Genomic DNA, 223624 nt, shown 5'->3' with positions numbered 1-223624 from the left:
GCACGCCCGCCCCGCCGCCCGCGCCGGCCGCACCGGCGGTCGTGACCACGCCGGCCCCCGTGCCGGCCCCTGCCCCGACGCCGAGCGCCACGCCCGCCCTGCCTCCACCACCACCACCGGCGCCGGTCGCCGAGCCGTGCGAGGCGCCGGGCAACAGCGAGCGCGCCCGCGGCAACGGCTCCCCGCACTGCCCCTGAGCGCAGCGCTGCAGCGAGCCGGTGTCCCGGCCGTCCGCGGCGCTCGCCGGCTGGGCCGTGCCAGGGTGGGCGGGTGCCGAGGCGGAGCGCGGGGGTCCTGCTGTACCGGCGCGCGCCGGGCGGGGGAGTGGACGTGCTGCTCGGGCACATGGGCGGCCCGTTCTGGGCGCGCCGCGACGAGGGCGCCTGGTCGATCCCCAAGGGCGAGTACGGCGAGGGCGAGGACCCGCTCGCGGTGGCGCACCGGGAGTTCGAGGAGGAGCTCGGCAGCCCCGTCCCCGCGGCGGAACTCGTCCCGCTCGGCGAGCTGCGCGCCGGCGGGAAGGTGCTCACCGTGTGGGCCGCCGAGGGCGACCTGGACGCCACCGCGGTCCGCAGCAACACCTTCGCGCTGGAGTGGCCGCCGCGGTCGGGCCGGGTGCAGGAGTTCCCGGAGGTCGACCGCGCCGCCTGGTTCGGCGTGGACGAGGCCCGCGCCAAGCTGGTCGGGGGCCAGGTGCCCTACCTGCAGCGCCTGCTCGACCTGCTCGGCGACTGACGCGCGTCGTCCGGGGGAACGGCGTGGACCGATCGCGTGACATCTCGGGCCGGGTGCGCGCCGGGGCTGCCCGAGGGCGCCGCGGGCTGCCACCCTGGGGCGCTCCCGAGCCCCCGGAGGTCTCCATGAGCGCCGACCCGACCCCGACGTCCGCCCTCCCCGGTCGCCCGGTGGTGACCGCCGTCGTGCGGGTCCGCCCGCGCTGGGCACCGCCCGCGGCCGCCGTCCGCGCGCGGGAGGAGGCCGTCCAGGTGACGGATCGCTGACGAGTCGTCCCACGCGTCACACGACGGGTGACCGCGCCGGCCGCGGGTGGCAGGTTCTCGCTCCCGGGTCCTGACCGACCCCCGAGCGAGGAGACCCCGTGCCCTGTGCCACCTGCGCTGCCGAGACCCACCCGGGCCCGGTCTGCTCCCGCTGCGCCGCGCTGGCCCAGCTGACCCAGCCGGTGCTGCGGCTGGAGACCCGCCGGCGGCCGGCCGTGCCGAAGCCGGCACCGCGGCCGTAGGGGGACCGGTCGCGCCGGGAGCCCGGCGTGACCGACCTCACCGCTAGCAATGCGCTTGCAGGAGTTAGCGGCGGCGATCGGCGGGGCAGGAAGAGAGCGTCAGGTCATCCCCGATCGTTGGAGTCCTCCCCGTCATGACCGACACCACCCACGCCAAGATCGTCAACCAGCTCCGCGCGCTCGTCCTGCTCAGCCAGACCGAGGAGCAGATCGCCCGCACGCGCGTCTCCCAGGCCCGGACCGACGCCGTCCGCCGCGAGCTGACCAAGAACGCCGACAACGCCGCCGAGCGCACCCGCCTGGTCACCGCCGAGCTCCGCGAGCTCGGGGGCGTCCCGGACGTCGTCACCCCCGCCGTCGGCCGGCTCTCGGCCGTCCTCAAGGCCACCTTCGAGCAGGCCGAGCCGATCGAGGAGGCCCTCCTGCAGGACCTCACGCTCGAGCACCAGCTGCTCGACCGCGCCACCTACGTGAAGGTGCTCGCCCAGCAGGCGCAGCTGCCGAAGGTGGAGCGCCTCGCCGAGGGCCTCGTCACCGCCCACAAGGCCACCGTCGAGTGGCTGACCGTGGTCCTGGCCGAGGAGGCCCTGGGTGGCCCCGCCGCCCTGCAGCCGACGCCGTTCCAGACCGTCGCCGGTGTCGCCGCCCGCGCGGCCAACGCCCCCTACCGCTTCGTCGCCAACCGCGTGAACGAGGTGCTCGACACCGCCGCGCAGCGTCGCCAGCGCGTCGAGGACGGGGTCGGCGAGGCCGCCAACAAGGCCAGCGCCCTCACCGACGCCGTCCGCGAGACCCTGACCGTCGGCCGCAGCGCCGCGCTGCGCCGGGCCGAGCGGATCGCCCGCCGCGAGGGCAACCGCCAGGCCGCCGACGCCGCCAAGGCCGCCCGCGAGGAGCTCGGCGACGTCTCCGCCGACGAGCTGCCCATCAAGGGCTTCGACTCGCTGTCGACCTCCGACGCCGCCAAGGCCGTCAAGGAGCTGCGCAAGCCGCACGACATCCGCGTGATCATCCGCTACGAGGAGACCCACAAGAACCGGTCGAGCGTGGTCAGCGCCGCCCAGGTCGCCCTCGCCGCGATCGCCAAGGAGGCCGTCGGCGTCGAGAGCTGACGCCCGGACCCTCTGGAGGGCCCGCACCCCACCCGGGTGCGGGCCCTCCGTGCGTCCGGGAGATCCCCGTCGCAGTCGTTGGACCCCTGCGGCGGGGTCGGGGAAGGTGGAGGACATGGAGATCACGCCGAAGGCCCTCGAGCAGGAGTTCAGCCTGCAGACGGCCGCCACCCGCCTGGACTTCCTCAGCCGGCGGGACTCCGGGTCCACGAGCCTGAACACGGCCCGCGACCGCGCCGACGACGACTGGAGCAGCCTGCTCGCCGACGACACCTCCCTCGACGTGCCCGAGTCGCTGGAGCTGCTCGCGCTCGGCGAGGTCATCGCCCGCAAGGCCCACGACAGCCAGCTGACCGGCTTCCGCGCCGCGCTGCGGGGCGGGGCGGGCTGGGAGCAGATCGCCGCCGCCCTCGACGTCACGCCCGCCCAGGCCTGGACCCGCTTCCAGGAGGCCGTCGAGCAGCAGGAGCGCAGCGCGGCCCTCACGCCCGGCGAGGCCGCCTCCGCCCGCGAGCTCGCCGGCGCCCGCCCGGCCGGCTGAGCGCCGCGGCCCTCGCCGCGGGACCTCGCTAGCTCACCTGGACGCCCCGCCAGAAGGCGACGCGGCCGGTGATCTCCTTCGCCGCGTCCCTGGGCTGCGGGTAGTACCAGGCCGCGTCCGGGTTGGTCTCCCCGTCGACCTCGAGCGTGAAGTAGGACGCCTCGCCCTTCCAGGGGCAGGTGGTGTGGGTCGACGACGGGCGCAGCACGTCCTCGCGCACCGACTCGCGCGGGAAGTAGGCGTTGCCCTCCACGGTCACGATGTCGTCGGACTCGGCGACGACGGTCCCGTTCCAGGTGGCTGTGGTCATGACCGGATCGTCCTCCGAGCCCCGGTCCCGTGGCACCCCGCGGACGCGTGAGACCCGGCCGGCTGGGCATGGGAGCGGGGGAGAGCGGCCACCGGCCCGTCGCGCCGGCACGTCGGCGCCGGGCTGCGGCCGCCCGAGCCACCGCCGACGACGAGGAGACGCCATGTCCGCACCCGGTCCCACGCCCGACCCCGACGACCAGCGCCACGGCACGACGCCGAAGCCCGGGCGCGGGCGGGCGCTGCTCCTCGGCACCTTCTTCGGCGTGATCGTGTTCGTCTTCCTGTTCATCACGCTGGTCAGCCAGTGCGGCACGGGCGAGGACGACGCGGCCCGGGGCGCGACCTCCGTGGTCGAGGACCAGGTGCCCTCACCCATCGGGGTCTGACCAGCGACGACTCCCGGCCGACCTCCCCGGGACCGCCCCTGGCCCGTGTCATGCTCCCCGCCGTTGACCGGCACCGAACACGGCGTCGGCCGGAGACCAGGAGCTCGACATGACCCACCCCGGACAGCCCGGCACCCCGCCGCAGCCGACGGGAGGCCCGCAGCCCGGGCCGCAGACGCCGGGGCAGCCCGCCCCCTGGGGCCCGCCGGCCCCGCAGGGCCAGCCGTTCGGCGCCCCGCAGGGCCAGCCGTTCGGTGGCGCCCCCGGCCCGGCCTTCGGCGCCCCCGGCCCGGGCTCCGACGCCCCCGGCCCGTTCGGCCCCGGCCGGCCCGGTCCGGCCCCGAGGGGTGCCGGCAAGGGCCGCAGGATCGGCGGGATCGTGGCCGCGGTTGCGGTCGCGGGCGGCATCGCCGCGTTCCGCCTGGTCGACTTCGGCGCCCCCGAGGTCGGCGACTGCATCCAGCAGCAGGGCACGGACTCGGTGGAGACGGTCGACTGCGACAGCTCCGAGGCGCAGTTCCGCGTCGTCGGCACCGAGGCCGACGAGGTGACCGAGGACGAGTTCTACGACACGTCCTACACCCCCTGCACGGAGTTCGAGACCGCCGTCCAGGCGCTGTGGCGCGGCGGGGAGTCCGGCGACGGCACCGTCTACTGCGTCGAGCTGGTCTGACCCACCCCGTCCGCGAGCGCCCCGCCGGTCCTCCCGGCGGGGCGCTCGGGCGTCCGGGGCCGGGTCAGCGCTCGAGCAGCGCGAAGGTGGCGACGGCGTGCGCGACGGCCTTCCCGTCCTGCTCGACGTCGGCCTCGCAGATGGTGAGGTGCTCGCCGCGGGTGCGCACCCGGCCCCGCACGTCCAGCCGCCCCGGCCGGCCCGGGCGCAGGTAGGTCACGGTCAGCTGGCTGGTCGCCGGCACCTCGCCGTCGCCGGTGGTGGTGCGCACCGCCTGGCCCATCACGGTGTCCACGAGCGTCGCGAGCACCCCGCCGTGCAGCGTGCCCGCCGGGTTGAGGTGCTCGTCGCCGGCGTCGAAGGCGAGCGTCGCCGCGCCGTCGCCGGCCTCCTGCAGGGCCGCTCCGAGCCGTCCCGCGAACCCGCCGACCGCCGCGTCGTCTGCCATGCCCGGCCGGTACCCGGTGCCGTGCGCGGGACACCCCACGGGCCGGCGGTGCACGGCTAGGGTCCGCCGCCGTGGCGGTGCGGCGGCGGACGTGGATCGTGCTGGCGGCGGTGGCAGTGGCCCTGCTGGCGGCCGTCACGCTGGTCTGGTTCCAGCCGCAGAAGCTGTTCTACGACCAGCGGGTCGACGAGGCGCTGCCCTCGGCCGGAGCTCCGCCGACCGTGCGCGCCGGGGAGCCGGCCCCCGCGGCGCCGCCCGGCCCGGTCGACCTCGCCACCGGCGCGTTCGTCTCCCGCGAGCACGAGACGGCCGGCACCGCGCGGGTGGTCGCCCTGCCCGACGGTCAGGTGGTGGTCCGCCTCGAGGGCTTCACCACCTCCAACGGCCCGGCGCTCTACGTCTACCTCTCGCAGAACCCCGCGCAGGGCGAGGAGGCGGCGTTCGACGACGACTTCGTCGACCTCGGCCCCCTCAAGGGCAACGTCGGAGACCAGAACTACGCCGTGCCCGCCGGCGTCGACGCCACCGGCTTCAGCAGCGTGGTCGTCTGGTGCGACCGGTTCGACGCGGCCTTCGGTGCCGCCGACCTGAGCCCCTCGACGGCGGCCTGACCGCCGTTCAGGCCGGCTCGCGGCGCATGGGGACGTGCGGGATGCCGTCCTCCACGTAGCCGGGCCCGCTGCGCCGGAAGCCGAACCGCTCGTACCACTGCTCCAGGTGCGCCTGCGCGCCCAGCGTGACCGGCGCGCCCGCGCACACTGCCACCCCGGCCTCGACCAGCCGCGCGGCCAGGCCCCGGCCGCGGGCGGTCGCGGCGGTGGCCACCCGGCCGATCGCCCGCGCGTCGCCGTCGTCGAGGACCCGCAGCGTGGCCAGCACCTGACCGTCCTCCTCGAACCACAGGTGCACCGTGGCCGGCTCGCAGTCGCGGCCGTCGAGCTCCGGGTAGGGGCACTGCTGCTCGACGACGAAGACGTCCACCCGCAGCCGGCACAGGGCGTAGAGCTCGTACGGCGTCAGCTCGGCGAAGCGTGCGCTGCGCAGCGCGGGAGCGGTCACCCCCCGTTTGTAGCGGAGCGGGCTGTCCGGGCGGCGACGTCGTCTGTTTAGGTGTGCCTACCCTGGGCTGCCACACAGCACAGCCGCCGACGTCTGCTGGAGGACCCCCCGTGACCAGGCCCGCGCGGGCGACCGCCGTCGCTCTCACCGCCCTCGCCCTCGCCGGGGGTCTCACCGCGTGCGGCGACACCGCCGGTGCCTCGGACGCCGAGACGCTCACCGTCTACAGCGCCCAGCACGAGAGCCTGGTGCGCACGATGGTCGAGGGCTTCACCGAGGAGACCGGCATCGAGCTGGAGTTCCGCGACGGCAACGACGCGGAGCTGGCCAACCAGATCGTGCAGGAGGGCGAGGCCAGCCCGGCCGACGTCTTCCTCACCGAGAACAGCCCCTCGATCGACGTCCTCGACCGGGGGGGCCTGCTCGCGCCGCTGGACCAGGCGACCCTCGACCAGGTCGGCGAGCAGTTCCGGCCCTCCTCGGGCACCTGGACCGGTTTCGCCGCGCGCTCGACCGTGCTGGTGCACAACCCCGCGGAGCTGCCCGAGAGCGAGCTGCCGGCCTCCCTGCTCGACCTCGCCGACCCCGCCTGGGAGGGCCGGGTCGGCATCGCGGCCGGCGGCGCGGACTTCCAGGCGATCGTCGCCGGCGTCCTGTCGCTGGAGGGCGAGGAGGCCACCCGCGCCTGGCTCGAGGGCCTGGAGCGCAACGCGAACGTCTACCAGAGCAACACCGCGGTGATGGTCGCCGCCGACGAGGGCGAGATCGACGCCGGCGTCATGTACCACTACTACTGGTACCGCGACCAGGCCGAGCAGGGCCTCAAGGGCGACGACGCGCGGCTGCACTACTTCGGCAACGGCGACCCGGGCGCCTTCCTCAGCGTCTCCGGCGCCGGGGTGCTCGCCTCCTCCGACCAGCAGGACGACGCCCAGCGGCTGGTCGCCTGGCTGACCGCCCGGGACGCGCAGCAGCGGCTGGCCGAGAGCACCGCGCTGGAGTACGCCGTCGGCACCGGGGTGCCCTCCGCCGAGGCGCTGCCGCCGCTGGACACCCTCGGCGCGCCCGCCGTGGACCCCGGCTCGCTCGACCAGGACCGGGTCACCGAGCTCATGCAGGAGGTGGGTCTGCTCTGAGCGCCGCACCCGTCCTCCCGGGCCCCGGGACGCCGACCGTCCCGGCGTCCCGGGGCCGGCGCGCGCCCGGGACCCTGCGCCGCTCGCCGGGAACCGTGCTGCTGGCCGCCGCGGTCGCGGCGCTGGCGCTGGTGCCGCTGGGCCACATCGTGGTGGCGGCCGCCGGCGTCGGCTGGAGCGGCATCGCCGACCTGGTCCTCCGCCCGCGGGTGGCCGAGCTGCTGGTCAACACCGTCCGGCTGGTCGGCGGCGCGGTCGTCGTCTGCGTCGTCCTCGGGGTGGGCGCGGCGTGGCTGGTCGAGCGCTCGGCGGTCCCCGGCCGCCGGGTGTGGCACGTGCTGCTGGTGGCGCCGCTGGCGGTGCCGGCCTTCGTCACCAGTTACGCCTGGATCTCGCTGCTGCCCGGCTTCGACACCTACGGCGGGGCGCTGCTGGTCGTGTCGCTGTCGTACGCGCCGTTCGTCTACCTGCCCGCGGTCGCCGCCTTCCGCGGGCTGGACCCGGCGCTGGAGGACACCGCCCGCGGCCTGGGGCTGTCGACGTGGGGGGTGTTCCGGCGGGTGCAGCTGCCCCAGCTGCGGGTCGCCGTGCTCGGCGGCGCCCTGCTCGTGGCGCTGCACGTGCTGGCCGAGTTCGGCGCGCTGGCGATGCTGCGCTACCCGACCTTCACCACGGCCGTCTACGACCAGTACCGCGCCACCTTCAACGGGCCCGGCGCGACGATGCTCGCCGGCGTCCTCGTGCTGCTGTGCCTGGTGCTGCTGCTCGCCGAGATCCGGCTGCGCGGCGCCCGCGGCTACGCGCGCACCGGTGCCGGCGCGGCCCGCACGGTGCGCCCGGTGCGGCTCGGCGCCCTGACCGCGCCCGCGCTGCTCGCGCTGGCCGCCGTCGTCGTCCTGTCGGTCGCGGTGCCGCTGGTCAGCCTGGTGCGCTGGATGGCCACCGGGACCTCCGCCGGCCTCGACGTCGCCACGCTGGCCACCACCACGGGGACGACCCTGGCACTGGCCGCCGCGGCCGCCGTCGCCACCACCGTGTTCGCGCTGCCCACCGGCTGGCTGGCCGTCCGCCGGCGCGGGCCGGTGGCCACCCTGATCGAGCGCAGCACCTACCTCGGCAGCGCGGTGCCGGCCATCGTCATCGCGCTGGCCCTGGTGACGGTGTCGATCCGCCTGGTGCCCGGCCTCTACCAGACCGTGCCGGTGCTGCTGGCCGCCTACGCGATCCTGTTCCTGCCGCGGGCGATCGTCACCGTGCGTGCGGCCGTGGAGCAGTCGCCGCCGCTGCACGACGACGTCGCCGCCTCGCTGGGCGCCTCGGCCCCCGCCCGGCTGTGGCGGGTCACCCTGCCGCTGCTGGCGCCGGGGATCGGCGCCGGCGCGGCGCTGGTCTTCCTCGCGGTGGTCACCGAGCTGACCGCCACGCTGCTGCTCGCCCCCACCGGCACCACGACGCTGGCGACGGCGTTCTGGTCGGCCAGCAGCGCCCTGGAGTACGGCGCCGCGGCGCCCTACGCCGTCGTCATGGTCCTGCTCTCGGCACCGGCCACGGTGCTGCTCTCCCGCGACGTCCTCCCCGCTGCCCGACGAGGTCCGACCCCATGAGCGCGCTGTCCGTCACCGGCGTGACGAAGTCCTACGGCCGCACCCCGGTGCTCGCCGGCGTCGACCTGCACGTGCCGACCGGCACGACCACCGCGCTGCTCGGACCCTCCGGCTGCGGGAAGACCACGCTGCTGCGGATCGTCGCCGGGTTCGACGACCCCGACGCCGGCACCGTCGAGCTCGGCGGCCGGGTGGTCGCCGGCGCCGGCCGCCCGGTGCCCGCCCGCCGGCGCGGCATCGGCTTCGTGCCGCAGGAGGGCGGGCTGTTCCCGCACCTGACGGTGGCCGGCAACGTCGCCTTCGGCCTGCCCCGCCGGCTGCGCCGCGACCGCGGGCGGGTGGCGTCGCTGCTCGAGCTGGTGGGGCTGGACGCCGCGCTGGCCGAACGCTCGCCGCACCAGCTCTCCGGCGGCCAGCAGCAGCGGGTGGCGCTGGCCCGCGCACTGGCGCCCGAGCCCTCGCTGGTGCTGCTCGACGAGCCGTTCTCCTCGCTGGACGCGTCGCTGCGGGAGGACACCCGGCGGGCCGTGGTCGCCGCACTCCGGGCCACCGGTGCCACCGCCGTGCTGGTCACCCACGACCAGGCCGAGGCGCTGTCGACCGCCGACCAGGTGGCGGTGCTGCGCGGCGGCGTGCTGGCGCAGCTGGCCGACCCGCGCACGCTCTACCGCGACCCGCGCGACCTCGACGTCGCCGCGTTCGTGGGGGAGGCGGTGGTCCTCGACGGGGACGCCGTCGGTGGGCGGGTCGCCTCGGAGCTCGGGGAGCTCGTGCTCGGCCGGGAGTGCCCCGACGGGCCGGTGCGGGTGCTGCTGCGCCCCGAGCAGCTGCGCCTGTCGGCGGGCCCCGGGCCGCGGGCGCGGGTGTGCGCGGTCGACTTCTACGGCCACGACGCCCGGGTGGAGCTCGAGCTGCCCTCGGGCCGCCGGGTCAGCGCCCGCACCGAGGGCGGGGACCTGCCGCCGGCCGGCGCGGAGGTCGCGGTCGCCGTCAGCGGCACGGCGGTGCCCTTCCCGACCGGCGCCCCGACTCCGGCGCCGGCACCCGCCACCGCCTGAGGCCCGCAGCCTCCGGACCGGGCACGGGGACCCCAGCGGCCGGCCGGTACCTGGATGCGGGCTCGGACTTAGGTGTGCCTAAGCTCACCGCCGTGGACCTGCTCCTCTTCACCGTGGACCCCGGCTTCGGCCGGGACGTCGTCGCCGCCGGTGCGGCCGGGATCGTCGTCGACTGGGAGCGCCGCGGGAAGGCCCGCCGCCAGGCCGGCGAGGGCACCCAGATCAACGGCGACACCGCCGACGACCTCGCCCGCATGCGCGCGGCCACCGACGGCCGGCTGCTCTGCCGCGTCAACGGCTACGGCCCCTGGACGGCGGGCGAGGTGGACGACGCGGTCGCCCGCGGGGCCGACGAGCTGCTGCTGCCCATGGTGCGCACGCCCGAGGAGGTCGACCGCACCCTCGACCTGGTCGCCGGCCGCTGCGGATTGGGCATCCTCGTGGAGACCCAGGACGCCGTCGACCGCGTGCCCGAGCTGGCCCGCCGGCCGCTGTCGCGCCTCTACGTCGGCCTCAACGACCTGCGCATCGACCGCCGGTCCCGGGAGCTGTTCCGCCCGCTGGTCGACGGCACGGTCGACGCCGTCCGCGCGCACGTGCGGCAGCCCTTCGGCGTCGGCGGCCTGACGCTGCCCGGCCGCGGGTTCCCCGTGCCCGGTGACCTGCTCGCCGCCGAGCTGGTGCGGCTGGGCACCGACTTCACCTTCCTCCGCCGCTCCTTCACCGCCGACCTGGCCGGCCGCGACCCCTACCGCGAGGTGCCGCTGCTGCTGGCCTCGCTGGCCGACCTCGCCCTCGCCGGCCCGCTCACGGTGGCCGAGCGGCGCGCGGCCTTCGTCGCCGCGGTCGAGGGCGCCGGCGCCCCGGTCCCGGTGGCCCTGCCCGCGTGAGCGGCCGGGCGCTGGTCACCGGCGGCGGCGGGTTCGTCGGCCGGCACCTGGCCGACCGGCTCCGTGCCGACGGCTGGTCGGTGACCGGGCTGACCCGCGCCGACGTCGACCTGGCCGACCCGGTGGCCGCGGCCGCCGCCGTGCGCGCCGCCGACCCCGACGTCGTCTTCTCCCTCGCCGCCGGCCGCGCCAAGGCGACGCCGGGGGAGCGGGCCGCGACCGTGGCGGTCAACACCAGCCCGTGGCTGGTCGACGCCCTGCCCGACCGCTGCCGCGCGGTGGTCCGGCTGGGCTCCTCGACCGAGTACGCCGCGGGGCCCGCGCCGCTGGCCGAGGATGCGCCGCTGCGCCCCCGCGGCTTCTTCGGTGCCACCAAGGCCGCCGGGTCGCTGCTGCTGCAGGCGGCCGCCGCCGAGCGCGGCGTGCGGGCCGTGGTGCTGCGCGCCTTCCAGGTCTACGGGCCCGGCGACCACCCCACCCGGCTGGTGCCGGTCGTGCTGGACGCCGCCCGCACCGGCGGCACCGTGCCGCTGCCGGGCGCGGTGAGCCGCCGCGACTGGGTGTGGGTGGGCGACGTCGTCGACGCCTGCGTGCGGGCCGCGCTCGCCGACGACCTGCCGCCGGGCGCGGTGCTCAACATCGGCACCGGCGTGCAGACCGGCGTCGCCGACCTGGTCGCCACCGCCGAGCGGGTCACCGGCCGGCCGATCGCCACGGCGGCGGGTGCCCACCCGGGCCGGGTGTGGGACACCACCGACTGGGTGTGCGACCCGCGGGCGGCGCGCGCCGCGCTCGGCTGGGTGCCCGCGGTCGGGCTGGAGGAGGGGCTGGCGCGCACATGGGCGGCGGGCTGAGCGGGCCGCGGGTCGCCGTCGTCGTCCCGGTGTACGGCAACGCGGCCACGCTGCGCCCGCTGGCCGACCGGCTGGCCGCCGCGCTGGCGGGCCGGGACTGGCGGCTGCGGCTGGTGGTCGACGCCTCGCCCGACGACAGCCTGCAGGTGGCCTCGGAGCTGGCCGCCGACGCGCGCATCGGCGTCACCGGGCTGACGGCCAACGTCGGCCAGCACCGGGCACTGGCCACCGGGCTGCTGGCCGAGGACGCCGACGTCTGGGTGTGCCTGGACGCCGACCTGCAGGACCCGCCCGAGGCGGTGCCGCGGCTGCTCGACCGGCTCGCCCGCGGTGACGTCGGCGCGGTGTTCGCCGGGCGGCGCGGCCGCTACGAGTCGCCGGTGCGGCGGCTCACCGGGACGCTGCACCGCCGGCTCGCCGCCCGCCTCACCGGCCTGCCGCCCGACGCGGGCGCCTTCCTCGCGCTGGGCCCGGCCGTCCGCTCGGCCGTCGTCGACCTGGTGCTGGGCGGCGACGCGCCGAGCGTGGTGCTCGCCGCGGGCCGCGCCGGGCTGCCGCTGGCCAGCGTGCCGGTGGCCCGCGACCGCCGTCCCGAGGGCTCCTCGGCGTGGACGGCGCGGGCGCGGCTGCGCCAGTCGCTGCGCTCGCTGTGGTGGGCGGCGCGCCGGCGCTGACTCAGGCCCGGTTGCCGTAGCGCCGCATGGTCAGCGGCCCGAGCACGGCGACCAGGGCGACCGCCCACCCCAGCACCAGCAGCACGTCGGAGCCGGCGGCCTCGCCGTGCACCAGCCCGCGGACGGCGGTGACCAGCGAGCTGACCGGGTTGACCGCGACCACGGCCTGCAGCCAGCCGGGCATCGTGGCGGGGTCGACGAAGATGTTGCTGCCGAACGTCAGCGGCATCAGCACCATCATGCTCCAGCCCATCACCGCCTGCGGGGTGCGCAGCCGCAGCGCCAGGTAGGTCCAGATCCAGCCCAGCGCGAAGGCGAACACCAGCAGCAGCCCCACCGCGGCGAGGACGCCGGACAGCCCGCCGCCGGGCCGGAACCCCAGCACCAGGCCGAGGCACAGCACGACCGCCGAGGCCAGCACGAACCGGACGACGTCGCCCAGCAGCGCCCCGACCAGCGCGCTCGGCCGCCACACCGGCAGCGACCGGATGCGGTCGAGGACGCCCTTCTCGATGTCGGTGTTGAGCGCGACGCCGGTGTACATCGTGATCATCAGGATGCTCTGCACGAGGATCCCGGGCAGGAAGAACTGCACGTAGGCCTCGACCGAGCCGGCCAGGGCGCCGCCGAAGAGGTACGCGAAGATCAGCGTGAGCATCACCGGGAAGACGGTGACGTCGAACAGCTGCTCGGGGACGTGCTTGATCCGCAGCAGCGTGCGCCAGCCGAACGTCGTCGAGGCGGCCAGCGGGCCCTGCGGGCGGGGGCGCTCCCCGGACCCGAGGGCCGCGAGCACGGCGGCGGTGTCGGGTGCGGCGGGCACGGCGGGCCGGGTGCCGTCGAGGGTGGTCACGGCTGCTCCTCCGGGTCGGGCGTGCGGTCGGCGGGCCGGCCGGTGAGGGCGAGGAAGACCTCGTCGAGACTGGGCTGGCCGAGGGCGAACTGGGCCAGCGGGAGGCCGGCCTCCTCCAGGGCGGTGAGCGCGCGGGCGGTGGGCGCGCCGTCGGGGACCCGAGCGGTGAGCGCGGCCGGGTCGCCGTCCTCGGTGACCGGCACCCCGAGCACCCGCTCGAGCAGCTGCCGCGCCTCGGGCCGGCGGGCCGGGTCGAGCACCCGCACGTGCAGCGTGCCCGAGCCCACCGACGCCTTGAGCTCGCCGGGCGTCCCCTCGGCGATCACCCGCCCGGTGTCGATGACCGAGATGCGGTCGGCGAGCTGGTCGGCCTCGTCGAGGTACTGGGTGGTCAGCAGCACCGTCGTCCCTCCGGCCACCAGCGCCCGGACGACGTCCCAGACCTGGTTGCGGCTGCGCGGGTCCAGGCCGGTGGTGGGCTCGTCGAGGAAGACGAGGTCGGGCCGCACGACGATGCTCGCGGCGATGTCGATGCGCCGCCGCATGCCGCCGGAGTACTGCTTGACCTGCCTGCCGGCCGCCGCGGTGAGGCCGAACGCCGACAGCAGCTGGTCGGCGCGGGTGCGCGCCGAGGCCCGCGAGTACCCGAGCAGCCGGGCCAGCAGCAGCAGGTTCTCGGCACCGGTGAGGTCCTCGTCGAGGGAGGCGAACTGCCCGGTCAGGCTCACCCGGGCGCGCACCGCGTCGGCGTCGGTGACCACGTCGTGCCCGAAGACCCGCGCGCTGCCGCCGTCGGGGCGCAGCAGCGTGGCGAGCACCCGGATGGTCGTCGTCTTCCCGGCGCCGTTGGGGCCGAGGAAGCCGTGCACCCCGCCGACCGGGATGCGCAGGTCGACCCCGTCGACGGCGACCGTGCTGCCGAAGCGCTTGACCAGCCCGACCGTCTCGATCGCGAGGACCTCCCCGCCCGCGGGCACCGGCCCGCCAGCGGGCGCCGCGTCGACGTACGCCGTCACGTGCCCCACCTCCTGCTCTCCGCCTCGGGTGCGCGCACCGTCGCGCACGGGTGTGACGGTTCCGACCGCGTGGGGGCCGCGGACTCATCGGTGCGCCGGTCAGCGGCTCCACAGCTGCAGGACGAGGTCGGTCCGGGTGGCGGGGAAGGAGCGCTCCTCGGCGAGGGACAGGCCGGCGCCGGTGAGGACCTCGTCGTCGTCGGTGGGCACCGGCTCGCCGTCGACCACCCGCCGGACCAGCCACACGCGGTCGGCGTCGGCGGGCGCGTCGTCGGGCGGCAGGACGACGTCGGGCCGCAGGCGCGGGGCCAGGGTGCGGACGTAGTGGTCCAGGCCGAGGGCGGAGCGCTGGTCGGCGGCGACCACCGGCTCGCCGGGCCGCTGCAGCCGGGCGAGGGTGGTCACCACCTCGTCGGAGCGCTCGCGCGGCTCGCGCACGGCCAGCGGCGAGCTCGCCAGCAGCGAGAGGCCGACCAGCGCCGCCGCCACGGGCGCACGGGCGCCGCGGGGGAGGGCGGCGGCGCCGGCGGCGGCCAGCACGCCGAGCCCGACCAGCCCGGCGAGCAGGTAACGGGGGTGGTAGACCGGCCGGACCAGCTCGGCGGCGAGCAGGAGCAGCAGCGGCACCAGCAGCCAGCAGGCGCCGACGACGCGGACGCCGGCCCCGCGCACCGCACCGACGACGGCCAGCCCGACCGTCAGGTACAGCAGCGGCGTGCGCCCCCCGGCCCACGCCTCGACGGCCAGGTCGGGGAAGGTGCCGCCGGTGTCGCTCAGGTGCTCGGCGTTGCGCGAGCCGGTGCCGTTGAGCAGGTTGAGCGCGACCAGCCCGAGGGGAGGCAGCACCGCCGCGGCGCCCACCGCGACCACGCGGACGGCGGCCCGCCCGCGCAGTAGCAGCGCCGCGACGACGAACGCCGCCAGCACCGTGACCGCGTACCAGTGCGCCAGCCCCATCCCGGCGCCGGCCAGGCCGAACAGCAGCAGTCCGCGCGGCGGCTCCTGCAGCCAGCGCACCAGCCCGAGGAGCGCTCCGCCGGTGGCCAGGACGGCGAGGCCGTAGCTGCGGGCCTCGACGGCCTGGGCGAGCAGCAGCGGCGCGGTCGCCACCACGAGGCCGGCCGGCACGCCGGTGGGCCGCCCGGCCAGCCGGGTGACGGCGCGGGTGACCAGCGCCAGGCCGCCGGCGGTGGCCAGCACCGACAGCACCCGCAGCGAGGTGTCCCCGCCCAGGCCGGGCAGCGCCATCCAGGCGTGCACCACGACGTACCAGGGCGCGTTGTAGGACGGCGGGACGTCGGCGAGGTAGCTCGTCGTCCCCTCGCCGGTGACGATCGCCCGCAGGATCTCGGGAAGCGGGCGCCGTCCCACCTCGGCGGTGAACAGCTCGTCGAACCACAGCCCGTGGCCGGGGGCGAGCAGGACGGCGGCCAGCAGCACCAGCACGACCGGGGGGAGCAGCTCGACCGGCGTCCATCTCGGGGCCGGCGGCGCCCCGGGTGCCGCGGTCGTCCGGACCGCCGTCGTCGTCACGGGTGGAAGGGTAGGTGACCCTTACCTGTCCGGACCGTCGGTGCGGCGGTGCAGGCTGCTCGGCGTGGATCCGTGTGCCGGCCCGGGACCCGCGCCGCCGCCGTCCTCCGAGGTGGTGCGGGCGCGGTTCCGCCGGCAGGGCCGGCGGGACACGGCGCACGAGCTGGCCGTGCGGCGGCGGCTGCACGCGCGCGGTGTCCGCTACCGAGTCGACGTGCGCCCGTGCCCGCAGACGCGGGCGCGCGGGGACCTGGTGTGGAAGGGCCGGCGGCTGGTCGTCTTCCTCGACGGCTGCTTCTGGCACGGCTGTCCGTCCTGCGGGCACCTGCCCCGCGCCAACCGGGCCTGGTGGGCGGCCAAGCTGGCGGCCAACACCGCCCGCGACCGGCGTGCGGACGCCGTGCTCACCACGCTCGGCTGGCGGGTGCTGCGCTTCTGGGAGCACGAGGACCCCGAGGACGTCGCCGAGGCCATCTGCGCCGCGCTGGGCCGGTGACCCTCGTCACTCGTCCCGGGCGCCGCCCCGGGCGCGCTGCACCACCGGGCTGCCGACCCAGAGCCAGCCGAGCAGCGCCGCCACGACGCCGCCGGTGACGAGGGCCTGCGGCAGGGCGAAGAGGAAGTCGACCACCATCACCACCGCCGACACGATCGCGACGGCCAGCACGACCAGCCCGAGGAAGGCGTGGCGGTTGCTGCGCCGCAGCAGGTCCTCCTTGTCGTGCTGGCGGAACAGCGCCCGGTGCTGCGCGGCCGGCGCGATGAGCAGCGCGGTGGCCACCACGGCCGCGATCAGCGTCACGAAGTAGACGTCACGCTGGAAGTCCGTCGCGCGCTCCGTGGCCTGCTGGAACGGCACGATCAGCAGGAAGGCGAACAGGAACTGCACCCCCGGCAGCGCCACCCGCAGCTCGTTGAGCAGCTCCATGAGCTCGCGGTCGATGCGCTCGGCGTGGGTCTCGTCGCGACCGGAGGAACCCCGGCGGGTGCCCTCGGGGCTCCGCGCGCGCTCGTCGACAGCGGCGCCGCCGACGGCGGCCCTGTGTGCGGGACCCGGTCGCGCGCCGCGCCGTGCCCGCTGTCCCGATCCCGTGGTGGCCATGTCCCGGTCCTCCTCCTCGGGTCCCGACGTCCCCCTGGGTCCCGCGACCCCGTCCCGCAGGTGCGGTGGATGCCCGGTGGCAACCCGCCCGTCACCTGCCGGCCACTCTCCTCGCCCGGACGCGGGTAGGGGAGGGGCATGTCGATGTGGGAAGCCATGACGCCGCACCAGCAGCAGCCGGCCGACGAGATCGCCGCCGCCGACCCCGGGGCCGGCGGACCGCCGCCGGCCGAGGGGTTCGGCGTCGGTGGCGAGGAGCCCGACCGGCCCGAGGAGGTCGACGAGGCCGGCCGCACCGCCGGGGAGGTGGCGACCCCCGACACGCCCTTCACCCCGCCCGACCCGGGCACCGTCCGCCGTCCGGGCGCCGGGTGACCTGCGCCGCGGCCGTACCGTCGGGAGCGTGGACCTGAGCGTGCTGCCCCGCCGTACCGCCGACGAGCTCGACGCGATGCGCGACGCCGGGCGCGTGGTGGCGCAGACGCTGCAGGTGGTGCGCGCCGCGGCGGTGCCGGGGGTCAAGCTCCGCGAGCTCGACGACCTGGCGCAGACCGCGATCCGGGAGGCCGGGGCGACGTCGTCCTTCCTCGGCTACAAGCCGGCCTGGGCGCCGACGGCCTACAACGGCGCGCTGTGCCTGTCACCCAATGAGGTGGTCGTGCACGGCCGGCCCAGCGGGCAGCGGCTCAAGGAGGGCGACCTGCTCAGCGTCGACTGCGGCGCGATCGTCGACGGCTGGCACGGCGACGCCGCGATCACCGTCCGGGTGGGCGCCGGCAGCGAGGACGACGCCCGGCTGGTGGCCGCGACCGAGGAGGCGCTCGCCGCCGGGATCGCCGCCGCGGTGCCGGGCGCGACGCTGCAGGACGTGGCGCAGGCCGTCGACGCCGTCGCCCGCCGCCACGGCTACGCGCACCTGCCCGACCACGGCGGGCACGGCATCGGCCGCTCCATGCACGAGCCGCCGTTCGTGCCCAACCGCCCGCAGGCCGGCCTGGACCGGGTGCGGCTGCACGCCGGGAGCACGCTGGCCATCGAGCCGATGCTGCTGGCCGGTGGGGAGCGCTACCGGCACAAGAAGGACGGCTGGGCGGTGGTCACCGCCGACGGCCGGCGCGCCGCGCACGTCGAGCACACCGTCGCGGTCACCGACGAGGGGCCGGTCGTCCTCACCGCCCCCTGAGCGCGGTCACCGGCGCGGGCGCCGGGTCATCGCCCACCGGACGGCGCGCCGCGGTGCCGCGGCCAGCGGTGGCGGCGCCCACGAGGTCGACGGTGGCTGCAGCGCGGTGCCCAGCTCCACGCGCAGCAGGTCCACGGCGTCGAGCAGCGCGCCGTGCTGCGACCAGGCCGCCGGATCCGCCCGAGGGTCGACGAGCAGGGCGTCCGCCAGCCGGCTGCGCAGCTCGAGCAGCGTCGTCAGGGAGTCCAGGTCGGGGCCGGAGGCCGCGCCGGTGCCGTCCGCCACGGCCCCGGCGTCGCGCAGGGTGGCGGCGACGGCCAGCAGGACGTCGGCCAGCGCCTCCCGGGCCGGCCGTGACCAGGCGCGGTCGGCCTCGTCCTCGGGCAGGAAGTAGGTGCGGTCGAGCAGCACGCGGGCGGCGGTGCGCAGGCTCACGTGAAGCCGTTCGAGGGCGGTCAGCGTGTTGCGCAGCCGGGGCTGGGCCTCGCGCGCCGCCCGCCCGCGCGGGTTGAGGCGGGCGCTCTCCTCGGTGCGGGCCAGCCGGCGGTCGGCCCGGGCCAGCTCCGTCGACAGCCCGCGGGCGCGGGTCAGCAGCTCGTCGGCGAGGCCGCGCGACCACGGCCCGCGCAGCGCCGCGGCGAGCTCCTCGCTGACCCCGGCCATGCGCTCGGCCAGCTCGGCGATCGCCTCGCCGGCCGGCTGGATGTAGAGCGGCGGCGCGATGACCAGGTTCACCAGCACGCCGACCGCCGCGCCGACCAGCGTCTCGGTGACCCGGTCCAGCGCGGCGCTCTCCGCCCCGCCCACCGCCAGCACGAGCATCGCGCTGATCGGCACCTCGGCCAGGTGCGGTCCGAGCCGCAGCAGCCGGCCGACGACCAGCGAGATCCCCACGACGAGGCCGAGGCTCCACCAGCTCAGCCCGGCGACGGAGGCGAACAGCGCCGCGATCAGGACGCCGGCGGTGACGCTCGCGATCCGCTCCCAGCCGGTCGCCAGCGTCTCGTACAGCGTGAGCTGCACGACCAGCAGCGCGGTCAGCGGCGCGAGGATCGGGGAGCTGCTGGTCTCCAGCCAGGTCGCGATCTGGAACGCCAGCACCGCGGCGAACACCGTCTTGGCGGTGCGGAGGCCCGGGGTGCGCCCGCGCCTCAGCAGCCGGTCCAGCCGGCGCGACAGGGCGTGCGGTCCGGCCACGGCCGCCAGTGTCCCCGGCGAGGAGGCCGGACACGCGACGGCCGCCGCCCGCGTCGTGCGGGCGGCGGCCGGAGGGAGAGCGAGGTCGGCCCGGCCCGGAGGCCGCGGTCCCCCCGGGGCGGTGCCTCTGCGGCGGTGCGTCAGCGGCGGGCGGTGCCCTTGATGACCTCGCTGGCGCGCTGCTGCTCACCGGCGTAGGAGCTGACCCACACCAGCGCGCCGGTCAGGGCCGGGATGACCCACTGCAGCGCGTCCAGCTGCTCCTGCGCGGCGGCGATCTCGGCCTTGGTGCGCTTGGTCGGCTTGGTGCCCGACCGCGACGACGGGTTGTCCTGGCTGTTGACGACCTGCCCCAGCGAGCGGCTGTAGGCGGTGACGCCCAGCGCGGCGGCGGTGAGCAGGGTCTTGAGCGTGGACATGGCGGCCACGCCCTCCTGGTTGGCGACCCGGCCGCGGTTGCCGATCAGCTGGCCGACGCTGCCGACGAGGTGGGCGCCGATGGCGGCGGCGTTGACCGGGGTCCAGCGGTTCCAGCCCTCGTTGGCGACGCGGCCGGTGTCCTTGCCGGCCTCGGACGCGGCGGCGTTGAGGGCGACGGCGTTGGCCAGCGTGCCGCCGAACCAGGCCGACAGGCCCAGGTCGTGCAGGGCGCGGGACAGGGTGTTGCGGGCCATGGATGTCTCCAGCAGGTCGGGTGCGGTGAGCCCGCCACCTACCCGCTCATCCGGGGACCATTCCCGCAGCGTGCATCCCGGTCCGGCGCCGTGGTGCCGACGCCGACCTCAGCGTCCGTAGCGGACCGCGGCCCGGGCGCGGGCCTTCTCCGCCTCGGCGGCGCGGTCCTTGGGCGGCGCGGTGGTGACCAGCGCGTCGAGCAGCCGGGCCGAGGCGGCGGCCACCTCGGCGACGGCCCGGTCGAAGGCCTCGGCGTTGGCCCGCGCCGGCCGCGCCGAGCCGCTGATCTTGCGCACGTACTGCAGCGCCGCGGCGGTGACCTCCTCGTCGGTGGCCGGCGGCTCGAAGTTCGACAGCGGGCGGATGTTGCGGCACATGCGCCGCAGCGTATGGCCCGGCTACGACCGCGGGGCCCGTCCGCGACCGGACGGGCCCCGCGACCGGCCCTCCTGCAGGGGCCCGCCGCGAGCCGGCGAGCGGTGGGGGAGGAGGGTCCTCTCAGAAGCCGGCGCGGTCGACCTTGCGGTGGTAGCGGGTGCCGAGCGTGCCGCCGAGCACCGCGCCGAGCAGCGTCACGACCAGCACCGCCGCCAGGGTGACGAGGCCGGCCGTGGTCGCGGTGCCCTCGTCGATCGGGATGCGCGGCAGGTTGAGCTGCTGCAGCACGTTGTACTGCGCCCCGAGCACCGTGCCCACGATCGCCAGCACGACCACGACCAGCAGGCCGATCAGCCAGACGGCCAGGCCCTGTCGCGCGCCGTCGAAGCGGGCCATCCGGCCGGCGACGTACCCGCCGGCCAGGTAGGCCAGGAACAGGATCACCAGCAGCGCGATGCCGCCGGCGATGCCGAGGGTGCTCGCCGGGTCGGCCGGGACGTCCTGGACGCCGTCGACCTCGGCGAGGCTCAGCCCCACGCCGGTCGCGGCCAGGAGCGCGATGAGCACGACCGCCAGCCCGTTGGCCGACAGCCAGCCGAAGAAGGCCGCGCCCCACTTGATCCCGCCGAACCGCGCCCGCTGCGCCGCGACGGCGTCCCGCGCCGCCCCGCGGGTGACGTGCGCGCCCTCGGTCGTCACGGTCGCGTCGTGGTCGTGGTGGGTACGGTCGTTGGTCGCCATCGGACCTCCTCGTCGGGGGCGGGAGGGTTCTCCCGGCCGGGGTGCGCCGGCACGTCCGGCGCGTTCGTGCAGGCCAGGTACCCGGTCGCGACGATCGTGAACAGCGGTGCCCGACCGGGTGACCCGCGGGAGGTGGCATGACGGTCCTGCTCGTGGACGCCGCGAACGTGGTCGGCGCCCGCCCCGACGGGTGGTGGCGCGACCGCGCCGGCGCCACGACCCGGCTGCTGCGCCTGCTGGCCCCGCTGGCCGGCCGCGCCGTCCCGGGCGTCGGCCTCGTGACCGAGGTGGTGGCCGTCGTCGAGGGCGCGGCGGCCGGGGTCCCGGAGCCCGCCGGCGTCCGGCTGGTGCGCGCGCCCGGCAGCGGGGACGACGCGCTGGCCGCCACCGCCGCCGGCCTGGCCGCCGCGGGCCGCCGGGTGCTCGTGGTCACCGCCGACCGCGGCCTGCGCGCCCGCCTGCCGGCCGGGGCCGAGGTCACCGGCCCCGGCCGGCTGTGGCAGCTGCTGGAGGGCATGGGCGGCGGGACGCGGGGGTAGCCGGGGAGCGTCCGCCGAGCCGAGGCGGTGCCCTGCGGTCGTGTCCTCGGCGCCACCCCCGCCCGAGGAGCTGTCCCGCGCATGCCCCAGTCCGTGCTGATCACCGGAGCCTCCAGCGGCATCGGCCGCGCCACCGCCCACCTCTTCGCCCAGCGCGGCGCCTCCCTGGTGCTGCTCGCCCGCGGCCGGGAGGCGCTGGAGGAGACCGCCGCCGAGGTGCGCGCGGCCGGTGCCGCCGACGTCGTCGTCTGCCCGGCCGACGTGCTCGACGAGGACGCGCTGCGCCGCGCCGTCGAGGCGACGGTGGAGCGCACCGGCCGCCTCGACGTCGTCGTCCACTCCGCCCAGGTGGTCGCCTACGGGAAGCTGGAGGAGGTGCCCAAGGAGGTCTTCGAGCGGGTGGTCGACACCGCGCTGCACGGCACCGGCAACCTCGCCCGCACCGTGCTCCCGGTGTTCCGCCGGCAGGGCGCCGGGCACCTGGTGGTCGTCAGCTCGCTGCTGGCGTCGGTGACGACGCCGTTCATGGGCAGCTACACCACCGCCAAGTGGGGCCAGCTGGCGATGATCCGCACGCTGCAGCAGGAGACCCGCGACGTGCCCGGCATCTCCGTGTCCGCGGTCGCGCCCGGCGGGGTCAACACCCCGATCTACTCGCAGGCCGGCAGCTACATCGGCCTCAAGGGCCGCCCGCCGATCCCGATCTACTCGCCCGAGCGCGTGGCCCGCTCGGTGGTCGCGCGGCTGGACCGGCCGCGGCGGCTGATCCAGTCCGGCTTCGCCAACCCCGTCGTCATCCTCGGCTTCCGGCTGTTCCCGGCCGTCTACGACCTGCTCGTCGGGCCGCTGCTGCGCGTGTTCGCCCTCGCCGACGACCACCGGACGCCGCCGACCGAGGGCAACGTGTTCGAGTCGCGCCCCGACGGCAACGCCACCGAGGGGCGCTGGCACGGCATCCCGTGAACACCGTGTTGCCGACCGCCGCACCCCGTTGACCTGGGGTGGGGGCGGGACGAGGCTGGCCCTCCCCGCCGCCGGGCGGGCCGACCGCCGGAGGCACCGTGACCGCCGATCCCACCGCCCGTCCCACCCCGACCCGGCACCCCGCGCGCGCGGGGATCGAGGCCGAGCGGGTCGGCGCCGAGTACCTGGAGCGGCGCCGGCTGCGCACGGGGACGGCGGGCTGGCTGCTGCTGGCCGGCCTCGGCGTCTCGGCGGTCATCTCCGGTGACTACGCCGGGTGGAACTTCGGCCTGGCCGAGGGCGGCTTCGGCGGCCTGCTGATCGCCACGGTGCTGATGGCGGTCATGTACACCGCCATGGTGTTCGGGCTGGCCGAGCTCGGCTCCGCGCTGCCGACGGCGGGCGGCGGCTACACCTTCGCCCGGCGGGCGCTGGGCCCGTGGGGCGGGTACGCCACGGGCGTCGCGGTGCTCATCGAGTACGCCATCGCCCCCGCCGCGATCGCCACCTTCATCGGCGCCTACGTCGAGTCCCTCGGCCTGTTCGGCATCACCGACGGCTGGTGGGTCTACCTCGCCGCCTACGCGCTGTTCATCGGCATCCACCTGATGGGCGTCGGCGAGGCGCTGAAGGTGATGTTCGCCGTCACCGTGGTGGCCGTCGCCGGGCTCGTCGTCTTCCTCGTCGGGGCGGTCCCGCAGTTCGACGCGGCCAACCTGACCGACATCGCGCCCACCGACGCCGCCGGCGCGTCGTCCTTCCTGCCGTACGGGCTGATCGGCATCTGGGCGGCGTTCCCGTTCGCGATCTGGTTCTTCCTCGCCGTGGAGAGCGTGCCGCTGGCCGCCGAGGAGGCCCGCGACCCGGCCCGCTCGATGCCACGGGGGATCGTCGCGGCGATGGGCGTGCTCGTCGTCCTCGCCGTCCTCATGCTGGTGTTCACCCCGGGCGCCGGCGGCGCGTCGACCATCGCCGACTCGGGCAACCCCCCGGTCGACGCGCTGGCCGCCTCCGCCGCGCCGGACGCGCTCACCCGGGTGGTCAACTACGCCGGGCTCTTCGGCCTGGTGGCCAGCTTCTTCTCGATCATCTACGCCTACTCGCGGCAGGTCTTCGCGCTCTCCCGCGCCGGCTACCTGCCGCGGGCGCTGTCGGTGACCAACTCCCGCCGGGCGCCGGTGCTCGCGCTGCTGGTGCCCGGCGCGATCGGCTTCGCGCTCTCGCTCACCGGCCAGGGCGCGGTGCTGCTCAACATGGCCGTGTTCGGCGCGACGGTGTCCTACGTGCTGATGATGGTCAGCCACATCGTGCTGCGCCGCCGCGAGCCCGACCTGCCGCGCCCCTACCGGACCCCGGGCGGGACGGCGACGACCGGGGTGGCGCTGGTGCTGGCCGCCGCCGCGGTCGTGGCCACCTTCCTCGTCGACGTCACCGCCGCGCTGTGGACGCTGGCGGCCTACGTCGTGTTCCTCGCCTGGTTCGCCCTCTACAGCCGCCACCACCTGGTGGCCTCGGCGCCGGAGGAGGAGTTCGAGCTGCTCGCCGACGCGGAGGGCGACGTCCGGTGAGCGCCCGGCGCGGCACCGTCGGCGGGCACACCTACGAGTTCCCGACGCTGGTCGAGCTGATGGCCAGGGCGACGCCGCTGCGCTCCGGCGACGTGCTCGCCGGCTGCGCCGCGGAGTCGGCCGCCGAGCGGGTCGCCGCCCAGGGCGTGCTCGCCGACCTGCCGCTGGCCACCTTCCTCGAGGAGCAGGTGGTCGGCTACGACGAGGACGACGTCACCCGGCTGGTCCTCGACACCCACGACGCCGCGGCGTTCGCGCCGGTCGCGTCGCTGACGGTGGGGGAGTTCCGCGACCGGCTGCTGGCCTGGGCCGCCGCCGGCGACGAGGCGTCGATCTCCGCGCTGGCCCCGGGGCTGACCCCGGAGATGGTGGCGGCCACCTCGAAGCTGATGCGCAACGCCGACCTGGTCGCCGTCGGCCGGCGGACGCGGGTGGTCACCGGGCTGCGCAGCACGATCGGCCTCCCCGGGACGCTGGCCTCCCGGCTGCAGCCCAACCACCCGACCGACGACCCGCTGGGCGTGACCGCCTCGATCGTCGACGGGCTGCTGCAGGGGTCGGGCGACGCGGTCATCGGCATCAACCCGGCCACCGACTCACCCGCCCGCACCGTGGCGCTGCTGGAGCTGGTCGACGCGGTCATCGAGCGCTACGGCATCCCCACCCAGTCGTGCGTGCTGGCGCACGTGACCACGACGCTGCGCGCGCTGGAGCAGGGCGCCCCGGTGGACCTGGTGTTCCAGTCGGTGGCCGGCACCCAGGAGGCCAACCGCGGCTTCGGCGTCACCCTCGACCTGCTGGCCGAGGCCCGCGCCGGGGCGCTGGCGCTGGGCCGCGGCACGGTGGGCGACGACGTCACCTACTTCGAGACCGGGCAGGGCTCGGCACTGTCGGCCGGCGCGCACCTCGGCGTCGGCGGGCGGCCGGTGGACCAGCAGACCCTCGAGGCCCGCGCCTACGGCGTGGCCCGGCACTTCGCGCCGCTGCTGGTGAACACCGTCGTCGGGTTCATCGGCCCGGAGTACCTCTACGACGGCAAGCAGGTGCTGCGCGCCGGGCTGGAGGACCACTTCTGCGGCAAGCTGCTCGGCCTGCCGATGGGCGTGGACGTCTGCTACACCAACCACGCCGAGGTCGACGGCGACGACACCGACTCCCTCATGCTGCTGCTGGGCGCCGCGGGCTGCTCGTTCCTCATCGCCGTCCCGGGGTCGGACGACGTGATGCTCCACTACCAGTCGCTGTCGTTCACCGACGTGCTCACCGCCCGGCAGGTGCTCGGCCTGCGTCCCGCCCCGGAGTTCGAGGCGTGGCTGGCGCGGATGGACCTGCTCGACGACGCCGGCCGGGTGCGCGAGCTCGCCCCCGACGCCCCCGCGGCGCGGGCCCTGCTCGCGGCGGCGTCGGCGTGAGCGAGGCGCTCGACCGGCCGCTGCCGCCCGGCGACGACCCGTGGACGGTGCTGCGGGCGGCCACCCGGGCGCGGGTGGCGCTGGGCCGGGCCGGCGACGGGCTGCCCACCGCCCGCGAGCTGGAGTTCCGCGCCGCGCACGCCGCCGCGCGCGACGCGGTGCACCAGCCCCTGGACCCGGACGCGGTGCGCGCCGCGCTGCCCGGGCAGGAGCTGCTGGAGGTGCACTCGGCCGCGCCCGACCGGGCCACCTACCTGCAGCGGCCCGACCTCGGCCGGCAGCTGGCGGAGGGGACGGAGCTGCCGCGGACCGGCGCCGACCTCGCGGTGGTGGTCGCCGACGGCCTGTCCCCGCGGGCGGTGCACGAGCACGCCGCAGGGCTGGTGACCGCGCTGCTGGAGCGGCTGCCCGGCTGGCGCGTGGCCCCGCTGGTGCTCGCCTCCCAGGCGCGGGTGGCGCTCGGCGACGCCGTCGGGCAGGCCCTCGGCGCCCGGGCCGTCGTCGTGCTGATCGGCGAGCGGCCCGGGCTGTCCTCGGCCGACTCCCTCGGCGCCTACCTCACCTGGGACCCGCGCCCGGGCCGGGTGGACTCCGAGCGCAACTGCGTCTCCAACGTCCGCCCGCCGCACGGGCTGTCCTACGCGCAGGCCGCCGACACCGTCGCGGCGCTGCTGGGCGCGGCGCGCGAGCTGGGCGCCTCGGGCGTCGCGCTCAAGGACGAGGGCCCCGCGCTGCCGGCCGGCTGACGGTCAGGCGAAGAATCCGTCGACCGCCGCCTGCTCGGTGTGCCGCCCGGAACCCGGCGGCCCGCCGTCCTCGAAGCGGAGGAGGTGGCCGGAAGCGGTTCACCGCGTCTCGGTCTCCTGCCAGGCCAGCCGGCGCCCGACCAGCAGCAGCCGCATCGTCTGCTCGGCCGAGCACACGAGGAAGTCCGCGGCCTCCTCGAGCGCCTCGTCCAGGGCGCACGGGCGGGTGAGGATGGAGGTGTAGGCGTCCAGCCCGGCGTCGAGCGCCGCCTGCACGCCCTCGCCGACGGTGCCGGACAGCGCCAGCACCGGGATGTCGCGCAGCGCCGCGCGGCGGGCCACCTCGGCGGGCACCTTGCCGCGGGCGCTCTGCCGGTCGATGGCCCCCTCCGCGGTGATCACCAGGTCGGTCCGGGACAGCAGCGCGTCGAAGTCCAGGTAGCGGGTGACGACGTCGAAGCGCGGCTGCAGGCGGGCGCCGAGCAGCGCGCACAGCCCGGCGCCCAGCCCGCCGGAGGCCCCCGACCCCGGTGCGGTGCGCACGTCCACCCCGAGGTCGGCCTCGATGACGTCGGCGTAGCGCTCCAGTGCCTCCTCCAGCCGGGCCACGGTGGCCTCGTCGGCGCCCTTCTGCGGGCCGAAGACGCGGGCGACGCCGCGCGGGCCGGTGAGCACGTTGGCCCAGTTGCAGGCGACGTCGATCGGGGTGGTTCCGATCCGCGGGTCCAGCCCCGAGAGGTCGATCGACGTCAGCCGCGCCAGCTCGCCGCCGCCGGCGCCGATCTCCTCGCCGGCCTCGTCCAGCAGCCGGACGCCGAGCGCCTGCGCCATGCCGGCGCCGCCGTCGTTGGTGCCCGAGTCGCCGCAGCCGACCAGCACCCGCGCGGCCCCGGCGTCGAGCGCGGCCGCGATCAGCTCCCCGACGCCGCGGGTGGTGGTGGTCAGCGGGTCGCGCCGGTCGCGGGGCACGTGCCGCAGGCCGGCCGCGGCGGCCATCTCCAGCACCGCCGTCGGCCCGGTGCCGTCCGCGCCGGGCAGCAGGCCGAAGTGCGCCGCGACCGGCTCGCCGACCGGGCCGGTGACGGTCACGTCGTGCAGCGTGCCGCCGACGGTGCGCACCAGGGCCTGGGCGAAGCCCTCGCCGCCGTCGGGGACGGGCGCCTTGTGGATCAGCGCGTCCGGCACGGCGCGGCGGACGCCGGAGGCGATGCAGTCGGCGACCTCGTCGGCGCCGAGGCTCTCCTTGAAGCCGGACGGGGCGATCAGCACACGCAGTCTCATCGGGTCTCCTCGGGGAGTGGGGGGACGGGAGTGGTGCGGGGGAGCAGGAGGCGGGCGGTGGTGCCGCCGCCGGGCACGGTGCGCAGCTGCAGCCGGCCGCCGTGCTGCTCGACGACCGAGGCCACCAGCCGCAGGCCGGTGCCGCGGGAGGCCGACGGCCGCGGGCCGCCGTCGTAGAGCCAGGCGACGTCGTCCTCGGACAGCCCGGCGCCGTCGTCCTCCACCTCGAGCGCGACGGTGCCCGGCTCGTCGTCGGCGCGGACGGCGCGCAGCCGCAGCCGGCCGCCGCGCCCGGGCAGCGCGTCCAGGGCGTTGCGGACGAGCTCGCCGACGGCCTCGCGCACGCGGGCGCGGTCCAGCGGCAGCGGGCCGGCGTCGGGGTCGACCTCGACGTCGGTGCTCACCGAGCGGCGGACCACCTCGTCGGCGACGCGGTCGAGCACCTCGTGCAGCAGCGCCGCGGGCTCGACCGGCACCGGCCGCAGGTCGACCGGGTAGGCCAGGCTGCCGAGCCGGTCGAGGGTGGCCTCGACGGCGTCGATGCGGGCCAGCAGCGCCGGCGCCGCCCCGTCGGCGAGCGCGGTGGTGTCCGTGCGCAGGGCGGCGATCATCCGCCGCAGCAGGAGCGTGGCGTCCTCCTGCGGCGTGCCGGGCACCCGCTGCGCGGGGGAGTGCTCGGTGGCCAGCCGCTCGGCGAGGGCGTTGAACGCGCGGTTGACCTCGGCGATCTCGTCGTCGCCGTCCACGGGCAGCCGGGTGCCGGTCTCGCCGCGGTCGAGGCCGCGCAGCGCGTCGTGCAGCCGGCGGACCGGCGCGAACACCCCGCCGCTGAGGTAGGCGCCCACGAGCAGCAGCAGCGAGACCACCCCGGCGCCGGCGAGGGCGAGGGTCAGCGTGGCGGTGCGGCGGGCGGCGTCGGCGTCGGCGCGCAGCTCCCGGCGCTTCTCCCGGTCGGTCTCGACGGCGGCCGCGGTGAGGCTCTCGAACGGCTCGACGAGGGTGGCCTCGACCTCGGCGAGCGCGGTCGTGGCCTGCTCGGCCTCCCCGGTGGCGACCAGGTCGAGCACCCGGCGGGCGCCCTCGTCGAGCCGGGTGGCGGCGTCGCGGACCGCGGCCACCTCGGCGCGCTCGCCGTCGTCCTCGGCCAGGTCGGCCCACTCCGCGAACGCCCGGCCGAGCGGGGCCCGGCTCTCGTCGTACTCGGCGGTGGCGTCGGGCTCGCCGCGGACGGCCGCCGGCACCTGGGTGAGGGAGTCGAAGGCCAGCGCCCGCACCTCCTGCAGCCGCAGGCTGCGCAGGTAGTGGCGGGACAGCGTGTCCTCGGTCGCCTGCCACTGCACGAGCGTGTAGCCGGTGACGCCGACGACGAGCAGGCCGAGCAGGCCGAGCGCGGCGAAGGTGCGCAGCAGCCGGCGCTGCAGCGGGCGGGTGCGGGTGTCGGTCACAGCGTCAGCCCCACGAGCGGCCAGTAGGTGAGGGCGAAGAGCACGACCAGCGCGACGTGCGCGGGCAGCAGCAGCGCCGACAGCCGCAGCAGGTCCGGCGGCTCGAAGGTGTCCTCGTCGAGCTCGGCGTAGAGCAGCAGCGCCTTGCTGCTGACCGGGAAGGTCAGGCAGTAGTCCATGCCGACGGTGCCGATGAACACCACCGCCACCGGGTCCAGGCCGAGCGAGGAGCCCAGGTACAGCAGCGCCGGCACCAGCGCGGCGGCGCGGGCGGCGTGCGAGGTCATGTAGACGTGCGAGGTCAGGGTCAGGACGGTGAGGACGACGAGCACGAACAGCTCCGAGCCCGCCTCGGCGATGCCCGAGACCGCGAACAGCCGCTGCACGATCCACTCGGCGGCGCCGGTGTCGATGAGCGCCTCGCCGAGCACCAGCGCGGCGCCCACGAACACGACGAGGTTCCACTCGACGGCCTTGACGCCGGCCTTCCACGGCAGCACGCCGATGCCCGGCGCGGTGAGCGCGACCGCCCCGGCGACGGCGACGGTGGCCACCTCGATGCCGTGCACCGACTCGCTGACCCACAGCCCGACCATCGCGAGCGTGACCGCGACGGTGCGCCGTTCCGGCCGGCTCCAGCCGGCGCGCGGGCCGGTGGGCACGACCAGCGGCAGCGCCCGGGTGGCCCGGGTGAGGAACAGGCGGGAGACCGCCAGGCAGGTGACCAGCGCCGCGGCCAGGCCGAACGGGACGCCGTAGAGCGCCCACTCGGCGAAGGAGATGCGCTCGCCGGCGACCCCCGCGAGCAGGTCGTTGGCGATCAGGTGCGAGCCGGCGCCGACCAGCGTGCTCACCGTCGTCACCAGGATGACCGAGGGCACCAGCAGTGCCAGCGCCCGCGACACCGACCGGTCCCCGGCGGCCCGGGACAGGCTGCGATACACCGGCAGCACCACCGCGGCGCGGCCCGACGTCGACGGGATGAGCAGCGCCAGCGGCAGCAGCAGCACGCTCACCGACCACAGGACGCCGCCCACGGTGCGTGCCCGGCGGGCCACCAGCCCGGTCAGCCGCCCGGCCAGTCCGGTGGTGGTGATGGCGCCGCCGAGCACGAACGCGCCGACCATGAGCCAGACGACGTCGGAGGCCAGCGACTCGAAGAGCGCGTCCTGGCCGGCGCCGCCGAGGGCCACGAGCACGAGGACCGCGAGCAGCGCCACCCACGCCGCGGGCAGGCCGGTCGTCGACCACAGCACGATGGCCAGCGCGAAGGCGAACAGCGCGCCCTTGGCCTCCCCGGGCAGGTCGGCCGGGAGCAGCAGGACGCCGACCCCGACGGCCACGACCGCGGCCACCGGCCGGACCGCGGCCGCCGCCCAGGCCGGCCGGCGCGGGCCCGGAGGGGGCGTCGGCGCCGGCCGGGAGGCCACCAGCCGGTGTCCGGCGGGTGTCGTCCGGCTGGACAGCTCGAGGACGGTGGGGTGCGGCACGCAGCCACGCTAGGAACGGTGGAGCGGCTCCAGCGAGTTCGGTGAGAGCGTTCTCACCGGCGGCTCACCGGCCCGGCGCGGAGTTCTCATCCGGGCCCCCGACGCGCACGGAGGGGAGGGAGCTCGCGGCGTCCCTCCCCTCCGTGGGTCCGTGGTGTCAGGACCCGGGCGGCGGGTCCCCCGGTGCCCGGTCCCGGCGCTCGCCGGCAGGGCCCTCGCCTGCGGCGCGCCCGTCGCCGTACCCGTCGCCGTGCCGCTCGCCGACGTGGCGCTCGACGGCGACCGCCGTCGTCGCCCCGTGGTGCGCGTGCGCCTCCTCGAGCTCGTGCACCGCCTCGTCGAGCACCGGCACGTGCACCTTCCGCGGCAGCAGCCGCCGGACGATCGGGAACAGCAGGACCAGCGCGATGATCGCGTAGACCACGACCGACATCGGGTCGATGAGCCCGCCGAGGTCGCCGTTGCTGATCTGCAGCGCCTGCCGCAGCTCCGCCTCGGCGTAGGGGCCGAGGATCACGCCGATGATCGCCGGCAGCAACGGCAGGCCGTAGCGCCGCATCATCATGCCGAGCGCCCCGATGACCAGCAGCAGGAACAGGTCGAAGGTGTTGGCGTTGGCCGCGTAGGCGCCGAGGCTGGCGAAGAAGAGGATGCCCGCGTAGAGGTAGCTGCGCGGGATCCGCAGCAGCCGGGCCCACAGCGGGGCCAGCGGCAGGTTGAGCACCAGCAGCGCCGCGTTGCCGATGAACAGGCTGGCGATCAGGCCCCACACGAGCTCGGGCTCGTTGTCGAACAGCTGCGGCCCGGGCTCGATGCCGTAGCTCTGGATCGCCGCGAGCATGACCGCCGCGGTCGCCGTCGTCGGGATGCCCAGGGTCAGCAGCGGGACCAGGCCGCCGGCGGCCGAGGCGTTGTTCGTCGCCTCCGGCCCGGCGACGCCCTCGATCGCGCCCTTGCCGAACTCCTCGGGGTGCGCGGACAGCCGCTTCTCGGTGACGTAGGAGAGGAACGTCGGGATCTCCGCGCCGCCGGCCGGGACCGCGCCGAACGGGAACCCGATCGCCGTGCCCCGCAGCCACGGCTTCCACGACCGGCGCCAGTCCGACCGGCTCATCCGGGGACTGCCGACGGGGATGACGTCGACCGGCCGCCGCCGCAGGTGCGCGGCGGTCCACAGCGCCTCGCCGACGGCGAACAGGCCGATCGCGACGACGACGACGTCGATCCCGTCGGCCAGCTCGGGGACGCCGAAGGTCAGCCGCTGCTGGCCGGAGGTGGCGTCGATGCCGATCAGCCCGATGGTCAGGCCCAGCCCCAGGGAGGCCAGGCCGCGGATCCGCGAGCTGCCGAGCACCGAGGTGACGGCGATGAAGGCCAGCGCCATGACGGCGAACATGTCGGCCGGGGAGACCTCGATCGCGAGCTCGGCGACGGTCGGGGCCAGCACCGCCAGCAGCAGCGTGGCGATGGTGCCGGCGACGAACGAGCCGATCGCCGCGGTCGCCAGCGCCTGCGCGGCCCGTCCGGCCCGCGCCATCTTGTTGCCCTCGACGGCGGTGACCACCGAGGCGCTCTCGCCGGGGGTGTTGAGCAGGATCGACGTCGTCGACCCGCCGTACATGCCGCCGTAGTAGATGCCGGCGAACATGATCAGCGCGGTGGTGACGTCGAGGCCGCGGGTCAGCGGCAGCAGCAGGGCCACCGCCATGGCCGGGCCGATGCCGGGCAGCACGCCGATGGCGGTGCCCAGCAGCACCCCGAGCAGGGCGAACGCCAGGTTCGTCGGCGTCAGCGCGGTGCCGAAGCCCTCGACGAGGGAGCCGAACGCGTCCATCTACAGGATCCCCCTCAGGACCCCCGGGGGCAGCACGGTGCCGAGCCCGAGGGCGAACAGGTAGAAGGAGCCGATCGACAGCCCGAACGCGATGACCGCGTCGCGCACGTAGTGGCGGCTGCCGAGGGCGAAGGCCGATCCCCAGAAGAGGATGGCGCCGGAGAAGACCCAGCCGAGTGACTCGATGAGCAGGGCGTTGGCGGCGAACGACGCCGCGAGCAGGAGGATGGTCCTCCAGTCGCTGCCCGCGCCGAGCTCGACGTCCTCGCCGGCCTCCGGCTCGCCGCGGCCGCCACGGGCGACGTCGAGGGCGAGGAAGGCCGCGACGACGACCAGCAGGCCGCCGACGACGAGGGGCACGGCACCCGGGCCGACCGGTCCCCGGGTGATCCGGCTCTCCGGCAGCAGCAGCGCCGAGACGACGAGGAGGACGCCGAGCGCCCCCAGGAACAGGGCCACCCCGTACTCGGAGCGGCCCTGCTCCTGCTCCTGCGCAGGGCTCCGCTGGGCGGAGGTCACGCCAGCCCCAGCTGACCCAGGACGGACTCGACCCGCTGGCTCTCCTCGTCGAGGAAGGAGGAGAACTCCTCGCCGGTGGCGAAGGCGTCGGTCCAGCCGTTGTCCTCGAGGGCCTGCTGCCAGGCCTCGCTGCCGTGCATCTCGGTGATCGCGTCGACGAAGCGCTGCGTGTCCTCCTCCGAGATGCCGGGAGCGGCCACGACGCCCCGCCAGTTGGTGAAGGTGAGGTCGACGCCGGCCTCGGTCAGGGTCGGCGCGTCGACGCCCTCCACGGGCTCCTCGCTGGTGACCGCGAGGATGCGGACGTCGCCGCCGGCGGCGGACTCGGCCACCTCGCCGACGCCGGTCGCGGCGAAGGCGACGTCCCCGCCGAGGATGCCGGCCAGCAGCTCGCCGCCGCCGTCGTAGGGCACGTAGTTGACGGCGGTGGGGTCGACCTCGACCTCCTGCGCCAGCAGCATCGGCGTCAGGTGGTCGGGACCGCCGGGGTTCGACGCGCCGCCGACCGGGGTGTTGCCCGGGTCGGCCTTCCACGCCTCGACCAGCGCGTCCAGGTCCTGGTAGGGGGAGTCGGCCGGGACGACGATCGCCTCGGCCTCCTCGATCAGGCGGGCGATCGGCGTGGTCTGGTCGAGGGTGGCCTCGGACTGGTTGCTGAACTGGGCGCCGACCACGCCGAGGCCCATCTGCATGAGCATCTCGGCGTTGCCCTCCTCGTTGACGAGGCGCTGCAGGCCGACGGTGCCGCCGGCGCCCTCGACGTTGAACACCTCGGTGCCCGACGCCAGCCCCTCGTCGTCGAGGATCTGCGCCCAGGCGCGGGCGGTGGTGTCGTAGCCGCTGCCGGGCGAGTTCGGGACCAGGACCCGCAGGCCGCTGATCGCCTCGTCGCCGCCGCCGCCGCCGGAGGCCGAGCCGCCCTCCGCCGTCGTACCGCAGCCGGTGAGCACGAGGCCGGCGGCCACGGTGCCGACGGCCAGCCTCCGCAGGTGGGCGTTGCGCATGCGTTCCTCCAGGTGTGGGGGCGGCTCCCGTGCCGCGTCGGAGGAAGGCTGGCAACCGGCCGGTGGGGTGTCACCGTTGCGGACGCATTGCGCCTTGCGGTCCTTGTGTTCACGGTCACAGGACGACGGTGGCGTGGTGCACTGTCAGGCGTTCCCCTAGCCCCGGGAGGCGCGCGTGCTCCGGCGACTGTCGCTGGCCGGCCAGCTGCTGGCGCTGCAGGTGGTGATCATCCTGCTGGTGCTGGTCGGCGTGGCCGCCGTCTCGGTCGCCCAGACCATCCAGCGGGCCCAGGACTCGGAGGGCCGCCGCGCGCTGTCGGTGGCCGAGACGCTGGCCAACTCCGTCTCGCTGCGCTCGGCGATGGACGAGGACCTCGTCCGCTACGTCCGCATCGCCGCGGAGAGCGCGCGCACCGTCTCGGACTCCGCGTCGGTCGTCGTGGCCGACGCCGGGGGCACCGTCCTCGCCAGCGCCGACCCCGCCGAGCTCGGGACGGCGTTCCCCGTGGGTGACAGCACGGTGCTCGACGGCCGGGCCTGGGTGGGGGAGCGGACCGACGGGCGCGGCCGGTACGCCGTCGCGATGGTGCCGGTGCTCACCGGCCGCGACCAGCTCGGCTTCGTCGCGGTGGAGCGCCGCTACCCCGGCGTCCTCGACGGCCTGGCCGAGGCCGCCCCCAACCTGCTCACCTACCTCGGCGTGGCCAGCGTGCTGGGCCTGGGCGGCTCGCTGCTGGTGGCGCGCCGGGTCAAGCGCCAGACCCTCGGCTTGGAGCCGGCCGAGATCACCGGCCTGGTCGAGCACCAGCGGGCGATGCTGCACGGCATCCGCGAGGGCGTGGTCGGGCTGGACCTGCGCGGCCGGGTCACGCTGGTCAACGACGAGGCCATCCGGCTGCTCGGCATCCCGGGCGACGCGGTGGGCCGCGACCTCGCCGAGCTGGGCGTGGGGGAGGAGCTGCGCGAGGCGCTGCTGTGCGGCGAGGAGGAGCGCGACCGCGCGGTGGCCACCGCCGGCCGCGTCGTCGTCGTCAACCGGCTGCCGATCAGCAGCCGGGGCCGGACCCTCGGCTCGGTGACGACCCTGCGCGACCGCACCGAGCTGCTGGAGCTGCGCCGGGAGCTGCAGCTGACCCGGCACGTCACCGACACGCTGCGCGCCCAGGCGCACGAGTTCAGCAACCGGCTGCACACCATCGCCGGGCTGATCGAGCTGGGCCAGGCCGAGGAGGCGGTGCGCTTCGTGCACCGGGTCAGCGCCGGCCGCTCGCAGCTGGGTGCCGAGGTGACCGGTGCGGTGCAGGACCCCGCCATCGCCGCGCTGCTCATCGCCAAGGCCAGCCAGGCCGCCGAGCTGGGGGTGGACCTGCGCTTCGCGCCGGACTCCGCACTGCCGCCGCTCGGGGACGAGCTGTCCACCGACGTCGCCACCGTGGTGGGCAACCTGGTCGACAACGCGCTCGACGCCGCGGCCGCCGCCCCGGAGCGGTGGGTGGAGGTGTCCCTCGGCCTGGTCGACGGCGAGGTCGACGTCGTCGTCCGCGACTCCGGCGCCGGCGTGCCCCCGGGCCTGGAGCGCGAGGTGTTCCGCAAGGGCGTGACCACCAAGGACCCCGCGGGCGGCGGTGAGCGCGGCATCGGGCTGTCGCTGGTGCACCTGGTCTGCACGCGCCGCGGCGGCGAGGTGGTGGCCTCCTCCGACGGCGGCTCGGTGTTCACCGCCCGCCTGCCGGCCGACCCCGAGCTGGTGGGCGCGTGATCCGGGTCCTCATCGTCGACGACGACTTCATGGTCGCCCGGGTGCACGCCGGCTTCGTCGCGGCGGCCGACGGCTACGAGGTGGCCGGCACCGCGGCGACCGGCGCGGCGGCGCTCGCGGAGGTCGAGCGGCTGCGGCCGGACCTGGTGCTGCTCGACGTCTACCTGCCCGACATGACCGGGCTGGAGGTGCTGCAGCGGCTGCGGGCCTCGGGCTCGGCGGTCGACGTCGTCGTCATCAGCGCGGCGCGCGACGTCGAGAGCATCCGCAGCGCGCTGCACGGCGGCGTCCTGCACTACCTGGTCAAGCCCTTCGACCGGTCCACGCTGCAGCGCTGGCTGGCCGACTACCGCACCCTGTCCGCCGAGTTCCGCCGCGGCACCGAGCTGGCCCAGGACGACCTCGACCGGGTCTTCGGCCGGCCCGGCGGCACGGCCGCCCCGCGGCCGGTGAGCACGCCCAAGGGCATCAGCCCGGAGACCCTGGAGCTGGTCCGGCGGGCGCTGGCCGAGGCCGGGCCGCAGGGTCTGTCCGCGACCGAGGCCAGCGAGCGGACCGGGCTGGCCCGGGTCAGCGCCCGCCGCTACCTCGAGCAGCTGGTGGCCCAGCAGGAGGCCGACGTCCGGCAGCGCTACGGGACGGCGGGCCGGCCCGAACGGCGGTTCAGCGTGCGGTCGGGACGGCCGGTGTCCCGCTGACCGGCCCGGACCACAACGACCGATAGCTCCACTAGGGCCGCAAGCGTGACCCCGGCCACGCGCTGCCGCAGGCTGCCGCGCATGACCGTCGTCGTTGGTTACGTCCCGACCCCGGAGGGCGAGGCCGCCCTCACCGCGGCCGTCGTCGAGGCCGAGCGCCGGGGGGAGCCGCTGCACGTGGTCAACACCTCCCGCGGGGACAGCCTGGTCGACCGCCGCTTCGCCGGCGAGGCGGACCTGCGGGCCGTCCGCGAGCGGCTCGACGCCGCCGGCGTGCGCTACGAGGTCGAGCAGCAGGTGCGCGGCCGCGAGGCCGCCGAGGAGGTGGTCGACGCCGCCGAGCGGCTCAAGGCCAGCCTCCTGGTCATCGGCCTGCGCCGCCGCACGGCCACCGGGAAGCTGATCACCGGCAGCTCCGCGCAGCGGATCCTGCTCGACGCCCCGTGCCCGGTCCTGGCGGTCAAGGCCGCGTACTAGAAGGACCCCCGTGCCCCCCGCCACTCGCAGGCTCGCGGCGGGACCCTGCACGGGGGCCGTTCCAGCACGTCACCACGCGCGCGGCGGGACCCTGCACGGGGGCCGCTAGCCCAGCAGGTCGAGGTCCTCCCAGGGGCTCCCGGCCAGGTTGCGGAAGATGGTCTCCACACTCCTCTGCAGGTGCTCGACGAGGGCGGCGGCGGCGCCGTCGGCGTCCCCGGCGAGCAGCGCGTCGCAGACCGCCAGGTGCTCGCCGACGGACACCTCGACGCGCTGCGGGTCCAGGTGCGAGAGGTTGCGCAGCCGGGCGGTGTGCGGCCGCAGCTCGGCGATGGTGCGCCGCAGGTGCTCGTTGCGGGCCGCGCGGATGACCGCCCAGTCGAAGCGGTCGGCCAGCTCGTAGAACGACCGGGACCGCGCCGTCGACGGCGCCTGGTCCAGCGTGCCCGCGAACGCGTCCCGCATCGCGGCGAACTCCCGGTGCAGGCCGGGATCGGCGCCCGCCGCCTCGGTGGCCTGCCGGACGGCGGCCGGTTCGAGCAGCGTGCGGAACTCGAAGAGGTCGCGGACGCTGCGGGCCGAGACCCGCGAGACGCGAGCGCCCTGGCGTGGCACCAGGTCGACCAGGCCCTCGGCGGCCAGCCGGCGCAGCGCCTCCCGGACGGGGGTCCGCGAGGCGCCGGTGCGCTCGACCAGCCACAGCTCCGACAGGGACGCCCCCGGTGCCAGCTCACCCAGCTCGATCTCCTCCTTGAGCCGGGCGTGGACCTGCTCGGCCTTGCTGGGGGCCAGGTCGGTCACCGCACACCCTCGGCGTCGAAGGGCACGCCGGTGTCGGCACCCAGCCGACGCAGGTCGGCCAGCGACTCGGTCGCCAGCCGCACGCCGCCGGCAGCCAGGTTCGCCGCCTCGGCCCGGTCCTCGACCTCGCCGGGGTAGAACACCTCGTCGAACCCCTGCGCCAGTGGCACGTCCTTGACCTCGTCGATCAGTCGCTGGACCCGGGCCTCGTAGTCTGCCCGGTCGCCGAGGGCCGACGGGTCGATCGCGAGGAACAGGTGCCCGGCGCGGCTGCGCGCCTCCGGCTCGTACGGTCCGTGCACCTCGGTGCCCACACCGCTGCCGGTGAGCGCGCCGGAGAGCACGTCCACGAGGAACGTGATCGCGTAACCCTTGTGCCCGGCCATGGGCAGGACGACGCCGAGCAGCGCTTGCGCGGGATCGGTGGTCGGGGCGCCGTCGGCACTGAGCGCCCAGCTGCCCGGGATCGGCTCGCCGCGGTTCCTGGCCAGGTGGATCTTGCCGCGGGCCACCGCGGTGTTCGCGATGTCGACGGCGACCACCCGGCCGCCCGGAGCCGGTGCCGCGATCGACCAGGGATTGGTACCCAGCCGCTTCTCCCGCCCACCCCACGGGGCCATGGCCGGGCTGGCGTTGGTGGTCAGGACGGCGACGACGCCGTCGTGCGCGGCGCGGCGGGTGAACCACATCGCCGTCCCGAAGTGGTTGGAGTTCCGGACGCCGACCGCGCCGATGCCGTGGGTCCGGGCCCGCTCGACCGCCAGCACACGGGCCCGCTCGGTGAGGACCTGGCCGACGCCGTCGCGGCCGTCGAGCAGCACCAGCGGGCCGGTGTCGACCAGGACCGCGGGGGCGGTGACCGCCGTCATCGCGCCGCTGCGCAGCCGGGCGGCGTACCAGGGCAGCCGCAGCAGGCCGTGCGAACCGTGCCCCCACAGGTCGGCCTGGACGAGGCTGTCGGCCACGAGCGCGGCGTCCGCGGCCGGCACGCCGAGGGTCTCGAGCACCCGGCCGGCGAAGGTCCGCAGCGCGTCCGGCGCGTACCGCTCCTCGGTCATCGCGTTCCCCTTCCCCTCGGTCGGCGGGTCTTGTATACAGGGTTGCATACTTGCTCGGACGACGGAAGGACGGCGCGTGTTCAGCCTGGTGGTGCAGATGGAGGTCCGGCCCGGTCGGCGCGAGGAGTTCCTCGCGGGCATGGCGGCCAACGCCGAGTCCTCGGTGCGGGACGAGCCGGGCTGCCTCCGGTTCGACGTCTGCTCCGTGGACGGCGACGAGAACCGCTTCCTCCTCTACGAGCTCTACGCCGATGCCGGGGCGTTCGCCGCGCACAAGGCGTCGCCGCACTTCGCGCGGTGGCGCACCGTCGCCGAGCAGGTCGTCGCGAGCCAGGTCACCACTCCCGGGTCGCTGCTGGTCACCCACACCGCCGAGGAGTCCGCGTGAACACCCAGCCAGAGCCGCCGTCGATGGTCCTGCGCCCGGAGGAGATCGAGCGCTTCGACCGCGGCAACGGCGTCGTCACCATCCCGTTCGTGGGGAGGTGGAACTGCGAGGCGAACAGGGTGACCACCGGCATGACCGTGTTCTCACCCGGCACCGGCATCCCCCTGCACTCGCACAACGTCGAGGAGACCGTGCTGGTCCACCAGGGTGAGGCGACCGTGGTCGTCGGCGACGACGAGTTCGACCTCGTCACGGGTCAGGCGACCTGGGTGCCGGCCGGGGTGCCGCACTGCTTCCGCAACCGCGGGGAGGGCACCATGACCATCTACTGGGTCTACGGCGGTCGCGACGTCACGCGGACCATCACCGCCACCGGTGAGACGTTCGAGCACCTGTCCGACAGCGACCGCGGGGCCAGCAGGGCATGAGCAGCCCTGCGCCGTCCGCGCCGCCGCACTCCTACCGACTCGGCGTGATGCTCGGCGACGGCATCGGCCCGGAGATCGTCCCCGCCTCCGTGCGCGTGGTCGACGCCGCCCTGGCCGCCGCCGGCGCCGCGCCGGCCGACTGGCGGGAGCTGCCCCTGGGCGCCTCGGCCATCGAGGAGCACGGCAGCGCGATCCCGCCCGCGACGCTGGAGGCCCTGGCCGGGCTGGACGGCTGGCTGCTCGGCCCGCACGACAGCGCCGCCTACCCGGAGCCCTTCCGGTCGCAGCTGAACCCGAGCGGGGCCATCCGCAAGCACTTCGACCTGTACGCCAACGTCCGCCCGGCCCGCGGTCTCGGCGGCGGGACGGCGATCGCGCCCGACACCGACCTGGTGGTGGTCCGGGAGAACACCGAGGGCTTCTACGCCGACCGCAACACCCACGCCGGCACCGGCGAGTTCATGCCGTCACCCGACGTGGCCGTCGCGATGGGCGTGTTCACCCGGCGGGCGGTCGAGCGGATCGCGCGGGCGGCCTTCGAGCTGGCCCGGCGCCGCCGCCGCAGGGTGACGATCGTCCACAAGGCCAACGTGCTGCAGCTGAGCTCGGGGCTGTTCAAGCGGGTCTGCCTGGAGGTGGCGCAGCGCCACCCCGACGTCGAGGTCGACGACGTCCACATCGACGCGATGACGGTGCACCTGCTGCGCCGCGCGTCGGACTTCGACGTCGTCGTCGCGGAGAACATGTTCGGCGACATCCTGTCCGACCTGGCCGGGGAACTCGCGGGCTCGCTCGGCACCGCCCCGTCGGTCAACGCCTCCGACGACCGCTGCATGGCGCAGGCCGCGCACGGGTCCGCGCCCGACATCGCCGGACGGGGACTGGCCAACCCGGTCGCGATGATCCTGTCGGCGGGCATGCTGCTCGACTGGCTGGGCCGGCGGCACGGCGACGAACGGGCCCTCGACGCCGCACTGCGCGTCGAGGAGGGCGTCCGCGCCGCCGTCCGCGACGGGGTGTGCACCCGCGACCTGGGCGGCACCGCCTGGACCGGGGAGTTCACCGCGGCCGTGGTGGAGCGGGTCGCCGGACGCTAGGCGCCGGGGCCGCCGTCCACCGCCAGCCGGCGGGCGGCGGCCCCGGCCAGGGCGAGCGCCCCGGCGGTCGCCCACAGCACCCCGGCCGAGCCGACGCCGGCGGCCAGGAGCCCGACCGTGCTGGGCAGGAGGACCTGACCCAGCCGGTTGCCGGTGAGCCGCAGCGACATGGCGCGGCCGCGCAGTCCCGCGGGCGCGACCTCGGCCAGCCAGGACATGGTCAGCGGCTGGCCGACGCCCAGGCCCAGGCCCAGCAGGACGACCAGGACCACCAGCGCGGCCGGGGGCAGCGGCGCCGCGACGGCCGCCATCGACACGGCCGACAGCAGCACGCTGGTCAGCATCAGCCGCCGGCGGCCCAGCAGCGCCACGAGCCGGCCGAGGAAGAACCGCGACGTCATCGAGGCGACCGCGCGCAGGGTGAGCAGCAGGCCGACGAACCCCGCGGCCAGCCCGCGGTCGGCGCCCAGCGCGGGCAGGTAGACCAGCGTGACGTCGACGGCGGCCAGCACGATGCAGCTCACCGTCAGCGCCCGGAGCAGCCCGGGCAGGCGCAGCAGGGTGCCCATGCCGCCGCGCTCGGCCGCGCCCGCGACGGCGGCGCGCGCCGGGAGCCGGAGGACCGCGGTGCAGGCCAGCAGCGCGACGGCCACCCCGACCGCGACGAGGAACACCGGCCGGGTGTCGGGCAGGGTGCCCGAGCCGCCGACGACCGTGATCAGCGCCGGTCCCAGCGCCTGGCCGAGGGAGGCGGCGAAGGTGTAGTGGCCGAAGGCGGTGTCGAAGCGGCCGGGGCCCGCGGCGTTGGCCACCGCGGCCTGCTGGCCGACCACCGACAGCAGGTGCCCGGTGCCGAGCACCACGCTGGCCGCGACGAGCCCGGCCGCACCGCCGCGCCCGGTGGCGAACAGCAGCGCGGACGCCAGCACGAGGACCGCGCCGGCGAGCAGCACCCGCCGCTCGCCGAAGCGGTCGGTCGCCTGTCCCGAGGGCACGGCCAGCAGCAGCGGCACGACGGCGAAGGAGGCGGTCAGCGCCCCGAGCCAGGCCGCCGGGACGTCGAGCTCGAGGGCGCGGTAGGCCGAGGCCGGCCGGAGCACGAAGGTCACCACCTGGGTGAGCGCCGAGTGCGCGAGCAGCACCGCCAGCGCGCGGCGGCCCCCGGCGGTCACCGCCGTCCCCCGCCGCGGGCGGCCTGCCCGTGCTGCTCGGCGGCGAGCCGGTCGGCCGAGCGGGCGCCCAGGCTGGTCTCGACGTGCGTGCGCATGAGCGCCTCGGCCGCCTCGGCGTCGCGGTCGGACACCGCGTCCAGCAGCGCGCGGTGCTCGGCGGCGCGCTGCTCGACCTCCTCGTCGCTGCGCCCGGCCGCGAGCGCGTGCCGGCGGTAGCGGTCGGTCTTGTCCCACAGCCCGTCGAGCGCCTCGACCAGCAGCGCGTTGTGCGAGGCCCGGTAGACCGCCGCGTGGAACGCGCGGTGGCCGTCGAGCTGGGCGGGTGAGGCGTCGGGCCGCAGCGAGGTGAGCGAGCCCAGCGCCGCCCGCATCCGTGCGAGGTCCTCGGCGGTCCGGCGCTGCGCGGCCAGGCCGGCGGCCAGCGGGTCCAGGCTCTGGCGCAGCTCCAGCAGGTCACGCGCCTCCGCGGCGTCGAGCGGGGTGACCCGCGCGTCGCGGTGGGCGTCGAGCTCCACCAGGCCCTCCTGCTTGAGCAGGCGCAACGCCTCGCGCAGGGGGGTGGTGCTCACACCCAGCCGGCGGGCGAGGACCGCCTGGTTGATGACCGACCCCGGCGCCAGCTCCCCGGACAGCACCATCTCCCGCACCCGCGCGTGCGTGCGCTGGCTCTTGGTCGCGGCCCCCTCCTCGGCGGCTGTCACGGTGACTCCCTTGCAACGACGACGTGCGCCTGGCCTCCACCTTCAGGGAGGACTGGCGCCTAGTGCTCATCAGCTTATAACCTCGGGCCGATCCGGAGGGGGAGGCCGTGTTCAGTCAGGTGGTGCAGGTCCGCGTCCGGCCCGGGCGCCGGGAGGAGTTCCTCGCCGGCGTCACGGCCACCGCGGAGGCGGCGGTTCGCGACGAGCCGGGGTGCCTGCGCGTCGAGGTCTGCGAGGTGGCCGGCGACCCCGACGCCTTCGTGGTCTCGGGGCTCTACGCCGACGACGCCGCGTACGCCGCGCACGGGCGGACCCCGCACGCCGCCGCCTGGCGGCAGGTCTCCGAGCGGACCGTGGTGCCCGGCACCGAGGTGGACATGGCCGGCCGGGTGCTGGTCGGCCACTGTGTCGGGGGATGGGCGGAGGCGCTCCCGGGAGCGCACCGGGACGAGGAGGAGGAGCGATGAGCCGGGCGACGACCGACATCTGCGACGAGCACCCGGAGGCGCAGGTGTGCGACGCGGGCCTCGCCGCCTTCGGCGGCCGCCCGGCGTTCAGCGGGACGATCAGCACGCTCAAGGTGTTCGAGGACAACACCCTGGTCCGCGACGCGGTCGGGCAGCCGGGGGAGGGCCGGGTGCTCGTCGTCGACGGCGGCGGGTCGCTGCGCTGTGCGCTGCTGGGCGGCAACCTCGCCGTCGCGGCCGCGGAGAACGGCTGGGCCGGCGTGGTGGTCAACGGCGCGGTGCGCGACGCCGACGAGATCGACGCCCAGCCGATCGGCGTCCGGGCGCTGGCCACCCACCCGCGGCGCAGTGTCAAGGGCCTGCACTCGGGCCAGGCGGGGCTGCCGGTCGTCTTCGCCGGCGTGGTGTTCCGCGAGGGCGAGTGGCTGTGCGCCGACCGCGACGGGGTCGTCGTGCTCCCGTCCGCCCCGGGGACGGACGCGTAGGACCGGGGTCCTCAGCGCCGGCGGCGGGACGGGCGCCACCAGCGGCGGGCGGGCACCGGCACCGGACCGGGTGGCCCGTCGCCGGGCTTCCCTGCGGAGGTCGTCGCCGCGGTCGAGGCGGCGGCGTGCCGCTCGTGCAGCCGGGCGCGGACGTCGTCGGGCGTGTACGCGCGGCGCTGCCGCTCCCCGCGCACCAGCACCGCGCCGGTGGCCGCGACCCCGGCGACACCGGCCAGGCCGAGCAGCTTCCACGCGTTCTTCGGCAGCCGCACGGTCGCCTACCGTAGCCGCGTGACCCCGCCCCGCGCGCTGCCGCTCGAGGAGGCGGTCGAGCTCACCCGCACCGGCGACGTCTGGGTGTTCCGCGGCGCCTCGCTCGCCGACCTGGCGATCCGGGCGGTGACCAACGCGCCGGTCAACCACGTCGGCATGGCCGTCGTCCTGGAGGACCTCCCGCCGCTGCTCTGGCACGCCGAGCTCGGCCGCTCGCTGCCCGACGCGTGGACCGGCCGGCACCAGCGCGGCGTCCAGCTGCACGACCTGCGCGACGCCGTCGTCATCTGGCGGCAGCGCTACGGGCAGCGCGCCTGGCTGCGGCAGCTCGTGGGCCCGGCCGACGACGGCGGGGTCACCCGGGAGATCGAGGACGCCGTGCTGCGCACCGTTGCGCGCTACGACGGCCGACCGTTCCCGACCACCCGCGGTCTCGCGCGCGGCTGGCTGAGCGGCCGGCTGCGCCGTGGCACGGCGGCCGAGACGGTGTTCTGCGCCGAGCTGGTCGCCACGACCTACGCCGCGATGGGCCTGCTCCCGCCCGACCGGCCGCGCAACTGGTACGACCCGGGCAGCTTCTGGTCCGGCGACGACCTGCCGCTGCTGCAGGGCGCCACCCTGGGCGACGAGATCCCGGTGGACGTGCCCGCCGGCTGACGCCCGGAACGGTCAGTACCGCGGAGTAGGACGGTCTGTACAGAGCACGGGGATCCGCCCAGGAGGCTCGTCATGGCCACCGCCACGCTCGCCACGATCCACACCCCTCCCTCGGTCGCGCGCCGCCCGATGCCGGCCCTCGCCCGTGACCTGCTGGCCGTCGCCTGGGAGCCCGGCGCCGCGCCGCCCCGGGAGGTCCGCGTGCGGCCGGAGCTGGCCGGGCGGCTCGGCGGGGAGCCCGGCCCGGACGGGCAGTGGCTGCTCGGGGAGCCGGCCGGGGTGCCGCTGGTGGTCGACCCGCTCCTGCCGCGCAGCCCCGGCTTCGAGGTCCGGCGGGTCGCCCCGCGCTAGGCGGCCAGCGCGGCCGACTCCGCACCGAGCCGGACGACGGCGTCGCCGGGCTGCTCGAGCGCGTCGTCGTGGGTCACGCAGACGACCACCCGGCCGGCCAGGGCCCGGCGCAGGTCGCGCACCAGCGCCGCGGCGGTGGGCGGGTCGAGGTGCGCGGTGGGCTCGTCGAGCAGCACGACGTCGCGGTCGGCCAGCAGCGCGCGGGCGGCGGCCAGCCGCCGCCGCTCGCCGCCGGACAGCGCGGTGCCGCCGGCGCCGACCGGGGTGTCCAGGCCCTGGGGGAGGCCGGCGAGCAGCGGGCCCAGGCCGGCGGCGGCCAGCGCCGCGGTCGTGCGCGCCTCGCCGTCCGGGCCGGCCAGCGCGCCGCGCGGCGCGGCCAGCGCCAGGTTGGCGCGGATGGTCGAGGCGAACACGTGGGCGTCCTGCGGCAGCCACGCCGTCCGCGACCGGACGGCGTCGCCGGTCAGCCGGGCGGTGTCGGCGCCGTCGAGGGTGTACCGGCCCGCGCGCGGGCGCAGCGCCGCCAGCAGCACGGACAGCAGCGTCGACTTGCCGGCGCCCGACGGCCCGCGGACGACCAGCCAGCCGCCGTCCGCCCGTGCCTGCGCGGACAGCCCGCGCAGCACGTCGGGGCCGCCGGGCCAGCCCGCGACCAGGCCGGTGACGGCGACCTCGCGCACCGGGGCGGGCGCGGGCAGCGGGCCGGCGGGATCGGCCGGGACCGGCGCGGTGAGGACGGCGTCGAGGCGGGCGCGGGCGTCGGCCAGCGCGCCCCGCCGCTGCAGGGCGGAGACGAGGCCGGTGAGCGGCTCGGCCAGGGCGAGCGGGGCCAGGCCGAGGACGGCGACCTCCGGGCCGGCCAGGCCGCCGGCCGCGCCGGCCGCGGTGGCCAGCACCGCGGCCAGTCCGGTGCCCAGCACGACCAGCCCGGTGCCGAGCGCGCCGGCCCGGGCGCCGGTCGCGGCCGCCCCGGCGCGCCGGCCGGCGACGGCCGCGAGGTCGGCGGCGGTGGCGGCAGCCAGGCCGTGCGCCCGCAGGTCGGCCGCGCCCTCGAGCGCGGTGGTGACGTCGCGCAGCGCCCCCACCCGGAGCGCCCCCTCCTCGCGGGCCGCGCCGGCGTCGACCCGCCGGTGCACCAGCAGCACGCCGAGGACCGTGGCGGCCAGCACCAGGGCGACCGCGCCCGCGGCGGCCGGGTGCAGCAGCGCGAGCGCGCCGACGGCGAGCACCGGGACGGTGGCCGCCACCAGCGCCGGCGGGACCACCCGCACCGAGAGGTCCTGCACCAGTCCGACGTCGCCCACCACCCGGGCCAGCGCGCTGCCTGGCGTCCGGTCGGCGGCCACGCCCTGGGCGGCCAGCGCGCGCCAGACCCGCACCCGCAGGTCGGCGGCTGCGCGCAGGGCGGCGTCGTGGGCGGCGAGCCGCTCCACCCACCGCAGCCCGGCCCGCCCCAGCCCGAACGCCCGCACGCCGACGATCGCGACCAGCAGGGTGAGCACCGGCGGCATCTCCGCGGCCCGCACGATCAGCCAGCCGGAGACGGCGGTGAGCGCGACACCGGCGCCCGCGGAGGCGGTGCCCGCCGCGACGGCGCGGACCAGCGCCCGCCGCGGCCAGCCCAGCGCACCCGTCGCCGTCGCGGGAGCCGCCGGAGTCGTCGTCGGGCCCGCGGTCGTCCCGCCGGTGACCGCGAGATCTGCACAGTGGCGGTCATCAGGCGCTGATGACGACCACTGTGCAGATCTCGCGGGGACGGCGGGGGCGCCGGGGAGCACGACGGTGCGGTCGGCGAGCGCGGCCAGCGCCGGGTCGTGGGTGACCAGCAGGACGGTGACCGTGCCCCGCAGCCCGGCGAGGACGGCGGCGACGCGGGCGGCCGAGGCCGCGTCGAGGTGCGCGGTCGGCTCGTCGAGCAGCAGCAGCCGGGCGCCGCGGCGGACCCGTACCAGCGCCCGCGCCACCGCCACCCGCTGCAGCTCGCCGGGGGAGAGGGCGGCGCAGTCGCGCCCGGCGAGGCCGGCGGCGTCCACCCGCGCCAGCGCCTCGACGACGAACGCCTCGGCGACGACGGCGTCGGTGCCCGGCTCGGGCGCGGCGTGCCGGCGCAGCTCGTCGGCGACGGTGGGGGCGGTCGTCCGCGGGTGCTGCGCCACCAGCGCGACCCCGCCGGCGGGGACACCGGTGACGGTGCCGGCGACCTCGGCGGCCGGGTCGAGCGCGCCGGTGAGCGCGGCCAGCAGCGTCGACTTGCCCGAGCCGCTGGCGCCCCGCAGCACGACGAGCTCGCCGGGCCGCAGCGCCAGGTCCACCGGCGGCAGCGCGGGCAGCGCCCGGCCGGGGTGGCGGACGGTCAGCCCGGTGACGACGACGCCGGCGCCGCGCGGGTCGTCGTCCGTCGCCGGGGAGGCGGCGGCCACCGGGGAGCGGCCGCCGGAGGCGGCGAGCACCGCGCGCGCCTCGGCCGCGGCCAGGGTGGCGGCCTCGCTCGCGTGGTGCGCCGCACCCAGGGCGCGCAGTGGGGCGAACGCCTCGGGCGCGAGCAGCAGCGCGGTCAGGCCGGTGGCCAGCGCGAGGTCACCGTGCACCAGCCGCAGGCCCACGGTGACCGCGACCAGCGCCACCGACAGCGTGGCCACCAGCTCGAGCACCAGCGCCGAGACGAACGCCAGCCGCAGCGTGGCCAGGGTGCGCCGGCGGGAGACCTCGCCGAGCTCGGCGAGCGCGGCCACCTGGTCGGCGGCGCGGCCCAGTCCCACGAGCACCGGCAGGCCCCGCACCAGCTCGGCCACGTGCGCGGCCAGCCGGTCCAGGGCGCGGGCGGCGTCGGCGGTGCCGTCGCGCGTGGCCAGGCCCACCAGCGCCAGGAACACCGGCACCAGGGGGAGGGTGACCGCGACCAGGCCGGCCGAGAGCAGGTCGGTGGCGGCCAGGACGACCAGCAGCACCGGCGGGACGACGAGCGTCTGCGCCAGCGCGGGCAGGTAGGTGGCCAGGCCCGGCGCGAGGTCGGCCAGCCGGGTGGTGGCCAGCACCGCGGCGGGCGCGGGGCCGCCGGCCGCGGTGACGGCGGCGGGGGAGGCGGCCAGCCGGCCGAGCAGCGCGCGGCGCAGCGCGTCCTCGGCGCGGCGGGCGTCGCGGGTGGCCGCGAGCTCGCCGAGGGTGCCGGCCAGCGCTCGCAGCGCGGCACCGCCGGCGGCGAGGGCCAGCGGGGGCAGCAGCGCGCCGTCCGCCGTCCCGGCGGCCCGGGCGACCGCGTGCGCGAGCCCGGCGGCGAGCAGCACCAGCCCGGCGGTCTGGCCGAGGGCGGCCAGCGCCGCCCGGGCCAGGGCGCCGGGCAGGCCGGGGACGCCGGCCAGCGGCGCCAGCGGACCCCGGGAGGTCATGCCGCCACCGTCTCGGACTCCGGCTCGGCGGTGAGCCGCTTGCGGAACACCCAGTAGGTCCAGGCCTGGTAGGCCAGCACCACGGGCAGGCCGACGGCGGCCACCCAGGTCATCACGGTGAGCGTGTAGTCGCTGACCGAGGCCTCGGCGATCGTGACGTCGAACGCCGGGTCGATGGTCGAGGGCACCACCACCGGGTAGGCCGCGCCGAACAGCGTCGCCGCCGAGGCCAGCAGCACCGCGGCCCAGCCGGCGAAGGCCTGCCCCTCGCGGTCGAGCCGCACGCGGGTCCGGGTGAGCACGACCGCCAGCGCCGCCACCAGCCACAGCACGCCGGTGACGAGCGTGCCCGAGCGCAGGTGCACCAGCCCGGCCCAGGCCAGCAGCGGCAGCGCGGCCACCGGCGACCAGCGCAGCGCGAAGGCCCGCGCCCGCAGGCGCACCGGCCCGTCGGTCTTCAGCGCGAGGAACAGCGCGCCGTGCACCAGCGACCAGCCGACGACGGCGAGCGCGCCCAGCAGCGACGACCAGCCCAGCCCGACGAACGCCCCGCCCACCCGGGTGCCGTCGCCGTCGATCGGCAGGCCGAGGGTGGTGGCGCCCAGCGCCGCGCCGATGCCCAGCGCCGCGACCAGCGAGCCGCCGGTGATGACGCGGGTCCAGGCGGCGTCCCAGCGCGGGTCGTGCGACGAGTGCCGCCACTCGAAGGCCACCGCCCGCACGATCAGGCCGAGCAGCACCACGACGAAGGGCAGGTACAGCGCCGGCAGCCAGGTGGCGTACCAGCCGGGGAAGGCGGCGAACACCGCGCCGGTGGCGGTGATCAGCCAGACCTCGTTGCCGTCCCACACCGGGCCGATGGTGCGCAGCATCAGGTGGCGGTCCGCCCTGCCCTGCCGACCGCGCCGGCCGAGCACCGGCAGCAGCGCCGCGACGCCGAAGTCGAAGCCCTCCAGCAGCAGGAAGCCGGTCCACAGCACCGCGACGGCGGCGAACCACAGGGTCTGCAGGTCCATGTCAGGCACTCCGGTCAGTACGCGAAGGAGAGGACGTCGTCGTCGGCACGGTCGTCGTCCGCGCGGTCGCCGTCGGGACGCTCGTCGTCGTCCCGCCGGGAGGACGCCACGGCCGGCGGCGTGGCGGTGGTGTCGCCCGTGGTGACGCCGCCGCGGACCAGCCGGGTGATGAGGAACAGCTCGACGACGGCGAGGGCGCCGTAGAGCAGGGCGAGGCTGACCAGCGAGGTCCACACCTCGGCGGCGGTGACGCCGGGGGAGACGGCCTGGGCGGTGAAGAACCACACCTGCTCGTCGACCGGCACGTCCGGGTTCGGGTACACGACGAAGGGCTGGCGGCCGATCTCGGTGAACACCCACCCGGCCGCGTTGGCCACGAACGGCGCGCCGACGGCCAGCAGCGACCCGTAGACGCCGACCCGCGACGTCGGCACCCGGCCGCGGCGGGTGGCCCACAGGGCGTAGGCCGCCACGCCGGCCGAGACGCCGCCCATGCCGATCATGAGCCGGAAGCTCCAGTAGGTGGCCGCGAGCACCGGGGTGTAGTCGATCGGGTCACCGGCCCGGTCTCCGAAGGACGGGTCGTCGGGGTAGGTCGCGCCGTAGACGACGGCGTACTCCTCCTGCAGCTCCTCGATGCCCGGGACGGGGGAGGAGAAGTCGTTGTGCGCGAGGAAGGACAGCAGGCCCGGGATGGTGTAGCTGTGCACGTCGTCGCACTCGTTGCTGCCGAGCTTGGCCCAGGCGAACACGGAGAACGGCGCCGGCGCCTCGGTCTCGCAGAGCGCCTCGGCGGAGCTCATCTTCAGCGGCTGCTGGTGGTACATCAGCTTGCCCTGCCAGTCACCGGTGACGGCGACGAGCACGAAGGCGGCCAGCGAGACCAACCCGCCGACCCGCACCGAGCGGCGCCAGACGGAGTGGTCGACGTCCGTGGTCGGCGCACCGGCCAGCTTCCGCTTGCGCAGGTGCCACAGGCCGATGCCGACGAGCAGGGCGCCGGCGACCACGAGCGCGGCGACGACGGCGTGGCTGAAGGCGGCCAGCGCCGTGTTGTTCGTCAGCACGGCGAGGAAGTCGACCTGCACCGGGCGGCCGTCCTCGCCGACGGCGACGCCGACCGGGTGCTGCATCCACGAGTTGGCCGCGATGATGAAGTACGCGCTGACGATCGAGCCGACGACGGCGGCCCACAGCGCCGCGAGGTGCAGCTTCTTCGGGATCCGGCCCCAGCCGAAGATCCACAGCCCCAGGAAGGTCGACTCGAGGAAGAAGGCCAGCAGCGCCTCGAGCGCCAGCAGCGAGCCGAAGACGTCGCCGACGAAGCGCGAGTACTCGCTCCAGGCCAGGCCGAACTGGAACTCCTGCACCAGGCCGGTGGCCACGCCGAGCACGAAGTTGACCAGGTACACCTTGCCCCAGAAACGCGTCATCCGGAGCCACTCGGGCTTGCCGGTGCGCACCCACATCGTGTGCATGACCGCGACCAGGATCCCCAGCCCGATGGTCAGCGGGACCATCAGGAAGTGATAGACGGTCGTGATGCCGAACTGCCAGCGGGCGATGTCCAGGACGTCCACGCCACCTGCTCCTCACCTGCCGGGAGCCGCCCCCGACGACTCCTTTCTACGCCTCGTAGAACCACTTCTCTACGTCTCGTAGAACGGGTCGGGGTGAGCTGCGCGACACGGTCCGTGCGCCGGGGCCGGCTCCCGTTCTACGCTGGGTAGAACCGACCGACTGGAGGAACCGTGGCCTCGCTGGGCGACCTGGAGCGCACCGTCATGGACCGGCTGTGGGCCGCCGACGGGCCGGTCGCGGCGGCCGGGCTGCGCGACGCGCTGGCCGAGCGCGGGCTGGCGCTGACCACCGTGCACACCGTGCTCTCCCGGCTGGAGGCCAAGGGCTTCGTCGAGCACGACGACGCCCGGCCGCGCCGGTTCCGGCCGACGGCGACCCGCGAGCAGCACGCCGCCGAGCTCATGCACGAGGTGCTCGGCCGCTCCGGTGACCGGCAGGCCGTGCTGGCCCGCTTCGTCGGCGGCGTGGACCCCGAGGAGGCGCGGCTGCTGCGGCAGCTGCTCGAGGAGACGGCGCCGGACGCCCGCTGACGTGCTGCCCGCGACCGCCGCGGCGCTCGCGGTCCTCGCCGCGCTGCTCGCCTGGCCGGTGCCCGCGTGGCTCGGCCGGGTGCGCTGGCCGCGCCGCGACCCGCTCGTGGCGCTGGTCTGCTGGCAGGCGGTCGGCCTGGCCGGCGGCCTGTCGATCGTCGGCGCCCTGCTCGTGCACGGCCTGGCGCCGTGGGGGCACTCCCTGCCGGAGGCCGGCTGGGCGGTGCTCACCGGGCGGTCGGCGGCCGATCCGGTCCGGGGCGACCACTGGGGAGCGCTCACGCTGGCCGCCGTCCTGACCGTGGAGCTGCTCGGCGTCCTGGCGCTGTCGTGGGCGCGCACCGCGCGCACCCGCCGCCGGCACCGCGAGCTGCTCGAGCTGGTGGTGCAACCCTCGCCGGCCGCGCCCGACGCCCGGCTGCTCGAGCACCCGGCGCCGGTGGCGTTCTGCATCCCCGGCGCCCGCCCGCTGCTGGTGCTCTCCTCGGGCATGGTCGCCGAGCTCGACGACGACCAGCTGGCCGCCGTCGTCGCGCACGAGCGGGCGCACCTGGCCGAGCACCACCACCTCTACCTGCTGCCGTTCGTGGCGTGGGAGGCGGCGCTGCCGGTGCTGCCCGCGGCCGCCCGCGCGCACGCCGCCGTCCGGGAGCTGGTGGAGATGCGCGCCGACGACCGGGCGCTGGCCACCCTCGGCGGGCCCGACCCGCGGCGCACGCTGGCCCAGGCGATCGTGGTGGCGGCCGGGGGAGCGGGCGGCGGGGTGCCCGACGGCGCGCTGGCGGTGGCCGGCAGCGCGGTGGTCGCCCGCGTCGTCCGGCTGGTCACCCCGCCGCCGCCGCTGCCCCCCGCCGCCCGCGCCGCCGCGCTCCTCGCCGCCGGGCTGCTCCTGCTCGCCCCGACCGTCCTGCTCCTGCTCCCCGCGGTGTGAGGGCCGGTTCAGCGGGTGGGGAGGGCCGCGGGGAGGTCGACGCCGGTGAGCTCGGCCGACGCCGTCCACAGCGCGGCCGCCGTCCGCAGGTCGCTGGCCGCGGCGGTGCGCCCGACCAGCGTCGGGTACCCGCGCACCTCGGCCGGGCCGTCGGGGCCGGCGTAGCTGCCGCCGGGCAGGTCGGCGGTGGCCACGAACAGCGTGGGCAGCGCGCCCTGCTCGGCCGACTGCGCGACCACCCGGTTGCCCAGCGCCATGGCCACGTCCTTCACCCGGTTCTCGGTGCGGCCCTGCAGGTTGGTCGCCGACCAGCCCGGGTGGGCGGCCATCGCGCGCACCGGTGACCCGGCCGCGGTGAGCCGGCGCTGCAGCTCGAGGGTGAACAGCAGGTTGGCCAGCTTGGACTGGCCGTAGGCGCGCTCGGCCGAGTAGCGCCGCCGCTCCCAGTTGAGGTCGGCGAGGTCGATGCGGCCCGCCCGGTGCGCCGTCGAGGACACGGTGACCACCCGGTCGGTGACGTGCGGCAGCAGCAGGTTGGTCAGCGCGAAGTGCCCGAGGTGGTTGGTGCCGAACTGCAGCTCGAAGCCGTCGGCGGTGCGGCCCTGCGGCACCATCATGATCCCGGCGTTGTTCACCAGGACGTCCAGCGGGCCGTGCCAGCCGTCGGCGAAGGCGCGCACCGAGGCGAGGTCGGCCAGGTCCAGCCGGCGCACCTCGACCTCACCGGGCAGCCCGGCGGCCGCGGCGTCGCCGCGGGCGGGGTCGCGGACGGCGAGCACCACGCGGGCACCGGCCGCGGCCAGCGCCCGCCCGGTGGCCAGCCCGAGCCCGCTCGTGGCGCCGGTGACGACGACGGTGCGGCCGGTCTGGTCGGGGATGTCGGCGGGAGTCCAGCGGATCGTCATGCCCGGACCAACGCCGCCTCCTCCGCCGGAGTGCCGGCGCCGGTGACGCCGACCGCCGCCTGCACGGCCTCGGCGTTGCGGCGGGCCAGGGCGAGCGCCGCCTCGCGCAGCGTGCACCCCCGGGCCGCCGCGTCGTCGGACACCGTGCCCACCAGCCGCCGCACCACCGCGTCGATCTTGGCGAACGACGACTCCGCCGTGGGCTCGACGTCGCCGAAGACCGTCCACCACCACCAGGCGTTGGTCATGACGTTGGCCAGGAAGTCCGGCAGCACCGGGACCCCGGCGGCGTGCAGCAGCGCCTCGGCGTCGGGCAGCGTGGGCATGTTCGCCCCCTCGACGACGGCCCGGGCGCGGATCCGCGGGACGTCGCCGGCGGTGACCACGTAGGACATCGCGGCGGGCACCAGCAGGTCGCAGGGGACGTCGAGCCACCCGTCGTTCGGGGCGGTGGTGTCCGAGGGCCGCAGCGCCGAGCGGTCGACGACGCCGAGCGGGTCGCGGGCGGCGAGCAGCGCCTCCACGTCGAGGCCGCCGTCGTTGCGGATCAGCCCCGCCCGGTCGGCCACGGCGACCACCGACACCCCGGACCGGGCCAGGTACCGCGCCGCGGCCCCGCCGATGGAGCCGAACCCCTGCACCACCGCCGTCGCCCCCGCGACCGGCACGCCGGTGCGCTCCAGGTGCACCACGCCGGTGCGGGCCACCCCGTAGCCGCCGACCAGGTCGCCGAGGGAGACGCCGTCGACGTCGACGGCGAAGGCCCGCGCCAGCCGGCCGCGCGCCGCCGCGGCGTCCTCCAGCGTGGCGAAGACCGCCTCGACCGTGCTGGCCAGGCCCAGCTCGGCGGCCACCCGGTCGATCGTCTCCTGGCGCAGCCCGAAGTCCTCGCCGGTGTTCCACTGGCTGCGCACCACCGGCAGCACGGCCGCGAGGAACCGGCGGAGCACGTCGACCGCGCGCGGGTCGGCCGGGTCGAGGTCGATGCCGCCCTTGCCGCCGCCGAGGGGCAGGTAGCGGTCGGCCGGGTCGTAGACCAGCGCCTCCTTGCGGGTCATCCCCCGGGCCAGGCCGCGCACCTCCTCGAGCGTGCAGCCCTCCCGGATCCGCAGGCCGCCGCTGGCCAGCCCGCGCACCAGGGTGTCGAGGACCAGGTAGCCCCGCACGCCGGTGACCGGGTCGGTCCAGGTGGTCTCGAGCAGGGGGGCGCTCATCGGGCAGCTCCTTCGCCGGTCGGAGGGGAGTGGCGGACGTGCACGACGGTCGGCCGGTCGGCGGCCAGCGCGCGGCGGACGGCGTCGGCCAGCCCGTCGGGGCCGTCGAGGGTCACGCCGTGGCAGCCGAGCGCCCGGCCGACCGCGGCGAGGTCGGGGGAGGGCAGGTCGACGGCGTGCACCGGGTCGTCGCGGTCGCGCATCTCGTTGCGGATCTCGCCGTAGCCGGCGTTGTCGACGACCACGACCGGCAGCGGCAGCCGCAGGTCGGCGGCCATGGCCAGCTCGGGGAGGGTGAACATGACCCCGCCGTCGCCGAGCAGGGCCACGACCGGGGCGCCGGGGTCGGCCACCTTCGCGCCGACGGCCGCGGGCAGGCCGTAGCCGAGGGTGCCGAAGCCGGTGGGGAAGAGGAACGAGCCCGGGCGGTGGGTGGCCAGGTTGGCCAGGGCGCCGTAGTAGCAGACCATCGCGTTGTCGGCGCCGACGACCGCGTCGCGCGGCAGCGCCTCGGCCAGTCGGCCGAGCAGCGGCAGCCACTCCGCCCCCTCGGCCCGCGCGTCGGCGTCCTTCCGCGCACGCCACCCGGCCGCCCGCTCGGCGGCCGCGGGTCCGGGCGGCCCGCCGTCCGGCAGCGCGGCGAGCAGGGCGTCGAGCGTCGCGGCGGCGTCGCCGACGAGGGCCACGGCCGGGACGGCGTTGACGACGCACCCGACGGGGTCGACGTCGACGCGGACCAGCCGGCCCTCCAGCGGCAGCGGGCCGTACCAGAGGTCCGAGGGCGCCAGCTCGGTGCCCACGGCCAGGACGGCGTCGGCGTCGGCCACCAGGTCGCGGACGGCGGGCAGCTGCAGGCCCGCGCCCAGCGACAGCGGGTGGTCCTCGGGCAGCACGCCCTTGCCGTTGGTCGTGGTGACGGTCGGGGCGCCGAGCCGCTCGGCGACCCGCCGCACCTGCCCGGCGGCACCGCGGGCGCCGCCGCCGACGACGAGCACCGGCCGGGCGGCCCCCGCCAGGCGCGCGGCGGCCGCGGCGAGGTCGACCCCGGCGGGGACGGCCGGCGCCGGGGTGGCCGCGCGGGTCGCGACCGCCGGGCCGGTCTCGAGCAGCACGTCGAGGGGGACCTCCAGGTGCACCGGGCGCGGCCGGCCGGCGGTCATCAGCGCGAAGGCCTGCGCGACCGCCACCGGGATCTCCGCGACGCTGGTGGCCCGGATGCTCGCCGCGGCGACCGCGGCCATCGCCGCGCCCTGGTCCCGCGTCTCGTGCAGCAGGCCGTTGCCCAGGCCCGGGTGGCGCAGCGGCAGGCCGGGGGAGACGACCAGCACGGGCACCGAGTCCGACCACGCCTGACCGACCGCGGCGGCCGCGTTGAGCAGCGCCGGCCCGCTGGTGACGACGGCGACGCCGGGCCGGCCGCTGGTGCGGGCGTACCCGTCGGCGGCGTAGCCGGCGCCCTGCTCGTGCCGGGGGCTGACGTGCCGGACGCCGGCGAGGGCCAGGTGCCGGTAGATCTCCAGGTTGTGCGTGCCCGGGATGCCGAAGACGGTGTCGACGCCGTGCGCGACCAGGGCCGCCACCAGCGCCTGCCCGCCGCTGACCTCGGTCACCGCGGCCCCTCCTCGCCGACCGCCACGAGGGCGTCGACCGCGACGGCGCCGGCGGGCCCCACGCGCAGCGGGTTGACCTCGGCCTCGGCCACGTCGCCCTGCCCGGCGACCAGCCGGGAGACCGCGGCGGCCACCTCGGCGGCCGCGTCGAGGTCGACGGCGGGGGCGCCGCGCCAGCCGGTGAGCAGCGCCGCGCCGCGCAGCCGGCCGAGCAGCTCGCGGGCCTGCTCCGCGGTGACCGGGGCGAGGGCCACCTGCACGTCGCGGTACACCTCGGCCTGCACGCCGCCGAGCCCGACGAGCACCACCGGGCCGAACGCCGGGTCGCGGCGGGCGCCCACGATGAGCTCCACGACGCCGGGACGGGTGTCCATCTCCTCCAGCACGTACCCACCCTCCCCGAGGCGGGCGGTGAGGTCCCGCAGCGCAGCGACCGCGGCCTCGGCGTCGGCGAGCCCGGCGACCACGCCGCCGACGTCGCTGCGGTGCTCGATCCAGCCGGCCTTGAGCACGTAGGGCGCGGCCAGCCGGCCGGCGGCGGCGCGGACGTCGTCCGCCGTCCGCACCGGCTCGGCTCCCGGGTAGGCCACCCCGGACGCCGCCACCCGGGCGCGCGCCGCCAGGTAGGGCAGCGCCCGGCCGGTCCCCGCGCCGGGGGCCGCGTGGGGCACCGGGCCGCCGCTGCCGGCGGCCAGCCGGGCGGCCAGCGCGAGGGACCGGGCCGCGGCGTCGACGGTGTGCAGCGTCGGGACGGCGGAGGCGCGCAGCGTCCGCACGGCCTCGGAGTCCGGGCTCATCGAGTGCACGACGACCGGCCGGCGGTGCACGCGGACGGCGTCGGCGAGGGTCTTGACCACCTCGAGCTCGCGGTGCACCAGCTGCGGGGTGTCGGCGCCGTAGCAGCCGAAGTAGCCGGTGAGGACGACGGCGTCGACCTCGCCGCTGTCGAGCAGCGTCTCCACCACGCGGGCGTAGCTGTCGAGGTCCTGCTCGCCGGCGCCCGCGAGGTCGACGGGGTTGCCGACGGCGGCGGTCGGCGGCAGCGCGCGCGCCAGCGCCTCCGCGGTCGCGGCACCGAGCCGGGGCACGACCAGGCCCTCGCGGGCGAGGGTGTCGGCGGCCAGCGCCCCCTGCCCGCCGCTGTCGCTCACGACCGCGACGCGCCGCCCGGGCGGCAGCGGGCTGCCCAGCAGCAGGTGCGCCAGCTCGACGGCCTGCGCGGGGGTGTCGACCAGCACCGACCCGGCGGCCCGGCACGCCGCGGCCACCACCTCGGTGGCCGCGGTCAGCGCCCCGGTGTGCGAGCGCGCGGCCGCCCGGCTGGCGTCGCTGGCGCCCACGGTGAGGACGACGACCGGCTTGCCCGCGGCGCGCAGCCGGGTCATCGCGCCCAGCAGCGCGCGGCCGTCGGCGAAGCCCTCGAGGTAGAGGACCACCGCCCGGGTGGCCTCGTGGGCGACCAGGTCGTCGAGCACCTCCACCGCGGTGACGTCGACCTGGTTGCCGATCGAGACGAACCGCGAGACGCCCAGGCCGGCGTGCGCGGCCAGCCCGGCGAGCTCGAGGCCGAGCTGCCCCGACTGGGACACGATCGCCAGGTGGCCGGCTGTGAAGGTGCCCCAGGCCAGCTCCAGGTCGGTGGCCGCGTCGTACACGCCCAGGCAGTTGGGGCCGACCAGGCGGGCGCCGGCGGCCCGCACCCGGTCGGCGAGCCGCCGCTCCAGGCCGGGCTCGCCGTGGGCGAGGTCGATCCCCGCGGTGATGGCGAGCAGGCCCCGGGCGCCGAGGTCGAGCGCCTCGTCGACCAGGCTCGGCACCGAGGCGGCGGGTGTGCAGAGCACGACGAGGTCGGGCGCCCCGGGCAGGTCGCGCAGCGAGGGCACGGACGGGGTGCCCTCGACGACCGCCCCGCGCGCGTTGACCAGGTGCACCGGCCGCCGGCCGGCGCCCTGCAGCGCGCCGCGGGCCAGCCAGTACCCCCACTTGGCCGGGTCGGGGGAGGCCCCGACGACGGCGACCGACCGCGGGTCACCGAAGACCGACAGGTCGCCGGTCACGGCGTGCCCGTGAGCGACCGGGAGATGATCAGCCGCTGGATGTCGGAGGTGCCCTCCTCGAGCTCCTCGAGCTTGGCGTCGCGCAGCCACTTCTCCGGCAGGTACTCGCGGCTGTAGCCCCAGCCGCCGTGCGTCTGCAGCGCCGCGTCGGTCACCCAGGTGGTGTTCTCGCTGGCGGTCACCTTGGCGATGGCCGACTCGGCCGCGCACGGGATGCCGGCGTCGTACAGCCGCGCCGCGCGGAGGGTGACCAGGTGGGAGACGTCGGTGCGGGCGGCCATGTCGGCCAGCCGGAAGGCGACGGCCTGGTGCTCGATGATCGGCCGGCCGAACTGGGTGCGCTCCCGCGCGTAGGCGACCGTCGCGTCCAGCGCGGCCCGCGACAGCCCGGTCGCGCCGGCGCCGATGAGGATGCGCGACCCGTCGAAGGTGCGCATGAGGCCGTAGAAGCCGTGGCCCTCCTCGCCGAGCCGGTTCTCCACCGGCACGCGGACGTCGCTGAGGAACACCTCGGCGTTGACGATGCCGCGCTGGCCCATCTTGCGCATCGGCCGGCCCACCGTGACCCCGGGCGTCGAGCGGTCGACGACGAAGGCGGTGACGCCGCGGGAGCGCAGCGCGGGGTCCACCGTGGCGAAGACGACGAAGGACTCGGCGTAGGGCGCGTTGGAGATCCAGGTCTTCTGCCCGTTGAGCACGTACCCGTCCCCGTCGCGCACCGCCGACGTCTGCAGGCTCGCCGCGTCCGAGCCCACCCCCGGCTCGGTGACCGCGACCGCGGTGACCGGCGGCCGCGGGCCGGTGAGCGGGGTGATCCAGCGCTTCCTCTGCTCCTCGCTGCCGAGGGCCAGGACCGGCTCGGCGAAGAAGGCGCTCGAGGTGAGGAAGTTGCCGATGCCGATGTCGCCGTAGCACAGCTCCTGCTGCACGAGGCACTGCGTGACCAGGTCGGTGACCCCGCCGCCGCCGTACTCGGCGGGGAGCATGTAGGAGGCCAGGCCCACCTGCGCGGCCTCGTCCCACAGGTCCAGCGGCGACTCGGTGTCGGCCTCGTCCACCGCGCGGGCGCGCGGGCGGATCTCCCGCGCGGCGAAGTCGCGGGCCAGCGCGACGAACTCCCGCTGCTCCTCGGTGAGCTCGAGTCCGTCACGGATGGGGCGGGTCATGCGGTCTCCTCGGTTCACGGTGGACGCGGGTCACGGTGGGACGGCCGGGCGTCGTCGCGGACGCCGGCGAGTGGAGTGCGCGGCAGGGGTCAGGCGCCGGACGACGTCGCCGGGACGAGGACGCTGAGGCACGTCACGCAGCCCTCGAGCTTCTCGAACTCGCCGATGTCGACGAGCACGGGCGTGAACCCGAGGTCGGCGAGCCGGTCGGCCGTCCGCGGGGCCGCCGCGCTCATCAGGACCCGGTCCCCGCCGAGGGGGACCACGTGGCAGCCCGGCTCCTCGTCGACCGGCCGCGCGGTGGGCAGGACGCCGGGTTCCAGCAGCTCCGGCAGCGCCAGGAAGGTGCCGTCGGGCAGCGCGGTCACGGCCGACTTCAGGTGCAGCACCGCCCGCAGCCCGATCGGGACGACGGTGCGGCCCAGCGGCGCGACGTGGGCGCGCAGCTGCCGGATGCCCTCGGCGTTGGTGCGCCCGCCGCGGCCCACGTAGACGGTGCGGCCGACCTGCAGGACGTCGCCGCCGTCGAGCGTGCCCTCGCCGTCGATGCGGACGACGTCGAGGCCGAGTTCGCGCACCGCGGCCTCGGTGCCGGCGACCTCGGCCCGGCGCGCCGGGGCGCCGCTGCGGGTGAGCACCGCCCGGCCGCCGACGACGACGACCGAGTCCTCGACGAAGGTGGCGTCCGGGCAGCCGGGCGCGGGCTGCACCTCACGGACGTCCCAGCCGGCGCCGGCCAGGGCCGCCCGGTAGCCGGCGTGCTGCTCGGCGGCGAGGTCGGCGTCGACCGGCACCCGCTCGAGGTGGGTGACGATGCCCTCGGCCAGGTCGGCGGTGGGACGGCGGACCAGCGCGGTGCCCGGCGCGGTCACCACGGCCTCCCCGCGGCCGGCCGTCACAGCCGCCCCGAGGCGAGGACCCGGGCGAGGAACTGGCGGGTCCGGTCCTCCTGCGGGTCCTCGAAGATCTGCGCGGGGGTGCCGCGCTCGAGGATGCGGCCCTCGTGCAGGAAGCACACCTGCGAGGCGACGTCCCGGGCGAACCCCATCTCGTGGGTGGCCAGCAGCATGGTCAGGCCGTCCTGGGCCAGCTCGCGGACGATGGCCAGCACGTCGCCCACCAGCTCCGGGTCCAGGGCCGCGGTGATCTCGTCGAGGAGCAGCACCTGCGGGTCGGAGGCCAGCGCGCGGACGATGGCCACCCGCTGCTGCTGCCCGCCGGACAGCGCGTCGGGATAGGCGCCGGCCTTGTCCTTCATGCCCACCCGGTCGAGCAGCGCGAGCGCCTGCTCCTCGGCTTCGGCGCGCGACCGGCCGCCGACCCGGACCGGGGCCAGGGTGACGTTGCGCAGCACGCTCATGTGCGGGAACAGGTTGTAGGACTGGAAGACCATGCCGACGTTGCGGCGCAGCCGGTTGACGTCCACCCCGAGGCCGCTGACCACGTCGCCGGCCACCCGGATCTCGCCGGACTGGATCGGCTCGAGGGCGTTGATGCAGCGCAGCAGGGTGGACTTGCCCGAGCCGGAGGCGCCGATGAGGCAGACGACCTCGTGCTTGGCCACCTCCAGGCTGACCCCGCGCAGGACCTCGTGCTCGCCGTAGCTCTTGTGGACGTCGTGGATCTCGAGGAACGTCATGACCGCCCCGTCCGGATCTGCTCCTTGGCCAGGAGCCGGTCGACGTAGCGCGCCTGCGGGATCGTGATGAGCACGAACAGGACGGCGACCACGATGACCGGCGTGAGGTTGAAGACGTTCGAGGCCGTCAGCCGTGACTGCGCGAAGGCGTCGGTGACGCCCATGACGCCGATGAGCGCGGTGTCCTTCTGCAGGCCGATGAAGTCGTTCAGCAGCGGCGGGACGATCCGCCGCACCGCCTGGGGGACGATCACCGTGCGCAGCGTCATCCCGTAGGACAGGCCCAGCGAGCGGGACGCCGCCCACTGGCTGGGGTGGATCGACTCGATGCCGGCCCGGTAGACCTCGGCGACGTAGCTGGAGTACGTCAGCGTCAGGGCGATGATCGCCAGCCACACCGGCGAGAGGTCCTTGAAGAACGGCACCTGGGCGAGCTTCAGGCCGAAGCCGACCAGGTAGAGCGTGATGATGCTGGGGATGGCGCGGAAGGTGTCGACGTAGGCGATCGCCAGCCACCGCAGCGGGCGGCCGGCGCGGCCGGGCAGCAGCCGCATCACCGCGACCACCAGCCCGACCACGAGGACCAGCAGCTGGGCGCCGACGGCGACCTCGACGTTGATCCAGAAGGCGTCGAGGACGTTGGCGAAGCTCGACCGGAGGAACTCCCACCGCAGGAACGTCGTGGTGATCGCGCCGTCGTTGGCGGTGGTGAACCACACCAGGCCGGCGCAGACCAGGACGGCGAGCGCGTAGCCCATCGCGGTGTGCGCGTGCTCCCGGCCGGAGGCCGCCTCGTGCCGCGCCGGGGCGAGCCGGCCGGCGGCGAGGTGCCGGGCGCGCCTGCGGTCGTCGCCGAAGGCGCGCACGGCCGGCACCAGCGGCAGGAGCGCGACCAGGGCGAGCGCGACGAGCAGCGCGTCCACCCCGGCCGGGGGCTCGAGCATGCGGTGCAGCGACCACAGCGCGAGCCCGGCCGCCAGGGCGCACAGCACCGCGACCAGCAGCGCCACGACCGCGGTCGGCAGGACCCGCTGGGGAGGCGTCGGCCGGGCCGCGACCTCCTCGGTCTGCGCGCCGCTGGTCACGGTGCTGCTGCTCACTGCACGGCCCAGACCGGGACGGCGGCCGGGTCACCGCCCAGCTCGGGGCCGAGCCAGGTCGCCGACAGCTCGTCGAGCGTGCCGTCCTCGCGCATGGCCTCGATGGCGCCGCTGATGGCGTCGCCGTTCGGCGAGTCCTTGGGGTAGATCGCCGCGTAGGACTCGCCGCTCTCGTACTGGCCGACGACCTCGAGCGTGCCGCCGGAGTTCTCCGCGAACGCGAGCAGGATCGCGGTGTCCATGACCGCCGCGTCGATGACGCCGGAGCTGACGGCGGTCACCAGTGCGGTGGTGTCCGGGAAGACCTGGACCTCCTGCTCCGGCGCGAGCTCGTTCTGGGCGAACTCGACGGCCGTCGTCCCGAGCTGGACGCCGATCCTCCTGCTGGCCAGGTTCTCCTCGCTGGTGCCGGCGTCGGGCGGCGCCAGGACACCGATGTTGGAGTCGAAGTACGGCGCCGAGAAGGTGACGACCTCCTCGCGCTCGGGGGTGACCGAGATCTGGGCCATCGCCATGTCGAAGTCCTGGGTCTGCCCGGCGACCAGCGCGTCGAAGGACACGTTGTCGACCTGGAGGGAGTCCAGGCCGGCCCGGTGGGCGACGTTCGCGGCGAGGCAGTACTCGTAGCCGCCGGTGATCGACTCCGGCGTCTCGCCCTTCCACCAGCCGGGGGAGGGGAGGTTGGTCTGCACGGTGAACACGCCGTCGGTCACCGGCTCGAGCTCGATGGAGCCGGCCTCGCCGTAGAGCTCGCACTCGCCGAAGCCGCCACCACCACCGCCGCCGTCGGTGCCGGCGCTGGCCTCGCTGCCGCCGGAGCCACCGGAGCACCCGGCGACGAGGACGGCGGTCAGTGTGGTCAGGGACGCGAGGAGCGCTCTGTTGGCAGTCGGCACGTTGCCCTCCGATGGTTGACGGACCCGTCAGTTATCAATGCGGCCGAGAGCGTGGCCTGGATCACGAGCGGCTGTCAAGGGGACCCGTCGGACCGGGTCAGGGCGTTGCGCTGCACGGATCCGCTGCTCTAGGTTGACTGGCCAGTCAGTTCAGAACCGGGCGTCGACGCGGGGGAGGAGGGGACGTGCCCAGGCCCAGCGTGGAGGCGGAGCGGCGGGAGCAGATCCTCTCGGCCGCCTGCGAGGTGGTGTCCGAGCTCGGCTTTAAGTCGCTGCGCATCGCCGACGTCGCCCGCCGGGCCGGCACCAGCAGCGGCACGGTCCACTACTACTTCGACACCAAGACGGCCCTCATGCGCGCGGCGTTCGAGTGGAACTTCGCTCGGTCGCTGGACCGCCGCCGCGACCTGCTCCAGGAGCACGCGGACCCGCGGCAGCGGCTGCGCGCCTTCGTCGACTCCTACCTGCCCGGTGACCCCGAGACCGTGCGCGCCTGGCACGTGTGGGCCGAGCTCTGGGTCGAGGCGCTGCACGACCGCGACCTGCAGGAGCTCAACGAGCAGGTCTACGGCGAGTGGCGGCGGCTGATGGCGAGCATCGTCCGCGACGGCCAGGACGCCGGCCTGTTCCGCGACGAGGACCCCGTCGTGGTCGCCAACGCGCTGATCGGCATGATCGACGGCCTCGCCCTCCAGGTGCTCCTCGGGTCGCGCAGCATGACCCTCGAGCGCATGCGGGCGGTCTGCGAGCAGGTGCTGAGCAGCCTGACCGTCGGGTCGTCCGCCTAGCCTCCGCTCGCGTGCCGGGCAGCACCGGTGCGACGGACAGCTGCAGGTCGCGCCGGCCCTGTCCCCGCGCCCCGCGTCAGCCGCGGGGCAGCCCGATGAGGAGCGCGTCCTCCTCGTCCACCGGGCTCACCGGGTGGCCCTCCACGTGGGTGACCTGCCGGACCGTCCGCCACTGGCCCGGTGCCCAGGCGCGGGTGAGCAGGCCGTCGTGCGACAGCGCGACCAGGGCGCCGCTCTCCGTGGCCAGCAGCCCGGCCTCGATCTCCTCGTCCTCGCCGCTCGTGCTCTGCACCGTCCAGATCGGCATCCCGCGCTCCCCCTCCTGCGGCACCGCCGCCCGGCGCCGGTCCCAGCAGACAACGGGGCCGGGACGCCGGTGGCAAGCACACCTGGGCGCGTCATCGCTGTGCGTCAGCGGAACGACATGGGACGGAATCGGGGAGGTCGCGGTGACCCCACCCCGAGCTCGCCCTCCAGGCCGCTCGGCAGCACGAAGCGCCGCTCCGTGACGGCACCCCGGGTCCGCGTCCTGACCAGGCGGACGCCGCCTCACTCGGGCAGCCAGCCGTCGTGGTGGTGTGGTGACCGGGCGAGTCCGTGAGCAGCAGGACGTCGACGTCGGAGTCCTGACGCGGCGTGCCGCGGGCCCACGACCCGACGATCGCGAGCGCACGGACGTCCGATCGCCGCCGCGGCCAGGACGTGAGGTACCGCAGGACCGACCCGACCTCGTCCTCGCGCTCCCGGCTCACCACCCGGGGAGCGTAGGAACGGGTGGGCCCGTCGTGGCCGGCTGCACGTCCGGACGGGCTCGTCCGGATCCGGCGGCGACGCCGTCGACCGGGGTCCCTGCCACCGTCCCGTCGCGATGGCCGCGTGACCCGGAGCGGTCAGGAGCGCTCCCGCGCGCAGACGCGGGCAGCCGGCCAGGACACCTGTCCCCGAGGCGGGGACAGCTGGCCGATGCCCGCGGGACAGCGCCCTTCCTACGTTGCCGGCACGCGGCCGACCGGGCCGCCGCTCCTGAGGAGGCTGTCATGTCCCAGACCGACCGGGTCTTCCGTCCGCTGGCCGCCGTCGGGCTCGTCGGCGCCCCGCTGCTGGTGCTCGTCCTGCCGCCGCTGCTGACGTCCGCGGGCGACCACGCCTCGGCCCAGGAGCAGTTCACCGCGCTCGCCGGCGGCCCGGCCGAGTACGGCGGGATGTTCGTCCAGGCCGCGGGCGCCCTCTGCCTCGTCCTGGCCGCAGTCGGTGTGCTGGCCGTGGTGACGGCCCGCCGTCGGGGTCGGGTGCCCGGCGGTCTCGCCGCCTCCACCGGTGTCGTCGGCGCCGGCGCCCTGCTCCTCGTCCTGGGCGTCGAGCTCACCCAGGCCTTCGTCGTCGCGGAGGGGACCGATCCGCCGGCGGACGTGGCCCTGGCGCTGGCGATCAACGACTGGCCGCTCTTCGGGTGGCTGCTCGGCGTGGGCATCGTGGCCCTCCTGCTGACGCTCTTCTGCGCGGCGCTCGCCCTGTGGCGGACCGGCCTGGTGCGGGGAGTCGTGCCGGCCGCGTTCGTCGCCGCGCTGCTCACGACCCTGATCCCGATGTCGGACGCGGTGGCCGCCGTCGTCCCCTCGGTGTGCCTGCTGCTGCCGAGCGCCTGGCTGGCGTTCCGGCTGCTGCGTCCGGCCGCGACGGCCGCGCCGGTGACGGACGGCCCCGCGCCCGTGGGGGCGGGCGCACCGGCCACCTGACGGGACCGACTCGCTTGTCCCGCTGCAGCGGCCTGCCTACGCTCCGGGACCTCTCCACCGGGAGGCGGACAGCACCATGAGCTCCGCGACGAGCACCCGGGCCGCGTCCGCCCCCACGACCCGGCCCCCCGGTCGGCTCCGCGCCGCACAGGGGGGCTGGGCCGTCCTCTACACGGTGTCGCTGGCCAGCTTCCTCGCCTCGGTCCCCTCGGGCTTCCGGCTCAACGCCACCCTCACGCCGCTGCACCTGCCCGACGAGCGCTGGACCCTGCGGGACCTACACGGCGCGCTGGAGCGCCTGGGCCTGTCCGACGGCTCGTTCGGCCAGCTCGTCTACGGCTCGTCGGTGCTCGTGGCGGCCGTCTCCTTCGCGGTCGCGGGGGTCACGGTGTGGCGACGACCGGGGGACCGGGCCGCGTTGACGACGTCGGCCCTGCTGGCCGGCTTCGCGTGGGGTGTCGCCGGCACGCACCTGGTGCTGGCCGAGGTGCACCCGCAGTGGCACACCGCCTGGCGCGTCCTGGGAGTGACCACCTTCGGCTGTCTCACCCTGCTGCTCTACGTGTTCCCCGACGGGACGTTCCGGCCGCGGTGGACCCGGTGGCCGGCACTCGCGGTCGTCCTGCTCACCCCGCTGTCCGGACTGGAGGGAGCCCTCGATCCCGGCACCTGGCCCGCGCCCCTCGCCCTGACCCTCGACGTCGCACTCGGCCTCGCGATCCCGCTGTACGCGCAGGTCCACCGCTACCGCACGGTGTCGACCGCGGTGCAGCGGCAGCAGACCAAGTGGGTGGCGCTGAGCATCGTGCTGCTGGTGCTCGGGACGGTCCCCGTCGCCGTGACCTCGTGGTTCCTGCCGGAGGTGACCGGTCCCGGTGTCGCCGGGTTGCGGTTCCACCTGGTCAGTGGTCTCTGGTTGGCTCTGCTGACCCTGCTCGTCCCGGTCGCGGTGGCCCTGTCGGTGCTGCGCCTGCGGCTGTGGGACGTCGATCCCCTCCTCACCCGGACGTTGGTCTACGGCGCGCTGGTCCTGCTGATCGGTGGCGTGTACGTCGGGGTCGCCGGCGTCCTCGGCGCGGCGTTCCGCAGCCCCGACAACGTGCTGTTCTCCCTGATCGCGGCCGGGACGGTCGCAGTGCTCTTCGACCCGGTGCGGCGACGGTTGCAGCGTGGAGCCGGCCGACTCGTCCACGGGGAGCGGGAGGAACCAGACGCCGCCGTCCGGCGGCTGGCCCGCCGGCTGGAGGACGCGCAGGACCTGCGGGGGGTGTTGGGGACGGTCGCCCGGACGGCCCGGGAGGCGCTGCGCGTCCCGTCCGTCGTCGTCGAGCCGGTCGGGGCGGACGGGCGGCGGGGCACCGCCGTCACCGACCCTCCGGACGCCGTCCCGCCGGGGGGCGACGCGGTCCGGCTCCGGCTGGTGTGCCGCCAGGAGCCGGTCGGCTGGCTGACGGTGGCGCCCCGGGCGCCGGGGGAGCCCTTCAGCCCCCGGGACCGGCACCTGCTCGACGAGCTGGCCCGGCACGCGGCGACGGCGGTGTACGGGGTACGCGCCGCGGCGGACCTGCAGCGGGCCCACGGGCGACTGGTCACGGCCGGTCACGAGGAGCGCCGCCGGCTGCGGCGGCAACTGCACGACGAGCTGGGGCCGATGCTGGCGACCTTGACGATGGAGCTCGACGTGGCTGCCGAGGTGATCGCCGAGGACCCGGCGCAGGGCCGCGAACTGGTCGGCGACGTGCGCGACGAGGCGCAGCAGACGATCGCGCTGGTCCGCAGCCTGGCCTACGGCCTGTACCCGCCGGTGCTGGACGAGCTGGGCCTGTCGGCCGCCGTGCGCGAGAAGGCGCGCAGCCTGCTGCAGCGCGACGGCGTGGCGCTCGAACTGCACGTGCCCGAGCGGCTCCCCTCCCTGACTGCGGCCACCGAGGTCGCCGCGTACCTCATCGCCGTGGAGGCGGTGACCAACGTGCAGCGGCACGCACGGGCACGGTGCTGTCGGCTGTCCCTGACCTGCGGCGGCGGGTGGCTGGACGTCGAGGTCGCCGACGACGGCGGCGGGCTGTCCGACAGCGTCCCGGCCGGGGTCGGGGTGTCCGCGATGCGGGAACGGGCGCAGGAGCTCGGCGGGACCTTCACGATCACGCCCGCGTCGCCCAGCGGGACCCGCGTGCTGGCGCGACTGCCGCTTCCCGAGGACGACCGTGACGACCCGCCTGCTGATCGCTGACGACCACCGGCCCTTCCGGGAGGGGCTGCGCCGGCTGGTGCGGCTCCTCCCGGACGTCGAGTGCGTCGGGATGGCCGTGAACGGCCACGAGGCGGTGCAACTGGCCGACAGCCTGCAGCCGGACGTGGTGCTGATGGACCTGTGGATGCCCGGCCTCAACGGCATCGAGGCCACCCGACGGGTGCGGGAGACCAGTCCGCACATCGCCGTCCTGGTGCTGACGATGCTCGAGGACGACGAGTCGGTCCTCGCCGCCGTGCGGGCCGGCGCACGCGGCTACCTGCTCAAGGGGGCCGGCCGTGACGAGCTCGGCCGGGCCGTCGCCGCCGTCCGCCACGGCGAGGCGATCTTCAGCCCGGCCATCGCGCAGCGGCTCGTGCAGTACTGGGCAGCGCCCCGACCGGTGCCGGCCGAGACCCCGTTCCCGGAGCTGACCGACCGGGAGCGGGACATCCTCGAGCTGCTCGGCCAGGGGCTGGGCAACAACGCGATCGGGCACCGGTTGTCACTGGCCCCCAAGACCGTCCGCAACAACCTCTCGCGGATCTTCGCCAAGCTCCAGGTCACCGACCGGGCGCAGGCCATGATCCTCGCCCGCGACGCCGGCCTCGGCGTGGACGCCCCCGGTCGCACGCGCCCTCCGTGACGGGACGGCGCTGCGCCACCCGGTCCCGGGACGACGCGGTGGCGGGTCCGCAGGCCGGCCGGAGGAGATCCCGGCCGTCGATGGAGCGACGCGGAGAGGCCGCAGGCCCCGGCCGAGCAGGAGAGGTCGCGGACGAGCGGCCGGTGTCGACGACCCGCGGCCGATGGCCCGGACGTCGCGAGTGCACGGGGTGAGGAGGTCAGCGGGACGCGGATGCGGGGGCTCGATGACTCGGCGGGGTGGCCGTCGTCCTCACCGCACGTCCCGTGTCGCGTAGCCCATGTAGGACACCGCCCGAGACCGCGTCTGGCCGAAGGCGAGTCTGCGGCTCAGTTCCCCGTAAGACATCTGTCCCCGCTGGGCTCGCACGAAGCCGAGGACGGCGCTCGCCGGGTTCTTGGCTCGCGGTCCCAGGCCCACCGTCTCGTGCAGGCGCAGTCCGTGGCGAGCCATCGTGGCGCCGAGGTCCTTCGGCTTGATGAACATGTCGTACTCGTGCACCGGAGTGTCGAACGCGCGGGTCAGGCGCCAGTCCTGCATGACCTTGATGGCCAGGAGCTTGCTGGCCATCGTGCGGTTGACCGTGTCGAACAGGTAGATCCCGCCAGGCCTCAGCGCACGAGCGGTCTCGCGCATCACTGCATCGAGGTCGGCGACGTGCTCGAGGACGTCGCAGCAGTAGACGAGGTCGAACTCGGCGTCCCGCACCGGCAGGGCCTCGCCGGAACCGACGCGGTAGTCGATCTCCAGTCCGGCTTCGGCTGCGTGCCGGCGGGCGGTCTCGAGGGAGGGCGCGGACGGATCGACGCCCACGACTCGACACCCCACCCGGGTGAACTCCTCCGCGAGGAACCCACCTCCGCAGCCGATGTCCAGGGCGTGGAGCCCGGACGGGTCCCGCCCGAGACGGTGCAGGACGGCGACGAAGTAGCCGAAGCGCGCCGGCGTGACGCTGCCGTGCAGCAGGTTGAGCGGTTCGTCCTCGTCCCACCACCTGGCGGCATGCCTGTTGTAGACGTCGTTGTCGATGGGCACTGGAACCTCCTCGTGATCCGGTCAGCGACGCGTGGGTGTCGTGCCTGGTGGGTGTCGGGCGGAGCCGGCATCCCGGGGTCAGGCACTCGTGTCCCGGGTTGCGACCCCCCGAGCCCACGCGCCCAGCTCGCGGTGCAGGTACCAGGTCAGCAGCGGGTGCACCGTGCGCAGCAGCACGCCGCCCAGCCGGCTCCGTGCCTCCACCTCCCAGTGCCCGCTCACCCGGGTCCCTCCGGGAACAGGCCGGAACGTCACGTGGAAGGTGCCACCCAGCGGGAGGCCGAGAACGCGGTTGGCGGTGTGGGTCGGGCGTTCGAACGTGTAGTAGTCGGAGGTGCTTCGCTTGTGCAGCGGTCCGAGCTTGTTGACCATCGTGTAGCGGGGCGTCCCGTCCGCGCGCATCTCGTAGTCCTCGACCGCTGCGACCGTCGGGGAGAACTGGACGATGTGGCGCAGCCGGTTCCCGAAGAGCAGGTCCCAGGTCTCGTCAGGGCTCAGCGGGAACACCGCGGACGCGTCGACCGATCGCATGCTTCCCTCCTCCGTCTGCGATGCGTCCGGGAGCAGACGGCCCACGAACGCGGGGACCAGAGCCGTGTCGATCACCGTCGCCGGCAGCCGTCTCGAGAGCGTGAGGCGTCGGAGGGCCGATGTCCGCGGACGTGCGTCTGGAGGCTCCGGACGAACCGGGGTGGGAGGCGCATCGCGGACCGCTGCACGTGCTCGTCATGACGCTCTCCTGGCAGGACGCCAGCACGGGGGGACAGTGTCCACCGAGACGGCGCCGACCGGGGCGGACTGCCGCGTCTCCCTCTGCGGGCAGCGGTGGTCCTCGGGATCCCGTCCGGAGGCCGTCGGTAGGCGACGCGAGTGCAGCCGGCAGCCTCGTGCACGGCAGGCGGGGGAGCCGGGACTCCTGCAGCCGCCCCGGGGCGGTGGGTGACAGCGTGCGGGACTCCTGCCCGGCGCCCCGTCAGCGCCCGGCGGGCTCCCGGACGCGGCCCGCGGGCAGGGCCGACGCCGCCTCGGCGTTGCCCGGCAGCGGCCGGAACCGCCGCAGCCGCAGGCTGTTGGTCACCACGAACACCGAGCTCAGCGCCATCGCCGCGCCGGCCACCATCGGGTTGAGCAGCCCGGCCATCGCCAGCGGGATCGCCGCGACGTTGTAGGCGAAGGCCCAGAACAGGTTGCCCTTGATCGTCGACAGCGTGCGGCGGGCCAGCCGGACGGCGTCGGCGGCGGCGCGCAGGTCGCCGCGCACCAGGGTCAGGTCGCTGGCCTGGATGGCGACGTCGGTGCCGGTGCCCATCGCCAGCCCCAGGTCGGCCTGGGCGAGCGCTGCCGCGTCGTTGACGCCGTCGCCGACCATCGCCACCGTCCGCCCCCCGGCCTGCAGCCGCCGGACGACGTCGACCTTCTCCTGCGGCAGCACCTCGGCCACCACCTCGTCGATCCCGACCTCGGCGGCGACCGCCCGGGCCGCGGCCGCGGAGTCGCCGGTGAGCAGCACCGGCCGCAGCCCCAGGTCGCGCAGCTGGCGCACCGCGGCGGCCGACGTCGGCCTGACGGTGTCGGCGACGACCAGCACCCCGCGGGTGGCGCCCCCCCAGCCGACCGCGACGGCGGTCCGCCCGGCGGCGTCGGCGGCCGCCACCGCCGCAGCCAGCTCGGGCGGCAGCGCGCCCACCAGCGACGGCCGGCCGACGACCACCGGCACGCCCTCGACGGTGCCGCGCACGCCCAGCCCGGCCTCCGCGCGGAAGCCGGTGACGGCGGGCAGCTCCCCGCAGCGCTCGCGGGCGGCCGTGGCCACCGCGGCGGCGATCGGGTGCTCGGAGGCGTCCTCCAGCGCACCGGCACGGCGCAGCACCTCGCCGGCGTCCTCGCCGTCGGCGGCCGCGACGTCGGCCAGGCCCATCCGGCCGGTGGTGACGGTGCCGGTCTTGTCGAGCACCACGGTGTCGACCAGCCGGGTGGACTCCAGCACCTCGGGCCCGCGCACCAGGATGCCCAGCTGCGCGCCGCGGCCGGTGCCCACCATGAGCGCGGTCGGCGTGGCCAGCCCGAGCGCGCAGGGGCAGGCGATGATCAGCACGGCCACCGCGGCGGGGAACGCCCCCGCCAGGCCGGCGCCCGTGCCGATCCAGAAGCCGAGCGTGGCCGCGGCCAGCGCCAGCACGACGGGGACGAAGACGCCCGAGACGCGGTCGGCCAGCCGCTGGACGGCGGCCTTGCCGTTCTGCGCCTCCTCGACCAGCCGCGCCATCTGGGCCAGCTGGGTGTCGGCGCCGACGCGGGTCGCGCGCACCACCAGCCGCCCGCCGGCGTTCACGGTGGCGCCCACGACGGCGTCGCCGGGGCCGACCTCCACCGGCACCGACTCGCCGGTGAGCATCGACGCGTCGACTGCCGAGGAGCCCTCGGCGACCTCGCCGTCGGTGGCCACCCGCTCCCCGGGCCGGACGACGAACAGCTCGCCGACGCCGAGTGCCTCCACCGGCACCCGCGTCTCGACCCCGCCGCGCAGCACCGAGACCTCGCGGGCGCCCATCTCCAGCAGCGCCCGCAGCGCCGAACCCGCCCGCCGCTTGGCGCGCGCCTCCGCGTACCGGCCGGCCAGCAGGAAGGTGGTCACCCCCGCGGCGGCCTCGAGGTAGACGTCGCCGGACCCGTCGGTGCGGGTGACGGCGAGGGAGAAGCCGTGCACCGTGCCCGGCTCGCCGGCGGTGCCGAGGAACAGCGCGTACAGCGACCACAGGAACGCCGCGCCCGTGCCGAGGGAGACCAGCGTGTCCATGGTGGCCGCGCCGTGCCGCAGGTTGGTCCAGGCGGCCCGGTGGAACGGCAGCCCGCCCCACACGACCACCGGCGCGGCCAGGGTGAGGGAGAGCCACTGCCAGGAGGTGAACTGCAGCGCCGGGACCATGCCGAGCGCGACGACCGGCAGCGTGAGCACCGCGGACACCAGCAGTCGCGTGCGCAGCCCGGCGTCGGGGTCGGTCGCCGGGACGTCCTCCGCCGGCGGCGCGGGCAGCGCGGCGGTGTAGCCCGTCCTCTCGACGGTGGCGATCAGGTCCTCGGGCGTGACCTCGCCGTCGTAGACCACCCGCGCCTTCTCGGTGGCGTAGTTGACCGTCGCGGTGACGCCGTCCATCCGGTTCAGCTTCTTCTCCACCCGGGCGGCGCAGGACGCGCAGGTCATCCCGCCGATCGACAGCTCGATCTGCGTGGGGCCGCTCACCGCGCGTCCACCGTGACCGCGGCGGTCCGGACGACGTCGCCGTGCCGGAAGTCGAGGAACAGCCGGTGCGCGCCCGCGGCGGGCACCCGGACGGCGAAGCGCACCTCGCGGCCGGACGCGCCGGTCGGGTGCACGTGCAGGTAGCCGAGGTCGCCGGCGCGCAGCGCGACCAGGTGGCCGCGCGCGCCCAGGTACGGCTGCAGGTCGGTCACCGGGACGCCGTCGCGGGCGACGCGCAGCACCACCTCGGACTCCTGCCCGGCGACCAGGTCGCCCTCGACGGTGACGGTGTAGCCGTCCACCTCGGCGGTGGGCGACGGCGCGGGCAGCGGCACCGGCTCGCTCGTGCCGCCGACGGCGAGGTCGGCGCCGAGCACCAGGCCGTGCCCGAGGGCGGTCGGGGTGGCGTCGGCCAGCACCCGCCAGGAGCCCGGCTGCAGCGCCACCGCCGTCGTCCAGGTGCCGTCGGGCGCGAGCCCGGGGTGCAGGTGCTGGTAGCCGCTGAGGTCGCGGCGGACGACGACGAGGTGCAGGTCCTGCTCGTGCACCGTGTCGTAGGCGGTGACCGGGGTGCCGTCGGGGCCGAGCAGCCGGAACGACAGGGGGACGGCGTCGCCCGCGGGCAGGGCGTCGGCGGCCAGGTCGAGCGTGTGCCCCTCGGCCGAGACGGCCAGGCCCGCGGGCAGGTCGGAGCCGGCCGGTGCGGGCGCTGCGTGCCCGCCGCCGCCCGCGTGGTCGTCCTCGCCGGCGTGCTCCGCGGCGGACGCGGGCGTGCCGACCGGACCGACGAGCGCGCCGAGGCCCCAGCCGGCGCCGAGCACGGCGGCCAGGCCCACGACGGTGGCGCCCAGCCGGGCGGCGGTGCGCATCGCGTCCTCCTCCTCGCGGGGCCGGCCTAGCGGCCGGCGACCTCGTAGCCGGCCTCCTCGACGGCGGCGCGGACGGCGTCGTCGTCGAGCGGGGCGTCGCTGGTGACGGTCAGGCCGCCGCTGGGGAGGTCGACCGCGACGTCGGTGACGCCGGGCAGGCCGCTGACCTCCTCGGTCACCGCGGAGACGCAGTGGCCGCAGGTCATGCCGACGACGGTGTAGCTGGCGGTGCTCACGGGGTGGTCCTCTCGGGAGTCAGGAACGGACGAGCCGGGCGATCGCGGCCGAGGCCTCGCGCACCTTGGCGTCGGCCTCGGGACCCCCGTGGGCGACGGCCTCGGCGACGCAGTGCGACAGGTGCTCCTCGAGCAGGCCGAGCGCGAAGGACTGCAGGGCCGACGTCATCGCCGAGACCTGGGTGAGGACGTCGATGCAGTACTTCTCGTCCTCGACCATGCGCTGCAGGCCGCGGGCCTGGCCCTCGATGCGGCGCAGCCGCTTGAGGTGGTCGTCCTTGCGGTGGATGTAGCCGTGGACGTGGCCGGGGGTCTCCGGGGCGCTCACGGAACCGACTGTACACCCCTACCCCCCAGGGGTTCACCTTGCGGCCGGGTCGTCCTGGTCGGCGCGCAGGCGGTCGACGGTGGCCCGCAGCCGCTGCGTGGCGGCGCGCGACTCGGCCAGCTCGTCCTGCAGGCCCAGGATCACCTCGGCCGAGGCCAGGGTGTGCCCCTCGTCGAGCAGGCCGCGCAGCCGCGCGGCGAGGACGAGCTGGTGGCGGGAGTAGCGGCGGTGGCCGCCGGGGGAGCGGTGCGGCTGGAGGACGCCGGAGCCGTCGAGGCTGCGCAGGAAGGCCGCCTGGACGCCGAGCAGCGCCGCGGCCTGGCTCATCGTCAGCGCGGGGAAGTCGGGGTCGTCGAGCCGGCGGACGGCGTCGCCGGCGGGACCGGCCGGCTCGTCGTCCGGCCGGCGGCGGGCGCTGTCCGTGGCCACGGGTCCTCCTCGGTCGGGTGGGCGGTGCCGGAGACGGCGCGGGGGCCGGGCCACGACTGGCCCGGCCCCCGGTTCGGGTGACCGATCAGCGGGTCGGCCCGCAGGTCACCGCTCGACGGCCCGCTGCTCCTTCTCGTCGCCGGACTCGTGCTCGATGGTCCGGCCCTCCACCTGGGTCGGCACGTCGGCGCGGGTGACGGTGATCTTGCGGGCGCGGGCCTTCTCCGCCACGGGGATGCTCACGGTGAGCACGCCGTCGTGGTAGCTCGCCTCGAGCCGGTCGGTGTCGAGGCTGCGGCCCAGGACCAGCTGCCGGGTGTAGGCCCCGTAGGGCCGCTCGGCGACGGCCCACTCCGCGTTCTCCAGCTGGGGTACCGAGCGCTCGGCGCTGACGGTGAGGGTCGTGCCCTCGACCGACAGGTCGATCGAGCCCGGGTCGACACCCGGCAGGTCGAAGTGGGCGACGAACTTGTCGCCGACGCGGTAGGCGTCCATCGGCATGCCCGACAGGGCCCGGGCGGTGCCGGTGCGGCCGGCGAGCTGGTCCAGCGCGCGGAAGGCGGCGGACGTGGCGGCGAACGGGTCGTAGGCGGTGAGCACCATGTCGTGAACCTCCTGGGAGATCCGGTGGGTGTGTTCGCTGCCCGAGGCAGAACCTCTAGTGGCAACTGGAGAATACCTCGAATGTGCGCCCGTGTAAACATTCACCGCACGACTTTGTTCCGTCGCGCGCATGGGATCGGTGGGGGCGGGGCAGATCCCCGGCATGGACGAGCACGCCCCCACCGGCGACCCGGCCGCTGCCCAGGACGCTGCCCAGGACGCCCACCCGGACGCCCACCCGGATGCCTCCCCGGCCGCCGCCCCGGCCGCCTCGCACGGTGCCGAGCCGGAGGTGACCGCCACGCTCGACGGGAACGTCTCGTCCGTCACCGTCGTCGGCGAGCTCACCGAGGCCGCCCGCCGGCCGCTGGTCCGCGCGGTCACCGACCAGCTGCTGTCCACGCCGACGCTGCACCGCCTGGAGCTGCAGCTGTCCGGGGTCACCTTCATGAACTCCGCCGGGATGGCCGTGCTGGTGCAGCTGCAGCGGATGACCCAGCCGCGCGCGGTCACCGTGGCGCTGGTCGAGCCGCCCCCCACCGTCGCCCGCCCCCTGCAGTTGACCGGCCTGTGGCGGCGCTTCGAGGTGGTCGACGACGACGACGGCCCCGCCGGCGCGGGCGGCTCACCGCCCTCCGGTGCCCAGCCGCGGCCGGACGGCCCGGGCGGCCGCAGCGCCTGAGGGGTGTCGGGCGGGACCCGGCGCCGCCTGCTCCTAGCCTGGCCGGGTGCCCGCCTCCTCCTCGCACGGTCACCCCCACACCCACGGGCCGGACCCGGACGCCCCGCCCCCGAGCCCGGAGGTGCTCGCCCGCCGCCGCCGCGCGGTGTGGCTGATGCTCGTGGTGCTGGTGCCGGCCGGGCTGGCCACCGTCATCGGGCTGGTCGTGCTGTGGCCCGGCGACGGGCCCACGCAGGCGCGGCAGGTCGCCGAGACCTACCTGCCCCCGGGGCAGACCTACCCCGACGCGCGGGTCGTCTCGCTGCAGACCTTCCCGTGCGGCGACACCGGCGCTGGGCAGGCCACCTGCGCCACCGCGGTGGTCGAGGTCCTCGAGGGGGAGGGGGCCGGCGACTACCAGCAGGTCGACCTGCAGGCCGACGTCGTCGCCAACGGGGTGGCCGAGGGCGACACCATCGTGCTCACCCGCGACGCCGGGGCCGACGGCGGCCTGAGCTACCAGTTCTTCGACTTCGAGCGCACCACGCCGCTGGTCGTGCTCGCCGTCGCCTTCGCCGTCGTCGTCGGCGTGGTCGCCCGGTTGCGTGGGCTGGCCTCCCTGGTCGGCCTGGCGTTCGCCTTCTCCGTGCTCCTGCAGTTCGTCATGCCCGCGCTGCTGACCGGGGCCTCCCCGACGATGGTCAGCCTGGTCGGCTCGGCGGCGATCATGTTCGTCGTCCTCTACCTGGCCCACGGCCTCTCCGCCCGGACGACGACCGCGCTGATCGGCACCCTGTTCGGCCTGGCGCTGGTGACCCTCCTCGGGTCGGTGTCGGTGGGGGTGGCCCGGCTGACCGGGCTGACCAGCGAGGAGACCACCCAGCTGGCGACCTACGACCCCACCCTGGACTTCTCGGGCCTGGTGATCGCCGGGTGCGTCGTCGCCGGGCTGGGCGTGCTCAACGACGTCACGATCACCCAGGCCTCGGCCATGTGGCAGCTGCACGAGGTGGACCCGGCGATGGGGTGGCGGGAGCTCTACCGCCGCGGCATGGCCGTGGGGCGCGACCACATCGCCTCGACCGTCTACACGATCGTCTTCGCCTACGCCGGGGCCGCGCTGCCGCTGCTCCTGCTCTTCGAGCTCTACTCGCGGCCGGCCGGGGTCACCCTGACCAGTGCGGTGGTGGCCGAGGAGGTCGTGCGGACGCTGGCCGGGGCGATCGCGCTGGTGCTCGCCGTCCCGGTGACGACGGCGGCCGGCGCGTTCTTCGCCACCGCGGCCGGGACCGCGGCCGGCGCGGCGCCCGAGCGGCGCATCTCGGCGCTGCGTGCGAGGTTCGCCCGATGAGCAGGAGTCCTTCCCGGCCCCAGCAAGGACCACCTGCCCCCCACCGCTCGCACGCTCGCAGTGCGCCCCTGCAGGCGGCCGAGCTCGGCGCCGAGCCTGCGAGGCGGGAGGGGGACGGGGTCCTGCAACTGCTCGCCGCCGCCGCGGCGGCCCCCGGCTTCATGCCCCCCAACGAGGGGCAGGCCCTCTACGAGGCCGCCCGGTCGGTGGCGGTGCCCGGACCGCTGCTGGAGATCGGCTCCTGGATGGGCAAGTCGGCGCTCTACCTGGCCGCCGCGGCCCGGGAGACCGGCCGCCAGGTCGTGACCGTCGACCACCACCGCGGCTCCGAGGAGCACCAGCCCGGCTGGGAGTACCACGACCCGTCGCTGGTCGACCCCGCGGTCGGGCGGGTGGACACCCTGCCGCGGTTCCGCCGCACGATCGCCGACGCCGGTGCCGAGGACGTCGTCGTCGCCGTCGTCGCCCGGTCGGAGACCCTGGCCCCGCTGTGGTCGACCCCGCTGGCGCTGCTGTTCCTCGACGGCTCGCACACCGAGGAGTCCGCCCGCCGCGACCAGGACGCCTGGGTGGCCAAGCTCGCCGTCGGCGGCACGCTGGCCATCCACGACGTCTTCCCCGACCCCGCGGACGGCGGCCAGGCGCCCTTCGGCGTCTACCGGCGGGTGCTGGACTCGGGCGGGTTCACCGAGCTGCCGGGCACCGGGTCGCTCCGGCTGCTGCGCCGTGAGCGCTGACGCGCTCGGGGCCGAGCGCGCGGCGGCCCAGGCCCAGATCGCCGCGCTCACCCGCCAGTTCGACGAGATCGTCGCCGCGTCGCAGGCCTCCAACGCCGACGACGAGCACGACCCCGAGGGCGCCACGATCGCCTTCGAGCGCCAGCAGGTGGCCGCGCTGCTGGCCGCCGCTCGCCGCCGGCTGGCCGACGCCGAGGCGGCGGTGCGGGCCGTCGAGGGCGGCACCTACGGCCGCTGCGAGTCCTGCGGCGGCGCGATCGCCCCCGAGCGCCTCGCCGCCCGGCCCACCGCGCGCACCTGCATCACCTGCGCGACCTGACGCGGTCGTCGGCCCCCTCGCAGGGGCCCGCCGCGAGCTCGCGAGCGGTGGGGGGCGAGGGGGTCCTTCAACTGACGTACCTGCGGGCGGTCGAGCGGCGCTGGACGGCGTCGAGCGCTGCGAACCGCGCCTCGGCGTGCGCCGGCAGCACCCGCCGCTCGCGCAGCACCCACGGCGCCCCGCGCACCGCCGCCCACAGCCCCTGCGCGGTGACCCGGTCGCGGGGCAGTGTCCGCAGCAGGTGCACCGTGCGGCGCAGCGCGGGGCGCAGCGGGCGGCGCAGCCACGTCGTCCAGAGGGTGTTGCGGATGCCGTCGCGGCGCCGGCGGTGCGCGTCGCGGACCCTCGACGCCTGGTGGTGCACCGTCAGCGACGGCAGGTAGCACAGCTCCCAGCCCGCGGCCGCGAGGTCACCGGCCATGAGCTCCTCCTCGCCACCGAGCCACAGCCGGTCGCAGAAGCCGCCGACCTCGGTGAACGCCGCCCGCCGCAGCACCGAGGCGCCCGCGAGGAACGACCCGAGCGCCGGCCCGGGCAGCCAGGGGGCGCCGCGGACGGGGGAGTCGCGCAGCTCCGGCACGATCGGGTCCTCCCGCGCTCCGGGCTCGACGACGATCCGCGCGGTCACCACGGCCAGCCGGGGGTGGGCGTCGAGCACGTCGGCGGCGTGCCGCAGCGAGCCGGGGTCCCACCAGGTGTCGTCGTCGCAGAAGGCCACGTAGGGCGTCGACACCCGGGCGACGCCGACGTTGCGGCCGACCGCTCCCAGGTTCTCCGGGCTGGCGACCAGCTCGACCCCGGGGAACCGCTCGCGGACGGCCTCCGCCGTCCCGTCGGTGGAGCCGTTGTCGACCACCACCACGTGCGGCCGTTCCGGCAGCGCCACCAGCCGGGACAGCGCCAGCAGCAACTCCTCGCGGCGCTGGTGGGTGATGACGACGACGGCGGTGCGGGCGTCCGTCATCCGGCCAGCAGACGGCGGTCGGCCAGCACCGGGGCCGGCAGCCGGCGGCGGCGGCGCACCGCGGCCGGCAGGTCCGGCAGCGCCCGCCACAGCCCGCGCCGCTCGGGCCCCCCGGCGCGCAGGGCGGCCGCCACCGTGCCGGCGACATCGCGCAGCGGCAGCCGCATGACCGCGGTGAGCACCTTCGACCGCCACACCGCCGTGCGCCGGGCGGCGGGGTCGTGGCGGCGGGTCGAGGGGTGGTGGTGCACGGTGACCGAGTCGACGTAGGCGATGTCCCAGCCGGCGGCGGCCAGGTCGAGGGAGAGCCGCTCCTCCTCGCCGGGGAAGCGCACCACCGGGTCGAACCCGCCGACGGCCAGGAACGCCTCGGTGCGCACCATCGCCGCACAGCCGATGAAGCCGAGCAGCCGCGGACCGGGCAGGTGGGCCGGGGTCCCCAGCGGGCTCACCGCCAGCTCCGCGCACAGCGGGTCCAGCCGCTCCTCCGGGCCGACCAGCACGCGCGCGTTGAGGACCGCCAGCCGGGGGTGGGCGCGCACGACCTCCGCGGCGCGGGCCAGGTCGCCCGGTGCCCACCACGAGTCGTCGTCGGCGAAGGCCACGAGCTCGGTGCCCGCGACGCCGGCGCCGATCGTGCGGGCGCGGGCGCCGGCGTTGCCCGCCAGCGGCACGACGGTCACCTCGGGCAGCGCGGTGCGGACGGCCTCGACCGTGCCGTCGGTCGACCCGTTGTCGACCAGGACGACCGGTGCCTCGTGGCGGGGGAGGGTGGCCAGCAGGTCCTCCCGGCGGTCGCGGCTCATCACGACGACGGTCACGCCGTCGGTCGCCGGGGGTGCGGACGTGCCGGTCACGACTCGACCCTGCCCGGCAGGGGCGCGGCCGAACCGGGGACGTCCACGGTGCCGGGGGCCGGCAGGGCGGACGGGTCGGCGAACAGCCCCGACGCGGGGGTGGCCCGCGCCAGCGCGTCGACGGCCAGCACCACCGCGGCCGCCGTCCAGGTGGGGCGCTCCACCGGCCACCGGGCGTCGTCGGCGTAGACCAGCCCGGTCCAGTACGAGCCGTCGTCGTGGCGCAGGTGCTGCATGGCGGCCACCTGCTCGCGGGCGGCGTCGGGCTGCCCGGCGACGACCAGGGCCAGCGCCAGCTCGCAGGTCTCCGCGCCGGTCACCCACGGGCGGTCGGCGACGCAGCGCGTCCCCAGGCCGGGGACGACGAAGCGGTCCCAGTCGCCGGCCAGCCGGGCGCGGGCCGCCTCGCCGGTGACCGCGCCGGCCAGCACCGGGTAGTACCAGTCCATCGAGTAGCGCGACCGGTCGGCGAAGGCGCCGGGGTCGGTGCGCAGCGTCGTCCCGAGGTCGGTGACGGCCAGCTCCCAGTCCGGCTGCGGCTCGCCGGCCAGCCCCGCCAGCGCCACGCCGCAGCGCAGCGCCTGGAAGAGGCTGGCGTTGCCGGTCAGCAGCGCGGTGTCGTCGGGGGTGCCGTCCGGGCGCAGCGCCCAGCTCACCGCGCCCGAGGACAGCTGCATGCGCACCACCAGGTCCAGGCCGCGGCGCACGGCCGGCCAGAGCTCGCGCACCAGCCGCTCGTCGCGGCTGGCCAGCCACGAGTGCCAGACGCCGACGGCGAGGTAGCCGGCGTGGTTGCTCTCGACGGCGGGGGAGGTCGCGGCGCCGTCGCGGTACTCGGCGGCCCAGGAGCCGTCGGGCCGCTGCCGCGCGGCCAGCCACCGGTAGGCCGCCGCCGCCCGCTCGTGCTCGCCGCCGACGTCGAGGGCCATGGCCGCCTCGACGGAGTCCCACGGGTCCAGCTGCGCGCCGCGGGACCACGGCAGCGCGCCGTCGGGGTGCTGCTCGGCGGCGATCGCGGCCACGGTGCGCCCGACCGCCCCGCCGTCGAGGACCCCGGGGAGCTCGGGCAGCTCAGCGCGCGGCAGCGGTCCGCTCCCGCTCCGGGTGGACGACCTCGGCCGGCGGGAGGGCGGGCCTGCTCGCGTAGACGACGAGGCTCTTGCCGATCAGCGGGTCGAGCACCCGCTCGGCCACCCGGGTGACCCACGGCCGCCGGGTGAGGTCCCAGACCAGCAGCCGGTGGTAGGCCCGCACGACGGCCGCGTCGCGGTCGACGCCGAGGGCGCACTTGAGCCACCAGTAGGGCGCGTGCAGGGCGTGCGCGTGGTGCTGCCTGCCCGGGACCAGGCCGGCCGCCGACAGCCGGGCGCGCAGCGCGTCCCCGCGGTAGATGCGGACGTGGCCGCCCTCGTTGGCGTGGTAGGCGTCCGACAGCGCCCAGCAGACCCGCTCGGGGCCGAAGCGCGGCACGGTCACCGCGACGGTGCCGCCGGGCCTGAGCACCCGGGCGATCTCGGCCATGGCGCGGGCGTCGTCGGGGATGTGCTCGAGCACCTCCGAGGCGATCACCCGGTCGACGCTGGAGTCGGGGACGGGCAGGTGCCGCAGGTCGCCGCGCACCACCTCGTACCGGGCCCCCGCCGGTGCCTCCCCGCCCGCCGCGATGGCGCCCAGCCACTGCCTCGTCGTCGCCACCTCGGACTCGCCCCAGTCGACGGCGACGACGTGCGCCCCGCGGCGGTAGGCCTCGAACGCGTGCCGGCCCTCGCCGCAGCCCAGGTCCAGGACCGTCGTCCCGGGTCGCACGTCGAGCAGGTCGTAGTCGACGGTCAGCACGGGCGCCCCTTCTCGCCGAGCACGCGGCGGTACCAGTCCGCGGTCCGCTCGGCGGTCGAGCGCCACGTGTAGGAGGCCAGCACGCGCCGGCGCCCGGCGCGGCCCAGCTGCTCCTGCAGCGAGGGGTTCTCCAGCACCAGCCGCAGCGCCGCGGTCAGCTCGTCGACGTCCCCGGCGCGCACCCGGAGCCCCGCCTGCGTGCCCACCACCTCGGGCAGCGCCCCGGCGTCGGTGGTCACCAGCGGCGTCCCGCAGGCCATCGCCTCGACGGCGGGCAGCGAGAACCCCTCGTACAGCGACGGGATGGCGGCCACGGTCGCCGACTGCAGCAGCCGCACCAGGTCGGCCTCGGGCAGCGGCCCGGTGAACCGGACGGCGTCGCGCAGGCCCAGGCGGTCCAGCGCCGCCTCCGCCGGGCCGCCCGGGCGGGCGGTGCCGACGACGGTCAGCCGCACCGGCCGCTCGGTGCGCAGCTTGGCCACCGCCTCGAGCAGGTGCACCAGCCCCTTGAGCGCGACGTCGGCGCTGGTGGTGACCACGACCGAGTCGCCCTCGCGGGACCGGCCGGCCGGCGGCGGGGTGAAGACCTCCGGGTCGATGCCGACCGGGACGACCTCGACGCCGGCGGCGGGCACGCCCAGGTGCGTCTCGATGTCGCGCCGTGAGCTCTCCGAGACGGTGGTCACCGCGTCCAGCCGGGGCGCGACGCGGGCCTGCATCGCGGTGAACCCGTACCAGCGGGTCAGCGTCAGGCGACGGCGCAGGGTGGGCGCGGCGGCCAGCTCCAGCTGCCGGTCGATGGCGACCGGGTGGTGCACGGTGGCCACGGTCGGGACGCCGGCGCGGACCAGGCGCAGCAGCCCGTAGCCGAGGCTCTGGTTGTCGTGCACGACGTCGAACTCGTGCGCGCGGGGGAGCAGGGCCCGGGCCGCGCGGAGGCTGAAGGTCAGCGGCTCGGGGAAGCCGGCCGTGCACATCGCCGCCCACTCCAGCACGTCGATCCGGTCGCGGAACTCCGAGGGCCGCGGCGTGCGGAACGGGTCGGGCTCGCGGTAGAGGTCGAGGCTGGGCAGCCGGGTGAGCGGGACGCCGTCGTCGAGCTCGGGGTAGGGCTGGCCGCTGAGCACCTCGACGTCGTGGCCGAGCGCGGCCAGCTCCCGCGACAGCGCCCGGACGTAGACGCCCTGGCCCCCGCTGTGCGGCTTGCTCCGGTACGACAGCAGGGCGATGCGCAGCCGTCGTCCCATGCGCCGGACTCTAACGACCCCGGACCGTCCGCCCGCTCGCCCGCCTCCGGCGGTGCCTGCCAGGGTGGGGGCGTGATCCGACACGTCGTCCACTTCACCTGGTCCGACACCGCCGACGAGGCCCGCCGGGCCGAGACGGTGGCCGCGCTGCGCCGCCTGCCCGAGCAGGTGCCCGGCTCGCTGGCCTTCACCGTGGCCTCCGACGCCGGGCTGGTCGAGGGCAACGCGCACACCATCCTGGTCGCCGACTTCCCCGACGCGGAGACCTTCCGCGCCTACGCCACCGACCCGACGCACCAGGCCGTCATCGCCGAGCACGTCCGCCCGATCCTGGCCGCCCGCAGCGCCGTCCAGTACGAGCCGTGAGTCCCCGCCGCACCCACCGCGCGGGCCGGCTCGCGGCTCCGGGGCTGGTGGCCGCCGCGCTGCTCACCGGCTGCACCGGCGACGAGGGCGGCCAGGCGGCGTCGGGGCAGTCGTCGGCCTCCCCGTCCGCGTCCTCCTCCGCGTCCTCCACCGCGTTGCCCTCCTCGGGGGCCGGCGGTTCGGAGCTCGCGCCCGGGCTGCTGCCGGCCGAGGCCTTCGGCCCCGACGCCCGGGTGACGCCGGTGACCGAGGAGCAGCTCGCCCAGGGCGCGGCGCTGGCCGGCGGCTCGGCCGCCGGCCTGCAGGTGGACCCGCCCGAGTGCGCCACCCTCGTGCAGCAGAGCCAGCCGTCCTTCGACGAGTACGAGGACGTCGCCGCGCAGGTCGCCGTGGTCGGGACGACGACCACCGTGCAGGCGCTGGTCTCCGGCGGTCCGGCGGAGGAGGCGCTCGCCGGCCTCGGCGCACCGCCGGCGGGCTGCGAGTCGGTGCGGGTCACCTCGCCCGAGGTCGGCACCGTGGACATCGACTACGGCCCGCTCGAGGTCCCCGACCTGGGCGACGGCTCCGGCGGCATCGCCTTCACCACCACCACCGCGGGGGCGGGGGAGGCGGTGCTCGTCGTCCCGGCGCTGGTCGGCGTGGTGCGGGACGGCGAGCGCGCCCTGGTCCTGCTGAGCACCGACACCCAGGGCGGCGCCGTGGACCCCACCGCCTTCACCTCCCTGCTGCAGCAGGCCCACGAGACGCAGGCGGAGAACCTCGACTGACGGAGGGCCCCTCCCGGTACCGACGTCCCGGGGGTCGGCCGTCCACACCCGGCGGTCGGTCCACAGACCCGGCCGGCCGGCTCCGGCGGGCCTCGGACGGCTCCAGGGTCGGCCGCGTGGACGAACCCCCGCTGCCCCTCATCCGGCTCGGCGACACCGGCGAGGTCGCCGCCGCCCTGCCCCACCTGCTCGGCTTCCGGCCCACCGAGTCGGTGGTCCTGGTGGGCCTGCGCGGACCCGGCGGCAGCCGGGTCGGCCTGACCGTGCGCGCCGACCTCCCCCGCCCCGCCGACGCCGCCGCCCTGGCCCGCACGCTCGCCGCCAGGCTCGTCACCGACGACCCGGCCGCGGTGCTGCTGGCGGTCGTGTCCGAGGCGCCCGACCGCCCCTGGACGCCGCTGCTGCACGGCCCCGTCGGCCCCGGCCCGGACGCCGACCTGCCGCACCGCGACCTCGTGCACGAGCTGGTGCTCGCCCTCGACGCGGTCGACGTGCCCGTCCGCGAGGCGCTGCTCGTGCGCGCCGGCCGCTGGTGGGACTACGACTGCCCGTACCCGTGCTGCGAGCCCGGGGCCGGCACCCCGCTGCCCGGGGGCGCCAGCCCGCTGGCCGCCGCGGCGGTGGCCGGCGGCGCGGTGCTCGCCGCCGACCGCGACGCGCTGGCCGCCCGCATCGCCCCGCCCGCGGGGGGTGCCGGGGCCGCGGCGATGGCCGACGTGTGCCTGTGGGCCGGGCGCGAGCACGCCGCCCGGCTGCGGACGGCCGGGCGGTCGGTGCTCGCCGGTGAGTGCGACGCCGCGGTCGCCGGCGCCGTGGCCGCCTGCCGGCCGGGCCCGGACACGGCCGGGACCCGGCTGCCGGACACCCAGGTGGCGCGGGTGCTGTGGGCGCTCACCCTGACCGAGGTGCGCGACCGCGCGCTGGCCACCGCACTGGGCGAGGACGCCGCGGCCGCCGAGGTGCTGTGGACCGAGTGCACCCGCCGCGCCCCCGTCCCGCTCGACGGCGTGCCGGCCACCCTGCTGGCGATCAGCGCGTGGCTGCGCGGCGACGGCGCCACGGCCAACGTCGCCCTCGACCGCGCGCTGGCCGCCGACCCCGGCGCCGTGCTGCCCCGGCTGCTCGCCGACGGGCTGGCCGCCTGCCTGCCCCCCGCGCAGCTGCGCGCGCTGATCAGCGACTCCCTGGGGTCCACCCGGTGAGGCGCTGGAACGGCCCTCCTGCAGGGGCAGGAGGGTCCTCCGTCAGACCAGGTCGGGCCGCTGCCAGTCCTGCCCGAGGACGTGCTCGGCCAGGAAGGCGAGCACCGTCTCGTACCAGACCGCGGCGTTGCCGGGGGTGAGCACCCAGTGGTTCTCGTCGGGGAAGTAGAGGAACTTCGAGGGGACGCCGCGCTTCTGCAGGTCGTACCAGAGCCGCAGGCCCTCGCCGATGGGCACGCGGTAGTCCTTGTCGCCGTGGATGACCAGCACCGGCGTCCGGATGGCGTCGGCGAACCGGTGCGGGGAGTTCTGCTCGTAGCGCTTCGGCTCGACGAGCGGGTCGCCCCACTCCTTCTCCCAGTAGTAGGCCGCGTCGGTGGTGCCCACGAACGAGTCGAGGTCCCAGAGGCTGGCGTGCGTGACGATCGCCCGGAACCGGCCGGTCTGGGTGGCCACCCAGTTGGCCATGTACCCGCCGAAGGAGCCGCCCATCGCCGCGGTCCGCTCCGCGTCGAGGTCGGGCCGCTCGAGCGCGGCGTCGACGGCGGCCATGAGGTCGGTGTAGGGGGCGCCGCCCCACTCGCCCCAGCCGCGGCGCACGAAGTCCTGCCCGAAGCCCTGCGACAGCGCCGGGTTGGGCAGCAGGACGGCGTAGCCGCGGGCGGCCAGCACCCACGGGCACCAGCGCCACGACCACGAGTTCCAGCTCATCAGCGGACCGCCGTGGATCCACAGCACCAGCGGCGCCGGGTCCGCCGCGCTCGCACCCTCGGGCAGCACCAGCCACGACTGCACGCGGGCACCGTCGGCGGCGGTGGCCTGCACCTCGGTCAGCGTGCCCGGCAGGCGGGGGAGGGTGCCCGGGTTGGGCAGCGCGGCGGGGTGCTGACCGGTGGCCCGCGGGTCCAGCCGCACCGGGGCGGGCGGCTCGTCGTACGCCGAGCGCAGCGCGTAGAGCGCACTGCCGTCGCGGGCCACCTGCAGGTCGCTGTAGGCGCCGTCGGTGGTCAGCCGCACCGGGTCGGACCCGGAGAGCTCCACCCGGAAGAGGGCGTGCCGGCCGTCGTCGTCGGCCAGGAAGTAGACGGCGTCGCCCTCCGCGCTGAACTGCGGCGCGCTCGGCCAGCGGTCGAAGCCGGGCGTGAGGTCGCGGGCCTGCCCGGTGGCGACGTCGACGACCAGCAGCGTGTAGTCCGGCGGCTCGGCGTAGGTGGTCAGCGTCTCCCGGACGCAGACCACCGCGGCGCCGTCGGGGGAGAAGCGGGCGGAGTGGACGTCGGCCAGCGGGTCGTCGGCCAGCACCCGGCTGTCCCCGGAGCCGGTCTCGACCAGCACCAGCCGGTCGCGGCGCCCGGCCGGGCCGTCGGGGACGGAGTCCACCCGCAGCACCAGCCGGCCGTCGGGGGAGACGGTGACCGACTCCCCGGCGCCGGTGGGGGGGCCGGCGTCGGGCGTGAGGTCGCGCAGCTCCACCGGCTCGGGCGGCTGCCCGGCGGTCCCCTCCGCGGGCAGCGCGCCGGCCCAGAAGACGTGCGGGACGGCCGGGCCGAGGTCGCTGTCCCAGTACCGCACCGGGTAGGCCTCGTGCAGGATCGCCGACACCCCGGCGTCCTTGCGGGCGGTGCGGCGCCGCTCGTCCTCGGCGGCGTCGGCGGCACCCGGCATCGCCGCGGCCACGACGACGACCTCGCCGGTGTCGGCGGCCACCGCGAAGCCGCCCACGCCGCCGGGCCGGGTGACCACCGGGCGGGACTCCCCACCGCCGGCCGGCAGGGCCCACAGGGCCGACTCCGGCTCGGCGCCGCCGGTGGCCGCCGGGTCGGGCCGGGCGGAGAGGAACAGCAGGCTGCCGTCGGCGGCGAACACCGGCGCGGACTCGCCGGGCGCGCTGCGGGTCAGCCGCCGCGCCGGGTGCTGCCCCTCCGGGTCGACCTCCCACAGCGCCGGCAGCCACTTCTTGCGCTCGGCGTCGAGGGTCTGCACCGCGATGGCCAGCCGGCGACCGTCGGGGGAGAGCGCCAGCCCGGCGACGCGCGGCACGGCGACGAAGTCGGCCAGCCGGGCGAAGGGGTGTCCCGGGTCGTCGGCGGGGGTGGCCGGTGGGCCGGTCGGGGCGTCGGGCTGGCTCACCGGGTCTCCTCGCGAGTGGGTGGCGCACGATCGGTGCGGACCACCGTAGACACCGCGGCGCCCGGGACCGCCGGAGCGGATCCCGGGCGCCGGGAGGTGGCCCCTCACCCGGGTCCCGCCGCGAGCTCGCGAGCGACGGGGGGCGAGGGGGCCTCGCTCAGAGCTGGGCGGCGACCTCGGCCGGGGTGAGCTCCTCGTCCAGGACGGCGACGAAGACGTGTTGCGCGACGCCGTGCGGCAGCGCCTGGCCGTCGAGGCTGATGGTCCCGTTGCTCGACGTCGCCACCACCGTCGCGCCCGGGCGCAGTCCGCGGTCGGCCAGCGCCCGGAGCAGGTCGGCGTCCTCCTGCAGCTGCTCGCTGATCCGCCGGATCACCACCCGGCGGCCCTCGGCGGTGGCCGAGGTGGACAGCAGGGTGAGCGGGTCGAGCACCGCGGAGGTCTCCCCGCCCAGGGCGTCCAGGCCCGGGATCGGGTTGCCGAACGGCGAGACCGTCGGGTTGCCCAGGAGGGTCAGCAGCTTGCGCTCGACCGCCTCGCTCATCACGTGCTCCCAGCGGCAGGCCTCCTCGTGGACGTCGGCGTAGTCCAGGCCGATGACGTCGACGAGCAGGCACTCGGCCAGCCGGTGCTTGCGCATGACCGCGGTGGCCAGGTGGCGGCCCTGGTCGGACAGCTGCAGGTGCCGGTCGCCCTCCACGGTCAGCAGCCCGTCGCGCTCCATGCGGGCGACGGTCTGGCTGACCGTCGGGCCGCTCTGGTGCAGCCGCTCGGCGATCCGCGCCCGCAGCGGCACGATGCCCTCTTCCTCCAGCTCGAAGATCGTGCGGAGGTACATCTCGGTGGTGTCGATGAGGTCGTTCACTGGCACTCCTCCGTGTCGTGCCCGATCCTACGGCCCGTCGTCGTGCCGCCCGGGTCACGCCGGGAGCCGGACGCAGGGCACCACCGGGGTCGCGGCGGTAGCGTCCCGCCGCAGGGGAACGGCCGTACCGGCGTCCCCGGCCGGCCGGGCGAGGAGGCCCGGCCGGCGGGCGCGGCGACAGGAGGAGCCCGTGAGCGACGCGGTGGCCGTCGTGTGGGACGACGCGCTGCTCGGCTACACGATGGGCGGCGACCACCCGCTGCACCCCGTGCGGCTGGACCTGACGATGCGGCTGGCCGAGGGCCTCGGCGTGCTGGCGAGCGACCGGCTGGAGGTCGTCGCACCGACCCCGGCCGGGCCGGACCTGCTCACCCTCTGCCACGACCCCGAGTACCTCGAGGCCGTCCGGCGGGCGCCCACCGACCCCGGGGTCGGGCACGGGCTGCACACCCCGGACAACCCCGTCTTCGAGGGCATGTACGACGCCGCCGCGCTGATCACCGGCGGCAGCGTGCTGGCCGCCGACCTGCTGCACCGCGGCCGGGCGCAGCACGCGGTCAACATCTCCGGCGGCCTGCACCACGCGATGAAGGACCGGGCGTCGGGGTTCTGCGTCTTCAACGACGCCTCGATCGCCATCGCCTGGCTGCTGCGCCAGGGCTGGGAGCGGATCGCCTACGTCGACCTCGACGTCCACCACGGCGACGGGGTGCAGACCGCCTTCTACGACGACCCGCGGGTGCTCACCGTGAGCGTCCACCAGACGCCGCTGACGCTGTTCCCGGGCACCGGCTTCCCCGAGGAGACCGGCGACCCGGACAAGGCGCTGGGCAGCGCGGTCAACCTGGCGCTGCCCAACGGCACCGACGACTCCGGCTGGCTGCGCGCCTTCCACGCCGTCGTCCCCAGCGTGCTGCGGGCCTTCCGCCCGCAGATCCTGGTCACCCAGTGCGGCTGCGACGCCCACCACGAGGACCCGCTGGCCGACCTCGCCCTGACCATCGACGGCCAGCGCGCCGGCTACGCGGCGGTGCACGAGCTCGCCCACGAGCTGTGCGAGGGCCGGTGGCTCGCCCTGGGCGGCGGCGGCTACGGGCTGGTGCGCTGCGTGCCGAGGGCCTGGACGCACCTGATCGCCGAGGCGTCGGGGGAGCGGCTGGACCCGGTGACCGAGATCCCGCAGTCCTGGCGCGACGACGTCGTCGCCCGGGGGCTGCGCGTCCGGCCGCCCACGCACATGACCGAGGGCGGCTACACCGGCTTCTCGGCGTGGGACCCGTTCACCGAGTCGCGGGTCGACCGCGCGATCGCCCGCACCCGCCGGGCGTCCTTCCCCTACTTCGGCCTCGACCCGGACGACCCCCGTGACTGAACAAGGACCCCCCTGCCCCCCACCACTCGCAAGCTCGCGGCGGGACCCTGCAGGGGGGCCGTCGGCGGACCTCGCCACCCCGCCGGGGGAGCAGGAGGCGCCGCGGCCGCCCGCGCACTGGGAGGCCGACATCATCGCCGCCGACGGCGGCACGGTGCACCTGCGCCCGATCTGCCCCGAGGACGCCGACGGGCTGACCGGTCTCATGGAGCGCAGCTCCGACCAGACCCGCTACCTGCGGTTCTTCGGGCCGATGAAGCGGCTGTCGGACCGCGACCTGCACCGGTTCACCCACGTCGACCACTCCGACCGCGTGGCCTTCGTCGTGCTGCTGGGCGACCAGCTGATCGCCGTCGGCCGCTACGACCGCCTGCCCGGGACCACCGACGCCGAGATCGCCTTCCTCGTCGAGGACGCCCACCAGGGCCGCGGGCTGGGCTCGGTGCTGCTCGAGCACCTCGCCGCCGCGGCCCGCGAGCGCGGCATCACCCGCTTCGTCGCCGAGGTCCTGGCGCAGAACGCGCGGATGGTGCGGGTCTTCCTCGACGCCGGGTACCACGCCAGCCGCTCCTACGAGGACGGCGTGGTCCACCTGACCTTCCCGATCGCGCTCACCGACGACTCGCTCGCGGTCAGCCACGAGCGCGAGCAGCGCAGCGAGTCCCGCTCCATCGCGCGGCTGCTCACCCCGTCGTCGGTGGCGGTGGTCGGCGCCAGCAACGACGAGGGCAAGGTCGGCAACGCCGTCCTGCGCAACCTGCTCGAGTACGGCTTCGACGGCCCGGTCTACCCGGTCAACCCGAACGTGCGGCACGTGCGCGGCGTGCCGGCCTTCGCCTCCATCGAGGCCATCCCCGACGACGTCGACCTCGCCGTCGTCGCCGTGCCGGCCGACGAGGTGGCCGGGGTCGTCGAGAGCTGCCGGCGCAAGCGGGTGCGCGGCCTGGTGGTCATCTCGGGCGGCTTCGGCGAGAGCGGCCCGGCCGGCCGGGACGCCGAGCGCCGGCTGGTCGCCGCCGCCCGCGCCTCGGGCATGCGCGTGGTCGGACCCAACTGCCTGGGCATCGTCAACACCGACCCGGCCGTGCGGCTCGATGCCAGCCTCGCGCCGCAGGTGCCGGGCCGGGGCCGGGTCGGCTTCTTCGCGCAGTCCGGTGCGCTGGGCGTGGCGCTGCTGGAGCGGGCGCGCAGCCGCAACATCGGCCTGTCGAGCTTCGTCTCGGCCGGCAACCGCGCCGACGTCAGCGGCAACGACCTGCTGCAGTACTGGGCCACCGACCCCGGCACCGAGGTCGTGCTGCTGCACCTGGAGAGCTTCGGCAACCCGCGCAAGTTCGCCCGGCTGGCTCGCTCGGTGGCCCGCACCAAGCCGGTGGTGGCGGTCAAGAGCGGCCGGCACGGCGGCCTCGCGCCGGGCCTGGCCGGCACCTCGGTGGCCGTGCCCGAGCAGTCGGTGGCGGCCCTCTTCACCTCGGCCGGCGTCATCCGGGTCGACACCGTCGCGCAGCTGTTCGAGGTCGGCATGCTCGCGGCCCACCAGCCGCTGCCGGACGGCGACCGGGTGGCCGTCGTCGGCAACTCGACGGCGCTGGGCGTGCTGGTCGCCGACGCCGTCCTCGACCAGGGGCTCGCCCTGGCGCACGAGGCGCCGGTCGACATCGGCACCGGCGGCAGCCCGGAGGAGTTCCGCGCGGCGCTGCAGTCGGCCGTGGACGACGACGGGGTCGACGCCGTGGTGGCGGTGTTCCTGCCGCCGCTGGTGCGCACGCCGCCCGAGGAGTACGGCCGGGCGCTGCGCGAGGTCTCGGTCGGCTCGGCCAAGCCGGTCGTGGCGACGTTCCTCTCCGCCGAGGGCTTCCTGCCGGAGCTGACCCTGCCCGACGCGGCCGGCATGCCCGCCCGCGGCTCGGTGCCCTCCTACGCGACGCCGGAGCGGGCGGTCATCGCGCTGGCCCGGGTCACCGAGTACGCGCGCTGGCGGCAGCGGCCGGTGGGCACGGTGCCCGAGCTGCCCGACGTCGACGAGGAGCGCGCCCGGGCGATCGTCCAGGGCGCACTGGCCGACAGCCCCGCGGGCCGGCCGCTCACCGACGACGAGGCGCTGGCCCTGCTGGGCGCCTACGGCATCCCGCTGCTGGGCACCCGGGTGGTCACCGACGCCGAGCAGGCGGTCGCGGCCGCGGACGCCGTCGGGTACCCGGTCGTGCTCAAGTCGACGGCGCCCTGGCTGCGGCACCGTACCGACCTCGGCGGGGTGCGGCTGGACCTGGCCGACGCCGCCGCCGTCCGGGCCGCGTACGCCGCCATCCCCGCCGGTGACCCGGTGATCGTGCAGGAGATGGCCGCCCCGGGGGTGGCCACCGTGGTGGAGGTGGTCGACGACCCGTCGTTCGGCGCGCTGGTCAGCTTCGGCGTCGGCGGGGTGGCCACCGACCTGCTCGGCGACCGGGCCTACCGCACCCTGCCGCTCACCGACCTCGACGCCGCCGAGCTGGTGCGCGCCCCGCGCGCCTGGCCGCTGCTCGACGGCTGGCGGGGGGCCGAGCCGGTCGACGTGGCCGCGCTCGAGGACCTGCTGCTGCGGGTGGCCCGGCTGGCCGACGACCTGCCCGAGGTGCTCGGCCTGGACCTGACGCCGGTCATCGTCGGCCCGGCGAACCCCTGGCACGGCGGCCGCTCGCTGGTCGTGGCCGGGGGCACCGCCCGGGTCGGCCCGCCCACCGCGCGCGTCGAGCCCGGAGCCCGCCGGATGCGCGACCTGTACTGAGCGCCGCGGCCGGCCTCACCTGCGCCAGAACAGGTGGTGCGTGACGCCGCTGGGGCTGGGGACGACGTCCCGGTGGAAGCGGTCGAGCAGCTCGTCGGGTGAGGTCCACAGCCGCGATCCGCTCCCCAGCTCGACCGGGGCGACGGCCACGTGCAGCGTGTCGACCAGGTCGGCGTCGAGGAACTGGCGGATCACGGTGGCGCCGCCCCCGAGCCGGACGTCGGCGCCGCCGGCCGCCGCGCGGGCCTGCTGCAGCACCGTGGCCGGGTCGGCGTCGACGAAGTGGAACGTGGTGTCCGACAGCGTGAACGACGGCCGCACGTGGTGGGTCATCACGAAGACGGGCGTGTGGAACGGCGGCTCGTCCCCCCACCAGCCCCGCCACTGGTGGTCCTGCCACGGACCGCGCTGGGGCGAGAACTTGTTCCGGCCCATGATCTCGGCACCGATGCCGTGGGCGAAGTCGCGGACGAGGTGGTCGTCCAGACCCCGGCTGCCGCCCGGCTCGGTGCGACCCGGGAAGCTCGCGGTGGCGAGGGCCCAGGCCATCAGCTCCCGGGGATCGGCGTGCCCGAACGGCCGCTGCAGGCTCTGCCCCTCGCCCGCGCCGTACCCGTCGCTCGAGACGGTGAAGTTCTGCACCCTCAGCAGCCGGCCCACGGTCCCCTCCTCGGTGTCCACGACGGGCAGACCGGCGCCCGGGCCGGAACTCATCGGGTGGACCGGGTCAGGGACGGCGGCCGGTGAAGGCGAGCAGCTTCGTCTGGTCGTCCGCGTCGTCGGGGACGGGCACCCGCGCGCCGTAGTGGCCGCTGCTGCGCACGGCGGCGTCCCACGGCTCGATCCCGGCGAGGAAGCCCGAGACCTCCGCCGGGTCGAGCGCCTCGTCCTGGCCGGTGGCGCGGGCGAGGTCCCAGGCGTGCACGAGCAGGTCCATGAGGCCGGTCATCGCGACCAGGTCCTCCAGCGGCATCTCGCCTGCGCGGGTCCTCGTCGGCTGCCGGGCCGTGGCGGGGTCGGCCAGCAGGGCGCGGACGGCGCGGTCGGCGGCCCGCCAGGCGCCGCGCGGGTCGTCGTCCACCGACGGGCCGTCGGGCAGCGGGAGCCCCACGGCGCCGAGGTAGAGCGACGGCATCCAGTCCGCGACGTGCCGGACGACGTCACGGGCTCGCCAGCCCTCGCAGGGCGCGGGGTCGTCCCAGCGGCCGGGCGGGACCCCGTCGACCCGCCGGCCGAAGTCGTCGGCCAGCCGCGCCCAGCGCTCCGCCGTCGTCCCCATCGCCGCCTCCTCAACCGATCGGTTGAGGAAGACCCTGGCCCTGGACGCCGGCGCTGTCAACGCCCGGACACGCCGAGAGCCGGCCACCCGCAGGTGACCGGCTCCCGGCTGGCCCGGCTAGGCCAGGTAGTCGCGCAGGGCGTCGGCGCGCTGCGGGTCCCGCAGCTTGGCCATCGTCTCGCGCTCGATCTGGCGCACCCGCTCGCGGGAGAGACCGAACTGCTTGCCGATCTGCTCGAGCGTGCGGGGCTGGCCGCCGTCGAGGCCGAAGCGGAGCACGACCACGTCGCGCTCGCGGTCCTCCAGCGTGGAGAGCACGTTGCGCACGTCGCCCTTCATCATCTGGAAGGCCACCGCGTCCTCGGCCACCGCGGCGTCGGCGTCCTCGATGAAGTCACCCAGGCGGGACTCCTCGTCGGCACCGACGGTCTGGTCGAGCGAGACCAGGTCGCGGCTGTACTCGAGCAGCTCGGTGACCCGCTCGGGCGTCATGTCCAGCTCGAGGCCGAGCTCCTCGGCGGTGGGCTCGCGCTCGAGCTCCTGGTGCACCCGCCGGCGGGTCCGCACGACCTTGTTGACCTGCTCGGCCAGGTGCACGGGCAGCCGGATGGTGCGGCCGGAGTCGGCCATCGCGCGGGTGATCGCCTGGCGGATCCACCACGTCGCGTAGGTCGAGAACTTGAAGCCCTTGGTGTAGTCGAACTTCTCCACGGCGCGGATGAGGCCGACGTTGCCCTCCTGGATGAGGTCCAGGAACGTCATGCCGTGGCCGGTGTAGCGCTTGGCGACCGACACGACCAGCCGGAGGTTGGCCTCCAGCAGGTGGCGCTTGGCGGCCTTGCCGTCGGCCGCGAGGGCCTTGTAGTCGCGCTCGACGGCGGGGGTGAGCTGCCGCTCGCCGAGCAGCCGCTCGGCGTAGAGCCCCGCCTCGATGCGCTTGGCGAGCTCCACCTCCTGCTCGGCGGTCAGCAGGGCGGTCTTGCCGATGGTGTTGAGGTACACGCGCACCAGGTCGGTCGACACCAGGCCACTGGTGTCCGGCTCGCGGCGCGGTGAGCGGACCTCGAGGGCGTCACTGGGGGAAGACTGGAGGAGCGTCACGGTCTGTCTTCGTCCTTGCGTCTGGTTCGGATGCACCGGCCGGTGTGGTGACCGGTCGCGCACCCGCACGGGTGGGGCTCCGTGTCCGGCGGAGCGCCTCGCTGTGTGGTCCGTTGTGGTCCGTTGTGTTACGCCCCGTCCAACGGTCGCGACGGGTACGGTGTTCCACGCTGGCCGGTTTCTCAGCGAAACCACAGGCGGTGTGTTCGGTCACCATCCGTACCCACTCGATCGCGGGTCAGACCTCCAGCAGCAAGGTCATCGGCCCGTCGTTGACCGAGGCGACCGCCATGCGCGCTCCGAAGACCCCGGTCGCGACCGGGGCGCCACGCCGCCGCAGCTCCGCGACGACCTCCTCCACCAGCGGTTCGGCGACCTCCCCGGGCGCGGCGCCGTCCCAGGAGGGGCGCCGCCCCTTGCGCGTGTCGGCGTAGAGGGTGAACTGGCTCACCACCAGCACCGGCAGGCCGAGGTCGCCCGCCGACCGCGCGCCGTCCTCGGTGGGGAACACCCGCAGCTCGTGGACCTTGCGAGCCAGCGCCCGAGCGCGGTCGCCGTCGTCGTCCCGGCCGACGCCGACCAGCGCCAGCAGTCCCCGGCCGACCTCCCCCACGACGGCGCCGTCGACGGTCACCGACGCCGAGGACACCCTGCTCACCACCGCCCGCACCGGCCCATCCTCCGCGACCTGCCGAGGACCCGTGCGGCGCCCGTGGTGGGCCCGGCTGCTGGCACCCACCGGGCTCGAGCGCCCGAGGGGCTGAGAGGCGGTCCCGACGGCCCCTTGCCGCGTGCCTGTCGCGGACCTGGAGTCCGGCGACCACGTGACGGCCCGTCGGGTCCTCGGAGACGACGCGAGCAGCCGCAGTCCCGTGCCTCGGTCAGAACGGCGGCGGGTCGTCGTCGGGGTTGCCCGATGGTGGCGGTGCTGAGGACTCGGCCGGAGGTGGTCGCGTGCCCGGTGGTCGGGTGGTGCGGGTGATGCCGGACGGGGTGGTCACGGTGAGCACCCCGTCGGGGCTCATGGTGAACCGCCAGCTGGGGGCGAAGGTCTTGAGGCGGTGGTGGCTGCGGCACAGGCAGCAGAGGTTGGCGCAGTCGGTGGGGCCGCCGTGCGCGTGGGGGACGACGTGGTCGGCGTCGGCCCACCCCGCCCGTTGGCCGCAGCCGGGGAAGCGGCAGGTGCGGTCGCGGGTGTGCACGAACGTCTGCTGCGCGGCGGAGGGTGCGTAGCCATCGACCTCGGCGGGCCGGTCGAGTACTCCGCAGTCACAGTCGATGTCGGGGTGGGTGGGGCAGCCGCGGCGGGCCAGGCGGCGCAACTGCTCCAGCGAGGTGGTGGCCCGCAGGGCGCCGTCGTCGTCGGTGAGCGCGAGGGTGACCGAACCGCCGGCGGGGGTGCGCACGCCCAGCCCGTCGAGGCGCGCGAGGAGGTCGCGGAGCTGGCGGGTGGTGATCGGCAGCCCGTTGACCTCGCCGGCCTCGGAGGACTCACCGGCCAGGGCGCTGAGCGGGGCGATCAGCTGCAGGTGGGCGGTGACCGGCGGGCGGGTGTCGTCCCAGGGCCGCTGGACGAGGTCGGCGAGGACGGCGGCGCGCAGCTGCCCGACCGGGCGGTCGTCGCCGTCCTTCTTGAGCAGGACGGCGAGCTGGTCGACCAGGTCGAAGCACGCCGCGGCGACCGGGGCGGGCAGGTCCGCGGTCAGGGTGCTCATGCCTTCCCGCGGGGAGGGGTGGACGCGGACGTCGGCCTGCCGCTCGGCCTCCCTGCGCCGGGCATCGACGGCGTCGGCGTCGACAGCGAGGAGGGCGGCGACCGCCCGCTTGCGCAGCGCGTGCATCGTCAGGGAAGCGGCCTCGGGCAGCAGCCGGAACTCCACCTGCCGCGCCACATCCGGGTCGGTGTGCTGCAGCACGTCCACCAAGACCTTCGCCCGCGCCTCGTCCAGCACACCCTCGGCCAGCGCCGCCCAGGTGCCGGGCAGCGACTCCCGATAGACCCAGGCTCGCTGCGCGAGCAGGGAGGCCGACCGGCGGCCGCAGTTGAGGACCATGGCCAGCTCGGCGGTGAAGGACTCCGAGACGCCGGGCAGCTCGGGATCCGGCGCCCACGAGCCCTGCCGTGCACCCGGGGTCCCAGGCGCGGGGTCGAGGTCGTCGGGGGTGTCGTCGGCCAGGCCCAGCACCAGCTCCGCCTCGTAGGCCGCGAGCCGGGCCGTGAGCGCGGCGACGTGCTCGAGCTCGGCGGCCTTCTGCCCGCGGGTCAGCAGCGCGACCGGCAGCCGCCGCAGCTCGGGTGGCTCGGCCACGAGCAGGCCGAGGAGACCGCCCACGGGCGGCTGGTCCTCCTCGAGCTGCTCCACGGGACGAACCTACGACCTGGGTACGACAGTTCTCGCAGGTCAGCGATGCGACATGACCGCGGGCATGACTCGGGCGCCCTCCGCTCAGGCTGACCGCCGGTGCCGCGGTCCGCGCCGATGGGTACGGAAGCACACCACCGACGAGCGACCTGTCCCACAGCTCCACGGCGGGCACGTCGATCGTCACCGCCGGCCGAGCAGACGACCCAGGCGGTACCACGTGGCTGGAGCGTGCGGAGGTCCGCGACAGCACCTCGCCGCCGGTGGACGGGTGGTCGTGGTCCGCAGGGCGGGGGCCGCTGCCGGACGGCTCGTGCCCCGCGTCGCGCAGGTCGACCCGCCCGGGCGCTGGTCCTGCGGCAGGCGACGCCCGCGCACCCGGGAGAGGACGGGTGGTCCTCCACGTCCTCGAGGCGGGGGAGGCGTGCGGCCACCTGCTCGCGGACGAGCGTCGACCCCTCGGGTCGACGCCCGTCTCGCCGGCCTGGTCGGAGAGCCGGTCGACCGGCGGGCCGACGACGCCGCGCCCCTCGTCGCCCGCAACCGCAGCCACAGCCGGGTGGCCGGCACGGTCCTCGGTCCTGTGGCGCTGCGCTGCGAGCGCACGCGCCCTGCCCGGTGCCGGTCGTCCGCCCGCAGCGCGGAGGCGACCCGTGCGCGCCCCACCCGGGACGGGGTGGACCGGTCACGGGCCGGGGGCGACCAGGCCGGTCTCGTACGCCAGGACGACCGCCTGGACCCGGTCGCGGAGGCCCAGCTTGGCGAGGATGCGGGTGACGTGCGTCCGCACCGTCGCCTCGCCCAGGTACAGCTCGGTCGCGATCTCGGCGTTCGACAGGCCCCGGGCGATCGCCCGGAGCACGTCGAGCTCCCGGTCGGTCAGGCTCCTCATCACCGGCGGGATCCCCGCCCCGCCGGGCGGTCGGGACACGTAGGCCTCGACGAGCCGACGGGTCACGGTCGGGGCGAAGAGCCACTCGCCGGAGTGGCACGCGCGCACCGCCGCGGCCAGCTCCGCCGGATCGCTCGTCTTGAGCAGGAAGCCGCTCGCCCCGGCCCGCAGCGCGGCGAAGACGTACTCGTCGAGGTCGAAGGTGGTCAGCACCAGCACCCGGCACCCGGGGCGGGAGGCGATCACGCGGCGGGTGCCCTCGAGCCCGTCGACACCCGGCATCTGCACGTCCATGAGGACGACGTCCGCGCGCTCGGCGGCCGCGGCCCGCGCGGCCGCGCCCCCGTCGTCGGCCTCCGCCACCACCTCGATGTCGTCCTCGGCGTCGAGGATCGCGCGCAGCCCGCCGCGGACGAGCGCCTGGTCGTCGGCGAGCACCACCCGCACTCGCCGCCCGCTCACGGTCCGACCGCCGTCGGCGTCCCGGGGACGACCGGCGTGAGCGGCAGCCGGGCGGTCAGGGTGAAGCCGCCGCCGGGCGCCGGACCGGCCGCCACCGCACCACCACGGGCCCGTACCCGTTCGGCCAGCCCGACGAGGCCGAACCCGGCACCGCTGTCGGTGGGCGTCCCGCCGGGGCCGTCGTCGTGCACGGTGACGACCAGCACCTCGCCGGTGGCGTCCAGACAGACCTCGACGCTGCTCCCGGGCGCGTACCGCGCGGCGTTCGTGAGCGCCTCCTGCACCACCCGGTGCGCCACGGAGACGACCTCGGCCTCGCGGGGGAGGTCGCCGCGCGTCCGCAGCCGGATGGCGAGCCCGCCGGCACCCAGCCGTGCCACGAGGGCGTCGAGGGAGCGGCGCAGGCCGTCCTCGCCGTCCGTGGTGCCGCGGTCCCCGGCGCCCGCGCCGGCGTCGAGCAGGCCGACGAGGACGTCGAGCTCGACGAGCGCCTCGGCACCCGCCCGCTGCACCGCGCACACGGCCTCACGGGCGCGCTCGGGGTCCCGGTCGCGCTGGGCGAGCGCGGCTCCCGCCTGCAGGACCATCACGCCGACCGCGGAGCTGACCACGTCGTGCAGGTCGCGGGCCAGCCGCAGCCGTTCCTCGTGGACCGCGCGCTCGGCCGCGGCCTCCTGTGCCGAGCGCAGGACCTCGGCCACGCCGCGGGCGGACCGCTCCGCGCGGTCGCGCCCGGCCCAGAGGTGACCGGCCACGGCGGGGAGGGCGACGGCGGCCAGCGTGACGCCCTCGCTGCCGGGCGCTCCCAGGTGCACCCCGAGCACGGCCAGCGCCGCGAGCAGGGTGACCGCGGCCCAGGCGCGGGCGCGGCCGTCGACGGCGGCCGACCAGGTCAGCAGGCCGTGGGCCAGTGCCAGCGACAGGTCGTCCAGGGGCAGGTCCGTCGGGACCGCGGCCGCGGTGGCCGCAGCGGCCGGCAGGCAGGCCAGCGCGGCGTCCACGCGGCGCAGGGCCACCCCGGCCACGACCGCGTACCCCAGGACGAGGCGGACCGGACCGAGGTCGCCGTCGATCACCGCCGCCTCCAGCGGCCACAGGACGGCGAGCGCGGCGACCACCGAGGCGTCGACCAGGTGCGCGCGGAGGGGTCGGCGGCGGAGGGGCACCGGGACGGCCTCCGGCGACGTCCCGGCCTCGGTGCGCAGCAGGCCGAGCAGCCGCCGCAGTTCGCCGACCGCCTCCCGGCCCTGCGCCGTGACCCTGGTGAGCGACTCCGGCGCCAGCTGCGGCCCGGCCGCCAGGGCGCACGCGTGCATCGTCTCCACCGCCGTCCGGACGGCACCGAGCGCCTGCCCCGCCAGGCGCCCCCGTTCCTCGGCGACCGCCCGTGCGGCGAGCGCGGCGGGGTCGCGGGCGGCCAGCTCCGCGGCGTGCTGCCGGGCCTGGACGGCCGCGGCCGTGCGGCGGCACACGAGGCGGCCGAAGGCCCAGGGGACGGCGCCGAGGACGGCGGCGAACACGACGTCCAGCCCCGTGCCGCCCCCTGCCAGGACACCGAGCTCGAGGGCCGCGAGCGGCAGCAGGGCCGCCCGGGGTGCGGCCCACCGGCCGAGGGCGTAGGCGGCGACCAGCAGGACGGGCAGCAACGCCTGGTTCTCGACGGGCACGCCGAGCCGGTCCCCGAGGAAGCCCACCCCGCACGTCAGCAACGCCGCCCAGGCCGGGAGACGACGGGCGCCCAGCGCCGCGAGCGCGACGAGCGGGCTCAGCACCGCGGCGGCGAGCGGTGTGTCGGACACCAGGAACACCGCCGCCCAGCCGCCGCACGCGGCGGCGGCCACGAGGTCGCCGCGCAGCGGCCGCCCCCAGCGCATGCGGCGGAGGTTAGTGGCGGCGGGCGGCCGGAGCGTCCACCTGCGCGCTGACGTCCGGTCAGCGGATCTGCGAGTCCGCCGGTGCGCCGCTGCCACACCGCCGGGTGCGCCGAGGCGGACGACGCGACGGGCGTGCCCGGTCAGGGTCTGGGACGTCCCGGCACGGACCGGGGGACCTCGGAGGACGACATGGCCAGGAAGACGGAGATCGTGGGGGCGGGCGGGATCGTGCTCACCCCGGTGCTGCTCGGGGCGGCGGACCTGCTGCGGATGTCCGCCGAGGGGGTGGACGAGGTGGGTGGGGTGGCCACCACGTGGGGCGTCGCCGAGGCCACGGCCCAGCTCGCCGCCATCGACGCGCACCGGGGCACCTTCGAGCTTGCCTCGTGGCTGGCCTACGCCGGCGTGCTGGCGAGCATCCCCGCGGCCGTGGCGCTGTGGCGGCTGGCCGCGGCACGATCCCGGCGCTGGGCGTGGACGGGACTCCTCCTCGCCGTGCTCGGGGTGATCGGCGAGGTCGTGCACCTCACCGGCTACTACGGGCTGCTGCAGCTCCTGTCCGCCCAGCCGGACCGGCAGTCGGCCGCCGAGCTGGGGCTGGCGTTCGACGTCGTGCCGTTCAACGTGGCCCTGTTCGTGCCGTTCCTCCTCGGTGCCCTGGCGTGGCTCCCCCAGGCGGTGGCGCTCCGCCGGGCGCGCATCGTGCCGCTGTGGGCGGCGCTGACCGTGTGCCTCGGCACGGTGCTGTTCCTGGGCGTCGGTTCGCAGCCCTGGTCGACGACGGTGTGGGCCGGCGCCCTCGTCGTCGGGCTCGCTCCGGCGGCACGAGCGCTGCTGCGAGCCGAGCCCGCCGTCCACGCGCCGGTCACCGGGCAGCACGTCCCCGCCTGACCTGACGCCCGACCACCCGGTGTCCCCCTCCGTGGCCCGCGGCGGGGGACACCGGGTGAGCGAGTGGTACGACCGCGTCGTCCCCACGGACCCGCGCTGGGAGGCTCGCGGCACGTCGCCCCCCCCCCCCCCCCGGCGTGGGCCCGCCGTTCGGGCAGTTCCTGGCGGCCGCCGAGGCGGTGGCCCGCGAGCGGCCCGACGTGGACCCCGAGCTGGCCCGCGAGGTGTTCCGGGAGGCGGCGCAGCTGCTCCACGACGGCCTGGCCCTCGACGGCCCGGACGAGCACGACGCCCGTGCCGTCGTCACAGGGCTGTCCGTCGACCTCGTCGCCGAGGACCCCGGAGCCGCGGTGCGCGCGCGGTCCCGGGCGGCGGTGGCGGACCCGGGGGACCTGCACGACCCCGAGGGTGTGTCGGCGGCGTACCTCAGCGCGGCCGCGGTCCTGCAGCTCTGAGGTGCCGGGACGTCGTCGTCCGCGCGGGTCGCGGGGGCGCCCGGTCGGGCGCGCAGCTCACGCTCCGGAGGTCACGCCCCGCCGAGGGGGCCGCGGGTCGTCGAGTGCGGGCCGGTCGGTGAACAGCGGGGGCAGGTGGCGCAGCATGAGCACCGACCAGGCCAGGTGGGTCAGGACCGGTGCCTGGATGCCGCCGGTGGCCTGCCGCTGCAGCCCGAAGAGCACCCCCATCGCGATGCTGGCCAGCACCAGCGCCGGGTTGCGCGTGGCGGTCGTGGCCAGGCCGTAGACGGCTGTCGACTTGAGCACCGGCCGGTCGACGCCGATCGCGGCGTACAGCGCCCCGCGGAAGAACACCTCCTCGGCCACGCCGTTGGCCAGCGTCGTCGTCAGCACCAGCGGGAACGACCCCTGGTGGGCGTAGCGGAGCACCGACGTGATCGCCCGGTCGAGGACCGGGATGCGCCGGGCGACCAGCGCGGCGCCGTAGAACGCGCCGAAGGCGCCCACGCCGGTGAGGACCGGGGTGGTCAGCGGCCGGCGCAGCGCCCTGTCCTCACCGACGGTCCAACCCAGGTGCAGCGGCCCGGAGGCCAGCCCCCCGGCCACCCAGGTGCCGGCCACGGCCAGCGTCAGGCCGTAGAACCGCGGCGAGTCCGGCGGCTGGGACAGCGACACGCCCAGCAGCGTCGCGCCGGTCACCGCGGTGCCGGCGGTGATCCGGCGCCGACGGCGGAAGGCGGCGTCGGACTCGCGGTGGTCGCGGGGCACCCGCTCGATCAGCGTCCGCCGCAGCCACCGGCCCACGGTGCCGGCCGGCCCGCGCCGCGCCGCGGTCACCGGCGGGCTCCGCGGCTCAGCCACCCGGCCCGCCGCCGGCGGCCCCGTCGCCGGTGCTCGGCGGCGCGCTCGACGAGCGCCTCGAGGACCATCCGGTCGTAGTCCATCGGCTCGAAGGGCACCACCGAGCGGATCGAGTCGTCGGTGACGACCACCTCGTTGGTCATCGAGTCGATGAGCGACCGGCCGGTGGCGACGTCGACGTCGGTCACCAGCGCCAGCCAGCGGGAGGACAGCCGCGGGCTGAGCAGTGGCACCGGGACGACGAAGAGGTGACGGTTCTGGACGAGGGCCACCCGGGTGAGCATGTCGAGGTAGGAGAGCACCTCGGGGCCACCCACCTCGAACACCCGGCCCGCGGCCTCCGGCGCCCGCAGCACGCCCACGAGGTAGCGGATCACGTCGGCGACCGCGATCGGCTGGGTGCGGGTGTGCACCCAGCGGGGGGTGACCATCGCCGGCAGGTGGGCCACCAGCTGACGGGTCAGCTCCCACGAGACGCCGCCGTGGCCGACGACGATGCCGGCGCGCAGCACCGTGACCGGTACGCCGGTCCCGCCCAGCAGCCGCTCGACCTGACGGCGGCTGCGCAGGTGCGGGGAGAGGGTGTCGCCGTCACGGCCCAGGCCGCCCAGGTAGACGATGCGCCCGACCCCCGTCCCGGCCGCCGCCCGCGCGAACGACCGGGCCGCCGCGGCGTCCTTCCGCTCGAAGTCGGGGTCGGCGAGCGAGTGCACCAGGTAGTAGGCCGCCTCGCAGCCGTCGAGGGCCTCGCGCAGCGATCCCTCGTCGCCGACGTCGCCGGCGACGGCGGCGCCCGCGCCGCGGTAGCCCTCCGGGTGCCGCGTCATCGCCCGGACGTCGTGGCCCTCCCCGACCAGGGCGGTGGCCAGCCGGCTGCCCACGAAGCCGGACGCCCCCGTCACCAGGATCCTCACCGGTCGAGCCTCACCTGATCGCGCACGATCCGCCACCGGGTGCTCGTGGACGGCGTCCCGCCCGCGGCGGGCCGCCCCGGGGTCGCGCTGCGGCACACTGCCGACGTGCCGACGCCGCGCACCACCCAGGACGACGCCGCCGGCGACTCCTCCGGTCGGGACCCGCTCGCCGTCCTGCCCTGGTCCGGCGGGTCGTGGACCACGCCGCCGGTCGCGGCGTCGGAGGAGGGGGCGGACCTGCTCGTCACCGCGGCCGAGGGCAGCGACGCCTGGCGGCACACCGCCTACGGCTTCGTGCACGACGACGCGCACGCGCTGCTCGCTCCGCTGACCGACCCGGGCGCGGTCGAGGTCTCCCTCGACGCGTCCTTCGGCGAGCAGTTCGACCAGGCGGGGCTCGTGCTGCGGGCCGACGCACGGACGTGGCTCAAGGCCGGCGTCGAGGTCTCCGACGGTGCGCTCCAGGTCGGCGCCGTCGTCACGCTGGGCCGTTCCGACTGGTCGGTGGCGCCCGTGCCGGAGTGGGCCGGGCGCCGGGTGACCGTGCGCGCGAGCCGCGCCGGGGACGCGGTGACCGTGCGGGCACGGGTCGACGACGAGCCGTTCCGCCTGGTCCGCGTCGCCCCCTTCCCGGCCGGCGTCCCGGTCGCGGCGGGCCCGTACTGCTGCGCCCCCACCCGGGCCGGCCTGGTCGTCCGCTTCCGCCGGTGGGCCGTCGGCCCGGCCGACGCCGCCCTGCACTGAGCACGACCGTCACGACCGGGAGGACCACGGTGGCCGCCGCCGGAGGGCAGTCGCCCCGGGGCCGTGCTGCGGCACACTGCCGACGTGCCGACGCTGCGCATCACCCAGGACGACGCCGCCGACGACCTCCTCGGCCGTGACCCGCTCGCCCTCGTGCTCGGGATGCTGTTCGACCAGCAGTTCCCCATGGAGCGGGCCTTCGCCGGGCCGCGCCTGCTCGCCGAGCGGATGGGCCTGGACCCCGCGTCGGACAGCCTGTCGGCCGCCGACATCGCCGACGCCGACCCCGACGCGGTGGCCGCCTGGTTCGCCGGGCCGCCCGCGGTGCACCGCTACCCCGGGTCCATGGCGGCGCGGACACGGGCGCTGTGCCGGTTGCTGGTCGACCGCTACGACGGCCGCGCCGAGAACCTGTGGGACGGCGTCCCGGACGGCGCCACCCTGCTGCGTCGCATCGGCGAGCTCCCCGGCTTCGGCGCGCAGAAGGCCAAGATCCTCGTCGCCCTGCTCGGCAAGCAGTACGGCGTGACGCCGCCGGGGTGGCGCGAGGCGGCCGGCTCCTACGGCGAGGAGGGCTCGCGGCGGTCGGTCGCCGACATCACCGGGCCCGAGTCCCTGGCCGAGGTGCGTGCCGCCAAGCAGGAGGCGAAGAAGGCGGCGAGGGCCGCCGCGGCGACCCGCTGACCACGCCCTCCGCCAGTACCGGATCGTCCGCGGAGGCCCCTGCACGGACCTGCTGCGAGTGGCACGATGGAGTCTGGACCGGGAGACGCCGGATTGCCCGCCACCGGATGGCGAGCAACCGGTCCCGCGCAGGCGACACCGTGCCGTCTCTGCCCCGGCCCGCGGAGGGAAGGGTGCTCGTGGCCTCGAGCCAGCAGTCCGCGCGACCCCGCAAGGCCGAGCCGGTGCTGATCACCCAGGCCGAACCGAGCCTGGTGGAGCAGCACGCCGCCCGGAAGAGGCGCTACGTCCTCACCATGGCCGTCCGCGGCGTCAGCCTGGTGCTGGCCGCGGTCTTCTACCAGACGGTGTGGCTGATGATCATCTTCGCCGTGCTCGGCACGGTGCTGCCCTGGATCGCCGTCGTGATGGCCAACGACCGGCCGCCGAAGAAGAAGCTCGACGCCCACCGCTACATCGCCCCGCGGCCCGACCGGATCCTGGAGGCGCCCGGACGGGAGCGCCGGGTGATCGAGGGCGGCCGGGTCATCGACGGCTGATCCTCAGCGCGCCCCGGGCCGCCCGACCACCGCGGCGGCCCGGGCCAGCCCGCCGTCCAGGGCGGCGGCCGGCTCCCCTCCCGCCAGCCACACCGCCAGCAGTCCGGCGGTGAACGCGTCCCCCGCGCCGGTGGTGTCGACCACCTCGGCGGGGTGCGCGGGGCGGTGCACCAGCGTGCCGCCCGCGGCCCACAGCGCCCCGTCGGCACCCAGGGTCACCGCCACCGCGGCGTGCCGGCCGGCCAGCGCCCGCGCGGCGGCGGCCGCGTCCGCGCAGCCGGTGAGCAGCCGCGCCTCGTCGGCGTTGGGCAGCAGCAGGTCGGCGCCGGCGGTGTCGGCCAGCCACCGGTCCACCCCGGAGGCGGCCAGCGGGCCGGTCGAGGCCGGGTCCACCGAGACGGTGCACCCGGCGCCACGGGCCGCGGCCAGCGCCGCCAGCCCGGCCGCGCGCGGCCGCTCGTCGAGCAGCGTGTAGCCCGACAGGTGCAGGTGCCCGCCGGGCGGAGGTGCCGGGACGTCGCCGGCACGCAGGTCCAGGTTGGCGCCGCGGTCGGCCAGCATGCTGCGCTGCCCGCCGGGCTCGACCAGGCTCACGATCGTGCCGGTGGCGGCCCCGGCGACGCGGCGCAGCGCCGTCCGGACGCCGGCCGCGGCCAGCTCGCCGGCCTGCGCCGTCCCGGCGGCGTCGTCGCCGACGCAGCCGGCCAGCAGCACCGGCACGCCGAGCGCGGCCAGGTGGGCGGCCACGTTGGCGCCGGCGCCACCGCCCCGGGTGCGGATGGTGGCCGGCCGGTCCGAACCCGGCGCCGGCTCCCCGGCGAGGACGGCGACGACGTCGGTGGCGACGTCGCCGACGACGACCACCGGCCGCGCGGTGCTCAGCGCGCCTGCCCGGCGAGCGCGGCGGCGATCCGGCCCGCGAGCTCGGCGTTGCGCAGCACCAGCCGCACGTTGACCGCCAAGGTGGCGCCCCCGCTGGCCCGGTGCAGGTGGTCGAGCACGAACGGCGTCACCGCCTTGCCGCGCACGCCGGCGGCCTCGGCGGCGGCGAGCGCGTCGGCGATGACCCGGTCGTGCAGCGCCGGGTCGAGCTGCTCGTCGGCCGGCAGCGGGTTGGCGACGACGACCGCGCCCGGTGCCAGCTCCCGGCGCGCGGCGAGCACCGCGGCGGCCTGCTCCGGGGAGTCGACCGACCACTCGACCGGCGACCCGGAGTCGGCCACGTAGAAGCCGGGGAAGGTCCGCGTGCGGTAGCCGACGACGGTCACCGACAGGCTCTCCATCCGCTCCAGCGTCGCCGGGACGTCGAGGATGGACTTCACGCCCGCGCAGACGACGGCCAGCGACGTCCGCGACAGCGCGGTGAGGTCGGCCGACTCGTCGAAGGTCTCGGCCGACTGGCGGTGCACCCCGCCCAGCCCGCCGGTCGCGAACACGCCGATCCCCGCGGCGGCGGCCAGCAGGGCGGTGCTGGAGACGGTGGTGGCTCCCGACAGGCCCAGCGCGGCGGCCACCGGCAGGTCGCGGACGCCGAGCTTGGCCAGGTCGGGGTCGCTGCACACCCGGTCGACCTGCTCGGCGGTCAGACCCACGTGCGGGACGCCGTCGAGCACCGCGACGGTGGCCGGCAGGGCGCCACCGGCCCGCACCGCGGCCTCGACGTCGTCCGCGGCGGCCCGGTTGTCCGGCCGGGGCAGGCCGTGGGCGAGCAGCGTGCTCTCCAGCGCGACGACGGGGGCTCCGGTGGCCAGCGCCTCGGCGACCTCGGGGGAGAGGCGCAGCGGGGAGCCGGCGGCGTGACGGCCGGTGGAGGTGGGTTCGACGGACACCCTGCCATCATGGTCGGTGGGCGGGTGGCGCCCGGCTCCTCCCTGGGCGCCGGGCACCCGCCGCGACCTGGACCCGACCCTGGGAGAGCCCGTGAGCGACTCCGACCTCCTCGAGAAGCCCGACGTCCGCGACAGCGACACCGGCAACGCCAACGAGGTCTTCCACTACGTGCGCAAGAACAAGATCGCCGAGAGCGCGGTCATGGGCACGCTGGTCGAGGCCCTGTGCGGTGAGGTGTTCCCGGTGACCAAGAGCCCCAAGCCCGGCAGCCCGGTGTGCCCGGCCTGCAAGGAGGTCTACGAGCAGCTCCGCAAGTAGAAGGACCACCCTTCACCCCACGCCTCGCTCCGCTCGGCGCGGGGCCCCTGAAGGGTGGCCGTTCCAGTCGCTCACTGCAGGCCGAGGCGCCTGGCCTCGGCCTGCAGCTCGGCGGCCCGGCGGCGCTGGGCCCGCCGGGTGTGCCGGCGCAGGGGCGCGGGCCAGCGCTCCTGCACGGCCGCGTTGAGCTCGGCGCCCAGCAGCACGGCCATCCCGAAGAAGAACAGGAACAGCAGCGCCGCGATCGGGGTGGCCAGCGCCCCGTAGGGCAGCGCGGCGACCAGGATGTCGGAGACGTAGAGCCGCAGCACCGTCGCCGCCACCACGAAGAAGACCACCGCGAGCACCGTGCCCGGCAGGTGCCGCCGCCACGGCAGCCGCCGGGGCAGGATCACGTGGTAGAAGCTCGCCAGCGCCAGCACCAGGCCCACGACCACCAGCGGTACGTACACCGCGTTGATCAGCACCGTGGCGGTGTCCTGCCAGTCCTGCGGCAGCACCGCGACGAGCAGGCCGGGCCCGAGCACCAGCAGCGGCAGCATGAGCACCGCGAGCACCAGGCCCACGACGAAGAGCCCCAGCGCCATCAGCCGGGTCCGGATCGGGCCGCGGACGTCGCGCTGGTCGTAGGCGATGACGATCGTGTTCATGAACGTCGCCGTCGCCGACGACCCGGCCCACAGGGTGAGCAGGAAGCCGAGGCTGACCACGTCGAGCCGGCCCGAGGTCAGGATGTCGCTGAGGGTGGGCCGCACGAGCGTGTCGACGACGTCGGCGGTCAGCACCTGGCTGGAGGCGTCGACCAGGGTGTCCTCGACGGTCTGCACCGATGCCGCGCCGATCCAGTCGCCCAGGAAGCCGAGCGAGCCGAGCAGGGCGATCAGCAGCGGCGGCACCGAGAGGATCTGCCAGAACGCCGCCTCGCCGGACAGCCCCAGGATGCGGTCCTGCCACGCCTTGGCCACCGCGCGGCCGAGCACCTGCAGCGGCACGCGGACCACGGCCGGCCAGTGGTCGAGCCGCCCGGGCCGCGGGACGTCGGCGCGGCGTGCCCCCGAGGCGGTGCCCGCGGGGGCCGGCGAGCCGTCGGTGCGCTCCCCGGCCGCCCCGTCCGTGCGGGGCGGCCCGCCGGCCCGCACGGTGCTCACCGGCCCAGTGTGCACGCCGGGCGCCGCCGCCCGCCGGGCCGCGCGGGTGGCACCGGGCACGGTCGCCCGGTCGGGCGAGGAGCTCAGCGGGTCCGGCGGTGCCCGGGCCGGCGACCGGGGGCCGACGGCGCGGCGGGCGGCGGGGCGCCCTCCGGGGCGGGTGCCGGCGCGGCCGGGTCCGGCTGCGCCGGCACGCAGCGGATGACCGCCTCGGCGGCGTAGCTGGTGTCGAAGGACTCCCGCCGCAGCTCCGCGCCGCTCTGCAGGTCGCGGAAGACCCGGGTCACCGTGACGTCGAAGCCCTGGGCGCCGCCCTGCGGGATGCAGTTGCCGTCGTCGACCTTCTCCTGGACGGCGGGCTGGCGCACGTTGCGCCGCGGCCCCTCGATCGCCTCGACCTCGTAGTAGCGCGTGCCGTAGAAGGTGACGGTGATCGACCCGCCCGAGGCGCCCGGCGTCCACTGGGTGTCGACGTAGATGCCGGTCTCGGTGTCGTTGCGCCACTGCAGGTCGATCTGGCCCTCGTACACCGTGGCCTCGCGCCCGGCCGGGTAGCGGCTGATGTAGAAGCTGTGCGGCTTGTGGTAGACGTCCTCGAGCCCGGCGAAGAACACCGCGTTGAACATCGTGGTGGCGAACTGGCTGATGCCGCCGCCGACCGCGGTGGAGAGCTCACCGCCGCTGATGACGTTGGCCGGCACGTACCCCTGCGCCGCCCCGCGCGGGCCGGTGTGGGTGTTCAGGCTGAACGTCTCGCCGGGCAGCACCAGCGCGCCGTCGACCTCCTCGGCCACGACGCGGATGTTGGTGCCGCTGGAGTTGTTGCCCGTGGTGGTGGTGAACGAGCTGACCTTCTCCCGGATGCCGAGGGCCTCGGCCTCCTCGGTGGTCAGCTCGGCGGGCACCGGGCCGAGCTCGGCGGTCACCGTGCGGGGTGCGGGGTCGGGCAGCACCTCCAGCAGCTGCGTGGAGAGCACGGCCGGGTCCACGCCGGTCCCCTCCACCGACGGGACGACCTGCACGGTGTCGCCGGAGATCTCGAAGCGGGCGTCCTGGGCCGGGGTGCCGAACGCGGTGAAGTCCTCGCCCATCGCCGTCTGCAGCGCGGCCGGGTCGACGCCGACGGTGAGCTCGCCGCTGTCCTCGGGGGTGAACGTCAGCGAGGCGGCGATCGCCTCGACGGGGACGTCGACGGAGGTCGCGCCGTCCTGGCTGGTGACCGTCACCGGCGCGGCCAGTGCCGGGGTGACCGTCTCGTCGAGGACGCGCCCGGCCTCCTCGGCGTCGACCCGCACCGGGACGACGTCGACCGGCAGCTCGATCGGCGTGGCGGGGTCCCCTCCGGAGGCGAGGGCGGCGGTGATGGCCTCGGCCGCGCCCTCCCGGTCGAGGGTGCGGCCGTCGACCGGCTGCACCAGCGTCGCGGTGGTGTCCTCGACGGCGATGGTCGCGTCCACCGGCACGCGGTCGACCTGCGTCGCGATGGTGTCGACCTGCGCGGTCAGCGACGTTTCCTCGCCGGTGATGACCGGGGTGACCTCGCGCTCGGAGAACAGGGAGACCAGGCGCGTCCAGGGGGCGAGCGGCTGGTCGTCGGCGGCGTCGACGGTGCCCTCGACGTCGAGGGTGATGCCGGCGGTGGCGGGGGAGAGGGTGGTCTCCACGTCGTCGGCCACGACGACGTGGTCGGCGGCCACCCGCGGCGCCAGGTCCTCCTGGAGGCGGTCGGCCGCGGCCGCGGGCGAGAGGCCGCCGATGTCGACGCCGGCCACCACGGTGTTGCGCGGCACGTCGTCGCCGGCGACCAGCAGGTCCACCCCGTAGGCCACGCCGAGGGCGGCGAGCACCGCCACCGGCGCGAGGACGGCCGGCCGTCGCCAGCCGCGCCGCCGGGGTCCGACGCCGGCCGGCGGGGGGGCCGCGGGGGTGCTCGGCGGCGGCACGGTGGCAGGGGAGGAGCCGGCGGGGGAGGACCCGGCAGGGGGCCCGACCGGTGCCGCGGCCGGCGCCGGCGGCGGCGCACCGGCCGGGTCGAGGCGCGCCGTCGCGTCCGTGGGGACCGGCTCGGTCGGCGAGGCGCCCACGGGGCCGTCGGGGAGCGCCACCGTGTCGTGGACCGGGTCGGGTGCCGGCGCGGGAGGCTCGTCCGCCGGAGCCGGTCCGTCGGCCGCAGGAGCCGGCTGTGGCGCCTCGGCGACGGGGGCGCCTGCGGATGCCGCCGCGGCGGGTGGGGTCACCCCGGGCGTGTCGGCCCCGGGTGCGGTGGCCGCGGGCGGCGCGGCCGGGACCCCGGGCGGGGGCGGCGCGTCGGGACCGAGGGGACCCCGGTCGCGGGGGACCGGACGGGTGTCGTCGGACAGCTCGCCGGGCGTGGCGGCGTCCGCGGCGGGCGCGTGGGGAGTGGGGTGCTGCGGCATCTCGGGGTCCTCGTGTCGACCGGGGGTCCCCGACAACGACGGAGCCGCCGGGCCCCCGTCCGCCTCAGGCGGAACGGGGACGCCGGCGGCGTCGTCGGGTGAGGGCTTCATCGCAGGGAGCGACGATAGCGCCTCTCTCAGCGGGCGAGGTGCTGCTCGCCGTCCGTCTCGATGATGTCGACGGCGATGTCGCGGAGCTTGGACTCGTACTCGCGAGCGTGGTGCCCGCAGAAGACGAGGTCGCTACCGCTGGCGAGCACGACACGCACCTTGGCCAGTGCGCCGCACCGGTCGCAGTGAAAGGGCACGACCAGGTCGTCGGCGGCGGGGGTCGTCGTCAGCGTCTGGGTCATCTGGGTCATCACTCGCTCTCTACCGCACGGACCCGCGGCTGCGGATCGGCCTCCTGCACAGCGCCAGGATGAGCCCCTGTGTTCCCGATCCTCCCGATCCGTCGGCCGACTCGCCCGTGATGGGGAGCGGGTGGCCGGTGGGACGGGTGGGTGGGGGTCAGCAGGGACGTCACTGGGTCGTGCCGGTCTGTCTGGGTGGTGCTGGTCGTTCCGTGCGCCGGCAGGTCTCCGGCTCGTGGGTCCGCTGCTGTCTCGACGTCCTCCACGCTACGCCGTCTACCCGGCCGGGGCCCTCGTACACCGCCCCGCCCGCCCGGGCGGGTGAGATCGTGACCTCAGCGCGACCGGGACGACACCCGCCCGCGACACGGCGGCCACACGCACGACGAGAACGGCTCCCGACCCGGAGGTCGGGAGCCGTCTCGGCGACGTGCTGGAACGGCCCTAGTCGAGGTAGTCGCGCAGCACCTGCGAGCGGCTGGGGTGGCGCAGCTTCGACATCGTCTTGGACTCGATCTGCCGGATCCGCTCCCGGGTGACCCCGTAGACCTGGCCGATCTCGTCGAGCGTGCGCGGCTGGCCGTCGGTGAGGCCGAACCGCAGCCGGACGACGCCGGCCTCCCGCTCCGACAGCGTCTGCAGCACGCTGGTCAGCTGGTCCTGCATGAGGGTGAAGCTGACCGCGTCGACGGCGACGACGGCCTCGGAGTCCTCGATGAAGTCACCGAGCTGGCTGTCGCCCTCGTCGCCGATGGTCTGGTCGAGGCTGATCGGCTCCCGGGCGTACTGCTGGATCTCCAGCACCTTGTCCGGGGTGATGTCCATCTCCTTGGCCAGCTCCTCCGGGGTGGGCTCGCGGCCCAGGTCCTGGAGCAGTTCGCGCTGGATGCGGCCGAGCTTGTTGATGACCTCGACCATGTGCACCGGGATGCGGATGGTGCGGGCCTGGTCGGCCATCGCGCGGGTGATCGCCTGCCGGATCCACCAGGTGGCGTAGGTGGAGAACTTGTAGCCCTTGGTGTAGTCGAACTTCTCCACCGCGCGGATCAGGCCGAGGTTGCCCTCCTGGATGAGGTCCAGGAACGCCATGCCGCGGCCGGTGTAGCGCTTGGCGAGGGAGACCACCAGGCGGAGGTTGGCCTCCAGCAGGTGGTTCTTGGCGCGCTCGCCGTCGCGGACGATCCAGTTGAGGTCGCGGCGCATCTGCGGGGAGAGCTTCTGGCCCTCCTCCTCGGCCTGGCGCAGCCGCTCGGCGCCGTAGAGGCCGGCCTCGATGCGCTTGGCCAGGTCGACCTCCTCCTCGGCGTTGAGGAGCGCGACCTTGCCGATCTGCTTGAGGTAGGCGCGGACCGAGTCGGCCGAGGCGGTGAGCTCGGCGTCCTTGCGGGCCTGCCGCAGCGCCTCGGACTCCTCCTCGTCGTCCCACTCGAAGTCGCCGCCCTCGGCGGGGGCCTCCTCCGCGGGCGCGTCGGCCGCCTCGGCCCCGTCGGGGCCGGCGACGACGGTCTCGTCGAGGGTGAGGCCCTCGGCACCGGCGTCGACCACCGCCACGGCGGAGTCCTCGGTGGCGACGGCGGTCAGCACGGTGCCCTCGCCGGCGCCCGGGGAGGGGCTGATGCTGGGCTTGCCCTTGGCGGTGGTCTTCGCCGCGGCGGCCTTCTTGCGCGGCGCGGGCTTGGCCGGCGCGTTCCCGGCCACCCCGACGGGTGCGCTGGTCCGGGAGGCCCGGGGACCGGCGGCGACCGTCCTGGAGCGGGTCGTGCTCCCGGCGGCGTCCGGTGCTGGCTTGTCGGCGGGCACTCAGGTTCCTTCCCGTGCTGGGTGCGTCCCCGGGAGCGGGTGGAGCTCCGGGCAGCGGCCCCGGTCAGTGACCACGGAGCGGGGAGTGCCACCGGACCGGCGCGGTGTTTGACCGCGGCGCGGGCGGGGGATGACTCCCGGCTGGGTGGCGACGGGCTGGGGCTCTTTCATTGTAGCGGCGGAGCGGAGTGTGACCACCGCCATCGCGGCGGTGCTCGCCCGGAGGGGGCGCCACACCACCCCAGGTCAGCCGCTCCCTCCGAGGGGTGACCGACGCCCCGAGTGGCAGGAGCAGCCGTGACCGGCCCCTCCGCAGGGGCCCGCGCCGAGCGTTTGCCGGCCTTCCTGCAGGGGCCCGCCGCGAGCCTGCGAGCGGTGGGGGGCAGGGAGGTCCTTCCCGGGGGGCGGAGGGGTCCTTCCTCAGTGGTCGATGCGCTCGGCGGCGGTGAGTGCCGCCCCGACGATGCCCGCGTCGTTGAGCAGCTGCGCCGGCACGACCTCCGTGCGGGTGGTCAGCAGTGGCACCCACTTGTGCGCCTTCTTGCTCACGCCGCCGCCGACGATGATCAGGTCGGGCCACAGCCCGTTCTCGAGGACGTCGAGGTAGCGGTCGACCCGCTTGGCCCACTGGGGGTAGCTGAGGTCCTCCCGGTCCTTGGCCGCCGCCGATGCCCGCTTCTCGCCGTCCTCGCTGTCGACCTGGATGTGGCCGAACTCGGTGTTGGGCACCAGGTGCCCGTCGACGAACAGGGCGCTGCCGATGCCGGTGCCGAAGGTGAGCATGAGCACCACGCCGCGGCGGTCGCGGCCGGCGCCGTAGCGCATCTCGGCCAGCCCGGCGGCGTCGGCGTCGTTGAGCGTCTCGACGGTGCCGGGGACCAGCGCGGTCATCCCGGCGTCGACGTCGGTGCCGATCCAGCCCGGGTCCATGTTCGCGGCGGTGTAGGCGACGCCGCGCTTCATCACGCCGGGGTAGGTGACGCCGATCCGGCCGGTCCAGCCGAAGGACGCCACGATCCCGGCGACCTCCCGGTAGACCGCCTCCGGCGTCGAGGGCCGCGGCGTCTCCACCCGCAACCGCTCGCCGACGAGCGCGCCCTGCGCGAGGTCGACCAGGCCGCCCTTGATGCCGCTGCCACCGATGTCCACCCCGAAGCCCTGCTGCACGGCGGTCACCCTAGTGACCGGCGCCGCACGGTGGTGTGGCCGCTCGGGCAGGATCGCCCGGGTGAGTGCCGCGCCCCCGCCCGCCGTCCTGCTCGACCTCGCGGTCTACACCGCCCGGGAGGCGGCCGCGCTGATCACCCGCGAGCGCGGGTCGGCGGCCGCCGCCGTCGACGTCAAGTCCAGCCCGACCGACGTCGTCACCGCCGTCGACACCGCCGCCGAGCAGCTGATCACCAGCCGGCTGCTCGCGGCGCGGCCCGACGACGGGCTGCTCGGCGAGGAGGGCGCCGACCGGCAGGGCACCAGCGGCGTGCGGTGGGTGGTCGACCCGATCGACGGGACGGTCAACTTCCTCTACGGGTTGCGCGGCTACGCCGTCTCGATCGCCGCCCAGGTCGACGGCGCCACCGTGGCCGGTGCGGTGCTCGACGTGCCCACCGGGGAGCTGTTCACCGCGACCGCCGGCGGCGGGGCGTTCCTCTCGACGCCGGCCGAGCCGGAGCCCGTGCGGCTGTCCGGGAACCGGCCGGACTCCCTCGGGCAGACGCTGGTGGCCACCGGCTTCGGCTACCGGGTGGAGCAGCGCCGCGCGCAGGGCGCCGTCGTCGCCGCGCTGCTGACCGAGGTGCGCGACATCCGCCGCCAGGGCTGCGCGTCGCTCGACCTGTGCTCGGTGGCCGCCGGGCGGGTGGACGCCTACTACGAGCTCGACCTCAAGCCGTGGGACCACGCGGCCGGCGCCCTGGTGGCCGCCGAGGCGGGGCTGGTCGTCACCGGCCTGCCCGGCCGGCCCTTCGCCGCGCCGATGGCCGTCGCCGTCCCCGAGACGGTCGCCGAGCCGTTCCTCGCCCTCCTCGACCGGCTGCACCCGTGAAGGACCCCCTCGCCTCCGCGAGGCGCCGCTAGCAGGCCGCCTCGGCGCTGGCGATGGGTGTGAGGGTGGCCGCGACCTCCTCGGGCGAGGCCAGCCGGTCGAACTCCGGACCGATCACCAGGTCGACGCGCGCGTCGGCCCGGGTGTCCTGGTAGCTGCCGGCGCCGGGGAGGAACAGCCCCAGGTAGGCGGCCGCGTCGCCGCCGGCCGGGCCGTGGCGCACCTCACCGGGGCCGGTCACCTCGCGGTCGCTGGAGTCGTTGGCGATCTCCTCGACGACGAAGCCGCGCTGCTGCAGCTCGGCGGCCACCGTCTGGGCCAGGCCCGCGGTGTCGGTGGCGTTGAAGACGCGCACGGCCACCGTCGAGGGGTCCAGGGACGGCGGGGCGGCCTCGGCGGTCGCGCAGGCGGCGTCGGCGGCCTCCTCCCGGGCGCTGGCGTCGGAGAGCACCTTCCACCACACGCCGAGGGCGGCGAGGGCCAGGACGAGCAGGAAGACCAGCGGCGGGATCAGCCGGCGGTCCTTGCGGGGGCGCACCGGGGGCGTCTCGGTTGCCACGCTCACGGTCGTCCTCCTCGCCGGCGGCCCGGCAGCGCTCGCCGGGTCGCGCGGATCCTACGGTCGGCCCCGGGGCTCAGAGGACACCGTCGTCGAGTGCGGCGCGTCCCCGCTCGACGCACGGGTCGATCCGGTCGGCGTACCCGGAGGTGTCCTTGCCGGCCATCGCGCCGGCGGCCGAGCGGGCGACGATGCCGGCCACGATCGCGGCGAACTTGAAGTAGGCGAACCCGACGTACCAGTTCAGGTCGGCCAGGTCGAGGCCGCTGCGCTCGGCGTAGCGCGCCGCGACCTCGGCGCGGGTGGGGAAGCCCTCGAGCGCGGTCACCGTGCTCTGCCCGGCGACGCTGGGCTCACCGGCCTGCGGCCAGTAGACGTGCAGCATGCCGAGGTCGGCCAGCGGGTCGCCCAGCGTCGACATCTCCCAGTCCAGGACCGCGCGGACGCCACCGGGCCGGTCCGGGTCGAGCAGGCAGTTGTCCAGCCGGAAGTCGCCGTGCACGATCCCGGTCCGCTGGCCGGCCGGGACGGTCTCGGCCAGCCGGGCGGCGAGGGCGTCGAGGCCGGGCCGGTCGCGGTCCCGGGTGGCCTCCCACTGCTGGGTCCACCGGCGCACCTGCCGGGCCATGAAGCCCTCCGGCCGGCCGAAGTCGCCGAGCCCCACGGCCTGGGGGTCGACGGCGTGCAGGTCGGCCAGGACGTCGACCAGCCCCTCGCCGATCGCCCGGCGCCGGGCCGGCTCGTCGGCGTACCCCGCCGGGATGCGGTCGACGACGTGCAGGCCGAACACCCGCTCCATCACGTAGAACGGCGCCCCGAGGACGTCGGTGTCGGTGCACAGGTGCAGCGTGCGCGGCACCGGGACGGCGGTCGGGCCCAGCGCGCTGATCACGCGGTGCTCCCGGGCCATGTCGTGCGCCGTGGCCAGCACCGCACCCGTCGGCGGACGGCGCAGGATCACCGACTCCTCCGGCGTCCCCCCGGACGGCGTCACCACATAGGTGAGGTTCGACATGCCCGCCGCGATCAGCTCGACGGTCACCTCGCGCCATCGGTCGTCGCCCAGGACGGAGGCGAGGTACGGGCCGACGACGGTGGGATCGGCACCCACGGGACTCGACACGGGCCGCAGGGTAACCTCCGGCACTCCGCCTCCCCACCGGCCCGTCCGGACCCCGTCGCTGAGCCCGCCGCGACTCCTCGTGTCTCCCGCGCGCGGGCGGGCACAAACCGGGACCGCACGGCGTTGGGGGGCTGCCGGTCCCGCACCGGGCCGACTCCCGGGAGTCGGCGGGAGCGGGCGCCGGTCCCGGAACCCACGGCCGCCCCGGCGGCCGGACCGGACGGTGGCGTTCCCCGTCACCGTCGCACGATGCGGGCGCGTTCCGCCCGCGAGAACCCCGGAGGAGGGGCACACCCCATGGCCACCGACTACGACGCCCCGCGCCGCAACGAGGCCGACGAGCTCGGCGAGGACTCCCTCGAGGAGCTCAAGGCGCGGCGTGCCGAGGCCCAGTCCGCCTCGGTCGACGTCGACGAGACCGACTTCAACGAGAGCCTCGAGCTGCCCGGCGCGGACCTGTCCAACGAGGAGCTGACCGTCCGCGTGCTGCCCAAGCAGGAGGACGAGTTCACCTGCTCGCGCTGCTTCCTGGTGCAGCACCGCAGCCGGCTGGCCGCCACCAAGGGCGACCAGCTGTACTGCCGCGACTGCGCCGCCTGAACGAGGACCCCCTCGCCCCCACCGCTCGCACGCTCGCGGCGGGGCCCTGCGAGGGGGCCGTTCCAGCACGTCACCGAGAGGGCAGGGGATGAGCGAGCACGGGGACCGCAGGGTCGCACCGCGGGACGTCCCGCCGCCGCGGCCGGTGCGGCCGGCCGCCGGCCCGGGGGCGACCCCGGCGGGCGGGCCGGCCTGGCTGGCCGACGACTCCGGCCTGGGCCGCGCGGCCCGCGCCGTCGCCGACGCGGTGGCCGGGCTGCTCGGCAGCGCCCCGGACGACGGGGCGCCCGACCGTCAGCCGCGCTCGGCGGCCGGCACGCTGCGCGACGTCCTCGGCGCGGTCGCCTCCGCGGCCGGCCGGCGGGGCGACGCGCCGGCCTCCGCCGACGGCGAGACCGGCCGGTCGCCGGGCACCGTGCTCGGCGACCTGCTCGCCGCGGCGGCGCCCCGGCTGCCCATCCGCGACGCCGCCCGGCTGCGGGCCGTCCACCCCGGGCGCACCGACGACGAGATCGCCGACGCCCTCGTCACCCGGGCGTCCCGGCTCACCGCCGCCGTCGGCGCGGCCACCGGCGGCCTGTCGGCCGCGCACTGGTTCGCCCCGCCGTCGCTGGTGGCCCTGCCGCTGGAGCTCGGCGCCGAGACGCTGCTCGTCGCGGCCGTCGAGGTGGTGCTGCTCGGCGAGCTGCACGAGCTGGCCGGCCGCCCGGCGCCCGGCGACGCCCGCGAGCGGGCGCTGGCCTACCTGTCCAGCTGGACCCAGCAGCGCGCCGTCGAGGGCACCACGGAGCAGGGCGTCGGCGCGGTCCTGGGGACGGCGGGCTTCCGGGCGCTGCGGCGCCGGCTGTCCCGCCGGCTGGTGCGCAACGTCGGCTCGGCGGCACCGCTGCTGGTCGGCGCCGCGCTCGGCGGGCGGGGCAACCTCAAGGCCACCGAGACCCTCGCCCGCAGGGTCCGCGCCGACCTCCGCCGCGCCGGCGCCTGACCCCGCGGCCGGTCGGCCGGACCGCCGCCGGCGCCGTTAGGGTCGCCGTCGTGGTCGACCCCCTCGAGGTCCCCGTCCGGCTCACCGCGGCGGGGGCGGCGCCCCCGCGGTACGCGCTGCCGGGCGACGCCGGCGCCGACCTGACCGTCACCGAGGACGTCGAGCTGGCCCCGCTCCAGCGGGCGCTGGTGGGGACCGGTGTCGCGGTGGCCATCCCGGAGGGCTACGCCGGGTTCGTGCACCCGCGCTCGGGCCTGGCCGCCCGGCACGGGGTCAGCGTGGTCAACGCCCCCGGCACGATCGACGCCGGCTACCGCGGGGAGATCAAGGTCAACCTGGTGAACCTCGACCCGACCACCCCGGTCACGCTGCGCCGTGGCGACCGGGTCGCCCAGCTGGTGGTGCAGCCGGTGGTGCGGGCCCGCTTCGTGACCGTCGAGGCACTGCCGGAGAGCGTCCGCGGCGAGGCCGGGCACGGGTCCACCGGCGCGGGACAGGAGGCCTGAGGTGCCCTTCGGACGACGGCGCAACCGGATCGACCGCAGCCTGCGCGAGCGCGGTGTCCCGCCCGAGCCGCAGCACCGCGAGCGCGAGGTCGACGAGACCACCGGCCCCTACGACGCCGCCGACGTCCCCGACGACGGCACCGTGCGCGTCGACCTCGGCTCGCTGCGGCTGCCCGCCGTCCCGGGCACGGAGCTCCGGGTCGACGTCAACCAGCAGCAGAAGGTCATCGGCGCGACCCTGCGCTACGGCGACTCGCTGCTGCAGGTCTCCGCCTTCGCCGCGCCGCGCGCCGCCGGTATCTGGGACGACGTCCGCGCCGACCTCGCCCGCGGCGCCTCCGGCCAGGGCGCCCGCCTGCAGGAGGTCGAGGGCCCCTTCGGCACCGAGCTCGCCGGCAGCATCGTGGTGACCCCGTCGGCCCAGCCCGGGGGCCCGCCGCCCCGACCGGTCCGCCGCGCCGCCCGCTTCGTCGGCGTCGACGGCCCGCGCTGGTTCCTCCGCGGGATGATCAGCGGCCCGGCGGCCGAGAACCCGGAGGCCGCGGCGGTGCTGGAGGACGTGTTCCGCAAGGTCGTCGTGGTCCGGGGCGCCGAGCCCATGCCGGTGCGCGAGCAACTGCCGCTGTCCCTGCCGCCGCAGGCCGCCGCCCAGCTCGCCCGCCAGCAGCAGGCCGGCCGGCCCGGCGGGGCCCCGCCGCCGGCCGCCGCCCCGCCGACCGCCCCGCCGACCACCCCGCCGACGGCTCCGCCGTCCACCCCGCCGACGGCGGCTCCGCCGTCCACCGGCCGGCACGCCGCCCCGCCCGACCCCGCCGGGTGAGCGCCCCCGTGACCGCCGCCTACGGCGGGCACCCCGACCAGTTCCTCGAGCTGACCCTGCCCGCCGGCGACGGACCCGCGCCCGTGGCCGTGGTGCTGCACGGCGGCTTCTGGCGTGCCGCGCACGGGGTCGAGCTGGCCCGCCCGCTGGCCGCCGACCTCGCCGGCGCCGGCTGGGCGGCCGTGGCGGTGGAGTACCGCCGGGTCGGCAGCGGCGGCGGGTGGCCGGCCACCCTCGAGGACGTCGCCGCCGCGTTCGACGCGCTGCCGGACCTGCCGGAGGCGGCCCGCCTCGACCTGACCGAGGTCGCCGTCGTCGGGCACTCCGCGGGCGGCCACCTCGCCGCGTGGGCCGCCGGGCGCGGCCGGCTGCCCGACGGCGCCCCCGGCGCCGGCCCGCGGGTGCGGGTGACCGCGGCGGTGCTGCAGGCCGGCGTCCTCGACCTCGTCCGCGCCGCCGAGCAGCGGCTCGGCCGCGGGGCGACCCAGGAGTTCCTCGGCGGCGAGCCCGGTGAGGTGCCCGACCGCTACGCCGGTGCCGACCCGGTGCGGCTGCTGCCCACCGGCGCGGACGTGCTGTGCGTGCACGGCACCGGGGACGACGTCGTCCCCCTCGAGCAGTCCGAGCGGTTCGCCGTGGCCGCCGGCGCGGCCGGGGACCGGGTGGTGGTACGCCCCGTCCCGGGCGGTCACCTGGAGCTGATCGACCCCTCGGGTGAGCAGTGGGCACCGGCGAGGGAGTGGCTCGGGCAGCGCCGCGCCGGCCGCGGCGGCAGCACTACGCTGGAGCCGTGACACAGACGCGTCCCGGCGGCTGGCTCTCGCGCACGCTGCAGCGGCTGACCGCCGACGACTCCACCATCGACGCGCAGGCGCTGCGCGCCGAGGCCGACCGCGCCGGCTGCGAGCCGGTGAGCGCCTGCCGCAAGGGCGAGGTGGTCACGGTCACCGGGCGGCTGAAGTCGGTGGTCTACACCCCGCGCGAGACGGTGCCGACCCTCGAGGCCGAGCTGTTCGACGGCTCCGGCTCGGTCACCCTGGTGTGGCTCGGCCGGCGGCGCATCCCCGGGATCGAGCCGGGGCGCTCCCTCACCGCACGCGGCCGGTTCGGCAACTTCGAGGGCCGCAAGGTCATCTACAACCCCTGGTACGAGCTGAGCGCGGGGTGACCCCGGCGGCCGACGACGACGGCCGGCGCGACCCGGGGGGAGCAGCACCGCACGACGAGCCCGAGGACGACCGGCCGCTCACCTTCGACCGGCACCTGGTCCTCGACCAGCTCGGCGGCTGGCGGGGGATGGTCGACGCCTCCCTGCCGACCATCGCCTTCATCGTCGCCAACGCGATCGGCGACCTGCGCACCGGCGTCTACAGCGCGCTGGGCGCCGCCGTCCTCGTCGTGCTGTTCCGGCTGGTCCGGCGGGAGAGCCTGCAGCAGGCGTTCAGCGGCCTGTTCGGCGTCGCCGTCGCGGTGGCCATCGCCGCGGCGTCCGGGCAGGCGCGCAACTACTTCGTGCCGGGGATCATCCGCAACGCCGTCATCGGCGTGGTGCTGCTCGGGTCGGTGCCGCTGCGCTGGCCGCTGGTCGGCGTCCTCGCCGAGTTCCTGGCACCGAGCCACCTGGGCTCGATGGCCGCGCACTCGCTGCCGGGGCTGCGGCGGCGGGTGGACACCGCCCGGGCGCGACTGCACCACCGGCCGCCGCCCGAGACGGCGCCCGACGGCCGCCGGGTCGACCCGGAGCCCGAGCGGCACTGGCGCGACGACCCCCGGGTGGTGCGGGCCTACGGCTGGCTCACGGTGATGTGGGCGCTGACGTTCCTGCTGCGGGTGGCGGTGCAGACGCCGCTGTACCTGGCCAACGAGGAGGACCTGCTCGGCGTCGCCTCGCTGGTGCTCGGCCTGCCGGTGACCGCGGTCGCGCTGGCGGTCACCCTCTGGGTGGTCGCCCGGCTGCACCGGCACAGGGTCGAGACCGTGGCAGGACCTCGTCCTCCCCACCCCTCGCAGGCTCACGGCGGGACTTGGGACGAGGCCGACAGAGCTGCCCCGCCGCCGGACTGACCCCGTCAGACGCTGCTGGCGGAGAGCACCTGCTGCAGCTGCTCCTCGACGTCGGCGTGGGTGACGAACAGCAGCTCGTCGCCGACCTCGAGCGGCTCGTCGGGGGAGGGCGTGATCACCCGGTCGCCGCGCAGCAGCGCCGTCAGCACGGTCTCCCGCGGCAGCGGCACCTCGCCGAGCGGCCGGCCGGCCCACGGGGTGTCCTCGGCCAGGGTGATCTCCACCAGGTTGGCGGCGCCCTTGCGGAAGCTCATCAGCCGGACGACGTCGCCGACGGTCACCGCCTCCTCGACCAGCGCGGCGAGCACCCGCGGGGTGGAGACGGCGACGTCGACGCCCCAGGCCTCGGTGTAGAGCCACTCGTTGCGCGGGTCCTTGACCCGGGCGACGACGCGGTTGACCGCGAACTCGGTCTTGGCCAGCAGCGACACGACGAGGTTGGCCTTGTCGTCGCCGGTGGCCGCCACGACCACGTCACACGTGGCCAGCTGGGCCTCCTCGAGGGAGGACACCTCGCAGGCGTCGGCCTGCACCCACTCGGCGCCGGGTACCGCCCGGGTGCGCACCTTGCGGCCGTCCTTCTCGATGAGCATCACGGTGTGCCCGTTGTTGAGCAGCTCCCCGGCGATCGAGCGGCCGACCGCGCCGGCGCCGACGATGGCCACGCGCATCAGGCCCGCCCTCCCTCGGGGTGCTCGACCGTGGCGTGCACCCGGTCGGAGATCTCGTCGGTGGCCGCGACGACGAGCTGGTCGCCGTCCTGCAGCACGGTGGCGGCCGAGGGCAGGACGGCCTCGCCGAAGCGGACCAGCCAGGCCGCCCGGGCACCGGAGGCGGCCTCGAGCTCGGCGAGCCTGCGGCCCACCCAGCCGTCGGTGACGGTCACCCGCATCAGCAGCACCCGGCCGGTGGGCTCACGCCAGATCTCGCTGACCTTGACCGAGAGCAGCTCGCGCAGCAGCCGGTTCACCGTCCACGGCACGGTGGCCACGGCCGGGATGCCCATCCGCTCGAAGACCTCGGCGCGCTTGGAGTCGTAGATCCGCGCCACGACGTGCTGGACGCCGAAGGTCTCCCGCGCCACCCGGGCACTGATGATGTTGGAGTTGTCGCCGCTGCTGACGGCGGCGAAGGCGCCGGCGGAGTCGATGCCGGCGTCGAGCAGGGTCTGCCGGTCGAAGCCGAGGCCGGTGACCTGGCGGCCGGTGAACTCCGGCCCCAGCCGGCGGAAGGCCTCGGGGTCCTGGTCGATGACCGCGACGCTGTGGCCGATCTGCTCCAGCCGCCGTGCGATGGCCGAGCCCACACGGCCGCAGCCCATGACGACCACGTGCACGTGCCGCTCCCCGCGTCGTCGTCACGGGCGCCTGCGGCCCGCGTCCCGGGCGCGAAGCTACACCCGCACGACGGCGGTCCGGGGAGCGTGCCGGACGCCACACCCCCGGGGGGAGGACCCACCGGCAGGAGGCGGCGACGGGGGCCCCGGCGTCCGTACCATCGCCGCCGTGCCACGCCTGTCCGACCTCGGACAACTCCCGAAGCGGCTCGTCCTGGGCCGACCGGTCCGCAGCGACCGCGCCGGCGAGTCGCTGCTGCCCAAGCGCCTGGCGCTGCCGATCTTCGCCAGCGACCCGCTCTCCTCGGTGGCCTACGCCACGCAGGAGATCCTCATCGTCCTCACGCTGGCCGGCACGGCGTTCCTCTTCCTCGCGCCCTGGCTGGCGATCGCCGTCGTCCTGCTGCTGGGGACCGTCGTCCTCTCCTACCGCCAGGTGGTGCGGGCCTACCCCTCCGGCGGCGGGGACTACGAGGTGGCGATCAAGAACCACGGGCAGTTCGCCGGGCTGGTGGTGGCCAGCGCGCTGCTGGTCGACTACGTGCTCACCGTGGCGGTGTCGGTGGCGGCCGGCACCGACAACATCATCTCGGCCTTCCCCGACCTCGACCGGCACCGGGTGGCCATCGCCGTGGGGCTGGTGGCCCTGCTGGCCGCGGCCAACCTGCGCGGGCTGCGGGAGTCCGGCCGCACGTTCGCCGTCCCGACCTACCTGTTCATCTCCGGCATCCTGGTCATGGTCGTGACCGGGCTGGTCCGGCACTTCTTCGGCCAGGACATCACCGCCGAGAGCGCCGGCTACTCGATCACCCCCGAGCCCGGGTTCGAGCAGGTGACCGGCCTGGCACTGGTCTTCTTCGTGCTGCGCGCCTTCGCCTCCGGGTGCACCGCGCTCACCGGCGTCGAGGCGATCGCCAACGGCGTCCCGGCGTTCAAGCCGCCCAAGAGCCGCAACGCGGCGACGACGCTGGCGCTCATGGGCGGCATCGCCGCGACGATGTTCTCCGGCGTCACCGCGCTGGCCCTCTTCGCCGACGTCAGGTACGCCGAGCACCCCTGCGACCTCGTCGGCTTCACGGCCTGCGAGACCGAGCCGCAGCGCACGGTCATCGCCCAGGTCGCCGCGGCGACCTTCGGCGGGGACACCTCGGTCGGCTTCTTCGCCATCCAGGCGGCCACCGCGCTGGTCCTCATCCTCGCCGCGAACACGGCGTTCAACGGCTTCCCGCTGCTGGGCAACGTGCTCGCGCAGGACAGCTTCCTGCCCCGCCAGCTGCACACCCGCGGCGACAAGCTGGTCTACAGCAACGGCATCCTGCTGCTCGCCGGGTTCGCCGCACTGCTCATCGTCGCCTTCTCCGCCGACGTCAACCGGCTGATCCAGATGTACATCGTCGGGGTGTTCACCAGCTTCTCGATCGGCCAGTGGGGGATGGTCCGGCACTGGCGGCGGGAGCTGGCCACCGAGACCGACCCGCGGAGCCGCGCGCGGATCCGCCGGTCGCAGCTGATCAACGCCGTCGGCGGCAGCCTGACCACGATCGTGCTGCTGATCATCATCGTCACGAAGTTCACCCGCGGCGCCTACCTGGTGCTCCTCGTCATGCCGGTGCTCTTCCTGCTCATGCGGGCGATCAACCGGCACTACTCGCACGTCGCTGAGCAGCTCACCCCGGACAGCAACGCGCGGCTGCTGCCCAGCAAGGTGCACGCCATCGTGCTGGTGTCCAAGGTGCACAAGCCGACGCTGCGGGCCCTGGCCTTCGCGCGCGCGACGCGGCCGGACGTGCTGACCGCGGTGACGGTCAACGTCGACGACGCCGAGACCCGCGGCCTGCAGGCCGACTGGGAGCGCTACGACATCCCGGTGCCGCTGACCGTGCTGGAGTCGCCCTTCCGGGAGATCACCCGGCCGGTCGTCGACTACGTCAAGGGGATCCGCCGGCGCAGCCCGCGGGAGCTGGTCATCGTCTTCGTGCCGCAGTACGTGGTGGGCCACTGGTGGGAGAACGTGCTGCACAACCAGAGCGCGCTGCGGCTCCGCGCCCGGCTGCAGTTCCAGCCCGGCGTCATGATCACCACGGTGCCGTGGCAGCTGGAGAGCTCGGTCGGCCGGGGCGACGACGACCGGCCGGGCCCGATGCCCGGTGACCTGCGCCGTGGTCTGACCGACGACCAGGTCGAGGCCACGCCGTATGGGTGAGGACCCCGCTGCCCCCCACCGCTCGCAGGCTCGCGGCAGGCCCCTGCAGCGGGGCCGACAGACGCGGCCGGAGCGGGGCCTGGGCTGGGTCGGCCGAGAGCTCACCGTGACCGTCGGGCCGGTGGCGCACGGGGGGCACTGCGTCGCGCGCGCCGAGGGCCGGGTGGTGTTCGTCCGGCACGCCCTGCCGGGGGAGCGGGTCGTCGCCCGGGTCACCGAGGACCGCCAGCCCGGCTACTGCCGCGCCGACGCCGTCGAGGTGCTCGAGGCCGCGCCCGACCGGGTCGAGCGGCCCTGCCCGTACAGCGGGCCCGGGCGCTGCGGCGGCTGCGACTGGCAGCACGTCTCGCACGAGGGCCAGCTGCGGCTGAAGGCCGGCGTCGTCCGGGAGCAGCTGACCCGCCTGGGCGGGCTGGACGCCGCCGACCCGGTGGTGCGCGACCTCGCCGTCGAGCCGCTGCCCGGCGGGCCGCTGCGCTGGCGGTCGCGGGCCCGCTTCGCCGTCGGCCGCGACGGCGTGCCGGGGCTGCGTCGGCACCGCTCGCACGACGTCGTCCCGCTCGAGGACTGCCCGATCACCGTGGAGTCCGCCGCGCGGGCGGTGCTGGGCCGGCGCTGGCCCGGCGCCGGGGCGGTCGACGTCGCCGTCGACTCGGCCGGCGCGGTGACCACCACCCGGCTGGACCGCCGCGGTGTCCCGACGTCGACACGGGTGCTGCGGCCGGGGGCCGACGTGCCGGCCGAGCCCGCCCGGCGGGCCGGGCGGCGCGCCGGCGGCCGGGACTGGGAGGTCGAGGGCACCGGCTTCTGGCAGGTGCACGAGTCGGCGGCCGACGCCCTGGTGGACGCGGTGTCCGCGTCCACCGGCGTGCGCGCCGGGGACACCGTGCTCGACCTGTACGCCGGCGCCGGGCTCTTCGGCGGGGCGCTGGCGCCCGCGGCGGGGGAGACCGGCCGGGTGGTCTGCGTGGAGGCCGACGCCGAGGCGTGCGCGGCGGCCGAGGCGAACCTCGCCCGACTGCCGCAGGCCGAGGTGTGGCAGGGCGAGGTGGACGCCGAGGGCCTCACCGGGCTGCTCGAGGAGCTCGGCGGCACCCCGGACGTCGTCGTCCTGGACCCGCCGCGGGCCGGCGCCGGGCCGGCGGTCTGCCGCGTGCTGGCCGGCACCCGGGCGCGCGCGGTGGTCTACGTGGCCTGCGACCCGGCCTCGCTCGGCCGCGACGCCGCCGCGTTCGCCGCCGCCGGCTACCGCCTCGCGGGGCTGCGCGGGTTCGACGCCTTCCCGATGACCGCCCACGTCGAGTGCGTGGCGCTGTTCACCCCTTCCGGCTGAACCGGTTCCGCGGACGGTCCCACGGGGGAGGGCGGCACGGTAGGAGTGCGGCGTGCTGGTCCACGTCGTCACCCACCCCGAGGTCCGGGTCGAGCCGGAGGTGCCCGTCCCGCAGTGGGGCCTGTCCGACGCCGGCCGCGACCGGCTGCGCTTCCTGCTCGCCCAGCCGTGGGTCCCGCGGCTGGCCCGGGTGGTGGCCAGCACCGAGCGCAAGGCGGTGGAGACGGCGGCCGCGCTGGCGGCCACCGTGGGGCTGCCCGTGGCCGTCGACGCGGGCCTGGGCGAGAACGACCGGTCGGCCACCGGGTTCCTGCCGCCCGCGGAGTTCGAGGCCGTCGCCGACGCCTTCTTCGCCCGGCCGGAGGAGAGCGTCCGGGGCTGGGAGCGGGCCGTCGACGCGCAGACGCGGGTGGTCGCCGCGGCCGGCCGCGCGGTGGCCGGGGCGGACGGCGACGTCGCGCTGGTCTGCCACGGCGGCGTCGGCACCCTGCTGCTGTGCGCGCTGCTCGGCGTGCCGGTCGACCGTCGGCTGGACCAGCCGGGGCAGGGCAGCGTGTTCGCCTACGACCCGGTGAGCGGGCGGGTCGCCCACCCGTGGGTCCGGATCGGCCCGCCCGGCTGAGCGGGCGGCGCACCCGCCCCGGCTACGGTGGGCGGCGTGACCACCTGGGAGTACGCCTCGGTCATCACGGCCAACGACGCCGAGTCGCAGCGGGCGGGGGTGAGCGTCAAGCTCCCCAACGGCCGGCTCGAGCGGCAGCAGGGGGACACCAGCTCGGTGCTCAACCGTCTCGGTGGCGAGGGCTGGGAACTGGTCAGCTACCACTCCAGCGGCGCGGGCACCTGGGGGTTCGAGCAGTTCTGGCTCAAGCGGCCCGCCGGCTGATCCCGACCGGTGGGAGGACCACCCCTCCCCCCACGCCTTGCAGGCTCGGCGCGGGACCCCGAGGGGTGGCCATCCGGCCCGTCGGGTCGAACACCCGTTCGACGTGCGGCAGACTCCCGGTCGTGGGAGCTGACGTTCCTCCGGGCTGGCCGGAGCAGGTGCGGCCGCCGGGTGCCCCCGACTGGGAGGCGACGGCGGTGGCCTGGCTGTTCGACCTGGTCCCGCCCGACTACCGCGCCCACGCGGTGCTGCGCCGCTACCCGGTGCTGCTCGCGCGGTTCGCCGCCGACCACGTGCGCGCCGGGCTCGAGGCCGCGCGGGAGGGCTGGCGCACCGTCCGCGTGGAGCTCGCCGACCAGCTGCCGCCGGACGCGATCGAGGCCGCCGTCACCGCCTACGAGCGCGAGGGCGCACGCCTGGTGGCGGCCCGGCGCGGCGTCGAGGTGGTCGCCGGCGCGCTGCGCGGCGAGGTGTGGGTGCCCCGGCTGTAGCCACAGGGAGTCCTCCCTCAGGCGAGCCGGTCGGCCTCGCGGAGCGCGACCGCCAGCGCCCCGAGCGCCTCGGCGCGCCCCCCGAGCGAGCCGGGGACCACGGCGAGCCGCTCGGCGGCGGCGGGGATGGCGGACTGGACGAGCGCCCGCCGCAGCGGGTCGACGAGCAGGTCGCCGGCGGCACCCAGCTCGCCGCCGACGACGATGCGGTCGGGGTTGAGGGTGTTGACCAGGCCGCCGAGGACGAGGCCGACCGAGGTGCCGGCGTCGGCGACCAGCCGCCGGCAGGCCTGGTCCCCGTCGACGGCGCCGGCCACCAGCGACCGCAGGTCGCCGTACTGCGGCGCGGCGGTGCGGATGGCGTCGAGCAGCGCGCCGCCGCCGGCGGTGAGCTCCAGGCAGCCGCGGTTGCCGCAGCGGCACAGCGCCCCCGCGGGGTCCAGGCTGACGTGCCCGATCTCCCCGGCGGTGCCGCCCACACCGCGCAGCAGGTGGCCGTCGAGCACCAGCGCGCCGCCGACCCCGGTCGCCATCTTGAGGTAGACGGTGAAGCGGGACCCGCGGCCGGCCCCCCACCGGACCTCGGCCAGCGCGCCCAGGTTGGCGTCGTTGTCGGCGATGACCGGGACGGCCAGCCGCCGCCGCAGCTCCAGGGCCGGGGCGCTGCCCGACCAGGTCGGCAGGATGTTCGACTGCGCCACGGTGGCCTCGGCGGTCGCCGCCCCGCCCACCAGCGGCGTGGGCAGCCCGACCACCATCCCGGCGACGTCGGCCGAGGTCGCGCCCACCCGCTCCAGCTCGGCGCACACCCGCGCCGCGACGGCGTCCAGGGCGGCGTCGGCCGCCAGGTCGGCGACGGCGAGGGAGACCACGTGCTCGCCGACCACCTCGTGGGAGAGGTCGGCGACGGCGACGCGGACGTGCGTGCGGCCGACGTCCACCCCGACCACCACGCCGGCCCGGCGGGTGAGGCGCACCAGGCCGGCCGGGCGGCCGCCGGTGGGCTGCGCGTCGGCCGGGCTGACCAGGCCGCGGCCCACCAGGTCGCTCACGTACCCCGAGACCGTCGCCCGCGACAGGCCGGTCTGCTCGACCAGCTGGGCGCGGGTGGCCGGGCCGCCGAGGCGCAGCGCCTCGACCAGGCGGCGCGGCGGCCCGGTGAGGTCGGGCAGCCACGGCCGGGGGTCCATGCCGGGATGGTCCGGGGCCGGTCCGGCTTATGTCAACGATCGACGGAAGTCCGACGTCGAGGCGTGATCCGGGGGAGTGCTCCTCGTCTCACGCGCGACCAGAGGTGCCCGCCGGAGCGCGACTACAGTGGGTCGGCGGCCCTCCGGTGCCGTGCCCCTGCCGCCGACAGAGAGGACACCGCGCCGCCGTGTCGCTCCTGCGCTCCCTCCGAGACCCCGCCGACCTGAGGGCGCTGCCCGCCGACCGGCTGCCCGCGCTGGCCGCCGAGATCCGCGACGCGCTCGTCACCAGCGTCGCGCGCACCGGCGGGCACCTCGGCCCCAACCTCGGGACGGTCGAGCTGACCATCGCGCTGCACCGGGTGTTCGAGTCCCCGCGCGAGCCGATCGTCTTCGACACCGGCCACCAGGCCTACGTGCACAAGATGCTCACCGGCCGGGTCGGGGGCTTCGAGCGGCTGCGCCAGCGCGACGGGCTGTCGGGCTACCCCAGCCGCGCCGAGAGCGAGCACGACTGGGTGGAGAACAGCCACGCCTCGACGGCGCTGTCCTACGCCGACGGGCTGGCCAAGGCCTTCGCCGTCCGGGGCGACCAGCGGCCGGTGGTCGCCGTCGTCGGCGACGGCGCGCTCACCGGCGGCATGGCCTGGGAGGCGCTCAACAACATCGCCGCCGCCCAGGACCGGCCCGTGGTCATCGTCGTCAACGACAACGGCCGTTCCTACTCGCCGACCATCGGCGGCGTCGCCGACGCGCTGGGCACGCTGCGACTGCGGCCGGGCTACGAGCAGGCGCTGCTGCAGGTGCGCCACGCCCTGCACCGCGCGCCCGTCGTCGGCTCGGCGCTCTACGACGCGCTGCACGCCATCAAGAAGGGCCTCAAGGACGTCCTGTCGCCGCAGGGCATGTTCGAGGACCTCGGCATGAAGTACATCGGCCCGGTCGACGGGCACGACGTCGAGACCATGGAGTCGGCGCTGCGCCGCGCGCGCTCCTTCGGCGGCCCGGTGATCGTGCACGCGGTCACCACCAAGGGCTTCGGCTACCCGCCGGCCGAGACCGACCAGATCGACGCGTGGCACGCCACCGGGGTCTTCGACCCCGACAGCGGTGCCAGCCCCAGCGCCGCCCGCGACTGGACGGCGGCCTTCTCCGACGAGCTGGTGCGCATCGGCGCCGAGCGGGCCGACGTCGTGGCCGTGACCGCGGCGATGCTGCACCCCACCGGTCTGGCCGCCTTCGCCGAGCGGTGGCCCGAGCGCACCTTCGACGTCGGCATCGCCGAGCAGCACGCGCTCACCAGCGCCGCGGGCATGGCGATGGGCGGGCTGCACCCGGTGGTCGCGGTCTACTCGACGTTCCTCAACCGCGCCTTCGACCAGCTGCTCATGGACGTCGCGCTGCACCGCCAGCCGGTGACCGTCGTCCTGGACCGGGCCGGGGTGACCGGCACCGACGGCGCGTCGCACAACGGCATGTGGGACATGTCGATCCTGCCGGTGGTGCCGGGGCTGCGGCTGGCCGCGCCGCGGGACGAGCCGACGCTGCGGGAGGCGCTGCGCGAGGCCGTCGAGGTGACCGACGGCCCCACCGTCGTGCGCTTCCCCAAGGGCCCGCCGCCGGTCGACATCCCGGCGCTGGAGCGGCGCGGCCCGGTCGACGTGCTGCGCCGGGGCGGGCGCGAGGAGGTGCTGCTGGTCGCCGTCGGCTCGATGGTGCCGCTGTGCCTGGCCGCCGCCGAGCGGGCCGCCGACCACGGCATCGAGGTCACCGTCGTCGACCCGCGCTGGGTGGTGCCGGTCCCCGCGCAGCTCGTCGAGCTCGCCACGGGCCACCGCCTGGTGGTGACCGTCGAGGACGGCGGCCGGGCCGGCGGCCTGGGCACGACGCTGACCCAGGCGCTGCAGGACGCCGGGCACGACGTCCCGGTGCGCGCCGTGGGCCTGCCGCAGGCGTTCCTCGAGCACGGCAGCCGCGGCCAGGTCCTGGCCGACGCCGGGCTGACCGAGCAGGACGTCGCCCGGCGGATCGCCGAGTGGACCGCGGTGCTCACCGAGCGCGAGGAGCAGGCGCTGCCCGTCGACGGCGCCCAGCACTGACGTCGGCGCCGGCCGGTGACCGGGTGATCGCCGGGATCCAGGAGGAGGACCCCGTCCCCTCATCTTTTGCACGCTCAGGGCGCGCCCCCGGACGGGGCCGTGACGAGGCGTCGGGCCTGCGGCACGAGGACGGCGCCCTGGGGACGACGGTCGAGGGTGGGGCCGACGCGGTGCGGGCCACGCTGCGGGCCGCGCACAAGGCGGTGCCGGCCGCGGGTGCGACCGGCGGGATCTCGCGCGTCGAGGTGGCCGGCGTGGCGCGGACGACGGACAGCCGGACCCGCGGGTCCCGCTGAGCCGGGGCGGTGATCAGGTGACCTGATCGTCGCGCGTCCCACCGCACGGTGGACGGTCGGGGAGGACCCGCTGCGGTGAGGGAGGACGACGGACGGCCCGGCGCGGACGGGGTTCCACCCGCCCGCCGAGGTCACGGTCCGGCAACGCCGTCGGTCGCCCCTTGCACCGACTGTGAGCCAGCGCGCATCCTGACCGCCGCACTTCTGCGCATTCCCGACAGAACGGTGGACCCTCCATGGCGCGACGGCGCACCCTCATGACGGCCCTCGCGGCCTCCCTCGTCTTCAGCCTGGCCGCGTGTGGCGGCGACAGCGGCGGCGGCGACACCGGCGGCGGTGGCGGTGGCGGCGGTGGCGGCGGCGAGTCCGCCGGCCGGGTCGGCGTGATCCTCCCCGACACCGAGTCCTCGGTGCGCTGGGAGAACTTCGACCGCCCCTACCTCGAGGCGGCCTTCGAGGAGGCCGGTGTCGAGTTCGACATCCAGAACGCCGAGGGCGACGCCCAGCGGCAGGCGACCATCGCCGAGCAGATGATCACCGAGGGCGCCACGGTCCTCGCCATCGTCAACCTCGACTCGGCCTCGGGTGCGCAGATCCAGGAGCAGGCGGCCAACGAGGGCGTCCAGACCATCGACTACGACCGGCTGACCCTCGGTGGCTCCGCGGAGTACTACGTCTCCTTCGACAACACCGAGGTCGGCCGGCTGCAGGGCCAGGGCCTGCAGCAGTGCCTGGAGGCCAACGGCGTCACCCAGGGCAACATCGCCTTCCTCAACGGCTCGCCGGACGACAACAACGCGACGCTGTTCTCCTCGGGCGCCCACGAGATCCTCGACCCGCTCACCCAGTACACCCAGGTGGCCGAGCAGGCCGTGCCGGAGTGGGACAACCAGGAGGCGGCGACGATCTTCGAGCAGATGTACACCCAGAACAACGGCAACATCCAGGGTGTGCTGGCGGCCAACGACGGTCTGGCCAACTCGGTGATCCAGATCCTCGGCCGCAACAACGCCGCCGGCCAGGCCAACGTGACCGGCCAGGACGCCACCGTCGAGGGCCTGCAGAACATCCTCAACGGCGACCAGTGCATGACGGTCTACAAGTCCGTCCGCGAGGAGGCCAACGCGCTGGCCGAGCTGGCCGTCGCGCTGCTCAACGGCGAGGAGGGCGAGACCACGGGCACCGTCGAGGACACCGAGGGCGGCCGTGACGTCCCGTCGGTCCTGCTGACGCCGCAGGCGATCTTCCGCGACAACGTCAAGGACGTCGTGGACGACGAGTTCGTGTCCGCCGAGGAGCTGTGCGCCGGCGAGTTCGCCGCCGCGTGCTCCGAGCTCGGCATCGAGTAGTGGTCAGCGGCCGCCGGGGCGTCGATGATGGGCGCCCCGGCGGCTGCTGCCCCGGCCCCACAGCAGCACCCCGCCCCACCCAGCTCGACCGAGAGGCCCGGCGTGTCCGCACCCACCGACCGTCCCGAGGACGGCACCCCCACCCTGGAGCTCCGCGGCGTCAACAAGAGCTTCGGCGCCATCCAGGTCCTGCACGACGTGCACATGAAGGTCTACCCCGGCCAGGTCACCGCGCTGGTCGGTGACAACGGGGCGGGCAAGTCCACGCTCATCAAGTCGATCGCCGGCATCCACGCGATCGACTCCGGCGAGTTCCTCTTCGAGGGCCGGCCGGTCACCGTCAGCGGCCCGCGCGAGGCCGCGGCGCTCGGCATCGAGATCGTCTACCAGGACCTCGCCCTGGCCGACAACCTCGACGTCGTCCAGAACATGTTCCTCGGCCGCGAGCGCAAGAACGGCATCCTCCTCGACGAGTCGTCGATGGAGGAGGCGGCCCGGGACACGCTGAGCAAGCTCTCCGTCCGGACCCTGAAGTCCGTGCGCCAACTGGTCTCCAGCCTCTCCGGCGGTCAGCGGCAGACGGTCGCCATCGCCAAGGCCGTGCTCTGGGAGTCCAAGCTGGTCGTCCTCGACGAGCCGACCGCGGCCCTCGGCGTCGCGCAGACCCGGCAGGTCCTCGACCTGGTCCGGCGGCTCGCCGACACCGGTCACGCGGTCGTCTTCATCAGCCACAACATGGTCGACGTCTTCGAGGTCTCCGACCGGATCGCGGCCCTGTACCTGGGTCGGATGGCGGCCGACGTCCCCATCTCCCAGGTCGACCGTCCGCAGGTCATCGAGCTCATCACGGCGGGCCGCTCGGGCAACCTGGGCATCGCACCCGCCGAAGCCGCAGCGGTGGAGGTCTGAGCATGTCCAGCACGTTGTCCGCCCCCACCAGCGCGCAGGAGCCCGGCGGCGCACCGTCCGGCTTCGAGGCCGACCGCAGCGCGGACTCCCTCGGCGCGACGGTCCGGGCCTACCTCGACCGGGTCCGGGGCGGGGACCTCGGCGCGCTGCCGGCCATCCTCGGCATCGTCGTGCTCGGGCTGCTGTTCTTCGCGCTGCGGCCCGAGACATTCCTGACCCCGCGGAACATGGCCAACCTGGCCGACCAGGCGGCGCCGATCATCATCCTGGCGATGGGGCTGGTCTTCATCCTGCTGCTGGGCGAGATCGACCTGTCCGCCGGCGTGGTCAGCGGCGTCTGCGCCGCGGTCATGGCCAAGCTGCTCGCCGACGCCGGCGCACCCTGGTACGTCTCGGTGCTGGCGGCCATCGTCACCGGCGTGGTCATCGGGCTGTTCACCGGCAGCCTCGTCGGGATGATCGGCATCCCGTCGTTCGTCGTCACACTCGCGCTGTTCCTGGGCTGGCAGGGCTTCACGCTGCGGCTCATCGGCGAGGGCGGCACCGTGCCCGTGCGCGACCCGGTGATCTCGGCGATCAGCGACAGGAACGTGCCGGTCACCCTCGGCTGGGTGCTCGCCCTGCTCACCATCGCCGTGTACGCCGCGCTGCAGCTCAACCGGTTCCGCGTCCAGAAGGCGCGGGGGCTGGCCCACGCCCCGCTCGCCGTGGTGCTCGTGCGCATCGGCGTGATCGCGGCCGTCGTCGTCCTGGTGACGGCGGTGCTGAGCGTCGACCGGGCGCCGGCCGTCGGCGTGGTGCTCGCCGGGATCCCCTACGCGATCCCGCTCGTCGTCCTCCTGCTGCTGTTCCTGACGTTCGTGCTCGGCCGCACGAGCTTCGGGCGGCACGTGTACGCGGTCGGCGGCAACGCCGAGGCGGCCCGGCGCGCCGGCATCAACGTCACCCGGATCCGGGTGTCGGTGTTCGTCATCGGCTCGACCCTGGCGGCGATCAGCGGCATCGTCGCGGCCGCCCGGCTCGGCTCGGTGGCGCCGGGGTCCGGCGGCGGCAACACGCTGCTCTACGCCGTGGGGGCCGCGGTCATCGGCGGCACCAGCCTCTTCGGCGGCCGAGGACGGGTGCGCGACGCCGTCCTGGGCGGCCTGGTGGTGGCGATCATCGCCAACGGGCTGGGCCTGCTGGGCACCGAGGCGTACCTGAACTTCATCATCACCGGTGGGGTCCTGCTGCTGGCCGCCAGCGTCGACGCGCTGGCCCGTCGGCGGGCCGCGGCCACGGGTCACTAGCCCGAGTCGGAGTCGGGGGCCCGCCGTCCGGTACCGGACGGCGGGCCCCCGGCCGTCGTGGGGCCTCAGGCGCGGGTGGCGGCGTCGGTGAGCAGGTCGCGGGTGAGCTCGACCTGCCACTCGCGGGCACCGCCGGCCCGCAGCGCCGCGGCGATCGTCGCCGGGTCGCGCGGCTCCGGCGGGACCCACATGAGCCGGCGCACCAGGTCGGGGGAGAGGACGTTCTCCACCGGCACCGCGTGCTTCTGCGACAGCTCGGCCAGCGCGGTGCGGGCCGCCTGCAGGCGGGTGGCCGCGGCGGGGTCGCGGTCGGCCCAGCGGTTGGCCGGGGGAGGCCCGTCGCCCGCGCGGCTGTGCGGCGGCAGCTCGTCGTCGGGCAGCGCGCGGCCGCGGGTCAGCGCGCCGAACCAGGTCCCGACCAGCTTGCGGTTGGCCCGGCCGCGGAACACCGGCAGCTCGAGCAGCGCGGCCTCGGTCTGCGGGTCGGCCTGGACGGCGGAGACCATCGCGGAGTCGGGCAGCACCCGTCCCGGGGCGACGTCGCGCCGGCGGGCCAGGTCGTCGCGGGCCTGCCACAGCGAGCGCAGCATGCCCAGCTGGCGGCGGTTGCGCAGCCCGTGCACCCCGGAGGTCCGCCGCCACGGGTCCTGCCGCGGCGGCGGGGGGCCGGCGGCCAGGACGGCGGCGAACTCCTGCCGCGCCCACTCGGTCTTGCCCTGCTCCTCGAGGATCGCGGCCAGCGCGTCGCGCAGGTCGACCAGCACCTCCACGTCGAGGGCGGCGTAGACCAGCCACTCCTCGGGCAGCGGCCGGGTGCTCCAGTCGGCGGCCGAGTGGCCCTTCTGCAGCGAGTACCCGAGCAGCGACTCGACGACGGCACCCAGCCCCACGCGCGGCAGCCCGGCCAGCCGCGCGGCCAGCTCGGTGTCGAAGATCCGGGCGGGCACCATGCCGACCTCGGCCAGGCAGGGCAGGTCCTGGCTGGCGGCGTGCAGCACCCACTCCTCGCCGGCGATCGCGTCCTGCACCGCGGACAGGTCACCGAGCGGGACGGGGTCGACCAGCCCGGTGCCGGCCCCGGCGCGGCGCAGCTGCACGAGGTACGCGCGCTGCCCGTAGCGGTAGCCGGAGGCGCGCTCGGCGTCGACCGCGACCGGCCCGCTGCCGGCGCGCAGGGCGTCGGCGTAGCCGATCAGCGCCCCGGGGGTGTCGATGACCGGGGGCAGGCCGTCGCGCGGGGCGAGCAGGGGGGTCGGGGCGGGGTACTCGCTGCCGTCGTCGGGAACGTCGGGCAGGGGCTCGGTGCTCAGTTGCCGTCCACCTTCTCGGCCGTGTCGTCCGTGCGTCCGCGGCCGGTCCTCCGGCCTCCGGGCGGATCGAGCCGGCCGGCGCGGACCCGGGGGCGTGCCCCCACCCCCGCGATGTTAGTTGCCGTCGGCCACCGGGCCGGAGGGGCCCAGCATCGCCACCCCCGGCGGGGGCAGGCCCGCGGCGTTGGCCAGCACCTCCAGCCAGGCGTCGAGGTGCCGGTCGAGGCCGGTGTCCTCCGCCGTCCACGAGGCGCGGATCTCGACGTCGACCGAGTGCTCGGGGCCGGCCAGGTCGCCGAAGCGGGTGGAGGCGGTGCGGGTGACGGTGCCGCCGAGCGCGTGCGAGGCGGCGCCGCAGCCGGCCAGCGCCTCGGTCAGCCAGCTCCAGGCGACCTCGGAGAACATCGCGTCGTCGACCATGTGCTCGTCGGTGGTGGCCGAGACGTAGCCGACGCAGCGCGTGGTGCCCGCCCAGGCCTCGTGGCCGGCCGGGTCGTGCAGCACGATGAAGCGGGCGCTGGCGACCTCGACCTCCTCGTCGCCGTCGAGCTCGGTGATCCGGGCGCCCAGGGCGTGCGCGAAGGGCGCCAGCCGCTGGGGCGCGGGGATGCGCTCCACCACGATCTCCGGGCGCACCCGCAGCGAGGCCAGCGACTCCAGGGCGGCCACGAAGTCGGCGGGCGGCGGGACGTCCCCGGCGCCCGCGCGTGCGCCGGCGCCGTCCCTCGGACCGGCCAGGCTGCGTGGCTCCACGACCGCAGGGTAGGGCCCCGCGGCGCGTCTGTCTCGGACGCGCCGCAGGTCGGACCGGCGCGCGGTGGGGGAGCCCCCGCCGGTCTGGGAGGATGGATCGTCGTGACCGCCGCTGCCTCCGCCGCCCCGTCTCCCGCCGACTCGGGCCTGGTCCGGGCCGCGCGCGGCCTCCCGGTCGACCGGACGCCGGTGTGGTTCATGCGCCAGGCCGGCCGCTCGCTGCCGGAGTACCGGGCCCTGCGCGCCGGGACGGCGATGCTGGGGGCCTGCCAGGACCCCGACCTGGTCACCGAGATCACCCTGCAGCCGGTGCGCCGGCACGGCGTCGACGCCGCGATCCTCTTCTCCGACATCGTGCTGCCGCTGGTGGTGGCCGGCGTCGACATCGAGATCAAGCCCGGCGTCGGCCCGGTCGTGGCCAGCCCCGTGCGCACCGTCGCCGACGTCGACGCGCTGCCCGACCTCGAGCCCGACCGGCTGGACTTCCTGGCGACGGCGGTGCGCCGGCTGGTCGCCGAGCTCGGCCCCACCCCGCTCATCGGCTTCGCCGGGGCGCCGTTCACCCTGGCCACCTACCTGATCGAGGGCGGCCCCTCCAAGGAGCACGCCCGCACCAAGGCGTTCATGTACGCCGAGCCCGCGGCGTGGGGCCGGCTGCTCGACCGCCTGGCGGTCTCGGCGGCGACCTTCCTGCGCGTGCAGGTGGACAACGGCGCCTCGGCGGTGCAGCTGTTCGACTCCTGGGCCGGCGTCCTCTCGGCCGCCGACTACGGCACCCGGGTGCAGCCGCACTCCCGCGCGGTCTTCGACGGGCTCGGCGACCGGGACGTGCCCCGCATCCACTTCGGCGTGGGCACCGGCGAGCTGCTCGCGCTGATCGGCGACGCCGGGGCCGACGTCGTCGGCGTCGACTGGCGGGTGCCGCTGGACGAGGCCGCCCGCCGCGTGGGCCCGACCCGCTCGCTGCAGGGCAACCTCGACCCCGCCGTCCTGCTGGCCGACCGGGAGACCGTCGACCGCGAGGTGCGCCGGGTGGTCGAGGAGGGCCGCGCCGCCCGCGGCCACGTGTTCAACCTGGGCCACGGCGTGCTGCCCGAGACCGACCCCGGCGCGCTCACCCACGTCGTCGACCTGGTGCACGAGCTGTCGCAGCGATGACCCGCCTGGTCGTCGTCGGCGCCGGCATCGCCGGGCTGACCGCCGCGTTCGAGTGGTCGCGGCGCCGTCCCGGTGACGAGGTGGTCGTCCTGGAGGCCGGTGGCCGCGTCGGCGGCAAGATCGACCGGCTGGAGCTGGCCGGCCAGTGGTACGACACCGGGCCCGAGGCGGTGCTCGCGCGGGTGCCCGAGGCCGTCGAGCTGGTCGGGGCGCTCGGGCTGGGCGAGCGGCTGGTGGCCCCGGCGACGACGCAGGCCTCGATCGTGCTCCCCGACGGGCGGCACCCGCTGCCCCCGGGCACCGTGCAGGGCGTGCCCACGTCGGCCGACGGGCTGACCGGTGTGCTGACCCCGGACGGCGTCGCGCGGGTGCGCGCCGAGGCCGACCTGCCGCCGCTGCGGCTGGACGGCGACGTGTCGGTCGGGGCGCTGCTGCGCGGGCGGCTCGGCGACGAGGTGGTCGACCGGCTGGTCGAGCCGCTGCTGGGCGGGGTCTACGCCGGCCGGCCCGACGACCTCTCGCTGGCCGCGACCATGCCGGCGCTGGCCGCCCAGCTCGCGCGCGCCGACTCGGTCCTCGCCGCCGCCGTCGCCGCCCGCGACGCGGGGGCGCGCAGCCGGGGCGACGCCGACGGGCCGGTGTTCGTCACCGTCGCCGACGGGATCGGCTCGCTGCCGCAGGCGCTGGTCGAGGCCTCCGGTGCGGTCGTGCGGCTGCGGACGCCGGCGCACGCGATCCGGCGGGCAGGGGGGCGGCTCGAGGTCGCCGTCGGCCCGGTGGCCGCCCCGGAGGTGCTCGAGGCCGACGCCGTGGTCCTCGCCGCGCCGGCGGGCAAGGCGGCGCGGCTGCTGTCCGGGGTCGCCCCGGACGCCGTGGAGCCGCTGCGGGGGATCCCGTACGCGTCGACGGCCGTGGTGGCGATGGCCTTCCCGGCCCAGCCGGTGGCCGCGGGCTCCGGCCTGCTGGTCCCGCCGGTGACCGGGCGGCTGGTCAAGGGCGTCACCGTCTCCTCCTCGAAGTGGCCGCACCTGTCCGGCGGCGGGCTGCTGCGGGTGCGCGCCTCGGTGGGCCGCTACGGCGACGAGGCGCAGCTGCAGCGCGACGACGACGACCTCACCGCCGCGGTGGTGGCCGACGTCGCCGACCTGCTCGACCTCGAGCGCCCCGAGCCGGTGGAGGCCCACCTGGTGCGCTGGGGCGGGGGGCTGCCGCAGTACCTGGTCGGCCACCCGCAGCGGGTGGTGGCGGTCCGGGACGCCGTCGCCGCGGTGCCCGGGCTGGCCGTGGCCGGCGCGGCCTACGACGGCGTCGGGGTGCCGGCCTGCATCCGCAGCGCCCGCCGCGCCGTCGACGCGCTGGCCTGACCCCGGCCTGCCACGCTCGCACCCGTGACCTCCTCCGCCGTCCTGCGGGCCGCCCTGCTCGGGACCGCCGCCGGGGGCCGCAGCGCCCTGGGCATCGCCGCTCCCGTGCTCACCTCGTCCCCGCGGTGGCCGCTGCGGGCGGCCGCGCTCGCCGCCGTCGCCGGCGAGCTGGTCGCCGACAAGCTGCCCGGGACGCCCGACCGCACGATGCCGCCGAGCGCCGCCGTCCGGCTGGTCTCCGGCGCGGCCGGCGGGTGGCTGCTGGCCCGCCGCGGCGGGGGCGGGCAGGTGCTGCCGGCGCTCGCCGGGGCGGCCGGCGCCGCGACCGGGACGCTCGGCGGGGCGCGCTGGCGCCGGGCGGCGGCACCCCGGCTCGGGGCGCTGCCGGCGGCACTGGTCGAGGACGCGCTGGTGCTGGCCCTCGCCGCCGCTGCGGCCCGCGCCACACCTGACGGCCCGGCAGGGTCCCGGCCGGGCGCGCGATGATGGGGGCATGACCGAGACGCCCCAGGAGCAGCGCAGCGTGGGCAAGCGGGCCAACGAGCTCAACTCCCTGATCCGCTACACGATGTGGTCGGTGTTCCGGCTGGCCCGGCCGCTGGGCGACGAGCCGCGCACCGCCCTGGCCGACGAGGTGGCGGGGCTGGTCGAGGAGCTGGCCGGCAAGGGCGTCGTCGTCCGCGGCACCTACGACGTCTCGGGCCTGCGCGCCGACGCCGACGTCATGGTCTGGTGGCACGCCGAGACGCCCGAGGCGCTGCAGGAGGCCTACGGCCGGCTGCGCCGCACCGCGCTCGGCCGGCACCTGGAGCCGGTGTGGTCGCAGATGGCGCTGCACCGGCCGGCGGAGTTCAACCGCAGCCACATCCCGGCGTTCCTGGCCGACGAGGAGCCGCGCCGCTACGTCTGCGTCTACCCGTTCGTGCGGTCCTACGAGTGGTACCTGCTGCCCGACGAGGAGCGGCGGGACATGCTCAAGGAGCACGGCATGCAGGCCCGGCCCTACCCCGACGTGCGCGCGAACACCGTCGCGTCCTTCGGCCTGGGCGACTACGAGTGGATGCTCGCCTTCGAGGCCGACGAGCTGCACCGCATCGTCGACCTCATGCGCGACCTGCGGGCCAGCCGCGCCCGCCGGCACGTGCGCGAGGAGGTCCCCTTCTACACCGGCACCCGCAAGCCGGTGGCGGAGCTCGTCGCCGACCTGCCGTGACGCCTGGCCGCGCGATCACCAGGTGACACGATCGTCGCGGGTCCTCCCTGACCGCCCACGGTGCGGTGGGACGCGCTGCGGTGCGGTAGACGTCGCGGGCCGCGGGCGGCCGCCCGCCACGGGGTGACCGCCCCGGGGCGTTCGGCCCTGTCGGACGCCCGGTGCCGGGGCGACCATGCGGCCGTGCTGGGGACTCTCCGCTGCCGCCTGGGCCTGCACGCCTGGCGTCCGCAGCGCAACGAGCAGGGACAGGGCTACCTCAGGTGCGCCCGCTGCGGGAAGGACGACGACCGCGGGGCGCGGATCTCGAGGATCATCGGCGCCTGACGGCTGCGCCGCAGCGCTACTCCGCCGGCACCAGCCGGATGGAGACGCTGTTGATGCAGTAGCGGTCGCCGGTCGGCGTCTGCGGGGCGTCGTCGAAGACGTGACCGAGGTGGCTGTGGCAGGTGCCGCAGAGGACCTCGGTGCGGACCATGCCCAGGGTGCGGTCCTCGCGGAGCACCACGTTGTCGGCCGCCGACGGCTCGTAGAACGACGGCCAGCCGCAGTGCGAGTCGAACTTGGTCTCCGAGCGGAACAGCTCGGCGCCGCAGGCCCGGCAGGTGTAGACGCCGACGGTCTTCGTGTCCACGTACTCGCCGGTCCACGGGCGCTCGGTGCCGGCCTGGCGGAGGACGGCGTACTCCTGCGGCGAGAGCTGCGCCCGCCACTCCTCGTCGGACCGGGTCACCTTCGGCTGCTGCGCGGACGTCGTCATGTCCCCACGGTAGGCCCGGCCCGCCACCCGCCGGGGCCGGGAACGCGCGCGGGAGACTGGACGGCGTGACCCCGCCCGACCGGTCCCTGCCCGACACCTGGTTCCGCCGTGACCTGCCCGTGCTGCGCGCGGTCGCCCGGCTGGTCGACGGGCCCGAGCACGGCGGCAACCCCTACCTCGGCCAGGTGGTGCCGGCCAGCGGCCTGGCCAAGCCCGACGTGCTGGCCGCCGCCCGGGCGCTGGCCGACGCCGGCTACGTCGAGGTGCTCACCACCTACTCCGGCGAGATCGTCCGCTTCACCGGCGTCTCGCCCGAGGCCCGCCGGCTGACCGGACTGTGGCCGACGCCGCAGGGGGAGTGGGAGCGGCTGCTCGAGCAGTTGGCCGCCCGGGCCGAGCACGCCCCGACCGACGTCGAGCGGCAGCGCTGGCGGGCGTTCGCCGACGCCGCGGCCGCCGTCGGGCCGGACGACGGCGCGCTGCTGCTGTCCGCGCTGATCGGCGGGTACGTGCCGCGCGCACGCTGAACCGGGCCCGGACACGGCAGCGCCCCCGACCGGCGGACCGGACGGGGGCGCTGTCGGTGGCTCAGGCGATCAGAGCGGGGTGACGTTTGCCGCCTGCGGACCCTTCTGACCCTGCTCGACGTCGAACGAGATGCGCTGCCCCTCGTCGAGGCTGCGGTAACCGCTGGTCTGGATGGCCGAGTAGTGGACGAAGACGTCCGGTCCGCCACCGTCAGGGGTGGCGAAGCCGAACCCCTTCTCCGCGTTGAACCACTTGACAGTTCCTTCGGGCATTGCGCTCGCTCCTAGCTGCGATGGTGCATCGGGGTCCTGCCAGTGCGCAGGGCCTTCCCGACGTGCACGACCCTAGCTGCCTGGACGGCTCCGTGGCGGGACGGGGCTGCCACTTCTCGTCGCGACGTCCTCCACCCGTCGGGGTGAGGGCACCTGCCGGAGACCTGTTGGCCGTCCCGCTGCCGGCGCGCGGGCTGCTCGGCACGCTCGCCGGGCTGCTGCTGTGGTCGGTGGTGCCGGTGGCCGCGGGCCGGGAGTCGTCGGTGGTCGTGTCGAGCTCGATGACGCCGACCCTCGCCGTCGGGGACGTCGTCCTCGCCCGGCCCGTGGCCGATGGCGACCTGACGCCGGGCCAGATCCTGCTCGTCGACGACCCCGACCACGCCGGGCGGCTGCGGCTGCACCGGCTGGTCGAGGTGACCGACGGCGGCCTCGTGCTGCGCGGCGACGCCAACGCCCGGGCCGACAGCACGCCGGTCGACCGGTCCGCCGTGGCCCTGCTGCACCGTACGACCAGCTGAACAAGGACTCCTGGCCGGTCCGGCCGACCAGCAACCACCTCGCCGGCTCGCTGGCCGGTGCCGCGTTCCACCCGGGTGTCGTGCTCACGGCGGCGCAGGTCGCCGACCACCACACCGCCGGCCGCTGAGCACCACTCGCAGCCGACCCCGGGTGCGTGAGCGGGGCGGGGGCCGACCCCTTGGGGTCAATCAGCCGTACCAATATCAGGGTACGGTGCTCACCGGCCTACGCTGGGTCCATGACCGTCAGTGCGCGTCCCCGAGCCGATGGACCGGCCCCGCGCCCCATCAAGCGTGGTGCCAAGGTGGCGGAGGCGCTGGCGCAGGAGATCGTGCACGAGATCGTCTCCCGCAAGCTGCCACCGGGCACGCTCCTGTCCTCCGAGGCGCAGATGCTCGAGGACTACGGCGTGGGCCGCGGCTCGCTGCGCGAGGCGCTGCGCATCCTCGAGGTGCACGGGCTGATCACCATGAAGCCCGGCCGCAACGGCGGGCCGATGGTCATCGAGGTCGGCACCCGCGACTACGGCCGGATGTCGACGCTGTTCTTCCACCTCGGCGGCATGACCTTCGGCCAGCTGATCGAGGCCCGGCTGGTGCTCGAGCCGATGATGGCCCGGCTGGCCGCCGAGCGGCGCGGCCAGGAACTGGCGGACAAGGTGGCCGACCCCGACACCACGGCCGTGGAGGACGACTCCGTCTACTACGCCGCCACCACCGACTTCCACCGCGGCGTCGCCTCGATGTCGGGCAACCCGGTGCTCAACCTGGTGAGCGTGTCGCTGGAGGACGTCTTCCGCGACCAGGTCACCGGCCTGCTCTCGCCCGAGGACGAGCGCCGGCACGTGCTCGAGGTCCACGCGGCGATCGCCCGGGCCATCGCCGCGGGCGAGGCCGACGCCGCCGAGCAGTTGATGCGTGAGCACATGCAGGAGTACGCCGACTGGGTCACCCGGCGGCACCCGCAGCTGACCGACCAGGTGATCAGCTGGCAGTGACCCTCAGCGGCCCCGCCAGACCGGTGCGCGCTTCTCGGTGAACGCGCGCGCGCCCTCCCTCGCGTCCTCGGACGCGCGGATCGGCGCGTAGACCTCCCACTGACGGGCGAAGGCCTCCTCGGCCGGCCACGACGGGCCCTCGGCCAGGATCCGCTTGGTGCCCTGCACGGCCAGCGGGCCGTTCGCCGCGATCTGCCGTGCCAGCTCGAGCGCCGCCACCAGCGCCTGCCCGTCGGGCACCAGCCGGTTGACCACCCCGGCGGCGTGCGCATCGGCCGCGCTGACCCGGTCGCCGGTGAGCGCCCACTCGGTCGCCTTGGGCAGTCCGGCCTTCCGCGGCAGCCGCAGCAACCCGCCGCCACCGGCGAGCAGACCCCGCTTGACCTCGGGCAGGCCGAACGAGGCACCCTCCCCGGCCACGATGAGGTCGCAGGCGAGCGCGATCTCGAAGCCGCCCGCCAGCGCGGGCCCCTCGACGGCGGCGACCAGCGGCTTGGCCGGCGGCCGCTCCACGAGGCCGGCGAAGCCGCGGCCGGGCACGTGCGGCTTCTCACCGGCCAGGAACGCCTTGAGGTCCATGCCGGCGCTGAAGACGCCACCGGCGCCGGTGAGCACACCGACGAACAGCGAGTCGTCGGTGTCCAGCTGCTCCATCGCCGCGCCGATGCCCTCGGCCGCGGCGGTGTTGATCGAGTTCTTCGCCTGCGGCCGGTCGATGGTGACGACGAGGACGGCGCCGTCGCGCTCGACCCGGACCTCGCTCACCTGGGCTGCATCCGGATCGCGCCGTCGAGCCGGATGGTCTCGCCGTTGAGCATCGGGTTGTCCACGACGGCCAGCGCCAGGCGGGCGAACTCGTCGGGGACGCCGAGCCGCCGCGGGTGCGGCACCATCTGGCCGAGCGACTCGCGGACGTTCTCGGGCAGCCGGGCGAGGATCGGCGTGTCGAAGGTGCCCGGCGCGATCGTCACGACCCGGACCAGCCTGCTGGCGAGGTCGCGCGCGGCCACCAGCGTCAGGCCGACGATGCCGGCCTTGGCCGAGGCGTAGGGCAGCTGGCCGATCTGCCCCTCCCACGCCGCCACGGACGCGGTCAGGATGCAGACGCCGCGCTCCTCGCCGTCGACCGGGTCGTGGGCGGCCATCCGCGCCGCGGCCTGGCTGAGCACGTTGAACGTGCCGATCAGGTTCACCCGCACGACCGACTCGTAGAGCTCGAGCGATCCCGGCTTCCCCTCCTTGTCGACCACGCGCATCGCCCCGCCGCGGCCGGCGCAGTGCACCAGCGTGCGCAGCGGGGCCAGCTCGTCGGCCTGGGCGACCGCGGCCGCGACCGCCTCGGGGTCGGTGACGTCGGCGGCGGCGAACCGCGCCTTGCCCCCGAGCTCCTCCGCCCGCTCCGCACCCGCGGAGGTGGGCAGGTCGACGAGGACGGTCGGCACGCCGCGCTCGACCAGCCGGCGGGCGGTGGCCAGGCCGAGGCCCGAGGCCCCGCCGGTGACGACCGCGGACCCTGCAGTGACGTCCATCCTGATCAGCCCTTCGCGGAGAGGTTCTCGATCACCATCGCGTTGGCCATCCCGCCGGCCTCGCACATGGTCTGCAGCCCGTAGCGCTGCCCGGTGTCCTCGAGGAAGCCGAGCAGCGTGGTGGCCAGCCGGACGCCGGAGGCGCCCAGCGGGTGCCCGAGGGCGATGGCGCCGCCGCGCGGGTTGAGTCGGTCGTCGTCGACGCCGAACTCCGCCTGCCAGGCCAGCGGCACCGAGGCGAACGCCTCGTTGACCTCGACGGCGGCGACGTCGTCGAGGGACAGCCCGGAGCGCGCCAGCAGCTTGTGGGTGGCCGGGATCGGCCCGGTGAGCATGAGCAGCGGGTCGTCGCCGGTGACCGCGCTGGCCACCACTCGCGCCCGGGGGGTGAGCCCGAGCGCCGCGGCGCGCTCCTCGCTCATCACCAGCACCGCGGCGGCGCCGTCGGTGAGCTGGGAGGAGTTGCCGGCGGTGATGCTCCAGTGCAGCGAGGGGTGGCGCGCGGCCAGCGGGTGGCCGGCGAACGCGGGCTTGAGCCCGGCGAGCCGCTCCGGGGTGGTGCCGGGGCGGATGGTCTCGTCGGCGGAGACCACGCCGTCGGGAGTGGTGACCGGCACGGTCTCGCGGTCGAAGACGCCGGCCGCGGCGGCCTCGGCCGCGCGCGCGTGCGAGCGGGCGGCGTAGGCGTCGAGCTGCTCGCGGGTCAGGCCCCACTTGTCGGCGACCAGTTCGGCGGAGATGCCCTGCGGCAGGAGCCCGGGGGAGTACCGCTCGGTGACCTGCGGCCCGTGCGGGTCGGCGTCGCCGCGGGCCGAGCCCATCGGCACCCGGCTCATCGACTCCACGCCGGCCGCGACCACGACGTCGTAGGCGCCGGCGACGACGCCCTGGACGGCGAAGTCCAGCGCCTGCTGGCCCGACCCGCACTTGCGCTCGATGGTCACCGAGGGCACCGACTCCGGCCAGCCCGCGGCGAGCACCGCCTGCCGGCCGGGTGTCGCGGACTGCTCCCCGTTCTGCCCGACGCAGCCGACGAGGACGTCGTCGACGGTGGCGGGGTCGAGGTCGCTGCGCGCGGCCAGGGCCTGCAGCACCTGGGCGAGCAGGTCGACGGGGTGCACGCCGGACAGCGCACCCCCGGGCTTGCCGCGTCCCATGGGACTGCGGACGGCGTCGACGACGACGGCAGCGGGCACGGGACCGCCTCCTCAGGTCGGTGTGGTCGTTGACACAATAACCATGAGCACCAATAACATGGATACGTCCGGACGTCGGCCGCCATGCGACGTCTGCCGCGCCCCGCGGGGTGCACCCGAGAGGAGCCAGGATGTCCTTCGAGCTGCCGGCCGCCCACCGGGAACTCCTCGAGCGGGCCCGGCAGACCGCCGACAAGGTGCGCTGGCACGCCGGGGACGCCGACGCCGCCACCGACGTCGACCCGGTCATGCGCGAGGCCCTGCAGGCCAGCGGGCTGGTGTCGGTCACCGTGCCGGCTGCGCACGGCGGCGCGAGCGAGACCGTCGACCCGCTGGCGGTCACCGTCGTCCGGGAGGCCTTCGGCGGGGTGTCGGCACACCTGGACTCGCTGTTCGCCATGCAGGGGATCGGCAGCTACGCGCTCTCGGTGGCCGGCAGCCGGCGGGTGCAGGAGGAGTGGCTGCCGCGGGTGCTCGCCGTCGAGGCGATCGCCGCGCTGTGCCTGACCGAGCCCGACGTCGGCTCGGACCTGCGCTCGATCACCACCACCGTCGCCGAGCGCGACGGCGAACTCGTGCTCGACGGGCACAAGTCGTTCATCACCAACGCCCCGGCGGCGGCCTTCTTCACCGTGCTGGCCAAGGAGGAGGCGGGCTACTCGCTGGTGTTCGTGCCGGCCGACACCCCGGGGGTCACGGTGACCTCCGGGCCCGACCTCATCGCCCCGCACGTGATCGGCGAGGTGCGCTTCGAGGGCGTCCGGGTGCCGCTGGACTCCCGCGTCGGTCAGCCCGGCCAGGCCTTCCCGCTGGTGCTGCAGACGCTGGCCTCCTTCCGGGTGTCGGTGGCCGGCTCCGCGGTGGGCCTGGCGCAGGCGGCGCTCGACGAGGCGGTCGCGCACACCACCGGCCGCGAGCAGTTCGGCCAGCCGCTGGCCCGCCTCGGCCCGATCCCGCAGATGCTGGGCACCTGCTGGATGGAGGTCGAGCAGGCCCGGCTGCTCACCTACTCCGCGGCGTCCAAGGCCGCGGCCGATCCGCAGGGCGCACTGCACTGGTCCTCCATGGCCAAGGTCGCGGCCACCGAGACCGCCTCGCGCGTTGCCGACCGGTGCGTGCAGATGACGGGCCGCTTCGGCGTCGTCACCGGCTCCACGATCGAGCGGCTCTACCGCAACGCGCGCCCGATGCGCATCTACGAGGGCGGCAACGAGGTGCTCCTCGGCCAGTTGGCCAAGACGCTGACCCGCCCGGCCCGCTGACCTCCGATCGAGAGAAGAGGCCCCGCCATGGTCGCCGTCGGCATGCTGCTCTCCGACGTCCCGAGCTCCGTTCCGCCCGCCCAGCAGTTCGACGACGTGCGGCGCATCGTCGCCGCCGCCCAACGGGCCGGGATGAGCTACATCGCCATCGGCCAGCACTTCCTCTACGGCGACCTGCGCTGGCTGCAACCGGTGCCGCTGCTGGCCCGGTTGGCCGCCGAGTGCGACCGGGAGACCCGGCTGGCCACCCAGATCATGATCGCGCCGCTGTACCACCCGGTGCTGCTGGCCGAGGAGCTCGCCACCCTCGACGTGGTGACCGAGGGCCGGCTGGTCTTCGGTGCCGGCATCGGCTACCGCCCCGAGGAGTTCGAGTACCTCGGCGTCCCCTTCAAGGAGCGCGCCGCCCGCACGGACGAGATCCTCGAGCTGCTGGTCAAGCTCTGGACCCAGGACGAGGTCACCCACCACGGCCGGTTCTGGCAGCTCGAGGGCGTCACGCCGCACCTGCGGCCGGTGCAGGACCCGCACCCGCCGATCTGGGTCGGTGCCCAGAGCGTCGCGGGAGCGCGCCGGGCCGGGCGGTTCGGCGACGCCTTCCCGGTGACACCGGAGGCCACCTACGACGAGATCGAGGAGCGCTTCGCCGCCGTGCGCGAGGGCTTCGCCGCTCGCGGCAAGCCCTTCGGCCCGCAGCCGGTGCGCCGCAACGTGCTCGTCGCCGACTCCCGCGACGCGGCGCTGGTCGAGTACGCGCGGGTGTCGAAGGGGAAGTACCTGTCCTACGCGAGCAAGGGCATGGCGCACGCCGGCGACGCCGAGACCCTCGACCGCGACTTCCTCACCGCCGTGGCCCAGCACGCCGTCGTGGGCACCGACGCCGAGGTCGTGGCGCAGCTGACCGACCTGTGCACCCGCTTCCCGGTCGACCCGCTGCTGCTGCGCCCGCAGTGGCCGTCGATGTCGGCCGACGAGACCATCGCCGCCATCGAGCGGCTGGGCCGGGAGGTGGTGCCGGCCATCCGCGCGCTGCCCACCCCGCAGCCCGAACCCGTGCCGGCCGGCATGGCGTGAGCGAGAGGACCGGAGGAGAGATGGCACGTTTCGAGGGCAGGGTCGCCCTGGTCACCGGTGGGGCGCGCGGCCAGGGCCGCTCGCACGCGGTGCGGCTCGCGGCCGAGGGCGCCGACGTCGCGGTGGTCGACGTCTGCCGGCAGTTCGACTCGGTGCAGTATGCGATGTCCACGCCCGACGACCTGGCCGAGACCGAGAAGCTGGTGCGCGAGCACGGCCGGCAGTTCCTCGGCATCCAGGCCGACGTGCGCGACGTCGAGCAGGTCGAGGCCGCCGTGCGGCAGGTGGAGCAGCAGTTCGGCGGGATCGACCTGGTCTGCGCCAACGCCGGCATCCTGCCCTCGACCGGCCCGCACGCCCAGCGGCTGGAGGCCTGGTACGACACCGTGGCCACCAACCTGTCCGGCGTCTTCTTCACGCTGCGCGCGGTGACGCCGGGCATGGTCGAGCGCGGCCGCGGCGGCGCGATCGTCATCACCGGGTCGACGTCGAGCTTCCGCGGTGTCGCGTACAAGACCGAGATGCTCAACCCGGGGCACATGGCCTACGGGGCGGCCAAGTCCGGCGTCCTGTCGCTGATGCGCAACTACGCGATGGCGCTGGGCCGGTACGGCATCCGGGTCAACACGGTCGTCCCGGCCGGGGTCGACACCCCGATGATCAGCAACGAGTTCTTCAGCAGGGACCTGCAGGCCGACGCCCCGCCCGGGTGGATGGCCAACGTCATGGAGCACGGCCCGGTGCAGCCCGGCGACATCTCCGACGCCGTGCTGTTCCTGCTCTCGGAGCAGGCCAAGTACGTGACCGGCACCGCGCTGCCGGTGGACATGGGCACGCTGCTCGTCTGACGCCGCGCGCCCGTCGTCGACCTGTGGTGGTCTCCCCGCACCCGAGACCACCACAGGTCGACGTGCGGCACGAGGGCGGTCAGCTCATGCCCGCCGGGACGCGTCCCGAGGCCGCCGCACCACTCGGGGCACCGTCGATGAGGAAGCCCTCGTAGCCGTTGGCGGCGACCTCCTGGCACCGCTCGCGGTAGGGGCCGACCCCGCCGATGTAGGGCATGAACACCCGCGGCTTGCCCTCGACGTTCGAGCCCATGTACCAGGAGTTCGCGGTCGGGAAGAGCGTCGCGTTGCCCACCTCGGCGTTGTGGTCGACCCACGCCTGCTCGGCCTCCGGGGTCGGCTCGATCGTGCGGATCCCGCGCTCGCGGACGAAGGCGATGCAGTCGGAGATCCACTCCACGTGCTGCTCGATCGACACCATCATGTTCGACAGCACCGACGGGCTCTGCGGGCCGGTCACCACGAACGTGTTGGGGAACCCCGCGATGCCGATCCCCAGGTAGCTGCGCGGCCCGGCCGACCAGTGGTCGGTGAGTCGCTGCCCGCCGCGACCGCGGATGTCGATCGACGTCAGGGCGCCGGTCTGCGCGTCGAACCCGGTGGCCAGGACCAGCGCGTCGAGCTCGTACTCGCGCTCGGTCGTGCGGACCCCGGCCGGGGTGACCTCGACCAGTGGCGTCCTGCGGAGGTCGACCAGGTGCACGTGCGGCTGGTTGTAGGTCTCGTAGTAGTCGGTGGCCACGCAGATCCGCTTGCTGCCGATCGGGTAGTCCTTCGGGCAGAGCGTCTCGGCGACACCCGGGTCGTGCACGATCTCCCGGATCCGCTCGCGGACGAACTCCGCGGCGGTGTCGTTGGCCGCCTGGTCGGTGAGCATGTCGGTGTAGGCGGCCATGAGGTCGACGAGGGTGTTGTCCCGGTCGTTCCACGCCTTCTCGTAGCGGGCCCGGCGCGACTCCGCGTCGTCCTCGAGGGCTCCCTTCTCCGCCGGCGGGTGCGGGATGCCGAGCATCGACGTCCGGGCGTCCTCGCGGAACTCCGGGTAGTGCGCCTTCATCTCCTCCTGGTAGCCCGGCGGGAACGGGTGGTTGTGCGCCGGCACCGCGAAGTTCGGCGTCCGCTGGAAGACGGTGAGGTCGCCGGCCTGCCGGGCGATGAGCGGGATGCTCTGGATGGCCGAGGAGCCGGTGCCGATGACGCCGACCCGCAGCCCGGTGAAGTCCACGCCCTCGTGCGGCCAGCGAGCGGTGTGGTACCAGGCCCCGCGGAAGCTCTCCAGCCCCGGGATCTCCGGCTTCTTGTAGATCGACAGGCAGCCCGAGGCATGGACGACGAACTGCGCCGTCCACTCCTCGCCGCCGTCGGTGCGCACCGTCCAGCGCTCGGCGGCGTCGTCCCACACGGTCGACTCGACGCGGGTGCGGAAGCGGATGTCACGGCGCAGGTCGAAGCGGTCGGCGACGTGGTGGGCGTAGCGCAGGATCTCCGGCTGGGTCGGGTACTTCTCCGTCCACTGCCACTCCTGCTCCAGCTGCGGGTCGAAGGAGTAGGAGTACTCCATGCTCCGGATGTCGCAGCGGGCACCGGGGTAGCGGTTCCAGTGCCAGGTGCCGCCGACGTCGTCGGCCATCTCGAACACCTGCACCCGCAGCCCGTGCCCGCGCAGCCGGTGCAGGAGGTACATGCCGGAGAACCCGGCGCCGATCACGACGACGTCGACGGACCGTCCGCTCGCGGATCCGTCGGTGGGGGCAGGGACGGGGCTGGGCTGGGTCATGGCGAGCTCCTCGGCGGGGAAGCGCGTCCACGGACCCGGCCGGAGGGTCCGGGGAGCGGGTGGGCCGGTCGGTGTGACCTGCACCACAAGTTAGGAACGCCCCGCACGGGGGTCAAGACCCGTGCGGGGCGTCGCCAGGCTCACCGCGGGAGCCGACCGCCTCAGCTCATGCCGGCCGGCACGCGCTGCGGACGGCGGACGAAGCCCTCGTAGCCGTTGGCCGCGACCTCGTCGCACTTCTGCCGGTACGGGCCGACGCCCCCGATGTAGGGCATGAACACCCGCGGCTTGCCGGGCACGTTGTCGCCCATGTACCAGGAGTTCGCCGACGGGTAGAGCGTCATGTGCCCGACCTCGTCGACGTGCCTGGTCCAGCCGTCCTGGGCGCCCTCGTCGGGTTCCATGGTGGCCAGGCCCTCGTCGCGCAGCGCCACGATGGCGTCGGTGACCCACTCCACGTGCTGCTCGATGGACACCATCATGTTCGACAGCACCGACGGGCTGCCCGGGCCGGTGATCGTCCAGAGGTTCGGGAAGCCGGCCATCTGGACGCCCAGGTAGGTGCGGGGCCCGGCGGCCCACGACTCCCGGAGCGAGCGGCCGTCCCGGCCGTGGATGTCGACGGCGGTGAGCGCGCCGGTCATCGCGTCGAAGCCGGTGGCGAAGACCAGCGCGTCGAGCTCGAACTCCTCGGTGCCGGTGCGCAGGCCCTTGGCCGTGATCTCGACGATCGGGTCCTTGCGCACGTCGACCAGGCGCACGTTGGGCCGGTTGAAGGTCTCGTAGTAGTTCGTGCCCAGGCACGGCCGCTTGGTGCCGAACGGGTGGTCGGTGGGCTGCAGGAGCCGCGCGACCTCGGGGTCCTCCACGATCTCGGCAATCCGGTCGCGCACGTACTGGGCGGCGGTGTCGTTGGCCGCCTTGTCGGTGATCATGTCCGTGAAGCCGGTGAGGAAGGTGACCAGGCTGTTGTCGCGGTCGTACCAGGCCCGCTCCCAGAGGGCCTGGCGCTCCTCCTCGCTCGCCTCGAGCGCCCCCTTGGTCGCCGGCGGGACCGCGATGCCGAAGCCGGACTCGCGGTTGGCCCGGCGGTACTCGTCGTACTCGGCCTTCACCGAGCGCTGGTGCTCGGGGTCGATCGGGTGGTTGTGCGCCGGGACGACGAAGTTCGGCGTCCGCTGGAAGACGGTCAGGTGCGCGGCCTGCTCGGCGATCAGCGGGATCGACTGCACGCCGGAGGAACCAGTGCCGACGACGCCGACCCGCTGGCCGCTGAAGTCCACGCCCTCCTTGGGCCAGTGCCCGGTGTGGTACCAGCGGCCGGTGTAGGTCTCCAGGCCCGGCACCTCGGGCACCTTCGACGTCGACAGGCAGCCGGTCGCCATGATCACGTGCTGGGCCGACACCTGGTCACCGCGGTCGGTGCGGACCATCCACCGGGCGTCCTCGTCGTCCCAGACGGCCTCGGTCACCCGGGTCTCCAGGCGGATGTCCTTCCGCAGGTCGAAGCGGTCGGCCACGTGGTTCACGTAGCGCAGCAGCTCCTCCTGCGGCGGGTACTTCTCCGTCCACTCCCACTCCTGCTCGAGCTCGCGGTCGAACGAGAAGCTGTAGTCCATGCTCTTCACGTCGACGCGGGCGCCGGGGTAGCGGTTCCAGTACCAGGTGCCGCCCACGCCGTCGCCGGCCTCGAACACCAGCACCCGGAAGCCCAGGCCGCGCAGCCGGTGCAGCAGGTAGAGCCCGGAGAAGCCGGCGCCCACCACCACGACGTCGACCTCCCCGACGCTGGTGTCGGGAGCCGGTCGGGTCGCCGTCTCGGTCATGTGTCTTCCTCTCCCCTCGGAGGCCGGCCGCCGGCACGGTGCCGGCGGCCGGGTCGTGCGGAACGGGTGTCGGGTCAGGCGGGCTGGGCGGTGAGCTGGCGGTCGACCGCCTCGACGACGTAGGCGATGCCGGCCTCGCTGCCGGGCAGCACGTTGACCATCGTGAAGAAGCCGTGCATCTGGCCCGCGAAGACGCGGCTCTGCACGGGGACGCCGGCCCGCTCGAGGGCCTCGGCGTACTCCTGGCCCTCCTGGCGCAGCACGTCGTGCTCGGCGAGCAGGACGACGGCCGGGGGCAGGCCGGAGTGGTCCTCGAGCTTGGACGGTGAGGCCTCCGGGTGCTGTCGCATCTCGTGCTCCGGGGCGTAGAGGTCCCAGAACCACACCATCGACTCGCGGGTGAGCAGCGTCTGGTTCTCGGGGTCGCGGTAGGTCTCGTTGTCCAGGTCGCAGTCGGTCACCGGGTACACGAGGACCTGCATCGCTATGGCCGGCCCGCCGGCGTCCCGGGCCTTGTGCGCGACGATCGCGGCGAGGTTGCCGCCCGCGCTGTCGCCGGCGACGACGAGCGGCACGCGGGCCCCGGCGATCTCGGTCAGGTGCCCGTCGATCCACCTCAGCGCCGCCCAGGAGTCGTTCACGGCCGCCGGGTAGGGGTTCTCCGGCGCCATCCGGTAGTCGACGAGCACGACCGCGCACCCGGTGCGCTGGGCGAGGGTCCTGCCGAGGGTCTCGAACTCCGGCAGCGCGCCGATCACCCAGCCGCCGCCGTGGTAGTAGACGAGCACGCCGCGGGGGTCCTCGTCCGGCACGAGGACGTGCAGCGGGATCGCGTACCCGTCGTCCGCCGGCGCGCTGGTCATCTCCGCCCGGTGCATCTCGGGCCCGGGGCCGTACATCTCACCGAGGGCCGCGGTCAGGCCGCGGGCCTCCTCCGGGGTCATCTCGTGCAGCGGCTTGGCGCCGCTCTCGGCCATCTGCGTGAGCAGCGCCGTCGTCGCCTCGTCCAGGGCCATGCGCGCCTCCAGGGGGAGCAGGCGGCCTCGCCGCCGCCTCGGGTGACTCAGACCACACAAACTAGGTAGACCATGCGCAGGGAAGCAAGGGGCCCTCGACGCGTTTGTCCAGAACCTGCGAAAGATGCGCAGGGACTCTTCCGCATCCGCGGTGCGGATGGCTACGGTCACCCCACCGGACCGCCCGCCGCCTCCCCGGCCGCCGGGGTCCGCCGTACGCACCCGGGTGCGAGGACGCCCCGGGACCGTCCACTCGAGGGAGCGCCGTGAAGACCGTCGGAGCACTGCTGTGGGAGCCCGGGACCCACTCGGGGTGGAGCGTCGAGGAGATCGAGCTCGACCCGCCCAAGCGCCGGGAGGTCATGGTCAAGCTGACCTCCTCGGGCATCTGCCACAGCGACGACCACCTCGACACCGGCGACATCCCGCTGGGCTGGGCGCCGATCCTGGGTGGCCACGAGGGCGCCGGCGTCGTCACCGAGGTCGGCCCCGAGGTCACCGAGCTGGCCGAGGGCGACCACGTCGTGCTCTCGTTCCTGCCCTCGTGCGGCAAGTGCCGGATGTGCGTCGCCGGCCGCGCCAACATGTGCGAGCTCGGTGCCGGCGTGCTGGCCGGCTACGCCCCCGACGGCACCCACCGCATCCACGCGCGCGGCCAGGGCGTCGGCGCGATGAGCTACCTCGGCACGTTCAGCCCCTACGTCACGGTGCCGGTCGACTCGGCGGTCAAGATCGACCCGTCGATCCCGCTGATGCCCGCATCGCTCATCGGCTGCGGCGTCCCCACCGGCTGGGGCTCGGCGGTGTACGCGGCCGAGATCCAGCTCGGCGACACCGTCGTCGTCTTCGGCACCGGCGGCGTCGGCATGAACGCCGTCCAGGGCGCGGTGCACCGCGGGGCGCGCAACATCGTCACGGTCGACCCGGTGCCGTTCAAGCAGGAGAAGGCCAAGCAGTTCGGTGCCACCCACTCGGTGGGCTCCTTCGAGGAGGCCCAGCGGGTCATCGAGCACATGACGAACGGCCAGGGCGCCGACCGGGTGATCATCACCGTGGACGTGGCCCGCGGGGACATCGTCGAGCAGGCCAACCAGCTCACCCGCCGCGGCGGCGTGATCGTGCTGACGGCGGCCGCGCCGGTGCTGCAGCGCGACGTGCAGTTCGACCTGTTCAGCTTCGCCATGTCGGGCAAGCGGCTGCAGGGCTCGCTCTACGGGACGACCAACTCCAAGAACGACATCCCGCTCATCGCCGAGATGTACAAGAGCGGTCAGTTCAAGCTCGACGAGCTGATCACCAGGACGTACAAGCTCGAGCAGATCAACGAGGCCTTCGCCGACCTCCGCGAGGGCAAGAACCTCCGCGGCGTCATCGTCTACGACGACTGAGGCACCGGGGATGACCCTCACCCGGCCCGACACCCGGGTCGCCGACGTGCTCGACATCCAGCGGGCCACGCACCTCTACGCGCGCGGCCTGGACCGCTTCGACCCGCAGGAGGCCGTCTCGGCCTTCACCGACGACGCGGTCTGGGACACCACCCCCGTCGGCCTGGAGCGGTTCGAGGGGCGCGCGGCGATCCTCGGCTTCTTCGAGCGGGACGCCGCCGCGATCGCCGACCAGTTCCACGTCATCACCAACCACGTCGTGGACCTGTCCGACGACGGGGACACCGCGACCGGCACCAACTACGTGTTCTCCGAGGGGCACACGAGGAGCGGGGCGGCGTTCAAGGCGATCGCGCTCAACGAGGACACCTACCGCCGCACGCCGCAGGGCTGGCGGATCTCCACCCGGCGCATCTCCGCGCTGACCCCGCCCGAGCTCGAGGGCTTCGATGCCTGACCCGACCACCCGCACAGGAGGACTCCCGTGACCGCAGTGGAGGAGCGCGCCGGCACCGGCGTGCGCTCGTTCGACAAGCTCTTCATCGGCGGCCACTGGGTGCCGCCGGCCACCGACGAGGTGATCGAGGTCGTCAGCCCGGTCACCGAGGAGGTCGTCGCCACCGTCCCGCACGCCGGCCCGGCCGACATGGACGCCGCCGTCGCCGCCGCGCGGAAGGCCTTCGACGAGGGTCCGTGGCCGCGGATGTCGCCGGCCGAGCGGGCCGCGGCGCTGCGCCGGGTGGGGGAGGAGGTCGGCAAGCGGATCCCGGAGATGGAGCACAGCTTCACCGTCGAGATCGGCGCCCCCGCCATGATCAGCAAGGCCTTCCACGCGAACGCGACGGCGATGTGGGACGACGCCGCCACGCTCGCCGGGACCCTGCAGCTCGAGGAGCGCCGGCAGGTCGCCGGTGGCGGCGAGGCGACCATCGTCAAGGAGCCGGTCGGCGTCGCCGCGGTGATCATCCCGTGGAACGGGCCGGTGGCCACCGCGTCGCTGAAGATCGCGCCCGCGCTCGCGGCCGGCTGCACGGTCGTCCTCAAGCCGGCTCCCGAGGGCCCGGTGTCGGTGATGATCCTGGCCGAGGCGCTCGAGGCCGCCGGCCTCCCCGACGGCGTCGTCAGCGTGCTGCCCGGCGGCCGCGAGGTCGGCGAGCACCTCGTCAAGCACCCCGACGTCGACAAGGTGTCCTTCACCGGCTCGACGGCGGCCGGTCGCCGGATCATGGCGCTGTGCGCCGAGCGGATCGCCCGCGTGACCCTCGAGCTCGGCGGCAAGTCGGCGGCGATCGTGCTGCCCGACGCCGACGTCTCCTCGGTGGCGCAGACGGTCACCTTTGCCGGCATCGGCAGCTCGGGGCAGGTCTGCGCCGCGCTCACCCGTCTCGTGGTCCCGCGCGAGAAGCAGGAGGAGGTCGTCGAGCAGGTCAAGGCGATCATGGAGTCCGTGCCGGTGGGGGACCCCCGCGAGGAAGGCACCGTGCTCGGCCCGCTGGCCGCCGAGCGCCAGCGCGAACGGGTCGAGGGCTACATCCGCACCGGCATCGAGGAGGGCGCCCGCCTGGTGACCGGTGGCGGGCGGCCCCCGGGGCTGGACAAGGGCTACTACGTGCAGCCGACGCTGTTCGCCGACGTCGACAACGCCATGCGGATCGCGCAGGAGGAGATCTTCGGCCCGGTGATCGTGGTGATCCCCTACGACACCGTCGACGACGCGGTCCGGATCGCCAACGACTCGCAGTACGGCCTCTCCGGCGCGGTCTTCACGGCCGACAAGGAGGCCGGCGAGGCGATCGCGCGGCGGGTGCGGACCGGCCAGATCTACGTCAACGACTGGGGCATGTGCGTCACCCAGCCCTTCGGCGGCTACAAGCAGTCCGGCCTCGGCCGGGAGGGCGGTCCCGAGGGCATCGCCGGCTTCCTCGAGACGAAGATGATCCAGGGCATCTGAGGAAGGACCTCCCTGCCCCCCGCCCCTCGCGAGCTCGCGGCGGGCCCCTGCAGGGAGGCCATCGGTTCTGGGCGCTCGGCTCCGGTCCCCGTGGGGACCGGAGCCGTGTCGCGTCCGGGGCCGCCGGCCCCGACCGGCGACGGCACCGGCCCGACAGAACCGTGCGCAGGGTCTGGACAGCCGATGTGACCGCGGTTACCGTCCGCGCTAACCCTGCACATCATTACAAGTCTTTGGGAGGCGTCATGGTCACGCTGTCACGGACGGGGTGCCGTCGGGCCCTGCACGGCGCCGGCGCGCTGGTGCTCGTGCTCGGCGCCGCCGCGTGCACCTCGCCCGGGTCCGGCACCTCCGGAGAGGGCGCCTCGGGCGGGGGCGGTGGCGGCGGGGGCGAGGGCCTGCCCGACAGCATCCGGGTCATGAGCATCCGCGCGCTCACCGGCCCGGTCTCCTTCGCCGGTCTCAACGCCCAGAAGGGCATCGACCTGGCCGTCGAGCAGATCGAGGCCGACGGGCTGCTCGGCGAGACGACCATCGAGGTCGACACCCGGGACAGCGCCACCAGCCCGCAGGAGGCGGCCAGCTTCGCCAGTCAGGCGATCGCCGACCCGTCCTACGTCGCCGTCATCGGCCCCGAGGCGAGCGCGCAGGCGACGGCCGTCTCGCCGATCGTCGACCCGCAGGGCATGCCGACGGTGTACGTGCAGGCCGGCAGCGAGGGCGTCGTCACCGGGGACTTCACCTTCCGGATCACCCCGCCCGCGGCCTCCTACTTCGACCTGGCCGGCGAGTACGCCGAGGAGCAGGGCGTGGCGACGGCCTCGGTGCTGTTCAACAGCGGCAACCCGACGCTGGTCCAGCTCGGCGAGGAGGTCGTCCCCCAGCTGGCCGAGGAGCACGGCTTCGAGGTGGTGAGCACCGGCGGGGTCGAGGCGACCCAGCAGGACTTCACCACCCCGGCCTCGTCCATCGCGGGCGAGGACCCGGACGCCGCCTTCCTGATGGTCCAGGGGCCGCAGTACCCGGTGGCGATCACCCAGCTGCGGCAGGCCGGCTACCAGGGCGAGCTGATCGGCATGAGCGCGGCCGGCGCGGGCAACCTCGCCTCGGCCGGCGACGGCGCAGCCGGCTTCGTGTGGCCGACCAACTTCACCCCCGACCAGGACGTCGAGAGCACCCAGGCCTTCGTCGAGGCCTACCGCGAGGCCTACGACGGCGAGACGCCGAACAACTACGCGGCCGAGGCCTACGACGCGATGTGGTTCCTGGCCCGCGGCATCGCCGAGGCCGACAGCGCCGACCGCGCCGCGATCCAGGAGGGCCTGGCCGCCGTCGCCGGCGAGGGCTTCGACGGTGCCCAGGGAGAGGTCACCTTCGAGGGCAACGACGCCCGGGTCCCCGGGGTCCTGGTCCGGTGGGACGGCAGCACCGAGGTCCCGGTCGAGGGCCAGTCCTGACCCACCGCTGACCCGCACCGCGTCCCGGTGCCGGCGCCCCCGCCGGCACCGGGACGCGAGGGAGGAACCCCATGGCACAGGACGTGCTCAACGCGCTGACCCTCGGGTCGCTGTACCTGCTCTTCGCGCTCGGGATGAGCCTGGCCTGGGGCACGATCGGCATCCTCAACTTCGCGCACGGCTCGATCTTCGTGTTCGCCGCGTTCTCCGCCCACCTGCTGGTGCAGGAGGTGTCGCTGCCGCTGCCGGCGGTGCTGGCCGTGGGCGTGCTGGTCGGTGCCGTGCTCTCCCTGCTGGTGCAGGTGCTGGCCTTCGAGCCCATCCAGCGCCGGGCCACCGACCACCGCAAGGCCGAGATGCAGATCCTCGTCGGCGGGATCGGCATCGCGATCATCCCGCTGGCGGTCGCGCAGTACGCCACCCGCAGCGTCCCGTTCGGCTACTCGGCGAGCTCCTTCCGGGTGAGCACCTGGGACTGGGGCTTCGCCCGGGTGAGCAACGTGCAGCTCGTGACGCTGGTCGCCGCGTTCGGGCTGGCCGGCGTGATCGGCTGGTGGCTGCGGGCCGCGCGTCCGGGGCTGGCCCTGCGGGCGATCGGCGTCGACGCCGAGGTCGCCTCGATGATGGGCGTCGACCGCCGTCGCCTGGCCCTGCTCACCATGGCCGTCGCCGGCGGGCTCGCCGGGCTGGCCGGCGTGCTGCTCACCTACTACCTGGGCTCGATCGCCCCCGAGACCGGGGACGCGTTCCTGCTCAAGGCGTTCGCCGCGATCATCCTCGGCGGTGTCGGCAGCATCGCGGGCGTCGTGCTCGGCGCGATGGTCCTCGCCGGGATCGAGACCCTGGTCCTGGTGACGACGTCGGGCACCTGGGCGCCGGCGATCGCCTTCGGCGTCATCTTCGTCATGCTCCTCGTCCGGCCCAACGGCCTGCTCGGCCGCCAGGAGGTCCGCCGAACGTGAACAGCTGGTACTTCTCGCACCTGGTCCTCATCCAGTCGACCTTCATCAGCTTCCTGCTGGCGCTGTCGATCCAGGTGCCGCTGCGCGCGGGGGTCTTCTCCTTCGCCGGCGTCGGCAGCTACGCGATCGGCGCCTACGCCGCGGCGATCCTCACCATCCGGGCCCAGGTCGCCCCGGTGCTGGCCATCGGCGCCGGCATCCTGGTCGCGGCCGTGGCGGGCTGGCTGCTGGCCCTGCTCGTCGCCCGGCTCTCCGGGCTCTACCTCGGCATGGCCACCATCTCCTTCGCCCTGTTCCTCGGGGTCCTGGCCACCAACGGCGGCGAGCTCACCGGCGGGGCCACCGGCCTCTACGGCGCGATCAGCACGCTGACCACCACGCACGTGGTCGTGGTGAGCGTGCTGGTGGCGCTGCTGCTGGCCGCGAGCGAGCGCGGCGCCTACGGCCGCCGGGTCGACGCCGTCCGCGAGGACCCGCACCTGGCGGTCTCGCTCGGGATCGACGTCACGCGGGTGCGCCGTCGCGTGTTCGTCGTCAGCGGAGCCCTCGGCGCCTGCGCCGGCGGGATGAACAGCCTGCTGCGCACCACGGTCTCGCCCGAGACGGTCGGCTTCCACCTCGTGGTCACGGCGCTCACGATGATCATCGTCGGCGGGGCGCTGTCCTGGGCCGGTGCCGCCATCGGCGCAGTGGTCTTCACCTGGCTGCCCAGCGTGCTGCAGTTCGTCGGCGAGTGGCAGCTGGTCGTCTACGGGGTGGTCGTCGCCGCGGCCGCGGTCTGGGTGCCGGGCGGCCTGCTCGGCCTCGTCCAGGACCGCTGGCACCGGTGGCAGGTCCGGCGCCGCCGGATCCCGGCCGAGGGCGCCACCGCACCGGTCGCCGACGTGCCCGCCGACGCCGAGCAGCAGCTCGCCGCCCTCGGCGGCCCGGCCGCGGAGGCCCGCCCGTGACCGCGCTGTCCGGCCGGCCGGCGGGCCCGGCGCCCGGCACCGGGGCGGCGGTGCTGCAGGGCAGCGACGTCGCGGTCCACTACGGCGGCATCAGGGCCGTCGACGGCGTCGACCTCACCCTGGAGACCGGCCGGATCCTCGGCGTCCTCGGACCCAACGGGTCGGGCAAGAGCACGCTGCTGGCCGCGCTGACCCGGCTGGTCCCGCTCACCCGCGGCCGGCTGACCCTCGACGGCGAGGACTACGGCCGCACCCCGCCGTCCCGGTTGGCGCACCGCGGTATCGCGCGCACCTTCCAGACCGTGCGGCTGCTGCCCGACCTCACCGTGCTCGGCAACATCCAGCTCGGCGCCGACCTGCGGCTGGGCCGCGGTGCCCGGCTGCGCGAGCTGGTCCGGCGCACCGTGCCCGAGGCGGTGCAGGAGGCCGTCGAGCGGACCGGCGTCGGGGACCTGCTCGACCTGCGCCCCGGCGAGCTCTCCTACGGCACCGCCCGCCGGGTGGAGATCGCCCGGGCGCTGGCCGGCCGGCCGCGGGTGCTGATGCTCGACGAGCCCACGGCCGGGATGAACCAGCCCGAGCGGCTGGAGGTCGCCGGCCTGCTGCGCCGGCTGCGCGACGAGGGGCTCACGCAGCTGCTCGTCGAGCACGACGTCTCGATGATGGTCGACACCTGTGACCGGCTGCTGGCGATGAACCAGGGCCGGCCGATCGCCGAGGGACCGCCGCGCGACGTCGTCCGGGACGCCGCGGTCCAGGAGGCGTACCTCGGGAAGAGGGGGCACCGTGCTGGAGATCGCTGACCTGCACGTCCGGTACGCGACCGCCGAGGCGGTCCGCGGCGTGAGCCTGTCGGCCACGCCCGGCCGGGTCACGCTGGTGCTCGGCGCGAACGGCGCGGGCAAGACCAGCACGCTGCGCGCCGCGGCCGGCCTGGTCCGGGTGCACGCCGGGCGGGTGGCCCTCGACGGCCGCGACGTCACCGGCCTGCCGCCGCACCGGCTGGTGCGGGCGGGTGTGGTGCTGGTGCCCGAGGGGCGCCGGGTGTTCGCGCCGCTCACCGTGGAGGAGAACCTCGTCCTGGGCGGCTACACCGCCTCGCGGGAGCGCTCGCGGGAGGTGCTGGACCGGGTCCACGCGATGTTCCCCATCCTCCGCGAGCGGCGGTCGGGCCCGGCCGGGCTGCTGTCCGGCGGCGAGCAGCAGATGCTCGCCTTCGGCCGCGCGCTGATGAGCTCACCGCGGGTGGTCATGCTCGACGAGCCGTCGATGGGCCTGGCGCCCACGATGGTGGAGTCGGTGCTGGGGGCCGTCCGCGCGATGGCCGACGACGGGCTCTCCGTCCTGCTCGTGGAGCAGAACGCCGAGCTGGGTCTCGAGGTCGCCGACGACGTCGTCGCGATGGCGCGGGGCGAGGTGGTGTTCAGCGGCCCGGCTGCCCAGGCCCGCTCGCACGCCTCGGTGCTGCGCGCCTTCCTCGGCGAGGCGGCGCTGGTGGAGTGAGCGGCCGCCGCCGGCGGGCCGGGTCTGGTCAAACAACCATGCACATGATTAGCTGGGTTCGTGCCGCCAGCGGGCAGGACCGGCGTCGGTAGGGGAGAGATGCGCTACTACACGGACCTGGTGCCGGCCTTCCCGGACCAGGGCGACTGGACCCTCGCGACGGTGCTGCGCCACCACGCCGCCCGCCGCCCCGACGCGGTCTTCCTCGACCTGCCCGAGGAGGGTCTGACCCTCACCTACGCCCAGGCGCTCGAGCACGCCGAGTCGGTGGCCGACCGGCTGGCCGAGGCCGGTGCGCGCACCGGCGACCGGGTGCTGGTGATGGCGGCCAACTCCTCGCAGTTCCTGCGCACGTGGCTGGGCACGGGGATCGGCGGGACCGTCGAGGTGCCGATCAACACCGCCTACGAGGGCGTCTTCCTCGAGCACCAGGTGGCCACCTCCGCGCCCCGCTTCGCCGTCATCGACGACGTGCACGCCGCCAAGTTCCCCGCCGTCGGCGACGCCGCGCGGGTGGTCGAGCGGTTCTTCGTGGTCGACACCGGCAGCCGGGACGAGGCGCTGGCGCTGCTCCGCGAGGCCGGCTGGGCCGCCGACCCGTGGGAGGCCCTCGCCGCGGGCGCCCGCCCCGGGGCGCAGTTCCCGACCCCGCCGCCGCACGCGCTGGCCTCGATCTTCTTCACCTCCGGCACCACCGGCCCGTCCAAGGGCGTGGCGATGCCGCACGCGCAGATGTACTTCTTCGGCCAGGAGGTCGTCAGCCTGCAGCGGCTGACGCCGGAGGACACCTACTTCACCTGCACGCCGCTGTTCCACGGCAACGCCCAGTTCATGGCGGCCTACCCCGCGCTCATCGCCGGCGCCCGGCTGGTCTGCCGGCCCCGGTTCAGCGCCAGCCGCTGGGTCGACCAGCTCCGCGACTCCGGCGTCACCGCCACCAACCTCATCGGCGTGATGATGGACTTCGTCTGGAAGCAGCCCGAGCGCCCGGACGACGCCGACAACGTGCTGCGCACCGTGTTCGCCGCGCCCACCGCCAGCTCGATCGTCGAGGGGTTCCGGGCCCGCTACGGCATCGAGGCGTTCACCGAGGTCTTCGGCCTGACCGAGACCAGCGCGCCGATCCTGTCGCCCTACGGCGAGGACCGGCCGGCCGGCGCCGCGGGGCTGCAGGCCGCCGACTGGTTCGACGTCCGGCTGGTCGACCCCGAGACCGACCGGGAGGTGCCCGTCGGCGAGGTCGGCGAGCTCGTCGTCCGCCCGCGGCACCCCTGGACCTGCTCGCTGGGCTACTTCGGCATGCCGGGGAGGACCGCCGAGGCCTGGCGCAACCTGTGGTTCCACACCGGCGACGCGCTGCGCAGGGACGCCGACGGCTGGTTCTACTTCGTCGACCGCTACAAGGACGCGCTGCGCCGCCGCGGGGAGAACATCAGCTCCTACGAGGTCGAGCAGGGGCTGCTGTCGCACCCCGGCGTGCTCGAGGTCGCCGTCGTCGGCGTCGCGGCCGACTCCGAGGCCGGCGAGGACGAGGTGATGGCCTTCGTCGTCGCCGACCCGGCCGGCCCGGGCGTCACCGCCACCGAGCTGTGGGACTGGTGCACCGGCCGGGTGCCGGCCTTCGCCGTGCCGCGCTACGTCCGCTTCGTCGACGCGCTGCCCAAGACCCCGTCGGAGAAGGTGCAGAAGGCCGTGCTCCGCGCCGACGGCGTCACCCCCGACACCCACGACCGCACCGCCGTCGCCGCGAGCGCCGGCGTCCGCTGAGGAGACCGCCGTGGACTTCACCGAGGACCCCACCCACCGGGAGATCCGCGAGGCCGTCCGGGCCCTGTGCAAGGCCTTCCCGGACGAGTACTGGATGGAGCACGACACCTCGCACGAGTTCCCGTGGGGGTTCTACGACGCGGTGAAGGACGCCGGCTGGCTCGGCCTGACCATCCCGGAGGAGTACGGCGGCGGCGGGCTCGGCGTCACCGAGGCGGCGCTGGTCGAGTACGAGATCTCGGCGTCGGGCGCCGGCATGGGCGGCTGCAGCGCCGTGCACATCGGCATCTTCGGCTTCCACCCGGTCATCGAGCACGGCTCGGAGTCGCTCAAGCGGCGGTTCCTGCCGCAGGCGGCGAGCGGGGAGCTGCACGTCTCGTTCGCCGTCACCGAGCCCGACGCCGGTACCGACACCACCAACATCTCCACCACCGCGCGCAAGGTCGACGGCGGCTGGCTGGTCTCGGGCAAGAAGGTGTGGATCACCAAGGCGCAGGAGGCGCAGCGGATGCTGCTGCTGGCCCGCACCAGCCCACGCGACCCGCAGGCGAAGAAGACGGCGGGCCTGACGCTGTTCTTCGCGCCGGTCGACCGCGAGCACGTGCAGATCCGCGAGATCCCCAAGATGGGCCGCAACGCCGTCGACACCAACGAGTTGTTCATCGACGACCTGTTCGTCGCCGACGAGGACGTGGTCGGCGAGGTCGGGCACGGGTTCCGCACGATCCTCGGCGGACTCAACGCCGAGCGGGTGATCAGCGCCAACGCCGCGCTGGGCCTCGGCCGGGCGGCGCTGCGCCGCGGCGTGGAGTACGCCAGGCAGCGGGAGGTGTTCGGCCGGCCGATCGGGCAGAACCAGGGCATCTCCTTCCAGCTCGCCGACGCCGCGATCCGCCTCGACGCCGCCGAGCAGGTCGTGCAGAAGGCGGCCTGGCTCGTCGACCGCGGGCTGCCCTGCGGCCGGGAGGCCAACGCGGCGAAGTTCCTCTGCGCCGAGGCCGGGTTCCTCGCCGCCGACGTCGCGCTGCAGGTGCACGGCGGGTTCGGGTACGGCAAGGAGTTCCACGTCGAGCGGTACTTCCGCGAGGCGCGGCTGATGCGGATCGCGCCGATCAGCCAGGAGATGGTCCTCAACTACACCGCCGAGCACGTGCTCGGCCTGCCCCGCAGCTACTGAGAGGAGGCGCGCCGGCGATGGTCCCGTACCGCTCGGTCCTGTTCGTCCCCGGCCACAAGCCGCAGTGGATCGACAAGGCGCTGGCCTCCGGCGCCGACTGCGTCGTCCTCGACCTCGAGGACTCCGTGCCCGCCGACCTCAAGGCCGGCGCCCGGGAGACCGTCGCCGCCTCGATCCGCGCCGTCCGTGGGCGCGACCCCGGGGTCGGGCTGTTCGTCCGAGTCAACCCGCTCGACACCCGGCTGACCGGCGCCGACCTCGAGGCCGTCGTCGTCCCGGGGCTGACCGGTGTGTTCGCCCCCAAGGTCGACACGGCGACCGACGTGCTGCGCTACGACGCGCTGCTCGACCACTTCGAGGCCCGCAACGGGGTCACGGGGCTGGAGTACATCGTCCCGGTGGAGATGGTGGCGGCCATCCAGAACGCCCGGGAGATCGCGGCGGCGTCGCCGCGGGTGGGTGCCATGATCGGCCCGACCGCCGAGCACGCCGACATCGCGCGTGCCGTCGGTTACCGCTGGACACCGGAGGGGGAGGAGACCCTCTACCTGCGCAGCCGGGTGCTGCTGGCCTGCCGCGAGGCGGGGATCCACCCGCTGACCGGGCTGTGGGAGCGCCTCGACGACGTCGTGGGCCTCAAGACCTTCGCCGAGAAGGGCCGCCAGCTCGGCTTCCGCGGCATGATCGCGATCCACCCGAGCCACGTGCCGGTGGTCAACGAGGCGTTCACGCCCACCGCCGACGAGGTGGACTTCCACGAGGGCCTGGTCGCGGCCTACGAGGCGGCCGCGGCCGAGGGCTCCGGAGCGGTCCGCTACCGCGGCGTGCACATCGACAAGGCGCACGCGGACACCGCCCGCGACTGGCTCGCCCACGCCCGCTCGCTCCCGGGGGCGACCAGCGTCCCCGTCGCCACCATCGACGCACCCGAGGGAGGGCGCTGACCGTGCGAGGTCTGTACTTCGAGGAGTTCGAGGTCGGCCGGGTCTACCGGCACCCGTTCACCCGCACCGTCACCGAGAGCGACAACGTGCTCTTCACGTCGCTGACGATGAACACGCAGCCGCTGCACCTCGACCACGAGTTCGCCAAGGGCACCATCCACGGCCGGCCGCTGTTCAACAGCCTGTTCACCCTCGCCCTGGTCGGCGGCTTCCACGTGCTGGAGCTGACCTTCGGGACCACACTGGGGAACCTCGGCTACGACAAGGTCGAGTTCCCCCACCCCGTGTTCCACGGCGACACCCTGCGCGGGGAGACGACGATCCTCGACAAGCGCGAGAGCCGCAGCCGCACCGACAGCGGGATCGTCTGGTTCGAGCACCGCGGCTACAACCAGGACGACACGCTGGTCATGCGGTGCACCCGCGTCGGCCTGATGGCCAGGAGCCCCGAGCACGGCGGCTCCAACCCGCGGGTGCTCGGCGACGACACCCCCGTGACCGAGGAGCAGCGGGCATGACCGCCACCCAGCCGGACCTGCGCACCTGGGTCCCCACCACGCGCGAGCTGCTGATCGACGGCCGGCTCGTCGCGGGGGAGGGGCCGGCCGTCGAGGCGGTCAACCCCGCCACCGAGCAGGTCACGGCGACCGTGCCGACGGCGTCGACCGCGCAGGTGGACGCCGCGGTCGACGCCGCCCGCCGCGCCTTCCCGGCGTGGGCGGAGGCGAGCCCGCGGGAGCGCAGCGCGGCGATCTCCCGGCTGGCCGACGTGTTCGAGGCCAACGTCGAGCGGCTCACCGCCTCGATCGTCAACGAGGTCGGCACCCCGGTGGCCTTCGCCGAGGTCATGCAGGTGCGGCTGGGCATCACCCACCTGCGCTGGATGGCCGAGGCGGCGCTGCTGGACCGGACCGTGCAGCTCGGGCCCTGGCACGACCCGGTGCTCAGCTACTCCGAGGTGGCCTACCGGCCGGCCGGCGTGGTCGCCTGCATCACCGGCTACAACTACCCGATCAACCTCGCCGTCTTCAAGTTCGGGGCGGCGCTGGCGGCCGGGTGCACCACCGTGCTGCTGCCCTCCCCGCGGACCCCGCTGACCACGCTGTGGATGGGCGAGCTGTTCGAGGAGGCCGGCATCCCCGCCGGCGTCATCAACGTGCTCGTCGGCGACGGGCCCTCGGTCGGGCAGCACCTGACCACCCACCCCGGCGTCGACCGGGTGTCGTTCACCGGCTCCGACGCCGTCGGCGCGCGGATCATGGAGCAGGCCGCCCGCGGGCTGAAGGGCGTGACCCTCGAGCTCGGCGGCAAGTCGCCGAACATCCTGCTGCCGGGGATCGACGTCGCGGCGCTGGCCCGCGACATCCACCTGCGGTGGGCGCGCAACGGCGGCCAGGGCTGCGCCGCGCTGGCCCGGATGCTGGTGCACGAGAGCCTGGTCGACGACTTCCTCGCCGCCTCGCGGGAGGCGTTCCCCGCGCTGAAGGTCGGCGACCCGTGGGACCGCGAGGTGAACATCGGCCCGATGATCCGCGAGGACCACCGGCAGCGGGTGCAGTCCTTCGTCGACGGCGGGCTGGCCGACGGCGGCGAGATCGTGCTCTCGCTGGACACCCCCGTCCCCGACCGCGGCTACTTCGTCAACCCGGTCGTGTTCACCGGGCTCCCGCACGGCAACCGCCTCGTGCAGACCGAGGTGTTCGGCCCGGTCGGCGTCGTCGTCCCCTTCGCCACCGAGGAGGAGGCGGTCGCGCTGGCCAACGACACCGCCTACGGGCTGGCCGCCAACGTCTACACCCCCGACGTCGAGCACGGCCGGGCGCTGGCCGGGCGGCTGCGCTCGGGGACGGTGTGGGTCAACGGCGGCGGCAACATGCGGCCCGACGCGCCCTTCGGCGGCTTCGGCCTCTCCGGCGTCGGCCGCGAGGTCGGCGAGTGGGGCATCCGCGAGTACCTCGAGCCGCAGCACGTCCAGTGGCGGCCGTGACGACCAGGGGGAACGACATGACGACCGACACGGGCACGCCGCCGCTGGCGGGGGTCACCGTCCTCGAGCTGGGGACGATGTACGCCGCCCCGACGGCCGGCCGGATGCTGCGCGACTTCGGCGCCCGGGTGGTCAAGGTCGAGGACCCGCGCACCGGCGACTTCGCCCGGCAGTGGACGCCGCAGCACGAGGGGCTCTCCCTCGGCTTCGCCCGGCTCAACAGCGGCAAGGAGTCCGTCGGCATCGACCTGCGCCGGCCCGAGGGCCGCGACCTGGTCCGCCGGCTCGCCGCGAAGGTCGACGTCGTCGTCGAGTCCTTCCGGCCCGGCCGGCTGGAGGACTGGGGACTGGGCTACGACACCCTCTCCGCCGAGAACCCCGGCCTGGTGCTGACCCGCGTCTCCGGCTTCGGCCAGACCGGTCCGTACCGGGCGCGGCCGGGGTTCGGCACGGTGGCCGAGACCGCCAGCGGCTACGCCTACGTCAACGGGTGGCCGGAGACGCCGCCCACCTCGCCGCCGTTCGGCTTCGCCGACTCCATCGCCGGCCTGTCGGCCGCGTTCGGGACGACGACGGCGCTGTTCAACCGCTCGCGCACCGGCCGCGGGGACGTCGTCGACGTGGCGCTCTACGAGCCGCTGATGTTCATCCTCGGCGACCTGATCGTGAACTACACCGCCACCGGGTTCATCCAGGAGCGGGTCGGCAACGGGTCGGGCTCGGCGTCCCCGCGCGGCATCTACCAGGCCGCCGACGGGCAGTGGCTGTCGATCGCGGCGTCCAACCAGACCATCGCGCTGCGGCTGTTCGACGCGATGGGCCGCCCGGAGTTCAAGGACGACCCGAAGTTCGCCACCAACGTGGCCCGGATGGCGAACAACGAGGAGCTGCAGGAGCACGTGTCGGAGTGGGTCGCGCAGCGGCCGCGGGCCGACGTGCTCGCCGACCTCGACGCGCACGAGGTGGTCGCCGCGCCGGTCAACGACGCCCGCGACATCGTCGAGGACCCGCACTTCCGCGAGCGGACCCTGGTCGAGCTCGCCGGCACCCGGCTGGGCCGCGTGCTGGTGCCCGGTCCGGTGCTGCACATGGGCAGCTACGCCGGGCCGGTGTACGAGGGCGTGCCCGCGATCGGCGAGCACACCGAGTCGGCGCTCACCGGCCTGCTCGGTCTCCCGCCCGACGAGATCGCCCGGCTCGGCAGCAGCGACGTCGTCGGCCCGACCCCGGTGCGCGCGGCGTGAGCACCGCCGTCGACCTCTCCGGCAAGGTCGCGCTCGTCACCGGCGGCAGCCGCGGGCTGGGCCGGGAGATGGTGCTCGGGCTGGCCGCGGCCGGCGCCGACGTCGTCGTCGCCAGCCGGGACCTGGCCAGCTGCGAGAAGACGGCGGCCGAGGTGCGGGAGACCACCGGGCGGCGGGCGCTGCCGGTGGCGGCGCACGTGGGCCGCTGGGAGGCGCTCGACGCGCTGGTCGAGACCGTCTACGGCGAGTTCGGCCGGGTCGACGTCCTGGTGAACAACGCCGGGATGAGCCCGCGCTACGACACCGTCGCCGACGTCTCCGAGGAGCTCTTCGACAAGGTGCTCGGGGTCAACCTCAAGGGCCCGTTCCGGCTGGCCGCGCTGGTCGGCACGCGCATGGCCGCCGGCGAGGGCGGCTCGATCATCAACGTCTCCAGCACCGGCGCGGTCCGCCCGCGGGCCGACATCGTGCCCTACGCCGCGGCCAAGGCCGGGCTCAACGCGGTCACCGTGGGCCTGGCGCACGCGTTCGGGCCGTCGGTCCGGGTGAACGCGATCATGTGCGGCACCTTCCTCACCGACGTGTCCGCCGCCTGGGACATGGAGGCCTTCGGCCGGCGCGCGGCCGGTTTCGCCCTGCGCCGGGGCGGGCAGCCGTCGGAGGTCGTGGGGACCGCCCTGTACCTGGCCGGCGACTGGTCGTCGTTCACGACCGGGTCGATCGTCACCGTCGACGGAGGACAACCGTGATCATCGACGTCCACTGCCACGCCTGGCCCGACCGGATCGCCGAGCGGGCGCTCGGGCCGCGGGTGCCGCAGCTGCCCCGGGTCGGCGACGGCAAGATCTCCACCCTGCCCGGCGTGCTCGAGCGCTCCGGCGTCGACCGGGGGGTGCTGCTCGGGATCGCCGACAGCGCGAGGTACGTCGACGGCACCAACCGGTTCGTCGCGAGCAGCCGCGGCGGGTCGCTGCTCGGCTTCGGCACCGTGCACCCGGACCTGCCGGTCGAGGAGAACCTCGCCTCGCTGCGCCGCAACGGCATCCCCGGGGTCAAGCTGCACTCCCTGTTCCAGGGCTTCGCCTACTCCGACCCGCGCGTGTGGGACCTGCTCGAGGCCTTCGGCTCGGAGATCGCGGTCATCGCGCACGTCGGCAGGGGCGGTGACGCGGAGAGCAACGAGCGCGCGACGCCGGGCATGGTCCGCGACATCGTCCGGCGCTTCCCCGACCTGCGGCTGATCGCCTGCCACTTCGGCGGCTACCACCGCCTCGAGGAGGCCGAGGAGGAGCTGCTGGGGCTCCCGGTGTTCCTGGAGACGTCGTGGCCGCCGACCATGGCCGAGCTCGCCCCGGAGCGGGTGCGGTCGATCATCGACCGGCACGGCGCCGACCGGATCGTGTTCGGCTCGGACTGGCCGATGGCCGACCCGGCGCGCGAGATCGCCGCGATCCGGGCGCTGGGCTACGACGAGGAGACCACCGCCGGCATCCTCGGCGGCAACTTCGCCCGGCTCATGGGCCTGTCCGACGGCGAGCCGCTGCCCGGGCCGTCCGTCCCGGAGGAGACCGCCCGTGGCTGACAGCGTCCTGGTCGACCAGCGCGGCGACGCCACCTGGATCACCCTCAACCGGCCCGACCGGCGCAACGCCTACGACCCGGAGATGGCCGAGGCCGTCGTCGAGGCGCTCGACGGCAGCACCCGCAGCCGCGCCGTCGTCGTCACGGGGGTGCCCGGGTCGTTCTGCGCCGGCGGGGCGCTGACCAACCTGTCCGCACCCGACGTGACGAGCATGCGCGGGCTCTACCGGTCGTCCCTGCGGCTGTTCGACGCGATCCGCAACCACCCCCGGCCGGTCGTCGCGGCGGTGAACGGCCCGGCCGCCGGCGGGGGCAACGAGCTCGTCGTCGCCTGCGACCTGGCGATCGCGGCCGAGTCGGCCACCTTCGGGCAGACCGGCCCGCGGGTCGGCAGCGCCCCGGTCACCGGCGCCACCAACGTGCTGGGCGTGCAGATCGGGGAGAAGCGGGCCAAGGAGATGGCGTTCCTGTGCCGGCGCTACACCGCCGCGCAGGCGCTGGAGCTCGGGCTGGTCAACGCCGTCGTCCCCGACGACGAGCTGGTGGCCGCGGTCGACGCGCTGGTCGACGAGCTGTCGGTGCTCAGCCCGCGCTACCTGGAGATCGCGAAGGTGAGCTCCAACGTCTGGTGGAACGCCGCGCGGGACTCCTTCACCAACGGCCTCGGGATGCTGGTGCAGGCCATCGGCAGCCCGGACATGGCCGAGGGCGCGACCGCGTTCCTGGAGAAGCGCCGGCCGCGGTTCCCCGCCCCCGACGCCTGAGGGAGGACCCCCTCACTGCCGGGTGCCGCCGCGGCCGTCACCGGCGATCCGGCGGCTGTCGTGGCTCTTCTGCCGGCCCGTCGGCGTCACCTCGAGCACCGCGCGGTTCGGGCTGTCGAGCAGCCGGACGAACGCCCCGGGGTCGGCGGCGGCCATCCGCTCGGCGAACGCCGGGTAGAACCAGTCCTTCGTCGCCCGGTCGTCGTGCACGACGGCGGTGCCCTGCACGGCCAGCATCCGGCGCCCGGGCAGGCCGGTGCCGCGGTTGTCCACGACGAGGGTGAGGCGGCCGTCGAGCCGCAACGACTCGAGGTGGTCGCGGCCGGCCACCGCGGTCAGCCAGAACCGGCCGTCGCGCCGCAGGAAGCTCATCACCACCCCCGCCGGCCACCCCTCCCGGGAGGTGTAGGCGACGGTGCACTCGGTCTGCGCCTCGAGCAGGTCGTCCTGGTCGGCGCGCGCCAGGTGCGTGCCCCGCAGGTCCTCGATGTCCCGGACACCGACCTGCACCCGATCCGCCACCACCGAACACCCCGCAACCCTTGTCATCGTTCGCATGTTCTGGCTGGATGGTGGCACAGGCTCCTGCCGGGGAGGGACATGACCGTCGCGCCGTCCATCGGGGACTGGCTGGCCGCCGCCGCGGGCCGGGCCGCCCCCTCCGCCGGCGCGCTGGTGGCCGGGGAGACGGTGACCTGGCGCGACCTCGACGTCCGCGCCGACCGCTCCGCCGCCGGGTTCCGCGCGCTCGGGCTGCGCCCGGGTGACCGCGTCTGCGTGCTCATGCGCAGCAGCACCGCCACCCTCGCGGTCTGGTTCGGCCTGGCCCGCGCCGGCCTGGTCGAGGTGCCGCTCAACCCGGCGAGCGGCCCGACCCTGCTGCGCCACCTGCTCGGGCACTCCGGCGCACCGGTCGTCGTCTGCGACGCCGAGTTCCGCGACGCCGTCGGCGCGGTCGCCCCCGACACGGTCCGCACCGTGGTGGTGGCCGGAGGCGGCGACGGCTCCGGGGACGTCGACCTCGCCGACCTGCTCGCCACCACGCCCGAGTCCCTGCCGCCGGTCGACCCGGCCGGCCCCGCCGTCGTCCTCTACACGTCGGGGACCACCGGGCCGCCCAAGGGCGCCGTCCTCTCCCACCGGGCCAACGTCAACCTGACCCGGCACACCGTCGCGCTCATGGGCTACACCGCCGACGACCGGCTCTACAGCGTCTTCCCGCTGTTCCACTCCAACGCCCGCTACTGCAGCGTGATGACCGCCGCCGAGGCCGGCGCCGACCTGGTGCTCGACCGCACGTTCTCCGCCGGCCGGTTCTGGGACACCTGCCGCGCCCACGGCATCACGGCGTTCAACTACCAGGGCGCCATGGTGTCGATCCTGCACAAGCAGCCGCCCCGGGACGACGACGCCGACAACCCGGTGCGGGCGGCCTTCGGCGCCCCGTGCCCGCCCGAGGTGTTCGCGTCCTTCGAGCGGCGCTTCGGCCTGCTCCTCACCGAGATCTACGGCAGCACCGAGGTCTCCGTCGTCTGCGACATGCCGCCGTCGGCCCGCCGCATCGGCACCGCCGGCCGCGAGTCGGTGAACTACTCGGTCGCGGTCGTCGACGAGGACGACGAGCCGGTGCCGGCGGGCACGCCGGGGGAGATCGTGGTGCGGCCCAAGCGCACCGGCTGGATGTTCGACGGCTACGCCGGCGACCCCGCGGCGACGGCGGCCAGCTGGCGGGGCCTGTGGTTCCACACCGGCGACCGGGGCGTGCTCGACGCCGACGGCTTCCTCACCTTCCTCGACCGGCTGAAGGACACCGTCCGCCGCCGCGGGGAGAACGTCTCCTCCTGGGAGGTGGAGCGGGTCGTCGCCGAGCACCCCTCGGTGGCGCAGGTGGCCGCGTACGGCCTCCCCTCGGAGCTGTCGGAGGAGGACGTCGCGGTCGCCGTCGTCCCGGCCGAGGGCGCCGCCGTCGACCCCGCCGAGCTCGTCGAGCACTGCCGGCGCGGGCTCACCTCCTTCGCCGTCCCGCGCTACGTGCGGGTCCTCGACGCGCTGCCGATGACGCCGAGCCAGCGGGTGGAGAAGTACAAGCTGCGCGCCGACGGCATCCCGCCCGGCACCTGGGACCAGGAGGCCCGCTGATGGAGCGCTTCACCCGCACCGACCCCGCGCCCGGCGTCGCCGTCCTGACCATGAGCCGGCCGGAGAAGCTCAACGCGATGGACCAGACCTGGTTCCGCGAGCTCGCCGAGGTCATGGGCACGATCGGCGTCGACGACGGCGTGCGCGCCGTCGTGCTCACCGGCGAGGGCCGGGCCTTCTCCGCGGGCGGGGACATCGACGTGTTCGCGGAGCTGGCCGGCGACGTGACGAGGGTGCGGCCGCACCTCAAGCTCGTCTACGACGCCTTCTCCGCCGTCGAGCGGTGCGCGGTGCCGGTGGTCGCCGCGGTCAACGGGCTCGCGTTCGGCGGCGGCAGCGAGCTGGCGCTGGCCTGCGACGTGGTGCTGGCCGCGGAGTCGGCGCGGTTCTCCTTCAAGGAGGCCACCGTCGGGCTGATGCCCGGTTACGGCATCGTCCGGGGGCCCGACGTGCTGGGCCGGCACTGGACCCGCTACCTGGCGCTCACCGGCCGGGTCGTCGACGCCGCGCGCGCCGAGCGGGCCGGCCTGGTCCAGGAGGTGCACCCCGACGGCGAGCTGCTGCCCGCCGCCGTCGCGCTGGCCGCGGAGGTGGCCGCGCACTCCACGCTGGCCGTGCGGGTCGGCAAGGCCTTCGTCAACCGCGACGCCGTCGGCGGCCTCAGCGAGTCCGTCGAGGCGATCGCGCTGCTCTTCGGCACCCCGGAGCACCGGGACGCCGTCGCCGCCTTCCGGGCCGCCCGCGGCCGCAGACCCCCACAGGAGGAGACGTGACCGGACCCGACGGCCGCGACGTCGCCGTGGCCCACCTCGACGCCGTCGGCCGGCTGGACCTGCCGGCCATCGAGGCCACCGACGCCTCCGACGTGGAACCGGTGCCGCCCTACGCGCCGCCGGGCTCCCCGACGGTGCCGCGGGGCCGCAGTGAGGCGATGAGGGTCCACCCCGAGGGCCTCGTGGTCACCGCCCTCGGCGGCGAGGTGGGGACGCCGTGAGCCGGCTGCAGGGGAAGGTCGTGCTGGTCACCGGGGCCGCCCGGGGACAGGGGCGGGCGCACGCGGTGGCCTTCGCCCGCGAGGGGGCCGACGTCGTCGCCGTCGACATCGACAGCGACACGGACGGGGGCGTGGACTCGGTGCCCTACCCGACGGCGCGGGCCGCCGACCTGGCCGAGACCGCGGCGCAGGTGGAGGCGCTGGACCGGCGCATCGTGGCGCGCACCGCCGACGTGCGCGACGCGGCGGCGCTGGAGGCCGCCGTCGCCGAGGGGCTGGAGACCCTCGGCCGGATCGACGCGCTGGTGGCCAACGCGGGCGTCTTCTCCCAGGCGCCGTTCTGGGAGATGGGCGAGCAGCAGTTCCGCGACGTCCTGGAGATCAACCTGCTCGGCGTCTGGCGGTCGATGAAGGCGGTCGCGCCGCACATGATCGAGCGCCGCAGCGGGTCGATGGTGCTGATCTCCTCGGTCAACGGCGTCCGGGGCAACGCCGGCGCGGCGCACTACGCCGCCAGCAAGCACGGGGTGCTGGGGCTGATGCGCAGTGCCGCGCTGGAGCTGGGGCCGCACCGCGTGCGGGTCAACGCGATCTGTCCCGGCCTGGTCGACACCCCGATGGTCAACTGGCCCGGCATGTACGACCAGATGGCCGGCCGGCCCGGTGGCACCCGCGAGGACTTCGACGCCTCGGCCCTGCACTACGGCGTCCTGGGCGGCCAGGGCGGGCTGCCGCCGGAGACGGTGGCCGACGCCGCGGTGTGGCTGGCCTCGGACGGCGCCTGGGCGGTGACCGGCCAGGCGATCCCGGTCGACGCGGGCCACCTGGCCCTGCCGGGCTTCAACCCCGCGCCGGTGCAGCCCGTGCCCGACCGGCCCTGACCGGAGGGCGGCGGGGTCGGATCCCGGGACGGGTCAGGTCCCGGCCCGGGGTCCCAGCTGTGCCGGGGCGGGGCCGGCGCCCGGGAAGCGCAGCGGCCGGGGGGTGGTGACGGCGACGGGGTACTCCGCGGCGGGCACGGCGTAGAGGAAGCGGAGCTCGCGGGACGCGATCCGCCACCGCCCGTCGTCCTCCCGGCGGTAGGCGTCCGCGTAGCGGAAGGCGAGCACCATCGCCGTCCCGTCGATCGCCTGCTCGGCGTGCATCGACACCGTGCCCGTCGCCTCGCCGGGGCGGCCCCAGTCGACGACGTGCGCGTGCGGTGAGTGGGCGCTCGCTCCCGAGACGGCCAGCCGACGCTCGAGGTAGGCGAGGACCGCCTCGCGCCCCCGCACCCGGTCGGTGACCCCGGCGAAGACGGCGTCGGCGGTGAACAGCGTGCGGAGGGTCGCCCAGTCGCGGTCGTCGACGGCCAGGGCGTACCGGGCGGCGAGGTCGTGCACCGCCAGCCGGTCCTCGACCCGGGCCAGCCGGGCGGCGAGGTCGGGGGTGCTCGGAGCTGCGGTCATGGACGTGCCGGCCTCCCGTGCCGTGCGGTGCGGCGCCGGCGCGGCCGGGCGGTGTCGCCCGGCCGCGCCGGCGACCGGCTCAGACGACGGTCTCGAGGTCCAGGGCGTACATCGAGGCCCCGGCCTGCGCGAAGTTGGCCATGTCCGCCGAGGCGGCCTGCCCCTCCGCGGACCCGAGGTCGGCGAGCGCGGCCTCCTTGGACGGCCAGTCGAGGACGGCGCTGACGAAGTACGGGGGCTGCGACCCGTCCAGGCTCTCGGCCACGCCCCAGGTGTAGTTCGACAGGCCCGAGAGGTTCTTCGCCAGCGGGGCGTGCGTGGTGCGGTAGTACTCGAGGAAGGCCTGCGGGTCCTCGGGGTGGTGGTAGTTCACGACGATCCGGTACACGGGTCCTCCGTTCCCTCCCCGGGGCGCGGGTGCCCCGGCGGTCTCAGCCCCGGTAGGACTCCCAGGTGGGGGAGGTCTCCGGGTAGTCCGCGGCCTCCGGCGCGGTGCGCGGCCAGCGCACCCGCTCCACCGAGCCGAAGCTCGTGGCCAGCTGGTCGGCCGGCACCGCGTACATGAACGTGATCGAGCGGCGGGCGAAGCGCCAGCGGCCGCCCTCGCAGCGGTAGTCGTCCTCGTAGCGGAAGGACGCGAGCACCAGCGTGCTCGACGTGGCCAGCTCGGCGTGGCCGTGCGACCAGCCCGACGCCGTCCCGTCGCCCTGCAGCCGGACGACGCCGGGGTGGGGGGTGTGCAGCATCGTGCGGTAGGTGTCGAAGCTGGCCACGTAGGCCGCGCGGATCGCCTCCCGCCCGGTGGCGGCCGCGCCGCGCCGCTCGAACACGCCGTCGTCGGTGTACATGGCCACCACGCTGTCGACGTCGTGGTCGTCGACGGCCCGCGCGTACAGGACGCCGAGGTCGGCGATCGCCTGCCGGTCGGCCTGCGCCCGGACCGCGGCGGCGAGGGCGGTGAGGCCGCTGTCGGCCGGTGCGGCCGTGGTGAGCTCCGCGGTCACCGCCGGCAGGTCGAGTCTCACGCCGGCACCTCCGCGGGGGCAGGCAGGGTGTGCAGCACGTCGAGCAGCCGCTGGGGGATCGCGGCCTTGCCGCCCTCCGGCGTCCGGCACACGAAGGTCATCGCGCCGTGGGTGACCACCGAGCCGTCGCGGACGAAGTCGAAGCCGAGCGTGTAGGACGTCGTGCCGACCCGGTCGAGGGTGATCTCGATCGTCAGCTCGTCGAACACCCGCACCATCTGCCGGTAGGTGCACTCCGAGTGCACCCCGACGGTGAGCACGCCCAGGTCCTCGACCAGCTCGCCGCTGCGCAGGCCGTGCGCGTACAGCCACAGCGTCTGCGCGCGTTCCATCCAGGGGTAGTAGACGGCGAAGTAGGCGATCCCGACGACGTCGCAGTCGCCGTAGGCCAGCCGGAACCGCAGCGGTTCGTACGTCACGGCAGCACCACCGTCGCGCTGCCGGAGACGACCGCGTCCCCACCGGGGTCGCCGTCCACGACCTCCAGGACGACGTCGCAGTCGGCCAGCCGCACGCCGTCCTCCTCGCGCACCGCGCGCACCGTGCCGCGCACCCTCAGGTGCTGGCCGGCGAGCACGGTGCCGAGGAAGCGCACCCGCAGCCGGCGTAGTGACCCCGCCCCGCCGGCCCACGCGGTGACGGCGTTCATCACGTAGCCCATGTTCAGCGGCCCCTGGTTGACCGGCCGGTCGCCCATGCCGAGCGCCTGCAGCGTGGCCACGTCCCAGTGGATCGGGGTGGGGTCGGAGAGCAGCGCCGCCATCGTCTTCATCTTCTCGGCGCTGACCGAGGCGACCTCCCAGGGCGGTAGCTCGGTGCCCACCTCGACCGGGGCGGCGGTCGTCATGCGTCCCTCCGGGGGAAGACGATGGAGTTCCAGCAGCGGGCCACGTGCGCTCCCGGGTCGTCGGGGGGCAGGCCCGGGTCGCGCAGGTCCATGGCGTAGCCGACGACGTCGAAGACGCCGGTGCGCCGGCCGACCTTGCGCTCGGCGGACTCGACGCCCCCGCTCACCCGGTAGGTGGCCCCCACCCGCAGCGGCCGGTGCAGCGTCGTCTCGTGCTCACCGAACACCGGGCCGTCGGCGGCGCTCGCCCCGAACCAGCCGAACAGCTCGTCCCAGGTGACCCCCATGGCGCCGGTCGCGGCCATCCAGGCGAACAGCGGGTGCGCGGTCTGCTCGCCGCCGTCGGTCAGCGACGGCGGGTCGGCGAGCACGCAGTCGGCGAGCAGCCAGGCGCGCCACGGCTCGACGGTGTAGCTGCCGCCGGGGAAGCGGCGCCCGACCAGGGTCTGCAGGTCGGCCTCCGCGAAGGCCACTCAGACCCCCCGCTCGTGGTCGGCCCAGTAGGGCTGCCGCAGCTCGCGCTTGAGGATCTTGCCGGTGGGGGCCTTGGGCAGCTGGGGGACGAAGTCCACCGAGCGCGGCTTCTGGTAGCCGGCCAGGTGCTTGCGCGCCTCGTCGATGATCTCGGTCTCGGTCGCCTCCGTGCCGGGCTTGAGCACGACGACCGCCTTCACCGACTCGCCCCACTCCTCGTCCGGGACGCCGAAGACGGCGCACTCCAGGACGGCGGGGTGCTGGTTGATGGCCTCCTCGACCTGGACGCTGTAGATGTTCTCGCCGCCGGAGATGATCATGTCCTTGGCCCGGTCGACGATGAAGACGTAGCGCTCCTCGTCCCAGGTGGCCATGTCGCCGGTCCACATCCAGCCGTCGCGGATGGTCTGGGCGGTCAGCTCGGGCTGGTTGAGGTAGCCGATCATGTTCTGCTCGCCGCGGGCGACGATCTGCCCGGCGGTGCGGCCGTCCTGCGGCACGTCGCGGCCGTGCTCGTCGACCACCCGGATCTGCGCGGTGAAGCCCTCCCGCCCGCACGACCGCAGCCGCTCGGGGTGGTCGCCGTGGACCGCCCGGACGTGGTCCTCCTGCGACAGGAAGGTCATGCCGGCGCCCTCGGTCTGCCCGTAGCCCTGGATCATCGTGCAGGGGAAGGCGTCCATCGCCGCGCGCACCACCGAGGAGGGCATCGGGCCGCCGCCGTACTGGAAGTTGCGCAGGCTGGAGAGGTCGTAGCTCGCGAAGTCCGGCACGGCCATCATCCAGTTGATCATCGTGGTGATGCCGAGGAAGGCCGAGACCCGCTCCTCCTGGATGACCTCCAGCGCCTGCTTGGCCTCGAAGTTGACCAGCACGAGCGGGCAGCCGTGCCGGTTGTAGTTCATCGCCAGCACCGTGGGGATGTGGTACATCTGCCCGGTCAGCATGTAGACGTCGCTGGGCACGATCCGCTCGGCCACGGTCTGGGCCAGCATCATCGCCCCGGTGCTGCGGTGCGTGTGCAGGGCGCCCTTGCTCTTCCCGGTGGTGCCGCCGGTGTAGAGGATGAAGAACGGGTCGTCGTCGAGGGCCTGCGCCGTCCAGACCGGCTCCTCGTCGCCGGCCCCCTCGACCAGGCGCACGAACGAGCCGTCGCTCTTGTCGCCGAACTGCAGCCAGTGCGGGACGTCGACGTCGCGCTGCAGCTGCTCGACCGTCTCGGACCACTCGTCGGCGCTGACGACCGCCCGCGGCGCGGCGTCGCGGACGATGGTCGCCAGCTCCTCGCCGGCCAGCCGCCAGTTCAGCGGCTGCAGCACCAGCCCGGCGCGGCCGGCGGCGTAGTACAGCGCCATGTACTCGGCGCAGTTGCGGGAGAGGACGGCGAAGCGGTCACCCTTCTGCAGGCCCAGGCCGCGCAGCCCGTTGGCCGCGCGCCGGACGAGGGAGTCGAACTCCGCGTAGGTCATCCGGCGGCTGTTCGGCACGTCGACGATCGCCTCGGCGCGCGGGGTCAGCGCGGCCCACTTGGCGGGGACCAGGCCCTGGTTCACGGCGGTGCTCCTCGTCCGGCGCCGGGCTCAGTAGGGCAGGTCCAGCTCGATGTGCCGCTTGGTGAACCGCCAGGCGCCGTCACCCTCGCGCACCAGCTCGTCCTCGTACTTGGCGGTCGACAGGAGGGTGGCCTTCCCGTCCTGCACCGAGATCAGCGTCAGGTAGGAGGTCACGGTGGCGGCGTCCTCGGTCTCCTTGCGGATGGCGACGTTGGTGGTCACGTGCCGGCGCTGGTCGGTCTGGCTGGCCAGGCTGTCGGTCATCAGCTTCATCACCGCGGGCTTGCCCTCGAACGGGCCGATGAGGTCGCCGCCGGCGATGCGCATGGTCAGGACGGCGTCCTCGGCGAAGGTGTCGGCCATCTCCGCCATGTCGTTGTCGTCGTAGGCGATGGAGTACCGGTTGAGCACGTTCTCGATGGCGCCGCGAGCGGACATGGCGGGTCTCCTCGGTGTGGCCGACGGTCCTCGTCGGCGTGGATGTGACCGCGGTTACCCTATGCATGGTTCGCCTGGTTGACCAGACCCTTCGCCGCTCGTCGTCCGCGGCCGGCCGGGGCGCGGGATCAGGCGGCGGCCGGCGGGTCGAACTCGACGAGCAGGCTCTCCACGCTGCGGGTGTAGAGGCCGGCCTCGCGCGGGGTGAAGCCCTCTTGGTAGCGCAGGCCGGGCAGCCGGTCGAGCACGAGGTCGAGTGCGACGGTCATCTCGCTGCGGGCCAGCAGCGAGCCCACGCAGAAGTGCCGGCCCAGGATGAACTGCACGTGGTTGGCCGCCCCGGAGAAGGCCTTGGCGACGTCGAGGTCGGGGCGCCGCACGTCGAACTCGTCGGGGCGCTCGAAGTGGCGCTCGTCCCGGTTGGCCGCGGCCAGCATGAGGATGCAGGTGGCGCCCGCGGGGATCGTCGTCCCGGAGAGCTCCACCGCCTCCTCGGTCTGGCGCATGATCATGTGCACCGGCCCGGAGTGGCGCAGCGTCTCGGCGATCACGGCGTCGGCCAGGGATCGATCGGCGCGCACCGCCGCCATCTGCTCGGGGTGGTCGAGCAGGTTGCGGACCATGCTGGCGATCGCCTTGTCCGTCGTCTCGCCGCCGGCGACCAGCAGCAGGCTGACGAAGGCCTTGATCTCCTCGTCGCTCATCCGCTCGCCGTCGACCTCGGCGCGGCACAGCCGGGACAGCAGGTCGTCCCCGTTCCCCTCGCGCCGCTCCCGGACGATCGGGAGCACGTAGTCGCGCAGCTCCTCGCGGGTCTGGTCGGCGCGGGCGGTGACCGCGGGGTCGCCGGCCAGGTTGTTCAGGTGCGCCATGATCGAGTGGTACCAGCCGTGGAAGCGCTGGTGGTCGCTCTTGGGCAGGCCGAGCATGTCGACCATCACGTTGATCGGGAACCAGGTCGTGAACTCCGCGACCAGGTCGGCCCGGCCGCGCCCGGCGAACCCGTCGACCAGGTCGCCCGCCGCCCGCTGCACCACCCCGTCGACCAGCTCCGCCGCGTTGCGGGTGACGACGGGGAGGAACGCCTCGAGGCCCTTCCCGCGGAAGAAGGGGTTGAGCAGTGCCCGGTGCGTGGCGTGCTCCTTGCCCTCCATCTGCAGGATGGTGCGGCCGTGGATCGGCTCGAGCTGCCACTCGTAGTTGCGGCTGGAGAAGGCCGGGCTGCGGAAGGCGCCGGCGACGTCGGCGTACCGGCTGAGCAGCCAGCTCTGCGTGGCCTCGTGGAAGGTCACCGGGTGGGAGTCGCGCAGCACCCGGTGGAAGGGGTAGGGGTCGGCGAGGTACTCCGGGGACAGGATGTCCGGCGCCGGCGGGGTCACGGTCGAGGTCATGGCGGGCTCCCTGTGGTCGGCGTCGGATATCTGCACATGGTGCGCAGGGTGTGACGCCGACCACAAGGTCCGGCCGCTACTTCACGAAGGCGCCGGCGTCCACGGGGAACGTCACCCCGGTGACGTAGCGGGCCTCGTCGCTGGCGAGGAACAGCACCGCGTTGCTGATGTCCACCGGCTCGATCCACGGCACCGGCAGCGTGTTGAGCGACAGGAACCCCGGCATCGCCTTCTCCCGGCTGGGCTCGGGGTCGCCCGGGGAGAACATCGCCCAGGTGCCGGGGTTCTGGATCATGATCGTGTCGACGTTGGTCGGGTGGATGGTGTTCACCCGGATCGAGTGCGGCCCCAGCTCGTTGGCCAGCGTCCGCATCAGGCCCACGATGCCGTGCTTGCAGGCCACGTAGTGGGCGACGTTCTGGATGCCCTTGAGCCCGCCGATCGAGCTGGTGAACAGGATGCTGCCGCCCCGGCCCGCCTCGATCATCGACGGGATGGCGACCTTGGCGGTGTGGAAGACGCCGGTGAGGTTGACGTCGACCATGTCCTTCCACTGCTCGCCGGTCAGCTCCCACGCCTTGCCGTAGGTGGCGATCCCGGCGTTGGCGACGACGGTGTCGACGTGGCCGAACTCGGCCAGGCCCTCGTCGAACGCCGCCTGCAGTCCGTCGAGGTCGCGGACGTCGGCCCTGCGCGCGACGATCCGCCGGTCGAGGGCCTCGACCTGGCGCACCGTCTCGGCGAGTTCCTCCTCGGTCGCCAGCGGGTAGTAGGGCGTCACCGTGTCGATGTCGGCGCAGATGTCGACCGCGACGACGTCCGCGCCCTCCTGGGCCAGGCGGAGCGCGTGCGCCCGCCCCTGCCCGCGCGCCGCGCCGGTGATGAACGCGACCTTGCCTTCCATGCGACCTGCCATGACCGGGCTCCTCTGCTCGGGTCCCACCGCGCCGTCGCGGTGGGCGCGTGGGGGTGCGCGCCGGCGTCAGCTGCGCGCGTTGGCCGCGGAGACGCCCGGGGGCACCGCGCCCGGCGGCAGCCGGCGCTCGCCCGGCGTGAAGGTGGCCGGGATCCGCTGCCAGCCCTTGTTGACGCCCTGCCGCGGGTAGCGCTTGAGGCCGGACAGGTCGACCGCGTAGTCGGGCATCCGCTCCAGCACCTGGGCCAGCATCTCCTTGGCCATGCGCTTGCCGAAGTGCGAGCCGGCGCAGCGGTGCACGCCGACGCCGAAGGCCAGGTGCCGGTTGGGCCAGCGGTGGATGTCGACCTCGTCGGGGTCGGTGAACTGCGCAGGGTCCCGGTTGGCCGACGACCACGCGAGCAGGGCCCGGTCGCCCACGTGCATGGGGCAGCCGTGGAACTCGGTCTCCTGCAGCACCGTGCGGGCCAGTGCCTGGGTGGGGGAGAAGTAGCGGAGGAACTCCTCGATCGCGCGGTCGAGCAGCGACGGGTCGTCGATGAGCTCCCGGCGGACGTCGGGGTGCTCGTGGAGCCACACCAGCGCCTGGCTGACCAGCGAGGCCGTCGTCCCGACGCCGCCGCTCACCAGCAGCTCGACGATCGAGAAGACCTCCTCCTGGGTGATCGGCCGGTCGTCGACCTGCTGCTGCACCAGGTAGCTGATGACGTCGTCGCGCGGCTCGGCCGCGCGGGCGGCGATCGTCTGCCGCATCTGCTCGGAGCAGTAGGGCAGGTCGACCTCGACCGCGCGCCGGTACACCGGGCTGTCGGTGGGCTCGGCGAGGGTGGCCTGGTGCGAGCGCGCGTAGACCTGCCAGTCCTCGACCGGCAGGCCCAGCCAGTCGATCGTGCAGATGGCCGGGACGCCGATGACCTGCGCGAGGTCGGCCTCGCCGGACTCGATGAGCTCGTCGACGAACCACGTCGTCCACTTGACGATCATGTCCTCGACCTTGGCGACGGCGGCCGGCGAGGCGATCGGGTTGACCACCTTGCGGTAGGACCGGAACTCCGGCGGGTCGAGCTCGATCGGGATGTGCTTGTGCATCGGGGTCTTCGGGATGACCACCGACAGGCCCGGCCCGCCGTACTGGTCGAGGCGCTGGGAGGAGAAGACGTCGTCGTCGCGCGCCGCCTCGAACACCGACTCGTAGTCGCTGAGCACCCAGAAACCGCCGTAGAGCTCGCTCCACGCGACAGGATGGGTCTCGCGCAGTCGCCGGTAGGCGCCGACGGTGTCGTCGGCGTGCTCCTGCGAGTGGTGGTCGAAGTGGACGACGGGACACCGGCCAGAGGTGCTCATGTGGTCCTCGTCTCTGATCAACGTCACAGTGTGATAATGCTTATCCTGGTTTTGCTGTGTCAACAGGGTCGGCGTCCCCGCAGGACGCCGCCGTCCCCCGGAGGTGTCTGCGATGCGCGTCACGGTCGACCTGGGAGCCTGCCAGGGTCACGGCGTCTGCCACATGAGTGCCCCGGACGTGTTCGAGCTCGACGAGACCGACGGCCACGCGATCGTCGTGCAGGACCCGGTGCCCGCGGAGCTGGAGGCCGACGCGCAGCTGGGGGCCGACAGCTGTCCCGAGCGGGCCATCACGGTCGCCTGACGGGCGCGGCACGGTGCGCATCGTCGTCGTCGGGGCCTCGCTGGCCGGCGTCCGGACCGTCGAGGCCCTGCGCCGCCGCGGCAGCGACGCCGACGTCGTGCTCGTGGGCGCCGAGCCCGGCTCCCCCGACGGGGTGGCCGCCGATCGGCCGCCCCTGTCGAAGGGGTTCCTCGCCGACCCCGCGGTGGAGGCCCGGCCGCTGACCGACCGGCAGCGCCTCGGGGCGCTCGGCGTCGAGCTGGTGTGCGGCCGCGCGGTCGACCTCGACCGGGACCGCCGCCAGGTGGCGCTGCACGGGGGTGAGTCGGTCGCCTACGACCGGCTCGTCGTCGCCACCGGGTCCACACCGCGCACGGTCCCGGGCCTGGAGCCGCGGGCCGGGGTCTGGACGCTGCGCACGGCCGCCGACGCCGCGGCGATCCGCGCCGCGGCCACCGAGGGCGCCCGGGTGGTCGTCGTCGGCGGCGGGTTCATCGGTGCCGAGGTGGCCTGGACCCTGCACGGGCACGGGCGGACGGTCGCGCTCGTCGAACCGCTGCCGGCGCTCCTGGTGCGCGGGCTGGGACCCGAGCTGGGCGCGGCCCTCACCCGCCGGCACGCCGCGGCCGGCATCGACCTCCACACGGGGGCGGGGGTGGCCGCCCTCGAGGGCCGCGACCGGGTGACCGGGGTGCGGCTGACCGACGGGACGCTGATGCCGGCCGACCTCGTCGTCCTCGGCCTGGGCACGGTGCCCGAGACCGGCTGGCTCGCCGGTGCCGGCCTGGACCTGCGTGACGGCGTCGTCTGCGACGAGCGGCTGGCCGCCGTGGGCGCCGAGGACGTGTGGGCGGTGGGCGACGTCGCCCGGTGGCGGCACCCGCGCGTCGGCGAGGACGTGCGCGTGGAGCACTGGACGAACGCGGTGGAGACCGCCGGCGTCGTCGCGGCCAACCTGACCGGGACGCCGACGGCGCACGACGCGGTGCCCTACGTGTGGAGCGACCAGCTCGGTGCCCGGCTGCAGGTGTTCGGCCGCGTGCGGCCCGGCGACGAGCTGCGGGTCGTCGTGGGCGACCTCGACGGCAGCTTCGTCGCCATCACCGGCAGCGAGGGGCGGCTGCGCGCGGCGGTCGGCTTCGGCGCGCTCAAGGCGCTGCTGCCCTTCCGCAAGCTGCTCGTCGCCGGTGCCGGCTGGGACGAGGCGCTGGCTGCCGCATAGGACGGCGCGCCCCGCGTGCCGGCGCGGGACCGCCACCCCTCACGCCCGGGGGGTCGCCGCGGCGACCGGCGCCGCCCGCGGGACCGCCGCCGGCGGCACCCGGCGCTGCACGACGGCGTAGGAGGCCACCGCGACGGCCATCGCCGCCGCGGTGACCGCCCAGGGCAGGTCGTAGCCGCCGGTCAGGTCGGCCAGCGCGCCGAACGCCAGGGGTGAGACCAGTGCGCCGAGGTAGTAGCCGCACGACATCACCGCCGTCGCCCGCCCCACCGCGTGCGGGGCGCGGTCGACGGTGACGGCGTGCGCGAACCCGGCGCCGACCATCGCGCAGAGCAGGCCGGCCACCGCGCCGACGGCCACCACCGCGAGACCCAGGTGGGTCCCCGCCCAGAGCAGCAGCGTCCCGGCGAGGCCGACCAGGCACACCCGCGCCGCCGTCGCGGCCCGGGGCAGGGGTCCCCGACGGTCGCTGCGGCGGGCGACGACCACCATCGCCACCGTGCCCGCCCCGGTGCCGGCCGCCGACACCAGGCCGGCCGTCACGGGCGAGACCCCGCCGTCGACCAGGCTCACCACGAGGAACGCCGACAGCGGGTTGGTGCCGATGACGAAGCAGGTCGCCGCCAGCAGCACCCACGCGAAACCCCGCGGCAGCGGCGCCGCGCCGCGCCGGCCGGCCGGGCCGGGCGCGGCCCGGTGGCTGGGCACCCACACCATCGCCAGCGCGGTGTTGACCGCGGCCAGGGCGGCCAGCACGAGCACGACACCGCGCCAGCCGACCGCCTCGGCCGCGGGGGGCCCGGCCAGGGCCACCACGGTGAGCAGGCCGGGGATGCCGGCCGTCTTGACGGCGACCGCGGCGGCCGCCTGGTCGCGCCGGGACACGCTGGTCACCGCGACGCTGGTGCCGGCGTTCACGAAGGCGTAGCCGCAGCCGGTCACCACGCTGGCGACCAGCAGCGCGGGGAACGAGCCGACCGCGGCGGCCCCGGCCAGCCCGGCGGCGGTGAGCGCCTGGTCGCCGGCCACCCACCAGCGGGCACCGAGCCGGTCGACCAGCCGCGACCCGAGCAGCGACGTGACGCCGGTGGCCCCGTAGAAGACCCCGACGACCAGCCCCAGCTGGGCGCCGGTCAGGCCCAGGTCGGCCCGCAGCGCCGCGCCGAGGTAGCCCACGATCGGCATCGGTGCGGCGCCGAGCCCCATCGCCAGCGTGCTGACCGCGAGGACGGCCGGCCGGGACGGTGCCCCGCGGCTCCCACTCATCGGTATTAATCCTTATCCTGTTTTGCGCCCCGGCGGAAGTGCGCCGGGCCGGTCGAGGGGCGACGTTGTCACCCTCCATACGATTCGCATAGTTTGTCGTCCAGGTCACCCGAACCGGAGGGACACGATGGGCAGGCTCGACGGCAAGGTCGTGTTCATCACCGGTGCCGGGCGCGGCATGGGCCGCAGCCACGCCATCCGGCTCGCCCGGGAGGGCGCCGACGTCATCGGCATGGACGTCTGCGGGCCCGTCGCCAGCGCCACCGGCCCGGTCACCACGCCCGACGACCTGGCGGACACGGTTCGGGCGGTCGAGGCACTCGACCGGCGGATGGTGACCTTCCAGGCCGACGTCGCCGACGAGGACGCGCTCACCGCGGGGCTGGCCGACGGTGTGGCCCAGCTCGGCCGGCTCGACTGCGCGGTCGCCAACGCCGGCATCGGCGTCCCCCCGCACGAGGTGGCCGCCACCCCGGCCCAGGAGTGGCGGGACATGCTCGAGACCAACCTGACCGGCGTCTTCCTGACCGCGAAGGCCGCCGTCCCGCACATCCGTGCCCACGGCGAGGGCGGGTCCCTGGTGCTGGTCAGCTCCGCGCTCGGGCTGCGCGGCATGCCGAACGTCGCCAGCTACGTCGCGGCCAAGCACGGCGTCGTCGGGCTGATGCGGACGCTGGCCCTGGAGCTGGCGCCGGAGCGGATCCGGGTCAACTCGATCCACCCGACCAACGTCGACACGCCGCTCATCCAGAACGAGAACGTCTACCGGCTGTTCCGGCCCGACCTCGAGCACCCGACCCGCGAGGACGTCAGCGGCGTCTTCCAGGACCTCAACCTGCTGCCCACGCCGTGGGTGCAGCCCGAGGACGTCAGCGAGGCGGTCCTGTACCTGGCCGCCGACGACTCCGGCCGGTGGATCACCGGGACGACCCACCGGATCGACGCCGGCTGGATCACCAAGTAGGCCGATCGAGCACGAGGAGGACAGCGTGGCAGGACGCGTCGAGGGCAAGGTCGCCTTCATCACCGGGGCGGCCCGCAGCCAGGGACGCAGTCACGCGCTGCGGCTGGCCCAGGAGGGCGCCGACGTCATCGCCGTCGACGTCTGCGCACCGATCGGGTCGATCCGGATGTACCCGCCGGCCACCGAGGAGGACCTGGCCGAGACCGTGCGCCAGGTCGAGGCCCTCGACCGGCGGATCGTGGCGACGAAGGCCGACGTGCGCGACCCGGCCGCGCTGAGGGCGGCGGTGGACGACGGCGTCGCGCAGCTGGGCCGGCTCGACATCGTGCTCGCCAACGCCGGTGTCTTCGAGCTGTCCCCGTCGCTCGAGCTCTCCGACGGCGCCTGGCAGGAGATGATCGACATCAACCTGACCGGTGTCTGGAACACCTGCAAGGTGGCGCTGCCGCACCTCATCGGGTCCGGTGGCGGGTCGATCGTCATCACCAGCTCGACCGCCGGGCTCAAGGGGACGGCGAACACCATCCACTACACGGCCGCCAAGCACGGCGTCATCGGCATCATGCGCACGCTGGCCAACGAGTTCGGCAAGCAGTCGATCCGGGTCAACACCGTGCACCCGACCGGGGTGGACACCGTGATGATCCAGAACGAGAAGACCTGGGGGCTGTTCACGCCCGACGACCCGAACCCGACGAGGGAGAAGTTCACCGAGCTGTTCGAGACGCTGCACCCGCTGCCGGTGCCCTACGTCGACCCGGTCGACATCTCCAACGCGGTCCTGTTCCTCGTCTCCGACGAGGCGCGCTACGTCACCGGCGTGACGCTGCCCGTCGACGCCGGCTACACCATCCGGTGAGCGACCGGGGCCCACGCCCCGGCCCAGGGACCGCCGACGGCCGGCCCACCGGCGACGGCGCGCACACCGTCCGGGAGCTGCGCGGCCGCATCGGGGTCAGGCTCGTCGGCCGCGACCACGAGCTGGACCTCCTGCCGGCAGCCGTCGCCGCCGGCAGCGACGTGCTGCTCGAGGGCCCGCCGGGGACGTCGAAGTCCACGCTGCTGCACGCCGTCACCGGGGAGTGGGGCATCCCGCTGGTCTTCGTGGAGGGCAACGCCGACCTCACGCCGGCCCGCCCGGTGGGCCACCACGACCCCGCCCGGGTGCTCCGCGAGCACTGAACGCCGGAGCGCTTCGTGCCCGGCCCGCTCGTCGAGGCGATGCGGACCGGCGGCTTCCTCCACGGGGAGGAGCTCGACCGGACGCCGGAGGACACGATCGACACCCTGCTCACCGCCACGGACCAGCGGCGCATCGCGGTGCCCCGGGTGGGCACCGTCGAGGCGGGGCCGGCCGGCGGCCTCCCGGCACCGCGGCACGCGCCCGCTGCGCCGCCGGCCCGAGCAGCTCACCGAGCCGCCGGCGCTGTGCCAGCCCTCCGCGGGTGGGGGGGCTGGCCCCTCGTCGGGGACGACGGACGAGCCGGCCGAGCTGATCGCGCCCGCCGACCTCGCCGACGGCAGCCCCGTCGACCTGGTCACCCGGCAGCGCGCCCGGGGGATCGCCCGCCGGCTGTCCGTCCCGCACCCGCCGCGCGACCACCGCGCCCACCGGGGAGCCGGGGAGCCGGGGAGCCGGCCAGCGTCCCGTGGCGCGGCGGCTCGGACGACCTCGACCCTGGAGCGGACCCTCGACGTGGTGGTCGGCGAGCCGGTGCTCGACGACGAGGACGTCGTCGTGCGCGAGCGGTGGCGGCGCCGCCGCTCGGTCGTCGACGTGTCCGGGTCGGTGCCGGGCGAGCGGGCCCGGACGACGGCGGCCACGGTGGGCGCGCTCGCCGGTGAGCTCGGCCGCGGCCGGATGGCCGTGGTGGCCTCCTGGTCCGACGCGGCGGTGCTCGTGCGCCTCGGTGAGCAGGTGGCGCTGGTCGCCGTCCTGCACCTGCTGCTGCGGGTCCCCACGCACGGCCTGACGAACGTCTCCTTCGCGCTGGAGGTGGCCGGCCGCCAGAGGCCGGGGTCCGGGCGCACGACGCACGCGTCGTCCTGCTCTCCGACGCCGTGCACGACGCGGGACCCGACCCCCGGTCGGCCGCCGCGCGCCGGCCGCGGGCACTGCCGCCCGGTGCACACGCACTCCGACGTGGCCGCCGCGCTGACGGCCGTCTTCGCGGACCGACGCCCTGGTCGGCACCCGGCCGCTGCGCACGGGAGCCGACCGGGCGGCTCAGCCCTTGACGGCCCCGGACAGGAAGCCCTGGGTGACCTGGCGCTGCAGCAGGACGTACAGCACGACCACCGGGAGGATGGTGATCAGCGTGCCGGCGGCGAGCGGGCCGGCGTCGACCGACCGCCCGCCGATGAACAGGTACAGGCCCAGGGTCAGCGGGCGGTAGTCCCCGCTGGGCATGTACAGCAGCGGCACCAGGAAGTTGTTCCACTGCTGCAGGAAGGTGAACACCGCCAGCGCGCCCATCCCGGAGGTCACCAGCGGCACCATGACCTGCCGGAACAGCTGCCACTCGCTGGCGCCGTCCATCCGGCCTGCCTGCTCCAGTTCCGTCGGCAGGTCGGAGAAGAAGGCCCGCATGAACCAGGTGCCGAACGACAGCTGCGTGCTGGCCAGCACGAGGTTGACCCCGACCAGGCTGTCGAGCAGGCCCATCGACCGCATCTGGAAGTACAGCGGGACCATGTAGGCGAAGAAGGGCACCAGCAGCCCGAAGACCACCAGGTAGAACGCGAGGGTGCGGCCGGGGAACGGCAGCCGCGCGAAGGCGTAGCCGGCCATCGTCGACAGGACGACGACGATCACCGTGCTCGGGACGCTGAGCAGGACGCTGTTGAGCAGGTAGCTGTCGAAGTCGCCGACGGTCCAGGCGGTGTCGAGGTTCTCCAGCGAGAAGGAGCTGAACAGGCCGAACGGGTTGACCCGCACGTCCTGGGCGCTCTTCAGGGTGGTGGAGACGACCAGGATCACCGGGAACAGGGTGAGCAGGGCCAGCAGCCCGAGCGTCAGGTTGCGGCCCATCCCCGGCCGGCCGGGCGCGTAGGCCCGTCCCCGTCCCCTCACGCGCCCAGCCCCTCGCTGGAGGCCCGCCGCTGGAGCCGGTTGAGCCACACCGCCACCGGCACGGCGAGCGCGGTCACCACGAGGGCGAGGGTGGTGCCGTAGCTGATGCGGCTGAGCTGGAAGGCGTTGCTGTAGGCGTAGGTGCCCAGCACCTCCGTGGCGTTCGCCGGACCGCCCCCGGTCATGACGAAGACGATGTCGAAGACGGCGAAGCCGCCGATCAGCGTGAGCGCGGTGACCATGAGGAACACCGGCATGATCTGCGGCAGCACCACGGACCGCAGCCGCTGCCGGTAGTTTGCGCCGTCGAGCATCGCGGCGTCGACCAGCTCCGTGGCGACGTTGCGCAGCGCCGACAGGACGATCACGAAGACGAAGCCGGTGGCCGTCCAGATCGCGGTGCCGAGCACGGCGTAGAGCGCGGTGTCCGGGTCGCCCAGCCAGCCGCGGGTCACCTCGCCGAGCCCGACCGCCTCGAGGCCGCGGTTGAGCCAGCCGCGGGTGGGCGCGTAGATCCAGCCCCACACGACCCCGACCGCCACCTGGGGCAGCACGTACGGGAGGAAGAAGACGACCCGGTAGAAGGTCGAGCCGCGCCGCACCCCCCACAGCAGCAGGGCGAGCCCCGTGCCCAGGACGAGCGGCCCGGCGGTGCCCAGGACGATCCAGATGAGGTTGTTCCAGGCGGCCGCCCACATCTGCCGGTCCTGCGCCAGCTCGGTGAAGTTGGCCAGCCCGACCCAGGGCGGGGTGGTGTCCAGGCCGTCGAAGTCGACGAAGACGTAGTAGACGGCGTTGAGCACCGGGAAGACGAGGAAGACCGCCATCAGCACGACCGCCGGCGCGACGAGCAGCACGCCGAGGCGCGCCTGCTGCCGGCGGGTGGCCTCGGAGACCCCGGACTGCGTCCGGCGTCCCCGGCGGCGCGACCGCCCCGTCTCGGGGAGCGGCGGTGCGGCGGCTGGCGCCGGCGCCGCGGTCACGCCGGCCCCCGGCCGCCGGAGGTGCCCCGGCTCACTGCTGCGACGCGGCCTGCAACGCCGCCGCCACCTCGGCCGGCGTCGACTGGCCGGTGAGCAGCGCCTGGATGCCGTCGAACATCGCCTCGTTGAAGGCCTCGGACATGAGGACGTCGATGTTGTAGCCGAGCTCGCCGCCGCCCTCGGAGAGCGAGGAGACGTCCTCGAGCACCTGGGCGAGCAGCGGCTCGACGTCCAGCCCCTCGGTGTCGACGGGCCGCGGCGGGATGGTCTGCAGGTTCTCCACCGACCACTGGCCGTGCTCCTCGGAGGCGAAGAAGTCCAGCAACTCGATGGCGCCCTCGGGGTTGTCGGTGTTGGCGCTGATCAGCGGGCCCGAGCCCAGACCGGCGGCGAAGACACCCTCGCCGTCCGGCGCCGGGAAGGGCACGTAACCGGACTCGAAGTCGGCACCGACGGCCAGGTCGTTGATGAACCAGCTGCCGGTGGGGATCATCGCCGCCTCGCCGGAGAGGTACAGCGAGGTCATCGTGTCGTAGTCGATCGACACCGGCGACTCGCCCAGCCAGCCGTTCTGGTTGGCCTCCTGCCAGAAGGTCAGCGCGTCGACGACCTCGGGTGAGTCCCAGGAGCGCTCGCCGGAGAACAGCGCCTCCATGCCGTCGGGGCCCACGGCGCTCGACAGCGCCATGCTCAGCAGGTGGCTGCCCGGCCAGGCGTCCTGGTCGCCGAAGGCCATGGGGATGAGGCCGGCCTCGCTGACGGCCTGGCACGCGGCGCGCAGGTCGTCGAGCGTCCGCGGCGGCTCGATGCCCAGGTCGCTCAGGACCTGGGTGTTGTAGAAGAGCCCGACGGTCTCCATCTCACCGGGGATGCCGTGGATCCTGCCGTCGTAGGTGACCCGCTCCTTGGCGAAGTCGTAGACCTCCCAGCCGTTCTCCTCGTAGGCCTCGGTGAGGTCGTAGAGCAGGCCGGCCTCGGCCAGTGCCCCGGCGAAGGAGGGGCCCGAGCCCCAGCTGATGACGTCCGGCCCGTCCTCGGCGCGCAGCCGGGTCTGCAGCACGGTGCGCATGGTGTCGACGTCGAGCTGCTGCACCTCGACCTCGATGCCCGAGGACTCCGTGAAGTCGGCCAGGTGGTCCTCGAGCCGGTTGAGCGAGTCGGCGTCCTCCAGCTGCTCGACCAGGTACACCAGGCTGTCGCCGCCACCCCCACCGCCGTCGTCACCGGGCGACGCCGACTGTCCCGTGCACGCCGTCGCGAGCAGGCAGACCGCCGAGGTGACCAGGACCTTCGAGGAGGAGCGCACGGGTGGACCTTTCGACGTCGTCGTCCGGGTGCAGGTCGCACGGAGGGCGCATCGTCCGTCCCGGCCCGACGCGGCGTCAAGGAACGGGAGTGGACCGTTACGACTCCGCGGCCGAGTGACGGGAGCCGTGTCCGCCGGTGCTCACCACCCCCGAGGGGGGATCACACCCCGTCGCCGGTGAGGGCGCGGATGCGCCACTCGGCGGTGTGCCGGTCGCCCGGCCGGAGGACCACCACGTCCTCGCCGCTCCGGAAGGCGTCGGGGGGACAGGTCATCGGTTCGACGGCGAGGCCGGCCCGGTGCAGCTCCGGCTCCGGGCGGTCGGCCGTGTGCAGCTGCACCCACGGCAGCCGCTCCGGGTCCCACTCCAGGGCGACACCGCTGCCGTCGGCGCAGCGGACCTCGGCCCGGGCGGTGCCGTCGGGGTCCGGCGCGACACCGGTCACGGCGTGGTCGACCGTGACCCCGCGCAGCGGTGTGCGGCCGGCGCGGAAGTCGAGGGCGGTCCCGTCGACCGGCCGGCGGCCGACCGGCAGGAGGCGTCCGTCGTCGACCTCGAGGTACTCCCCGGCGCTGAGCGAGAGGGTCCAGTCGTCGACCCGCCCGGGGCCGGCGACCAGGTACGGGTGGACCGAGCAGCCGTAGGGCGCCGCGGTGGTCCCGGTGTTCTCGGCCGCCAGCCGCCACGACAGCCCGTCCCCGTGGACCCGGTAGGTCACGACGACGTCGAGCTGGTGCGGATAGCCCGGCTGCGGCACCACGCGGGCGCCGAGTGCCACGCCGTCGGAGGAGCGGTCCCGCACCTCCCACCGGGTCCAGCACAGCAGGCCGTGCAGCGCCGTCCGGCGGTCCGGTTCGGTGAGTGGGAGCTGCTCCTCCCGTCCGGCCCAGCGGTAGCGGCCGTCGCCCACCCGGTTGGGCCACGGTGCCAGCACCGACCCCCGGAAGACCGGCCGTGCGGCGTCCGCGCCGAAGCCGGCGACGAGGTCGCGGTCGCGCAGGCGCAGCCGGCGGAGGCCACCGCCCACCTCGGTCACCACGGCGGTGACGTCGCCGGCGCGCAGCTCGACCTGTTCCCCGGTGGGCGGGACGCGGGAAGTCATGTCTGCGAACGTTAACAGACTGTGACCCACGCCCCAATGCGTTCGTGTCTCGCGTGCATAACGCCGAGAAACAGTCGCCGCGGACCCCTTGACCCCGGGACATGTTTGCGTTCACAGTGTGCCGCATCACGCCCAGCAGCGTCGCCGGGCCCGGAGGACGAGCCGCCTGGGTGCGCGTCCCGGGGGTCAGTCAGCGGTGGTCGCGACGGGGAGCACCACGAGACCGGACCGGACGGGCCGGCAGGAACCCACAGGAGGCAGACGTTGATCAGGAACAAGCTCCTCGCCGCCGTCACGGCGTCGGTCGCGGCCCTCGGCCTCGCGGCCTGCGGCGGCTCGGCCAGCGGCAGCGGCGGCGGTGGTGGCGGGGACGACACCATCACGATGGGCTTCGCGCAGGTCGGGGCCGAGAGCGGCTGGCGCACCGCCAACACCCAGTCCATCCAGGAGTCGGCCGAGGCCGCCGGCATCGAACTGCAGTTCTCCGACGCCCAGGGCGAGCAGGAGAACCAGATCTCCGCGATCCGCTCCTTCATCCAGCAGCGGGTCGACGTCATCGCCTTCAGCCCGGTGGTGGAGACCGGCTGGGACGCGGTCCTCCTCGAGGCCAAGCGCGCGGACATCCCGGTGATCCTCACCGACCGCTCCGTCGAGACGGAGCAGGAGGACCTCTTCGTCACCTTCCTCGGGTCGGACTTCATCGAGGAGGGCCGCAAGGCCGGCGAGTGGGCGGTGGAGAACTGGGCCTCGACCGGGGCGCAGTGGAACATCGCCGAGCTGCAGGGCACGACCGGCGCCGCGCCGGCCATCGACCGCCAGGAGGGCTTCGCCGAGGCCATCGCCGACAGCCCGAACCTGTCCATCGTGGCCTCGCAGTCGGGTGACTTCACCCGCACCGGTGGCCGCGAGGTCATGGAGGCGATGCTCAACTCCAACCCGGAGATCAACGCCGTGTACGCGCACAACGACGACATGGCCCTGGGCGCGATCGAGGCCATCGAGGCGGCCGGCAAGGTGCCGGGCCAGGACGTCCAGATCATCTCGGTCGACGCGGTCCGCGACGGCATGCAGGCGCTCGCCGACGGCAAGATCAACTTCATCGTCGAGTGCAACCCGCTGCTCGGTGAGCAGCTGATGGACCTCGCCCAGCAGGTGCTCGACGGCGAGGAGGTCCCCGAGCGGGTCGTCACCGAGGAGACCACGTTCACCCAGGAGCAGGCCGCGGAGGTCCTCCCGGACCGGAAGTACTGATCCCGTCCGGGGAGCCGGTCCCGGCCCCCGCGCCCCCGCCCGCCCGGGCGTCCACCACCCCCGGGCGGGCGGCGGGCACCACCTCCCGAGAGGACTCCCCGTGTCCCCAGCCCCCGCCACCGAGGTGCCGGCCGGCCCACCGGCCGCGTCGCCTGCCTCCGAGCCGGTCGTCGCGATGACCGGCATCACGATCCAGTTCCCGGGCGTCAAGGCCCTCGACGACGTCTCGCTGCGGCTGTTCCCCGGCGAGGTCCACGCGCTGATGGGCGAGAACGGCGCCGGCAAGTCGACGCTCATCAAGGCGCTGACCGGCGTCTACCCCTACGACGCCGGCACGGTGACGCTCGCCGGCGTCGAGCAGCGGTTCACGAGCCCCGCCGACGCACAGGCGGCCGGGATCAGCACCGTGTACCAGGAGGTCAACCTCTGCCCGAACCTCACGGTGACCGAGAACATCGTCCTCGGCCGTGAGCCCCGTCGTCGCGGCTCGATCGACAAGCGGGCCTCCCGGGAGCGGGCCCGGCGGGTGCTGGCCGAGCTGCACCTCGACATCGACCCGCGGTCGGTCCTCGGGTCCCACCCGATCGCCGTCCAGCAACTGGTGGCCATCGCCCGCGCCGTCGACACCGACGCCCGGGTGCTCGTCCTCGACGAGCCCACCTCCAGCCTGGACGCCGGGGAGGTGGCCGAGCTCTTCCGCGTCGTGCGGTCCCTGCGGGAGCGGGGCGTGGCGATCCTGTTCGTCTCCCACTTCCTCGAGCAGGTCTACGAGATCAGCGACCGCATGACCGTCCTGCGCAACGGCCGGCTCGTGGGGGAGCACCGCACCGCCGACCTCCCGCGCACCGAGCTGGTCCGGGCGATGATCGGCCGCGAGCTGGCCACGCTGGAGGACCTCGAGCGCGCCGCGCCGCGGCCCGTCGAGGACGGCGCCGTGCCGCGTCTGTCGGCCTCGGGCCTCGGGCGCCGGGGTGCCGTCGAGCCGGCCGACGTCGCCGTGCACGCCGGGCGGGTCGTCGGGCTGGCCGGCCTGCTCGGGAGCGGGCGCACCGAGCTCACCCGGCTGCTGTTCGGCGCCGACCGGGCCACGGCCGGGCGGGTGGAGGTCGACGGCCGGCCGGTGCGCCTGCGGTCACCCCGCAGCGCGATCGCCCAGGGCATCGCCTTCCTCTCCGAGGACCGCAAGGGCGAGGGCGTCGTCGGCGACCTCACCGTCCGCGACAACGTCCTGCTGGCGCTGCAGGCCCGGCGCGGCTGGCTGCGTCCCATCCCGCGCAAGGCCGGCGACGAGATGGTCGCCCGGTACATCCGCGCACTCGACGTCCGGCCGGCCGATCCCGGGGCACTGCTGCGCAACCTCTCCGGCGGCAACCAGCAGAAGGTGCTGCTCGCCCGCTGGCTGCTCACCGAGCCCCGGCTGCTGCTGCTCGACGAGCCCACCCGGGGCATCGACATCGGCGCCAAGGCCCAGATCCAGGAGCTGGTCGCCCGGCTCGCCTCCGAGGGGATGTCCGTGGTCTTCGTGTCCGCGGAGCTCGAGGAGGTGCTGCGGATCTGCGACTCGGTCGTGGTGCTCCGCGACCGCCACGTGGTCGCCGACCTCGACGCCTCCGACACCTCGCTCGACGGCGTCGTCGACCTGATCGCCCGGGGGGACACCCGTGACTGACACGCCCGCCGCCGCCCGGCCCCGCCCGGCCACCGGCCTGCTCGACCGCGCCCGCCGCTCCCCGGTCCTCTGGGCGGTGGCCGCGCTGGGCGTCCTGCTGCTGTTCAACGCGGTGGCCAACCCGGGGTTCTTCAGCCTGCGGATCCAGGACGGCCACCTGTTCGGCAACCTGGTGAACGTCGTGAAGAACGTCGCGCCGGTGCTGCTCATCGCCGTCGGCATGACGCTGGTGATCGCCACCCGGGGCATCGACCTGTCGGTGGGGGCGGTCCTCGCCATCTCCGGCTCGGTCGCCTTCACCATCGTCGAGGGCGCGGCCGACCCCTCCTCGGGGGCGACCGCGGCACTGGCCATCGGGGTCGCCGTCGCCGCGGGGCTCGTGCTCGGAGCGTGGAACGGGTTCCTCGTCTCCGTGGTCGGGATCCAGCCGATCATCGCGACGCTGGTGCTCATGACCGCCGGCCGCGGCATCGCGATGCTGGTCACCGACGGCAACATCGTCACCGCCGAGAACCCCGTGTTCGACTGGCTCGGCGGCGGCTTCCTCCTCGGGCTGCCCGTGCAGGTGGTGATCACGGCGCTGGTCCTGCTGGCCGTCGGGGTCTTCACCCGCCGCACCGCCCTCGGCGTGCTCATCGAGGCCGTCGGGGTCAACCCGGCCGCGGCGCGCCTCGCCGGCGTGCGGGCGCGCAGCATCACCTTCACCGTCTACGTCTTCGTCGCCCTGGTCGCGGCCGTGGCCGGGCTCATGGTCACCGCCAACGTCAGCGCCGCCGACGCCAACCGGGCCGGGCTGTTCATCGAGCTCGACGCGATCCTCGCCGTCGTCATCGGCGGCACCTCGCTGGCCGGCGGCCGGTACTCGCTGACCGGCACGGTGGTCGGCGCGCTCATCCTGCAGACGCTGACCACGACGGTGCTCACGATGGGCCTGCCCGACGAGTACATCCGCCTCTTCAAGGCCGTCGTGATCATCATGGTCTTCCTGCTCCAGGCGCCGCGGGTGCGCGCCGCGCTGCGCCGCCGCCGGCGTCCCGGTGCCGCCGCTCCCGCCGGGACCGCGGGGAGCCCCGCGACCCCCGGCCCCGTCCCGCCGGAGCCCGTCCGGCCGCCCGTCCCGGTGCCCGGCACCGTTCCCGGCCGCTCGGCCGAGCAGGGGGTCCTCCGATGACCGTCTCCGACACCCGTCCCCCCGAGGCCCCCGACCGCCCGGCGACGCCGGCCGCGGCGTCGCGCCCGGGGTGGCAGGGCGCGGTGCGCCGCTGGCTGCGCAGCACCAGCACCGGCTCGAGCACCGTCTCGGTGCTCATGACCGGCGTCCTGCTCGTGGTGCTCTTCGGCGCCGGGTCGGTGCGCTACGAGAACTTCGGCTACCCGCAGGTGGCGCTGAACCTGCTGGTGGACAACGCCTACCTGATCGTCCTCGCGGTCGGGATGACGTTCGTGATCCTGACCGGGGGCATCGACCTCTCGTCGGGCGCGGTGGTCGCGCTCGGCACGGTGATGGCCGCGAGCCTGCTGCAGGCCGGGTGGCCCGCGCCGCTGGTGATCGCCGCCGTCCTGGCCACGGGGTCGCTGCTCGGGTGGCTGATGGGGCTGGCCATCCACGGGCTGCAGCTGCAGCCGTTCATCGTGACCCTGGCCGGCATGTTCCTGGCCCGCGGGATCTGCTTCGCCATCAGCGGGCCCTCGATCCCCATCCAGGACGACCTGTTCACCGCCGTGGCGATCAACGTCGTCGAGCTGCCCGGCGGGACGTTCCTGTCCTACGGCGCGGTCCTCGCGCTGGTCGTGGTGGCCCTCGCCGCCTACGTCCTGCACCGGACGCGCTTCGGGCGGACGGTCTACGCCATCGGCGGGAGCGAGTCGTCGGCCGCGCTGATGGGGCTCGCCGTCGGCCGGACGAAGGTCGGCGTCTACGTGATCAGCGGCTTCTGCTCCGCACTCGGCGGGCTGCTGTTCAGCGTCTACATCCTGTCCGGCTGGAGCCTGCACGGCATCGGCCTGGAGCTCGACGCGATCGCGGCGGTGGTCATCGGCGGCACGCTGCTGGTCGGCGGGCGCGGCCTGGTCGTCGGGTCGCTCCTGGGGGTCCTCGTGCTCGGCACGATCAAGGCGCTCATCGACTTCGACGGCGGGCTCAACTCCTGGTGGACGAAGATCACGATCGGCGTGCTCCTGCTGGTCTTCGTCGTCCTGCAGCGGCTCACCAGCCGGCGCGCCGGGACGGCGTCGTGACCACGCTGGGCACCCCGGCCCGGGACGGCGCCACGGGCCGCGGGGCGCACCGCGGCCTGCGAGGATCGGCGGTCGTGGGCGGGCGGGGGAGGAGCCAGTCGGCCGGCAGCCGTCCCGCGGTCATGGCCGACGTCGCCCGGCTCGCCGGGGTCTCCGCCCAGACCGTCTCCCGCGTCCTCAACGACCACCCGTACGTGGCCGAGGAGACCCGCACCCGGGTGCTCGAGGCGATGGACAAGCTGGGCTACCGCCGCAACCTCACGGCGCGTGCCCTGGTCACCCGCCGCACCGACACCATCGGCGTCGTCGCCTTCGACACCGGCCTCTACGGACCGGCGAGCACGCTGTTCAGCCTCGAGCAGGCGGCCCGCGAGCGCGGCTACCACGTGCACGTGGCCACCGTGCCCGACCTGTCGGAGGAGGGGTTCACCGCGGCCGTCGAGCGGCTGCGCGAGCACTCGGTGTCCGGCGTCGTCGTCCTGGCACCGCAGCGCGCGGCGGTGCGCGTGATGGCCGGCCTCCCGGCGGACCTGCCGGCGGTCGCCGTCGAGGGCGGGGCCGCACCCGGCATCACCTCCGTGGTCATCGACCAGGCCGGGGGAGCGGTGCAGGCGACCCGGCACCTGGTCGACCTCGGACACCGCCGCATCGGTCACGTCACCGGCCGGGAGGACTGGATCGAGGCCGCCGCCCGACTGCACGGCTGGCAGCAGACGATGGCGGCCGCCGGCCTGCCCGCCGACACCGTCCTGCCGGGTGACTGGAGCGCGCGGTCGGGTTACGAGGCGGGGGTGGCCCTGCTCGCGGCGGGCGTCCCGGTCACCGGGGTCTTCGTCGCCAACGACCACATGGCGCTCGGGATGATCCGGGCGCTGGCCGAGGGCGGCGTCCGGATCCCCGAGGACGTCAGCGTGGTGGGCTTCGACGACATCGCCGAGGCGGAGTACCTGCGCCCGCCACTGACCACCGTCCGGCAGGACTTCGCCGAGGTGGGCCGGCGCTGCGTGGACCTGCTGCTGCAGCAGGTCGAGGACCCGGACCGGTCCTCGTCCGACGACGCCGTCGTCGTCCCCGCCGCGCTCGTGGTCCGCGCGTCCACCGCACCGCCGTCGGGCGCCTGACGGCGCCGCCCGGCACCTACCCCTCCGTCCTGCAGACCGCGGGACGTCTCTCCCGTCGCGTCCGCGGCGGGTCCCCAGCACACCCGTGACCCCGACGGCGGCCCGCCCGGCCGCGTCAGAGCAGGAGGACCGATGTCGGAGAACGCCGGCGCAGTGATCACCGGCGGTCGCACGGCCCTGGGGATCGAACTCGGGTCGACACGGATCAAGGCGGTGTTGATCGGGCCGGACCACGCTCCGCTCGGGGTCGGCAGCCACGACTGGGAGAACCAGCTCGTGGACCGGCTGTGGACGTATGCGCTGGGCGACGTCTGGACCGGGGTGCAGCAGAGCTTCGCGGCTCTGGCCGAGGACGTGCAGCGGCGTCACGGGGTCGACCTGTCCACGGTCGGGGTCCTGGGCGTGTCGGCGATGATGCACGGTTACCTCGCGTTCGACGCCTCCGGTGAGTTGCTCACGCCGTTCCGCACGTGGCGCAACACGAACACCGGACGGTCGGCCGAGCGGCTCAGCGCAGAGTTCGGCGTCAACATCCCGCACCGGTGGAGCGTCGCGCACCTCTACCAGGCGATCCTGGACGGCGAGGAGCACGTCGGTCGTCTGGACCACCTGACGACCCTGGCCGGTTACGTGCACTGGCAGCTCACCGGCGAGAAGGTCCTCGGCATCGGTGATGCCAGCGGGATGTTCCCCATCGACGACGGCACCCGCGGTTACGACGCCGGGATGCTGGCCCGGTTCGACCAGCTGGCCGCCGAGGCGGGGGTGGACCTGACCCTCGCCGACCTGCTCCCCACGATCGAGTCCGCCGGCCGTCAGGGCGGCGAGCTCACCGAGGCCGGCGCGAAGCTGCTCGACCCGACCGGGCGGTTGCGCCCCGGCGTCCCGCTCTGCCCGCCGGAGGGTGACGCGGGCACCGGGATGGTCGCCACCAACTCGGTCGCTCCGCGCACCGGCAACGTCTCCGCCGGTACCAGCATCTTCGCCATGGTCGTGCTGGAGCACGAGCTCGCCGGGGTGCACCGCGAACTGGACCTGGTCACCACGCCGGCCGGCGACCCGGTGGCCATGGTGCACTGCAACAACGGGGCCAGCGAGCTGGAGGCCTGGGTCGGGCTGTTCACCGAGTTCGCCCGGGCTCTGGGATCCCCGGCGGACCCGTCGGCGGTCTTCGAGATCCTGTTCACCGGGGCTCTCGGTGGTGCCAGTGACGGCGGCGGGATGCTGGCCTACAACTACCTCTCCGGGGAGCCGATCACCGGGCTCGAGGAGGGCCGGCCACTCTTCCTGCGGTCCCCGGACAGCCGGCTCGACCTCGGCACCTTCGTACGGACCCACCTGTACTCGTCCCTGGCCACGCTCCGGATCGGCATGGACGTCCTGCAACGGGCCGAGGGCGTGCGGCTCGACCGGATGTTCGCTCACGGCGGCCTGTTCAAGACCGAGGGCGTCGCCCAACGCTTCCTGGCCGCCGCCATCGACACCCCGGTCTCCGTCGGGGACGTCGCCGGCGAGGGAGGCGCCTGGGGCATCGCCGTCCTGGCTGCCTTCGCCGGCAGTCGCTCTCCGGAACGGAGCCTGGCGGACTACCTGGAGACCACGGTCTTTCCCGGCGCGGACGTACGGACGGCCGAGCCGGACCCGGTCGACGTCGCCGGGTTCGACGCGTTCATGCAGCGCTACGTCGCCGCGCTCCCGGTCGAGCGCGCCGCCGTCGACCACGTCAGCCCCGCCCAGCGAGGAGAACTCCGATGACCGCCACCCTGACCGAGCGGGGCACCCACCGGGTGCAGCGGGCGCACGTCGCCGCGCTGCACGCCGAGCTGACCCGGTACGGCCTGGTCACCTGGACCTCCGGCAACGTCTCGGAACGGGTGCCGGGTGAGGACCTGTTCGTCATCAAGGGCAGCGGTGTCTCCTACGACGACCTGTCCTGGGAGGGCATCACCGTCTGCGACCTCGACGGCGGCGTCGTCGACGGCGTCCGCAAGCCCTCCAGCGACACCGACGCGCACGCCCACGTCTACCGCGAGATGCCGGAGGTGCGCGGTCAGGTGCACACGCACAGCCCCTACGCCACGGCCTGGGCCGCCCGCGGGGAGGAGATCCCCTGCGTGCTGACGGCGATGGCCGACGAGTTCGGCGGTCCCATCCCGGTCGGGCCCTTCGCGCTCATCGGGGACGACTCGATCGGCCGGGGGGTCGTCACCACGCTGCGCGGGTCCCGCTCGCCGGCGGTGCTCATGCGCAACCACGGCGTCTTCACCGTCGGCCCCTCGGCCCGGGCCGCGGTCAAGGCGGCCGTGATGACCGAGGACGTGGCGCGGACGGTGCACCTGTCCCGCCTGCTGGGGGACCCCCTGCCCATCGCGCAGTCGGACGTCGACGCGCTGTACGCCCGCTACCAGAACGTCTACGGACAGTGAGGAAGGTGCCCCCCGTGGCCCCAGAGCCCTTCGCCGCGCACGAGGTGTGGTTCCTGACCGGCAGCCAGGGGCTGTACGGCGAGGACACGCTGCTGCAGGTCGCCGAGCAGTCGCAACAGGTGGCCAAGGCGCTCGACGAGGCCGCCGAGGTCCCGGTCCGGGTGGTCTGGAAGCCGGTGCTCACCGACGCCGGCGCGATCCGCCGCACGATGGGCGAGGCGAACGAGGACCCGTCCTGCGTCGGCGTCATCACCTGGATGCACACCTTCTCCCCGGCGAAGATGTGGATCTCCGGCCTCGACGCGCTGCGCAAGCCGCTGCTGCACCTGCACACGCAGGCCGACGCCGCGCTGCCGTGGGCGACGATCGACATGGACTTCATGAACCTCAACCAGGCCGCCCACGGCGACCGGGAGTACGGGTTCGTCCTCACCCGGCTGCGCATGCCGCGGACGACGGTCGCCGGCCACGTCAGCGACCCGCGGGTGCGCGCGCGGGTCGGCTCGTGGGCCCGGGCGGCCGCCGCCGCCACCGCCGTCCGGTCGCTGCGGCTGGCCCGCTTCGGCGACAACATGCGCGACGTCGCCGTCACCGAGGGCGACAAGGTCGAGGCCGAGATCCGCTTCGGCGTCTCGGTGAACACCTGGGGGGTCAACGACCTCGTCGCCGTCGTCGAGGCGGTGGAGGACGAGGCGGTCGACGCCCTCGTGGAGCAGTACGGCGACCTTTACGACTGGGCTGACGACTGCCGTCCGGGCGGCGAGCGGCACGAGGCGGTGCGCTACCAGGCCCGCGTCGAGGCGGCGCTGCGGACCTTCCTCGACGACGGCGGTTTCGGCGCCTTCACCACGAACTTCGAGGACCTCGGCGGCCTGCGCCAGCTCCCCGGCCTCGCCGTCCAGCGGCTGATGGCCGACGGGTACGGCTTCGGCGGGGAGGGTGACTGGAAGACCGCCGTCCTGCTCCGGACCCTGAAGGTCGCCGCCGCCGGGCTGCCCGGCGGGACGTCGTTCATGGAGGACTACACCTACGACCTGACCGGGACGCCGCGGGTACTCGGCGCGCACATGCTCGAGGTGTGCCCGACCATCGCCGGCGGCCGACCGCGGGTCGAGGTGCACCCGCTGTCCATCGGCGGCCGCGAGGACCCCGCCCGGCTGGTGTTCACCGCCGCACCCGGCGAGGGCGTCGTCGTCGGGTGGTGCGACCTGGGTGACCGCTTCCGCTGGGTCGCCAACGAGATCGACGTCGTCGAGCCCGCCGAGGCGCTGCCGCACCTGCCGGTGGCCCACGCCGTCTGGCAGCCGCGCCCGGACTTCGAGACGGCGACCGAGGGCTGGCTGACCGCCGGGGGACCGCACCACACGGTGCTGTCCACGGCGCTGGGCGCCGACGAGCTCACCGACCTCGCCGAGGTCTTCGGCACCGAGCTGGTGCTCATCGACGACGGGACGACGCGCCGGTCGCTGGCCAAGGAGCTGCGCTGGAGCGCGGCCTACCACCGCCTCGCCCGGGGTTTGTGAGGGCCGGTCGCGCCGGGCGGCCCGCACTGTGCCTGCGCCGACCGCAGGGGCATGCTCCGTAGGCGGGAGGAGCCTGCCGGTGCGGCGGGCCGCGCGGACGGAGGACGCGATGACGGATGAGCAGCCAGTGGAGCCCGACGCGGTCATCGGCGCGGACGGCGCCGCACTCGCCCGCCGGGGTGCGAGGGAGGGTGCGTCGAGCCGTCTTCCCGAGCAGCTGGTCCCGACGCTGGGACGTCTGGCCACCGCCGGGCCGGTGCTGGCCGCGTCGGCGGTCGCGCTGACCGCGGTCGCGGCCGCCCGGGTGCTGCAGGTGGTCGGGCGCACGGCCTGGCAGGTCGCAGGCCGGGACGCGCAGCAGCAGCCGATCACCGGCCTGGTCGAGGTCACGTGGACCCGGGTCGAGATCCGCCTGGTGAGGTAGCGCCGAGAGCCCACCGCGGGGTCACGCGCGGACGTCGTGACGCGGTCCTCGCGCGAGTCGTCGGGCTCGACGCCGTGCTCCGCGGCGTCCCGCGCGCCCGAGGCGCCGCCGGTCGGCCTGCACGCGGACGCGGGCCGGCCGGCTCCCCGGCTCTGCCCGAGCCCGTTGCCGAGCCCGTTGTGCCGGGCCCGTTGTGCCGCGGTCGGCGGGTGAGGAGCATCGTGGGATGGCGCGCTACCAGGTGACAGTCGTGTCAGGGGATCCGTCGCGGACGGCCGCGGAGGTCGCCGCCGACGTCGGCGCGGAGGTGATCCGCAAGATGCGCGTGGCGGACGGGGTCACGGCGCTCGCCACGGACGAGCAGATCGACGCCCTCACCGCCGCCGGGGCGACCGTGCACCGGCACCGCGACCTGGCCGAGGGGCGCGCGGAGCGGCTCGCCGACGTCGGCGAGGGCGACCGGTACGCCGAGGCGCTGCGCCGGCTGGCCGGACGCTGAGGTGCCCTACCTCAACGTGGTGGAGGTCGAGTCGGCGCTGCAGGTCGTCGCGGGCACGCACCCGGAGTTCACGGAGCTGGTGACGCTGCCGCACCGGACGTGGGAGAACCGGGTCTGCCGTGCGGTGCGGGTGGCCAGCGACCTGGCGACGGCGCGGCCCACCGTCGTCCTCTTCTCGGGCGTGCACGCCCGGGAGTGGGGCGGGCCGGACATCCTCGTGTCGTTCCTGGAGCGCCTCACCGCCGCCGCTGCGGCCGGTACGGGGATCTCCCTGCCCGGCTACACGGTGTCCGCGGCGGACGTCGAGCGGATCACCACCGGCCTGGACGTCGTGGTGTTCCCCCAGGCCAACCCGGACGGGCGGGCCCACTCGATGCACCCGGACGGCGACGAGCTGTGGCGCACCAACCGCCGTCCGCTCCCGGTCGGCGGTGTGGACGTCAACCGCAACTACGACTGGCTGTGGGACTTCCGCCGCCACTTCGACCCGCGGGCGCTCGCGCGCGGCGAGGTGTCGGTGTCCGACGTGCGGGGCCAGGACACCTACCACGGGCCGGGTCCGTTCTCCGAGCCGGAGACCCGCAACGTCGCGTGGCTGCTGGACCGCCACCCCACCGCCCGCTTCCTCGCCGACGTGCACAGCTTCTCCGAGCTGATCCTCCATCCGTGGGGTGACGACGACAACCAGTCCACCGAGCCCGCGCAGAACTTCCGCAACCCCGCCTTCGACCGCCGGCGCGGCCTGCTCGCCCAGAACGGCCACCCCGATGCCCGCCGCTACGGCGAGTACCTCGACCCCACCCACCGCCGACACCTGGTCGAGATCGGCGAGCGGGTGCGCGACGCCGTCGCCTCGGTCAACGGCCGCCGCTACACCGTCCAACAGGGCGCACAGCTGTACGGCACCTCCGGCACGTCCGACGACTGGGCGTTCGCCCGGCACGTCCTCGACCCGGCGCGCCCGGTCGTCTACCCCTACACCATCGAGTTCGGCCGTGAGCGCCCCGAGGGCGTGGCGGCCAGCTTCCACCCCCCGTACGCGGAGATGGCGAGGATCATCGACGAGGTCGTGGCCGGACTGCTGGAGATGTCCCTGGCGGGACTGGACCGGCTGGCCGCCGAGCAACTCCCGTAGGCCACGCCGAGTCCGGCCGGGGCCTCCTGGGGGAGGTGCCAGGGCGGCCCTCGCGCGGATCCGTGGGCGCCCCGCCGGCCATCGGTGCTTGCCTCTGCCCGTCGACTCCTGTGTCCTTGGCGTCACGACGACGTCACGCCCGGTCCGCTCGGGTTGTGATCGGGTAAATGGTCACGTTCGACTCTTGTTCGCCCGTCGACATTCTGGTTCCCTCATGCGAAGTCGGTCTCGAATGACGCAACAGAGATGGGGAACGTCATGGAGAACCCACGGAAGCCCACCTCGTCCTCATCCCGGGGGAGCAGATCAGGAGCCGTGGGGTCCGATCCCCCGTCCGACAACGGCGCTGCGACCGCGGCGGACCGCCCCGCCGTCCATGCGACGGACGTGACCGTGGCCGGCACCCACCCGGCGATCGCCGAGCCGCCGCCCTGCGTCGCCGACCGACACTGGGCCGTGGACAGGGTCCTGTTCGCCATCGCCGCGGTCATGGCGCTGGGCTTCGTCGCCTGGGGCTTCGTGAGCCCGACGGGTCTCGGCACCGCCAGTGGCTCGGCCCTCGGCTGGATCACCGGCAACCTCGGGTGGATGTTCGTGCTGCTGGCCTCGGCGTTCGTCGTCTACGTCATCTGGCTGGCGGCCGGCAAATACGGGCGGATCCCGCTCGGGCGCGACAACGAGCGGCCGGAGTTCCGCACCATCTCGTGGATCGCGATGATGTTCAGTGCGGGCATGGGCATCGGCCTCATGTTCTTCGGGGTCGCCGAGCCGCTGTCGCACTTCGTCGCGCCGCCCCCGCTGACCACCCAGGCCGAGTCGTCGGAGGCGATCCAGACGGCGATGGCGACCACGCTGTTCCACTGGACGCTGCACCCGTGGGCGATGTACGCCGTCGTCGGGCTGGCCATCGCCTACGGCACCTTCCGCAAGGGCCGCCGGCAGTTGATCAGCTCCGCCTTCATCCCGCTGCTCGGCCGCCGGCGGGCCGAGGGACCGGCCGGCCGCGTCATCGACGTCCTGGCCATCTTCGCGACGCTGTTCGGGTCGGCCGCATCCCTGGGCCTGGGTGCCCTGCAGATCGGCAGCGGGGTGGAGATCCTCGGCTGGGCCGGGGACGTCGGCAACGGCGTCCTGGTCGCGATCATCGCGATCCTGACCGCGGCCTTCGTCGCCTCGGCCGTCTCCGGCATCGATCGTGGGATCCAGTGGCTGTCCAACACCAACATGGTCCTGGCCCTGCTGCTCGCGGTGTTCGTCTTCGTCCTCGGCCCGACGATCCTCATCCTGAACCTGATCCCCGATGCGGTCGGCAGCTACTTCTCCGACCTCGGTGAGATGGCCGCGCGCACCGAGGCCACCGGTGGCGATGCGATGGCCACCTGGCTGCGCGGCTGGACGGTCTTCTACTGGGCGTGGTGGATCAGCTGGACGCCCTTCGTCGGGCTGTTCATCGCCCGCATCAGCCGCGGCCGCACCATCCGTCAGTTCGTCACGGGCGTCCTCCTGGTGCCCAGTCTGGTCAGCCTGCTGTGGTTCGCGGTGTTCGGCGGGGCCGGGATCGCCGCCCAGCGCAACGGCGTCGACATCGCCGGTCAGGGCACCACCGAGGGGCAGTTGTTCGCCGTCCTCGAGCAGTACCCCCTGGCCACCGCCGCGACCGTGCTCGTGATGGTCCTCGTGGCGATCTTCTTCGTGTCCGGTGCGGACGCGGCCTCGATCGTCATGGGCTCGCTCTCGCAGCGCGGCACCCTGGAGCCGAGCCGCTGGGTCGTCGTCTTCTGGGGCGTGGTGATGGGCTCCGTCGCAGCGATCATGCTGCTGCTCGGAGAGGACGGAGCCGCACTGACGGGGCTGCAGAACCTGACGATCATCGCGGCCCTGCCGTTCGCGCTGGTCATGGCGGCGATGGCGGTGAGCCTGGTCAAGGACCTCCGCCACGACCCGATCGTCCTGCGCGGCAACTACGCCTCCCTGGCCATCGAGCAGGCCGTCGTCGACGGCATCAGCCGCCACGGCGACGACTTCGTCCTGGTCGTGGAGAAGACGCCGGATCCGTCGTCGGACACCCCGGCGGGGGCGGGAGGGCCGCCCCCGGTGAGCCCGGAGGCGAACGGCCGGCTGCCCATCCGCCCGAGCGGCAACTTCGTGGCACCGGCCGGAGGGGAGCCGTCCGTCCCCGCGCAGACCTCGCCCAGGGCGGAGGCGATGGGCCGACCGTCCGGTCCGCGCATCTAGCGCGCCGGCCGGCCCGGAGGGCCTCCCGGCACCGGAGCTGCGGCGTGCCGCTCCGGTGCCGGGAGGCTCCGCCGCGTCGGTTCGGCGGAGGAGCCGGCAGGGCGCGGCGAGCCCGGTGCGGTCCGCCACGCCGGCAGCCCGGCCCGGGGCCGGGAGCGCGGCGAGGACCGACAGAGGACCGACAGCAGCCGGTCGCCCGGGTCGGTTCCGCTCGTCGAGACCTCGTCCCGGATCTCCAGCCGGCGCCCGGGTCGCCGGTGCACGGGTGCCCGGGCCGGACGGCTGGGGTCGCTGCAGGGGCCTCGCGCTGTCCGGCCGCGGCCTCCTGGGCCTCGGTGGCCTGCTCCTGCCCGGGGCCTGGCGTCACGTGCCGCGCTCCCGACCCCCCGTGGTCGCCGCCGGGCGCCAGGGCCGGGTGGTCAGGACGGCGTCGGCACCACTGAGCGCAGCTGCCTGCGCCACCGGGTGAACAGGCGGGGCTGGTCCATCCCGAGGACGGCCACCGGGTGCCCGTCGCGCTCGTAGACCACCAGGAAGCTGCGGTCGGCGCAGCTGCCCTCCACGACGCGGGCGACGTCCCCCTCGCGCCGCGAACCGGCGAACTGGATGCGGGCGCCGTACTGGTCGGACCAGAAGTAGGGCACGGGCGTGGGCACCGGCCCCCCGGTGCCCAGCAGGGTGGCGGCCGCGGTGGCCGGCTGCTCGAGCGCGCTGGTCCAGTGCTCGGTGCGGACGTGCCGCTCCGCGGCGACCGACCACGTCGCGGCACAGTCGCCGACCGCGACCACGCCGGGGACGTTGGTGGCGCCGCGCACGTCGGTGAGGACGCCGTTGCCGAGGGCCACGCCGGAGTGGGCGAGCCACTCGACGTTGGGTGTGGCGCCGATGCCCACGACCACCACGTCGGCGGGCAGGCGCGTGCCGTCGGTCAGCTCGACGGCCTCGACCCTGCCGGTGCCGACCAGGCCGGCGACCCCGGTGCCGACCAGCAGACGGGTGCCGTGGTCGGCGTGGAGTCCGGCGCAGACGGCACCCATGTCGGTGCCCAGCGGGCCGGCGAGCGGGACGGGCTGCGTCTCGACGACGGTCACGTCCAGTCCGAGCGTGCGGGCCGTGGAGGCGACCTCGGCGCCGATGAACCCGGCACCGATCACGACGAGACGCTCGGCGAGGGCCAGGTCCTCCCGCAGGACGATCGCGTCGTCCAGGGAGCGCAGCACGTGCACGCCGTCGAGGCCGTCGCTCCCCGGTAGGCGCCGGGCGCGGGCGCCCGTGGCGAGGACGACGCCGTCGGCCCGGACCTCGCTGCCGTCCTCGAGCAGCACGGAGCGGCTGAGGTGGTCCAGGCCGACCGCCGTGGTGCCGAGCCGCCACTCGAGGTGGAGGTCCTCGTCGTCGGGCGCGCCCAGGGCGATGTCGTCGGACGAGGCCCTGCCGGCGAGGAAGTCCTTGGACAGGGGTGGGCGGTCGTAGGGGGCGTGCACCTCGTCGCCGATGACCACGATGCGGCCGTCGTAGGACTGGTCGCGCAGTGCCCGGGCAGCGGAGAGGCCGGCCAGCGAGGCCCCGACGACGGCGATGGTCGGGCTCATGCAGCACCCTCCGCGGCCACCCCGGGCCGGACGTAGACCATGCCGTCCGCCACGACGACCCGGTGCGTGCGGACGGGGGTCTTGGCCGGCGGGCCGGACACCTTCCCAGTGCGCAGGTCGAAGCAGGAGGCGTGCAGCGGGCACTCCACCGCGCAGCCGTCCAGCCAGCCGTCGGCCAGCGAGGCGTCCTGGTGGGTGCAGGTGTCGTCGATCGCGTAGAACTCGCCGTCGACGTTGAAGACCGCGATGGGCTCGTCGGCCTCGACTCGGATCGCCTCGCCGGGCGGCAGTGCGGTCGTGGGGCAGACCAGGATCATGTGCGCTCCAGGCTCATCGCTGTTGCGTCAAACGCAACTTTGTGCCGATGACGCAACAGCATGCTGGAGGGCGGCCGGGCCCGTCAAGAGCGGGCAGGGTCCGGTGCCGTCGGCGACCTACGCTGAGGCCATGAGTGGGCCACGGGGCGCGAACGGAGAGCGGAACTCGGTCGCCGCGGTCCAGTCCGTGGACCGTGCGCTGAGCGTCCTCGAGATCCTGGCGGCACACGGGGAGGCCGGTGTCACGGAGGTGGCCGCCGAGCTGGGCGTGCACAAGTCCACCGCCTTCCGGCTGGTCGCGGTGCTGGAGAGCCGGGGCTTCGTCGAGCAGCTGGCCGACCGGGGCAAGTACCGACTCGGCTTCGGTGTCGTGCGCCTCGCCGGCGCTGCTGCCGCTCAGCTCGACATCGCCCGGGAGGGGCGGCGGATCTGCGAGGCCCTCGCGGCCGATCTCGAGGAGACGGTCAACATCGCCATCCTCGACACCGACCGTGCGGTGAACGTCAACCAGGCCCGCGGGCCGGCGGCGCTGAGCACGCACAACTGGGTGGGGCAGGGCACCCCCCTGCACGCCACGTCGAGCGGCAAGGTGCTGCTGGCGCACGCTCCCGACGCCGTCCGCAAGGGTGTGCTGTCCCGGGACCTGCAGCGCTTCACGCCCGCCACGATCACCGATCCCGAGGTGCTCCGGCAGGACCTCGACCGGATCGTCGAGCAGGGGTGGGCCTGCACCGTCGAGGAGTACGAGGTCGGGCTCAGCGCCGTCGCTGCCCCCGTCCGGGACGCGGACGGCGACGTCGTCGCGGCACTCAGCGTCTCCGGGCCGTCCTTCCGCATGGCCTCGGAGGACTTCCCGAAGCTGGCCAGGCGCGTGGTGACGGGTGCGGACGAGTTGAGCAGGAGACTGGGCTTCTTCAGCCAGTCCCGCTGAGCCGGTACCGCTGCAGCTCCGGGCGGCTCGCGGTCGAGGAGTGACAGGGCCTTTGTTGCGCTGTGCGCGAGCGACTGAGTAATGTGCAACACGGCGGTCGTCTGGAGCTCGCTGGCGGACGACGACCGTGGTTCGTCGCAGACCCCGTGTCGTGCGACTTCCGGCGCATCCCTCACTCGCCCGACGGAACCCCGAGGTGCCGTATGACCACCACCGAGCAGCCCGCGAGCCTCATCTCCACGTTGCCGGGCCACTACTACACCGACCCCCAGGTCTTCGCGCTGGAGCAGGCCCACGTCTTCGAGGACATGTGGTTCTGCGCCGTGCGCTCGAGTGACCTGCCGACGCCCGGCTCCTTCAAGAAGGTCCAGGTGGGCAGGGAGAGCGTGCTCGTCGTCCGCAGCCGGGACGGCGGCCTGCGCGCGTTCCTCAACATCTGCCGGCACCGCGGGGCGCAGATCTGCACGGAGGACTCCGGTGCGGTCAAGCGCGCCTTCCAGTGCCCGTACCACGCCTGGACCTACGACCTCGAGGGCAAGCTGATCGCGGCCCCGAACCTGACGAAGATGCCCGACATCGACCGTGTGGAGTACGGGCTGGTGCCGGTGCACCTGCGGGAGTGGCTGGGGTACGCGTGGGTGTGTCTGGCGACGGAGCCCCCGTCGTTCGAGGACGACGTCATGGGCGCCATCGTCGAGCGGCTCGGCGACCTGGAGTCCATCGACCGCTGGGAGCTGGACTCGCTCACGGTGGGCCGTCGCATCACCTACGACGTGAAGGCCAACTGGAAGCTCATCATCGAGAACTTCATGGAGTGCTACCACTGCGCGACCATCCACCCGGAGCTGACCGAGGTGCTCCCGGAGTTCGCCGACGGCTACGCCGCGCAGTTCTTCGTCGGGCACGGCGCGGAGTTCGGTGAGGAGGTCCAGGGCTTCACCGTCGACGGCACCGAGGGCTTCGGCAAGCTCCCCGGCGTCGCCGAGGACCAGGACCGCCGCTACTACGCCATCACCGTCCGGCCGACGGTCTTCGTCAACCTGGTGCCCGACCACGTGATCTTCCACCGCATGTTCCCGGTCGCGGAGGACCGGACGATCGTGGAGTGCGACTGGCTCTACTCCCGCGACGTGGTGGATTCGGGCAAGGACGTGTCCCGGTCGGTGGAGCTGTTCCACCGGGTCAACGAGCAGGACTTCGAGGCCTGCGAGCGCACCCAGCCGGCCATGTCCTCGCGGGCCTACGCCAACGGCGGCGTGCTCGTCCCCTCCGAGCACCACATCGGCGCCTTCCACGAGTGGTTGACCCAGCGCCTGTCGGGCTGAGGCCGGACCCGCTCCCGAGGGGCCGGGAGGACGACGTCCTCCCGGCCCCTCGGTGCGCTGAGCGGAGCCTCCGCTACCCCGTGCCTGCGTCGGACAGGCGAGCCAGCCGGTCCTGCCGCCACGCCTCCGTCCGCGCCACCTCGTTGAAGGTGGAGAAGTGGAAGCCCCGCAGGTGGTGCTCGGGATCCCCGAGGGTGTGCGCGAGACCGTCGACGAGCCGATCCGGCCGGTAGCCGTGCGGCAGGAAGAAGCGCCAGAACAGGCTGTGCTGCCTCGACAGGAAGCGGGCCGACTGCCCGAGCCCGAGGCCGGCCGAGATGCGCACCAGCTTCTGCCGCGTCACCGCGCCGGGGAGACCGATCCGGACCGGCAGGTCGACGCCCCGCAGCGCGACGTTCCGTGCCCAGGTCGTCGTCGTCGGGGCGGAGAAGCACAGCTGCGTGATGACGTGGGTGGCGTGCGGGGTCTTCCGTTCGAGGGCGCGCTCGATCAGTGCCGTGCTGATGTGACCGTGTCCCTCGGGATGGCCGCCGATCCCCACGTGCCGGAAGGAGTGTCCGGCGGTCTCCAGCGCCTCGAGCAGACCGAGGGCGTCGGGGGACTCTCCGGCAGGATCGGGGGCGTCGCCCCCGACGACGAACACGCTGTCGACGTCCGCGGCGTGGAGGCGTGCGACGACGTCGGACAGGTGGGCGGCGTCGCGGACGAGTCGGGCGGCCAGGTGAGGGGTCACCGTGAACCCGTGACCGGACAGGCGTTCCGCCAGGTCGAGCGTGGGCGTCAGGCCCTTGGCCTCGGTCACCGTCACGGTGAGGGGCACGCTCGGGGGGACGTGCTCGACGACCGACTCCTCGGTCCCGCGCAGCGGTAGGACCTCGTAGCTCGCCTCCCGCAGCGCCTGCTCCAGCGCGGCCGAGGACCGCCGCCGCGGTCCGCGGTGGACCGGAGTAGGCGGGTGGGTCCTGCTCGGTGCGCGGGACCCGCCTCGCACCTCAACCGGCACGGCCCGCCTCCGCGGCGATCGTCGTGTCGTCACCGTGGCCGGTCCTGACGACCGTGTCCCCGGGGAGGGGCGGCAGCGTGTCCCGGATGGATCGCACGATCGTCGGGTGGTCGCCGGAGCTGCGGCCGGTGGCGCCGGGCCCGCCGTGGACCACGTCCCACAGCATCTGGTCGGCGGGGTGGGACCAGATCGGCGCGCCGGTGGCCTCGCGCAGGTCGACGGCGGCGGTGACGTGGTCGTCGTGCCCGTGGGTGAGCGCGATCGCGGTCACCCGCCGGCCGCCGACGGCCTCGACGATCGGCCCGACCCGGTGCGGGGCGTCGATCACGAGCACCTCCTCGTCGTCGCCGACGAGCCAGACGTCGTCGTCGACGTCGAAGTCCTGCCCGTCGAGGCTGGACACCCCGCTGACGACGGCCTTCTCGATGCGGGCGCTCACTTGTCGAGCACCACGACCGAGCGCAGCACCTCGCCCCGGCGCAGGTCGTCGAAGGCCTCCTCCACGTCGTCGAGGCCGATGGCCTCGCCGACGAACTCGTCGAGCGGGAAGCGGCCCTGCAGGTACAGGTCGACCAGCATCGGGAAGTCGCGGGACGGCAGGCAGTCGCCGTACCAGGACGACTTGATCGCCCCGCCCCGGCCGAAGACCTCGATGGCCGGCAGCTCGATGCGCACGTCCGGGGCGGGCACGCCGACCATGACGACGCGGCCGGCGAGGTCGCGGGCGTAGAACGCCTGCTCGAAGACCTTCGGGTGGCCGACGGCGTCGATGGCGACGTCGACGCCGAAGCCGCCGGTCAGGGCCCTGATCGCCTCGACCGGATCGGTCTCCTTCGAGTTCACGGTGTGGGTGGCGCCGAACTGCCTCGCCCACTCGAGCTTCCGGTCCTCGACGTCGACGGCGACGATCGTGGTCGCCCCGGCGAGCTTCGCGCCCGCGATGGCGGCGTCGCCGACCCCGCCGCAGCCGAAGACGGCCACGCTCTCGCCCCGCCTGACCGCGCCGGTGTTCATCGCGGCACCGGCGCCGGCCATGACGCCGCAGCCGAGCAGCCCGGCGGCGGTGGCCGGGGCGGCGGGGTCGATCTTCGTGCACTGCCCGGAGTGGACGAGCGTCTTCCCGGCGAACGCGCCGATGCCCAGTGCCGGGGACAGCTCCGTGCCGTCGGCCAGGGTCATCTTCTGCGCGGCGTTGTGGGTGTCGAAGCAGTACTGCGGCTCGCCCCTGAGGCAGGCGCGGCACTGCCCGCACACCGCCCGCCAGTTGAGGACGACGTAGTCGCCGACGGCCACGTCCGTCACGCCGTCGCCGACCGCCGAGACGACCCCGGCGGCCTCGTGGCCGAGCAGGAACGGGAAGTCGTCGCTGATGTTGCCCTCGCGGTAGTGCAGGTCGGTGGCGCAGACGCCGCAGGCCTGCACGTCGACGATCGCCTCACCGGGCCCGGGGTCCGGCACGAGGATCGTCTCGACGGTCACCGGGGCACCCTTGCTGCGGGCGACGACGCCCTTCACCTCGTAGGTCATGGCGGTGGAGCTCCTCTCCTGGAGATGCGCGAGCGGGTCGCGCCGGTGGGGACGGGTGTCCGGTGCAGGAGCGCTGCCGGACGACGGTCCAGCCACCCCTTGACCCCTGCCCGACGTCACCCTAGATTGTTGGACGACTGATATACCAGTTCTCGTCATGAATTCCGACAGAGGGGATCACGGCATGGCCGTCCAGATCGACGAGGCTCCGCCGACGGCTCCCGGCCGCTGGCTCGACCGGTCGCTGGAGGCCACCGACCCGGAGGTCTTCGAGGCGATCGCCGCCGAGCTGACCCGGCAGCAGACCACGCTGGAGATGATCGCCAGCGAGAACTCTGCCCCGGTCGCGGTGATGCAGGCCCAGGGGTCGGTGCTGACCAACAAGTACGCCGAGGGCTATCCCGGCCGGCGCTACTACGGGGGCTGCGAGCACGTCGACGTCGTCGAGCAGCTGGCCATCGACCGGCTGACGACGCTGTTCGGCGCCGAGTACGCCAACGTGCAGCCGCACTCCGGTGCGCAGGCCAACGCGGCGGCGATGTCGGCGCTCCTGCAGCCCGGGGACACCATCCTGGGGCTGGACCTGGCGCACGGCGGTCACCTGACCCACGGGATGAAGCTGAACTTCTCCGGCAAGCTCTACGACGTCGCGGCCTACCACGTGCGGCCCGACGACCACCGCGTGGACATGGCCGAGGTCGAGCAACTGGCGCACGAGCGCCGGCCCAGGCTCGTCATCGCCGGCTGGTCGGCCTACCCGCGGCAGCTGGACTTCGCCGAGTTCCGGCGGATCGCCGACGAGGTCGGCGCCTACCTGATGGTCGACATGGCCCACTTCGCAGGACTGGTGGCCGCCGGACTGCACCCCTCGCCCGTCCCGCACGCGCACGTGGTCACCTCGACCACCCACAAGACCCTCGGCGGTCCGCGCGGCGGCGTCATCCTGGCCACGGGCGAGCTGGCCAGGAAGTTCAACTCCTCGGTCTTCCCCGGCCAGCAGGGCGGGCCCCTGGAGCACGTGATCGCCGCCAAGGCGGTGGCCTTCAAGCTGGCCGGCGAGCCCGCGTTCCGCGAGCGCCAGGAGCGGACGCTCGCCGGCGCCCGGATCCTGGCCGACCGGCTGCTGGCACCGGACTCCCGGGCGGCCGGCGTCGACGTGGTCAGCGGCGGCACCGACGTCCACCTCGTCCTGGTCGACCTGCGCGGGTCGGAGCTCGACGGCCGGCAGGCCGAGGACCGGCTGCACGCCACCGGCATCACCGTCAACCGCAACGCGGTGCCCTTCGACCCCCGCCCGCCCATGGTCAGCTCCGGGGTCCGCATCGGCACCCCCGCGCTGGCGGCCCGCGGCTTCGGCCTCGACGACTTCGCCGAGGTCGCCGACGTGATCGCCGCCGCCCTCCGCCCCGACACCGGGGACGAGGAGCTGGCCCGGCTCCGCACGCGGGTCACCCGGCTGGCCGACCGCCACCCGCTCTACCCCGACCTGACGGAGGTCCCCCGATGAGCCCCCGCACCCCCGGCGCGGACCTGCCCGAGCACCCGGACCGTCTCTGGCGTGACGCGGAGCCGAAGCGCTCCTACGACGTGGTGATCGTCGGAGGCGGCGGGCACGGCCTGGCCACGGCGCACTACCTGGCCAAGAACCACGGCATCACGAACGTGGCGGTGCTGGAGAAGGGCTGGCTGGCCGGCGGCAACATGGCCCGCAACACCACGATCATCCGCTCCAACTACCTCTGGGACGAGAGCTCGGCCATCTACGAGCACGCGCTGAAGCTGTGGGAGGGGCTCGAGGAGGACCTCGGCTACCCGATCCTGTTCAGCCAGCGCGGCGTGCTCAACCTCGCCCACACCCTGCAGGACGTCCGTGACAGCGTGCGCCGGGTCGAGGCGAACAAGCTCAACGGCGTCGACGCGGAGTGGCTGGAGCCGGACGAGGTCCGCAAGGTCTGCCCGGTCGTCAACACCTCGACCGACATCCGCTACCCGGTCCTGGGGGCGACGTACCAGCCGCGCGCGGGCATCGCCAAGCATGACTACGTGGCCTGGGGCTTCGCCCGCCGCGCGGACGAGGCCGGCGTCGACCTCGTCCAGGACTGCGAGGTCACCGGGTTCACCACCGACGGCAACCGGGTCACCGGGGTGCGGACCACCCGCGGCACCATCGGCGCGGGCACCGTGGCCCTCTGCGCAGCCGGCCACACCTCCGTGCTCACCGGCATGCTCGGCATCCGCGTCCCGGTGCAGAGCCACCCGCTGCAGGCGCTGGTCTCCGAGCTGCTCGAGCCGGTGCACCCCACGGTGGTCATGTCCAACGCCGTCCACGTGTACGTCTCGCAGGCGCACAAGGGCGAGCTGGTCATGGGCGCCGGCGTCGACTCCTACAACGGCTACGGCCAGCGCGGCGCCTTCCACGTCATCGAGCGCCAGATGGCCGCCGCCGTCGAGCTCTTCCCGGTGTTCGCGCGGGCGCACCTGCTGCGCACCTGGGGCGGCATCGTCGACGTCAGCCCCGACGCCTCGCCGATCGTCGGGCGGACCCCTTACGACAACGTCTACCTCAACTGCGGCTGGGGCACCGGCGGGTTCAAGGCCACGCCCGGCATCGGCTCGGCCCTGGCGTACACCATCGCCCACGACGAGCCCCACCCGTACGTGGCGCCGTTCACCCTCGACCGCTTCGTCACCGGCGCGCTCGTCGACGAGCACGGCGCGGCTGCCGTGGCCCACTGACGCCCTCGCCCAGCCCACCCAGGAGTCTCCCGTGCAACTCATCGCGTGCCCGTGGTGCGGCCCCCGCGAGGAGGTCGAGTTCCACTACGGCGGCCAGGCCCACGTCCCCTACCCGGACAGCCCCGCCGAGCTCTCCGACGAGGAGTGGGCGCACTACGTCTTCTTCCGCGACAACCCCAAGGGCCGCTTCGCCGAGCGCTGGAACCACAGCGCCGGCTGCCGCCGCTGGTTCAACGCGATCCGCGACACCGCCACCTACCGCTTCGAGCGCGTCTACCGCCTCGATGACCCGAAGCCGGGCGTGACCGAGCTCGCGAGGTCGCGCGAGGAGGGAACAGCCCCGTGACGAGTCCCTTCCGCACCTCGACGGGCGGCCGCATCGACCGCGCCACCACCGTCGAGTTCACCTTCGACGGGCAGACCCTTCGCGGTCACCCCGGCGACACGCTGGCCTCGGCGCTGCTCGCGAACGGCCGGCACCAGATCGCCACGAGCATCAAGCTCGGCCGGCCGCGCGGCATCGCCGCCGCCTGGGCCGAGGACCCGGGCGGCCTGGTGCAGATCGAGGAGCCCTTCCCCGAGCCGATGCTCCTGGCCACCACCGTCGAACTCCACGAGGGGCTGGCCGCCCACGGCCTGCCGGGGCAGGGCCGCCTCGCCGACGTCCCCGACTCCGCCCGCTACGACGCGGTCCACCACCACGTCGACGTGCTGGTCGTGGGTGCCGGACCCGCGGGGCTGGCCGCCGCGCTCACCGCCGCGCGGGCCGGTGCCCGCGTCGCGCTCGTCGACGAGCAGTCCGAGGCCGGCGGCTCGCTGCTGTCGGGCACCGAGCGGCTCGACGACGCCCCCGCGCTGCAGTGGGTCGCCGCGGCGGTCGCCGAGCTGGCCGGCCTCCCCGAGGTGCTGCACCTGCAGCGCACCACCGCCTTCGGCAGCTACGACGACGGCTTCGTCCTGGCGCTGGAGCGGCGCACCGACCACCTCGGTGCCGCCGCGCCCAAGCACGTCTCCCGCCAGCGGGTGTGGCGCATCCGGGCGCGCTCGATCGTCGTCGCGACGGGGGCGCACGAGCGCCCGGTCGTCTTCGCCGACAACGACCGGCCGGGGATCATGCTCGCCGGCGCCGCCCGCACGTTCCTGCACCGCTACGGCGTGCTGCCCGGCCGCGAGGCCGTCGTGTTCACCACGAACGACAGCGCCTACGACGCCGCCCTCGACCTGCACCGCGCGGGTGTGCACGTGCAGGCGGTGGTCGACGCCCGGCCGGAGGGCTCGCCGCGCCGCGCGGAGTGTGAGCGCGCCGGCATCCGCGTCCTGTCCGGCGCCGTCGTGACCGGCACGCGGGGCGCCGAGCGGATCACGCACGCCCTCGTCGCCCCGTTCGCGGACGGCGAGGTCGGCGCCGGCAGCGCGATCACCTGCGACCTGCTCCTGGTCAGCGGGGGCTGGAACCCCGCGGTCCACCTGTTCAGCCAGGCCCGCGGCCGGCTCCGCTACGACGCGGCCCTCGGCGCCTTCCTCCCCGGGGAGGAGCTCGACGGCCTGGCCGTGGCCGGCTCCGCTGCCGGTGTGCCCGACCTGGCCGGCTGCCTGACCGACGGGCAGCGCGTGGCCCGCGCCACGCTGGCCGGCCCGCCGGCGGCCGACGACCGGCTGCCCACCGCCCCGGAGTCCGCCGTCCCCACCCCGCCCCTGGTGCTGTGGCGGGTGCCGGACACCTCGGGCGCCGACGGCAGCACCTCGTTCGTGGACCTGCAGCGCGACGCGACGGTCGCCGACATCGCCCGCGCGATCGGCGCCGGCCTGCGCTCCATCGAGCACGTCAAGCGCTACACGACGATCGGGACCGCGCACGACCAGGGCAAGACCTCCGGGGTCCTCACCTCCGGGATCACCGCCGAGCTGCTCGCGATCCCGGTGCAGGACACCGGGACGACCACGTTCCGTCCGCCCTACACGCCCGTGGCCTTCGCCGCGCTGGCCGGCCGCGACCGCGGCCGGCTCTTCGACCCCGAGCGGGTCACCGCCCTGCACGAGTGGCACGTGGCGGCGGGCGCGGTCTTCGAGGACGTCGGCCAGTGGAAGCGCCCCCGCCACTACCCGCGGCCCGGCGAGGACATGGAGGCCGCGGTCCTCCGGGAGTGCGCCGCGGCCCGCACCGGCGTCGGGATCCTCGACGGCTCCACGCTCGGCAAGATCGACGTCCAGGGCCCGGACGCCGCCGTCCTGCTGGACCGGCTCTACACGAACCTGATGAGCAGCCTGAAGGTCGGTTCGGTCCGCTACGGGGTCATGTGCGGCGTCGACGGCATGGTGATCGACGACGGCACGGTGCTGCGGCTGGCCGAGGACCGCTTCCTGGTCCTCACCACCACCGGCGGCGCGGCCAAGGTCCTCGACTGGATGGAGGAGTGGGTCCAGACCGAGTGGCCGGACCTGCGGGTCCACTGCACCTCGGTCACCGAGCAGTGGTGCACCTTCCCGGTCGTCGGCCCGCGCTCCCGCGACGTCGTCGGCGCGGTCTTCCCGCAGGTGGACGTCTCCGCCGAGGCCTTCCCGTTCATGACCTGGCGGGACACCACCCTCGACGGGGTGCCGGTCCGGCTGGCCCGGATCAGCTTCTCCGGCGAGCTGGCCTTCGAGGTCTACGTCAACCCCTGGTACGCGGTCGCGGTGTGGCAGCGGCTGCTCGACGCCGGCCGCCCGTACGGCATCACGCCGTACGGCACGGAGACCATGCACGTCCTGCGCGCGGAGAAGGGTTACCCGATCATCGGGCAGGACACCGACGGCACCGTCACCCCGCACGACCTCGGCATGGCCTGGGCGGTCTCGAAGAAGAAGCCCGACTTCGTCGGCAAGCGCTCCTTCGCCCGTCCGGCCAACCAGGACCCGCTGCGCAAGCACCTGGTGGGGCTGCTCCCCGTGGACCGGCAGACCGTCCTGCCGGAGGGCTCGCAGATCGTGGAGTTCCGCACCGACGGCCGGCTGCCGCCCCCGCCGGTCCCGATGCTCGGCCACGTCACCTCCAGCTACCGCAGCGCCGAGCTCGCCCGCCCCTTCGCCCTGGCTCTGGTCAAGGGCGGCCGGGAGCGCATCGGCGAGACCGTCCACGTCCCCGTCGACGGCACCCTCGTCCCGGTCGAGGTCACCGGTCCGGTGCTGGTCGATCCCGAAGGAGCCCGTCGCGATGGCTGAGCTGCTGCGCACCTCCCCGCTCGACGCGTGGACCGACGCCCTCGAGCGCCTGCCCGACACCGTGCGGATCGCCGTCGAGCCGTACGTCGCGATGGTCGACGTCCGGCTCGGCACGGTCGGCGCCGCGGCGTCGGCGGCCCTGGGCGTCGACCTGCCGACGGCTCCCGGCACCTGGGTGCCGGCCGGCACGGGGCGGGCCGTCTGGCTGGGCCCCGACGAGTGGCTGCTCAGCAGCACCACGGAGACGCCGGAGGAGCTCGAGGCCCGGGTCCGCGCCGCCGTCCTCCCGCTGGGCGGATCCGCGACCGACGTCTCCGCGCAGCGGATCGGCCTGCGGCTGACGGGTGCACGGGTGCGCGACGTCCTGGCCAAGGGCTGCTCGATCGACCTGCACCCGCGGGTGTTCGGGCGGGGGAGCAGCGCGCAGACGACGCTGGGCCAGGCCGGCGTCGTCCTCCTGGCCCTCTTCGACGCCGCCGACGACGTCGTCGTCCTCGTGCGGTCGTCGTTCGCCGGCTACCTGGCCGACTGGCTGCTCGACGCGGCCCTCGAGTTCACGACCACCCCCACCCACGACCGCTGACCCGCCGTCAGTCAGGAGCTGAGCAATGTCCACCACCCCTCGTGTGGTCGTCATCGGAGCGGGGATCGTCGGCGCCAACCTGGCCGACGAGCTGACCGCCCGTGGCTGGGACCGCGTCACCGTCGTCGACCAGGGGCCCCTCCCGCTGACCGGGGGCTCCACGTCGCACGCACCGGGGCTGGTCTTCCAGACCAACGCCTCGAAGACCATGACGGCGTTCGCCAGCTACACGGTCGAGAAGCTGAGGAGCATCGACGTCGACGGGGCCTGGTGCTTCAACCAGGTCGGCGGCCTCGAGGTCGCCACGACGCCGGAGCGGCTCGCCGACCTGCACCGCAAGCAGGGCTGGGCCACCTCCTGGGGCGTCGAGGCACGGGTGGTCGACGCGGGCGAGTGCGTACGGCTGCACCCGCTGGTCGACCGTGAGCGCATCCTCGGCGGGCTGTACATCCCCTCCGACGGCCTGGCCAAGGCATCCCGGGCGGTCGTCGCGCTCGCCCGCCGCGCCGAGTCCCGCGGGGCGCGGTTCCAGGGCTCGACCCGGGTGACCGGCATCGAGCAGGCGGGCGGCCGGGTGACCGGCGTCCGGACGCCCGACGGCGTCATCCCCGCCGACGTCGTCGTCTCCTGCGCCGGCTTCTGGGGCCAGGAACTGGGCGCCATGGTGGGGATGGACGTGCCGCTGCTGCCGCTGGCCCACCAGTTCGTCTGGACCGGCCAGGTGCCGGACCTGGTCGGCCGCAACGACGAGCGCAGCGAGGCGAGCCTGCCGATCCTGCGTCACCAGGACCAGGACCTCTACTACCGGGAGCGCGGGGACTGCCTCGGCATCGGCTCCTACGCCCACCGGCCGATGCCGGTCGACCTGCGCGAGCTGCCGCAGGGGGACGGCGTCCGGGAGGAGTCGATGCCCTCGATGCTGCCCTTCACCGAGGAGGACTTCGCCGCCCAGTGGGAGGAGAGCCGGCTGCTGCTGCCCTCGCTGCAGTCCTCGAAGATCGACTCCGGCTTCAACGGAGTCTTCTCCTTCACCCCGGACGGCGGCCCGCTGATCGGGGAGTCGCGGGACGTGGCGGGCTTCTGGATCGCCGAGGCGGTCTGGGTGACCCACTCGGGCGGGGTGGCCAAGGCGGTC

The 223624-nt window shown here is 75.3% G+C and carries 234 protein-coding genes (2 of these 234 cut by a window edge); 130 read left to right on the top strand and 104 right to left on the bottom strand.

Annotated features, from left to right (window positions below):
• The 6 genes from BMZ33_RS14595 to BMZ33_RS14580 form a co-directional block, all read left to right on the top strand.
• A protein-coding gene (locus tag BMZ33_RS14595; protein ID WP_091111740.1) for a hypothetical protein crosses the window boundary here: on the top strand, window positions 1–197 show its 3' end. The gene continues 283 nt to the left of window position 1, outside the view; only the last 197 of its 480 coding nucleotides appear in the window; the start codon falls outside the window, past its left edge; it ends in the stop codon at window positions 195–197.
• 73 nt (window positions 198–270) lie between these two features.
• Window positions 271–735, top strand: coding sequence for an NUDIX hydrolase (locus BMZ33_RS14590; RefSeq protein WP_091111738.1), 465 nt, complete (start codon window positions 271–273; stop codon window positions 733–735).
• A gap of 125 nt (window positions 736–860) precedes the next feature.
• Window positions 861–1001: a hypothetical protein gene (locus tag BMZ33_RS23345; RefSeq protein ID WP_169064349.1), complete on the top strand. Its 141-nt coding sequence runs from the start codon at window positions 861–863 to the stop codon at window positions 999–1001.
• Window positions 1002–1099: 98 nt separating this feature from the next.
• Window positions 1100–1243 carry a hypothetical protein gene (locus BMZ33_RS23340; protein ID WP_169064348.1) on the top strand — a complete coding sequence of 48 codons (144 nt, stop codon included), beginning with the start codon at window positions 1100–1102 and terminating at the stop codon, window positions 1241–1243.
• 134 nt (window positions 1244–1377) lie between these two features.
• A complete protein-coding gene (locus BMZ33_RS14585) occupies window positions 1378–2355 on the top strand; it encodes a hypothetical protein (RefSeq protein WP_091111736.1) in 978 nt (325 codons plus the stop codon).
• A gap of 115 nt (window positions 2356–2470) precedes the next feature.
• Entirely contained in the window at window positions 2471–2896 is a 426-nt protein-coding gene (locus BMZ33_RS14580; protein ID WP_091111958.1) for a hypothetical protein, read from the top strand.
• A gap of 28 nt (window positions 2897–2924) precedes the next feature.
• On the opposite strand, the gene BMZ33_RS14575 is transcribed toward BMZ33_RS14580, so the two are convergent.
• Window positions 2925–3206 (bottom strand): DUF427 domain-containing protein, encoded by a 282-nt coding sequence (locus BMZ33_RS14575; protein WP_091111733.1) that lies wholly within the window; start codon window positions 3204–3206, stop codon window positions 2925–2927.
• A gap of 163 nt (window positions 3207–3369) precedes the next feature.
• Here BMZ33_RS14575 and BMZ33_RS14570 point away from each other — a divergent pair, with 163 nt between their 5' ends.
• Together BMZ33_RS14570 and BMZ33_RS14565 are read left to right on the top strand one after the other, a co-directional pair.
• Window positions 3370–3594, top strand: a complete 225-nt coding sequence (locus BMZ33_RS14570) for a hypothetical protein (RefSeq protein WP_091111731.1) — start codon at window positions 3370–3372, stop codon at window positions 3592–3594.
• A 109-nt stretch (window positions 3595–3703) separates the two neighbouring features.
• The gene (locus BMZ33_RS14565; protein WP_091111728.1) at window positions 3704–4267 is read left to right on the top strand and encodes an LppU/SCO3897 family protein; all 564 of its coding nucleotides are present in this window, start codon (window positions 3704–3706) and stop codon (window positions 4265–4267) included.
• Between the two features lie 64 nt (window positions 4268–4331).
• Here BMZ33_RS14565 and BMZ33_RS14560 read toward each other — a convergent pair whose 3' ends face one another.
• Window positions 4332–4715, bottom strand: coding sequence for a PaaI family thioesterase (locus tag BMZ33_RS14560; RefSeq protein ID WP_091111955.1), 384 nt, complete (start codon window positions 4713–4715; stop codon window positions 4332–4334).
• A 71-nt stretch (window positions 4716–4786) separates the two neighbouring features.
• Between BMZ33_RS14560 and BMZ33_RS14555 the strand changes: the two genes are divergently transcribed.
• Window positions 4787–5326 carry a DM13 domain-containing protein gene (locus tag BMZ33_RS14555; RefSeq protein ID WP_169064347.1) on the top strand — a complete coding sequence of 180 codons (540 nt, stop codon included), beginning with the start codon at window positions 4787–4789 and terminating at the stop codon, window positions 5324–5326.
• 7 nt (window positions 5327–5333) lie between these two features.
• Here the strand turns inward: BMZ33_RS14555 and BMZ33_RS14550 are convergent, their stop codons facing one another.
• A complete protein-coding gene (locus BMZ33_RS14550) occupies window positions 5334–5774 on the bottom strand; it encodes a GNAT family N-acetyltransferase (protein ID WP_091111726.1) in 441 nt (146 codons plus the stop codon).
• 110 nt (window positions 5775–5884) lie between these two features.
• On the opposite strand from BMZ33_RS14550, the gene BMZ33_RS14545 reads away from it, so the two are divergent.
• The 6 genes from BMZ33_RS14545 to BMZ33_RS14520 all read left to right on the top strand — a co-directional run bounded on the left by BMZ33_RS14545 (window position 5885) and on the right by BMZ33_RS14520 (window position 11990).
• The gene (locus BMZ33_RS14545) at window positions 5885–6910 is read left to right on the top strand and encodes an iron ABC transporter substrate-binding protein (protein ID WP_091111725.1); all 1026 of its coding nucleotides are present in this window, start codon (window positions 5885–5887) and stop codon (window positions 6908–6910) included.
• 95 nt (window positions 6911–7005) lie between these two features.
• Window positions 7006–8514, top strand: coding sequence for an ABC transporter permease (locus tag BMZ33_RS14540; RefSeq protein WP_169064346.1), 1509 nt, complete (start codon window positions 7006–7008; stop codon window positions 8512–8514).
• On the top strand, window positions 8511–9572 hold the full coding sequence (locus BMZ33_RS14535; RefSeq protein WP_091111722.1) for an ABC transporter ATP-binding protein: 1062 nt from the start codon (window positions 8511–8513) through the stop codon (window positions 9570–9572). Before BMZ33_RS14540 ends, BMZ33_RS14535 begins: the two co-directional genes overlap by 4 nt.
• A gap of 92 nt (window positions 9573–9664) precedes the next feature.
• Complete coding sequence (locus BMZ33_RS14530; protein WP_169064345.1) at window positions 9665–10462, top strand: aldolase; 798 nt, start codon at window positions 9665–9667, stop codon at window positions 10460–10462.
• Entirely contained in the window at window positions 10459–11316 is an 858-nt protein-coding gene (locus tag BMZ33_RS14525; protein WP_091111716.1) for an NAD-dependent epimerase/dehydratase family protein, read from the top strand. The genes BMZ33_RS14530 and BMZ33_RS14525 overlap by 4 nt, the downstream gene beginning before the upstream one ends.
• Window positions 11301–11990: a glycosyltransferase gene (locus BMZ33_RS14520; protein WP_091111714.1), complete on the top strand. Its 690-nt coding sequence runs from the start codon at window positions 11301–11303 to the stop codon at window positions 11988–11990. The genes BMZ33_RS14525 and BMZ33_RS14520 overlap by 16 nt, the downstream gene beginning before the upstream one ends.
• Window position 11991: 1 nt before the next feature.
• Here BMZ33_RS14520 and BMZ33_RS14515 read toward each other — a convergent pair whose 3' ends face one another.
• From BMZ33_RS14515 to BMZ33_RS14505, 3 genes are all read right to left on the bottom strand, one after another.
• Complete coding sequence (locus BMZ33_RS14515) at window positions 11992–12843, bottom strand: ABC transporter permease (RefSeq protein WP_169064344.1); 852 nt, start codon at window positions 12841–12843, stop codon at window positions 11992–11994.
• On the bottom strand, window positions 12840–13859 hold the full coding sequence (locus BMZ33_RS14510) for an ATP-binding cassette domain-containing protein (RefSeq protein WP_169064343.1): 1020 nt from the start codon (window positions 13857–13859) through the stop codon (window positions 12840–12842). The genes BMZ33_RS14515 and BMZ33_RS14510 overlap by 4 nt, the downstream gene beginning before the upstream one ends.
• A 99-nt stretch (window positions 13860–13958) precedes the next feature.
• Window positions 13959–15392 carry a glycosyltransferase family 39 protein gene (locus BMZ33_RS14505; RefSeq protein WP_091111712.1) on the bottom strand — a complete coding sequence of 478 codons (1434 nt, stop codon included), beginning with the start codon at window positions 15390–15392 and terminating at the stop codon, window positions 13959–13961.
• 64 nt (window positions 15393–15456) lie between these two features.
• On the opposite strand from BMZ33_RS14505, the gene BMZ33_RS14500 reads away from it, so the two are divergent.
• Entirely contained in the window at window positions 15457–15888 is a 432-nt protein-coding gene (locus BMZ33_RS14500) for a very short patch repair endonuclease (protein WP_169064342.1), read from the top strand.
• A gap of 6 nt (window positions 15889–15894) precedes the next feature.
• Here BMZ33_RS14500 and BMZ33_RS14495 read toward each other — a convergent pair whose 3' ends face one another.
• Window positions 15895–16494 carry a DUF6328 family protein gene (locus BMZ33_RS14495; RefSeq protein ID WP_169064341.1) on the bottom strand — a complete coding sequence of 200 codons (600 nt, stop codon included), beginning with the start codon at window positions 16492–16494 and terminating at the stop codon, window positions 15895–15897.
• 138 nt (window positions 16495–16632) lie between these two features.
• Between BMZ33_RS14495 and BMZ33_RS14490 the strand changes: the two genes are divergently transcribed.
• Window positions 16633–16869 (top strand): hypothetical protein, encoded by a 237-nt coding sequence (locus tag BMZ33_RS14490; protein WP_091111711.1) that lies wholly within the window; start codon window positions 16633–16635, stop codon window positions 16867–16869.
• 28 nt (window positions 16870–16897) lie between these two features.
• A complete protein-coding gene (gene map / locus BMZ33_RS14485; protein WP_169064340.1) occupies window positions 16898–17677 on the top strand; it encodes a type I methionyl aminopeptidase in 780 nt (259 codons plus the stop codon).
• A gap of 6 nt (window positions 17678–17683) precedes the next feature.
• On the opposite strand, the gene BMZ33_RS14480 is transcribed toward map, so the two are convergent.
• The 4 genes from BMZ33_RS14480 to BMZ33_RS14465 all read right to left on the bottom strand — a co-directional run bounded on the left by BMZ33_RS14480 (window position 17684) and on the right by BMZ33_RS14465 (window position 20668).
• A complete protein-coding gene (locus BMZ33_RS14480) occupies window positions 17684–18874 on the bottom strand; it encodes an aromatic acid exporter family protein (protein ID WP_091111708.1) in 1191 nt (396 codons plus the stop codon).
• A 140-nt stretch (window positions 18875–19014) separates the two neighbouring features.
• Window positions 19015–19548 carry a hypothetical protein gene (locus BMZ33_RS14475; protein ID WP_091111706.1) on the bottom strand — a complete coding sequence of 178 codons (534 nt, stop codon included), beginning with the start codon at window positions 19546–19548 and terminating at the stop codon, window positions 19015–19017.
• 108 nt (window positions 19549–19656) lie between these two features.
• Window positions 19657–19926: a DUF2277 domain-containing protein gene (locus BMZ33_RS14470; protein WP_091111703.1), complete on the bottom strand. Its 270-nt coding sequence runs from the start codon at window positions 19924–19926 to the stop codon at window positions 19657–19659.
• A gap of 121 nt (window positions 19927–20047) precedes the next feature.
• On the bottom strand, window positions 20048–20668 hold the full coding sequence (locus BMZ33_RS14465; RefSeq protein WP_091111701.1) for a hypothetical protein: 621 nt from the start codon (window positions 20666–20668) through the stop codon (window positions 20048–20050).
• Window positions 20669–20805: 137 nt separating this feature from the next.
• Between BMZ33_RS14465 and BMZ33_RS14460 the strand changes: the two genes are divergently transcribed.
• The 5 genes from BMZ33_RS14460 (at window position 20806) to eutC (ending at window position 25896) form a co-directional block, all read left to right on the top strand.
• Complete coding sequence (locus tag BMZ33_RS14460) at window positions 20806–21207, top strand: hypothetical protein (RefSeq protein WP_091111698.1); 402 nt, start codon at window positions 20806–20808, stop codon at window positions 21205–21207.
• An 81-nt stretch (window positions 21208–21288) separates the two neighbouring features.
• Window positions 21289–22170, top strand: a complete 882-nt coding sequence (locus tag BMZ33_RS14455) for an SDR family NAD(P)-dependent oxidoreductase (RefSeq protein WP_091111695.1) — start codon at window positions 21289–21291, stop codon at window positions 22168–22170.
• Between the two features lie 98 nt (window positions 22171–22268).
• Entirely contained in the window at window positions 22269–23738 is a 1470-nt protein-coding gene (eat, locus tag BMZ33_RS14450) for an ethanolamine permease (protein ID WP_169064339.1), read from the top strand.
• Window positions 23735–25150 carry an ethanolamine ammonia-lyase subunit EutB gene (locus tag BMZ33_RS14445; protein WP_091111692.1) on the top strand — a complete coding sequence of 472 codons (1416 nt, stop codon included), beginning with the start codon at window positions 23735–23737 and terminating at the stop codon, window positions 25148–25150. The genes eat and BMZ33_RS14445 overlap by 4 nt, the downstream gene beginning before the upstream one ends.
• The gene (gene eutC / locus BMZ33_RS14440) at window positions 25147–25896 is read left to right on the top strand and encodes an ethanolamine ammonia-lyase subunit EutC (RefSeq protein WP_091111689.1); all 750 of its coding nucleotides are present in this window, start codon (window positions 25147–25149) and stop codon (window positions 25894–25896) included. The genes BMZ33_RS14445 and eutC overlap by 4 nt, the downstream gene beginning before the upstream one ends.
• 99 nt (window positions 25897–25995) lie before the next feature.
• Here the strand turns inward: eutC and BMZ33_RS14435 are convergent, their stop codons facing one another.
• The 6 genes from BMZ33_RS14435 to BMZ33_RS14410 all read right to left on the bottom strand — a co-directional run bounded on the left by BMZ33_RS14435 (window position 25996) and on the right by BMZ33_RS14410 (window position 33469).
• Complete coding sequence (locus BMZ33_RS14435; RefSeq protein WP_091111687.1) at window positions 25996–27177, bottom strand: glycerate kinase family protein; 1182 nt, start codon at window positions 27175–27177, stop codon at window positions 25996–25998.
• Window positions 27174–28622, bottom strand: coding sequence for a sensor histidine kinase (locus tag BMZ33_RS14430; RefSeq protein ID WP_091111684.1), 1449 nt, complete (start codon window positions 28620–28622; stop codon window positions 27174–27176). The genes BMZ33_RS14435 and BMZ33_RS14430 overlap by 4 nt, the downstream gene beginning before the upstream one ends.
• Window positions 28619–30112, bottom strand: coding sequence for an SLC13 family permease (locus tag BMZ33_RS14425; protein WP_169064338.1), 1494 nt, complete (start codon window positions 30110–30112; stop codon window positions 28619–28621). The genes BMZ33_RS14430 and BMZ33_RS14425 overlap by 4 nt, the downstream gene beginning before the upstream one ends.
• 157 nt (window positions 30113–30269) lie before the next feature.
• Window positions 30270–31946, bottom strand: a complete 1677-nt coding sequence (locus BMZ33_RS14420; RefSeq protein ID WP_091111681.1) for a tripartite tricarboxylate transporter permease — start codon at window positions 31944–31946, stop codon at window positions 30270–30272.
• A complete protein-coding gene (locus BMZ33_RS14415; RefSeq protein ID WP_091111678.1) occupies window positions 31947–32465 on the bottom strand; it encodes a tripartite tricarboxylate transporter TctB family protein in 519 nt (172 codons plus the stop codon).
• Window positions 32462–33469 carry a Bug family tripartite tricarboxylate transporter substrate binding protein gene (locus BMZ33_RS14410; RefSeq protein WP_091111675.1) on the bottom strand — a complete coding sequence of 336 codons (1008 nt, stop codon included), beginning with the start codon at window positions 33467–33469 and terminating at the stop codon, window positions 32462–32464. Before BMZ33_RS14410 ends, BMZ33_RS14415 begins: the two co-directional genes overlap by 4 nt.
• Window positions 33470–33644: 175 nt before the next feature.
• Between BMZ33_RS14410 and BMZ33_RS14405 the strand changes: the two genes are divergently transcribed.
• From BMZ33_RS14405 to BMZ33_RS14395, 3 genes are all read left to right on the top strand, one after another.
• The gene (locus BMZ33_RS14405; RefSeq protein ID WP_091111672.1) at window positions 33645–35228 is read left to right on the top strand and encodes a sensor histidine kinase; all 1584 of its coding nucleotides are present in this window, start codon (window positions 33645–33647) and stop codon (window positions 35226–35228) included.
• Entirely contained in the window at window positions 35225–35926 is a 702-nt protein-coding gene (locus BMZ33_RS14400; RefSeq protein WP_091111670.1) for a response regulator, read from the top strand. Before BMZ33_RS14405 ends, BMZ33_RS14400 begins: the two co-directional genes overlap by 4 nt.
• 81 nt (window positions 35927–36007) lie before the next feature.
• Window positions 36008–36403, top strand: coding sequence for a universal stress protein (locus BMZ33_RS14395; protein ID WP_091111932.1), 396 nt, complete (start codon window positions 36008–36010; stop codon window positions 36401–36403).
• Between the two features lie 105 nt (window positions 36404–36508).
• On the opposite strand, the gene BMZ33_RS14390 is transcribed toward BMZ33_RS14395, so the two are convergent.
• On the bottom strand, window positions 36509–37204 hold the full coding sequence (locus tag BMZ33_RS14390) for a GntR family transcriptional regulator (protein WP_169064337.1): 696 nt from the start codon (window positions 37202–37204) through the stop codon (window positions 36509–36511).
• Entirely contained in the window at window positions 37201–38262 is a 1062-nt protein-coding gene (locus BMZ33_RS14385) for an Ldh family oxidoreductase (RefSeq protein ID WP_091111667.1), read from the bottom strand. The genes BMZ33_RS14390 and BMZ33_RS14385 overlap by 4 nt, the downstream gene beginning before the upstream one ends.
• Before the next feature lie 76 nt (window positions 38263–38338).
• Here BMZ33_RS14385 and BMZ33_RS14380 point away from each other — a divergent pair, with 76 nt between their 5' ends.
• From BMZ33_RS14380 to BMZ33_RS14370, 3 genes are read left to right on the top strand one after another with little or no spacing between them, the layout of a single operon-like run.
• Window positions 38339–38650, top strand: coding sequence for a putative quinol monooxygenase (locus BMZ33_RS14380; protein ID WP_091111664.1), 312 nt, complete (start codon window positions 38339–38341; stop codon window positions 38648–38650).
• Window positions 38647–39078, top strand: coding sequence for a cupin domain-containing protein (locus BMZ33_RS14375; RefSeq protein ID WP_169064336.1), 432 nt, complete (start codon window positions 38647–38649; stop codon window positions 39076–39078). Before BMZ33_RS14380 ends, BMZ33_RS14375 begins: the two co-directional genes overlap by 4 nt.
• Window positions 39075–40175, top strand: coding sequence for an isocitrate/isopropylmalate dehydrogenase family protein (locus BMZ33_RS14370; protein ID WP_091111662.1), 1101 nt, complete (start codon window positions 39075–39077; stop codon window positions 40173–40175). The genes BMZ33_RS14375 and BMZ33_RS14370 overlap by 4 nt, the downstream gene beginning before the upstream one ends.
• On the opposite strand, the gene BMZ33_RS14365 is transcribed toward BMZ33_RS14370, so the two are convergent.
• Both BMZ33_RS14365 and BMZ33_RS14360 read right to left on the bottom strand, forming a co-directional pair.
• The gene (locus BMZ33_RS14365; RefSeq protein WP_091111659.1) at window positions 40172–41347 is read right to left on the bottom strand and encodes an MFS transporter; all 1176 of its coding nucleotides are present in this window, start codon (window positions 41345–41347) and stop codon (window positions 40172–40174) included. The genes BMZ33_RS14370 and BMZ33_RS14365 overlap by 4 nt on opposite strands.
• Window positions 41344–42048 (bottom strand): GntR family transcriptional regulator, encoded by a 705-nt coding sequence (locus BMZ33_RS14360; RefSeq protein WP_169064335.1) that lies wholly within the window; start codon window positions 42046–42048, stop codon window positions 41344–41346. The genes BMZ33_RS14365 and BMZ33_RS14360 overlap by 4 nt, the downstream gene beginning before the upstream one ends.
• 107 nt (window positions 42049–42155) lie before the next feature.
• Here BMZ33_RS14360 and BMZ33_RS14355 point away from each other — a divergent pair, with 107 nt between their 5' ends.
• Together BMZ33_RS14355 and rraA are read left to right on the top strand one after the other, a co-directional pair.
• A complete protein-coding gene (locus BMZ33_RS14355; RefSeq protein ID WP_091111657.1) occupies window positions 42156–42515 on the top strand; it encodes a putative quinol monooxygenase in 360 nt (119 codons plus the stop codon).
• Window positions 42512–43000 (top strand): ribonuclease E activity regulator RraA, encoded by a 489-nt coding sequence (gene rraA, locus BMZ33_RS14350; protein WP_091111654.1) that lies wholly within the window; start codon window positions 42512–42514, stop codon window positions 42998–43000. The genes BMZ33_RS14355 and rraA overlap by 4 nt, the downstream gene beginning before the upstream one ends.
• Before the next feature lie 11 nt (window positions 43001–43011).
• Here the strand turns inward: rraA and BMZ33_RS14345 are convergent, their stop codons facing one another.
• Window positions 43012–43272 (bottom strand): hypothetical protein, encoded by a 261-nt coding sequence (locus BMZ33_RS14345; protein ID WP_091111651.1) that lies wholly within the window; start codon window positions 43270–43272, stop codon window positions 43012–43014.
• A 19-nt stretch (window positions 43273–43291) separates the two neighbouring features.
• Here BMZ33_RS14345 and BMZ33_RS14340 point away from each other — a divergent pair, with 19 nt between their 5' ends.
• Window positions 43292–43930 carry a hypothetical protein gene (locus tag BMZ33_RS14340; protein WP_169064334.1) on the top strand — a complete coding sequence of 213 codons (639 nt, stop codon included), beginning with the start codon at window positions 43292–43294 and terminating at the stop codon, window positions 43928–43930.
• Window positions 43931–44002: 72 nt separating this feature from the next.
• Window positions 44003–44281, top strand: coding sequence for a hypothetical protein (locus BMZ33_RS22730; RefSeq protein WP_136697297.1), 279 nt, complete (start codon window positions 44003–44005; stop codon window positions 44279–44281).
• On the opposite strand, the gene cydC is transcribed toward BMZ33_RS22730, so the two are convergent.
• From cydC to BMZ33_RS14320, 3 genes are read right to left on the bottom strand one after another with little or no spacing between them, the layout of a single operon-like run.
• A complete protein-coding gene (gene cydC, locus BMZ33_RS14330) occupies window positions 44278–47667 on the bottom strand; it encodes a thiol reductant ABC exporter subunit CydC (protein ID WP_091111645.1) in 3390 nt (1129 codons plus the stop codon). The two genes, BMZ33_RS22730 and cydC, sit on opposite strands and share 4 nt — an antisense overlap.
• Window positions 47664–48683: a cytochrome d ubiquinol oxidase subunit II gene (cydB, locus tag BMZ33_RS14325; RefSeq protein WP_091111642.1), complete on the bottom strand. Its 1020-nt coding sequence runs from the start codon at window positions 48681–48683 to the stop codon at window positions 47664–47666. Before cydB ends, cydC begins: the two co-directional genes overlap by 4 nt.
• Window positions 48684–48697: 14 nt before the next feature.
• Window positions 48698–50263, bottom strand: coding sequence for a cytochrome ubiquinol oxidase subunit I (locus BMZ33_RS14320; protein ID WP_091111639.1), 1566 nt, complete (start codon window positions 50261–50263; stop codon window positions 48698–48700).
• 171 nt (window positions 50264–50434) lie between these two features.
• Here BMZ33_RS14320 and BMZ33_RS14315 point away from each other — a divergent pair, with 171 nt between their 5' ends.
• Entirely contained in the window at window positions 50435–50794 is a 360-nt protein-coding gene (locus tag BMZ33_RS14315; protein ID WP_091111636.1) for a BlaI/MecI/CopY family transcriptional regulator, read from the top strand.
• A 1-nt stretch (window position 50795) separates the two neighbouring features.
• The gene (locus BMZ33_RS14310) at window positions 50796–51725 is read left to right on the top strand and encodes a M56 family metallopeptidase (protein WP_091111633.1); all 930 of its coding nucleotides are present in this window, start codon (window positions 50796–50798) and stop codon (window positions 51723–51725) included.
• Window positions 51726–51733: 8 nt separating this feature from the next.
• Here BMZ33_RS14310 and BMZ33_RS14305 read toward each other — a convergent pair whose 3' ends face one another.
• From BMZ33_RS14305 to BMZ33_RS14265, 9 genes are all read right to left on the bottom strand, one after another.
• Window positions 51734–52630 (bottom strand): oxidoreductase, encoded by an 897-nt coding sequence (locus BMZ33_RS14305; RefSeq protein ID WP_091111630.1) that lies wholly within the window; start codon window positions 52628–52630, stop codon window positions 51734–51736.
• A complete protein-coding gene (locus tag BMZ33_RS14300; protein ID WP_091111628.1) occupies window positions 52627–53844 on the bottom strand; it encodes a Glu/Leu/Phe/Val dehydrogenase dimerization domain-containing protein in 1218 nt (405 codons plus the stop codon). Before BMZ33_RS14300 ends, BMZ33_RS14305 begins: the two co-directional genes overlap by 4 nt.
• Window positions 53841–55454, bottom strand: a complete 1614-nt coding sequence (locus tag BMZ33_RS14295; protein WP_091111625.1) for a 5-guanidino-2-oxopentanoate decarboxylase — start codon at window positions 55452–55454, stop codon at window positions 53841–53843. The genes BMZ33_RS14300 and BMZ33_RS14295 overlap by 4 nt, the downstream gene beginning before the upstream one ends.
• A complete protein-coding gene (locus BMZ33_RS14290) occupies window positions 55451–57511 on the bottom strand; it encodes an acetate--CoA ligase family protein (protein ID WP_091111622.1) in 2061 nt (686 codons plus the stop codon). Before BMZ33_RS14290 ends, BMZ33_RS14295 begins: the two co-directional genes overlap by 4 nt.
• Entirely contained in the window at window positions 57508–58677 is a 1170-nt protein-coding gene (locus BMZ33_RS14285; RefSeq protein WP_091111619.1) for an acyl-CoA dehydrogenase family protein, read from the bottom strand. The genes BMZ33_RS14290 and BMZ33_RS14285 overlap by 4 nt, the downstream gene beginning before the upstream one ends.
• Before the next feature lie 89 nt (window positions 58678–58766).
• Complete coding sequence (ddaH, locus tag BMZ33_RS14280; protein ID WP_169064333.1) at window positions 58767–59549, bottom strand: dimethylargininase; 783 nt, start codon at window positions 59547–59549, stop codon at window positions 58767–58769.
• A 23-nt stretch (window positions 59550–59572) separates the two neighbouring features.
• Window positions 59573–60316, bottom strand: a complete 744-nt coding sequence (locus BMZ33_RS14275) for an amino acid ABC transporter ATP-binding protein (protein ID WP_091111617.1) — start codon at window positions 60314–60316, stop codon at window positions 59573–59575.
• On the bottom strand, window positions 60313–61416 hold the full coding sequence (locus BMZ33_RS14270; protein WP_169064332.1) for an amino acid ABC transporter permease: 1104 nt from the start codon (window positions 61414–61416) through the stop codon (window positions 60313–60315). The genes BMZ33_RS14275 and BMZ33_RS14270 overlap by 4 nt, the downstream gene beginning before the upstream one ends.
• On the bottom strand, window positions 61413–62312 hold the full coding sequence (locus BMZ33_RS14265; protein ID WP_169064331.1) for an ABC transporter substrate-binding protein: 900 nt from the start codon (window positions 62310–62312) through the stop codon (window positions 61413–61415). The genes BMZ33_RS14270 and BMZ33_RS14265 overlap by 4 nt, the downstream gene beginning before the upstream one ends.
• 185 nt (window positions 62313–62497) lie before the next feature.
• On the opposite strand from BMZ33_RS14265, the gene BMZ33_RS14260 reads away from it, so the two are divergent.
• A complete protein-coding gene (locus BMZ33_RS14260; RefSeq protein ID WP_091111614.1) occupies window positions 62498–63100 on the top strand; it encodes a TetR/AcrR family transcriptional regulator in 603 nt (200 codons plus the stop codon).
• A gap of 76 nt (window positions 63101–63176) precedes the next feature.
• Here the strand turns inward: BMZ33_RS14260 and BMZ33_RS23335 are convergent, their stop codons facing one another.
• The gene (locus BMZ33_RS23335; RefSeq protein ID WP_091111611.1) at window positions 63177–63407 is read right to left on the bottom strand and encodes a hypothetical protein; all 231 of its coding nucleotides are present in this window, start codon (window positions 63405–63407) and stop codon (window positions 63177–63179) included.
• A gap of 91 nt (window positions 63408–63498) precedes the next feature.
• Window positions 63499–63852, bottom strand: coding sequence for a nucleotidyltransferase domain-containing protein (locus tag BMZ33_RS24690; protein WP_169064330.1), 354 nt, complete (start codon window positions 63850–63852; stop codon window positions 63499–63501).
• A 285-nt stretch (window positions 63853–64137) separates the two neighbouring features.
• Between BMZ33_RS24690 and BMZ33_RS14245 the strand changes: the two genes are divergently transcribed.
• From BMZ33_RS14245 to BMZ33_RS14235, 3 genes are all read left to right on the top strand, one after another.
• Window positions 64138–64836 (top strand): hypothetical protein, encoded by a 699-nt coding sequence (locus tag BMZ33_RS14245; RefSeq protein ID WP_091111608.1) that lies wholly within the window; start codon window positions 64138–64140, stop codon window positions 64834–64836.
• Window positions 64837–64912: 76 nt separating this feature from the next.
• Window positions 64913–67066 carry a sensor histidine kinase gene (locus tag BMZ33_RS14240; RefSeq protein ID WP_091111606.1) on the top strand — a complete coding sequence of 718 codons (2154 nt, stop codon included), beginning with the start codon at window positions 64913–64915 and terminating at the stop codon, window positions 67064–67066.
• Window positions 67041–67712, top strand: coding sequence for a response regulator (locus BMZ33_RS14235; RefSeq protein WP_091111603.1), 672 nt, complete (start codon window positions 67041–67043; stop codon window positions 67710–67712). The genes BMZ33_RS14240 and BMZ33_RS14235 overlap by 26 nt, the downstream gene beginning before the upstream one ends.
• A 252-nt stretch (window positions 67713–67964) precedes the next feature.
• On the opposite strand, the gene ubiG is transcribed toward BMZ33_RS14235, so the two are convergent.
• From ubiG to BMZ33_RS14195, 8 genes are all read right to left on the bottom strand, one after another.
• Window positions 67965–68747, bottom strand: a complete 783-nt coding sequence (ubiG, locus tag BMZ33_RS14230) for a bifunctional 2-polyprenyl-6-hydroxyphenol methylase/3-demethylubiquinol 3-O-methyltransferase UbiG (protein ID WP_091111601.1) — start codon at window positions 68745–68747, stop codon at window positions 67965–67967.
• Between the two features lie 78 nt (window positions 68748–68825).
• Complete coding sequence (locus tag BMZ33_RS14225) at window positions 68826–69278, bottom strand: SRPBCC family protein (protein WP_136697296.1); 453 nt, start codon at window positions 69276–69278, stop codon at window positions 68826–68828.
• Window positions 69279–69720: 442 nt separating this feature from the next.
• Window positions 69721–71988 (bottom strand): heavy metal translocating P-type ATPase, encoded by a 2268-nt coding sequence (locus BMZ33_RS14220; RefSeq protein ID WP_169064329.1) that lies wholly within the window; start codon window positions 71986–71988, stop codon window positions 69721–69723.
• Complete coding sequence (locus tag BMZ33_RS14215) at window positions 71985–72857, bottom strand: hypothetical protein (protein ID WP_091111596.1); 873 nt, start codon at window positions 72855–72857, stop codon at window positions 71985–71987. Before BMZ33_RS14215 ends, BMZ33_RS14220 begins: the two co-directional genes overlap by 4 nt.
• A gap of 26 nt (window positions 72858–72883) precedes the next feature.
• Window positions 72884–73093 (bottom strand): heavy-metal-associated domain-containing protein, encoded by a 210-nt coding sequence (locus tag BMZ33_RS14210; RefSeq protein ID WP_169064328.1) that lies wholly within the window; start codon window positions 73091–73093, stop codon window positions 72884–72886.
• 19 nt (window positions 73094–73112) lie between these two features.
• Entirely contained in the window at window positions 73113–73421 is a 309-nt protein-coding gene (locus BMZ33_RS14205) for a metal-sensitive transcriptional regulator (protein WP_091111594.1), read from the bottom strand.
• Window positions 73422–73454: 33 nt separating this feature from the next.
• Window positions 73455–73850 (bottom strand): helix-turn-helix domain-containing protein, encoded by a 396-nt coding sequence (locus BMZ33_RS14200; RefSeq protein ID WP_169064327.1) that lies wholly within the window; start codon window positions 73848–73850, stop codon window positions 73455–73457.
• A gap of 105 nt (window positions 73851–73955) precedes the next feature.
• Window positions 73956–74453, bottom strand: coding sequence for an Hsp20/alpha crystallin family protein (locus BMZ33_RS14195; protein WP_091111592.1), 498 nt, complete (start codon window positions 74451–74453; stop codon window positions 73956–73958).
• 130 nt (window positions 74454–74583) lie between these two features.
• Here BMZ33_RS14195 and BMZ33_RS14190 point away from each other — a divergent pair, with 130 nt between their 5' ends.
• The 4 genes from BMZ33_RS14190 (at window position 74584) to BMZ33_RS14175 (ending at window position 77521) form a co-directional block, all read left to right on the top strand.
• Window positions 74584–75135 carry an STAS domain-containing protein gene (locus BMZ33_RS14190; RefSeq protein ID WP_169064326.1) on the top strand — a complete coding sequence of 184 codons (552 nt, stop codon included), beginning with the start codon at window positions 74584–74586 and terminating at the stop codon, window positions 75133–75135.
• A 46-nt stretch (window positions 75136–75181) separates the two neighbouring features.
• Window positions 75182–76465 carry a YibE/F family protein gene (locus BMZ33_RS14185; protein ID WP_169064325.1) on the top strand — a complete coding sequence of 428 codons (1284 nt, stop codon included), beginning with the start codon at window positions 75182–75184 and terminating at the stop codon, window positions 76463–76465.
• 161 nt (window positions 76466–76626) lie between these two features.
• A complete protein-coding gene (locus BMZ33_RS14180; protein ID WP_169064324.1) occupies window positions 76627–77202 on the top strand; it encodes a class I SAM-dependent methyltransferase in 576 nt (191 codons plus the stop codon).
• Entirely contained in the window at window positions 77192–77521 is a 330-nt protein-coding gene (locus tag BMZ33_RS14175; protein ID WP_091111589.1) for a TraR/DksA family transcriptional regulator, read from the top strand. Before BMZ33_RS14180 ends, BMZ33_RS14175 begins: the two co-directional genes overlap by 11 nt.
• 67 nt (window positions 77522–77588) lie before the next feature.
• On the opposite strand, the gene BMZ33_RS14170 is transcribed toward BMZ33_RS14175, so the two are convergent.
• Genes BMZ33_RS14170 through BMZ33_RS14150 form a run of 5 tightly spaced genes read right to left on the bottom strand, consistent with a single transcriptional unit; the run spans window position 77589 to window position 82425 of the window.
• The gene (locus BMZ33_RS14170) at window positions 77589–78485 is read right to left on the bottom strand and encodes a glycosyltransferase family 2 protein (protein ID WP_091111587.1); all 897 of its coding nucleotides are present in this window, start codon (window positions 78483–78485) and stop codon (window positions 77589–77591) included.
• Entirely contained in the window at window positions 78482–79342 is an 861-nt protein-coding gene (locus tag BMZ33_RS14165; protein WP_169064323.1) for a glycosyltransferase family 2 protein, read from the bottom strand. Before BMZ33_RS14165 ends, BMZ33_RS14170 begins: the two co-directional genes overlap by 4 nt.
• The gene (locus BMZ33_RS14160; protein WP_169064322.1) at window positions 79339–80364 is read right to left on the bottom strand and encodes a prenyltransferase; all 1026 of its coding nucleotides are present in this window, start codon (window positions 80362–80364) and stop codon (window positions 79339–79341) included. Before BMZ33_RS14160 ends, BMZ33_RS14165 begins: the two co-directional genes overlap by 4 nt.
• Window positions 80365–80413: 49 nt before the next feature.
• Complete coding sequence (locus tag BMZ33_RS14155; protein ID WP_091111581.1) at window positions 80414–81178, bottom strand: class I SAM-dependent methyltransferase; 765 nt, start codon at window positions 81176–81178, stop codon at window positions 80414–80416.
• On the bottom strand, window positions 81172–82425 hold the full coding sequence (locus BMZ33_RS14150; RefSeq protein ID WP_169064321.1) for a glycosyltransferase family 4 protein: 1254 nt from the start codon (window positions 82423–82425) through the stop codon (window positions 81172–81174). Before BMZ33_RS14150 ends, BMZ33_RS14155 begins: the two co-directional genes overlap by 7 nt.
• A gap of 72 nt (window positions 82426–82497) precedes the next feature.
• On the opposite strand from BMZ33_RS14150, the gene BMZ33_RS14145 reads away from it, so the two are divergent.
• The 3 genes from BMZ33_RS14145 to BMZ33_RS14135 all read left to right on the top strand — a co-directional run bounded on the left by BMZ33_RS14145 (window position 82498) and on the right by BMZ33_RS14135 (window position 84763).
• On the top strand, window positions 82498–82791 hold the full coding sequence (locus BMZ33_RS14145) for a Dabb family protein (RefSeq protein WP_091111578.1): 294 nt from the start codon (window positions 82498–82500) through the stop codon (window positions 82789–82791).
• Window positions 82788–83561: a hypothetical protein gene (locus BMZ33_RS14140; protein ID WP_091111576.1), complete on the top strand. Its 774-nt coding sequence runs from the start codon at window positions 82788–82790 to the stop codon at window positions 83559–83561. The genes BMZ33_RS14145 and BMZ33_RS14140 overlap by 4 nt, the downstream gene beginning before the upstream one ends.
• Before the next feature lie 116 nt (window positions 83562–83677).
• On the top strand, window positions 83678–84763 hold the full coding sequence (locus BMZ33_RS14135; RefSeq protein ID WP_091111573.1) for a DUF4192 domain-containing protein: 1086 nt from the start codon (window positions 83678–83680) through the stop codon (window positions 84761–84763).
• Between the two features lie 42 nt (window positions 84764–84805).
• Here BMZ33_RS14135 and BMZ33_RS14130 read toward each other — a convergent pair whose 3' ends face one another.
• Window positions 84806–86893 (bottom strand): S9 family peptidase, encoded by a 2088-nt coding sequence (locus BMZ33_RS14130; protein ID WP_091111570.1) that lies wholly within the window; start codon window positions 86891–86893, stop codon window positions 84806–84808.
• Window positions 86894–87050: 157 nt separating this feature from the next.
• A complete protein-coding gene (locus tag BMZ33_RS14125; RefSeq protein WP_091111567.1) occupies window positions 87051–87758 on the bottom strand; it encodes an iron-dependent transcriptional repressor DtxR in 708 nt (235 codons plus the stop codon).
• A gap of 190 nt (window positions 87759–87948) precedes the next feature.
• Between BMZ33_RS14125 and BMZ33_RS14120 the strand changes: the two genes are divergently transcribed.
• Together BMZ33_RS14120 and BMZ33_RS14115 are read left to right on the top strand one after the other, a co-directional pair.
• Window positions 87949–89130, top strand: a complete 1182-nt coding sequence (locus tag BMZ33_RS14120; protein ID WP_091111564.1) for an acetoin utilization protein AcuC — start codon at window positions 87949–87951, stop codon at window positions 89128–89130.
• Window positions 89131–89284: 154 nt separating this feature from the next.
• Window positions 89285–91897 (top strand): bifunctional acetate--CoA ligase family protein/GNAT family N-acetyltransferase, encoded by a 2613-nt coding sequence (locus tag BMZ33_RS14115; RefSeq protein WP_169064320.1) that lies wholly within the window; start codon window positions 89285–89287, stop codon window positions 91895–91897.
• 15 nt (window positions 91898–91912) lie between these two features.
• On the opposite strand, the gene BMZ33_RS14110 is transcribed toward BMZ33_RS14115, so the two are convergent.
• From BMZ33_RS14110 to BMZ33_RS14080, 7 genes are all read right to left on the bottom strand, one after another.
• The gene (locus tag BMZ33_RS14110; protein ID WP_169064319.1) at window positions 91913–92611 is read right to left on the bottom strand and encodes a dihydrofolate reductase family protein; all 699 of its coding nucleotides are present in this window, start codon (window positions 92609–92611) and stop codon (window positions 91913–91915) included.
• Window positions 92612–92624: 13 nt separating this feature from the next.
• A complete protein-coding gene (locus BMZ33_RS14105; protein WP_091111558.1) occupies window positions 92625–93176 on the bottom strand; it encodes a TIGR03086 family metal-binding protein in 552 nt (183 codons plus the stop codon).
• Between the two features lie 117 nt (window positions 93177–93293).
• A complete protein-coding gene (sigB, locus tag BMZ33_RS14100; RefSeq protein WP_091111555.1) occupies window positions 93294–94277 on the bottom strand; it encodes an RNA polymerase sigma factor SigB in 984 nt (327 codons plus the stop codon).
• Between the two features lie 238 nt (window positions 94278–94515).
• The gene (dtd, locus tag BMZ33_RS14095; RefSeq protein ID WP_091111552.1) at window positions 94516–94947 is read right to left on the bottom strand and encodes a D-aminoacyl-tRNA deacylase; all 432 of its coding nucleotides are present in this window, start codon (window positions 94945–94947) and stop codon (window positions 94516–94518) included.
• Between the two features lie 211 nt (window positions 94948–95158).
• Window positions 95159–96640, bottom strand: coding sequence for an HNH endonuclease signature motif containing protein (locus tag BMZ33_RS14090; RefSeq protein WP_091111550.1), 1482 nt, complete (start codon window positions 96638–96640; stop codon window positions 95159–95161).
• Between the two features lie 685 nt (window positions 96641–97325).
• Window positions 97326–97994 (bottom strand): response regulator, encoded by a 669-nt coding sequence (locus tag BMZ33_RS14085; RefSeq protein WP_091111548.1) that lies wholly within the window; start codon window positions 97992–97994, stop codon window positions 97326–97328.
• Complete coding sequence (locus BMZ33_RS14080; protein WP_091111545.1) at window positions 97991–99868, bottom strand: histidine kinase; 1878 nt, start codon at window positions 99866–99868, stop codon at window positions 97991–97993. Before BMZ33_RS14080 ends, BMZ33_RS14085 begins: the two co-directional genes overlap by 4 nt.
• Before the next feature lie 189 nt (window positions 99869–100057).
• On the opposite strand from BMZ33_RS14080, the gene BMZ33_RS14075 reads away from it, so the two are divergent.
• The gene (locus BMZ33_RS14075) at window positions 100058–100759 is read left to right on the top strand and encodes a DUF4386 family protein (RefSeq protein WP_136697295.1); all 702 of its coding nucleotides are present in this window, start codon (window positions 100058–100060) and stop codon (window positions 100757–100759) included.
• Between the two features lie 137 nt (window positions 100760–100896).
• A complete protein-coding gene (locus BMZ33_RS14070; RefSeq protein ID WP_091111539.1) occupies window positions 100897–101214 on the top strand; it encodes a hypothetical protein in 318 nt (105 codons plus the stop codon).
• A gap of 57 nt (window positions 101215–101271) precedes the next feature.
• On the opposite strand, the gene BMZ33_RS14065 is transcribed toward BMZ33_RS14070, so the two are convergent.
• Window positions 101272–102054 carry a CPBP family intramembrane glutamic endopeptidase gene (locus BMZ33_RS14065; protein WP_169064318.1) on the bottom strand — a complete coding sequence of 261 codons (783 nt, stop codon included), beginning with the start codon at window positions 102052–102054 and terminating at the stop codon, window positions 101272–101274.
• Complete coding sequence (locus tag BMZ33_RS14060) at window positions 102051–102992, bottom strand: NAD(P)H-binding protein (protein ID WP_091111536.1); 942 nt, start codon at window positions 102990–102992, stop codon at window positions 102051–102053. The genes BMZ33_RS14065 and BMZ33_RS14060 overlap by 4 nt, the downstream gene beginning before the upstream one ends.
• Before the next feature lie 105 nt (window positions 102993–103097).
• Between BMZ33_RS14060 and BMZ33_RS14055 the strand changes: the two genes are divergently transcribed.
• From BMZ33_RS14055 to BMZ33_RS14045, 3 genes are all read left to right on the top strand, one after another.
• A complete protein-coding gene (locus tag BMZ33_RS14055) occupies window positions 103098–103736 on the top strand; it encodes a DUF1349 domain-containing protein (RefSeq protein WP_169064317.1) in 639 nt (212 codons plus the stop codon).
• An 84-nt stretch (window positions 103737–103820) separates the two neighbouring features.
• Window positions 103821–104420, top strand: coding sequence for an HhH-GPD-type base excision DNA repair protein (locus tag BMZ33_RS14050; RefSeq protein WP_091111880.1), 600 nt, complete (start codon window positions 103821–103823; stop codon window positions 104418–104420).
• 173 nt (window positions 104421–104593) lie between these two features.
• Window positions 104594–104959 (top strand): DUF3099 domain-containing protein, encoded by a 366-nt coding sequence (locus tag BMZ33_RS14045; RefSeq protein ID WP_169064316.1) that lies wholly within the window; start codon window positions 104594–104596, stop codon window positions 104957–104959.
• 3 nt (window positions 104960–104962) lie between these two features.
• Here the strand turns inward: BMZ33_RS14045 and BMZ33_RS14040 are convergent, their stop codons facing one another.
• Window positions 104963–105823: a carbohydrate kinase family protein gene (locus tag BMZ33_RS14040; RefSeq protein WP_169064315.1), complete on the bottom strand. Its 861-nt coding sequence runs from the start codon at window positions 105821–105823 to the stop codon at window positions 104963–104965.
• 14 nt (window positions 105824–105837) lie between these two features.
• Complete coding sequence (locus BMZ33_RS14035) at window positions 105838–106788, bottom strand: pseudouridine-5'-phosphate glycosidase (RefSeq protein WP_169064314.1); 951 nt, start codon at window positions 106786–106788, stop codon at window positions 105838–105840.
• 91 nt (window positions 106789–106879) lie between these two features.
• Between BMZ33_RS14035 and BMZ33_RS14030 the strand changes: the two genes are divergently transcribed.
• Window positions 106880–107107 carry a DUF3039 domain-containing protein gene (locus tag BMZ33_RS14030; protein WP_091111871.1) on the top strand — a complete coding sequence of 76 codons (228 nt, stop codon included), beginning with the start codon at window positions 106880–106882 and terminating at the stop codon, window positions 107105–107107.
• A gap of 71 nt (window positions 107108–107178) precedes the next feature.
• Here the strand turns inward: BMZ33_RS14030 and BMZ33_RS14025 are convergent, their stop codons facing one another.
• From BMZ33_RS14025 to ppgK, 5 genes are all read right to left on the bottom strand, one after another.
• Window positions 107179–108255 (bottom strand): YihY/virulence factor BrkB family protein, encoded by a 1077-nt coding sequence (locus BMZ33_RS14025; RefSeq protein WP_169064313.1) that lies wholly within the window; start codon window positions 108253–108255, stop codon window positions 107179–107181.
• An 83-nt stretch (window positions 108256–108338) separates the two neighbouring features.
• The gene (locus BMZ33_RS14020) at window positions 108339–110108 is read right to left on the bottom strand and encodes a VanW family protein (RefSeq protein ID WP_169064312.1); all 1770 of its coding nucleotides are present in this window, start codon (window positions 110106–110108) and stop codon (window positions 108339–108341) included.
• Window positions 110109–110809: 701 nt separating this feature from the next.
• On the bottom strand, window positions 110810–111034 hold the full coding sequence (locus BMZ33_RS14015; protein WP_091111865.1) for a DUF7455 domain-containing protein: 225 nt from the start codon (window positions 111032–111034) through the stop codon (window positions 110810–110812).
• A 435-nt stretch (window positions 111035–111469) separates the two neighbouring features.
• Window positions 111470–112825: an RNA polymerase sigma factor gene (locus tag BMZ33_RS14010; protein WP_091111531.1), complete on the bottom strand. Its 1356-nt coding sequence runs from the start codon at window positions 112823–112825 to the stop codon at window positions 111470–111472.
• A gap of 420 nt (window positions 112826–113245) precedes the next feature.
• Window positions 113246–113992 carry a polyphosphate--glucose phosphotransferase gene (gene ppgK / locus BMZ33_RS14005; RefSeq protein ID WP_169064311.1) on the bottom strand — a complete coding sequence of 249 codons (747 nt, stop codon included), beginning with the start codon at window positions 113990–113992 and terminating at the stop codon, window positions 113246–113248.
• 61 nt (window positions 113993–114053) lie between these two features.
• Here ppgK and BMZ33_RS14000 point away from each other — a divergent pair, with 61 nt between their 5' ends.
• Window positions 114054–114866: an inositol monophosphatase family protein gene (locus tag BMZ33_RS14000; protein WP_169064310.1), complete on the top strand. Its 813-nt coding sequence runs from the start codon at window positions 114054–114056 to the stop codon at window positions 114864–114866.
• Between the two features lie 28 nt (window positions 114867–114894).
• On the opposite strand, the gene BMZ33_RS13995 is transcribed toward BMZ33_RS14000, so the two are convergent.
• Both BMZ33_RS13995 and BMZ33_RS13990 read right to left on the bottom strand, forming a co-directional pair.
• Window positions 114895–115431, bottom strand: a complete 537-nt coding sequence (locus tag BMZ33_RS13995) for a LytR C-terminal domain-containing protein (RefSeq protein ID WP_091111523.1) — start codon at window positions 115429–115431, stop codon at window positions 114895–114897.
• Between the two features lie 70 nt (window positions 115432–115501).
• Entirely contained in the window at window positions 115502–116548 is a 1047-nt protein-coding gene (locus BMZ33_RS13990) for a phosphotransferase family protein (protein ID WP_091111863.1), read from the bottom strand.
• A gap of 297 nt (window positions 116549–116845) precedes the next feature.
• Between BMZ33_RS13990 and BMZ33_RS13985 the strand changes: the two genes are divergently transcribed.
• The 7 genes from BMZ33_RS13985 (at window position 116846) to BMZ33_RS13955 (ending at window position 121523) form a co-directional block, all read left to right on the top strand.
• The gene (locus BMZ33_RS13985; RefSeq protein ID WP_091111521.1) at window positions 116846–117148 is read left to right on the top strand and encodes a DUF4193 domain-containing protein; all 303 of its coding nucleotides are present in this window, start codon (window positions 116846–116848) and stop codon (window positions 117146–117148) included.
• An 88-nt stretch (window positions 117149–117236) separates the two neighbouring features.
• A complete protein-coding gene (locus tag BMZ33_RS13980; RefSeq protein ID WP_091111518.1) occupies window positions 117237–118133 on the top strand; it encodes a hypothetical protein in 897 nt (298 codons plus the stop codon).
• Window positions 118134–118183: 50 nt separating this feature from the next.
• Window positions 118184–118639 (top strand): dUTP diphosphatase, encoded by a 456-nt coding sequence (gene dut, locus BMZ33_RS13975; RefSeq protein ID WP_091111515.1) that lies wholly within the window; start codon window positions 118184–118186, stop codon window positions 118637–118639.
• Between the two features lies 1 nt (window position 118640).
• On the top strand, window positions 118641–119459 hold the full coding sequence (locus BMZ33_RS13970; RefSeq protein ID WP_091111512.1) for a DUF3710 domain-containing protein: 819 nt from the start codon (window positions 118641–118643) through the stop codon (window positions 119457–119459).
• On the top strand, window positions 119456–120253 hold the full coding sequence (locus BMZ33_RS13965) for an alpha/beta hydrolase family protein (protein WP_091111510.1): 798 nt from the start codon (window positions 119456–119458) through the stop codon (window positions 120251–120253). Before BMZ33_RS13970 ends, BMZ33_RS13965 begins: the two co-directional genes overlap by 4 nt.
• Window positions 120250–120627: an OB-fold nucleic acid binding domain-containing protein gene (locus BMZ33_RS13960; protein ID WP_091111508.1), complete on the top strand. Its 378-nt coding sequence runs from the start codon at window positions 120250–120252 to the stop codon at window positions 120625–120627. Before BMZ33_RS13965 ends, BMZ33_RS13960 begins: the two co-directional genes overlap by 4 nt.
• The gene (locus tag BMZ33_RS13955; protein ID WP_091111506.1) at window positions 120624–121523 is read left to right on the top strand and encodes a DUF3159 domain-containing protein; all 900 of its coding nucleotides are present in this window, start codon (window positions 120624–120626) and stop codon (window positions 121521–121523) included. The genes BMZ33_RS13960 and BMZ33_RS13955 overlap by 4 nt, the downstream gene beginning before the upstream one ends.
• A gap of 5 nt (window positions 121524–121528) precedes the next feature.
• Here BMZ33_RS13955 and BMZ33_RS13950 read toward each other — a convergent pair whose 3' ends face one another.
• The gene (locus BMZ33_RS13950; protein ID WP_091111503.1) at window positions 121529–122194 is read right to left on the bottom strand and encodes a potassium channel family protein; all 666 of its coding nucleotides are present in this window, start codon (window positions 122192–122194) and stop codon (window positions 121529–121531) included.
• A complete protein-coding gene (locus tag BMZ33_RS13945; protein WP_091111501.1) occupies window positions 122194–122859 on the bottom strand; it encodes a potassium channel family protein in 666 nt (221 codons plus the stop codon). The genes BMZ33_RS13950 and BMZ33_RS13945 overlap by 1 nt, the downstream gene beginning before the upstream one ends.
• 169 nt (window positions 122860–123028) lie before the next feature.
• Between BMZ33_RS13945 and BMZ33_RS13940 the strand changes: the two genes are divergently transcribed.
• The 5 genes from BMZ33_RS13940 (at window position 123029) to BMZ33_RS13920 (ending at window position 127772) form a co-directional block, all read left to right on the top strand.
• Complete coding sequence (locus BMZ33_RS13940; RefSeq protein ID WP_091111500.1) at window positions 123029–125062, top strand: APC family permease; 2034 nt, start codon at window positions 123029–123031, stop codon at window positions 125060–125062.
• A complete protein-coding gene (locus tag BMZ33_RS13935) occupies window positions 125055–126395 on the top strand; it encodes a class I SAM-dependent RNA methyltransferase (protein ID WP_091111498.1) in 1341 nt (446 codons plus the stop codon). The genes BMZ33_RS13940 and BMZ33_RS13935 overlap by 8 nt, the downstream gene beginning before the upstream one ends.
• 52 nt (window positions 126396–126447) lie before the next feature.
• Window positions 126448–127017: a histidine phosphatase family protein gene (locus tag BMZ33_RS13930; RefSeq protein ID WP_091111495.1), complete on the top strand. Its 570-nt coding sequence runs from the start codon at window positions 126448–126450 to the stop codon at window positions 127015–127017.
• A 36-nt stretch (window positions 127018–127053) separates the two neighbouring features.
• Window positions 127054–127281 (top strand): DUF4177 domain-containing protein, encoded by a 228-nt coding sequence (locus BMZ33_RS13925; protein WP_091111861.1) that lies wholly within the window; start codon window positions 127054–127056, stop codon window positions 127279–127281.
• A 122-nt stretch (window positions 127282–127403) separates the two neighbouring features.
• Complete coding sequence (locus tag BMZ33_RS13920) at window positions 127404–127772, top strand: hypothetical protein (protein WP_091111492.1); 369 nt, start codon at window positions 127404–127406, stop codon at window positions 127770–127772.
• Window positions 127773–127789: 17 nt separating this feature from the next.
• Here the strand turns inward: BMZ33_RS13920 and BMZ33_RS13915 are convergent, their stop codons facing one another.
• Window positions 127790–128962, bottom strand: coding sequence for an ROK family transcriptional regulator (locus BMZ33_RS13915; protein ID WP_091111490.1), 1173 nt, complete (start codon window positions 128960–128962; stop codon window positions 127790–127792).
• A 188-nt stretch (window positions 128963–129150) separates the two neighbouring features.
• On the opposite strand from BMZ33_RS13915, the gene dxs reads away from it, so the two are divergent.
• The 5 genes from dxs (at window position 129151) to BMZ33_RS13890 (ending at window position 134904) form a co-directional block, all read left to right on the top strand.
• Window positions 129151–131061 (top strand): 1-deoxy-D-xylulose-5-phosphate synthase, encoded by a 1911-nt coding sequence (gene dxs, locus BMZ33_RS13910; protein WP_091111487.1) that lies wholly within the window; start codon window positions 129151–129153, stop codon window positions 131059–131061.
• Window positions 131062–131084: 23 nt separating this feature from the next.
• Window positions 131085–131357 carry a YkoF family thiamine-binding protein gene (locus tag BMZ33_RS13905; RefSeq protein ID WP_091111484.1) on the top strand — a complete coding sequence of 91 codons (273 nt, stop codon included), beginning with the start codon at window positions 131085–131087 and terminating at the stop codon, window positions 131355–131357.
• Window positions 131358–131593: 236 nt separating this feature from the next.
• Window positions 131594–132706: a sugar ABC transporter substrate-binding protein gene (locus BMZ33_RS13900; RefSeq protein ID WP_091111482.1), complete on the top strand. Its 1113-nt coding sequence runs from the start codon at window positions 131594–131596 to the stop codon at window positions 132704–132706.
• Between the two features lie 102 nt (window positions 132707–132808).
• The gene (locus BMZ33_RS13895) at window positions 132809–133615 is read left to right on the top strand and encodes an ATP-binding cassette domain-containing protein (protein ID WP_169064308.1); all 807 of its coding nucleotides are present in this window, start codon (window positions 132809–132811) and stop codon (window positions 133613–133615) included.
• Between the two features lie 2 nt (window positions 133616–133617).
• The gene (locus BMZ33_RS13890; RefSeq protein ID WP_091111476.1) at window positions 133618–134904 is read left to right on the top strand and encodes a sugar ABC transporter permease; all 1287 of its coding nucleotides are present in this window, start codon (window positions 133618–133620) and stop codon (window positions 134902–134904) included.
• A gap of 65 nt (window positions 134905–134969) precedes the next feature.
• Here BMZ33_RS13890 and BMZ33_RS13885 read toward each other — a convergent pair whose 3' ends face one another.
• On the bottom strand, window positions 134970–136199 hold the full coding sequence (locus BMZ33_RS13885; protein ID WP_425283687.1) for a ribonuclease D: 1230 nt from the start codon (window positions 136197–136199) through the stop codon (window positions 134970–134972).
• Between the two features lie 129 nt (window positions 136200–136328).
• A complete protein-coding gene (locus tag BMZ33_RS13880) occupies window positions 136329–136967 on the bottom strand; it encodes a DUF3000 domain-containing protein (RefSeq protein WP_091111858.1) in 639 nt (212 codons plus the stop codon).
• 102 nt (window positions 136968–137069) lie between these two features.
• Here BMZ33_RS13880 and hemE point away from each other — a divergent pair, with 102 nt between their 5' ends.
• From hemE to BMZ33_RS23330, 5 genes are all read left to right on the top strand, one after another.
• Window positions 137070–138125 carry a uroporphyrinogen decarboxylase gene (hemE, locus tag BMZ33_RS13875; protein ID WP_169064306.1) on the top strand — a complete coding sequence of 352 codons (1056 nt, stop codon included), beginning with the start codon at window positions 137070–137072 and terminating at the stop codon, window positions 138123–138125.
• The gene (gene hemG, locus BMZ33_RS13870; RefSeq protein WP_091111471.1) at window positions 138122–139489 is read left to right on the top strand and encodes a protoporphyrinogen oxidase; all 1368 of its coding nucleotides are present in this window, start codon (window positions 138122–138124) and stop codon (window positions 139487–139489) included. Before hemE ends, hemG begins: the two co-directional genes overlap by 4 nt.
• Before the next feature lie 24 nt (window positions 139490–139513).
• Window positions 139514–139975, top strand: a complete 462-nt coding sequence (locus tag BMZ33_RS13865) for a hypothetical protein (protein WP_091111469.1) — start codon at window positions 139514–139516, stop codon at window positions 139973–139975.
• Window positions 139976–139982: 7 nt separating this feature from the next.
• Entirely contained in the window at window positions 139983–140702 is a 720-nt protein-coding gene (gene hemQ, locus BMZ33_RS13860; protein WP_091111466.1) for a hydrogen peroxide-dependent heme synthase, read from the top strand.
• A gap of 183 nt (window positions 140703–140885) precedes the next feature.
• Complete coding sequence (locus BMZ33_RS23330) at window positions 140886–141029, top strand: hypothetical protein (protein ID WP_169064305.1); 144 nt, start codon at window positions 140886–140888, stop codon at window positions 141027–141029.
• A gap of 16 nt (window positions 141030–141045) precedes the next feature.
• Here BMZ33_RS23330 and msrB read toward each other — a convergent pair whose 3' ends face one another.
• Window positions 141046–141462: a peptide-methionine (R)-S-oxide reductase MsrB gene (gene msrB, locus BMZ33_RS13850; RefSeq protein WP_091111461.1), complete on the bottom strand. Its 417-nt coding sequence runs from the start codon at window positions 141460–141462 to the stop codon at window positions 141046–141048.
• A 65-nt stretch (window positions 141463–141527) separates the two neighbouring features.
• Between msrB and BMZ33_RS13845 the strand changes: the two genes are divergently transcribed.
• Complete coding sequence (locus BMZ33_RS13845) at window positions 141528–141989, top strand: hypothetical protein (RefSeq protein ID WP_091111458.1); 462 nt, start codon at window positions 141528–141530, stop codon at window positions 141987–141989.
• Between the two features lie 69 nt (window positions 141990–142058).
• On the opposite strand, the gene BMZ33_RS13840 is transcribed toward BMZ33_RS13845, so the two are convergent.
• A complete protein-coding gene (locus BMZ33_RS13840) occupies window positions 142059–142262 on the bottom strand; it encodes a cold-shock protein (RefSeq protein WP_073420333.1) in 204 nt (67 codons plus the stop codon).
• 167 nt (window positions 142263–142429) lie between these two features.
• Between BMZ33_RS13840 and BMZ33_RS13835 the strand changes: the two genes are divergently transcribed.
• Together BMZ33_RS13835 and BMZ33_RS13830 are read left to right on the top strand one after the other, a co-directional pair.
• A complete protein-coding gene (locus BMZ33_RS13835) occupies window positions 142430–142783 on the top strand; it encodes a S24/S26 family peptidase (protein ID WP_091111455.1) in 354 nt (117 codons plus the stop codon).
• A 239-nt stretch (window positions 142784–143022) separates the two neighbouring features.
• Window positions 143023–143781: a FadR/GntR family transcriptional regulator gene (locus BMZ33_RS13830; RefSeq protein ID WP_091111450.1), complete on the top strand. Its 759-nt coding sequence runs from the start codon at window positions 143023–143025 to the stop codon at window positions 143779–143781.
• Window positions 143782–143784: 3 nt separating this feature from the next.
• On the opposite strand, the gene BMZ33_RS13825 is transcribed toward BMZ33_RS13830, so the two are convergent.
• From BMZ33_RS13825 to BMZ33_RS13815, 3 genes are read right to left on the bottom strand one after another with little or no spacing between them, the layout of a single operon-like run.
• A complete protein-coding gene (locus BMZ33_RS13825) occupies window positions 143785–144546 on the bottom strand; it encodes a crotonase/enoyl-CoA hydratase family protein (protein WP_091111448.1) in 762 nt (253 codons plus the stop codon).
• Complete coding sequence (locus tag BMZ33_RS13820) at window positions 144543–145310, bottom strand: SDR family NAD(P)-dependent oxidoreductase (protein WP_091111446.1); 768 nt, start codon at window positions 145308–145310, stop codon at window positions 144543–144545. Before BMZ33_RS13820 ends, BMZ33_RS13825 begins: the two co-directional genes overlap by 4 nt.
• A gap of 5 nt (window positions 145311–145315) precedes the next feature.
• Entirely contained in the window at window positions 145316–146506 is a 1191-nt protein-coding gene (locus tag BMZ33_RS13815) for a thiolase family protein (protein ID WP_091111444.1), read from the bottom strand.
• A 131-nt stretch (window positions 146507–146637) separates the two neighbouring features.
• Between BMZ33_RS13815 and BMZ33_RS13810 the strand changes: the two genes are divergently transcribed.
• From BMZ33_RS13810 to BMZ33_RS13800, 3 genes are read left to right on the top strand one after another with little or no spacing between them, the layout of a single operon-like run.
• Window positions 146638–147768 (top strand): acyl-CoA dehydrogenase family protein, encoded by a 1131-nt coding sequence (locus tag BMZ33_RS13810; RefSeq protein WP_091111441.1) that lies wholly within the window; start codon window positions 146638–146640, stop codon window positions 147766–147768.
• Between the two features lie 27 nt (window positions 147769–147795).
• Window positions 147796–148842, top strand: a complete 1047-nt coding sequence (locus BMZ33_RS13805; RefSeq protein ID WP_091111439.1) for an LLM class flavin-dependent oxidoreductase — start codon at window positions 147796–147798, stop codon at window positions 148840–148842.
• A 20-nt stretch (window positions 148843–148862) separates the two neighbouring features.
• Window positions 148863–149690: a mycofactocin-coupled SDR family oxidoreductase gene (locus tag BMZ33_RS13800; RefSeq protein WP_091111437.1), complete on the top strand. Its 828-nt coding sequence runs from the start codon at window positions 148863–148865 to the stop codon at window positions 149688–149690.
• A 79-nt stretch (window positions 149691–149769) separates the two neighbouring features.
• Here the strand turns inward: BMZ33_RS13800 and BMZ33_RS13795 are convergent, their stop codons facing one another.
• The 3 genes from BMZ33_RS13795 to BMZ33_RS13785 form a co-directional block, all read right to left on the bottom strand.
• A complete protein-coding gene (locus BMZ33_RS13795; protein ID WP_091111434.1) occupies window positions 149770–151467 on the bottom strand; it encodes a flavin-containing monooxygenase in 1698 nt (565 codons plus the stop codon).
• 161 nt (window positions 151468–151628) lie between these two features.
• A complete protein-coding gene (locus BMZ33_RS13790) occupies window positions 151629–153293 on the bottom strand; it encodes a flavin-containing monooxygenase (protein ID WP_091111431.1) in 1665 nt (554 codons plus the stop codon).
• Between the two features lie 74 nt (window positions 153294–153367).
• Window positions 153368–154309, bottom strand: a complete 942-nt coding sequence (locus BMZ33_RS13785; protein WP_091111428.1) for an alpha/beta hydrolase — start codon at window positions 154307–154309, stop codon at window positions 153368–153370.
• Between the two features lie 266 nt (window positions 154310–154575).
• Between BMZ33_RS13785 and BMZ33_RS13780 the strand changes: the two genes are divergently transcribed.
• From BMZ33_RS13780 to BMZ33_RS13700, 17 genes are all read left to right on the top strand, one after another.
• Entirely contained in the window at window positions 154576–155697 is a 1122-nt protein-coding gene (locus BMZ33_RS13780) for an NDMA-dependent alcohol dehydrogenase (protein WP_091111426.1), read from the top strand.
• Window positions 155698–155707: 10 nt separating this feature from the next.
• The gene (locus BMZ33_RS13775) at window positions 155708–156154 is read left to right on the top strand and encodes a nuclear transport factor 2 family protein (protein WP_091111423.1); all 447 of its coding nucleotides are present in this window, start codon (window positions 155708–155710) and stop codon (window positions 156152–156154) included.
• A gap of 27 nt (window positions 156155–156181) precedes the next feature.
• On the top strand, window positions 156182–157648 hold the full coding sequence (locus tag BMZ33_RS13770) for an aldehyde dehydrogenase (protein ID WP_169064303.1): 1467 nt from the start codon (window positions 156182–156184) through the stop codon (window positions 157646–157648).
• A 245-nt stretch (window positions 157649–157893) separates the two neighbouring features.
• Entirely contained in the window at window positions 157894–159105 is a 1212-nt protein-coding gene (locus BMZ33_RS13765; protein ID WP_091111418.1) for an ABC transporter substrate-binding protein, read from the top strand.
• 71 nt (window positions 159106–159176) lie between these two features.
• The gene (locus BMZ33_RS13760; RefSeq protein WP_091111416.1) at window positions 159177–160067 is read left to right on the top strand and encodes a branched-chain amino acid ABC transporter permease; all 891 of its coding nucleotides are present in this window, start codon (window positions 159177–159179) and stop codon (window positions 160065–160067) included.
• The gene (locus BMZ33_RS13755) at window positions 160064–161017 is read left to right on the top strand and encodes a branched-chain amino acid ABC transporter permease (RefSeq protein WP_091111413.1); all 954 of its coding nucleotides are present in this window, start codon (window positions 160064–160066) and stop codon (window positions 161015–161017) included. The genes BMZ33_RS13760 and BMZ33_RS13755 overlap by 4 nt, the downstream gene beginning before the upstream one ends.
• Window positions 161014–161820 carry an ABC transporter ATP-binding protein gene (locus BMZ33_RS13750; RefSeq protein ID WP_169064302.1) on the top strand — a complete coding sequence of 269 codons (807 nt, stop codon included), beginning with the start codon at window positions 161014–161016 and terminating at the stop codon, window positions 161818–161820. The genes BMZ33_RS13755 and BMZ33_RS13750 overlap by 4 nt, the downstream gene beginning before the upstream one ends.
• Window positions 161804–162520, top strand: a complete 717-nt coding sequence (locus tag BMZ33_RS13745; protein WP_091111410.1) for an ABC transporter ATP-binding protein — start codon at window positions 161804–161806, stop codon at window positions 162518–162520. Before BMZ33_RS13750 ends, BMZ33_RS13745 begins: the two co-directional genes overlap by 17 nt.
• Before the next feature lie 99 nt (window positions 162521–162619).
• Window positions 162620–164287, top strand: a complete 1668-nt coding sequence (locus BMZ33_RS13740; RefSeq protein WP_091111407.1) for an AMP-binding protein — start codon at window positions 162620–162622, stop codon at window positions 164285–164287.
• A 10-nt stretch (window positions 164288–164297) separates the two neighbouring features.
• On the top strand, window positions 164298–165464 hold the full coding sequence (locus BMZ33_RS13735) for an acyl-CoA dehydrogenase family protein (protein ID WP_091111404.1): 1167 nt from the start codon (window positions 164298–164300) through the stop codon (window positions 165462–165464).
• Window positions 165465–165481: 17 nt separating this feature from the next.
• Complete coding sequence (locus BMZ33_RS13730) at window positions 165482–166408, top strand: HpcH/HpaI aldolase/citrate lyase family protein (protein WP_091111401.1); 927 nt, start codon at window positions 165482–165484, stop codon at window positions 166406–166408.
• 2 nt (window positions 166409–166410) lie between these two features.
• On the top strand, window positions 166411–166926 hold the full coding sequence (locus tag BMZ33_RS13725; protein WP_091111399.1) for a MaoC family dehydratase: 516 nt from the start codon (window positions 166411–166413) through the stop codon (window positions 166924–166926).
• Window positions 166923–168395, top strand: coding sequence for an aldehyde dehydrogenase family protein (locus BMZ33_RS13720; RefSeq protein ID WP_091111395.1), 1473 nt, complete (start codon window positions 166923–166925; stop codon window positions 168393–168395). Before BMZ33_RS13725 ends, BMZ33_RS13720 begins: the two co-directional genes overlap by 4 nt.
• Window positions 168396–168412: 17 nt before the next feature.
• The gene (locus BMZ33_RS13715; protein WP_091111851.1) at window positions 168413–169639 is read left to right on the top strand and encodes a CaiB/BaiF CoA transferase family protein; all 1227 of its coding nucleotides are present in this window, start codon (window positions 168413–168415) and stop codon (window positions 169637–169639) included.
• On the top strand, window positions 169636–170388 hold the full coding sequence (locus BMZ33_RS13710) for an SDR family NAD(P)-dependent oxidoreductase (protein WP_091111393.1): 753 nt from the start codon (window positions 169636–169638) through the stop codon (window positions 170386–170388). Before BMZ33_RS13715 ends, BMZ33_RS13710 begins: the two co-directional genes overlap by 4 nt.
• Window positions 170385–171221 (top strand): amidohydrolase family protein, encoded by an 837-nt coding sequence (locus tag BMZ33_RS13705; protein WP_091111391.1) that lies wholly within the window; start codon window positions 170385–170387, stop codon window positions 171219–171221. The genes BMZ33_RS13710 and BMZ33_RS13705 overlap by 4 nt, the downstream gene beginning before the upstream one ends.
• A complete protein-coding gene (locus BMZ33_RS13700; protein WP_091111388.1) occupies window positions 171214–171984 on the top strand; it encodes an enoyl-CoA hydratase/isomerase family protein in 771 nt (256 codons plus the stop codon). The genes BMZ33_RS13705 and BMZ33_RS13700 overlap by 8 nt, the downstream gene beginning before the upstream one ends.
• 12 nt (window positions 171985–171996) lie before the next feature.
• Here the strand turns inward: BMZ33_RS13700 and BMZ33_RS13695 are convergent, their stop codons facing one another.
• Complete coding sequence (locus tag BMZ33_RS13695) at window positions 171997–172494, bottom strand: pyridoxamine 5'-phosphate oxidase family protein (protein ID WP_091111385.1); 498 nt, start codon at window positions 172492–172494, stop codon at window positions 171997–171999.
• A 90-nt stretch (window positions 172495–172584) separates the two neighbouring features.
• On the opposite strand from BMZ33_RS13695, the gene BMZ33_RS13690 reads away from it, so the two are divergent.
• Genes BMZ33_RS13690 through BMZ33_RS13675 form a run of 4 tightly spaced genes read left to right on the top strand, consistent with a single transcriptional unit; the run spans window position 172585 to window position 175998 of the window.
• A complete protein-coding gene (locus BMZ33_RS13690) occupies window positions 172585–174123 on the top strand; it encodes an AMP-binding protein (RefSeq protein ID WP_091111382.1) in 1539 nt (512 codons plus the stop codon).
• Window positions 174123–174896 carry an enoyl-CoA hydratase/isomerase family protein gene (locus tag BMZ33_RS13685; RefSeq protein ID WP_091111379.1) on the top strand — a complete coding sequence of 258 codons (774 nt, stop codon included), beginning with the start codon at window positions 174123–174125 and terminating at the stop codon, window positions 174894–174896. Before BMZ33_RS13690 ends, BMZ33_RS13685 begins: the two co-directional genes overlap by 1 nt.
• Entirely contained in the window at window positions 174893–175117 is a 225-nt protein-coding gene (locus tag BMZ33_RS13680; protein ID WP_091111376.1) for a hypothetical protein, read from the top strand. The genes BMZ33_RS13685 and BMZ33_RS13680 overlap by 4 nt, the downstream gene beginning before the upstream one ends.
• Window positions 175114–175998: a mycofactocin-coupled SDR family oxidoreductase gene (locus tag BMZ33_RS13675; protein WP_091111373.1), complete on the top strand. Its 885-nt coding sequence runs from the start codon at window positions 175114–175116 to the stop codon at window positions 175996–175998. Before BMZ33_RS13680 ends, BMZ33_RS13675 begins: the two co-directional genes overlap by 4 nt.
• 33 nt (window positions 175999–176031) lie before the next feature.
• Here BMZ33_RS13675 and BMZ33_RS13670 read toward each other — a convergent pair whose 3' ends face one another.
• The 11 genes from BMZ33_RS13670 to BMZ33_RS13620 form a co-directional block, all read right to left on the bottom strand.
• Window positions 176032–176565 carry a nuclear transport factor 2 family protein gene (locus BMZ33_RS13670; protein WP_091111370.1) on the bottom strand — a complete coding sequence of 178 codons (534 nt, stop codon included), beginning with the start codon at window positions 176563–176565 and terminating at the stop codon, window positions 176032–176034.
• Between the two features lie 79 nt (window positions 176566–176644).
• A complete protein-coding gene (locus BMZ33_RS13665; RefSeq protein WP_091111367.1) occupies window positions 176645–176953 on the bottom strand; it encodes an EthD family reductase in 309 nt (102 codons plus the stop codon).
• A gap of 43 nt (window positions 176954–176996) precedes the next feature.
• Window positions 176997–177590: a nuclear transport factor 2 family protein gene (locus BMZ33_RS13660; RefSeq protein WP_169064301.1), complete on the bottom strand. Its 594-nt coding sequence runs from the start codon at window positions 177588–177590 to the stop codon at window positions 176997–176999.
• Window positions 177587–178009 carry an acyl-CoA thioesterase gene (locus BMZ33_RS13655; protein WP_169064300.1) on the bottom strand — a complete coding sequence of 141 codons (423 nt, stop codon included), beginning with the start codon at window positions 178007–178009 and terminating at the stop codon, window positions 177587–177589. Before BMZ33_RS13655 ends, BMZ33_RS13660 begins: the two co-directional genes overlap by 4 nt.
• Entirely contained in the window at window positions 178006–178437 is a 432-nt protein-coding gene (locus BMZ33_RS13650; protein WP_091111363.1) for a MaoC family dehydratase, read from the bottom strand. The genes BMZ33_RS13655 and BMZ33_RS13650 overlap by 4 nt, the downstream gene beginning before the upstream one ends.
• Window positions 178434–178910, bottom strand: coding sequence for a hypothetical protein (locus tag BMZ33_RS13645; protein WP_091111360.1), 477 nt, complete (start codon window positions 178908–178910; stop codon window positions 178434–178436). The genes BMZ33_RS13650 and BMZ33_RS13645 overlap by 4 nt, the downstream gene beginning before the upstream one ends.
• The gene (locus tag BMZ33_RS13640; RefSeq protein ID WP_091111357.1) at window positions 178911–180464 is read right to left on the bottom strand and encodes an AMP-binding protein; all 1554 of its coding nucleotides are present in this window, start codon (window positions 180462–180464) and stop codon (window positions 178911–178913) included.
• A 27-nt stretch (window positions 180465–180491) separates the two neighbouring features.
• Complete coding sequence (locus tag BMZ33_RS13635) at window positions 180492–180902, bottom strand: nuclear transport factor 2 family protein (protein WP_091111354.1); 411 nt, start codon at window positions 180900–180902, stop codon at window positions 180492–180494.
• A gap of 128 nt (window positions 180903–181030) precedes the next feature.
• Entirely contained in the window at window positions 181031–182293 is a 1263-nt protein-coding gene (locus BMZ33_RS13630; protein WP_091111351.1) for a cytochrome P450, read from the bottom strand.
• Window positions 182294–182369: 76 nt separating this feature from the next.
• Window positions 182370–183209, bottom strand: coding sequence for a mycofactocin-coupled SDR family oxidoreductase (locus BMZ33_RS13625; RefSeq protein ID WP_091111349.1), 840 nt, complete (start codon window positions 183207–183209; stop codon window positions 182370–182372).
• A gap of 66 nt (window positions 183210–183275) precedes the next feature.
• Complete coding sequence (locus tag BMZ33_RS13620; RefSeq protein ID WP_091111346.1) at window positions 183276–184553, bottom strand: cytochrome P450; 1278 nt, start codon at window positions 184551–184553, stop codon at window positions 183276–183278.
• Between the two features lie 112 nt (window positions 184554–184665).
• Here BMZ33_RS13620 and BMZ33_RS13615 point away from each other — a divergent pair, with 112 nt between their 5' ends.
• Both BMZ33_RS13615 and BMZ33_RS13610 read left to right on the top strand, forming a co-directional pair.
• Window positions 184666–184857 carry a ferredoxin gene (locus BMZ33_RS13615; RefSeq protein WP_091111343.1) on the top strand — a complete coding sequence of 64 codons (192 nt, stop codon included), beginning with the start codon at window positions 184666–184668 and terminating at the stop codon, window positions 184855–184857.
• Between the two features lie 13 nt (window positions 184858–184870).
• On the top strand, window positions 184871–186058 hold the full coding sequence (locus tag BMZ33_RS13610) for an NAD(P)/FAD-dependent oxidoreductase (RefSeq protein ID WP_091111340.1): 1188 nt from the start codon (window positions 184871–184873) through the stop codon (window positions 186056–186058).
• Between the two features lie 39 nt (window positions 186059–186097).
• On the opposite strand, the gene BMZ33_RS13605 is transcribed toward BMZ33_RS13610, so the two are convergent.
• Complete coding sequence (locus BMZ33_RS13605) at window positions 186098–187324, bottom strand: MFS transporter (protein WP_091111337.1); 1227 nt, start codon at window positions 187322–187324, stop codon at window positions 186098–186100.
• Window positions 187325–187451: 127 nt separating this feature from the next.
• Here BMZ33_RS13605 and BMZ33_RS13600 point away from each other — a divergent pair, with 127 nt between their 5' ends.
• The 4 genes from BMZ33_RS13600 to BMZ33_RS24685 are packed head-to-tail and all read left to right on the top strand — an operon-like array spanning window position 187452 to window position 190133.
• Window positions 187452–188288, top strand: coding sequence for a mycofactocin-coupled SDR family oxidoreductase (locus tag BMZ33_RS13600; RefSeq protein WP_091111334.1), 837 nt, complete (start codon window positions 187452–187454; stop codon window positions 188286–188288).
• Window positions 188289–188313: 25 nt separating this feature from the next.
• Window positions 188314–189147 (top strand): mycofactocin-coupled SDR family oxidoreductase, encoded by an 834-nt coding sequence (locus BMZ33_RS13595; protein WP_091111332.1) that lies wholly within the window; start codon window positions 188314–188316, stop codon window positions 189145–189147.
• Window positions 189144–189470 carry an AAA family ATPase gene (locus BMZ33_RS13590; RefSeq protein ID WP_169064299.1) on the top strand — a complete coding sequence of 109 codons (327 nt, stop codon included), beginning with the start codon at window positions 189144–189146 and terminating at the stop codon, window positions 189468–189470. Before BMZ33_RS13595 ends, BMZ33_RS13590 begins: the two co-directional genes overlap by 4 nt.
• A 15-nt stretch (window positions 189471–189485) precedes the next feature.
• Window positions 189486–190133 carry an AAA family ATPase gene (locus BMZ33_RS24685; protein WP_169064298.1) on the top strand — a complete coding sequence of 216 codons (648 nt, stop codon included), beginning with the start codon at window positions 189486–189488 and terminating at the stop codon, window positions 190131–190133.
• A gap of 382 nt (window positions 190134–190515) precedes the next feature.
• On the opposite strand, the gene BMZ33_RS13580 is transcribed toward BMZ33_RS24685, so the two are convergent.
• The 4 genes from BMZ33_RS13580 to BMZ33_RS13565 all read right to left on the bottom strand — a co-directional run bounded on the left by BMZ33_RS13580 (window position 190516) and on the right by BMZ33_RS13565 (window position 194753).
• Window positions 190516–191361, bottom strand: a complete 846-nt coding sequence (locus BMZ33_RS13580; protein WP_136697293.1) for a carbohydrate ABC transporter permease — start codon at window positions 191359–191361, stop codon at window positions 190516–190518.
• Window positions 191358–192218, bottom strand: coding sequence for a carbohydrate ABC transporter permease (locus tag BMZ33_RS13575; protein ID WP_136697292.1), 861 nt, complete (start codon window positions 192216–192218; stop codon window positions 191358–191360). Before BMZ33_RS13575 ends, BMZ33_RS13580 begins: the two co-directional genes overlap by 4 nt.
• Before the next feature lie 157 nt (window positions 192219–192375).
• Window positions 192376–193650, bottom strand: a complete 1275-nt coding sequence (locus BMZ33_RS13570; RefSeq protein WP_091111324.1) for an ABC transporter substrate-binding protein — start codon at window positions 193648–193650, stop codon at window positions 192376–192378.
• Window positions 193651–193811: 161 nt separating this feature from the next.
• The gene (locus BMZ33_RS13565) at window positions 193812–194753 is read right to left on the bottom strand and encodes an aldose 1-epimerase family protein (protein ID WP_091111321.1); all 942 of its coding nucleotides are present in this window, start codon (window positions 194751–194753) and stop codon (window positions 193812–193814) included.
• A gap of 264 nt (window positions 194754–195017) precedes the next feature.
• Here BMZ33_RS13565 and BMZ33_RS13560 point away from each other — a divergent pair, with 264 nt between their 5' ends.
• From BMZ33_RS13560 to BMZ33_RS13505, 12 genes are all read left to right on the top strand, one after another.
• Window positions 195018–196004 carry an ABC transporter substrate-binding protein gene (locus BMZ33_RS13560; protein ID WP_169064297.1) on the top strand — a complete coding sequence of 329 codons (987 nt, stop codon included), beginning with the start codon at window positions 195018–195020 and terminating at the stop codon, window positions 196002–196004.
• Window positions 196005–196104: 100 nt separating this feature from the next.
• Window positions 196105–197673 carry a sugar ABC transporter ATP-binding protein gene (locus BMZ33_RS13555; protein WP_169064296.1) on the top strand — a complete coding sequence of 523 codons (1569 nt, stop codon included), beginning with the start codon at window positions 196105–196107 and terminating at the stop codon, window positions 197671–197673.
• Window positions 197666–198844, top strand: coding sequence for an ABC transporter permease (locus BMZ33_RS13550; protein ID WP_169064295.1), 1179 nt, complete (start codon window positions 197666–197668; stop codon window positions 198842–198844). The genes BMZ33_RS13555 and BMZ33_RS13550 overlap by 8 nt, the downstream gene beginning before the upstream one ends.
• The gene (gene yjfF, locus BMZ33_RS13545; protein ID WP_091111319.1) at window positions 198841–199911 is read left to right on the top strand and encodes a galactofuranose ABC transporter, permease protein YjfF; all 1071 of its coding nucleotides are present in this window, start codon (window positions 198841–198843) and stop codon (window positions 199909–199911) included. Before BMZ33_RS13550 ends, yjfF begins: the two co-directional genes overlap by 4 nt.
• Window positions 199908–201032, top strand: a complete 1125-nt coding sequence (locus BMZ33_RS13540; protein WP_169064294.1) for a LacI family DNA-binding transcriptional regulator — start codon at window positions 199908–199910, stop codon at window positions 201030–201032. Before yjfF ends, BMZ33_RS13540 begins: the two co-directional genes overlap by 4 nt.
• A gap of 132 nt (window positions 201033–201164) precedes the next feature.
• Complete coding sequence (locus BMZ33_RS13535; RefSeq protein ID WP_091111316.1) at window positions 201165–202787, top strand: xylulokinase; 1623 nt, start codon at window positions 201165–201167, stop codon at window positions 202785–202787.
• Window positions 202784–203458 carry an L-ribulose-5-phosphate 4-epimerase gene (locus BMZ33_RS13530; RefSeq protein ID WP_091111313.1) on the top strand — a complete coding sequence of 225 codons (675 nt, stop codon included), beginning with the start codon at window positions 202784–202786 and terminating at the stop codon, window positions 203456–203458. Before BMZ33_RS13535 ends, BMZ33_RS13530 begins: the two co-directional genes overlap by 4 nt.
• Window positions 203459–203472: 14 nt before the next feature.
• Complete coding sequence (araA, locus tag BMZ33_RS13525) at window positions 203473–204981, top strand: L-arabinose isomerase (RefSeq protein WP_091111310.1); 1509 nt, start codon at window positions 203473–203475, stop codon at window positions 204979–204981.
• A 109-nt stretch (window positions 204982–205090) separates the two neighbouring features.
• Window positions 205091–205405, top strand: a complete 315-nt coding sequence (locus BMZ33_RS23320; RefSeq protein WP_169064293.1) for a hypothetical protein — start codon at window positions 205091–205093, stop codon at window positions 205403–205405.
• 250 nt (window positions 205406–205655) lie between these two features.
• The gene (locus tag BMZ33_RS13515; protein ID WP_136697291.1) at window positions 205656–205904 is read left to right on the top strand and encodes a hypothetical protein; all 249 of its coding nucleotides are present in this window, start codon (window positions 205656–205658) and stop codon (window positions 205902–205904) included.
• 1 nt (window position 205905) lies between these two features.
• Window positions 205906–207039 carry a M14 family zinc carboxypeptidase gene (locus BMZ33_RS13510; RefSeq protein WP_091111302.1) on the top strand — a complete coding sequence of 378 codons (1134 nt, stop codon included), beginning with the start codon at window positions 205906–205908 and terminating at the stop codon, window positions 207037–207039.
• Between the two features lie 456 nt (window positions 207040–207495).
• A complete protein-coding gene (locus BMZ33_RS13505; RefSeq protein WP_169064292.1) occupies window positions 207496–209274 on the top strand; it encodes a BCCT family transporter in 1779 nt (592 codons plus the stop codon).
• A gap of 419 nt (window positions 209275–209693) precedes the next feature.
• Here BMZ33_RS13505 and BMZ33_RS13500 read toward each other — a convergent pair whose 3' ends face one another.
• Window positions 209694–210866 (bottom strand): NAD(P)/FAD-dependent oxidoreductase, encoded by a 1173-nt coding sequence (locus BMZ33_RS13500; RefSeq protein WP_091111300.1) that lies wholly within the window; start codon window positions 210864–210866, stop codon window positions 209694–209696.
• Window positions 210863–211183 (bottom strand): bifunctional 3-phenylpropionate/cinnamic acid dioxygenase ferredoxin subunit, encoded by a 321-nt coding sequence (locus BMZ33_RS13495; protein ID WP_091111298.1) that lies wholly within the window; start codon window positions 211181–211183, stop codon window positions 210863–210865. The genes BMZ33_RS13500 and BMZ33_RS13495 overlap by 4 nt, the downstream gene beginning before the upstream one ends.
• Window positions 211184–211370: 187 nt before the next feature.
• On the opposite strand from BMZ33_RS13495, the gene BMZ33_RS13490 reads away from it, so the two are divergent.
• Together BMZ33_RS13490 and BMZ33_RS13485 are read left to right on the top strand one after the other, a co-directional pair.
• Window positions 211371–212114, top strand: a complete 744-nt coding sequence (locus tag BMZ33_RS13490; protein WP_169064291.1) for an IclR family transcriptional regulator — start codon at window positions 211371–211373, stop codon at window positions 212112–212114.
• A 203-nt stretch (window positions 212115–212317) separates the two neighbouring features.
• Window positions 212318–213439, top strand: coding sequence for an aromatic ring-hydroxylating oxygenase subunit alpha (locus BMZ33_RS13485; RefSeq protein WP_091111296.1), 1122 nt, complete (start codon window positions 212318–212320; stop codon window positions 213437–213439).
• Window positions 213440–213512: 73 nt separating this feature from the next.
• Here the strand turns inward: BMZ33_RS13485 and BMZ33_RS13480 are convergent, their stop codons facing one another.
• From BMZ33_RS13480 to BMZ33_RS13470, 3 genes are all read right to left on the bottom strand, one after another.
• A complete protein-coding gene (locus BMZ33_RS13480) occupies window positions 213513–214247 on the bottom strand; it encodes a methylenetetrahydrofolate reductase (RefSeq protein ID WP_169064290.1) in 735 nt (244 codons plus the stop codon).
• Between the two features lie 184 nt (window positions 214248–214431).
• The gene (locus BMZ33_RS13475) at window positions 214432–214881 is read right to left on the bottom strand and encodes an MBL fold metallo-hydrolase (protein WP_091111291.1); all 450 of its coding nucleotides are present in this window, start codon (window positions 214879–214881) and stop codon (window positions 214432–214434) included.
• A complete protein-coding gene (locus tag BMZ33_RS13470) occupies window positions 214878–215969 on the bottom strand; it encodes an S-(hydroxymethyl)mycothiol dehydrogenase (RefSeq protein ID WP_091111288.1) in 1092 nt (363 codons plus the stop codon). Before BMZ33_RS13470 ends, BMZ33_RS13475 begins: the two co-directional genes overlap by 4 nt.
• A 184-nt stretch (window positions 215970–216153) precedes the next feature.
• Here BMZ33_RS13470 and glyA point away from each other — a divergent pair, with 184 nt between their 5' ends.
• The 6 genes in view from glyA to BMZ33_RS13440 are tightly spaced (at most 31 nt apart) and all read left to right on the top strand, a layout consistent with a single transcriptional unit that may run on beyond the window.
• The gene (glyA, locus tag BMZ33_RS13465) at window positions 216154–217476 is read left to right on the top strand and encodes a serine hydroxymethyltransferase (RefSeq protein ID WP_091111286.1); all 1323 of its coding nucleotides are present in this window, start codon (window positions 216154–216156) and stop codon (window positions 217474–217476) included.
• The gene (locus BMZ33_RS13460; protein ID WP_091111283.1) at window positions 217473–218705 is read left to right on the top strand and encodes a sarcosine oxidase subunit beta family protein; all 1233 of its coding nucleotides are present in this window, start codon (window positions 217473–217475) and stop codon (window positions 218703–218705) included. The genes glyA and BMZ33_RS13460 overlap by 4 nt, the downstream gene beginning before the upstream one ends.
• 31 nt (window positions 218706–218736) lie before the next feature.
• Window positions 218737–219051, top strand: a complete 315-nt coding sequence (locus BMZ33_RS13455) for a sarcosine oxidase subunit delta (protein ID WP_091111280.1) — start codon at window positions 218737–218739, stop codon at window positions 219049–219051.
• Window positions 219048–221906: a 2Fe-2S iron-sulfur cluster-binding protein gene (locus BMZ33_RS13450; protein ID WP_091111278.1), complete on the top strand. Its 2859-nt coding sequence runs from the start codon at window positions 219048–219050 to the stop codon at window positions 221904–221906. Before BMZ33_RS13455 ends, BMZ33_RS13450 begins: the two co-directional genes overlap by 4 nt.
• Window positions 221899–222489, top strand: coding sequence for a sarcosine oxidase subunit gamma (locus tag BMZ33_RS13445; protein ID WP_091111276.1), 591 nt, complete (start codon window positions 221899–221901; stop codon window positions 222487–222489). Before BMZ33_RS13450 ends, BMZ33_RS13445 begins: the two co-directional genes overlap by 8 nt.
• A gap of 25 nt (window positions 222490–222514) precedes the next feature.
• Window positions 222515–223624 carry the 5' portion of a GcvT family protein gene (locus tag BMZ33_RS13440; protein ID WP_091111273.1) on the top strand. It continues 1359 nt past the right edge of the window, so the window shows 1110 of its 2469 coding nt (coding positions 1–1110); it begins with the start codon at window positions 222515–222517; its stop codon lies off the right edge, out of view.

Origin of the sequence: Geodermatophilus dictyosporus, from assembly GCF_900115505.1 — a bacterium.
GTDB classification, from domain to species: Bacteria; Actinomycetota; Actinomycetes; order Mycobacteriales; family Geodermatophilaceae; genus Geodermatophilus; species Geodermatophilus dictyosporus.
The sequence above is the reverse complement of the archived record's forward strand: the minus strand, read 5'-3'. Positions and strand labels throughout refer to the sequence as shown.

Excerpts from the sequence above, each read along its gene's own strand:
- BMZ33_RS23345 (WP_169064349.1), top strand. The coding sequence starts at position 861 with ATGAGCGCCGACCCGACCCCGACGTCCGCCCTCCCCGGTCGCCCGGTG.
- BMZ33_RS14585 (WP_091111736.1), top strand. The coding sequence starts at position 1,378 with ATGACCGACACCACCCACGCCAAGATCGTCAACCAGCTCCGCGCGCTC.
- BMZ33_RS14580 (WP_091111958.1), top strand. The coding sequence starts at position 2,471 with ATGGAGATCACGCCGAAGGCCCTCGAGCAGGAGTTCAGCCTGCAGACG.
- BMZ33_RS14575 (WP_091111733.1), bottom strand. The coding sequence starts at position 3,206 with ATGACCACAGCCACCTGGAACGGGACCGTCGTCGCCGAGTCCGACGAC.
- BMZ33_RS14570 (WP_091111731.1), top strand. The coding sequence starts at position 3,370 with ATGTCCGCACCCGGTCCCACGCCCGACCCCGACGACCAGCGCCACGGC.
- BMZ33_RS14565 (WP_091111728.1), top strand. The coding sequence starts at position 3,704 with ATGACCCACCCCGGACAGCCCGGCACCCCGCCGCAGCCGACGGGAGGC.
- BMZ33_RS14560 (WP_091111955.1), bottom strand. The coding sequence starts at position 4,715 with ATGGCAGACGACGCGGCGGTCGGCGGGTTCGCGGGACGGCTCGGAGCG.
- BMZ33_RS14535 (WP_091111722.1), top strand. The coding sequence starts at position 8,511 with ATGAGCGCGCTGTCCGTCACCGGCGTGACGAAGTCCTACGGCCGCACC.
- BMZ33_RS14520 (WP_091111714.1), top strand. The coding sequence starts at position 11,301 with ATGGGCGGCGGGCTGAGCGGGCCGCGGGTCGCCGTCGTCGTCCCGGTG.
- BMZ33_RS14495 (WP_169064341.1), bottom strand. The coding sequence starts at position 16,494 with ATGGCCACCACGGGATCGGGACAGCGGGCACGGCGCGGCGCGCGACCG.
- BMZ33_RS14490 (WP_091111711.1), top strand. The coding sequence starts at position 16,633 with ATGTCGATGTGGGAAGCCATGACGCCGCACCAGCAGCAGCCGGCCGAC.
- BMZ33_RS14475 (WP_091111706.1), bottom strand. The coding sequence starts at position 19,548 with ATGGCCCGCAACACCCTGTCCCGCGCCCTGCACGACCTGGGCCTGTCG.
- BMZ33_RS14470 (WP_091111703.1), bottom strand. The coding sequence starts at position 19,926 with ATGTGCCGCAACATCCGCCCGCTGTCGAACTTCGAGCCGCCGGCCACC.
- BMZ33_RS14465 (WP_091111701.1), bottom strand. The coding sequence starts at position 20,668 with ATGGCGACCAACGACCGTACCCACCACGACCACGACGCGACCGTGACG.
- BMZ33_RS14460 (WP_091111698.1), top strand. The coding sequence starts at position 20,806 with ATGACGGTCCTGCTCGTGGACGCCGCGAACGTGGTCGGCGCCCGCCCC.
- BMZ33_RS14455 (WP_091111695.1), top strand. The coding sequence starts at position 21,289 with ATGCCCCAGTCCGTGCTGATCACCGGAGCCTCCAGCGGCATCGGCCGC.
- BMZ33_RS14435 (WP_091111687.1), bottom strand. The coding sequence starts at position 27,177 with ATGAGACTGCGTGTGCTGATCGCCCCGTCCGGCTTCAAGGAGAGCCTC.
- BMZ33_RS14420 (WP_091111681.1), bottom strand. The coding sequence starts at position 31,946 with ATGGACGCGTTCGGCTCCCTCGTCGAGGGCTTCGGCACCGCGCTGACG.
- BMZ33_RS14410 (WP_091111675.1), bottom strand. The coding sequence starts at position 33,469 with ATGCGCAACGCCCACCTGCGGAGGCTGGCCGTCGGCACCGTGGCCGCC.
- BMZ33_RS14395 (WP_091111932.1), top strand. The coding sequence starts at position 36,008 with ATGACCGTCGTCGTTGGTTACGTCCCGACCCCGGAGGGCGAGGCCGCC.
- BMZ33_RS14385 (WP_091111667.1), bottom strand. The coding sequence starts at position 38,262 with ATGACCGAGGAGCGGTACGCGCCGGACGCGCTGCGGACCTTCGCCGGC.
- BMZ33_RS14370 (WP_091111662.1), top strand. The coding sequence starts at position 39,075 with ATGAGCAGCCCTGCGCCGTCCGCGCCGCCGCACTCCTACCGACTCGGC.
- rraA (WP_091111654.1), top strand. The coding sequence starts at position 42,512 with ATGAGCCGGGCGACGACCGACATCTGCGACGAGCACCCGGAGGCGCAG.
- BMZ33_RS22730 (WP_136697297.1), top strand. The coding sequence starts at position 44,003 with ATGGCCACCGCCACGCTCGCCACGATCCACACCCCTCCCTCGGTCGCG.
- cydC (WP_091111645.1), bottom strand. The coding sequence starts at position 47,667 with ATGACCTCCCGGGGTCCGCTGGCGCCGCTGGCCGGCGTCCCCGGCCTG.
- cydB (WP_091111642.1), bottom strand. The coding sequence starts at position 48,683 with ATGGACCTGCAGACCCTGTGGTTCGCCGCCGTCGCGGTGCTGTGGACC.
- BMZ33_RS14305 (WP_091111630.1), bottom strand. The coding sequence starts at position 52,630 with ATGACGATCCGCTGGACTCCCGCCGACATCCCCGACCAGACCGGCCGC.
- BMZ33_RS14300 (WP_091111628.1), bottom strand. The coding sequence starts at position 53,844 with ATGAGCGCCCCCCTGCTCGAGACCACCTGGACCGACCCGGTCACCGGC.
- BMZ33_RS14285 (WP_091111619.1), bottom strand. The coding sequence starts at position 58,677 with ATGACCCGCCCCATCCGTGACGGACTCGAGCTCACCGAGGAGCAGCGG.
- BMZ33_RS14275 (WP_091111617.1), bottom strand. The coding sequence starts at position 60,316 with ATGACGTTCCTCGAGATCCACGACGTCCACAAGAGCTACGGCGAGCAC.
- BMZ33_RS23335 (WP_091111611.1), bottom strand. The coding sequence starts at position 63,407 with ATGCCGATCTGGACGGTGCAGAGCACGAGCGGCGAGGACGAGGAGATC.
- BMZ33_RS14245 (WP_091111608.1), top strand. The coding sequence starts at position 64,138 with ATGTCCCAGACCGACCGGGTCTTCCGTCCGCTGGCCGCCGTCGGGCTC.
- BMZ33_RS14240 (WP_091111606.1), top strand. The coding sequence starts at position 64,913 with ATGAGCTCCGCGACGAGCACCCGGGCCGCGTCCGCCCCCACGACCCGG.
- BMZ33_RS14225 (WP_136697296.1), bottom strand. The coding sequence starts at position 69,278 with ATGCGATCGGTCGACGCGTCCGCGGTGTTCCCGCTGAGCCCTGACGAG.
- BMZ33_RS14215 (WP_091111596.1), bottom strand. The coding sequence starts at position 72,857 with ATGCGCACCGCCGCCCGGCTGGGCGCCACCGTCGTGGGCCTGGCCGCC.
- BMZ33_RS14195 (WP_091111592.1), bottom strand. The coding sequence starts at position 74,453 with ATGGTGCTCACCGCCTACGACCCGTTCGCCGCCACGTCCGCCGCCTTC.
- BMZ33_RS14190 (WP_169064326.1), top strand. The coding sequence starts at position 74,584 with ATGGGATCGGTGGGGGCGGGGCAGATCCCCGGCATGGACGAGCACGCC.
- BMZ33_RS14180 (WP_169064324.1), top strand. The coding sequence starts at position 76,627 with ATGCCCCCCAACGAGGGGCAGGCCCTCTACGAGGCCGCCCGGTCGGTG.
- BMZ33_RS14170 (WP_091111587.1), bottom strand. The coding sequence starts at position 78,485 with ATGACGGACGCCCGCACCGCCGTCGTCGTCATCACCCACCAGCGCCGC.
- BMZ33_RS14150 (WP_169064321.1), bottom strand. The coding sequence starts at position 82,425 with ATGGGACGACGGCTGCGCATCGCCCTGCTGTCGTACCGGAGCAAGCCG.
- BMZ33_RS14110 (WP_169064319.1), bottom strand. The coding sequence starts at position 92,611 with ATGAGTTCCGGCCCGGGCGCCGGTCTGCCCGTCGTGGACACCGAGGAG.
- BMZ33_RS14105 (WP_091111558.1), bottom strand. The coding sequence starts at position 93,176 with ATGGGGACGACGGCGGAGCGCTGGGCGCGGCTGGCCGACGACTTCGGC.
- BMZ33_RS14080 (WP_091111545.1), bottom strand. The coding sequence starts at position 99,868 with ATGCGCTGGGGGCGGCCGCTGCGCGGCGACCTCGTGGCCGCCGCCGCG.
- BMZ33_RS14075 (WP_136697295.1), top strand. The coding sequence starts at position 100,058 with ATGGCCAGGAAGACGGAGATCGTGGGGGCGGGCGGGATCGTGCTCACC.
- BMZ33_RS14015 (WP_091111865.1), bottom strand. The coding sequence starts at position 111,034 with ATGACCCAGATGACCCAGACGCTGACGACGACCCCCGCCGCCGACGAC.
- BMZ33_RS13985 (WP_091111521.1), top strand. The coding sequence starts at position 116,846 with ATGGCCACCGACTACGACGCCCCGCGCCGCAACGAGGCCGACGAGCTC.
- BMZ33_RS13980 (WP_091111518.1), top strand. The coding sequence starts at position 117,237 with ATGAGCGAGCACGGGGACCGCAGGGTCGCACCGCGGGACGTCCCGCCG.
- BMZ33_RS13950 (WP_091111503.1), bottom strand. The coding sequence starts at position 122,194 with ATGCGCGTGGCCATCGTCGGCGCCGGCGCGGTCGGCCGCTCGATCGCC.
- BMZ33_RS13935 (WP_091111498.1), top strand. The coding sequence starts at position 125,055 with ATGGGTGAGGACCCCGCTGCCCCCCACCGCTCGCAGGCTCGCGGCAGG.
- BMZ33_RS13915 (WP_091111490.1), bottom strand. The coding sequence starts at position 128,962 with ATGGACCCCCGGCCGTGGCTGCCCGACCTCACCGGGCCGCCGCGCCGC.
- BMZ33_RS13900 (WP_091111482.1), top strand. The coding sequence starts at position 131,594 with ATGGCGCGACGGCGCACCCTCATGACGGCCCTCGCGGCCTCCCTCGTC.
- BMZ33_RS13890 (WP_091111476.1), top strand. The coding sequence starts at position 133,618 with ATGTCCAGCACGTTGTCCGCCCCCACCAGCGCGCAGGAGCCCGGCGGC.
- hemG (WP_091111471.1), top strand. The coding sequence starts at position 138,122 with ATGACCCGCCTGGTCGTCGTCGGCGCCGGCATCGCCGGGCTGACCGCC.
- hemQ (WP_091111466.1), top strand. The coding sequence starts at position 139,983 with ATGACCGAGACGCCCCAGGAGCAGCGCAGCGTGGGCAAGCGGGCCAAC.
- msrB (WP_091111461.1), bottom strand. The coding sequence starts at position 141,462 with ATGACGACGTCCGCGCAGCAGCCGAAGGTGACCCGGTCCGACGAGGAG.
- BMZ33_RS13840 (WP_073420333.1), bottom strand. The coding sequence starts at position 142,262 with ATGCCCGAAGGAACTGTCAAGTGGTTCAACGCGGAGAAGGGGTTCGGC.
- BMZ33_RS13830 (WP_091111450.1), top strand. The coding sequence starts at position 143,023 with ATGACCGTCAGTGCGCGTCCCCGAGCCGATGGACCGGCCCCGCGCCCC.
- BMZ33_RS13820 (WP_091111446.1), bottom strand. The coding sequence starts at position 145,310 with ATGGACGTCACTGCAGGGTCCGCGGTCGTCACCGGCGGGGCCTCGGGC.
- BMZ33_RS13810 (WP_091111441.1), top strand. The coding sequence starts at position 146,638 with ATGTCCTTCGAGCTGCCGGCCGCCCACCGGGAACTCCTCGAGCGGGCC.
- BMZ33_RS13805 (WP_091111439.1), top strand. The coding sequence starts at position 147,796 with ATGGTCGCCGTCGGCATGCTGCTCTCCGACGTCCCGAGCTCCGTTCCG.
- BMZ33_RS13800 (WP_091111437.1), top strand. The coding sequence starts at position 148,863 with ATGGCACGTTTCGAGGGCAGGGTCGCCCTGGTCACCGGTGGGGCGCGC.
- BMZ33_RS13795 (WP_091111434.1), bottom strand. The coding sequence starts at position 151,467 with ATGACCCAGCCCAGCCCCGTCCCTGCCCCCACCGACGGATCCGCGAGC.
- BMZ33_RS13790 (WP_091111431.1), bottom strand. The coding sequence starts at position 153,293 with ATGACCGAGACGGCGACCCGACCGGCTCCCGACACCAGCGTCGGGGAG.
- BMZ33_RS13785 (WP_091111428.1), bottom strand. The coding sequence starts at position 154,309 with ATGGCCCTGGACGAGGCGACGACGGCGCTGCTCACGCAGATGGCCGAG.
- BMZ33_RS13775 (WP_091111423.1), top strand. The coding sequence starts at position 155,708 with ATGACCCTCACCCGGCCCGACACCCGGGTCGCCGACGTGCTCGACATC.
- BMZ33_RS13765 (WP_091111418.1), top strand. The coding sequence starts at position 157,894 with ATGGTCACGCTGTCACGGACGGGGTGCCGTCGGGCCCTGCACGGCGCC.
- BMZ33_RS13760 (WP_091111416.1), top strand. The coding sequence starts at position 159,177 with ATGGCACAGGACGTGCTCAACGCGCTGACCCTCGGGTCGCTGTACCTG.
- BMZ33_RS13740 (WP_091111407.1), top strand. The coding sequence starts at position 162,620 with ATGCGCTACTACACGGACCTGGTGCCGGCCTTCCCGGACCAGGGCGAC.
- BMZ33_RS13730 (WP_091111401.1), top strand. The coding sequence starts at position 165,482 with ATGGTCCCGTACCGCTCGGTCCTGTTCGTCCCCGGCCACAAGCCGCAG.
- BMZ33_RS13720 (WP_091111395.1), top strand. The coding sequence starts at position 166,923 with ATGACCGCCACCCAGCCGGACCTGCGCACCTGGGTCCCCACCACGCGC.
- BMZ33_RS13715 (WP_091111851.1), top strand. The coding sequence starts at position 168,413 with ATGACGACCGACACGGGCACGCCGCCGCTGGCGGGGGTCACCGTCCTC.
- BMZ33_RS13690 (WP_091111382.1), top strand. The coding sequence starts at position 172,585 with ATGACCGTCGCGCCGTCCATCGGGGACTGGCTGGCCGCCGCCGCGGGC.
- BMZ33_RS13685 (WP_091111379.1), top strand. The coding sequence starts at position 174,123 with ATGGAGCGCTTCACCCGCACCGACCCCGCGCCCGGCGTCGCCGTCCTG.
- BMZ33_RS13670 (WP_091111370.1), bottom strand. The coding sequence starts at position 176,565 with ATGACCGCAGCTCCGAGCACCCCCGACCTCGCCGCCCGGCTGGCCCGG.
- BMZ33_RS13650 (WP_091111363.1), bottom strand. The coding sequence starts at position 178,437 with ATGACGACCGCCGCCCCGGTCGAGGTGGGCACCGAGCTACCGCCCTGG.
- BMZ33_RS13635 (WP_091111354.1), bottom strand. The coding sequence starts at position 180,902 with ATGTCCGCTCGCGGCGCCATCGAGAACGTGCTCAACCGGTACTCCATC.
- BMZ33_RS13630 (WP_091111351.1), bottom strand. The coding sequence starts at position 182,293 with ATGACCTCGACCGTGACCCCGCCGGCGCCGGACATCCTGTCCCCGGAG.
- BMZ33_RS13625 (WP_091111349.1), bottom strand. The coding sequence starts at position 183,209 with ATGGCAGGTCGCATGGAAGGCAAGGTCGCGTTCATCACCGGCGCGGCG.
- BMZ33_RS13620 (WP_091111346.1), bottom strand. The coding sequence starts at position 184,553 with ATGAGCACCTCTGGCCGGTGTCCCGTCGTCCACTTCGACCACCACTCG.
- BMZ33_RS13615 (WP_091111343.1), top strand. The coding sequence starts at position 184,666 with ATGCGCGTCACGGTCGACCTGGGAGCCTGCCAGGGTCACGGCGTCTGC.
- BMZ33_RS13605 (WP_091111337.1), bottom strand. The coding sequence starts at position 187,324 with ATGAGTGGGAGCCGCGGGGCACCGTCCCGGCCGGCCGTCCTCGCGGTC.
- BMZ33_RS13600 (WP_091111334.1), top strand. The coding sequence starts at position 187,452 with ATGGGCAGGCTCGACGGCAAGGTCGTGTTCATCACCGGTGCCGGGCGC.
- BMZ33_RS13565 (WP_091111321.1), bottom strand. The coding sequence starts at position 194,753 with ATGACTTCCCGCGTCCCGCCCACCGGGGAACAGGTCGAGCTGCGCGCC.
- yjfF (WP_091111319.1), top strand. The coding sequence starts at position 198,841 with ATGACCGTCTCCGACACCCGTCCCCCCGAGGCCCCCGACCGCCCGGCG.
- BMZ33_RS13535 (WP_091111316.1), top strand. The coding sequence starts at position 201,165 with ATGTCGGAGAACGCCGGCGCAGTGATCACCGGCGGTCGCACGGCCCTG.
- BMZ33_RS13530 (WP_091111313.1), top strand. The coding sequence starts at position 202,784 with ATGACCGCCACCCTGACCGAGCGGGGCACCCACCGGGTGCAGCGGGCG.
- BMZ33_RS23320 (WP_169064293.1), top strand. The coding sequence starts at position 205,091 with ATGACGGATGAGCAGCCAGTGGAGCCCGACGCGGTCATCGGCGCGGAC.
- BMZ33_RS13500 (WP_091111300.1), bottom strand. The coding sequence starts at position 210,866 with ATGAGCCCGACCATCGCCGTCGTCGGGGCCTCGCTGGCCGGCCTCTCC.
- BMZ33_RS13495 (WP_091111298.1), bottom strand. The coding sequence starts at position 211,183 with ATGATCCTGGTCTGCCCCACGACCGCACTGCCGCCCGGCGAGGCGATC.
- BMZ33_RS13485 (WP_091111296.1), top strand. The coding sequence starts at position 212,318 with ATGACCACCACCGAGCAGCCCGCGAGCCTCATCTCCACGTTGCCGGGC.
- BMZ33_RS13470 (WP_091111288.1), bottom strand. The coding sequence starts at position 215,969 with ATGACCTACGAGGTGAAGGGCGTCGTCGCCCGCAGCAAGGGTGCCCCG.
- glyA (WP_091111286.1), top strand. The coding sequence starts at position 216,154 with ATGGCCGTCCAGATCGACGAGGCTCCGCCGACGGCTCCCGGCCGCTGG.
- BMZ33_RS13460 (WP_091111283.1), top strand. The coding sequence starts at position 217,473 with ATGAGCCCCCGCACCCCCGGCGCGGACCTGCCCGAGCACCCGGACCGT.
- BMZ33_RS13445 (WP_091111276.1), top strand. The coding sequence starts at position 221,899 with ATGGCTGAGCTGCTGCGCACCTCCCCGCTCGACGCGTGGACCGACGCC.